The organism is Mycolicibacterium pallens (genome assembly GCF_019456675.1).
Taxonomy (GTDB): domain Bacteria; phylum Actinomycetota; class Actinomycetes; order Mycobacteriales; family Mycobacteriaceae; genus Mycobacterium; species Mycobacterium crocinum.
The window spans coordinates 3,358,959-3,589,644 of the sequence record NZ_CP080333.1 but is presented as its reverse complement, the minus strand read 5'-3'; the positions used below and the strand labels follow the sequence as shown (position 1 = coordinate 3,589,644).

The 230,686-nt window shown below is 66.0% G+C and carries 212 protein-coding genes, 3 tRNA genes, 3 rRNA genes, 7 pseudogenes and 2 other annotated features (2 of these 227 only partly in view); of the genes and pseudogenes, 131 read left to right on the top strand and 94 right to left on the bottom strand.

What is annotated here, in order from left to right:
• The 5 genes from gltB to K0O64_RS17610 all read left to right on the top strand — a co-directional run.
• Positions 1-122, top strand: the 3' portion of a protein-coding gene (gene gltB / locus K0O64_RS17630; RefSeq protein WP_220045620.1) for a glutamate synthase large subunit. Its footprint begins 4,423 nt before the window's first position; the window shows 122 of its 4,545 coding nt (coding positions 4,424-4,545); the start codon falls outside the window, past its left edge; it ends in the stop codon at positions 120-122.
• Positions 115-1,614 (top strand): glutamate synthase subunit beta, encoded by a 1,500-nt coding sequence (locus K0O64_RS17625; protein WP_071943714.1) that lies wholly within the window; start codon positions 115-117, stop codon positions 1,612-1,614. Before gltB ends, K0O64_RS17625 begins: the two co-directional genes overlap by 8 nt.
• 68 nt (positions 1,615-1,682) lie before the next feature.
• Positions 1,683-3,101: a pyruvate kinase gene (gene pyk, locus K0O64_RS17620; RefSeq protein WP_071943716.1), complete on the top strand. Its 1,419-nt coding sequence runs from the start codon at positions 1,683-1,685 to the stop codon at positions 3,099-3,101.
• Positions 3,102-3,111: 10 nt separating this feature from the next.
• Complete coding sequence (locus K0O64_RS17615; RefSeq protein ID WP_220045619.1) at positions 3,112-3,978, top strand: acyl-CoA thioesterase; 867 nt, start codon at positions 3,112-3,114, stop codon at positions 3,976-3,978.
• A gap of 22 nt (positions 3,979-4,000) precedes the next feature.
• Complete coding sequence (locus K0O64_RS17610) at positions 4,001-5,425, top strand: MprF family protein (protein ID WP_425574812.1); 1,425 nt, start codon at positions 4,001-4,003, stop codon at positions 5,423-5,425.
• On the opposite strand, the gene K0O64_RS17605 is transcribed toward K0O64_RS17610, so the two are convergent.
• From K0O64_RS17605 to K0O64_RS17580, 6 genes are all read right to left on the bottom strand, one after another.
• The gene (locus tag K0O64_RS17605; protein ID WP_220045618.1) at positions 5,403-5,951 is read right to left on the bottom strand and encodes a DUF4190 domain-containing protein; all 549 of its coding nucleotides are present in this window, start codon (positions 5,949-5,951) and stop codon (positions 5,403-5,405) included. The genes K0O64_RS17610 and K0O64_RS17605 overlap by 23 nt on opposite strands.
• A 10-nt stretch (positions 5,952-5,961) precedes the next feature.
• Complete coding sequence (cydC, locus tag K0O64_RS17600) at positions 5,962-7,566, bottom strand: thiol reductant ABC exporter subunit CydC (RefSeq protein ID WP_220045617.1); 1,605 nt, start codon at positions 7,564-7,566, stop codon at positions 5,962-5,964.
• Positions 7,553-9,157 (bottom strand): thiol reductant ABC exporter subunit CydD, encoded by a 1,605-nt coding sequence (cydD, locus tag K0O64_RS17595; protein ID WP_220045616.1) that lies wholly within the window; start codon positions 9,155-9,157, stop codon positions 7,553-7,555. Before cydD ends, cydC begins: the two co-directional genes overlap by 14 nt.
• Positions 9,158-9,216: 59 nt before the next feature.
• Positions 9,217-10,260, bottom strand: a complete 1,044-nt coding sequence (gene cydB / locus K0O64_RS17590; RefSeq protein ID WP_220045615.1) for a cytochrome d ubiquinol oxidase subunit II — start codon at positions 10,258-10,260, stop codon at positions 9,217-9,219.
• Positions 10,261-10,270: 10 nt separating this feature from the next.
• Positions 10,271-11,719 (bottom strand): cytochrome ubiquinol oxidase subunit I, encoded by a 1,449-nt coding sequence (locus K0O64_RS17585; RefSeq protein WP_071943728.1) that lies wholly within the window; start codon positions 11,717-11,719, stop codon positions 10,271-10,273.
• A 111-nt stretch (positions 11,720-11,830) separates the two neighbouring features.
• Positions 11,831-12,412, bottom strand: a complete 582-nt coding sequence (locus K0O64_RS17580) for an HdeD family acid-resistance protein (protein ID WP_174714131.1) — start codon at positions 12,410-12,412, stop codon at positions 11,831-11,833.
• A 225-nt stretch (positions 12,413-12,637) separates the two neighbouring features.
• On the opposite strand from K0O64_RS17580, the gene K0O64_RS17575 reads away from it, so the two are divergent.
• The 4 genes from K0O64_RS17575 (at position 12,638) to K0O64_RS17560 (ending at position 15,745) form a co-directional block, all read left to right on the top strand.
• Entirely contained in the window at positions 12,638-13,489 is an 852-nt protein-coding gene (locus tag K0O64_RS17575) for an ABC transporter substrate-binding protein (RefSeq protein WP_096311667.1), read from the top strand.
• 5 nt (positions 13,490-13,494) lie between these two features.
• Positions 13,495-14,415 (top strand): amino acid ABC transporter permease, encoded by a 921-nt coding sequence (locus K0O64_RS17570; RefSeq protein ID WP_096311666.1) that lies wholly within the window; start codon positions 13,495-13,497, stop codon positions 14,413-14,415.
• Positions 14,416-14,426: 11 nt separating this feature from the next.
• Positions 14,427-15,179 (top strand): amino acid ABC transporter ATP-binding protein, encoded by a 753-nt coding sequence (locus K0O64_RS17565; RefSeq protein ID WP_174714196.1) that lies wholly within the window; start codon positions 14,427-14,429, stop codon positions 15,177-15,179.
• Positions 15,180-15,247: 68 nt separating this feature from the next.
• Positions 15,248-15,745, top strand: a complete 498-nt coding sequence (locus K0O64_RS17560) for a Dps family protein (protein ID WP_071943743.1) — start codon at positions 15,248-15,250, stop codon at positions 15,743-15,745.
• Here the strand turns inward: K0O64_RS17560 and K0O64_RS17555 are convergent.
• Positions 15,742-17,013 (bottom strand): adenylate/guanylate cyclase domain-containing protein, encoded by a 1,272-nt coding sequence (locus tag K0O64_RS17555; RefSeq protein ID WP_225933755.1) that lies wholly within the window; start codon positions 17,011-17,013, stop codon positions 15,742-15,744. The genes K0O64_RS17560 and K0O64_RS17555 overlap by 4 nt on opposite strands.
• 144 nt (positions 17,014-17,157) lie before the next feature.
• On the opposite strand from K0O64_RS17555, the gene K0O64_RS17550 reads away from it, so the two are divergent.
• From K0O64_RS17550 to K0O64_RS17540, 3 genes are all read left to right on the top strand, one after another.
• Entirely contained in the window at positions 17,158-17,931 is a 774-nt protein-coding gene (locus K0O64_RS17550; protein ID WP_434085469.1) for a nitrilase-related carbon-nitrogen hydrolase, read from the top strand.
• Positions 17,932-17,941: 10 nt separating this feature from the next.
• Positions 17,942-18,196, top strand: a complete 255-nt coding sequence (locus tag K0O64_RS17545; protein WP_125477454.1) for a hypothetical protein — start codon at positions 17,942-17,944, stop codon at positions 18,194-18,196.
• A gap of 112 nt (positions 18,197-18,308) precedes the next feature.
• Entirely contained in the window at positions 18,309-18,572 is a 264-nt protein-coding gene (locus K0O64_RS17540; RefSeq protein ID WP_096311662.1) for a hypothetical protein, read from the top strand.
• Between the two features lie 2,157 nt (positions 18,573-20,729).
• Here the strand turns inward: K0O64_RS17540 and K0O64_RS17535 are convergent.
• A tRNA-Leu gene (locus K0O64_RS17535) sits at positions 20,730-20,806 on the bottom strand.
• Between the two features lie 115 nt (positions 20,807-20,921).
• Between K0O64_RS17535 and K0O64_RS17530 the strand changes: the two genes are divergently transcribed.
• The 6 genes from K0O64_RS17530 (at position 20,922) to K0O64_RS17505 (ending at position 26,802) form a co-directional block, all read left to right on the top strand.
• Positions 20,922-21,539 (top strand): two-component system response regulator PdtaR, encoded by a 618-nt coding sequence (locus K0O64_RS17530; protein ID WP_071943757.1) that lies wholly within the window; start codon positions 20,922-20,924, stop codon positions 21,537-21,539.
• Positions 21,540-21,782: 243 nt separating this feature from the next.
• Entirely contained in the window at positions 21,783-22,943 is a 1,161-nt protein-coding gene (locus tag K0O64_RS17525; protein ID WP_276041174.1) for a branched-chain amino acid ABC transporter substrate-binding protein, read from the top strand.
• A 77-nt stretch (positions 22,944-23,020) separates the two neighbouring features.
• Entirely contained in the window at positions 23,021-24,058 is a 1,038-nt protein-coding gene (locus tag K0O64_RS17520) for a branched-chain amino acid ABC transporter permease (protein WP_071943763.1), read from the top strand.
• On the top strand, positions 24,055-25,245 hold the full coding sequence (locus K0O64_RS17515) for a branched-chain amino acid ABC transporter permease (RefSeq protein WP_220045613.1): 1,191 nt from the start codon (positions 24,055-24,057) through the stop codon (positions 25,243-25,245). The genes K0O64_RS17520 and K0O64_RS17515 overlap by 4 nt, the downstream gene beginning before the upstream one ends.
• Positions 25,242-26,078, top strand: coding sequence for an ABC transporter ATP-binding protein (locus tag K0O64_RS17510; protein WP_071943768.1), 837 nt, complete (start codon positions 25,242-25,244; stop codon positions 26,076-26,078). The genes K0O64_RS17515 and K0O64_RS17510 overlap by 4 nt, the downstream gene beginning before the upstream one ends.
• The gene (locus tag K0O64_RS17505; protein ID WP_071943771.1) at positions 26,065-26,802 is read left to right on the top strand and encodes an ABC transporter ATP-binding protein; all 738 of its coding nucleotides are present in this window, start codon (positions 26,065-26,067) and stop codon (positions 26,800-26,802) included. The genes K0O64_RS17510 and K0O64_RS17505 overlap by 14 nt, the downstream gene beginning before the upstream one ends.
• Here K0O64_RS17505 and map read toward each other — a convergent pair.
• Complete coding sequence (gene map, locus K0O64_RS17500; protein WP_071943774.1) at positions 26,799-27,569, bottom strand: type I methionyl aminopeptidase; 771 nt, start codon at positions 27,567-27,569, stop codon at positions 26,799-26,801. The two genes, K0O64_RS17505 and map, sit on opposite strands and share 4 nt — an antisense overlap.
• A gap of 49 nt (positions 27,570-27,618) precedes the next feature.
• Between map and K0O64_RS17495 the strand changes: the two genes are divergently transcribed.
• Entirely contained in the window at positions 27,619-27,894 is a 276-nt protein-coding gene (locus tag K0O64_RS17495; RefSeq protein ID WP_071943776.1) for a helix-turn-helix domain-containing protein, read from the top strand.
• Here the strand turns inward: K0O64_RS17495 and K0O64_RS17490 are convergent.
• Genes K0O64_RS17490 through K0O64_RS17480 form a run of 3 tightly spaced genes read right to left on the bottom strand, consistent with a single transcriptional unit; the run spans position 27,872 to position 29,748 of the window.
• Complete coding sequence (locus K0O64_RS17490; RefSeq protein ID WP_071943778.1) at positions 27,872-28,099, bottom strand: DUF167 domain-containing protein; 228 nt, start codon at positions 28,097-28,099, stop codon at positions 27,872-27,874. The genes K0O64_RS17495 and K0O64_RS17490 overlap by 23 nt on opposite strands.
• Positions 28,100-29,299 (bottom strand): lipid-transfer protein, encoded by a 1,200-nt coding sequence (locus K0O64_RS17485; protein ID WP_071943781.1) that lies wholly within the window; start codon positions 29,297-29,299, stop codon positions 28,100-28,102.
• On the bottom strand, positions 29,296-29,748 hold the full coding sequence (locus K0O64_RS17480; RefSeq protein WP_071943784.1) for a Zn-ribbon domain-containing OB-fold protein: 453 nt from the start codon (positions 29,746-29,748) through the stop codon (positions 29,296-29,298). The genes K0O64_RS17485 and K0O64_RS17480 overlap by 4 nt, the downstream gene beginning before the upstream one ends.
• Positions 29,749-29,842: 94 nt before the next feature.
• Here K0O64_RS17480 and K0O64_RS17475 point away from each other — a divergent pair, with 94 nt between their 5' ends.
• The 3 genes from K0O64_RS17475 (at position 29,843) to K0O64_RS17465 (ending at position 34,458) form a co-directional block, all read left to right on the top strand.
• A complete protein-coding gene (locus tag K0O64_RS17475) occupies positions 29,843-30,139 on the top strand; it encodes a hypothetical protein (RefSeq protein WP_071943787.1) in 297 nt (98 codons plus the stop codon).
• A 29-nt stretch (positions 30,140-30,168) separates the two neighbouring features.
• Positions 30,169-32,868, top strand: a complete 2,700-nt coding sequence (gene polA / locus K0O64_RS17470; RefSeq protein ID WP_220045612.1) for a DNA polymerase I — start codon at positions 30,169-30,171, stop codon at positions 32,866-32,868.
• 414 nt (positions 32,869-33,282) lie between these two features.
• Complete coding sequence (locus tag K0O64_RS17465; RefSeq protein WP_071943793.1) at positions 33,283-34,458, top strand: Ig-like domain-containing protein; 1,176 nt, start codon at positions 33,283-33,285, stop codon at positions 34,456-34,458.
• Positions 34,459-34,460: 2 nt separating this feature from the next.
• Here the strand turns inward: K0O64_RS17465 and K0O64_RS17460 are convergent, their stop codons facing one another.
• Positions 34,461-35,600 (bottom strand): PrsW family intramembrane metalloprotease, encoded by a 1,140-nt coding sequence (locus K0O64_RS17460; protein WP_096311660.1) that lies wholly within the window; start codon positions 35,598-35,600, stop codon positions 34,461-34,463.
• 170 nt (positions 35,601-35,770) lie between these two features.
• Here K0O64_RS17460 and rpsA point away from each other — a divergent pair, with 170 nt between their 5' ends.
• Both rpsA and coaE read left to right on the top strand, forming a co-directional pair.
• The gene (rpsA, locus tag K0O64_RS17455; RefSeq protein WP_071943796.1) at positions 35,771-37,219 is read left to right on the top strand and encodes a 30S ribosomal protein S1; all 1,449 of its coding nucleotides are present in this window, start codon (positions 35,771-35,773) and stop codon (positions 37,217-37,219) included.
• 75 nt (positions 37,220-37,294) lie between these two features.
• A complete protein-coding gene (gene coaE, locus K0O64_RS17450) occupies positions 37,295-38,476 on the top strand; it encodes a dephospho-CoA kinase (protein ID WP_071943799.1) in 1,182 nt (393 codons plus the stop codon).
• Here the strand turns inward: coaE and K0O64_RS17445 are convergent, their stop codons facing one another.
• Genes K0O64_RS17445 through K0O64_RS17435 form a run of 3 tightly spaced genes read right to left on the bottom strand, consistent with a single transcriptional unit; the run spans position 38,477 to position 40,013 of the window.
• Positions 38,477-38,929 carry a nitroreductase/quinone reductase family protein gene (locus tag K0O64_RS17445; protein WP_071943802.1) on the bottom strand — a complete coding sequence of 151 codons (453 nt, stop codon included), beginning with the start codon at positions 38,927-38,929 and terminating at the stop codon, positions 38,477-38,479.
• A 13-nt stretch (positions 38,930-38,942) separates the two neighbouring features.
• Complete coding sequence (locus tag K0O64_RS17440) at positions 38,943-39,473, bottom strand: hypothetical protein (RefSeq protein WP_071943805.1); 531 nt, start codon at positions 39,471-39,473, stop codon at positions 38,943-38,945.
• A gap of 60 nt (positions 39,474-39,533) precedes the next feature.
• Positions 39,534-40,013, bottom strand: coding sequence for a ribonuclease FAU-1 family protein (locus K0O64_RS17435; RefSeq protein ID WP_071949764.1), 480 nt, complete (start codon positions 40,011-40,013; stop codon positions 39,534-39,536).
• Positions 40,014-40,095: 82 nt separating this feature from the next.
• Here K0O64_RS17435 and uvrB point away from each other — a divergent pair, with 82 nt between their 5' ends.
• Together uvrB and K0O64_RS17425 are read left to right on the top strand one after the other, a co-directional pair.
• Positions 40,096-42,267: an excinuclease ABC subunit UvrB gene (uvrB, locus tag K0O64_RS17430; protein ID WP_071943808.1), complete on the top strand. Its 2,172-nt coding sequence runs from the start codon at positions 40,096-40,098 to the stop codon at positions 42,265-42,267.
• A gap of 47 nt (positions 42,268-42,314) precedes the next feature.
• Positions 42,315-43,718, top strand: a complete 1,404-nt coding sequence (locus tag K0O64_RS17425) for an MFS transporter (protein WP_071943810.1) — start codon at positions 42,315-42,317, stop codon at positions 43,716-43,718.
• A 3-nt stretch (positions 43,719-43,721) separates the two neighbouring features.
• Here the strand turns inward: K0O64_RS17425 and K0O64_RS17420 are convergent, their stop codons facing one another.
• Positions 43,722-44,426: an MgtC/SapB family protein gene (locus K0O64_RS17420; protein WP_083542590.1), complete on the bottom strand. Its 705-nt coding sequence runs from the start codon at positions 44,424-44,426 to the stop codon at positions 43,722-43,724.
• A gap of 99 nt (positions 44,427-44,525) precedes the next feature.
• Between K0O64_RS17420 and K0O64_RS17415 the strand changes: the two genes are divergently transcribed.
• Positions 44,526-44,596, top strand: a tRNA-Cys gene (locus K0O64_RS17415).
• 218 nt (positions 44,597-44,814) lie between these two features.
• On the opposite strand, the gene K0O64_RS17410 is transcribed toward K0O64_RS17415, so the two are convergent.
• Positions 44,815-45,153, bottom strand: coding sequence for a DUF2510 domain-containing protein (locus K0O64_RS17410; protein ID WP_096311659.1), 339 nt, complete (start codon positions 45,151-45,153; stop codon positions 44,815-44,817).
• A gap of 115 nt (positions 45,154-45,268) precedes the next feature.
• Here K0O64_RS17410 and K0O64_RS17405 point away from each other — a divergent pair, with 115 nt between their 5' ends.
• Positions 45,269-45,610: a hypothetical protein gene (locus tag K0O64_RS17405; protein WP_096311658.1), complete on the top strand. Its 342-nt coding sequence runs from the start codon at positions 45,269-45,271 to the stop codon at positions 45,608-45,610.
• Between the two features lie 514 nt (positions 45,611-46,124).
• Here the strand turns inward: K0O64_RS17405 and K0O64_RS17400 are convergent.
• The 7 genes from K0O64_RS17400 to K0O64_RS17370 form a co-directional block, all read right to left on the bottom strand.
• Positions 46,125-46,439: a hypothetical protein gene (locus tag K0O64_RS17400; protein WP_096311657.1), complete on the bottom strand. Its 315-nt coding sequence runs from the start codon at positions 46,437-46,439 to the stop codon at positions 46,125-46,127.
• Between the two features lie 2 nt (positions 46,440-46,441).
• Positions 46,442-47,296, bottom strand: coding sequence for a phage major capsid protein (locus K0O64_RS17395; protein WP_096311656.1), 855 nt, complete (start codon positions 47,294-47,296; stop codon positions 46,442-46,444).
• Between the two features lie 400 nt (positions 47,297-47,696).
• On the bottom strand, positions 47,697-48,164 hold the full coding sequence (locus tag K0O64_RS17390) for a hypothetical protein (RefSeq protein ID WP_096311654.1): 468 nt from the start codon (positions 48,162-48,164) through the stop codon (positions 47,697-47,699).
• Positions 48,161-49,519 carry a phage portal protein gene (locus K0O64_RS17385; RefSeq protein WP_096311653.1) on the bottom strand — a complete coding sequence of 453 codons (1,359 nt, stop codon included), beginning with the start codon at positions 49,517-49,519 and terminating at the stop codon, positions 48,161-48,163. The genes K0O64_RS17390 and K0O64_RS17385 overlap by 4 nt, the downstream gene beginning before the upstream one ends.
• 218 nt (positions 49,520-49,737) lie before the next feature.
• Entirely contained in the window at positions 49,738-50,589 is an 852-nt protein-coding gene (gene istB, locus K0O64_RS17380; protein ID WP_220045611.1) for an IS21-like element helper ATPase IstB, read from the bottom strand.
• On the bottom strand, positions 50,586-51,947 hold the full coding sequence (locus tag K0O64_RS17375) for a Mu transposase domain-containing protein (RefSeq protein ID WP_071947838.1): 1,362 nt from the start codon (positions 51,945-51,947) through the stop codon (positions 50,586-50,588). The genes istB and K0O64_RS17375 overlap by 4 nt, the downstream gene beginning before the upstream one ends.
• Positions 51,948-52,069: 122 nt before the next feature.
• Positions 52,070-53,305: a terminase large subunit domain-containing protein gene (locus K0O64_RS17370; RefSeq protein WP_225933478.1), complete on the bottom strand. Its 1,236-nt coding sequence runs from the start codon at positions 53,303-53,305 to the stop codon at positions 52,070-52,072.
• Positions 53,306-53,732: 427 nt separating this feature from the next.
• Between K0O64_RS17370 and K0O64_RS17365 the strand changes: the two genes are divergently transcribed.
• Together K0O64_RS17365 and K0O64_RS17360 are read left to right on the top strand one after the other, a co-directional pair.
• The gene (locus K0O64_RS17365; RefSeq protein WP_096311651.1) at positions 53,733-53,912 is read left to right on the top strand and encodes a hypothetical protein; all 180 of its coding nucleotides are present in this window, start codon (positions 53,733-53,735) and stop codon (positions 53,910-53,912) included.
• 37 nt (positions 53,913-53,949) lie between these two features.
• Complete coding sequence (locus K0O64_RS17360) at positions 53,950-54,276, top strand: hypothetical protein (RefSeq protein ID WP_164519989.1); 327 nt, start codon at positions 53,950-53,952, stop codon at positions 54,274-54,276.
• Here K0O64_RS17360 and K0O64_RS30310 read toward each other — a convergent pair.
• The 6 genes from K0O64_RS30310 to K0O64_RS17330 all read right to left on the bottom strand — a co-directional run bounded on the left by K0O64_RS30310 (position 54,235) and on the right by K0O64_RS17330 (position 56,761).
• Positions 54,235-54,606 carry an HNH endonuclease gene (locus K0O64_RS30310; protein WP_225933477.1) on the bottom strand — a complete coding sequence of 124 codons (372 nt, stop codon included), beginning with the start codon at positions 54,604-54,606 and terminating at the stop codon, positions 54,235-54,237. The genes K0O64_RS17360 and K0O64_RS30310 overlap by 42 nt on opposite strands.
• Positions 54,603-54,839: a hypothetical protein gene (locus tag K0O64_RS17350; protein ID WP_096311650.1), complete on the bottom strand. Its 237-nt coding sequence runs from the start codon at positions 54,837-54,839 to the stop codon at positions 54,603-54,605. Before K0O64_RS17350 ends, K0O64_RS30310 begins: the two co-directional genes overlap by 4 nt.
• Positions 54,840-55,286: 447 nt before the next feature.
• The gene (locus tag K0O64_RS17345; RefSeq protein WP_125477452.1) at positions 55,287-55,496 is read right to left on the bottom strand and encodes a hypothetical protein; all 210 of its coding nucleotides are present in this window, start codon (positions 55,494-55,496) and stop codon (positions 55,287-55,289) included.
• Entirely contained in the window at positions 55,493-56,038 is a 546-nt protein-coding gene (locus tag K0O64_RS17340) for a MarR family transcriptional regulator (protein WP_217353534.1), read from the bottom strand. Before K0O64_RS17340 ends, K0O64_RS17345 begins: the two co-directional genes overlap by 4 nt.
• A 72-nt stretch (positions 56,039-56,110) precedes the next feature.
• Positions 56,111-56,572 carry a hypothetical protein gene (locus tag K0O64_RS17335; protein WP_096311647.1) on the bottom strand — a complete coding sequence of 154 codons (462 nt, stop codon included), beginning with the start codon at positions 56,570-56,572 and terminating at the stop codon, positions 56,111-56,113.
• 12 nt (positions 56,573-56,584) lie between these two features.
• Positions 56,585-56,761, bottom strand: coding sequence for a helix-turn-helix transcriptional regulator (locus K0O64_RS17330; RefSeq protein ID WP_096312898.1), 177 nt, complete (start codon positions 56,759-56,761; stop codon positions 56,585-56,587).
• Positions 56,762-56,906: 145 nt separating this feature from the next.
• Between K0O64_RS17330 and K0O64_RS17325 the strand changes: the two genes are divergently transcribed.
• Together K0O64_RS17325 and K0O64_RS30180 are read left to right on the top strand one after the other, a co-directional pair.
• Positions 56,907-58,115, top strand: coding sequence for a tyrosine-type recombinase/integrase (locus K0O64_RS17325; protein WP_164520095.1), 1,209 nt, complete (start codon positions 56,907-56,909; stop codon positions 58,113-58,115).
• Positions 58,116-58,423: 308 nt separating this feature from the next.
• Positions 58,424-61,780 carry a hypothetical protein gene (locus tag K0O64_RS30180; RefSeq protein WP_220045609.1) on the top strand — a complete coding sequence of 1,119 codons (3,357 nt, stop codon included), beginning with the start codon at positions 58,424-58,426 and terminating at the stop codon, positions 61,778-61,780.
• Here the strand turns inward: K0O64_RS30180 and K0O64_RS17315 are convergent.
• From K0O64_RS17315 to K0O64_RS17305, 3 genes are read right to left on the bottom strand one after another with little or no spacing between them, the layout of a single operon-like run.
• Positions 61,777-62,640, bottom strand: a complete 864-nt coding sequence (locus tag K0O64_RS17315) for an alpha/beta fold hydrolase (RefSeq protein WP_096311645.1) — start codon at positions 62,638-62,640, stop codon at positions 61,777-61,779. The genes K0O64_RS30180 and K0O64_RS17315 overlap by 4 nt on opposite strands.
• A gap of 17 nt (positions 62,641-62,657) precedes the next feature.
• On the bottom strand, positions 62,658-63,299 hold the full coding sequence (locus K0O64_RS17310; protein WP_096311644.1) for a UdgX family uracil-DNA binding protein: 642 nt from the start codon (positions 63,297-63,299) through the stop codon (positions 62,658-62,660).
• Between the two features lie 36 nt (positions 63,300-63,335).
• Entirely contained in the window at positions 63,336-64,874 is a 1,539-nt protein-coding gene (locus K0O64_RS17305; protein WP_096311643.1) for a glycosyltransferase family 39 protein, read from the bottom strand.
• Positions 64,875-65,225: 351 nt separating this feature from the next.
• On the opposite strand from K0O64_RS17305, the gene K0O64_RS17300 reads away from it, so the two are divergent.
• On the top strand, positions 65,226-65,672 hold the full coding sequence (locus K0O64_RS17300) for a universal stress protein (RefSeq protein ID WP_071943832.1): 447 nt from the start codon (positions 65,226-65,228) through the stop codon (positions 65,670-65,672).
• Positions 65,673-65,705: 33 nt separating this feature from the next.
• On the top strand, positions 65,706-66,716 hold the full coding sequence (locus tag K0O64_RS17295) for a magnesium transporter CorA family protein (protein WP_071943834.1): 1,011 nt from the start codon (positions 65,706-65,708) through the stop codon (positions 66,714-66,716).
• Between the two features lie 4 nt (positions 66,717-66,720).
• Here K0O64_RS17295 and K0O64_RS17290 read toward each other — a convergent pair whose 3' ends face one another.
• Together K0O64_RS17290 and K0O64_RS17285 are read right to left on the bottom strand one after the other, a co-directional pair.
• A complete protein-coding gene (locus tag K0O64_RS17290; RefSeq protein WP_083542591.1) occupies positions 66,721-67,161 on the bottom strand; it encodes a DUF2752 domain-containing protein in 441 nt (146 codons plus the stop codon).
• Complete coding sequence (locus K0O64_RS17285) at positions 67,158-67,460, bottom strand: CD225/dispanin family protein (protein WP_071943837.1); 303 nt, start codon at positions 67,458-67,460, stop codon at positions 67,158-67,160. Before K0O64_RS17285 ends, K0O64_RS17290 begins: the two co-directional genes overlap by 4 nt.
• A 223-nt stretch (positions 67,461-67,683) precedes the next feature.
• Between K0O64_RS17285 and K0O64_RS17280 the strand changes: the two genes are divergently transcribed.
• A complete protein-coding gene (locus K0O64_RS17280) occupies positions 67,684-68,187 on the top strand; it encodes a lipoprotein LpqH (protein WP_071943840.1) in 504 nt (167 codons plus the stop codon).
• On the opposite strand, the gene K0O64_RS17275 is transcribed toward K0O64_RS17280, so the two are convergent.
• Positions 68,184-68,630 carry a MarR family winged helix-turn-helix transcriptional regulator gene (locus tag K0O64_RS17275; RefSeq protein ID WP_071943844.1) on the bottom strand — a complete coding sequence of 149 codons (447 nt, stop codon included), beginning with the start codon at positions 68,628-68,630 and terminating at the stop codon, positions 68,184-68,186. The genes K0O64_RS17280 and K0O64_RS17275 overlap by 4 nt on opposite strands.
• Before the next feature lie 163 nt (positions 68,631-68,793).
• Between K0O64_RS17275 and K0O64_RS17270 the strand changes: the two genes are divergently transcribed.
• The 3 genes from K0O64_RS17270 to K0O64_RS17260 are packed head-to-tail and all read left to right on the top strand — an operon-like array spanning position 68,794 to position 72,583.
• Complete coding sequence (locus tag K0O64_RS17270) at positions 68,794-69,237, top strand: MmpS family transport accessory protein (RefSeq protein WP_071943847.1); 444 nt, start codon at positions 68,794-68,796, stop codon at positions 69,235-69,237.
• Between the two features lie 35 nt (positions 69,238-69,272).
• Positions 69,273-72,092, top strand: coding sequence for an MMPL/RND family transporter (locus K0O64_RS17265; protein ID WP_164520206.1), 2,820 nt, complete (start codon positions 69,273-69,275; stop codon positions 72,090-72,092).
• Positions 72,089-72,583 (top strand): hypothetical protein, encoded by a 495-nt coding sequence (locus tag K0O64_RS17260; RefSeq protein WP_225933476.1) that lies wholly within the window; start codon positions 72,089-72,091, stop codon positions 72,581-72,583. The genes K0O64_RS17265 and K0O64_RS17260 overlap by 4 nt, the downstream gene beginning before the upstream one ends.
• Here K0O64_RS17260 and K0O64_RS17255 read toward each other — a convergent pair.
• A complete protein-coding gene (locus K0O64_RS17255) occupies positions 72,554-73,231 on the bottom strand; it encodes an MBL fold metallo-hydrolase (RefSeq protein WP_096311642.1) in 678 nt (225 codons plus the stop codon). The two genes, K0O64_RS17260 and K0O64_RS17255, sit on opposite strands and share 30 nt — an antisense overlap.
• An 83-nt stretch (positions 73,232-73,314) precedes the next feature.
• Between K0O64_RS17255 and uvrA the strand changes: the two genes are divergently transcribed.
• Entirely contained in the window at positions 73,315-76,212 is a 2,898-nt protein-coding gene (gene uvrA / locus K0O64_RS17250; protein ID WP_096311641.1) for an excinuclease ABC subunit UvrA, read from the top strand.
• On the opposite strand, the gene K0O64_RS17245 is transcribed toward uvrA, so the two are convergent.
• From K0O64_RS17245 to K0O64_RS17225, 5 genes are all read right to left on the bottom strand, one after another.
• Entirely contained in the window at positions 76,209-76,940 is a 732-nt protein-coding gene (locus K0O64_RS17245) for an SDR family oxidoreductase (protein WP_096311640.1), read from the bottom strand. The genes uvrA and K0O64_RS17245 overlap by 4 nt on opposite strands.
• Complete coding sequence (locus K0O64_RS17240) at positions 76,937-77,182, bottom strand: PspA/IM30 family protein (protein WP_096312896.1); 246 nt, start codon at positions 77,180-77,182, stop codon at positions 76,937-76,939. Before K0O64_RS17240 ends, K0O64_RS17245 begins: the two co-directional genes overlap by 4 nt.
• A gap of 5 nt (positions 77,183-77,187) precedes the next feature.
• On the bottom strand, positions 77,188-78,597 hold the full coding sequence (locus tag K0O64_RS17235; protein ID WP_096312895.1) for an alpha/beta hydrolase: 1,410 nt from the start codon (positions 78,595-78,597) through the stop codon (positions 77,188-77,190).
• Positions 78,598-78,684: 87 nt separating this feature from the next.
• A complete protein-coding gene (lysX, locus tag K0O64_RS17230; RefSeq protein WP_220045608.1) occupies positions 78,685-81,981 on the bottom strand; it encodes a bifunctional lysylphosphatidylglycerol synthetase/lysine--tRNA ligase LysX in 3,297 nt (1,098 codons plus the stop codon).
• A gap of 46 nt (positions 81,982-82,027) precedes the next feature.
• Positions 82,028-82,363 carry a DUF1844 domain-containing protein gene (locus K0O64_RS17225; RefSeq protein WP_071949770.1) on the bottom strand — a complete coding sequence of 112 codons (336 nt, stop codon included), beginning with the start codon at positions 82,361-82,363 and terminating at the stop codon, positions 82,028-82,030.
• Positions 82,364-82,647: 284 nt separating this feature from the next.
• On the opposite strand from K0O64_RS17225, the gene infC reads away from it, so the two are divergent.
• The 8 genes from infC to K0O64_RS17185 all read left to right on the top strand — a co-directional run bounded on the left by infC (position 82,648) and on the right by K0O64_RS17185 (position 89,145).
• Positions 82,648-83,250 (top strand): translation initiation factor IF-3, encoded by a 603-nt coding sequence (infC, locus tag K0O64_RS17220; RefSeq protein ID WP_071943862.1) that lies wholly within the window; start codon positions 82,648-82,650, stop codon positions 83,248-83,250.
• Positions 83,251-83,262: 12 nt separating this feature from the next.
• Positions 83,263-83,457: a 50S ribosomal protein L35 gene (gene rpmI / locus K0O64_RS17215; protein WP_071943865.1), complete on the top strand. Its 195-nt coding sequence runs from the start codon at positions 83,263-83,265 to the stop codon at positions 83,455-83,457.
• 50 nt (positions 83,458-83,507) lie between these two features.
• Positions 83,508-83,897: a 50S ribosomal protein L20 gene (gene rplT, locus K0O64_RS17210; protein ID WP_047331079.1), complete on the top strand. Its 390-nt coding sequence runs from the start codon at positions 83,508-83,510 to the stop codon at positions 83,895-83,897.
• A 41-nt stretch (positions 83,898-83,938) separates the two neighbouring features.
• Positions 83,939-84,691 carry a TrmH family RNA methyltransferase gene (locus K0O64_RS17205; protein ID WP_096311638.1) on the top strand — a complete coding sequence of 251 codons (753 nt, stop codon included), beginning with the start codon at positions 83,939-83,941 and terminating at the stop codon, positions 84,689-84,691.
• Between the two features lie 104 nt (positions 84,692-84,795).
• The gene (locus tag K0O64_RS17200) at positions 84,796-86,967 is read left to right on the top strand and encodes a xanthine dehydrogenase family protein molybdopterin-binding subunit (protein WP_230986002.1); all 2,172 of its coding nucleotides are present in this window, start codon (positions 84,796-84,798) and stop codon (positions 86,965-86,967) included.
• On the top strand, positions 86,967-87,512 hold the full coding sequence (locus K0O64_RS17195) for a (2Fe-2S)-binding protein (RefSeq protein WP_096311637.1): 546 nt from the start codon (positions 86,967-86,969) through the stop codon (positions 87,510-87,512). Before K0O64_RS17200 ends, K0O64_RS17195 begins: the two co-directional genes overlap by 1 nt.
• Positions 87,509-88,516 carry an FAD binding domain-containing protein gene (locus tag K0O64_RS17190; RefSeq protein ID WP_096311636.1) on the top strand — a complete coding sequence of 336 codons (1,008 nt, stop codon included), beginning with the start codon at positions 87,509-87,511 and terminating at the stop codon, positions 88,514-88,516. The genes K0O64_RS17195 and K0O64_RS17190 overlap by 4 nt, the downstream gene beginning before the upstream one ends.
• Positions 88,517-88,632: 116 nt before the next feature.
• On the top strand, positions 88,633-89,145 hold the full coding sequence (locus K0O64_RS17185; protein ID WP_096311635.1) for a hypothetical protein: 513 nt from the start codon (positions 88,633-88,635) through the stop codon (positions 89,143-89,145).
• 9 nt (positions 89,146-89,154) lie between these two features.
• Here the strand turns inward: K0O64_RS17185 and K0O64_RS17180 are convergent, their stop codons facing one another.
• Positions 89,155-90,393: an acyl-CoA dehydrogenase family protein gene (locus K0O64_RS17180; protein WP_071943879.1), complete on the bottom strand. Its 1,239-nt coding sequence runs from the start codon at positions 90,391-90,393 to the stop codon at positions 89,155-89,157.
• A 12-nt stretch (positions 90,394-90,405) separates the two neighbouring features.
• Positions 90,406-91,428 (bottom strand): oxygenase MpaB family protein, encoded by a 1,023-nt coding sequence (locus K0O64_RS17175; RefSeq protein ID WP_096311634.1) that lies wholly within the window; start codon positions 91,426-91,428, stop codon positions 90,406-90,408.
• A 189-nt stretch (positions 91,429-91,617) separates the two neighbouring features.
• Here K0O64_RS17175 and K0O64_RS17170 point away from each other — a divergent pair, with 189 nt between their 5' ends.
• The 8 genes and pseudogenes from K0O64_RS17170 to K0O64_RS17135 all read left to right on the top strand — a co-directional run bounded on the left by K0O64_RS17170 (position 91,618) and on the right by K0O64_RS17135 (position 100,547).
• Positions 91,618-92,463: an adenylate/guanylate cyclase domain-containing protein gene (locus K0O64_RS17170; protein WP_164520205.1), complete on the top strand. Its 846-nt coding sequence runs from the start codon at positions 91,618-91,620 to the stop codon at positions 92,461-92,463.
• A gap of 9 nt (positions 92,464-92,472) precedes the next feature.
• Positions 92,473-93,270 carry a rhomboid-like protein gene (locus K0O64_RS17165; protein WP_096312893.1) on the top strand — a complete coding sequence of 266 codons (798 nt, stop codon included), beginning with the start codon at positions 92,473-92,475 and terminating at the stop codon, positions 93,268-93,270.
• 163 nt (positions 93,271-93,433) lie between these two features.
• Positions 93,434-94,615: pseudogene (locus K0O64_RS17160) on the top strand (MCE family protein).
• The gene (locus K0O64_RS17155) at positions 94,615-95,640 is read left to right on the top strand and encodes an MCE family protein (protein WP_096311632.1); all 1,026 of its coding nucleotides are present in this window, start codon (positions 94,615-94,617) and stop codon (positions 95,638-95,640) included. The pseudogene K0O64_RS17160 and the gene K0O64_RS17155 overlap by 1 nt, the downstream one beginning before the upstream one ends.
• The gene (locus K0O64_RS17150; RefSeq protein WP_096312892.1) at positions 95,640-96,734 is read left to right on the top strand and encodes an MCE family protein; all 1,095 of its coding nucleotides are present in this window, start codon (positions 95,640-95,642) and stop codon (positions 96,732-96,734) included. Before K0O64_RS17155 ends, K0O64_RS17150 begins: the two co-directional genes overlap by 1 nt.
• Positions 96,731-97,972, top strand: a complete 1,242-nt coding sequence (locus K0O64_RS17145; protein WP_096311631.1) for an MCE family protein — start codon at positions 96,731-96,733, stop codon at positions 97,970-97,972. Before K0O64_RS17150 ends, K0O64_RS17145 begins: the two co-directional genes overlap by 4 nt.
• On the top strand, positions 97,972-99,102 hold the full coding sequence (locus K0O64_RS17140; RefSeq protein WP_425574826.1) for an MCE family protein: 1,131 nt from the start codon (positions 97,972-97,974) through the stop codon (positions 99,100-99,102). Before K0O64_RS17145 ends, K0O64_RS17140 begins: the two co-directional genes overlap by 1 nt.
• Complete coding sequence (locus K0O64_RS17135) at positions 99,102-100,547, top strand: MCE family protein (protein ID WP_096311629.1); 1,446 nt, start codon at positions 99,102-99,104, stop codon at positions 100,545-100,547. Before K0O64_RS17140 ends, K0O64_RS17135 begins: the two co-directional genes overlap by 1 nt.
• On the opposite strand, the gene K0O64_RS17130 is transcribed toward K0O64_RS17135, so the two are convergent.
• Complete coding sequence (locus K0O64_RS17130) at positions 100,544-101,134, bottom strand: TetR/AcrR family transcriptional regulator (protein WP_096311628.1); 591 nt, start codon at positions 101,132-101,134, stop codon at positions 100,544-100,546. The genes K0O64_RS17135 and K0O64_RS17130 overlap by 4 nt on opposite strands.
• Positions 101,135-101,213: 79 nt before the next feature.
• Between K0O64_RS17130 and K0O64_RS17125 the strand changes: the two genes are divergently transcribed.
• Together K0O64_RS17125 and fdxA are read left to right on the top strand one after the other, a co-directional pair.
• Positions 101,214-102,782, top strand: coding sequence for a phytoene desaturase family protein (locus K0O64_RS17125; protein ID WP_096311627.1), 1,569 nt, complete (start codon positions 101,214-101,216; stop codon positions 102,780-102,782).
• Positions 102,779-103,108, top strand: a complete 330-nt coding sequence (gene fdxA, locus K0O64_RS17120; RefSeq protein WP_071943907.1) for a ferredoxin — start codon at positions 102,779-102,781, stop codon at positions 103,106-103,108. The genes K0O64_RS17125 and fdxA overlap by 4 nt, the downstream gene beginning before the upstream one ends.
• Here fdxA and K0O64_RS17115 read toward each other — a convergent pair.
• Together K0O64_RS17115 and K0O64_RS17110 are read right to left on the bottom strand one after the other, a co-directional pair.
• Positions 103,105-104,439 carry an HNH endonuclease signature motif containing protein gene (locus K0O64_RS17115; RefSeq protein WP_071943909.1) on the bottom strand — a complete coding sequence of 445 codons (1,335 nt, stop codon included), beginning with the start codon at positions 104,437-104,439 and terminating at the stop codon, positions 103,105-103,107. The genes fdxA and K0O64_RS17115 overlap by 4 nt on opposite strands.
• A gap of 100 nt (positions 104,440-104,539) precedes the next feature.
• Positions 104,540-106,120, bottom strand: a complete 1,581-nt coding sequence (locus tag K0O64_RS17110) for an FMN-binding glutamate synthase family protein (protein WP_220045607.1) — start codon at positions 106,118-106,120, stop codon at positions 104,540-104,542.
• 117 nt (positions 106,121-106,237) lie between these two features.
• Between K0O64_RS17110 and pheS the strand changes: the two genes are divergently transcribed.
• The 13 genes from pheS (at position 106,238) to K0O64_RS17045 (ending at position 119,984) form a co-directional block, all read left to right on the top strand.
• Positions 106,238-107,281, top strand: a complete 1,044-nt coding sequence (gene pheS / locus K0O64_RS17105; RefSeq protein ID WP_164520093.1) for a phenylalanine--tRNA ligase subunit alpha — start codon at positions 106,238-106,240, stop codon at positions 107,279-107,281.
• Entirely contained in the window at positions 107,281-109,776 is a 2,496-nt protein-coding gene (gene pheT / locus K0O64_RS17100; protein WP_096311624.1) for a phenylalanine--tRNA ligase subunit beta, read from the top strand. Before pheS ends, pheT begins: the two co-directional genes overlap by 1 nt.
• Before the next feature lie 124 nt (positions 109,777-109,900).
• Entirely contained in the window at positions 109,901-110,935 is a 1,035-nt protein-coding gene (argC, locus tag K0O64_RS17095; protein ID WP_096311623.1) for an N-acetyl-gamma-glutamyl-phosphate reductase, read from the top strand.
• Positions 110,932-112,152, top strand: coding sequence for a bifunctional glutamate N-acetyltransferase/amino-acid acetyltransferase ArgJ (gene argJ, locus K0O64_RS17090; protein WP_096311622.1), 1,221 nt, complete (start codon positions 110,932-110,934; stop codon positions 112,150-112,152). The genes argC and argJ overlap by 4 nt, the downstream gene beginning before the upstream one ends.
• Positions 112,149-113,021, top strand: a complete 873-nt coding sequence (argB, locus tag K0O64_RS17085) for an acetylglutamate kinase (protein WP_096311621.1) — start codon at positions 112,149-112,151, stop codon at positions 113,019-113,021. The genes argJ and argB overlap by 4 nt, the downstream gene beginning before the upstream one ends.
• Positions 113,022-113,053: 32 nt before the next feature.
• Positions 113,054-114,217: an acetylornithine transaminase gene (locus K0O64_RS17080; RefSeq protein WP_220046506.1), complete on the top strand. Its 1,164-nt coding sequence runs from the start codon at positions 113,054-113,056 to the stop codon at positions 114,215-114,217.
• Positions 114,214-115,143: an ornithine carbamoyltransferase gene (gene argF, locus K0O64_RS17075; protein WP_071943932.1), complete on the top strand. Its 930-nt coding sequence runs from the start codon at positions 114,214-114,216 to the stop codon at positions 115,141-115,143. The genes K0O64_RS17080 and argF overlap by 4 nt, the downstream gene beginning before the upstream one ends.
• Positions 115,140-115,634 (top strand): arginine repressor, encoded by a 495-nt coding sequence (locus K0O64_RS17070; RefSeq protein WP_071943936.1) that lies wholly within the window; start codon positions 115,140-115,142, stop codon positions 115,632-115,634. The genes argF and K0O64_RS17070 overlap by 4 nt, the downstream gene beginning before the upstream one ends.
• Positions 115,635-115,658: 24 nt before the next feature.
• Positions 115,659-116,867, top strand: coding sequence for an argininosuccinate synthase (locus K0O64_RS17065; RefSeq protein ID WP_071943939.1), 1,209 nt, complete (start codon positions 115,659-115,661; stop codon positions 116,865-116,867).
• The gene (gene argH, locus K0O64_RS17060; protein ID WP_071943942.1) at positions 116,864-118,276 is read left to right on the top strand and encodes an argininosuccinate lyase; all 1,413 of its coding nucleotides are present in this window, start codon (positions 116,864-116,866) and stop codon (positions 118,274-118,276) included. Before K0O64_RS17065 ends, argH begins: the two co-directional genes overlap by 4 nt.
• A 33-nt stretch (positions 118,277-118,309) precedes the next feature.
• Positions 118,310-118,924: a hypothetical protein gene (locus tag K0O64_RS17055; RefSeq protein WP_071943945.1), complete on the top strand. Its 615-nt coding sequence runs from the start codon at positions 118,310-118,312 to the stop codon at positions 118,922-118,924.
• On the top strand, positions 118,921-119,475 hold the full coding sequence (locus tag K0O64_RS17050) for a hypothetical protein (RefSeq protein ID WP_071943948.1): 555 nt from the start codon (positions 118,921-118,923) through the stop codon (positions 119,473-119,475). Before K0O64_RS17055 ends, K0O64_RS17050 begins: the two co-directional genes overlap by 4 nt.
• Positions 119,472-119,984, top strand: a complete 513-nt coding sequence (locus tag K0O64_RS17045) for a hypothetical protein (RefSeq protein ID WP_071943951.1) — start codon at positions 119,472-119,474, stop codon at positions 119,982-119,984. Before K0O64_RS17050 ends, K0O64_RS17045 begins: the two co-directional genes overlap by 4 nt.
• On the opposite strand, the gene K0O64_RS17040 is transcribed toward K0O64_RS17045, so the two are convergent.
• Both K0O64_RS17040 and K0O64_RS17035 read right to left on the bottom strand, forming a co-directional pair.
• Entirely contained in the window at positions 119,962-121,272 is a 1,311-nt protein-coding gene (locus K0O64_RS17040; RefSeq protein ID WP_071949775.1) for a hypothetical protein, read from the bottom strand. The two genes, K0O64_RS17045 and K0O64_RS17040, sit on opposite strands and share 23 nt — an antisense overlap.
• Before the next feature lie 29 nt (positions 121,273-121,301).
• A complete protein-coding gene (locus tag K0O64_RS17035; protein WP_071943953.1) occupies positions 121,302-123,080 on the bottom strand; it encodes an ABC-F family ATP-binding cassette domain-containing protein in 1,779 nt (592 codons plus the stop codon).
• A gap of 113 nt (positions 123,081-123,193) precedes the next feature.
• On the opposite strand from K0O64_RS17035, the gene K0O64_RS17030 reads away from it, so the two are divergent.
• The 4 genes from K0O64_RS17030 to K0O64_RS17015 all read left to right on the top strand — a co-directional run bounded on the left by K0O64_RS17030 (position 123,194) and on the right by K0O64_RS17015 (position 127,832).
• Positions 123,194-126,166: an acyl-CoA synthetase gene (locus K0O64_RS17030; protein WP_071943956.1), complete on the top strand. Its 2,973-nt coding sequence runs from the start codon at positions 123,194-123,196 to the stop codon at positions 126,164-126,166.
• Positions 126,167-126,236: 70 nt separating this feature from the next.
• Positions 126,237-126,779, top strand: coding sequence for a hypothetical protein (locus tag K0O64_RS17025; RefSeq protein ID WP_220045606.1), 543 nt, complete (start codon positions 126,237-126,239; stop codon positions 126,777-126,779).
• 7 nt (positions 126,780-126,786) lie between these two features.
• Positions 126,787-126,987, top strand: a complete 201-nt coding sequence (locus tag K0O64_RS17020) for a Trm112 family protein (RefSeq protein WP_071943962.1) — start codon at positions 126,787-126,789, stop codon at positions 126,985-126,987.
• Between the two features lie 32 nt (positions 126,988-127,019).
• Positions 127,020-127,832: a lysophospholipid acyltransferase family protein gene (locus K0O64_RS17015; RefSeq protein ID WP_071943965.1), complete on the top strand. Its 813-nt coding sequence runs from the start codon at positions 127,020-127,022 to the stop codon at positions 127,830-127,832.
• Between the two features lie 3 nt (positions 127,833-127,835).
• Here K0O64_RS17015 and K0O64_RS17010 read toward each other — a convergent pair whose 3' ends face one another.
• From K0O64_RS17010 to K0O64_RS17000, 3 genes are read right to left on the bottom strand one after another with little or no spacing between them, the layout of a single operon-like run.
• Positions 127,836-128,453 (bottom strand): TetR/AcrR family transcriptional regulator, encoded by a 618-nt coding sequence (locus K0O64_RS17010; protein WP_071943968.1) that lies wholly within the window; start codon positions 128,451-128,453, stop codon positions 127,836-127,838.
• On the bottom strand, positions 128,450-129,268 hold the full coding sequence (locus K0O64_RS17005; RefSeq protein WP_164520091.1) for an ABC transporter permease: 819 nt from the start codon (positions 129,266-129,268) through the stop codon (positions 128,450-128,452). Before K0O64_RS17005 ends, K0O64_RS17010 begins: the two co-directional genes overlap by 4 nt.
• Entirely contained in the window at positions 129,202-129,966 is a 765-nt protein-coding gene (locus K0O64_RS17000) for an ABC transporter ATP-binding protein (protein WP_071943973.1), read from the bottom strand. The genes K0O64_RS17005 and K0O64_RS17000 overlap by 67 nt, the downstream gene beginning before the upstream one ends.
• A 59-nt stretch (positions 129,967-130,025) precedes the next feature.
• Here K0O64_RS17000 and K0O64_RS16995 point away from each other — a divergent pair, with 59 nt between their 5' ends.
• The 23 genes from K0O64_RS16995 (at position 130,026) to K0O64_RS16885 (ending at position 154,656) form a co-directional block, all read left to right on the top strand.
• Positions 130,026-130,640 carry a DNA-3-methyladenine glycosylase gene (locus K0O64_RS16995; RefSeq protein ID WP_071943975.1) on the top strand — a complete coding sequence of 205 codons (615 nt, stop codon included), beginning with the start codon at positions 130,026-130,028 and terminating at the stop codon, positions 130,638-130,640.
• A 27-nt stretch (positions 130,641-130,667) separates the two neighbouring features.
• A complete protein-coding gene (gene tyrS / locus K0O64_RS16990) occupies positions 130,668-131,939 on the top strand; it encodes a tyrosine--tRNA ligase (RefSeq protein WP_096311620.1) in 1,272 nt (423 codons plus the stop codon).
• 390 nt (positions 131,940-132,329) lie between these two features.
• A 16S ribosomal RNA gene (locus tag K0O64_RS16985) occupies positions 132,330-133,851 on the top strand.
• Positions 133,852-134,203: 352 nt separating this feature from the next.
• Positions 134,204-137,324: ribosomal RNA gene (locus K0O64_RS16980) — 23S ribosomal RNA — on the top strand.
• A gap of 138 nt (positions 137,325-137,462) precedes the next feature.
• Positions 137,463-137,575, top strand: a 5S ribosomal RNA gene (gene rrf / locus K0O64_RS16975).
• Together the 16S, 23S and 5S rRNA genes form the textbook arrangement of a ribosomal RNA operon.
• 122 nt (positions 137,576-137,697) lie before the next feature.
• Positions 137,698-138,534, top strand: a complete 837-nt coding sequence (locus K0O64_RS16970) for a tetratricopeptide repeat protein (protein WP_096311619.1) — start codon at positions 137,698-137,700, stop codon at positions 138,532-138,534.
• Between the two features lies 1 nt (position 138,535).
• Complete coding sequence (locus K0O64_RS16965) at positions 138,536-139,561, top strand: HAD-IIA family hydrolase (protein WP_096311618.1); 1,026 nt, start codon at positions 138,536-138,538, stop codon at positions 139,559-139,561.
• Positions 139,558-139,746, top strand: a complete 189-nt coding sequence (locus K0O64_RS16960; RefSeq protein ID WP_125477449.1) for a hypothetical protein — start codon at positions 139,558-139,560, stop codon at positions 139,744-139,746. The genes K0O64_RS16965 and K0O64_RS16960 overlap by 4 nt, the downstream gene beginning before the upstream one ends.
• Positions 139,747-139,754: 8 nt before the next feature.
• Entirely contained in the window at positions 139,755-140,564 is an 810-nt protein-coding gene (locus K0O64_RS16955; protein WP_096311617.1) for a TlyA family RNA methyltransferase, read from the top strand.
• On the top strand, positions 140,561-141,481 hold the full coding sequence (locus tag K0O64_RS16950) for an NAD kinase (RefSeq protein ID WP_071943985.1): 921 nt from the start codon (positions 140,561-140,563) through the stop codon (positions 141,479-141,481). Before K0O64_RS16955 ends, K0O64_RS16950 begins: the two co-directional genes overlap by 4 nt.
• A 7-nt stretch (positions 141,482-141,488) precedes the next feature.
• Positions 141,489-143,240 carry a DNA repair protein RecN gene (recN, locus tag K0O64_RS16945; RefSeq protein WP_096312888.1) on the top strand — a complete coding sequence of 584 codons (1,752 nt, stop codon included), beginning with the start codon at positions 141,489-141,491 and terminating at the stop codon, positions 143,238-143,240.
• 122 nt (positions 143,241-143,362) lie between these two features.
• Entirely contained in the window at positions 143,363-144,547 is a 1,185-nt protein-coding gene (gene steA / locus K0O64_RS16940) for a putative cytokinetic ring protein SteA (RefSeq protein WP_096311616.1), read from the top strand.
• Between the two features lie 25 nt (positions 144,548-144,572).
• Positions 144,573-145,514, top strand: a complete 942-nt coding sequence (locus tag K0O64_RS16935; protein ID WP_096311615.1) for a copper transporter — start codon at positions 144,573-144,575, stop codon at positions 145,512-145,514.
• 130 nt (positions 145,515-145,644) lie between these two features.
• Positions 145,645-147,417, top strand: a complete 1,773-nt coding sequence (pyrG, locus tag K0O64_RS16930; RefSeq protein WP_096312887.1) for a CTP synthase — start codon at positions 145,645-145,647, stop codon at positions 147,415-147,417.
• Positions 147,410-148,033 (top strand): NUDIX domain-containing protein, encoded by a 624-nt coding sequence (locus K0O64_RS16925; RefSeq protein WP_071943995.1) that lies wholly within the window; start codon positions 147,410-147,412, stop codon positions 148,031-148,033. The genes pyrG and K0O64_RS16925 overlap by 8 nt, the downstream gene beginning before the upstream one ends.
• Positions 148,030-149,010, top strand: a complete 981-nt coding sequence (gene xerD, locus K0O64_RS16920; protein WP_096311614.1) for a site-specific tyrosine recombinase XerD — start codon at positions 148,030-148,032, stop codon at positions 149,008-149,010. The genes K0O64_RS16925 and xerD overlap by 4 nt, the downstream gene beginning before the upstream one ends.
• A gap of 94 nt (positions 149,011-149,104) precedes the next feature.
• Entirely contained in the window at positions 149,105-149,968 is an 864-nt protein-coding gene (locus K0O64_RS16915; protein WP_071943999.1) for a ParA family protein, read from the top strand.
• Complete coding sequence (locus K0O64_RS16910; RefSeq protein ID WP_096311613.1) at positions 149,965-150,786, top strand: segregation/condensation protein A; 822 nt, start codon at positions 149,965-149,967, stop codon at positions 150,784-150,786. Before K0O64_RS16915 ends, K0O64_RS16910 begins: the two co-directional genes overlap by 4 nt.
• Positions 150,783-151,502: an SMC-Scp complex subunit ScpB gene (gene scpB / locus K0O64_RS16905; RefSeq protein ID WP_164520090.1), complete on the top strand. Its 720-nt coding sequence runs from the start codon at positions 150,783-150,785 to the stop codon at positions 151,500-151,502. Before K0O64_RS16910 ends, scpB begins: the two co-directional genes overlap by 4 nt.
• The gene (locus tag K0O64_RS16900) at positions 151,495-152,238 is read left to right on the top strand and encodes a pseudouridine synthase (RefSeq protein ID WP_071944005.1); all 744 of its coding nucleotides are present in this window, start codon (positions 151,495-151,497) and stop codon (positions 152,236-152,238) included. The genes scpB and K0O64_RS16900 overlap by 8 nt, the downstream gene beginning before the upstream one ends.
• A complete protein-coding gene (cmk, locus tag K0O64_RS16895) occupies positions 152,235-152,915 on the top strand; it encodes a (d)CMP kinase (protein WP_071944007.1) in 681 nt (226 codons plus the stop codon). Before K0O64_RS16900 ends, cmk begins: the two co-directional genes overlap by 4 nt.
• On the top strand, positions 152,912-154,315 hold the full coding sequence (der, locus tag K0O64_RS16890) for a ribosome biogenesis GTPase Der (RefSeq protein WP_071944009.1): 1,404 nt from the start codon (positions 152,912-152,914) through the stop codon (positions 154,313-154,315). Before cmk ends, der begins: the two co-directional genes overlap by 4 nt.
• A gap of 50 nt (positions 154,316-154,365) precedes the next feature.
• Entirely contained in the window at positions 154,366-154,656 is a 291-nt protein-coding gene (locus K0O64_RS16885; protein ID WP_071944011.1) for a hypothetical protein, read from the top strand.
• Here the strand turns inward: K0O64_RS16885 and K0O64_RS16880 are convergent.
• The gene (locus K0O64_RS16880) at positions 154,653-155,336 is read right to left on the bottom strand and encodes a nitroreductase family protein (protein ID WP_071944013.1); all 684 of its coding nucleotides are present in this window, start codon (positions 155,334-155,336) and stop codon (positions 154,653-154,655) included. The genes K0O64_RS16885 and K0O64_RS16880 overlap by 4 nt on opposite strands.
• A 142-nt stretch (positions 155,337-155,478) precedes the next feature.
• Here K0O64_RS16880 and K0O64_RS16875 point away from each other — a divergent pair, with 142 nt between their 5' ends.
• The gene (locus K0O64_RS16875) at positions 155,479-156,246 is read left to right on the top strand and encodes a sulfite exporter TauE/SafE family protein (protein ID WP_425574783.1); all 768 of its coding nucleotides are present in this window, start codon (positions 155,479-155,481) and stop codon (positions 156,244-156,246) included.
• A gap of 78 nt (positions 156,247-156,324) precedes the next feature.
• Positions 156,325-156,398, top strand: a tRNA-Pro gene (locus K0O64_RS16870).
• A 48-nt stretch (positions 156,399-156,446) separates the two neighbouring features.
• Here K0O64_RS16870 and K0O64_RS16865 read toward each other — a convergent pair.
• The 10 genes and pseudogenes from K0O64_RS16865 to K0O64_RS16820 form a co-directional block, all read right to left on the bottom strand.
• Positions 156,447-156,686: a hypothetical protein gene (locus K0O64_RS16865; RefSeq protein ID WP_071944015.1), complete on the bottom strand. Its 240-nt coding sequence runs from the start codon at positions 156,684-156,686 to the stop codon at positions 156,447-156,449.
• An 81-nt stretch (positions 156,687-156,767) separates the two neighbouring features.
• Positions 156,768-157,091 (bottom strand): annotated as a pseudogene (locus tag K0O64_RS16860) (integrase core domain-containing protein); the annotation flags it as partial.
• Position 157,092: 1 nt separating this feature from the next.
• The gene (locus K0O64_RS16855) at positions 157,093-158,442 is read right to left on the bottom strand and encodes an IS30 family transposase (RefSeq protein ID WP_225933475.1); all 1,350 of its coding nucleotides are present in this window, start codon (positions 158,440-158,442) and stop codon (positions 157,093-157,095) included.
• The gene (locus K0O64_RS16850; RefSeq protein ID WP_096311611.1) at positions 158,382-159,176 is read right to left on the bottom strand and encodes an IS3 family transposase; all 795 of its coding nucleotides are present in this window, start codon (positions 159,174-159,176) and stop codon (positions 158,382-158,384) included. Before K0O64_RS16850 ends, K0O64_RS16855 begins: the two co-directional genes overlap by 61 nt.
• Positions 159,099-159,215 (bottom strand) — a sequence feature (AL1L pseudoknot). It overlaps the preceding gene by 78 nt.
• Complete coding sequence (locus K0O64_RS16845) at positions 159,173-159,490, bottom strand: transposase (protein ID WP_071947130.1); 318 nt, start codon at positions 159,488-159,490, stop codon at positions 159,173-159,175. It overlaps the preceding feature by 43 nt. Before K0O64_RS16845 ends, K0O64_RS16850 begins: the two co-directional genes overlap by 4 nt.
• A gap of 126 nt (positions 159,491-159,616) precedes the next feature.
• Positions 159,617-159,736, bottom strand: a pseudogene (locus tag K0O64_RS30375) (hypothetical protein); the annotation flags it as partial.
• 9 nt (positions 159,737-159,745) lie between these two features.
• A pseudogene (locus tag K0O64_RS16835) lies at positions 159,746-160,066 on the bottom strand (integrase core domain-containing protein); the annotation flags it as partial.
• A 4-nt stretch (positions 160,067-160,070) separates the two neighbouring features.
• Positions 160,071-161,420, bottom strand: coding sequence for an IS30 family transposase (locus K0O64_RS16830; RefSeq protein ID WP_225933475.1), 1,350 nt, complete (start codon positions 161,418-161,420; stop codon positions 160,071-160,073).
• 122 nt (positions 161,421-161,542) lie between these two features.
• Positions 161,543-162,489 (bottom strand): annotated as a pseudogene (locus tag K0O64_RS16825) (IS3 family transposase); the annotation flags it as partial.
• Positions 162,059-162,190 (bottom strand) — a sequence feature (AL1L pseudoknot). (Overlaps the previous pseudogene by 132 nt.)
• 22 nt (positions 162,490-162,511) lie before the next feature.
• The gene (locus K0O64_RS16820) at positions 162,512-163,258 is read right to left on the bottom strand and encodes a DDE-type integrase/transposase/recombinase (RefSeq protein ID WP_164520088.1); all 747 of its coding nucleotides are present in this window, start codon (positions 163,256-163,258) and stop codon (positions 162,512-162,514) included.
• Positions 163,259-163,709: 451 nt separating this feature from the next.
• Between K0O64_RS16820 and istA the strand changes: the two genes are divergently transcribed.
• The 3 genes from istA to K0O64_RS16805 all read left to right on the top strand — a co-directional run bounded on the left by istA (position 163,710) and on the right by K0O64_RS16805 (position 167,931).
• The gene (istA, locus tag K0O64_RS16815; RefSeq protein ID WP_071944019.1) at positions 163,710-165,263 is read left to right on the top strand and encodes an IS21 family transposase; all 1,554 of its coding nucleotides are present in this window, start codon (positions 163,710-163,712) and stop codon (positions 165,261-165,263) included.
• Positions 165,260-166,072 (top strand): ATP-binding protein, encoded by an 813-nt coding sequence (locus K0O64_RS16810; RefSeq protein WP_071944021.1) that lies wholly within the window; start codon positions 165,260-165,262, stop codon positions 166,070-166,072. Before istA ends, K0O64_RS16810 begins: the two co-directional genes overlap by 4 nt.
• Positions 166,073-166,947: 875 nt before the next feature.
• Positions 166,948-167,931, top strand: a complete 984-nt coding sequence (locus K0O64_RS16805; protein ID WP_071944023.1) for an NAD-dependent epimerase/dehydratase family protein — start codon at positions 166,948-166,950, stop codon at positions 167,929-167,931.
• Positions 167,932-168,434: 503 nt separating this feature from the next.
• On the opposite strand, the gene K0O64_RS16800 is transcribed toward K0O64_RS16805, so the two are convergent.
• The 3 genes from K0O64_RS16800 to K0O64_RS16790 all read right to left on the bottom strand — a co-directional run bounded on the left by K0O64_RS16800 (position 168,435) and on the right by K0O64_RS16790 (position 172,533).
• Positions 168,435-168,794 (bottom strand): Rv2640c family ArsR-like transcriptional regulator, encoded by a 360-nt coding sequence (locus tag K0O64_RS16800; RefSeq protein ID WP_071944025.1) that lies wholly within the window; start codon positions 168,792-168,794, stop codon positions 168,435-168,437.
• A 456-nt stretch (positions 168,795-169,250) separates the two neighbouring features.
• Positions 169,251-171,224 (bottom strand): hypothetical protein, encoded by a 1,974-nt coding sequence (locus tag K0O64_RS16795; protein WP_099973835.1) that lies wholly within the window; start codon positions 171,222-171,224, stop codon positions 169,251-169,253.
• A 430-nt stretch (positions 171,225-171,654) separates the two neighbouring features.
• On the bottom strand, positions 171,655-172,533 hold the full coding sequence (locus K0O64_RS16790; protein ID WP_071944029.1) for an IclR family transcriptional regulator: 879 nt from the start codon (positions 172,531-172,533) through the stop codon (positions 171,655-171,657).
• A gap of 64 nt (positions 172,534-172,597) precedes the next feature.
• Between K0O64_RS16790 and K0O64_RS16785 the strand changes: the two genes are divergently transcribed.
• Genes K0O64_RS16785 through K0O64_RS16760 form a run of 6 tightly spaced genes read left to right on the top strand, consistent with a single transcriptional unit; the run spans position 172,598 to position 178,869 of the window.
• Positions 172,598-173,533, top strand: coding sequence for an SDR family oxidoreductase (locus tag K0O64_RS16785; RefSeq protein ID WP_071944031.1), 936 nt, complete (start codon positions 172,598-172,600; stop codon positions 173,531-173,533).
• Positions 173,533-174,336, top strand: a complete 804-nt coding sequence (locus K0O64_RS16780) for an acetoacetate decarboxylase family protein (protein WP_071944033.1) — start codon at positions 173,533-173,535, stop codon at positions 174,334-174,336. The genes K0O64_RS16785 and K0O64_RS16780 overlap by 1 nt, the downstream gene beginning before the upstream one ends.
• Positions 174,337-174,339: 3 nt before the next feature.
• Positions 174,340-175,554 (top strand): amidohydrolase family protein, encoded by a 1,215-nt coding sequence (locus K0O64_RS16775; protein WP_071944035.1) that lies wholly within the window; start codon positions 174,340-174,342, stop codon positions 175,552-175,554.
• A 14-nt stretch (positions 175,555-175,568) separates the two neighbouring features.
• Positions 175,569-176,846: an amidohydrolase family protein gene (locus K0O64_RS16770; protein ID WP_071944037.1), complete on the top strand. Its 1,278-nt coding sequence runs from the start codon at positions 175,569-175,571 to the stop codon at positions 176,844-176,846.
• A 3-nt stretch (positions 176,847-176,849) separates the two neighbouring features.
• Positions 176,850-177,665: an enoyl-CoA hydratase-related protein gene (locus K0O64_RS16765; RefSeq protein WP_071944039.1), complete on the top strand. Its 816-nt coding sequence runs from the start codon at positions 176,850-176,852 to the stop codon at positions 177,663-177,665.
• 10 nt (positions 177,666-177,675) lie between these two features.
• Positions 177,676-178,869 (top strand): CaiB/BaiF CoA transferase family protein, encoded by a 1,194-nt coding sequence (locus tag K0O64_RS16760; RefSeq protein ID WP_071944041.1) that lies wholly within the window; start codon positions 177,676-177,678, stop codon positions 178,867-178,869.
• 9 nt (positions 178,870-178,878) lie between these two features.
• Here K0O64_RS16760 and K0O64_RS16755 read toward each other — a convergent pair whose 3' ends face one another.
• Entirely contained in the window at positions 178,879-179,904 is a 1,026-nt protein-coding gene (locus K0O64_RS16755) for a methyltransferase (RefSeq protein ID WP_096311604.1), read from the bottom strand.
• 163 nt (positions 179,905-180,067) lie between these two features.
• Between K0O64_RS16755 and K0O64_RS16750 the strand changes: the two genes are divergently transcribed.
• Positions 180,068-180,634: a TetR/AcrR family transcriptional regulator gene (locus tag K0O64_RS16750; RefSeq protein WP_071944046.1), complete on the top strand. Its 567-nt coding sequence runs from the start codon at positions 180,068-180,070 to the stop codon at positions 180,632-180,634.
• Here K0O64_RS16750 and K0O64_RS16745 read toward each other — a convergent pair.
• Entirely contained in the window at positions 180,631-181,272 is a 642-nt protein-coding gene (locus K0O64_RS16745) for a TetR/AcrR family transcriptional regulator (RefSeq protein ID WP_071944048.1), read from the bottom strand. The genes K0O64_RS16750 and K0O64_RS16745 overlap by 4 nt on opposite strands.
• Positions 181,273-181,334: 62 nt before the next feature.
• Between K0O64_RS16745 and K0O64_RS16740 the strand changes: the two genes are divergently transcribed.
• A complete protein-coding gene (locus K0O64_RS16740) occupies positions 181,335-182,774 on the top strand; it encodes a cadherin-like domain-containing protein (RefSeq protein ID WP_071944050.1) in 1,440 nt (479 codons plus the stop codon).
• A 35-nt stretch (positions 182,775-182,809) separates the two neighbouring features.
• Here the strand turns inward: K0O64_RS16740 and K0O64_RS16735 are convergent, their stop codons facing one another.
• Positions 182,810-184,069, bottom strand: coding sequence for an asparagine synthetase B family protein (locus K0O64_RS16735; RefSeq protein WP_225933474.1), 1,260 nt, complete (start codon positions 184,067-184,069; stop codon positions 182,810-182,812).
• 101 nt (positions 184,070-184,170) lie between these two features.
• Positions 184,171-184,704, bottom strand: a pseudogene (locus tag K0O64_RS29925) (asparagine synthase (glutamine-hydrolyzing)); the annotation flags it as partial.
• A 245-nt stretch (positions 184,705-184,949) separates the two neighbouring features.
• Between K0O64_RS29925 and K0O64_RS16730 the strand changes: the two are divergent.
• Positions 184,950-185,405: a DUF4232 domain-containing protein gene (locus K0O64_RS16730; protein WP_225933473.1), complete on the top strand. Its 456-nt coding sequence runs from the start codon at positions 184,950-184,952 to the stop codon at positions 185,403-185,405.
• A complete protein-coding gene (locus tag K0O64_RS16725) occupies positions 185,405-185,890 on the top strand; it encodes a pyridoxamine 5'-phosphate oxidase family protein (RefSeq protein WP_071944054.1) in 486 nt (161 codons plus the stop codon). The genes K0O64_RS16730 and K0O64_RS16725 overlap by 1 nt, the downstream gene beginning before the upstream one ends.
• Here the strand turns inward: K0O64_RS16725 and K0O64_RS16720 are convergent.
• The 4 genes from K0O64_RS16720 to K0O64_RS16705 form a co-directional block, all read right to left on the bottom strand.
• Positions 185,887-187,242 carry an FAD-binding oxidoreductase gene (locus K0O64_RS16720; protein WP_071944056.1) on the bottom strand — a complete coding sequence of 452 codons (1,356 nt, stop codon included), beginning with the start codon at positions 187,240-187,242 and terminating at the stop codon, positions 185,887-185,889. The genes K0O64_RS16725 and K0O64_RS16720 overlap by 4 nt on opposite strands.
• A gap of 2 nt (positions 187,243-187,244) precedes the next feature.
• Positions 187,245-188,717, bottom strand: a complete 1,473-nt coding sequence (locus K0O64_RS16715; protein ID WP_071944058.1) for an APC family permease — start codon at positions 188,715-188,717, stop codon at positions 187,245-187,247.
• A 42-nt stretch (positions 188,718-188,759) separates the two neighbouring features.
• A complete protein-coding gene (locus K0O64_RS16710; RefSeq protein WP_220045605.1) occupies positions 188,760-189,047 on the bottom strand; it encodes a hypothetical protein in 288 nt (95 codons plus the stop codon).
• A 96-nt stretch (positions 189,048-189,143) separates the two neighbouring features.
• The gene (locus K0O64_RS16705; RefSeq protein ID WP_156909740.1) at positions 189,144-190,736 is read right to left on the bottom strand and encodes a PGRS repeat-containing protein; all 1,593 of its coding nucleotides are present in this window, start codon (positions 190,734-190,736) and stop codon (positions 189,144-189,146) included.
• 166 nt (positions 190,737-190,902) lie between these two features.
• On the opposite strand from K0O64_RS16705, the gene K0O64_RS16700 reads away from it, so the two are divergent.
• On the top strand, positions 190,903-191,277 hold the full coding sequence (locus K0O64_RS16700; RefSeq protein ID WP_225933471.1) for a hypothetical protein: 375 nt from the start codon (positions 190,903-190,905) through the stop codon (positions 191,275-191,277).
• On the opposite strand, the gene K0O64_RS16695 is transcribed toward K0O64_RS16700, so the two are convergent.
• Complete coding sequence (locus K0O64_RS16695) at positions 191,184-192,572, bottom strand: hypothetical protein (RefSeq protein ID WP_156909741.1); 1,389 nt, start codon at positions 192,570-192,572, stop codon at positions 191,184-191,186. The genes K0O64_RS16700 and K0O64_RS16695 overlap by 94 nt on opposite strands.
• Before the next feature lie 5 nt (positions 192,573-192,577).
• The gene (locus K0O64_RS16690) at positions 192,578-193,249 is read right to left on the bottom strand and encodes a class I SAM-dependent methyltransferase (protein ID WP_071944067.1); all 672 of its coding nucleotides are present in this window, start codon (positions 193,247-193,249) and stop codon (positions 192,578-192,580) included.
• Positions 193,250-193,420: 171 nt separating this feature from the next.
• Here K0O64_RS16690 and K0O64_RS16685 point away from each other — a divergent pair.
• The 3 genes and pseudogenes from K0O64_RS16685 (at position 193,421) to K0O64_RS16675 (ending at position 195,845) form a co-directional block, all read left to right on the top strand.
• Positions 193,421-194,318 (top strand): annotated as a pseudogene (locus K0O64_RS16685) (cytochrome c biogenesis CcdA family protein).
• 146 nt (positions 194,319-194,464) lie between these two features.
• Positions 194,465-195,106, top strand: coding sequence for a TetR/AcrR family transcriptional regulator (locus K0O64_RS16680; protein ID WP_071949779.1), 642 nt, complete (start codon positions 194,465-194,467; stop codon positions 195,104-195,106).
• Between the two features lie 4 nt (positions 195,107-195,110).
• The gene (locus K0O64_RS16675) at positions 195,111-195,845 is read left to right on the top strand and encodes an anti-sigma factor family protein (protein WP_071949780.1); all 735 of its coding nucleotides are present in this window, start codon (positions 195,111-195,113) and stop codon (positions 195,843-195,845) included.
• Between the two features lie 20 nt (positions 195,846-195,865).
• On the opposite strand, the gene K0O64_RS16670 is transcribed toward K0O64_RS16675, so the two are convergent.
• From K0O64_RS16670 to K0O64_RS16660, 3 genes are read right to left on the bottom strand one after another with little or no spacing between them, the layout of a single operon-like run.
• On the bottom strand, positions 195,866-196,867 hold the full coding sequence (locus K0O64_RS16670; protein WP_071944069.1) for a hypothetical protein: 1,002 nt from the start codon (positions 196,865-196,867) through the stop codon (positions 195,866-195,868).
• A gap of 10 nt (positions 196,868-196,877) precedes the next feature.
• Positions 196,878-198,203: a Dyp-type peroxidase gene (locus tag K0O64_RS16665; RefSeq protein WP_071944071.1), complete on the bottom strand. Its 1,326-nt coding sequence runs from the start codon at positions 198,201-198,203 to the stop codon at positions 196,878-196,880.
• A 10-nt stretch (positions 198,204-198,213) separates the two neighbouring features.
• Positions 198,214-198,768, bottom strand: a complete 555-nt coding sequence (locus K0O64_RS16660; protein WP_071944073.1) for a hypothetical protein — start codon at positions 198,766-198,768, stop codon at positions 198,214-198,216.
• A gap of 78 nt (positions 198,769-198,846) precedes the next feature.
• On the opposite strand from K0O64_RS16660, the gene K0O64_RS16655 reads away from it, so the two are divergent.
• Positions 198,847-200,505, top strand: a complete 1,659-nt coding sequence (locus K0O64_RS16655) for an SLC13 family permease (RefSeq protein WP_071944075.1) — start codon at positions 198,847-198,849, stop codon at positions 200,503-200,505.
• 4 nt (positions 200,506-200,509) lie between these two features.
• Here the strand turns inward: K0O64_RS16655 and K0O64_RS16650 are convergent, their stop codons facing one another.
• Both K0O64_RS16650 and K0O64_RS16645 read right to left on the bottom strand, forming a co-directional pair.
• Complete coding sequence (locus K0O64_RS16650) at positions 200,510-201,694, bottom strand: hypothetical protein (RefSeq protein ID WP_156909742.1); 1,185 nt, start codon at positions 201,692-201,694, stop codon at positions 200,510-200,512.
• Positions 201,695-201,735: 41 nt separating this feature from the next.
• Entirely contained in the window at positions 201,736-202,866 is a 1,131-nt protein-coding gene (locus K0O64_RS16645; protein ID WP_071944080.1) for a phosphatase domain-containing protein, read from the bottom strand.
• Between the two features lie 143 nt (positions 202,867-203,009).
• Between K0O64_RS16645 and K0O64_RS16640 the strand changes: the two genes are divergently transcribed.
• Complete coding sequence (locus K0O64_RS16640; RefSeq protein WP_071944083.1) at positions 203,010-203,198, top strand: hypothetical protein; 189 nt, start codon at positions 203,010-203,012, stop codon at positions 203,196-203,198.
• A gap of 26 nt (positions 203,199-203,224) precedes the next feature.
• Positions 203,225-204,079: a class I SAM-dependent methyltransferase gene (locus K0O64_RS16635; protein ID WP_071944085.1), complete on the top strand. Its 855-nt coding sequence runs from the start codon at positions 203,225-203,227 to the stop codon at positions 204,077-204,079.
• On the opposite strand, the gene K0O64_RS16630 is transcribed toward K0O64_RS16635, so the two are convergent.
• The 5 genes from K0O64_RS16630 to aceA all read right to left on the bottom strand — a co-directional run bounded on the left by K0O64_RS16630 (position 204,068) and on the right by aceA (position 209,681).
• Positions 204,068-204,277 carry a GNAT family N-acetyltransferase gene (locus K0O64_RS16630; protein WP_071944087.1) on the bottom strand — a complete coding sequence of 70 codons (210 nt, stop codon included), beginning with the start codon at positions 204,275-204,277 and terminating at the stop codon, positions 204,068-204,070. The two genes, K0O64_RS16635 and K0O64_RS16630, sit on opposite strands and share 12 nt — an antisense overlap.
• A gap of 56 nt (positions 204,278-204,333) precedes the next feature.
• Complete coding sequence (locus K0O64_RS16625; protein WP_071944089.1) at positions 204,334-205,749, bottom strand: NCS2 family permease; 1,416 nt, start codon at positions 205,747-205,749, stop codon at positions 204,334-204,336.
• 27 nt (positions 205,750-205,776) lie between these two features.
• Positions 205,777-206,238, bottom strand: coding sequence for an Rv2253 family sensor-like surface protein (locus K0O64_RS16620; RefSeq protein ID WP_125477447.1), 462 nt, complete (start codon positions 206,236-206,238; stop codon positions 205,777-205,779).
• Between the two features lie 16 nt (positions 206,239-206,254).
• A complete protein-coding gene (locus K0O64_RS16615; protein ID WP_225933470.1) occupies positions 206,255-206,875 on the bottom strand; it encodes a VldE C-terminal domain-containing protein in 621 nt (206 codons plus the stop codon).
• 502 nt (positions 206,876-207,377) lie between these two features.
• Entirely contained in the window at positions 207,378-209,681 is a 2,304-nt protein-coding gene (aceA, locus tag K0O64_RS16610) for an isocitrate lyase ICL2 (protein ID WP_071944097.1), read from the bottom strand.
• Positions 209,682-210,135: 454 nt separating this feature from the next.
• On the opposite strand from aceA, the gene K0O64_RS16605 reads away from it, so the two are divergent.
• The 3 genes from K0O64_RS16605 to K0O64_RS16595 are packed head-to-tail and all read left to right on the top strand — an operon-like array spanning position 210,136 to position 213,006.
• Positions 210,136-211,335 (top strand): MCE family protein, encoded by a 1,200-nt coding sequence (locus tag K0O64_RS16605; protein ID WP_071944099.1) that lies wholly within the window; start codon positions 210,136-210,138, stop codon positions 211,333-211,335.
• A 24-nt stretch (positions 211,336-211,359) separates the two neighbouring features.
• The gene (locus tag K0O64_RS16600) at positions 211,360-211,557 is read left to right on the top strand and encodes a ferredoxin (RefSeq protein WP_071944101.1); all 198 of its coding nucleotides are present in this window, start codon (positions 211,360-211,362) and stop codon (positions 211,555-211,557) included.
• On the top strand, positions 211,558-213,006 hold the full coding sequence (locus tag K0O64_RS16595; protein WP_071944103.1) for an APC family permease: 1,449 nt from the start codon (positions 211,558-211,560) through the stop codon (positions 213,004-213,006).
• Positions 213,007-213,067: 61 nt separating this feature from the next.
• Here K0O64_RS16595 and K0O64_RS16590 read toward each other — a convergent pair whose 3' ends face one another.
• The 7 genes from K0O64_RS16590 to K0O64_RS16560 all read right to left on the bottom strand — a co-directional run bounded on the left by K0O64_RS16590 (position 213,068) and on the right by K0O64_RS16560 (position 221,031).
• Entirely contained in the window at positions 213,068-213,634 is a 567-nt protein-coding gene (locus K0O64_RS16590; protein WP_071944105.1) for a glycoside hydrolase, read from the bottom strand.
• A 311-nt stretch (positions 213,635-213,945) separates the two neighbouring features.
• The gene (locus tag K0O64_RS16585) at positions 213,946-214,857 is read right to left on the bottom strand and encodes an enoyl-CoA hydratase (protein WP_071944107.1); all 912 of its coding nucleotides are present in this window, start codon (positions 214,855-214,857) and stop codon (positions 213,946-213,948) included.
• 29 nt (positions 214,858-214,886) lie between these two features.
• Complete coding sequence (locus K0O64_RS16580; RefSeq protein ID WP_071949782.1) at positions 214,887-216,356, bottom strand: AMP-binding protein; 1,470 nt, start codon at positions 216,354-216,356, stop codon at positions 214,887-214,889.
• Positions 216,353-217,135, bottom strand: a complete 783-nt coding sequence (locus K0O64_RS16575; protein ID WP_071944109.1) for an SDR family NAD(P)-dependent oxidoreductase — start codon at positions 217,133-217,135, stop codon at positions 216,353-216,355. Before K0O64_RS16575 ends, K0O64_RS16580 begins: the two co-directional genes overlap by 4 nt.
• Complete coding sequence (locus K0O64_RS16570) at positions 217,128-218,690, bottom strand: AMP-binding protein (protein WP_083542602.1); 1,563 nt, start codon at positions 218,688-218,690, stop codon at positions 217,128-217,130. The genes K0O64_RS16575 and K0O64_RS16570 overlap by 8 nt, the downstream gene beginning before the upstream one ends.
• Before the next feature lie 6 nt (positions 218,691-218,696).
• Positions 218,697-219,437, bottom strand: a complete 741-nt coding sequence (locus tag K0O64_RS16565; RefSeq protein ID WP_071944111.1) for a GntR family transcriptional regulator — start codon at positions 219,435-219,437, stop codon at positions 218,697-218,699.
• Position 219,438: 1 nt separating this feature from the next.
• Positions 219,439-221,031, bottom strand: coding sequence for an SMP-30/gluconolactonase/LRE family protein (locus tag K0O64_RS16560; protein ID WP_071944113.1), 1,593 nt, complete (start codon positions 221,029-221,031; stop codon positions 219,439-219,441).
• A gap of 153 nt (positions 221,032-221,184) precedes the next feature.
• Here K0O64_RS16560 and K0O64_RS16555 point away from each other — a divergent pair, with 153 nt between their 5' ends.
• The 9 genes in view from K0O64_RS16555 to K0O64_RS16515 are tightly spaced (at most 12 nt apart) and all read left to right on the top strand, a layout consistent with a single transcriptional unit that may run on beyond the window.
• Positions 221,185-222,030 (top strand): SDR family NAD(P)-dependent oxidoreductase, encoded by an 846-nt coding sequence (locus tag K0O64_RS16555; protein WP_071944115.1) that lies wholly within the window; start codon positions 221,185-221,187, stop codon positions 222,028-222,030.
• Between the two features lie 12 nt (positions 222,031-222,042).
• Positions 222,043-223,416 carry an aromatic ring-hydroxylating oxygenase subunit alpha gene (locus K0O64_RS16550; protein ID WP_071944117.1) on the top strand — a complete coding sequence of 458 codons (1,374 nt, stop codon included), beginning with the start codon at positions 222,043-222,045 and terminating at the stop codon, positions 223,414-223,416.
• Positions 223,413-225,257: a flavin-containing monooxygenase gene (locus tag K0O64_RS16545; RefSeq protein ID WP_071944119.1), complete on the top strand. Its 1,845-nt coding sequence runs from the start codon at positions 223,413-223,415 to the stop codon at positions 225,255-225,257. Before K0O64_RS16550 ends, K0O64_RS16545 begins: the two co-directional genes overlap by 4 nt.
• Positions 225,258-226,172, top strand: coding sequence for an SDR family NAD(P)-dependent oxidoreductase (locus K0O64_RS16540; protein WP_071944121.1), 915 nt, complete (start codon positions 225,258-225,260; stop codon positions 226,170-226,172). It abuts the gene before it with no gap.
• Positions 226,169-227,326 carry a CaiB/BaiF CoA transferase family protein gene (locus K0O64_RS16535; protein WP_071944123.1) on the top strand — a complete coding sequence of 386 codons (1,158 nt, stop codon included), beginning with the start codon at positions 226,169-226,171 and terminating at the stop codon, positions 227,324-227,326. Before K0O64_RS16540 ends, K0O64_RS16535 begins: the two co-directional genes overlap by 4 nt.
• Positions 227,323-228,480: an acyl-CoA dehydrogenase family protein gene (locus tag K0O64_RS16530; RefSeq protein WP_071944125.1), complete on the top strand. Its 1,158-nt coding sequence runs from the start codon at positions 227,323-227,325 to the stop codon at positions 228,478-228,480. Before K0O64_RS16535 ends, K0O64_RS16530 begins: the two co-directional genes overlap by 4 nt.
• Positions 228,481-228,485: 5 nt before the next feature.
• Complete coding sequence (locus K0O64_RS16525) at positions 228,486-229,403, top strand: acyl-CoA dehydrogenase family protein (RefSeq protein ID WP_071949783.1); 918 nt, start codon at positions 228,486-228,488, stop codon at positions 229,401-229,403.
• Positions 229,400-230,317 (top strand): Gfo/Idh/MocA family protein, encoded by a 918-nt coding sequence (locus K0O64_RS16520; protein ID WP_071944127.1) that lies wholly within the window; start codon positions 229,400-229,402, stop codon positions 230,315-230,317. Before K0O64_RS16525 ends, K0O64_RS16520 begins: the two co-directional genes overlap by 4 nt.
• Positions 230,314-230,686, top strand: partial view of an acyl-CoA dehydrogenase family protein gene (locus tag K0O64_RS16515; protein WP_071944129.1) — the beginning only. Its footprint extends 794 nt past the window's final position; 373 of the gene's 1,167 nt are visible here — the first part of the coding sequence; its start codon is at positions 230,314-230,316; its stop codon lies beyond the right edge, outside the window. The genes K0O64_RS16520 and K0O64_RS16515 overlap by 4 nt, the downstream gene beginning before the upstream one ends.

The following is a 230,686-nucleotide window of genomic DNA, read 5'->3' as shown; positions in this document are numbered from 1 at the left end:
GCAGCGCACAATTCACCAAAATCATGCCCACCGACTACCGACGAGTCCTGGAGGCCACCCGGATGGCCAAGGCCGAAGGGCGTGACGTGGACACCGCGATCATGGAGGCAACTCGTGGCTGACCCCACCGGATTTCTGAAGGTTCCCAAGATCGAGGCCGCCAAGCGGACCGTCGACGAGCGGGTCGGCGACTGGCGCGAGGTCTACGAGCGCCAGGACCCCAAAGAGCGAGCCGGGGAAGTGGCCCAGCAGGCGCGTCGCTGCATGGACTGCGGAATACCCTTCTGCCACTCCGGAACTGCGGGGTGCCCGCTGGGCAACCTGATCCCGGAATGGAACGACCTGGTCCGTCGGGGCCGCTGGGATGCGGCCAGTGAGCGCCTGCACGCCACCAACAACTTCCCCGAGTTCACCGGGCGGCTGTGCCCGGCGCCGTGCGAAGCGGCCTGCGTGCTGTCGATCGCCGAAGACCAGACCGGCGGCAGCGTGACGATCAAACGCATCGAGAACACCATCGCCGACCAGGCGTGGCGGCTCGGCATCGTCGAGGCGCAGCCGGCCGCGATCGGCACCGGCCGCAATGTCGCGGTGGTGGGTTCCGGTCCCGCGGGGCTGGCCGCCGCGCAGCAGCTGACCCGCGCCGGGCACCACGTGACCGTCTACGAACGCGACGACCGGCTGGGGGGCCTGCTGCGCTACGGCATCCCGGAATACAAGCTGGAGAAGGCCACGCTGAACCAGCGGCTGGCCCAGATGCGTGCCGAGGGAACCCGATTCGTCACCGACTGCGAAGTGGGCGTGGATGTTTCGGTGGAGGAGCTGCGCAACCGGTTCGACGCCGTCGTGCTGGCCGTCGGGGCGTTGCGCGGACGCGACAACGACGTCGAGGGCCGCCACCTCAAGGGCGTGCACCTGGCGATGGAGCATCTGGTCCCGGCCAACCGGGAATGCGAGGGCGACGGACCGTCGCCGCTGTCCGCCAAGGGCAAGCACGTGGTGATCATCGGTGGCGGCGACACCGGCGCCGACTGCCTGGGCACCGCGCACCGCCAGGGCGCGGCATCGGTGACCCAGCTGGACTACAACCCGCAGCCGCCGGAGGTTCGCGACGACGAACTGAGCCCGTGGCCGACCTGGCCGCTGGTGCTGCGTACCTCGCCGGCCCACGCCGAAGGCGGCACGGTCCACTATCAGGTCGCGGTGCAGCGCTTCGTCGGTGACGACGACGGCAATCTGCGGGCGATGGAGATCGCCGAAGTCAAGGTCGAGCGGGTCGACGGCAGACGGGTCATCACGCCGGTCGGCGACACGCTGGAGATCCCCTGTGATCTGGCGCTGCTGGCCATCGGTTTCGAAGGGGTCGAGCACATGCCACTTCTCGACGACCTCGGTATCGCGTTGAGCCCGCGGGGAGTCATCGGCTGCGGATCGGATTGGCAGACCGACGCGCCCGGCGTGTTTGTTTGCGGTGACGCCCACCGAGGCGCGTCGCTGGTGGTGTGGGCGATCGCTGAGGGCCGTGCCGCCGCGCATGCGGTCGACGCGTATCTGATGGGTGAGTCCGATCTCCCCGAGCCGGTCCGGCCGCACCAATTGCCGTTGGCTGTCAGTTGAGTGAATAGCGTGCCGCCGCCATCTGTATCGGTCGAGATGCCCGTGAACCGCGACTATGCTGGGGCGTCGTGAGTAGACGCGGCAAGATTGTCTGTACCCTCGGCCCGGCCACCAGCACTGACGAGTCGGTGAAGGCTCTGGTCGACGCCGGCATGGACGTGGCCCGCCTGAACTTCAGCCACGGCGACTACGCCGACCATGAGGCGGCGTACAAGCGAGTTCGCCAGGCATCGGACGTCACCAGCCGCGCGGTCGGCATCCTCGCCGATCTGCAGGGGCCCAAGATCCGGCTGGGCCGATTCGCGGACGGCCCGACGTATTGGGCTAACGGCGAGACGGTGCGCATCACCGTCGAGCACTGTGAAGGCACCCACGACCGGGTCTCGACCACCTACAAGAACCTGGCCCGTGATGCCCAACCGGGGGACCGGCTGCTGGTGGACGACGGCAAGGTGGCGCTGGTCGTCGAACACATCGATGGCGACGACGTGGTCTGCACGGTGACCGAGGGCGGCCCGGTCAGCAACAACAAGGGTCTGTCGTTACCCGGCATGAACGTCTCGGTGCCGGCGCTGTCCGAGAAGGACATCGAAGACCTCGAGTTCGCGCTGCGCCTGGGTGTGGACCTGGTGGCGCTGTCGTTCGTCCGCTCACCGGCTGATGTCGAGTTGGTGCACGAGGTGATGGACCGGGTCGGCCGACGCGTCCCGGTGATCGCGAAGCTGGAGAAGCCCGAGGCGATCGACAACCTCGAGGCGATCGTGCTGGCCTTCGACGCCGTCATGGTGGCCCGCGGCGACCTCGGCGTCGAGCTGCCGCTGGAAGAGGTTCCGCTGGTGCAGAAAAGGGCCATTCAGATGGCCCGCGAGAACGCCAAGCCGGTGATCGTGGCCACCCAGATGCTCGAGTCGATGATCGAGAACTCCCGCCCCACCCGGGCCGAGGCCTCCGACGTCGCCAACGCCGTGCTCGACGGCGCCGACGCGGTCATGCTGTCCGGGGAGACCTCGGTCGGCAAGTACCCGCTGGAGGCGGTACGGACCATGGCTCGCATCATCGGTGCGGTCGAGGAGAACTCGACGGCCGCACCGCCGCTCACCCACGTGCCGCGGACCAAGCGCGGCGTCATCTCGTATGCCGCCCGCGACATCGGTGAGCGTCTCGACGCCAAAGCGTTGGTCGCGTTCACCCAATCCGGGGACACCGTGCGGCGCCTGGCGCGGCTACACACCCCGCTGCCGCTGCTGGCGTTCACCGCGCTGCCGGAGGTCCGCAGCCAGCTGGCGCTGACCTGGGGCACCGAGACGTTCATCGTCGGGCACATGGAGACGACCGACGACATGATTCGCGAGGTCGACCGCTCGATGCTCGAGCTGGGCCGCTACAAGCGGGGTGACCTGGTGATCATCGTCGCAGGTGTGCCGCCGGGCACAGTAGGCTCGACGAACCTGATTCACGTCCACCGGATCGGGGAGGACGACCACTAGGGAGAGACTGTTGGCCAACGCGGACCTCGACGAGCTGCTGGCCATTCTCGACCTGTCCGACCTCGGCGACGACGTGTTCGCCGGCGCGCATCCGCACAAGAACCCGCCGCGCACCTTCGGCGGACAGTTGATGGCGCAGGCGTTCGTCGCAGCCACCCGCACCCTGCGGCACGAGATCGCACCGAGCGCGTTGTCGGTGCACTTCATCGGCGGCGGCGATCCGGCCGAAGACATCAAGTACCACGTCGTGCGGCTGCGCGACGAGCGGCGCTTCGCCAACCGGCGCGTCGACGCGATTCAGAACGGCACGCTGCTGGCCACCGCGCTGGTGTCCTACATCTCGGCAGGCAGCGGACTGGAACACGGCGTTCCGATGCCCAATCTGCCGTCGCCGGAGACGCTGCCCACGATTGACGAGCTCCTCGTCGGGTACGAGAAAGTGGTGCCCGGATTCGTCGAAGCGCTACGTCCCATCCAGTGGCGCTACACCAACGAGCCCTCCTGGATCATGCGCGAAAAGGGCGGCACTCTCACCGGAAATCAGGTGTGGCTCAAGGCCGATGGCGCGATGCCGGACGACCCGACGCTGCACACCGCCGCGATGATCTATTCGTCCGACACCACGATCCTCGACTCGATCATCACCACGCATGGACTGTCGTGGGGCTGGGACCGCATCTTCGCCGTCACGGTCAACCATTCACTGTGGTTCCACCGGCAGGTCGATTTCTCCGACTGGGTGCTCTATTCGACGAATTCACCGGCCGCCGCCGAATCGCGCGGCCTGGGCAGCGGCCACTTCTTCAGCCCCTCCGGGGACGTGGTGGCCACCGTGACCCAAGAAGGAATCGTCAAGCACTTCCCAGGAAATGCCTGATAGCGGGCGTATTGTTCCTCGTGTGACCGAACCGCCGGTTCAGGTCGCGCAGCGCCTGCGCGCCAGAGAACGGGTTGTCGTGCATGTCGACACCCTGGCTGCTCGCTGGGTGGGTGCACTGGCGTTGCTGATCGCCACGAGCTGGCTCACCGTGCTGATGATCCGCGCACACCACCACCACACGCACTGGCATGCCGACAGCCGCGTCGCCTGGTCGTTGACGATCCTGGCCGCGGTCGCCCTGATCGCCCGCGGCATCTTCCTGGGCCGGCCGGTGACCGCCGCGCATGCGATCGCGGCCGCGATCGCGGTGCTGGCCGGCTTCGCCGCGCATCTGCTGGCCTTCGACGTCACCGGCGATGTGCTGGTCGCGATGTCGGGGCTGCTGCTGATGTGGCCGATGACCGCGCGGCCGGAGCCGGCGCAGCTGGCCCGGGTGTGGGCGCTGGTCGAGGCGACCCGCGGTGATCCGGTGGCACCGTTCGCGATGCAGACCCTCAAGAGCTATTTCTTCAGCGCGGACGGCACCGCCGCGATCGCCTACCGCACCCGGCTGGGCTACGCCGTAGTCAGCGGTGACCCGATCGGTGACGAACTCCGATTCGAGGAGCTGGTCGGCGACTTCGTCGGCATGTGCCACACCCACGGTTGGCGCGTGGTCGTGCTGGGTTGCAGCGAGCGCCGGCTCGGGCTGTGGCGGGACCCCGCGGTGATCGGGCGGACACTGCGGCCGGTGCCGATCGGCCGCGACGTCGTGATCGATGTGCCGTCCTTCGACATGGTGGGCCGCAAGTTCCGCAACCTGCGTCAGGCAGTCCAGCGCACCCACAACTTCGGCATCAGCACCGAGATCGTCGCCGAGCAGGGACTGGACGACCGACGACAGGCCGAACTCACCGACGTGCTGCTGTCGTCGGCGAAAGGGGCGCGCACCGAGCGCGGCTTCTCGATGATCCTCGACGGAGCGTTGACCGGTCGCTATCCCGGCGTCCTGCTGATCATCGCGCGGGACAAGGCCGGCCGGGTGCAGGGATTCCACCGGTACGCGGTGGCCGGCGGCGGCACTGATGTCACCCTCGACATCCCGTGGCGGCGCCGCGGCGCCCCGAACGGTATCGACGAGCGGCTCTCGGTCGACATGATCCAAGCGATGAAACAGCTTGGGACACAACGTCTTTCCTTGGCGTTCGCCGCGTTTCCGGAGATCTTCAACGACAAGCAGCGCGGGGCGCTCAGCACGTTCTTCTACACGGCGATCCACCTCGGTGACTCGCTGATCGCGCTGGAGTCGCTGTACCGCTACCTGCGCAAGTTCCACGCCCTCGGCGATCGCCGCTACGTGCTGCTGCCGCTGAGTCAGGTGCTGCCGCTTCTGGTCGTGCTGCTCTCGCTGGAGTTCGTGCCGCGGCGGCGGCAGCTTCCTCCTACGGCGTCGGCGTCAACGTGACGCTGAACTTGTTTTCCACGGACTGCTTGAACTCGTCGGCGCACTGCTGGACCTGCTGCTGATCCTGGCCGGCCTTCTGCAGGCAGTCGATGTAGTCGGTGGCGCCGACTTCCTTGAACACGCCGACCCAGACGGCGATGAACGCCAGGCCGACGATGATCGCGAGGAAACCGAGAATGATGCCGGCGAGCGCCACGCCGCCGTTGTTGGCCTCACCGCGCTTGACGCGGCTGCGGCCGGCGAAGCCGATGATCACCGCGACGATGCCCAGAATGATGCCGCCGACCACGGAGAACGACGACAGCAGCGCGACGATCGCGATGACCAGCGCGGTGACGCCCAGGCCGTTGCGCGGGCCGGTGGGCGGCGGTGTGTAGCCGGAATACGGCTGCGGCGGGGCCGGCGGATAGCCGCCGGGATACTGGCCGTACGGCGGGGCGGGATAGCCGGGCGGAGGTGGCGGCGGCGCGGCCTGCTGCGGCGGCGGGGTGGGCTGCTGAGGTGCCTGCTCTGGGGGCTCAGTCATGGATTGCACGTTACCTGTCGTGGCCGATCGATAGTCGCGGACAGGCGAGGTCGATACCAAGTTGATGACTGGCGACCACCACGGTGCGTCGTGGGCCCAGCAGCCGGCCGTCGAGCAGGGCGGTGAGGATGCGTTGGCCGTCGGCCGCATCGAGGTGTTCGGTCGGCTCGTCCAGCAGCACGATCGGCGCCGGGGACAGCAATACCCGCGCCAGCAGCAGCCGGCGGCGTTGACCCGCCGACACCGCGGCCGCACCGCCACCGAGCACGGTGCCCAACCCGTCGGGCAGGCCGGACAGCCACTCGTCAAGGCCCACCGCGGCCAGCGCATCGGTGAGCTCTGAGTCGGTGCAGTCGCCTCGCGCCACCAGGAGGTTGTCCCGCACGGTGGTGCTGAACAGGTGAGCGTCTTCGGCGAAATAGCTGATGGCGCTGCGTAATTGAGATTCGGTGAGCTCGCCGGTCGGTGTGTCGTCGATGGTGACGGTGCCGTCAATCGGCGGGATCAGCCCGGCCAGCGTCATCAACAGCGCGGTCTTGCCCGCGCCGCTGCGGCCGGTGATCGCCAAGCGGGCACCGGGTTGCAACGTCAGGGTGACGTGCTCGCCCACGGGGCCGCCGGGATAGCCGGCCCGCACGTCGGCTCGCAGGACCGGTGTCTCGGCGGGTGCGGTGAGGGTGACGGTCGCCTGCGTGGCGGGCGCGGGGAGCAGGTCCCGCAGTCGTGCGGCGGCGATTCGCCCGCGGGTCAGTGCGACGGCCGCGCCCGGCAGCGCGACGGTCGCCTCGAATGCCGAGAGCGGCAACAACATCAGCACCGCCAGCGTGGTGGGTGCGGTGTGCGCGGCGATGCCGATTCCGGCGACGACGGCTCCGATGACGCCGGCCCCGACGGCCAGCGTCGGCACCGCGGCCGCCGCAGCGGCGGGGGCGGCCGCCCGGTCGATCGCAGAGCCCCAATCACGCTGCCGCTCTTCGGCTTCGGCGATCACGGCCGGTAGCCGGCCGGCGACCCGCAGCTCGGCGGCATGCTCGAGTGCGGTGACGGCGGCGATATCGCGATCGGACTGTTGCCTGCGGGCGACCTCTTCCTGGGCGCGTGCCGCCCGCGCGGCCAACCCGGGCGCCAGCACACCCGCGATCAGCAGGCACACCGCGAGGACGACGGCCGCGGCGGGGGAGATCATGGCGATGACGGTCGTGGCGGCCACACCGAGCACGGCAGCGACACCGATCGGGACGTAGGCGCGGACGGCGACGTCGGCGACGGTGTCGACGTCGGTGCCGACTCGCGTCAGCAGGTCACCGCTGTGCAGTCGCGCCGTCACGTCGGCCGGGCCGTGGGCCAGCCGTCGGTAGATCTCGGTGCGTTCACCGTCAGCCGCCCGCAGCGCGGTGTCGTGCGATGCCAGTCGTTCGCAGTAGCCGAACACGCCCCGGGAGATGCCCAGCGCGCGGACGGCGACCACGGCGATCGACAGGTCCAGCACCAGCGGCATCTGCCAGGCACGGGTGATCAGCCAGGCCGACACCCCGGCCAGGGCCAGCGCGCTGCCCAGTGCCAGCGTGCCGAGGGCGATGGCCAGCAGCAGCCGCCGCCGGTCAAATGCGGGCATACTGATCGGCCTCCACCGCGATGACGTGATCGGCGATCCGTACCACACTGTCGCGGTGCGCGACCACGATGACGGTGGCCCCACCCGCTGCGCGGTTGCGGATCGCCTGCAGCACAGTGTGTTCGGTGGCCTCGTCGAGATGTGAGGTGGGTTCGTCGAGCAGCAGCACGGGCGCGGGGGAGCCCAGAGCGCGGGCCAGGCCCAGCCGCTGCCGCTGGCCCAGCGACAGACCCACCCCGCCGCGGCCCAGCACGGTGTCCATGCCGTCGGGCAGGGTGTTCAGCACCTCGGTGAAACCGGCTGCATCGCAGGCGCTTTGCGTGTCGGTGAGTGGGCCGAACAGCGTCAGGTTGTCCGCGACGGTCCCCGGGATGATCGCCGGGCGTTGCGCAAGCCAGGCCAGCTGCCGCCACCAGGCCGGGCGGTCGAGCTCGTCGACGTCGACACCGTCGACGGTCACCCGGCCGTTTGTCGGGGTGAGCAGTCCGGCGATCGCGAGCAGGGTGGTGGTCTTGCCCGCGCCGTTGGCGCCGGTGAGCACGGTGACCTCGCCGGGCAGTACCCGGCCGGACAGCTGGTGCGGCGACAGGCCGTCGCGCCCGGCGACACTGAGCCCGTCGAGGACGATTTCCGCGCCGGCGGCCGAGACGGTGCGGGTGCCCGCCGGTGGCTCGGGGTTCTGTTCGATCAACGCGAACGCCTTGTCGGAAGCGGCCTTTCCGTTCTGCGCGGCATGGAACTCGACACCGACGCGGCGCAGCGGCCAGAACACGTCGGGCGCCAGGAGCAATACCGTCAGTCCGGCCGCCAGGCTCATCTCGCCGAACACCAGTCGCAGTCCGATGCTGACCGCGACCAGCGCCACACCCAGCGTGGCGATGAGCTCGAGTACCAGTGCGGACAGGAAGGCGATGCGCAGGGTGGCCATCGCCGAACGGCGATGAGCGGCACCGAGTGTGGCGATGCGCTCGGCCGGGCCATCAGCGCGGCCGAGCGCGCGCAGGGTGGGGATGCCGGCGATGAGGTCCAGGAGTCGGGCCTGCAGTGTGGTCATCGCTTCCAGTGCGGCGGCCGACCGTTCGGCGGTGGCCAGTCCGATCAGCACCATGAAGATCGGGATGAGCGGCAGGGCAACCAGCACGATCGCCGCGGATTGAATGTCGTTGACCGCGATCACGATCACCGTGGCCGGGGTCAGGATCGCCGCCAGGAACAGGGCCGGGAGGTATGCGGTGAAATAGGGCCGCAGGCCATCGAGTCCACTGGTGACCACCGTGGCGGCATCGTCGCGCTGGAGGTTGCGTTCACCAGGCGGCAAGGCGGTGACCGTCCGCAGCACCCGGCCGCCGAGGTCGGCGATCACCGCGCTGGCGCCGCGCTGACCGAGTCGTCCCTGCAGCCATTGGATCAGCGCCCGAAACAGCCACAGCGCGGCCAGGATCGCCAGTTCGGTGCGCCAGTGCGCCAGGTTGCGGGTGGCCGGATCGGTGATGACACCGGCTACCAGATGGCCGAGGATCACGGCGCCGGCGATGGCGCAGCCGGCAATCAGCGTGCCGCAGCCGACCGTCGCGACCAGATACCGGCGCACGGCTGACGAGGCCCGCCACAGACGTGGGTCCAGCGGGCCCGACCGCCGCCGGTCGGTGCTCAGGGCACGCGCCTGCGGGGCAGGCCGACCGACTTCGGAATCGACTCAGCGAAGATCCGTTTACGGAACACCCAGTACGTCCAGCCCTGGTAGACCAGCACGATCGGAGTGAATATCGCTGCGGCCCAAGTCATCACCTTCAAGGTGTACGGGCTGGACGATCCGTTGAAAATCGTCAGGTCGTAGGCCGGGCTGATGGTCGACGGCACCAGGTTCGGGTACAGCGACCCGAAGAGCAGCGTCACCACCGCGGCGACGACGATCGTCGTCGCCAAGAACGCCCAGCCCTCCCGCGCGCCCCACGCGGCCGAGACTGCGGCAAGCTGGGCGATCACCGCGACGGCCAGGACCGCCCACGTCCACGACTTGCCATGTGCCAACTGGGTCCACAGGCCGAACGCGCCGACCAGCACAGTGGCGGGCAGGGCCAGCGTGCGGGCCACCCGCACCGCATCGCCACGCACCTCGCCGCCGCTCTTGAGCGCCAGGAACACCGCGCCGTGGAACAAGAACAGCGAGCAGGTGGCCAACCCACCGAGCAGCGTGTACGGATTCAGCACATCGGTGATGGACAGCCCCGTGACATTCTTGTCCGGCCCCACCGGCAACCCGTTGACCAGGATCGCGAAGGCGACACCCCACAGGATCGCAGGCAGCCACGACCCGGTCGCGATGCCGATGTCGCACCACCGCCGCCACTTCGGGTCGTCGATCTTGCCGCGCCATTCGATGGCGACGATGCGCGCGATCATCGACAGCAGGATCACCAGCAGCGGCAGGTACAACGTCGAGAACACGGTGGCATACCAGTGCGGGAAGGCCGCGAACATCGCTCCGCCGGCGGTGATCAGCCACACCTCGTTGCCGTCCCAGACCGGACCGATTGTGTTGAGCACCGCCCTGCGGTGACTCTCGTTATCGCCCTTGCCGATCCGGCCCAGCCACGCCATCACCATACCGACACCGAAGTCGAAGCCCTCCAGGACGAAGAAGCCCAGGAACAGCACGGCCACGATGACGAACCAAATCTGTTGCAGCCCCATGATTGTCTCCTCAGTAGGCGAACGACAGGGGTGCGACTTCGTCGTCCCCGGGTGGGGTAGGCGGCGCCGGTTCGGCGTCGTGTTCGAGCGGGCCCGCGGTGACGTAGCGGCGGATCAGGTAGAACCACACCACGGCCAGCACCGCGTAGATCAACGTGAACGAGATCAGCGACACCCAGACCAGACCCGGCCCGTGCAAGGACACGCCTTGGCGCACGGTCAGCCGGACGAGTTGGTCGCCATCGGGGTTGGGCGCGACCACCCATGGTTGGCGGCCCATCTCGGTGAACACCCAGCCGGCGATGGACGCCAGGAACGGGGTCGCAATCGTCCACAGCGCGAAGCGCGAATACCACCTTGCGCCCGGGACGCGGCCGCGCCGAGTCAGCCACAGCGTGGTCAGCGCGAATAGCAGGGGCACCGCCATCAGGCCGATCATGGCGCGGAAGGCCCAATACGTGACGAACAGATTCGGCACATACCAGCCGGGGCCGAACCGCTGTTCATATTGCTGCTGAAGGTCGTTCGTGCCCTGCAGCGTCACGCCGCTGAACTTGCCCTCGGCCAGGAACGGCAGTGCGAACGGCACCTCGATGACGCGGGTGATGCTGTCGCAGTTGTTGTGCGTGCCGACGGTCAGAAGCGACAAGTTGGGATCGGTTTCGGTGTGGCACAACGATTCCGCCGCGGCCATCTTCATCGGCTGCTGGTGGAACATCAGCTTGCCCTGCACGTCGCCGGTGAAGAACAGGCCGACACACGCCACGAGCGCCACCAGCGAGCCGAGGATCGCACCGGGACGGTAGAGGGCGGTGGCGTCCGGCGCTCCCTTGGCCCGCACCATCCACCAGGCGCACACCGTCGCCACGAACGTCGCCGCGGTGAGGAACGATGCGGCCACCGCGTGCCAGAACGCCGCGATTCCGGTGTTGTTGGTGAACAACTCGACGATGCTCTGCAGTTCGGCGCGACCCGTCGCCGGGTTGAACCGGGTGCCCACCGGGTGCTGCATCCAGGAGTTCGCGGTGATGATGAAGAACGCCGACAGGTTGACGGCGATGGCCACCAGCCAGATGGACGTCAGGTGCAGCCACCGCGGCAGCCGGGTCCAGCCGAAGATCCACAAGCCGATGAAGGTCGACTCCAGGAAGAACGCGACCAGGCCTTCGAGCGCCAGTGGCGCGCCGAACACATCGCCGACGAAGCGGGAGTATTCACTCCAGTTCATCCCGAACTGGAACTCCTGGACGATGCCGGTTGCAACGCCGATCGCGAAGTTGATCAGGAAGATCTTGCCGAAGAATTTGGTCAGCCGGTACCAGGCCGGGTTGTCGGTGATCACCCAGATCGTCTGCATGATCGCGATCAGCGGCGCCAGCCCGATGGTCAGTGGGACGAAGATGAAGTGGTAGACCGTCGTGATTCCGAATTGCCACCGGGACACGTCAAGAGCACTCATCGCGGAACTCTCCAAGGAACGCGAAAGGCGCGGATCGCCTATCTACGACAGAGTGTAGTAGCGGTCCGCGCCGTTCGCGCTAGAGCCTTTTGGCCTTTTGTGACGAGGATCCTAGGTCTGAGCGGCGGTGATCCGTTGTCCGATGTCTTTCGACGCCTTGCGGATTCCGAAGCTCGCCACGATCTCGAAGACTCCGATCACGACCAGCCAGATGCCGACCACGAGGGTCAGGGTGGCCAGGGACGGGAACGGCGACGCCAGCACCACGATGCCGGCGAGGAGGCTGATCACGCCGACAAAGATCTCCCAGCCACGGCCCGGTGTGTCCGGATCGCTGATCGCGGACACCGCGGTGGCGACGCCGCGGAAGATGAAGCCCACGCCGATCCAGATGGCCAGCAGCAGAATGGAGTTCTGGATGCTGCGGAAGCACAGCACCGCCAGAATCAGGGCGGCGGCGCCGCTGATGAACAGCATGACCCGGCCGCCGGCCGACACATGCAGGGTGAAGGCGTGGAACACCTGCGAGATGCCGGTGACCAGAAGGTAGGCGCCGAAGAAGATCGCCGCGACGAGGATCGAGATTCCCGGCCAGACGAGTACCAGGACGCCAAGGGCGAGCGACAACACGCCCGACAGCAGGACCGACTTCCACAGATGCGGCAGCAGCGGCGGGGCAGAGGTAGTAGTCATGGCCGAAGTGTCGCACAGAGGATTGGCGCGTCTGGGCAGTTCATCGGGGGAAGATCAGGTTCCGCTGCCAGATGGTTACGGTGCTACTACTGTTCCGTTACCGGGAGTACAAAACGCCCAACCGGCCATTAGTTTCGGGCGGGACAGCCCGGATGCAGTCGAGAGAAAGAGGCAACCGTGCAGAACTGGTGTCGCATTGCCGGAGTGGTAGCCGTGGCGGGCGTCATGGCCCTATCGGGCTGCAGCAGCAAGAACGACTCGGGCGGCGCAGGCCCGTCGACCGCGACCACGGCGGCCAAGGCGCAGAAGGTCGACGAGATCGCCGCGACCGTTCCCGACGAGATCAAGAAGTCGGGCAAGCTGGTCGTCGGCGTGAACATCCCCTACGCGCCCAACGAATTCAAGGATCCCAGCGGCAAGATCGTCGGCTTCGACGTCGATCTGATGAATGCGATCGCCTCCACGATGGGATTGACTGCGGACTTCCGCGAGGCGGACTTCGCCAAGATCATCCCGTCGATCCAGCAGGGCACCTTCAACGTCGGTATGTCGTCGTTCACCGACACCAAGGAACGTCAGCAGTCGGTGGACTTCGTCGACTACTTCAACGCGGGCATCCTGTGGGCGCAGCGACCCGGCTCGCCGATCGACCCCAACAACGCGTGCGGCAAGAAGGTTGCCGTGCAGGCGACCACCACCGAGGAAACCGACGAGCTGCCCAAGAAGAGCAAGGCGTGCACCGACGCCGGCAAGCCGGCCATCGAGATCCTGAAGTTCGACGGGCAGGACGCCGCCACCAACGCCGTCGTGCTAGGCCAGGCCGACGCCATGTCGGCGGATTCGCCGGTGACCGCGTACGCCATCAAGCAGAGCAACGGCAAGCTCGAAGCCGCCGGCGAGATCTTCGACTCGGCACCGTACGGCTGGCCGGTGGCCAAGGGCTCGCCCCTGGCCGCGTCGCTGCAGAAGGCCCTCGAGCACCTGATCTCGACCGGTGACTACAAGACGATCGCCAGCAACTGGGGTGTCGAGGCCGGAATGGTCACCAAGCCCGTCATCAACGGGGGGACCAGCTAACCGATATGGCTGTCGACGAGTCGGCCCCACCTGCCATCAACGCGGTCCCACTTCGTCATCCGTGGCGGTGGGTGGGGGCGGCCGTCATCGTCGTCCTGCTCGGACTCTTCCTGTATGGCGCGGCCACCAACCCCGCCTACGGCTGGTCCACCTACGGCGAGTACCTGTTCAACGACCGCATCATGCTCGGCGTGTTCAACACGCTGCAGCTGACCGTCTACGCGATGGTGCTGGGCATCGTGCTCGGTGTGATCCTGTCGGTGATGCGACTGTCGCCCAACCCCGTATTCGGTGCTGTGGCATGGGTTTTCCTGTGGATATTCCGCGGTACTCCGGTGTACGTGCAGTTGGTGTTCTGGGGATTGATCCCGACGATCTACCAGAACATCCAGCTCGGTATTCCGTTCGGTCCGTCGTTCTTTCATCTGGACCTGCAGGACCTGTCGATCCCGTTCCTGCTGGCGGTCATCGGACTCGGGCTCAACGAGGCGGCCTACATGGCCGAAATCATCCGCGCCGGAATCACCTCGGTGCCCGAGGGGCAGTCGGAGGCGTCGACCGCGTTGGGTATGTCGTGGGCAATGACGATGCGCCGCACCGTGCTTCCGCAGGCGATGCGGGTCATCATCCCGCCCACCGGCAACGAGGTGATCAGCATGCTGAAGACCACGTCGCTGGTGACGGCGGTGCCCTATTCGTATGACCTGTACAGCATCGCCTCGCGGGAGATCGCGGCCCGGACGTTCGAGCCGGTGCCGATGCTGCTGGTGGCCGCAACCTGGTATCTGGTGGTCACCAGTGTGTTGATGGTGGGGCAGTACTACCTCGAAAAGTATTTCTCCCGAGGCATATCCCGGCGGCTGACGTCCAAACAGCTCGAGGCGCTGGCGAAGGCGCAGACCGGCACGGAGGCGGGACACGTATGACCGGCGAACCCATGGTGCGCGCCGAGCGGGTGTGCAAGGACTTCGGGGCCCTGTCGGTGCTCAAGGGTGTCACGCTGTCGGTGGACCGCGGGCAGGTGCTGGTGCTGGTCGGCCCGTCGGGTTCCGGCAAGTCGACCTTCTTGCGGTGCATCAACCACCTCGAAACCGTCAGTGCCGGAAGGCTTTACGTCGACGGGGAATTGGTCGGGTATCGCGAGCGGGGTGACAAGCTGTACGAGATGTCGCCACGCGATGCTGCCAAACAGCGTCGCGACGTCGGGATGGTCTTCCAGCACTTCAACCTGTTTCCGCATCGCACCGCGCTGGCCAACATCATCGAGGCGCCGGTTCAGGTCAAGGGCGTGAAGAAGGCCCAGGCCGTCGCGCGGGCCCGCGAATTGCTCGCCCAGGTCGGCTTGTCCGACAAGGCCGATGCGTATCCCGCGCAACTCTCCGGCGGGCAACAGCAGCGGGTGGCCATCGCGCGCGCACTGGCGATGGAACCGAAGCTGATGCTGTTCGACGAGCCGACGTCGGCGCTGGACCCCGAGCTCGTCGGTGAAGTGCTCGGCGTGATGAAAAAGCTCGCCAGTCAGGGCATGACGATGGTCGTGGTGACCCACGAGATGGGCTTCGCCCGTGAGGTCGCCGACGAGTTGGTGTTCATGGACGGCGGGGTGATCGTCGAAAGCGGGCCACCGCGGGAGGTTCTGAGCAACCCGCAGCACGACCGCACCAAGGCCTTCCTATCAAAGGTGATGTAGCCCCTGGCGTGACGAGGATGACAGGAATTCCGGGCAGGAATGCCTGTCACGTCGGCGTTGCATAGAGCATGACGACAGCGACCGGACAACGACGAAACTCCGCAGAAGTAACCGGATTCCACGCCTCGCCCGAACTGGCGGCCAGCCTGCAGCGAGTGCTGGTGGACCTCATCGAATTGCACCTGCAGGGCAAGCAGGCGCACTGGAACGTCGTGGGAACGAACTTCCGCGACTTGCACTTACAGCTCGACGAACTCGTCGACTTCGCCCGTGAAGCCAGCGACACGATCGCCGAGCGCATGCGCGCACTGGACGCGGTACCCGACGGCCGCTCCGACACGGTCGCGGCCACCACGAGCGTCCCGCAAATCCCCGGCTACGAACACAACACCACTGAGGTGGTCGACCTGGTGACCACCGCGATCTACGCCGTCGTGGACACCATGCGCGACGTCCACGACGCCGTCGACGCCGAGGACCCCACCACCGCCGATCAGCTGCACCAGATGATCGACGGCCTGGAGAAGCTGGCCTGGCTGCTCAAGTCGGAGAACCGCAAGGTCTAGCCGGTTGGACTTTCGACCCGCCCAGTCTCTTCCTGGGCGGGTCGATTGCTGTCCGGGGCAGGTTGTGCCCGGCGGTCGACCAGATACCAGGTGTGCATCAGGCCCTTGCCCTTGACGTCGACGTCGCCGCGTTCCTCGAGGACGAAGCGGTCCCGCAGCCGTTCGTAGACATCCTGGGGCACTTGGATTCGACCCTCCGGGTCGGTGGTCTCCATCCGCGAGGCGACGTTGACCGCGTCGCCCCACACGTCGTAGAAGAACCGGCGGGCGCCGACCACGCCGGCGACGACGGGGCCCGCAGCCATCCCCATCCGCAACGGCACGGGCTGGCCATTGGGATCGCGCAGATCTCGGACCGCCTTGGCCATGTCCAGGGCGAGATTCGCAAGTGCCTCGACGTGATCCGGCCGGGATTCGGGCACACCACTGACCACCATGTAGGAGTCGCCGGTGGTCTTGATCTTCTCCAGGCCGTGCTTGTCGACGAGCCGGTCGAAGGTGGTGTAGAGCCGGTCGAGGAAGCGCACCAGCTCGGCCGGCGGAATCTGACTGGCCCGTTCGGTGAAGCCGGCGATGTCGGCGAACAGGATGGAGGCGTCGTCGTACCGGTCGGCGATCACGCCGCGGGCGGGATCCTTCAGCCGTGCCGCGATGGTGGCCGGCAGGATGTTGGCCAGCAGCGCTTCCGAGCGCAGGTACTCGAATTCCATTGCGGCTTCGGCACGCGAGACCTCCCGCATGGCGTACCAGACCGTCGCGAAGATCATCACGCACGCGGACACCGTGGTGATCACGAAGCCGGCGTTGACCAGCCAGCGCGGCTGGATACCGGTGTCGCCGGGAACCAGGAACTGCGATGCGATGGTCAACCCGGCGCCGATCGCGACGACCGTCGACGCCAGCACGACGTGTTCGACGCCGAGCACCAGCACCGCCAGTGATGCCGACACAAGGTAGTAGAACTGGATGCCGGAGTCCGTGCCGACCTGCCAGCCGACGATGGTCAGCGATACGAAGGCGAAGAAGACGAAGGCCAGCGCGGCGATGATGTCGCCGAACCGGTGCAGCAGCGGGATGATCCCGAAGATCGCCGCGGTGCCGAGGTTGACCAACCCGATGACCACCAGGTGCTCCCCGGTGATGAACTGCAGGATCCCCACGACGGCGGTGACGACGGCGGCCATCGACGCCGCGATGTTGAGCACCCGTTGCCTGCGTTTGATGGACTCCGCCCAGTGCAGGTTTCGGGCCGGCGTGCGGCGCTGCATGCGCTCGCAGTCCGCGCGCTGGGCCGGCCCGTCCGACGGCACCGAACCGGCGCATTTTCGCAGGGTGCCCACGTCGGCAGCTTATCTGCACGGCTGGTGCAGCGGCGCTAACCTGCAAGAGTGACCCGCATTGCCTGTGCGCAGATCGACCCGACCATCCTCGCGCTGGACGCCAACATCGAGCTCTCGGCATCCGCCGTCGCCGACGCCGTCGCCCAGGGTGCGGACGTGGTGGTGCTGCCCGAGTTGGCGACATCGGGCTACATGTTCACCGACGCCGACGAAGCTCGCTCGGTGGCATTGCGCCCGACCGACCCTGCCTTCGAGGCGTGGCGCTCGGCCGCCGGGGACGCGATCGTGATCGGCGGGTTCTGCGAGCTCGGCGACGACGGCTTGCTCTACAACAGCGCGCTGGCGCTGGACCGCGAGGGGCCGATCGCCACCTACCGCAAGACGCACCTGTGGGACCGGGAGAAGCTGATCTTCACCCGTGGCGGCGAGCTGCCGCCGGTGTTGAAGACCCGCCACGGTGCGATCGCGGTGATGGTCTGCTACGACCTGGAGTTCGGTGAGGTGACCCGCCGGGTGGCGGTCGATGGCGTGGAATTGATTGCGGCGCCGGTGAATTGGCCATTGTTCCCGCGCCCGGAGGGGGAGCGGCCGGGTGAGGTGATCACGGCGATGTCGACCGCGAGGCTCAATCGGGTGGTCGTCGCGGTGTGTGATCGCGCGGGCGTGGAGCGCAATCAACCGTGGACCGAGGGGTCCGTGATCGTCGACCCCGACGGCTGGGTGGTCGCGGAGGCCGGCGCGGGGCCCGGGCTGGCCATCGCCGACGTCGACCTGTCGGCGACGCACGACAAGACACTGACGGAGTACGTCGACCTGCTGTCGGATCGCCGTATCGACCTGTATTGAGAGAACTGCGATGAAGACCCGTGGTATCCGCCTATGGCATGTGGTGGCGGGAACCCTGCTGTTCTTCGCGGCAATACTGCTCGCCGGAATGGGCGTAGCCGCAACGGCTTCCGGCAGCCCCACGTGTACGAACGTGGGACCCACCACCACGACGGTCTGTCAGAGTCCGGGCAACGCGCAGATCACCACCTCGCCGGGGACGATCGCCACGCCGAACTGGGGTTGGCCGTTCTGGGGCGGCGGATTGGTGATCGGGATCGGCTGATCGACTCGTCGGAAGATGCGCGATTTGCGCCTGCCGAAAGTTTGCCGATGGGTATGCTCGCCTGACCAGGCCGTACCGGATCGGCCGATGACGACGGGGAGTGGGAACGAACATGAGCTCTGGGCGCTTGACTCGCCACATTGCACTCTTTGCTGGCGGGGCCGCGATCGTCGGGATGGGGGCGCTGACCGCCTGCAGCCCCAACGAGAAGGAAGCCCCGTCGTCGACGACGACCACTCCGTCGTCCACCGTGGCACCGTCGCCCACCGAAAAGGCCGTCACCCCCGGCGGCGGGAACTCGTTCTCGCCAACGGTCAACCCGGCGCCCCCGGGAGCGGTCTGCAAGGAAATCGTCGGCAACAACTGCATCCGGTAAGTCAGGCCTGAAACTCTCGCCGCGTGGAGCGGTCGAAGAGCGGCGCAGTAGCAGCACCGGATCCGCGCAGCCCTGCGCCAGGCCGCGCCGGTTGTAGGTCCACCGACCACGGCTTGCGCCGCATCCGTACGAGTAGCGACCGCGGCCAAGATCCGGGGGTTGCACTCGAGGAAGCTCACCTGCCGGTCCGGACCCTGACACGCGTCGAGGTGGGCGACCGTCGAGCCCTCGCGCACTTGCGGTGCGCCGAGGATTGCTTCGCCGTCGACCGTGAACACTTGAGCCCGACATCCTGGCCCGGGAAAATCTGCTGAGCGACCAGCGGGCGGTACCGGTATTCGTCGTTGTCAATGATCTAGCGGATATCGTCGGCCGATGTCGCCAGCACGAGACCCTCCGAGCCGGTGCGTGTTGGCCGATTCGGCCACGCGAGCTGCGAACTCGTCCGCGAGTCGGCGCATAGAAGTGAGGCTGGGGTGCTAGCAGATCAGCAGGACCCCCGGGCCGCGCGGAGGCGCCGCTGTCGACTGTGGGCATTGGCGAACGTCTTGGGGTCCGCAGCGGGGCGACGCTGTTGCCGAGCGGTTCCGTGCCCGGCGTCAGGCAGACCAATCCGGCCCAGCGGACACGCGTCGTCGCTACTCGAACTCCAAATCAGTTACCTTGCGCAAGCGCCAATTCTGTGACGCGAAACACTCGTCGTTTCGGTTTATGCATGCCGATGAACAGGCAACTTTCGCTTTACGGCCCGCCATGTTCGTGCAATAAGGGGGAGATGCGTCATGGCGGGCCTCTCACTTAGCAAAGGAGGGGGCATGCGAACGCTGAGGCGGCTCCGGAGGCGGGTCAAGTCCGCATTCCGGCGCGATCAATACCTGATCTATAAGGTTCTGTTCATTGTTCTGCTTGTTGGTGTGACGGTAGCTTTGGCCGCTTATGTATTCGACAAGTGACCCGTAATTCGACAGAGGATGCTGACGCGACCGTCTCTCGGCCGATCGAATCCATCGACACCATAAGCCTGGGTTGTTTTCGCAAGGGCCCCAATTGGTGTCAGCCGAAAGTGGTTCTCTCCGTCCGCAATTCACGTCCTTCCGGCTCGCAGCGTCCACATTGGCCTTGTCTCCGGGCCGTTACTGGAACGCTGACTTCTGTGTCGAACTCCGTTACGCGTGCCGCGGCGTAGCACGCCATGTTCGCTGACATCTCTGGCCACCTCTCCCTGGCCGCGCGGCTGGGGAGCGCAACGGAGCCCGGGCGAGGGTCCGACCCGCAGGGTTAGAAGGCAACGCCTGCGGGCTCACCCTGGCCGGGCGGCTTGTCGGAGCGCAACGCGGCCAGGGTGATTAACTCTGAGCCAAAAGCGAAGACGGGTAACGGGCGCACGTAGTTAACTACTCGGACCGTCTATCCATCGTGCGAAGGGAGACCCCGCTGCGGCAAGGGGGGACAGGCCGCAGCGCGGTCTCGCTAGTGAAACGATGTGGCGGCCCGTTTCGTTCCTATAGCTCGCCTCGCATGCTCTGGACGCCTCGACGTCGTTGGCGCCGTCGCCCCGACCGGCTTTCGATCTCCGCGCTGGCCGTCCTGCTGCCAGCGTTACCCGCAATGTGCCCTTCGCCGAGGCCCGGTCACGAAGCGCTCAAAACACCCGCACCGGTTCGTCGACCACGCGCGCGACGCTCGGGGTGCAAGGTATCGAGCATGCGTTGAGCAAAACGGCCTCGCCCCGATGATGCGGCCGGAAGCACCCGCGTCTGTCCGTTCGGCGAACATCTCTACTATTAACGTGATAGATAATTATGACGTTGGGGGACTGTCCTGCCACCGCGCTCCTGGGGGGTCGGACCCGCCCGCCCCTCGCGCCGCATTACCCCCCATGCGGTTGCGAGGGCGGGCGGCTTTCCCGAGAGCGTCAAGCGCCTAGAGAAACGCCCCGGCTTGCATGCCCACACCGGGCCGTCTGGTTCGCTAGCGCGGGCTAACATTTGCTCGCCATGCCGTGGCGGCCGGTATCAGAGGTCGACCACTCGCCCGAGCTGTACGTGTGACTTCGGGCATGAGCTGCGACCTACCGCTGTTGTGCCTACCGGCTGCTTTTTGGGCGGATCCGCTTCTCGTGTAGCTCAGACCATGATGCTCTGAGCTGGTCTTTCTTGGTGCCCTCGGTGAGATTCGAACTCACACTGCACGGGTTTTGAATCCGTTTCCTCTGCCAGTTGGGATACGAGGGCAGGCCGTCGCGACGGCGGTGTCCCACCATAGTGGATGACGGCAGCGGCGCCGCCAACCGGTCGGCCGCGGCGCCCCGCGGTCGCTGTTTGGGGCCGTTCACGCGACAATGTCTGCATGACCGACGCCCCAGACCGTATTGCCCGACGCGTGCTGATCGCCGAGGACGAGGCGTTGATCCGGCTGGATCTGGCCGAAATGCTTCGCGATGAGGGTTACGAGGTGGTCGGCGAGGCCGGCGACGGCCAGGAAGCCGTCGAGCTGGCCGAGCAGCTGCGCCCCGACCTGGTGATCATGGACGTCAAGATGCCGCGCCGCGACGGGATCGACGCGGCCGCCGAGATCGCCAGCAAGCGCATCGCTCCGATCGTGGTGCTGACCGCCTTCAGCCAGCGCGATCTGGTGGAGAAGGCGCGCGATGCCGGTGCGATGGCCTACCTGGTGAAGCCGTTTTCGATCAGCGATCTGATCCCGGCCATCGAGGTCGCGGTCAGCCGGTTCGGCGAGATTGCCGAACTCGAGCGCGAGGTGGCCAACCTGTCGGACCGGCTGGAGACCCGCAAGCTGGTGGAACGGGCCAAGGGTCTGCTGCAGGCCAACCAGGGGATGACCGAACCCGAGGCGTTCAAGTGGATCCAGCGCGCCGCCATGGACCGGCGGACCACCATGAAACGGGTCGCCGAGGTGGTGCTGGAGACGCTCGACACGCCCGGTGCGGATCCGGCGTCGAATTGACGCGTTAACTCTGCATTTCCTCTGACCGCGCCGTTTGCCGCGATCCGGAATATGCTCACGGCCAGGCGTTGGCCAAGATGACGCGCTGCGGCCACCGGTTGGTTATGTTCTACCGCAGTGTCGAGGGTGGGCCGGATGGTGGTCTGCGATGTCGGCGCCGTGAAACTACTGACCCGGAGGTGAAACGTGCGCGGACGCGCGACACGCAGTGCAATCGCCGCTAGTTCAACGTTGCTGGCGGTCATGGCTATCGCCGGTTGCAACCAGCAGTCCCCGTCGAATGGTGGGAGCTCCTCGCAGGGCGACCTGAAGATCGTCGAGCAGGTTCAGATCGACCAGAACGGTGCTGAGGTCAAGCCCGACGCAGGTGCCACCCCAGCCGACCCGGCCGGCGACGGCAAGGCCACCTGCCCGCCGGTGTCCATCGCGATGGCCGGCGCGCTCAACGGGCCGGACGCCGCACTGGGCATCAACATCAAGGACGGCGTGCAGCTGGCGATCGACAAGCACAACGCCGCCAATCCGGGCTGCCAGGTGCAACTGAAGCCGTTCGACACCGAGGGTGACCCGCAGAAGGCTACCGCGATCGCGCCGCAGATCGTCGACGACGCGTTCACCATCGGCCTTGTCGGACCGGCGTTCTCGGGCGAGACCAAGGCCACCGGCGGGGTCTTCGACCAGGCCGGTCTGGTCGCGGCCACCGCGTCGGCCACCAACGTCACGCTGTCCGAGCAGGGCTGGAAGACGTTCTTCCGCGGCCTGGCCAACGACGGAGTGCAGGGTCCGTCGGTCGCCAACTACCTGAAGAACACGCTCAAGCAAACCAAGGTCTGCGTCGTCGACGACAGCACCGACTACGGCACCGGTCTGGCGGCCGCGGTCCGCGAGACCCTCGGCCCGGTGGCCCTCGACGCCTGCAAGATCTCGGTCAAGAAGGGCGATAAGGACTTCTCGGCCGCGGTCACCCAGGTCAAGGGCCAGTCGCCGGATTCGGTGTTCTACAGCGGCTACTACGCCGAGGCGGCGCCGTTCGTCCAGCAGCTGCGCGACGGCGGTTACACCGGCAAGTTCGTCAGTGCCGACGGCACCAAGGATCCGGAGTTCGTGAAGCAGGCCGGCCAGTCGTCCAAGGACGCCATCCTGTCGTGCCCCTGCGGGCCGGCCACCGGTTCCTTCGCCGACGAGTACACCAAGAAGTTTGGTCAGGCTCCCGGCACCTACAGCACCGAGGGCTACGACCTCGGCACGATCCTGCTGAAGGGCATCGACGCAGGCAAGATCACCCGGGCCGACCTGCTCGACTGGGTGAAGAACTACAACGGGCAGGGTGTGGCCCGTAAGTACCAGTGGACCGACAAGGGTGAGCTCACCACCACCCTGATCTGGATCTACAAGGTTCAGTAGCCGATACGCGAGACGCGTCCGGGACCGCAAGGCTCGGACGCGTTCTCGTTTCAGACACCAAGGAGGCTGCCGCCTAGATGGTCTACGAGAGCTTCGGCCAGATGACGTATCTCGCCAGTGACATCGGTTTCAACATCGACAATCTGCGAGACGGCTTCTGGCAGTTGACCATCGACGGATTGTCGTGGGGCGCCATCTATGCGCTGGTGGCCGTCGGCTACACCCTGGTGTTCGGTGTGCTGCGGCTGATCAACTTCGCGCACTCCGAGATCTTCATGTTCGGCATGTTCGGCGCCTACTTCTGCCTGGACATGATTCTGGGTTTCACGCCCAGCGGTAACGCCTACAGCAAGGGCGTGTTGCTGACGGTGCTCTACCTGGGCATCGCCATGTTGTTCGCGATGCTGGTATCCGGTTCGGCGGCAATGGGTTTGGAGTTCATCGCCTATCGACCGCTGCGGCGGCGTAACGCACGACCGCTGACGTTCCTGATCACCGCCATCGGCATGTCGTTCGTGCTGCAGGAATTCGTGCATTTCGTGCTGCCGAAGATCATCAAGGGCTACGGCGGCAGCAATGCGCAGCAGCCGATCATCCTGGTGCAGCCGAAAACTCAGTTCCACATCTTCGGTGCCACGGTCTCCAACGTCACGCTGGTGATCGTCGCGGCGGCGCTGGTCCTGGCGGCGTTGACCGACATCGCGATCAACCGGACCAAGTTCGGCCGCGGGATTCGCGCGGTGGCTCAGGACCCGACTACAGCGACGCTGATGGGGGTATCCCGGGAACGCATCATCCTGACGACATTCCTGATCGGTGGTCTGCTGGCCGGTGCGGCCGCGCTGCTGTACACCGTCAAGGTGCCGCAGGGCATCATCTACTCGGGCGGATTCCTGTTGGGTATCAAGGCGTTCTCGGCGGCCGTGCTCGGCGGCATCGGCAACCTACGCGGGGCGCTGCTGGGTGGCCTGGTGCTGGGCATCATGGAGAACTACGGCCAGGCGGTGTTCGGCACCCAATGGCGTGACGTCGTCGCGTTCGTGTTGCTGGTTCTGGTGCTGCTGATCAGGCCCACCGGGATACTCGGGGAAAGCCTCGGAAAGGCACGGGCATGAGCGAGCAGACGCCAGGAAAGTGGTCGGGCCGGCTACTGGCTCCCGGCGACGGTCTGCGCGGCTGGTGGGCGGGCCTGTGCCGAGTGCAAAAGTGGGGCTTCGGAGTACTGGGTTTCGCATTGCTGGCGCTCTCGCCGCTGTTTCCGCCCCCGTTCTTCGACACGCCGGGAATCAGCTTCGGCGGCACCATGGCTCAGTTCGCGATGGTCGCGATCATCGCGATCGGCCTCAACGTCGTCGTCGGCCAGGCCGGTCTGCTGGACTTGGGCTACGTCGGCTTCTATGCCGTCGGCGCCTACACCGTGGCCCTGCTCACCAGTCCCGACAGCCCGTGGAATCAGCTCAGCGACGGCGGCGCGTTCAGCGAGAACTGGGCCTGGCTGTCGTGCGTGCCGCTTGCCATGGCGTTCACCGCGCTGGCCGGCCTGATCCTCGGCATCCCGACGTTGCGACTGCGCGGTGACTACCTGGCCATCGTCACACTGGGATTCGGCGAGATCATCCGGTTGCTCGCCGACAACCTGTCCGGCGTCACCAACGGTTCCCGCGGCCTCAACGGGGTGGCCTATCCGCGAGTCGGACAGACCGACAAGCTGCCCGAGGGGGTCTTCTCCAGCGGTAACTCGACGGGCCACGCGAACTACGGGACGTGGTGGTTCTGGCTCGGCTTGATCCTGATCGTGGCGATCCTGCTGTTGGTCGGCAATCTCGAGCGCAGCCGGGTGGGCCGGGCGTGGGTGGCCATCCGCGAGGACGAGGACGCCGCGGAAGTGATGGGCGTCAACACATTCCGGTTCAAGCTGTGGGCGTTCGTGATCGGCGCCGCGATCGGCGGACTGTCCGGGGCGCTGTACGCCGGGCAGGTCCAATACGTCGCGCCGCCGACGTTCAACATCATCAACTCGATGCTGTTCCTGTGCGCGGTCGTCCTCGGCGGGCAGGGCAACAAGCTCGGCGTCATCTTCGGGGCGTTCGTGATCGTCTACCTGCCGAACCGGCTGCTCGGTGTGCACTTCCTGGGCATCAACCTCGGCGACCTGAAGTACCTGTTCTTCGGCCTGGCACTGGTGGTGCTGATGATCTTCCGGCCGCAGGGTCTGTTCCCGGTGCGCCAGCAACTGCTCACCTACGGCAATAGAGCCCGAAAACTGTTGAGCAGAGCCGATGACAGCAAGGCGGCGGCATGACCGAGCCCGAGATCGACGAAGAACTGGCCGCCTACCACCGTGACACCGTGGTCGCCGAGGGCGAAACCCTGCTGGAGACGAAGGATCTCACCGTGAAGTTCGGCGGTTTGACCGCTCTGGATTCGGTGAGTTTCGCGATCAAGCGCGGTGAAATCCTCGGGCTGATCGGTCCGAACGGAGCAGGCAAGACCACCTGCTTCAACGCGATCACCGGTGTGTACCGGCCGAGTTCGGGCTCGGTGACCTTCGACGGGGCGCCGCTGGGCCGGATCAAACGTCACCAGATCACCCGGCGGGGAATCGCCAGAACCTTCCAGAACATCCGGCTGTGGGGCGAGATGACCGCGCTGGAGAACGTCGTGGTGGGCACCGATGCGCGACACAAGACGTCGGTGCCCGGCGCCCTGGTGCGGACACCCCGGCATCGCCGCGAAGAGAGCTCCGCCATCGAAAAGGCCGCCGCGCTCCTACAATTCGTCGGTATCGCGCACCGTGGCGAAGAGAAGGCCAAGAACCTGCCGTACGGGGACCAGCGTCGACTGGAGATCGCGCGGGCGTTGGCCACCGAGCCGAAGCTGCTGTGTCTGGACGAGCCCGCGGCGGGCTTCAATCCCAGCGAGAAGGCTGCACTGATCGACCTGATCCAAGCCATCCGCGACGACGGCTACACCGTGCTGCTCATCGAGCACGACATGCGACTGGTCATGGGCGTCACCGACCGGATCGTCGTCCTGGAGTTCGGCCGCAAGATCGCCGACGGGTTGCCCGCCGAGATCCGCGACGACCCGGCCGTGATCGCCGCTTACCTGGGGGTGCCCGATGACCAGCTCTGAGAACGCGCCGCTGCTCGAGGTCCGCGACGCCGTGGTGCATTACGGGAGAATCGAAGCGCTGCACGGGGTTTCGCTGGAGGTGCGACAGGGGGAGCTGGTGACGCTGCTCGGCTCCAACGGTGCCGGGAAGACCACGATGATGCGGGCCATCTCCGGGCTGCGGCCGCTGTCGCGGGGATCCGTGTGGTTCGAGGGCCGCGACATCAGCCGGGTCAAGGCCCACCAGCGCGCGATCGACGGGCTGATCCAGGCGCCCGAGGGCCGCGGCGTGTTCCCCGGGATGAGCGTGACCGAGAACCTCGAAATGGGTTGCTACGGGCGCAAGTTCGACAGCAAGGCCGAGCGCCGTGAGCGGCTGGACTGGGTGTTCGAGACCTTCCCGCGGCTCGCCGAGCGGCGGACCCAGGTCGGCGGCACCCTGTCCGGCGGGGAGCAGCAGATGCTGGCGATCGGCCGAGCGCTGATGGCGCGCCCGCGTGTGCTGCTGCTCGACGAGCCGTCGATGGGGCTGGCGCCCATGATCATCTCGCAGATCTTCAAGATCATCTCCGAGATCAACGCGCAGGGCACCACCGTGCTGCTGGTGGAGCAGAACGCCCAGCAGGCGCTTACCCGGTCCGACCGCGCTTACATCCTGGAGACCGGGACCATCACACGCAGCGGTCCGGCCCGAGAGTTGTTGGCCGACGACAGTATTCGCGCCGCCTACCTCGGGGTGGCCTAAGCCGCACGGGTCAGTACACGCGCCCCCTGCTCGGTGATGGCGATGGTGTGCTCGGAGTGTGCGGTGTTGGAGCCGTCGGCGGCCCGCAGGGTCCAGCCGTCGGGGTCGACGGTGAGCCGGTTGGTTCCGCGTCCCCACCACGGCTCCAGCGCCAGCGTCAGGCCGGGTTTGAGCACCATCCCGCGGCCGCGCTTGCCACGGTTGGGCACGTGTGGGTCCTCGTGCATGGTGCGGCCCAGCCCGTGCCCGCCGAAGTCGGTGTTGACGGCGTAGCCCGCGGCAGCGGCCACCTCGCCGATGGCCGCCGAGATGTCGCCGAGCCGGCCGCCGGGCACCGCGGCCGCGATACCGGCGTCCAGTGCGCGGCGGGTGGAGTCGACCAGTGCGGTGTCCGCGGCGTCGGCGTTGTCGCCGACGATCACCGTGACCGCGGAGTCGGCCACCCAGCCGTCGATCGACACGGCGAAGTCCAGCTTGAGCAGATCACCGTCGCGCAGCACGTAGTCCCAGGGAAGCCCGTGCAGCACAGCATCATTGACCGACAGGCAGATGACGTTGCGGAACGGGCCGCGGCCGAAGGACGGAGAGTAGTCCCAATAGCAGGACACCGCACCGCGCTCGTCGATCAGCGCCCTGGCGCGGTGTTCGAGCTGCATCAGGTTAACGCCCGGTTCGGCCTCGGCGGCCAGGGTCGCCAGGGTGCGCGCCACAAAGTCACCCGTGACGGCCATCTTGTCGATTTCCTTGGCGGTCTTGAGTTCGATCATCGGAGTGCGTTTCCCTTCGTCGGTATTTTTATACCGTATACTCGACCGCATGGTGCGCGTACCGCTGAGCCCCGAGCAGATCCGAGCCGGACAGCGCCTCGGCGCGTTGATCAGGACGGCACGGGCCGGCCGCGCACCCGAGATGATCGCCAAAGACGCGGGTATCTCCCCGGAGACGTTGCGCAAGATCGAGGTGGGCCGGTTGCCCAGCCCCAGCTTCGGCACCGTCGTAAGCCTGTGCGACGCACTCGGTTTGCCGCTGCAGGACGCCGTCGAGGTGTGGCGGGGTGGCGGCACGCAAACTAGTCGACGCGAAACCGCTTGACCCGCGACGTCGCGCCCGCCGTCAACGTCACCGCGCTGCGCGGTACTCCCAAGTGCTCGGCGAGCAACCGGGCCGCGGCCTCGGTGGCCTTGCCCTCGGTGGCGGGCTCCCGTACGAAGAGCGTCAGCGACCCGTCATCGGCGGTCTCGACCCGCGGCCCCTTGCGGCTGCCGGGTTTGACGGTGACGACGACGGTCTCGGCCACCTAGCGAGCGACGACCACCGAGGAACCGTGGCCGAACAGGCCCTGGTTGGCGGTCACGCCGACCTTGGCGCCCTCGACCTGACGGCCGGTGGCCTGGCCCTTGAGCTGCCAGGTGAGTTCGCAGACCTGGGCGATCGCCTGCGCGGGGATGGCCTCGCCGAAGCTGGCCAGACCACCGGAGGCGTTGACTGGGACCCGGCCGCCGATCGTGGTGGCGCCGCTACGCAGCAGTTGCTCGGCCTCACCCTTGGCGCACAGACCCAGATGCTCGTACCAGTCGAGCTCGAGCGCGGTGGACAGGTCGTAGACCTCCGCCAGCGACAGGTCCTCGGGACCGATGCCCGCTTCGGCATAGGCGGCGTCGAGAATCTGATCCTTGAAGACCCGGTCCGGACCGGGCACCACCGCAGTGGAATCCGTTGCGATATCCGGCAATTCGGGCAGGTGCTGCGGGTACTGCGGGCTCTGCAGGCTCACCGCGCGCACCGAGGGCACACCCTGGGTCGAGCCCAGATGCTTCTCGGTGAACGCCTTGCTGGCCACGATCACCGCGGCCGCGCCGTCCGACGTCGCGCAAATGTCAAGCAGCCGAAGGGGATCGGAGACCACCGGACTGGCCAGCACATCGTCGACGCTGGCTTCCTTGCGGTAGCGGGCGTACGGGTTGTTCAGCCCGTGCTTGGCGTTCTTGACCTTCACCTGGGCGAAGTCCTCGAGCGTCGCGCCGTAGAGATCCATCCGGCGCCGCGCCAGCAGCGCGAAGTACACCGTGTTGGTGGCGCCGATCAGATGGAACCGCTGCCAGTCGGGATCGTTGCGACGCTCGCCACCGACCGGGGCGAAAAAGCCCTTCGGGGTGGTATCCGCGCCGATGACCAGCGCCACGTCGCAGAAGCCGGCCAGGATCTGCGCTCGTGCACTCTGCAGGGCCTGCGAACCGCTGGCGCAGGCGGCGTAGCTCGAGGTGACCGGGATGCCGTTCCAGCCGAGCTTCTGCGCGAACGTCGCACCGGCGACGAAACCGGGGTAGCCGTTGCGAATCGTGTCGGCACCGGCGACGAGCTGGATCTGGCGCCAGTCCAGGCCGGCCTCGGCCAGTGCGGCGCGGGCGGCCACCACGCCGTACTCGGTGAAGTCGCGGCCCCACTTACCCCACGGGTGCATGCCCGCGCCGAGGATGTAAACCGGTTCCGCGCTCATTTCGCGATCTCCCATGCGTAGGTGACGCGCTCGGTGCCGTCGTCGTCGGTGTACAGCGGCATCGTGGTCAGCTGCACTTCCATACCGACCTTCAAGTCGGCGGCCAGTGTGCCCTCGACCACCTTGCCCAGCACGATCAGACCCTCGTCGGCGAGCTCGACAGCGGCGACCGCGAACGGTTCGAACGGGTCCGGCGACGGATACGGCGGGGGAGGCGCGTACCGGTTCTCGGTGTAGCTCCACACCGTGCCGCGGCGCGACAGCGCGACGGCCTCGAGTACATCGCTGTCACACGCCGGGTTGGGGCAGTTGTTGGTCCGCGGCGGAAACACGTAGGTTCCGCATTGCGGGCACTTGCCGCCGATCAGATGCGGCACACCGGCGTCGTCGTGGTCCCACCAACCGTCGATCGCCGGTAGTTGCGCGGGGGCGTCTGGAGAAGCTGGCACGGGGTCATCGTATGCGATGCACGCTGTGGAACTGAAACGTGTTCCAGTTCCGATATTGGGATCGGTAGCCGATGCTGCGGGGTGAACTCGTGGCATGGGACTTTTCAAGAAACTCAGTGATCCGGCCCTGCTGGGCGGCCCGTCGAACAAGTCAGTAGCCGACGATGACCCGATCTGGGAGCCGATCAACGGCATCTCGCTGGGCAACTACGCCGAACTCGCCCTCGCCGCGCAGAAACGCGGTGTCACCGACGAGGCAGGCATGATCGCCCTCGGCCAGGAACGTGGCTGGGATCCGGCCGACACCAAGGCCGCACTCGACGGGTGGGTGCAGCGAATGGGCCAGTCGATGGCCGTGGGACAGCGATTCCGCAAGCTCCTCGGGTACTGAGTGTCGGGGGCGGTGCATAGAGTGATGGCGTGACGGCGAGCGCTACCGACCAGAAACCGACCCTGCTGCTGCTGGATGGCAATTCGCTCGCTTTTCGGGCGTTCTATGCACTGCCCGCCGAGAACTTCAAAACCAAGAACGGGCTGACCACCAACGCGGTCTACGGCTTCACCGCCATGCTGATCAACCTGCTGCGCGACGAGGCGCCCACTCACGTCGCCGCCGCATTCGACGTGTCCCGGCAGACCTTCCGCAAGGAGAAGTACCCGGAGTACAAAGAGGGTCGCTCGGCGACGCCCGATGAGTTCCGCGGCCAGATCGAGATCACCAAGGAAGTGCTCAACGCACTGGGGATCACCGTCCTGGCCGAGCCCGGCTTCGAGGCCGACGACATCATCGCCACGCTCGCCACCCAGGCCGAGCAGGAGGACTACCGGGTCCTGGTGGTCACGGGCGACCGTGATGCGCTGCAACTGGTGAGCCCGGACGTCACCGTGCTCTACCCCCGCAAGGGCGTCAGCGACCTCACTCGGTTCACCCCTGAGGCCGTCGTCGAGAAGTACGGCCTGACGCCGACGCAGTACCCCGACTTCGCGGCGCTGCGCGGCGACCCGAGCGACAACCTGCCGGGCATCCCGGGAGTGGGCGAGAAGACCGCCTCGAAATGGATCATCGAATACGGCTCGCTGCAGGGCCTGGTCGACAACGTCGACTCGGTGCGCGGCAAAGTCGGAGATGCGTTGCGCGAGAACCTGTCCAGCGTCATCCTCAACCGGGAACTCACCGACCTGGTCAAGGAAGTCCCGCTGGCTCAGACGCCCGACACACTGCGTTTACAGCCGTGGGACCGCGACCAGATCCACCGTCTGTTCGACGACCTCGAGTTCCGGGTCCTGCGGGATCGCTTGTTCGACACGCTGGCCGCCGTTGAACCCGAGGTTGACGAGGGGTTCGATGTCCGGGGCGGTCAGCTCGAACCCGGCGCGGTGGCAGCGTGGCTGGACGAGCACGCCAAGACCGGCGCCCGGTCCGGTGTCGCGGTCGTCGGCACCCACCGGGTGTACGACGGTGATGCCACCGCACTGGCGATCGCCACCGCCGACGGTGACGGCGCCTACATCGACACCGCCGTCCTCACGCCCGACGACGAGGCTGCGCTGGGCGCCTGGCTGGCCGACGAGAGCGCGCCGAAGGCGTTGCACGAAGCCAAGATTGCGATGCACGACCTGGCGGGTCGGGGCTGGCAGCTGGCCGGTGTCACGTCCGACACCGCGCTGGCGGCGTATCTGGTGCGGCCCGGACAGCGCAGCTTCGCCCTCGACGACCTGTCGCTGCGTTATCTGCGTCGCGAGCTGCGCGCCGATAACCCTGAACAACAACAACTTTCGCTCCTCGACGACAGCGAGGGAGTGGACGAGCAGGCGGTGCAGACCGTCATCCTGCGGGCCCGGGCGGTCGCCGACCTGGCCGACGCGCTGGACGCGGAGCTGGACCGCATCGATTCGTCGTCGCTGCTGGGCCAGATGGAGCTGCCGGTGCAGGCGGTCCTGGCCAAGCTCGAAAACGCAGGCATCGCCGTCGATCTGGAGAAGCTGAACACCCTCGAGCGGGAATTCGCCGAGCAGATCCGCCAGGCTGCCGACGCCGCATACGAGGTGATCGGCAAGCAGATCAACCTGGGGTCGCCCAAACAGCTGCAGGTGGTGCTGTTCGACGAGCTCGGCATGCCGAAAACCAAACGCACCAAGACCGGCTACACCACCGATGCCGATGCGCTGCAGACATTGTTCGACAAGACCGGTCACCCCTTCCTCGAGCACCTGCTGACGCACCGCGACGCCACCCGGCTCAAGGTGACCGTCGACGGGCTGCTCAAGTCCGTGGCCGCCGACGGTCGCATCCACACCACGTTCAACCAGACCATCGCCGCGACCGGGCGGCTGTCGTCGACCGAGCCGAACCTGCAGAACATCCCGATCCGCACTGACGCCGGCCGGCAGATCCGCGACGCGTTCATCGTGGGCGAGGGCTACGCCGAGCTGATGACCGCCGACTACAGCCAGATCGAGATGCGGATCATGGCGCACCTGTCCAAGGATGAAGGGCTCATCGAGGCGTTCCGGACGGGGGAGGACCTGCACTCGTTCGTGGCGTCGCGCGCGTTCGACGTCCCGATCGACGAGGTCAACGCGGAGTTGCGCCGGCGCGTCAAGGCGATGTCGTACGGCCTGGCCTACGGGCTGAGCGCCTATGGCCTGTCGGCCCAGCTGAAGATCTCGACCGAAGAAGCCAAAGTCCAGATGGAGCAGTACTTCAACCGGTTCGGCGGGATCCGGGATTACCTGCGCGACATCGTCGACCAGGCCCGCAAGGACGGCTACACCTCGACGGTGTTCGGCCGACGGCGCTACCTGCCGGAGCTGGACAGCAGCAACCGGCAGGTGCGGGAGGCTGCCGAGCGGGCCGCGCTCAACGCCCCGATCCAGGGCAGCGCCGCCGACCTGATCAAGGTGGCGATGATCAACGTCGACTCGGCGATCAAGGAGAACGGCCTGTCGTCGCGCATGCTTCTGCAGGTGCACGACGAGCTGCTGTTCGAGGTCGCGCCCGGCGAGCGGGACGCTCTCGACAAGCTGGTGCGCGACAAGATGGGCAGCGCCTATCCGCTCGATGTTCCGCTCGAGGTGTCCGTCGGATACGGCCGCAGCTGGGACGCCGCCGCGCACTAGTCGCCGGTGAAATTGAGGCGCCGAGCAAATTCGTTAGGCGAAATACCGGTGCAATGACGCCGGAGACGGTACCGTCGGTCGGACCGCATCACATGCGCGAAAACCGGGGGGATTTCGATGTCGAAAGTTACGTGGGAGGCGCGCGTCGGCGCGTTTGCCTTCATGGTCGGGCTGTCATGGGCGGGACTGCAGGCGGCTGGTGTTGCCAGCGCAGATGACGGAGCCAGCTCGAATTCGCCGTCGGCATCGACAGGGCACGCCAACCCAGGCGCTGGCGTTGCTCGGCATTCCGCACACTCCGCGCGCACATCGGGAGCCGTCGCGAAGCCGTCGACAAGCAGTGCCCGTCCGACGCGTTTGCTCGGGTCCCCGCTGGCAGATACCAAGCGGCCCGCACCGACCACACCGGCTGCGGTGACGCCGAAGTCCGATCCAGTCATCAGCGCCCCGCTGGCCGCACGGCCTGCGGCGTCGGCGTCAGCGAACCCAGTACAGAACTTCGTCGACCACCTGCCGTTGCAGATTCGCCGCACCTTCTTCAACAACGCACCGACCGTGCAGCCAGTCCAGGTCACCGGTCAGCATGACGGGGTGATCAGCGGAACCATCGGCGCGGTCGACCCCGAAGGGGACGTGATCAAGTACAAGGTCGTGGCTTCCGGCGCCGGCGCGCCTTTGCACGGCACCGTTTCGGTGGCCTCCGACGGCACATTCACCTACACGCCAGGGGCGGATTTCACCGGAACCGACCAGTTCGCCGTGCGCGCAACGGATGTTGGAACGCACATCAACCTGCTGAACCTCTTCCGCGCGTCCAGCACGACCGCCTCGGTCACGGTGAGCCAGTACGCAATCGGGACGCCGACGTTGAAGTTCGCGTTCACGTTCGACTCCGCGTCGGAGTCGTGGTGGTCTCCCGCTTCGCGCGCTGCATTGCAGGCGGCAGGCGATTACCTGTCGTCGCGCATCGTGCCGTCGGCCTCACTCCCGGTGACCGTGAGCTATCTGATCACCGTGCAGAGCACACCCGGCTCCAGCCTGCTCGGTACCGGCAGCAGCTCGCTTGCCATCGTCGGTAGTGGAAAGTTTGAAGACACTGTGGTGCAACACAAGATCCTCACCGGGATCGATCAGAACGGCACGCAGGCCGATGGCAGCATCGTGTTCAACTCCGCGCACACGTGGTCCTTCGACAGCACCCCGGGCTTCCTCGAAACCGATTTCGAAACAGTCGCCTTGCACGAACTCGTGCACACGCTGGGCTTCTTGTCGACGATCGGAAGCGCATCGTCGTCGACCTACCGAACGACAATGGACTCCTACGCCGTCAACAGCACCGGTGCCCATTTGTTCGGCAGCAATGGTGCCTGGCTCGGCGGGACCGGCGGCGGGGTCTACTTTGGCGGCCCCACCGCGGTGGCCGCCAACGGCGGATTGGTGGCACTCGACGCCACTGGCGCGCATCTGAACGGTTCGACGTTCGCGGGGTCGTTGATGAGCCCGAGCATCGGCACCGGCGTTCGCCGCATCAAGTTGAGTGCGGTCGAGATCGGCATGCTCGAGGACCTCGGCTACACCGTCACCGCCTAGCCCTACACCGGCGGTCGGTAGCCGTTGAGCCAGTGCAGCGCCGCCCCGGCCTCGGCTCGGGCGGCGACCACACCGTCGACCTCGATCTGCTGCAAAGCGAACACCCGGGCGTCGCCGAAACCGCGGTCGATGCGATCCCGCACGAACGCCAGCTCGACGACCTGGATGGCGAACTTCTTGACCCCGCGCCGGGCGGCCCGCCCACCGAACCGGTTGGCGGCGGCCACCACCTCTTTGCGGGTGCGGATCGTCCCGAGCCAGCCGGCCTCGGCAGGGGTGATCAAACCCGCCGCCACCATGCCCGGCAGCTTCTCGGCCACCACGCGCTGTTCACGCCGCCGGCTGCGCACCGCCAGCGTGACCGCGAGCGCGAAGATCGGCATCATCCACACCACATACAGTCCGAAGTAGGCGCCCGGACCGGCCAGCGCAGAGCCGTTCCACAGTCCGTGCATCACCACCGCGGCGAGGTACCCGAGCACCACGCAACCGACCTTCGCGAACGAATTGCGTTGCTGCAGGGCGAAATGCACGCCGATCGCGGTGAACGTCGTGAACAACGGGTGGGCGAACGGTCCCATCACCAGACGCATCCCCGCGGTCAGCAGCGAGTCGCCCAGCGATCCACCGTCGGCGATGTAGAAGATGTTCTCCAGCCACGCAAAGCCGATCGCCGTCATCCCGGCGTACACCAGGCAATCGGTCAGCGAGTTCAGTTCGGCACGGCGCACGCCCGTCATCATCAGCAGCAGGAACAGGCCCTTGGCCGCCTCCTCGATCAGCGGGGCGCCGACCGCAATGGTGAACGGACTCGACTCTGAGCCGCCGGTGCTCACCGCGGCGTCGAACACCATCTCCAGGCCCACCGACACCACGACCGCCACCGAGGCGCCCCACACGAAGGCGAACACCAGCAGCCGGGGCGGCTCGGGCTCCCAGCGGTCCAGCCAGAGGTAGGACAGCACCACCAACGTCGTCGCCACGGTGGCCAGGACGAAGCCGATGATCGTCCCGACCGGGTTGACCGCGGTCAACAGGGTCAAGATCAACCCGGCGACGGTGCCGAGAACGATGATCACCGCCAGCGGGGCGCCGACCTTGCGGACCGGCCGGGGCAGCGGCGGCGGATAGGGGTAGGACACCTGAGCAGGGTATTCGAAACGGCGCCCGCACAGCGGGCTCACAGACCCGGGTTTGTCCAGCGTGCGCCTAGTCGAGTAGGCTCAGGAAGTACCTGTGTGCACTGTCGCGGGTACATCATCTCGAGAACAACTGTCCCTACGATCAACCTTGTCCGGAGCAACCCAACAATATGCCAAGTCCCACCGTCACCTCGCCGCAAGTAGCCGTCAACGACATCGGCTCGAGCGAGGACTTCCTCGCCGCCATCGATAAAACCATCAAATACTTCAACGATGGCGACATCGTCGAGGGAACCATCGTCAAGGTCGACCGGGACGAAGTTCTCCTGGATATCGGCTACAAGACCGAGGGTGTGATCCCCTCCCGCGAACTTTCCATCAAGCACGACGTCGACCCCAATGAGGTTGTGTCCGTCGGCGACGAGGTGGAAGCCCTGGTCCTCACCAAGGAGGACAAGGAAGGCCGCCTGATCCTGTCCAAGAAGCGAGCTCAGTACGAGCGCGCCTGGGGCACCATCGAGGCCCTCAAGGAGAAGGACGAGGCCGTCAAGGGCACCGTCATCGAGGTCGTCAAGGGCGGCCTGATCCTCGACATCGGCCTGCGCGGCTTCCTGCCCGCATCGCTGGTCGAGATGCGGCGCGTCCGCGATCTGCAGCCGTACATCGGCAAGGAGATCGAGGCCAAGATCATCGAGCTGGACAAGAACCGCAACAACGTGGTCCTGTCCCGTCGCGCCTGGCTGGAGCAGACCCAGTCTGAGGTCCGCAGCGAGTTCCTCAACCAGCTGCAGAAGGGCGCCATCCGCAAGGGTGTCGTCTCCTCGATCGTCAACTTCGGCGCGTTCGTCGACCTCGGCGGGGTCGACGGCCTGGTGCACGTCTCCGAGCTGTCCTGGAAGCACATCGATCACCCGTCCGAGGTGGTTCAGGTGGGCGACGAGGTCACCGTCGAGGTGCTCGACGTCGACATGGACCGCGAGCGGGTTTCGTTGTCGCTCAAGGCGACTCAGGAAGACCCGTGGCGCCACTTCGCCCGCACCCACGCGATCGGTCAGATCGTGCCGGGCAAGGTCACCAAGCTGGTGCCGTTCGGTGCGTTCGTCCGGGTCGAGGAGGGCATCGAGGGCCTGGTGCACATCTCCGAGCTGGCTGAGCGTCACGTCGAGGTGCCGGATCAGGTCGTGCAGGTCGGCGACGACGCCATGGTCAAGGTCATCGACATCGACCTGGAGCGCCGCCGCATCTCGCTGAGCCTCAAGCAGGCCAACGAGGACTACACCGAGGAGTTCGACCCCTCGAAGTACGGCATGGCCGACAGCTACGACGAGCAGGGGAACTACATCTTCCCCGAGGGCTTCGACGCCGAGACCAACGAATGGCTCGAAGGCTTCGACAAGCAGCGCACCGAGTGGGAGGCCCGCTACGCCGAGGCCGAGCGCCGGCACAAGATGCACACCGCGCAGATGGAGAAGTTCGCCAAGGCTGAGGCCGAAGCGGCTGAGCGGCCGGCCGGCAACGGCTCGTCGTCTTCGTCGAGCTCGGGTGAGTCCGCCGGTGGTTCGCTGGCCAGCGACGCTCAGCTCGCCGCGCTGCGCGAAAAGCTGGCAGGCAACGCCTAAGTAATTCACGACCGAACGCCCCGGCTCATCCGAGCCGGGGCGTTCGTCGTCTCGGCTGCCTGAAAGACTGGTGCAGTGCTACGTATTGGACTCACCGGCGGTATCGGCGCCGGCAAGTCGACGGTGTCCGCCACGTTCTCCGAATGTGGCGGCATCGTCGTCGATGGCGACGTCATCTCCCGTGAGGTCGTCGAACCGGGTACCGAGGGTCTGGGCAAGCTCGTCGAGGCCTTTGGGTCCGGGATCCTGCAAGCCGATGGCGCCCTGGACCGTCCCGCGCTGGCCGCGATCGCGTTCAGTGACGAGGAGAAACGGCAGACCCTGAACGGCATCGTCCACCCACTGGTGGCGACTCGGCGCTCGGAGCTGATCGCCGCCGCGGGGGAGGATGCGGTGATCGTCGAGGACATTCCGCTGCTCGTCGAATCCCAAATGGCGCCGATGTTCCCGCTGGTCATCATCGTGAACGCCGATCCCGAAGTGCGGGTCAAGCGGCTGATCGAATACCGCGGGTTCAGTGAGGACGACGCCCGGGCCCGTATCGCGATGCAGGCCACCGAAGAGCAGCGGCGGCTGGTCGCCGATGTGTGGCTGGACAACTCCGGCAGCTCCGGGCAGCTGGTCGAGAAGGCACGTGAGCTGTGGTACCAGCGCATCCTGCCGTTCGCACACAACCTCGCCACCCGCACGCCGGTGTCCAGCCCGACCGCCATCGTTCCGGCCGACCCCACCTGGCCTGATCAGGCGCGGCGAATCCTGGCTCGCCTCAACACCACCTGCGGGCACCGGGCGGTGCGCATCGATCACATCGGGTCAACGGCCGTGCCCGGCATGGACGCCAAGGACGTCATCGACGTCCAGGTGACCGTCGCCTCGCTCGAGGTCGCCGACGAACTCGCCGAGGATCTGCTGCGGGCCGGCTATCCGCGCGTGGCCACCATCACGTCGGACGTGCCGAAGGAAGGCACCGATCCGGCGTTGTGGCACAAGCGTTTTCACGCCTCCGGCGACCCGGGCCGGCCCACCAACGTGCACATCCGGGTGGACGGCTGGCCCAACCAGCGGTTCGCGCTGCTGTTCGTGGACTGGCTCAAGGCCAACCCCGGCGTGCAGGCCGACTATCTGGCGGTCAAGCGGTCGGCGGCTCAGCACGCCGACATCGGTGCCTACGCCGAGGCCAAGGAGCCGTGGTTCCTCGACGCCTACCGTCGGGCGTGGGCGTGGGCAGAGTCGACCGGTTGGACGCCCGCCGTCTGACTACCGGAACGCGCGGCGCCGTTCCAAGATGAGCAACGGGATTTCCCGGGGCGTGTTGCGCTGATAGCCCTCATATCCCTTGTAGGCCTTGACAACTCGGGGCCACAACTCGGCTCGCTCTTCCGGGGTGGCACTGCGGGCCAGCATCGGGACCGTCGAGCCGTCGACGGTCACCCCGACGTCGGGATTGGCGATCGCGTTCTTGTACCAGTCGGGGTGATCCTGGTGGCCGCCCTTGGAGGCGACGACGACAATGCGCTTGTCATCGTGAATCGGAGACGTCAGCAGGTTGGTATACGGCTTACCGGATTTGCGGCCAACGGTGTGCAACTCGAGAGTCAACATGCCCATCACGGTGCGCGGGTAGCGGCCACCGGTGAGCGTCAGCAGCAGGCGGTGACCGTTTTCCAGCAGCCAGGCACCGGCCGAGGCGACAGCATCGGGTTTCTGCACCAGCCCAGGCTATCTAGGTCGCCGGCGCGGAGACCGGTGCCGGGGTGGGCGTGGCATTCGGTGCGGGAGTGTCCAAGGGCGCACCGCACTGGATGGTGCCGTAGAGCGGATCGTCCTTCGGGCGGAACAGTCGCGGGGCGATGAATTGGTCCGCCTGCGCGATGATCTGGTCGTCCGCGAGGATCTCGCAGTGCAGGTTCGACCCGTACGGCCACTGGATGGAGATCTCCATGCCGGCCTTCTTGGGATCGTGAAGGACGGTGTTGACCTCGAAGGTCATCCCCGGCAGCAGCGTCGGCTGATCGCTGTTGACGTTGTTGTCGTCGATCTTGTACGCGACCACCGCGCCACGGGAGGTGCCGGTAGCAGAGGCCCGGTAGGTGATGTTGTGTAGCAGGTTCGGGTCGGGATCCCCGTTCGCCACCGGCGTCGGCGGGGGAGCCGGCTCCGGATCTGCCAGCGCGGTGGCCGCGGTTAACTGAGAACCCGCGGCCAAGGCGACCGCGGCGACGATCCGCAGCCATCGGCGCTTGGTGGACCTCATAGGTAGGCAGACTACCCGTCCGATACGACGACGCTGATTCGTTGCCCTGCCCGAGGGGGCTCAGCGCCAGGTCAACGTCATCCCGTCGGCGGCAAGCCAGGCATTGAGGTCGTGGTCGTGGCGGGCCAGGCCCTCGATCGCGACGACGACGCGTTGCAGGGCTTCCTCGGCGGTCTCGGTGGTCAGCAGACCGTCGCGGTGCGCGGCGAACAGTTCGTCGGTGTCGATCAGATCGGTTCGGTCACCGGAGTAAACCACCAGGTCAAGGTAGTGGTCCTCGGCCTGCCAGGCGGTCTCGCCGACGGTGATCTGGCCGATGTCGAGGTAGTAGTCCTGCGGGCGCTCGTGGCCCGGGTTGAAATGGAAGACATTCGCCCTCAGTCCCAGGGACGGCAGCAGCCACGACTCCAGGTAATGGAATTGGGTGCGGCCGGGGGTCGGGCGGGCCATGTACAGCCCCCACGGGGTGAGCACGTACTCGTCGACCGCCCGCACGATGCCCTTGGGGTCGGTGTTCGTCTTGGCGGCCAAGTCGAACATCTCCTGCTTGGGCGGATGGACGGTCACCGCGCAAGCGTAACGAGGAATGAAATGTGTCGGTGGGGACGCTTAACCTGGGGACATGGCATTCGCTACCGAACACCCGGTGCTCGCGCATTCGGAGTACCGACCCGCCGCCGACGCCGTGGACGGTCTGGTGCGCAGCGGCGCCGACTTCCGGGTTGTCAGTGAGTATCAGCCCGCCGGTGACCAGCCCGCCGCGATCGACGAGTTGGAGCGCAGGATCCGGGCGGGGGAGCGTGACGTCGTCCTGCTCGGTGCGACGGGCACCGGTAAGTCGGCGACCACGGCCTGGCTGATCGAACGGCTGCAGCGCCCGACGCTGGTGATGGCGCCGAACAAGACGCTGGCCGCCCAGCTCGCCAATGAGTTGCGAGAGATGCTGCCGCACAACGCGGTTGAGTACTTCGTCTCGTACTACGACTACTACCAGCCCGAGGCGTACATCGCCCAGACCGACACCTACATCGAGAAGGACAGCTCGATCAACGACGACGTCGAGCGGTTGCGCCACTCCGCGACGTCGAGTCTGCTGTCTCGGCGCGACGTCGTGGTCGTCGCGTCGGTGTCCTGCATCTACGGCCTGGGCACCCCGCAGTCCTACCTCGACCGGTCGGTCGAACTGCAGGTCGGCACGGAGGTGCCGCGGGACGGCCTGCTGCGGCTGCTCGTCGACGTGCAGTACACCCGCAACGACCTGTCCTTCACCCGTGGCTCGTTCCGCGTGCGCGGCGACACCGTCGAGATCATCCCTTCCTACGAGGAGCTCGCGGTTCGCATCGAGTTCTTCGGCGACGAGATCGAGGCGCTGTACTACCTGCACCCGCTGACCGGCGATGTCGTCCGCCAGGTCGACTCGCTGCGGATCTTCCCGGCCACCCACTACGTCGCAGGCCCGGAGCGGATGGCGATGGCCATCTCGACGATCGAGCAGGAGCTGGCCGAGCGGCTGGCCGATCTGGAGAACCAGGGCAAGCTGCTGGAAGCTCAGCGGCTGCGGATGCGCACCAACTACGACATCGAGATGATGCGTCAGGTCGGGTTCTGCTCGGGTATCGAGAACTACTCGCGCCACATCGACGGGCGGCCCGCGGGGTCGGCGCCCGCGACGCTGCTGGATTACTTCCCCGAAGACTTCCTGCTCGTGATCGACGAATCCCACGTCACGGTCCCGCAGATCGGCGGCATGTACGAAGGCGACATGTCCCGCAAGCGCAACCTGGTGGAGTTCGGGTTCCGGCTGCCGTCGGCGGTCGACAACCGGCCGCTGACTTGGGAGGAGTTCGCCGACCGGATCGGACAGACGGTGTACCTGTCCGCGACGCCGGGGCCGTACGAGCTGAGCCAGACCAGCGGTGAGTTCGTCGAGCAGGTTATCCGTCCGACCGGGCTCATCGACCCGAAGGTGGTGGTCAAGCCGACCAAGGGCCAGATCGACGACCTGATCGGCGAGATCCGGACCCGCACCGATCGCGATGAGCGCGTGCTGGTGACCACGCTGACCAAGAAGATGGCCGAAGACCTCACCGACTACCTGCTGGAGATGGGCATCCGGGTGCGCTACCTGCACTCCGAGGTGGACACCCTGCGCCGCGTCGAGCTGCTGCGGCAATTGCGGCTCGGTGAGTACGACGTGCTGGTCGGTATCAACCTGCTTCGCGAGGGTCTGGACCTTCCGGAGGTGTCGCTGGTGGCGATCCTCGACGCCGACAAGGAGGGCTTCCTGCGCTCCACCCGAAGCCTCATCCAGACCATCGGCCGCGCGGCGCGCAACGTCTCCGGTGAAGTGCACATGTACGCCGACAAGCTCACCGACTCGATGAAGGAAGCCATCGACGAGACCGAGCGCCGGCGAGCCAAGCAGATCGCCTATAACGAAGAGCACGGCATCGACCCGCAGCCGCTGCGCAAGAAGATCGCCGACATCCTCGACCAGGTGTACCGGGAGGCCGACGAGACCGAAGCCATCGAGGTCGGAGGCTCCGGGCGCAACGCCTCCCGCGGCCGGCGTGCGCAGGGCGAGCCGGGCCGGGCGGTCAGCGCGGGCATCGTCGAGGGCCGCGACACCTCGAACATGCCGCGCGCCGAACTGGCCGATCTGATCAAGGATCTGACCGCACAGATGATGGCGGCGGCGCGCGATCTGCAGTTCGAGCTGGCCGCGCGGATCCGTGACGAGATCGCCGATCTGAAGAAGGAACTGCGCGGCATGGACGCCGCGGGGCTGAAGTAGCCGGTGACGCTTGAGCTCAACCACGGTTGAGCCTTTACGGTGATGCCATGACCGAGACCACCGCATCGGCCGCGGGCAGTTGGCGAGAGCTGCTGGGCCGCGACTATCTCGGCGCGGTCATCGTGCTGGCCGGCGGTGTGGCGATCTATGCCATCAACGAATTCATCACGATCAGCCTGCTGCCCAGCGCCGTCGCCGACATCGGCGGCGAGCGGCTGTACGCCTGGGTGACGACGGTCTATCTGGTGGCGTCGGTGACGGCGGCGACGACGGTCGGACCGGTGTTGACCCGATTCGGCCCGCGCACCGCGTATCTGGGCGCGTTGCTGTCTTTCGCCGCGGGCAGTGCGCTCTGCACGTTGGCGCCGACGATGCCGCTGCTTCTCGGCGGACGGGTGGTGCAAGGTCTGGCCGGTGGCGTGCTGGCCGGTCTCGGTTATGCGGTGATCAGCGCGGCGCTGCCCGACCGGTTGTGGACCCGCGCGTCGGCCGTGGTGTCGGCGATGTGGGGGGTCGGCACTTTGGTGGGTCCGGCCGCCGGCGGCCTGTTCGCCCAATTCGGTTTATGGCGAGGCGGATTCGGCCTGCTCGCGGTGCTTGCGGTGGCGATGAGCCTGCTGGTTCCGCTGGCATTACCGGCACGGACCGATGCCGACCAGCAACCGCCGGGGACCCGAATCCCGGTGTGGTCGTTGCTGTTGCTCGGTGTGGCGGCACTGACGGTCAGCGTGGCGGTGATCCCGCACAGCGCGGGCGCCATCGCCGGTCTGCTGGCTGTGGGTGCGGCCCTGGTGGCGGTGTTCATCGTCGTCGATCGCCGAGCCTCGGCTGCGGTATTGCCGCGCAAGGCTTTTGAACCCGGTCCGCTGAAGTGGATCTACCTGACCCTCGGACTGTTGATGGCGGCCACGATGGTCGACATGTATGTGCCGCTCTTCGGTCAGCGGCTCGGTGCGCTGGCGCCGGTCGTGGCGGGGTTCCTCGGCGCCGCGCTGTCGGTGGGCTGGACGGTCGGGGAGATCGCCAGTGCCTCGATCACCAATGTCCGGCTGACGGTACGGGTGGTGGCGATCGCCCCGTTGGTGATGGCTGTGGGTCTGGCGCTGGCGGCGTTCACCCAAACCGATGGTGCGCCAACGACTGTCGTTGTCCTGTGGGCGGTGGCGTTGGTGATCACCGGGTCCGGTATCGGGATGGCGTGGCCGCACCTGTCCGCGTGGGCGATGGGTGCGGTCGTCGACGATCCGCCCCAGCAAGCAGTAGCCGCTGCGGCGATCAACACCGTCCAGTTGATGTGCGGAGCGTTCGGCGCGGGACTGGCGGGTGTCGTGGTCAATCTGCGTGCCGCACCGGACGCGAGTGCGAGCCGGCTGATGTTCGGTGCGTTCGCGGTTCTGGCGGCAGTGGGCGTCGTCGCCTCGTACCGATCGGGGCGCGGTCGAGCGGACTGAGGCCTACTCGTCCTTCTCGTCGAGCCGGCGCACACCGGTGACGCCGGCTATCCCGGCAACTGTGGTGGGCGCGTGCAGGATTCGCGTACCCGATAGCGTCATCAGGACGCCGCCGTCGGGATCGCTGTTGAGTTCGGCCAGACTCCACTGGTGCTTGTCGCAGGCGGCCAGGATGTGGGTGAGCACACCGCGGTCCGGCTCGTAGGTGACCCGCAGCCGCACCGAACCGGCCAGCCGTGCGGTGAGGCGACGACTGAGCGGGTTGAAGCCGAGAACGATCACGAAGTGCAGGATCGTGACGATGATCGCGAGCTTGACCAGGCCCGCCGCGGCGGCCATGCCGATGGCCGCGCACTCCCAGATCGCGGCGGCCGTCGTCAGCCCGTGCACCGCGCCCTGGCGGGTGATGATCAGCCCGGCACCGAGGAAGCCGATGCCGGAGACGATCTGAGCGGCGACGCGCGACGGGTCGACCTCGACCAGGCCGTTGGTCAGCACGTCGAAGAAGCCGTACTTGCTGACGATCAGGATCAGCGCGGACGCCGTGCCGACGATCGCCTGGGTGCGCAGCCCGGCGCTCTTGCCATGTATCTCGCGTTCCAGGCCGATCAGCGCGGTCAGCCCGAACGCGATCAGGAGTTCGACGATCTGCCGGGTGCCCTGTCCGGGGCCGCCGAGCAACGGCGGGTCGGCCAACCACATTTGCATGTGGTAACCGTATTGGCCGCATGGCTGTCGGAGCAGCAATCACGCTGAGCCAAAGGATGGGCGAGTCGCGGCCGCGCTGGCAGAGTCACGTCCTGACTCGCGGGTGTGGCTGAGTGGCTAGGCACCGGCCTGCAAAGCCGTTTACACGGGTTCGAATCCCGTCACTCGCTCGTATGACTGCCGTTACTGTTCGTGAGTAACCGGTGTCAAAGATCGGGATTTTGCCGCTGTGAGCTGCGTGTTTATTGCGCTAGTGGAGCGTTGCTCGTGAGCGTTCGCGATTCGTCGCGAACTGCCGTTATGTGATAATTTGCGTACCGTGGTCGTACCGCAGGGTGTGCCAGCAAACATGTGATCTGGGCTGGTGGCGCGCGCCTACCTGGGACCGCTACTTGTAGCCCTGCTCCCGAAGTCGCTCGCACGACTCCACCATCTGTTCGAGCTGTTGGCCTTGCAGGCCGTGGCGGACTCCGGCATCCCGGCATTCCTTTTCGTACGGACGGTACGACGCGCATGTCCAGACGATCTGACTAATGATCACTGCGCCCAAGATCAGACCGGCGATAAGCCATACGCGCTTTTTATTCGGTTTCTCGCCGGTTGCCGGGCTGGGTGGCTGGGCACTGCTTAGCTTCGCGCGTCGGCCATCCCACTGGGTGCCGGTCCAATAGACCTCGGCGGCCTGGTCGTGCGGGTCGGGATACCAGCCTGCTTGCAATTCCCCCATGATCGGCGAATTTACAGATTAGGTTCAAAGTACACGGCGCGTACTCTAAAGCCGTTGCAACACAGGGACTTTGACGTGTTGACGGGGGCGTCAAGCCGCTGTAGCGTCCCCCGCCATGACACTAGCTACGCTGGACCAGATCACCCCGCCCGCTGACGCCATCCGATGTGATCCGTGGGAGGACGACGGGCAACGCAGCTTCGCTATCACTGAGCCAGTCGAACTGGACGCGGGTGGTTACCCGCTGAGCGTTCGGGTTGCAGGGGCGCAGGACTACACGGGCGCGGTTGAGCGGCGCGTGGTTTTGAGGGTCGGCCACGATGATTGCGAGATGACCGCCGAGCAGACAGACAGCCTGATAGCGGCGCTGCTCGCAAGCAGAAACCGACTGCAAGCGTCCGAATTAACACACCCCAACGGTGTCTTGACGCAACCACAAACTGTCGGCGTGTCTTAACGCAGGTCGCCCACATGTTGTGCCAGGCTTGTTCTGTCGCCATCGAACAAATTGGCGAAGAAAGGAGGCGATGGAAGATGACAGCAGTGGACATCGAATACGGCATCGACCGAACTCGGCAGTCGCCGTGTTGCGGAGTACCGATCCTGCTTGAGCATCGGTCCGTACCCGTATGGGGTGGCCGCGCTCAACTGGGAACCGTTGAGCGGTGCTCGGAATGCGAAGGCCGGATTTAGGCACGGTCCGGCCCCGGTGAGCTTCCTTAGTTCTCACCGGGGCCGGTCCGCTGGCCGCGACTCCATGCCGGTTACCAATCCGGCACGCGACCTGCCATAAAGGAGATTCGGGCCATGCACGCCGCGTTAACGCACTCGACCCGAACATATTTCGTCAAACCGGTTCCACCTTGCGGTGGACCTGTTCTATTACGGGCTGTCTGACTATGCATCTAGCCCACACCCGCCGCGTCGTTGCGACGGGACTACCCGACCCTGTTGGCCGGGCATGTCTTTGGTTACCGGGCGCGTTCCCGGTAACGGTTAAGGGTCATAAGCTCCGATGTCGTCCAGCCCTCAAACGGCTTAAGAGACACCGAGAACGGACCCATACGCTGCTCAGTGACCGCCCCTGACGGGTCGGCCAGCATCCGCAGACTTGCGGTCAGGATCACTGACCAAATGTCGTCGGCGGGCACACCAGCCGTGAAGCCGCGCCCCCTTGTGTGGGACGCGGCCCGCGCCGTCACAATCGAAATGATCGCCTCGGCCTGGTCGTGGTTGACCTCCCGGCCCGCCAGCGCCGCCAGATCGTTAGCCGTTGGCGCTGGCATGACTAAGCCTCGGTAAGGACCGTGACGGCCTTAGCCTGCAACAGGCCAACGTCATACCGGGTAACCACGCGGATACCAACGGTGTCGTAGTCGCCCCACGTCTGATCCAGAATCTTGACCTCAGCGTCCAGATCACGGGCCACGGCAACCTTGGAAAAGTCCACCAGGGCAACGCGGTTCTTAGTCGACACAGCCGGGATGTTGTCCGTGATGATCACAGGCAGCCCGAACAGCTGGAAAGCTGATCCGTTCTGAATGGTGGACGGGTCAAAGATGTACCGGGCATCGTCCGTGCCGACCTTAAGCTTGCGCAGCTTGGCGAAGCTGGCCGCCGTCATCACCCAATGCGTCGGCTTGACGTGGTTGCCTTGTGCCGTCGCCATGCCGTCAATGAGGCTGTCGGCGTCCGTCAGGTCCAGCGTGCCGGTAGCAATGCCCGACTGGCGGAAAATGCCCTTAATCGTGTTCGACGTTCCCGGCCCGTCCCACAACAGGGCGTCGAGCGTTTCAGCGACGTTGGTAACCACCGTCGTCTTAAGGGTTGCGTCAAGAGCTACGACAGACTGGCGGGCCAACTCGGAGCTGTACCGGGTTAGCACCTTAAGGCTCTTAAGCGTGGACGGCAGCAACGTAACTTCGTCAAACGACACGTTGCCGTCGCTGATCTGTTCACCCGGCCCGTAAAAGCCAGCGGTCACGCCCGAAGCAACTCGCGGAATACGCAACTGATCGTTAGTGTCGAAAATCTGCGGACCCGCCGCCAGAAACGTTGATTCCTGCGCAAGTGGCGCAACCAAGATTTCCGCAACCTGCGACTGCAATAGCGTGGTATTACCACTAGGGATTCGAATAGTCATATTCTTTTTTCCTTATTAAATTTTGAGTTTCAATTGTGCCCGCCGCCCGGACGGGATAAAGCGTTTGCGCGCCTGGCGCAGGTTTAGCCGGTTACAGCCTCAAGCTCATAAACGGCCCAATCAAACCGGTATCCGGTAAGCGGGTGCGCCTGATCCCAGAACGGCCCACCAACAACGGCGAAAATCTGACCCGTCGAGCGGGTCACCCGGTCCCGCACTTGAAGGTCAGTGCCGCCGCTCACGTACAGCTCTGCGGTGCCCTTGCTGGACTCTGCGCGCTCACCGGGGGTCCGCGACCACCTTCCCCAACCGAACGCGCCCGTAATGGTGTGCGTGCCGGTCGTGGTCCGGTTCCCCCGGTTGTCCGTGCTGCCACGGGACACCGTGAGCGTTTCCCCGATCATCGGCCCCGCAACAGTTCCAGCAGGTTCACGCCGCTCTCAGCGTCGCCCCGGTTTCCCTGGCCCGCGTCACCCTTAACGACTCGCTTAGCCAAGTAAGGCCGGTCAGCTAGCAGCGCATCAAGCGCCGCCCCTAGCTGCTCGGCGTCCTCTAGGTGCTTAGCGTCGTAGGGCAGATCGGCTGAGTTTTCTAGCCGGTTAGTTGCCGTGACTAGGGCCGTGTGCAGGCGTCGAGCCAGCTTGTCGGCCTCGTCCTCGGCAGCCTTAACTCGCGTGCGCCAATCTGCGTTCTCTTTTCGGAGCTTGTCTACGACTTCACGCGGGAATGTGTCGCCATCGGTGGTTTTATCGGCATTGTCATCTGGCTGCGCGTCTGGCGCATTTTCTACCGTTTCGGCGGGTGTCGTATTACTGTCTGCGGTTTCGTCAACCTGCGGGGCATCTGGCCCCGTATTTACGTCACTCATGCTGCCTCGTTCAATTTGTTAGCCATCAATTCAGCGTGCTTAGAAACCGCCATTGAGAACTCCGGGTTTGCATTCGCCAAAGCGTCACGCTCGGCGTCGTATAGCTCTTGCTCAATATCGGATTGCGTGTAACCCAAGCGGCGCAATGCGCCTGATTTGCTCAAGATTCCGGCCTGAACCAACTTCACAACGGCATCCGCCGCCTGGCTCTCAGAACGCGTAGCAGGGTCACACCACGTCACCTTGCACTCAATATCGGCAGGGTTAGCGCCGGTCCGAACCGCCTTCATAAGCCGCCCAACCGTCTCCCAGCTCCGACCAAAAGCGTTCTGCTTACTAGACGCTTTACTGGTCAACCCGGCCTCAGAAGCGCGCAAAGAATCAGCCGACGACGGATTATCGTGCAAGATACCGAGATAGTGAGGCGGCAACGACGACACGCTAGCGATTTCACTAAGGATCAAATCAGCCGCATTCTTATACGCCGCCAAATCAGCTGCCGCTAGTTGCGTAGCCTTAGCCTGCTCATTCTCCAAGATAATCAGTCGGTCGTTATCCGGAACGGGCGATACAAGCTCCATAATCTCGTTGCCGTCGCTATCTAGAACGGGGTCCCCGTTTTCATCGCGCTTAGCGACCTCGACCATTTCCACGCCAGTCAGCACGCGGCGCGGCTTCGCGTAGAACTCCGACCCGACCAACATGTCGGTAGAGATTTTCGACAAGCCATCGGAAGGCTTCATAATGTCGGAAATTTCGCTTACGCCATCCCCGATAAGGTCGGCGTTAAGGAACCTGACAACCGGCACCATTCCCATGTGGTGAGGCAGCTTCTCTACCAGCTCGTAAGCCGATGACGCCGCGCCCACGGCCTTGGCGCGCCAATGCTGCACCTCGGTCGGCAGATACACGTAGGCGTGCGATTCGTGCTTAGTGGTGTAGCGCTTTACTGCGCTGGTAATGACGCCGGTAGCAGGGTCGGTGAGCACCTGGACATTCAGCGGGCTTTCTACCGTGGCGATAGGCCGGTTTCCGTCGCCCCACACGATCACGAACGACTGCCCGTAGAGCAGCGCCGACCGATGAACGATCCCGGCCTGTTGGTCCAGATCGTTAGCGATGAAGTCGCGCCAGATCGTTTCGTCTGGATCAAAACCCAAAATCCGGCACCGCTCCGCAAGGGCATTCACTAGAACGCGCGGAATGTTGACGACCATGCTGCTAAGGCGGTGTCCGATTGCGGCCTGAGATTCCGGGGAAACGAAACCGAGTGACTGATTCTCACCACGGTAGTACCGGCCATAAATTGCGAATTTGTGTTGCGGCGCGTCCAGCGCTTGCAGCAACTCAATCAATAGGTCACTAGACAAAGATATTCCTTATTCAGTTTTAGTAGGGCCGCGAGTAAACCCGCCGCTTAGGTTTCTTCTCCGACGCGCACCACGTAGCCCGTGAATGCGCCATCATCAGCGCCGTAGCCAAGTCGATTTTCGGAGCGTGTTTAGTGTGCGTGACGGCGCTCATCGAAAGTCCCCAGGTGTGCTCGCCGAAATTCCTCACCTGTGAGCAGCGGTCAGTGTAGTTGTTGGCGGGTGCCGGTGGTGGTTCGGCGCAGGGTTTCCGCGGCGGCCTGGTGGTCGCGTAGCCGGTAGGACTCGCCGTCGAGGTTGATGACCACGGAGCGGTGCAGCAGGCGGTCGAGCATGGCGGCGGCCACGGTGGTATCGCCGAGGATCTCGCCCCAAGCACCCACCCCGCGGTTGGTGGTGATGACGATGCTGGTCTTCAAATACCGTTGGGAGACAACCTGAAACAACGCCGAAGCGGCTTCGGCGGGCAACGGAAGGTAGCCGAGTTCATCGATCACCAGCAGCGTCGGGCCAGCGAAGAACCGCATGGTGGTGGCCCAGCGTCCCTCGATCGCGGCGCGGTGACACCGTGCGGCCAGATCGGCGGCGGTGGTGAAGTAGGTCCGGTAGCCGGCATGGGCGGCAGCCCTTGCCAACCCGACGGACAGATGCGTCTTTCCGGTGCCGGGCGGGCCGATGAGCAGAATGTTGGTCGCGGTTTCCAGGTAGCGGCAGGTGCCCAGTTCGTCGATCAGCTTGCGGTCGATCCCGGCGGCAGCATCGACATCGAAATCAGCGAGGGTGGCCGGGGTGGGCAGGCAGGCGAACCGCAACCGGCCGGCCAACCGTCGGGCAGTGCTGGCCTCGACCTCCACGGCCAGCAGTCGCTCCAACGCCACGGTCAGTGACAGCCCCTCGGCGGTGGCCTGATCCAGCACCGTCGGTAGGGCTTCAGCGGCCGCGGCCAGTTTGAGCTCGGCCAGATGCGAGCGCAGCTGCTGATAGCGGCTCGCCGCCGACGATGGTGATTCCTCGGTCGTGGTGGTGGTCTTACCGGTGCGTGGAGTGGGGGTCATTTGATGGTCCTGTTCTGGGCGGCACGCTCGTAAGCGGACAGATCGATGACGGTGGAATCGGTTGACGGAGTGGAATTTTCACTTGCGGTGGTGGATGGCTGCTTGAGCGCAAGCAGTTGCGCGGCAGCGGCTTTGGCAGCCGGACCCGGTGGGATGCGTTCCTTGCGGCGGTGTGGCCGTCCGGTCGCCGCGGTGGCCATTGCCACGGCATCCAGGGCGATGACATGACCGCTGTCACGCACCATCACCCCGAGCCCATCAGCAGCCATCCGATGGCGGGCGATCACGATCCCGCTCATGGTGGCGATGTCGCAGAACTGCCCGCCGACCGGATGTGACACCACCACATTGGCGGCGGCCAGTTCCGGGGGCACCGAGTAACGGTTACCGCGGTAGGACACCATCGCTTGGCGCGAGGCGGTGCGTGCCTCGGCCACGATCACCGGATACGCCTGCGCCGGCACCGGAGCCAGTGGCTCCGTTTCGGCCACCACGGCGACCGAGGATCGGCCATCAGCGGTGGCCCGCAATCGGGTGTCACCCCGCACTCGGGCGAAGCGATCCAGGCTCGTTTGCGCAGCCTCGACGGTCATGTCGTCGGCCAGGGTGCGCCACCAGCGTTGCGCGGCGGTGTGGTTGACCTTTTCCACCACCCCCTTGCGGTTGCCGCGCCGAGCCGGGCAGACCGCCACCGAGACGCCGTAGTGCTTGGCCACCCCAGCGAACGACGCGGTCACCCGCCCGCTGCCCGGATCGCAGACCGTGGCCATCCGGTCAAACCGCCACACCCGAGTGCACCCGCCCAGGCCGCGGGTCACCCGATCCAGCCCGGCAACCAGGTGCGGCTGGTCCTCGCTCGGCGTCAGATAGCCACGCCACTTCCCGGAATGCGCCAGCGATCCGACCAGCAGGTGCGCGGTCTTGCCCCAACCCCACGATGCCGGTGGATCGGGCAATTCCAGCCAATCCCATTGGGTTTCATCACCCGGCGCATGTGGGATCACCGCGTTCGGACGCTGCGTGGCGGTCCGGCACGCCTCACAGACGGGCCGCAGATCCCGGGTTCGGATGTTGCGCGTCAGGCTCTGATACGACAGGCCGAACCCCAGCTCCTCGAGTTCGTCGTAGAGGGTGCGGGCCCACAGGTGCGGGTCCTCGGTCAGCCTCGCGACCACGTAGTCGACGAACGGATCGAACGGATCAGGGTCGGGCCGGGCACGGACCCCGGGCTTGCCGTCACCGGCCAGATACTTACGGACCGTCTTGCGGTCGAAGCCGGTGTGACGGGCGATCGCCGAGATCGTCCAACCACGCTTGGCCAGGGCATGTACTTCCACATCGTCCTCCCATGTGAGCATGAGAAAGCGGGCCTCCTTCGGGCAGTGCTGCAGGCGTCAGACACCAGCAGCATCGAAGGAGGCCCGCCCTTCTCGGCGGAGCCACACGGGTGGGGAATTTCAGTGAGCGTCAGTGGGGAATTTCAGTGAGCGCGGTCATGCGAAGTCTTACCAAGGCGGATGCCAATATCTGACTCTTTAACCGTCGCGTTAAGGACATGCCGCCTAAGGTCCGCGTCCCCGGAATGTGTAAACAGCCCAGCAAGCGCCGAACTGTGCAGATCGTTAGTCGCTGCCGTCTGGCGGGTAGGACTCTGCGGATACTTCACCATCGGTAAGCCCTCAGCCGCCAGCACTAGCGCCGAACGGGTGAAGTAAGCCGGGTCGTAGGCAACCTCACGAATGTTGTACCGCTTAGCCGCGTCCCTAATAGCCTGCTCAACGTCCAAGACCGGAACCTGCCAACTGTCGTCGTCGCGTGGCTTCTCCCACACCCGCCACTTATCGAAGTGCGGCGTAGCCGAGACGGTGCCAACGACAATCGCGGTGGCGTCGTCGGAATTGCTGGCGTCGACCGCCAACACAACCTCGGCCCCGTCCGGGACCGCCAGTCCGTTGCCAAGCCCGTCCCAGGTATCCGCATCAATGAACGGGTGCTCATTGCTAGCGATCAGCTGACACAGACGCGCACGCCGGTAAGCCGCCTCGCTAGTGGCCGTCTTAGCCGCCCGGACAAACGAATCCATCGCCAGAAAATCGCCGTAAGCCGGATTCGCCAGCCGGATGCAATGCTCACAAAGCTTGTCGTGATCCTGGAAAGCGTCAGCGGAGAACTCGCGCCACACAATGAACTCGTCGCCAAGGTCTCGGTGTAGCTGCCGCCACGTCTGCAACACGCTGCCCTCAAGCGCAGCCGGGGGCGTACCGATGCCCACCAACGTGGACGTAGGCCGCTTTCCCTGAGCCAACATCAACACGTCAACCGTGTCGCTCTTAGTAACGCCGATCTCGTCAACCAGGCAAAGGCTGAAATCAAGCCCCTCTAGCGCCTGCGGCTCAGAAACCAGGCAATCGAAACTGCTGTAAGACGCCGGGATATACATGCGGTCCTTGGTGATCTGCACCCGCGCGTTCAACTCCGGGGACTGCTCCACCAGCGTCCGCGCAATGTTGAAGATGATTCGCGCCTGTTCCTGGCTTATCGCGCACACCACGACGCTCGCGCCCTGGCCGTACGTGAATAGATGAAACACCGCCCACATCGCCAACAGCGACGATTTGCCGTTACCGCGACCGATCATCCAACCGGCCAAACGCGGCTGAGGTTCAGCGTCGATAACCGAACCGACCAGCTCTAGTTGCCAGTCCCGCAGGATCACGGGCTGCCCAGCGCCATGACCTTTGGGTACGCGCAGGAACCGCTTGCAGAACTGCCGGAACCGCTCACTTGGCTTGCCTTGGGGACGCCACGGCAACGGGCTGTCATCAACAGGCTTAAGCCGCACCGGTCACCCCCTATTAAGTTGTATTTGTGCAGTTCAGAGCGTCACCCGCGCTGGTCAATGCATTGACCAATCGGGATTTTGCAGTGAAATCGGTTAGGTTTTGCCGCTTAAGCTGCGGAAACGGCTTTAACGAACGCGGAAACGCTGGCCGATCAAGAAGAGGATCAGGCCGCGTCGGGGACCCTGCCCACCCTTAGCGTTTGTGCTGGTCAGAGCGGTGGCCGGCTGGTTTGCCAAGCGTGCTCAGCCTCTGGCTTGGTTGCCCAGCGTTTTTGTCGCACCCTCGGCGTACCGTAGAGCTATGGAACAGGTAGTTGCTGAAATGGGTTCGGTGTGGCCCGGATACTCGGTGTTGACGCCCGCTGGTTTAAAGAAGGTTGTGCGCGTGGGGCGTACGCCGCATGAGTTCATCTATGAGTTTGAAGATGGAACGCACTTCATTACCGCCAGCGGCATGACGATCACAATCACGCGCGGCTAGCGGACTTGGACTGTGCGCCAGGTAACGAGAGGATCAGATGGCTAACACAAGATTCGACATGGTTAAAGCCTCAGAACTCAAGGTGGGCGACATCATCCGTCTTGATCATGTCCACGACATACAGCGCTGGGGTCCGTTAGCGACTGTTACGGCGGCTGGCGAGGGCTTCATACCGTCCATTGATCACAAGCTTGATTTCGAGCCTTACACGATTGGCTGCGAGCAGTGGATGGATGGACGTGGCCGGACGTTCATCATCCCGACTACTCCCGATACCGAGTTTGCTCGCGAAGTATGGCTTGGCAGTGGTCCTCATCCACCGCTAGGCGGCGCTCCGGCGGCGTCGGCGGGTGATGCTCCCTAGCACCTGTTGGCGCTCGGCGTCGGTACACCTGTCACCTCGCGTTGAGTTGCAGGTACGACACCAGACACGCAAGTTCAGTTCCTCGTAAATAAGGTCAGGCCGCTCTGTCGGGGTGATGACGTGGTCCACCGTTAGATCGGTTGTCGCTGAGCACTTTTCACAGAATGGGCTAAGCCGCCTTAGCTTTGCGCTTAGCTTGCGCCACCGCCAATCTGAGGCGGTACGCCCCTTACGTCCACGTTGGTAGTGGTTGTTGAGTGGGCGTTGGCAGTCGGTGCAGCGTGAGCCGCTAGGGATCAGGCAGCCGCACCCTAAGCACGGTCGATTCACCACTCGCGCGGTGGCCGACCTGCCGCGAAGTCGGCGTGACCCACTAGCAGCTTGCCTACCCGCTCCGCGTCGGCCAGCGGCATAGCGATGGTGTACCGCTCATCGCCTGCGACGACGTGCATCCCGATGTGGGTAATGGTGTCGGCGTAGCCCTCTGCGTAGCGGCCAAAGCTGAACTCATAGTGGTCAGCGGTGATGGTCTGTTCGTGTGCTGGCTGGTGTAGCTCAATCATGTATTCAGTTGTCCTGTTCTGTCTCTAGCAGGTCGATTAGTAGGTTTGTAAGTTCTGGAATGTCGTCGCATGGGATGCTGACGATGTTTATTCGCTCGCTTTTGGATGCGCGTCCGATCTGTATGGAATGCCGGTTTCGGCTTACGTGGATCGGCGCTCCATCTTTAGGCTGGATTTTGTGCGCTCTCATCGGTTGGTTTCCTCTACGCAGCATCGGCAGCCGTGCCGTGGCGCGTAGCACTTGACCGGCTCGCGGCGGGGATACGGCAGTTTTGCCGGTGCCGTCAAGATTTCCGGGCCGGTCTCATTGCCTGTTAGTTGCGTGGTCCGTTTAAGGACTCTAACCACCATGCCCGTAATACCCCCCTGATTTAGCCCGTAAGCCGACAACGCCCGACCGGTAAGGCGATTGCCTTAGATCGGGCACTGCGCTCGTTAGAATTGATTTCAGATCATGCGGTAACGCTTACGCGGCTTCTGCGCTTCCATGATTTCATCGCCCGCGCGCTTGATCTCTTCCCATTCCTCCGGAGACGCCACAACGAATACGCCGCGCTGACTAATGATCAAACCGGTAGACGGGCTGCCGTCTTTGTTCCGACGCTGGTTAACGCTGATCCTGTCCCACTTGCGGACGTTAGGGTTGCTGATCTTCACGCGCATTCCTCCCCGAATCTCTTAAGCCATTCGTCGGACATGTCGGCGAAGCTGGTGAAGGTGTCGCGCGCGTCCGCGTTACTCACGTAACGTACGTGTTGGTCTTCTAAGTTGGTGTTTTCTTTGGTTTTCTTTGTTGCGGGATTTTCCGGCAAGGTGCTTGCGGGATTTTCCGGCAACCCTTTGCGGGTTTTCCCGGCAAGGGTTGGTTGGTGCGTCAGTTCCGCGTGCTCAGCCTCGGTGAACCTCCGCGACACATGCAGCAGGTACTCCCGCCGGTTCCCCGGCAGGTGCCTGATCGCCAGCCAGCGCCGCGCGTCCAGCTCATCTAATGCCTTGCTGATCGCGGCTCGGTCCCGGCCCATCTCTGCCGCGATGGACTTGGCCGAGACCTCGTAGCCGTCCGCATGGGACAACAGCAGAAGCACAACAGAACGGGCCGTGTGGCTCAGCTCTACGTCGCGCGCCAGTTCGTTCGGAATCAACATAAAATCACCCCTGGGCCGGTCGCCTACCAGCTTTATCGGATTGCGGTTACCCACACCCGTACTCCTGTCTGCACGCCTCCCCGCGTGCCGTTGCCTTGCTCCCGCCTAAACGGGCCAACCATTCGATTACTTGCCGTAAGGCTTAGTCGCCGGAGAAACGCCCCACGGACGACGCGCCCACTTCGCCTCACGCATCAAAGATGCGTAACTCACCGGCTCCGGGAGTTCATGCCAATACAGGTTCACTGCCCGGTCGTCAGTGACATCGCCATTCTTACGGGCCACGTCGTACCGCCACACCAGCGCGCGCCCCTGGCGCATGAACACCTGACGCGGCTTAGCCAGGTGCGCCGACGCAACCATGTACCGGCGCGGAACGCCATACGTATTGCCCTCGAAATGCACCGGCACAAGCACACCCTCAGCCGGATGCAGAATGCACGATAGCTTCCATTCGTCGGCGCGGCGGACGGCACCATCGGGGTGAGCCTCGTATCCCCAAACATTAGGGACGGGACGCCAAAGAAATTCGTCGTCTACAATTAAGTCTACATCATTAGCGAACTGCGCATATTCGGTTATTTCCATCGCTAAGCCCACTTAAGCGTTAGCGAATTGCGCGTTAATCCAGTCCTCTACGTCTTGCTTGCGGTACATCACCCGACGACCGATTTTCGCCGCCTTTGGACCGACGCCCTGAGCTTTCCACCAACGCAAGGTGCTTATCGCCTGGTTGCACATGCGTGCGGTTTCTTCAATGCCAATTAGTTCCGTCATTCTATCTGTGGCCCCCGTTCATTGTTCGATTTCCCTACCTGAAACCAACAGTACCCGCGACTTCTCGTCAGCCAAAACATTAGAGGACAATAAGATACGTTCTAATATTTCGTTTGGACGGGTTTTTTGCGTACTGTCAGTTGGTATGCAGACCACCACTCGCACCGCCGTCAAGCGGTCACCCGGCGTCAAGGTTCAAGACCTCTGGTACTCGACAATTAACGGCAGGGCCGACCTCAGCCGCCCGACCGCCCGCAAGGGCAGGGGAAAGCGGTATCGCGTTACGTCCATCGACAACACGGGCAAGATCAGCACCGAACATTTCGCCACGAAACCGCAGGCAGAGGCCCGTCAGAAGGAACTGACGGCCAAGATCGTGACGGGAACCTACGCCGCGCCATCGGCGGGCAAGGTGCATTTCCGTGACGTGGCTGAGGATTGGTACGCAATCAAGGCCATCCGTGTGAAGCCCAAGACGTTGGAGGGTTACCGGTCGCTATTGGACACGCACGTACTGCCCAAGTGGGGGAGTGCGCCGGTCGGAAACATCACCTGGCAGGCAATTCAAAAGTGGGTTGCCGAGCTTAAGAACACCGACACGGCCAACCGTGAGGGCAAGCTTTCGGCGTCTCGAATCTTGCAGGCGTACCACGTATTTCGGGCTGTCCTCGGTCACGCGGTCAAGTCCAAGATGCTTGCGACGAATCCCGCCGCTGATATCGACCTGCCTCGTAAGCCGACGCCGGACCCGCGCTACCTGACGCATGAGCAGGTGGCCGCGCTCGCCGCCGATTGTGGGGAGCATGACGTGATGGTGTTGGTCCTCGCCTACTGCGGGCTGAGGTGGGGTGAGGCCATTGCCCTCACACGCGGTGACGTGGACTTTGAGCGTGGCCGCATCGCGGTCCGTAAAGCCGTCACCCGGACCGACCGCAAATACGTCCTGGGGCCGACCAAGACGCACGAAACCCGGTCGGTGCCCGTGCCGTCCACGGTCCTAAAGCTGCTTAAGGAGCGCATTGAGGACCGGCCAGCCGACAAGCTGGTGTTCCCTGGCTCGCTCGGCTACATGCGGTCGCATGAGTTGCGCCGGGTGTTCGATCCGGCGGTCGCCAAGGTGGGGGAGCCTGGCCTTGTGCCGCATGAACTGAGGCACACATGTGCATCGCTTGCCATCCGGAGCGCTGGTGCATCCATCAAGGCCGTGCAAGCCTTGCTTGGGCACAAGACGGCCACCATGACGTTGGACCGCTATGGCAGCTTGTATGACAGCGACTTGGACGCGGTAGCTGCGCGTTTGGAACTTGAATGTGCGTACCCTGTGCGTACCGACGAGGCCAAGATAGCTGTCTAACTGGACTTGTAGACAGTTTCGAATCCCGTCACTCGCTCGCATGTCGTCACGAGCTGATGCTCACGGCGGCCACTTTCTGCGGCGTTCTGGCCCCGAAAACACCGGGGCCGCTGACCGAAATATCGGCTCGAATCCCACCTGTGGGAAACCCCCACTTCAGCGGATGTTTGCACAGTGAAATTGTCGTCGGGGTAACCGCACCAACACCGCTTTGCAACAGTTCGATAACCCCCCGAATGGCTGGCCCCGTTTCGGTACTTACACGTCTGTAGTTTGCCTGTCAGGCCTCTCACAGAAACGGGGAAATGATGTCTCGGACCACCTCTCGCGTGGCGGCGGTCACTGCCATGGCGACGGCGGGGTTTTTCTGGACGGCACCGCTGTTCAGTCCCCACGCGGTCGCCAACGTCGGCACCCCCGGTGTTCCGTGCATGGGCATTCTCAACCAGGGCATCACTTCGCCGCCTGACCTGTCGCAGGGCATCCCGGGTACGTCGAATTCCCTGTTCACACCCGGTTCGCCGACCGCCGGCGGCCCGGTGCCGCCGGCTACCGTGCCTGGCAGCGTGCACATCCCGCCGGCCAGCGCTCCCGGCTCGCCCGGCATGCCCGGTACCGGCGGCGTGACCGTCCCGCCGGCGTCGGTTCCCGGTGCGCCGGGGACCAGCACCACGCGTGGCATTCCGACTCCGCCCGCGGCGGTGCCGGGGACTCCGCCCGGTGTTGGTGGCGGTGGTATCCCGACTCCGCCCGCCGCGGTGCCCGGCACTCCGCCCGGTGTTGGTGGCGGTGGCATTCCGACTCCGCCTGCTGGTGTTCCGGGGACTCCGCCCGGTGGTGGCGGTGGTGGCATTCCGACTCCGCCTGCTGGTGTTCCGGGGACTCCGCCCGGTGGTGGCGGTGGTGGCATTCCGACTCCGCCTGCTGGTGTTCCGGGGACTCCGCCCGGTGGTGGCGGTGGTGGTATCCCGACTCCGCCAGGAGGTATGCCTCCTGCACCGATCAACGATGGCGGCGGTCTGCCCGCCGCACCCGCCGGAGCCCCCGTCGCCGACGCGGCCGGTGGCCTGCCGGGCGTCGGCGGTGGTGAGGGCGGCGCTCCCGGTGCAGCCGGTCTGCCGGGTGGTGGCGGTGCCGGCGGCGGCTCGGGCGCGGGTGCCGGTGCGGGTGCACCTGGCGCTGCGGTGGCCGACGCGGCTGGTGGCCTGCCTGGCGGTGCTCCGATCTCCGATGCCAACGGGTTGGTCCCGCCGCCGGCGGGCGCCGTGCCTGCCGCGCCGCTGGCCGACGCATCCGGTCTGGCGCCTGCCCCGCCGGCCGCGGCTCCTCCCGTTCCGGTCCCCGGTGGCGGAGCATTCCCGCCGGGACCGCCCGCCGCGGTGCCCCCGGCTGAGGTGCCCGGTGGCGGTGGCGTTCCCGGTACGCCGCCGGCGGCTCTGCCCCCGGGCGGGATTCCCGGTGGCGGTGGGGTTCCCGGTACTCCGCCCGCGGCGGTGCCTCCTGGCGAGATTCCGGGTGGCGGTGGGGTTCCCGGTACTCCGCCGGCGGCTCTGCCCCCGGGCGGGATTCCCGGTGGTGGTGGAGTCCCCGGCACCCCGCCGGCCGCGGTCCCAGGCACTGTTGTGCCCGAATCCGTTGTGACACCGCCGGTTCCGCCGGCCGAGGTGCCCGGTGGTTCGATCCCGGGTTCCGGCGGCACCCCGCCGGCACCGCCGGCAGCAGTGCCCGGTGGCGACGTGAACGGCTCCGTGTCGACGCCGCCGGCCGCAGTGCCCGGCGGGCCGGGCGGCGGAAACAACCTGTCCCTCAACACCCCCGGGATTCCGGCAAATCCGGTGCCCGGCAACGTGGTCAACGATTCGGCGGGAACCCTTCCCCCTCCCGGCGTCTCGATTCCGGGTGTCCCGACCCCCGGCGGCATGATCAATGTCCCCGGCACGCCGTCGGTCACCCTGCCGGGTGTGCCCAGCGCGGCATCCACTCCGGGGATCGTCACGCCGCCCGCCGCGGTCCCCGGTGGCCCGGGAGTCCCGGTGAACGTGAACGTGCCGGGAACCCCCGTCGCGGTCCCCGGTACGCCGGGAACCCCCGGAATGGAGCTCCCGCCGACGCCGCCGCAGGTGATCCCCGGCACGCCGGGAACCCCTGGGGACCAGACACTTCCGACTCCGCCGGCTGCCGTACCCGGTACGCCGGGTGAGGGCACGGGCGGTGGTCTGCCCACTCCGCCGGCCGCGGTCCCCGGCACTCCCGGCGGCAACATCGTCGAGACCGGTTCGACTCCGCCGGCTGCCGTTCCCGGCACGCCCGGTGAGGGCACCGGTGGTGGCTTGCCGACGCCTCCGGCTGCTGTTCCCGGCACGCCGGGTGAGGGCACCGGTGGTGGTCTGCCGACGCCTCCGGCTGCTGTTCCCGGCACGCCGGGTGAGGGCACCGGTGGTGGGTTGCCGACTCCTCCGGCAGCTGTTCCGGGTGGTCCCGGTGGCGGCACCGGCGGCGGTGTGCCGACCCCACCGGCCGGTGTGCCGGGCGTGCCGGTCGGCGAAGGCGGCACTGTTGCTGCCCCGGCCGGAGTGCCGGGCGCGCCGATCACCGACAACGCGGGTGCCGCGGTTCCCGCCGCTCCCATCACTGACAACAACGGTGTAGCCGGTGGCGCGCCGGCCGCCGCACTGTCCGATGCGTCCGCAGCGGCCGGGGCCGCTGGTGGCGGTGGCGGTGGCGCTGGCGCCGGAGCCGCAGGTGCGGGCGGCGCTGTGGGTGCGCCGGTCGCCGACGCCGCCGGTGTCGTCGCGCCGTCGGCCGGTGTGCCCGCGGCGGATATCGCCGCGGCGGCCGCCGGTGTCCCGGCCCCGCCGGGAGCCGTGCCCGCAGCCGCGGATGCCCTTGGCGGTGCCGGCATCCCGACCCCGCCGGCCGCCGTTCCGGGTGGTCCGGGCGGTGGTGGCGGCGCTGGTCTGCCGACGCCTCCGGGTGCGGTTCCGGGTGGTCCGGGTGGCGGTGGCGGCGCTGGTCTGCCGACGCCTCCGGGTGCGGTTCCGGGTGGTCCGGGTGGCGGTGGCGGCGCTGGTCTGCCGACGCCTCCGGGTGCGGTTCCGGGTGGTCCGGGTGGCGGTGGCGGCGCCGGTCTGCCCACTCCGCCGGCCGCCGTGCCGGGTACTCCGTTCACCAACAGCGTGGTGACGCCGGGCACGCCGCCCGCAGCGGTTCCCGGTGGTCCCGGGGGCGGTGGTGGCGCGGGAGTTCCGACCCCGCCGGCGGCGACACCGGGCACGCCCGGCGGCAACCGGATGCCGACACCGCCGACACCCCCGACCGTCCTGCCGGGCGGACCGGGCGGCTACGTCGGGCCCACGCCGGGTGGTCTCGGCAGCCTGATCCCGGCGGCGCCGATCGCCGATGCCGCGGGCACGCTGCCCACGCCGCCGGCGCAGCTGTTCGGGACGATGGCCCAAGGTGTGGCCACCCTGCTGTCGCCGCCGCAGATCACGATCCCCGGCATCCCGGGCTTCGGGATTCCGCTGCCGTCGACCATCTCGGCGCCGCGTGACCTGTTGTGCACGGGCACCGCCTGGTCGGCGACGGCCGGAACCGAAACGGGTGCTCCGGCCGGGGCTCTGCTGGGAACCGAGGTGCCGCCCGCGAACCGGTGGTTCGGCAACTAATCCAGCAGGCTCGCGAAGATGTCCGGGTAGTACAGGTGAGCCAGGAAGTGCCCGCCGGGTCGCTCGTGCAGGGTCGCACCGGGTATCCGGCGGGCCAGCTCGGGCGGCCAGGCGTGGCTCACCAGTTCGTCCTGCTGACCGCCCCAGACGTCGACGGGGATGGTGATCTGTTCCGGGGCGAAGCCCCACGGTCGCATCCACGCCCGGTAGTCCTCCGCGACACCACCGGGGCGGCGCAGGGCCTCGGCGGACATCCGTCCGAACTCGTCGTAGCCCTCGTCCCGCAGCACCGCATCGTCGGCGGCGCCCAGTTGGGCGGCGGCGAGGCGCCCGTAGAGCGCTGGTGCGCGCCGCGCGGCCAGCGCCATCGCGGCGAAACACGGCTTGACCACCCACGGCGCACGTTGTGACAGCCGGGTGTACACCCGGTCGAACGCGGGCAGCTGTGCGAACACCCCCGGCTCGGTCAACGGCAGCGCGCCGGCGATGATCGCCACCCGCCGTACCCGTTCCGGCAGCGCCCAGGCCAGGGCGGCCGCGTACTGGCCACCCATCGACCAGCCCATCGCGGCGCATCGCTGCACGCCGAGCCGGTCCAACAGGTCGGCCACGTCGTCGGCCCAATTCAGGATCGTGCGGCCGGGCGCAGCGTCGGACCCGCTGATTCCGGGACGATCCGGGGAGATCAGCCGGACACCGGCCGTACGGGCGGCGGCGTCGGCGGCGGCCACGTCCAGCCGGCAGGCCAGGCCACCGTGAGCGTTGACGACGACCTCGCCGTCGGGCGCGCCGTACTGCGCGAAACACACCGAACGTCCGTCGCGCAGTCGCACAGTGAGGCTTTCGGCGGGGGCGGGCATCGGCGCTCGCTTTCTCTTCAGCCGGATAGTAGCCCCGCGGCGAATCTCAGATCGGCGACAAGCGCGTCGAAATTCTTCGCCCGTTCCTCCGCAGGCCTGCGCAGAATCGCCGACGGATGCGCGGTGGTGACGACGCTCGGGTCCACGCCGAGGTCCGGTTCGGTGGGCAGATGCAGCTCTTCACCGCGATGCGCGGTGAGCCGAAAACCATTGCCCATCAACGCTTGTGCGGCGGTGGCGCCCATCAGCACCACGACTTCCGGTTTGACGGAGGTGATTTCGGCGAACAGCCAGGGTCGGCAGGCGACCACCTCGGTGCGGCTCGGTGTTTTGTGGATGCGCCGTGTCCCGCTGGGGCGGGTGAACTTGAAATGTTTGACGGTGTTGGTGACGTAGAGGCGTTCGCGGTCGACCTCGGCGGCGGCCAGCGCTTTGTCCAGGAGATTGCCCGCCGGCCCGACGAAAGGTCTACCGCGACGGTCTTCCTGGTCGCCTGGCTGCTCGCCGACCAGCATCATGGCCGCATGGGCCGCGCCTTCGCCGAACACCGTCTGCTCGGCGTCGCGGTACAGATCGCAACCTTGGCAGGTCCGGGCGGCCTCGGCCAGTTGATCGAGGTCGTGCGTCTGCGGCACAAAGGATTGCGCGGTGGACGTCATGGATGCGGCGTACCCGCCTTCACACCGGCTGATGCATCAGCGAATTGACTTGGTGACCTGAGCAAAATTGAACTGCCAGCGTTCGACGATCCGAAAACCGAGCCGGTGGGGGATCTGATAGGCCAATGCCCGTTCCAGCCGCGGGCCGGCGGGCAACGCCGGCCCCTGCTCGTGGGCGGGCCGATGCGTGTCGTGCTCGGACACCGTCCAGAGCGCCGGGCAACCGGGCATCTTGTCGGCCCAGGTCCACACGGCGATGTGCGCGTCCCACAACATGTTTCGGTCGATGCCGGTGGGGCCGCGACCGTAGTCGTGCAGTTTGGCGAACGCGGCGGGACGTGCGGCCGTCAACGGTCGGATCGGTCCCGGTTTCCAGGCGGTCGAATTGTCCATCACGAGGCAGTCGCCAGGTGCGGCATGGCGGGTGATGACGTCGGCGACCTGGCTGTAGTCCATGCCTTCCTTGGCGTAGGGCCCGCGTTGGGACAGATAGTTCGGTGTTGCGACGACCGCGAAGATGACGAGCAGGACGGTGATCGCGACCCGGGAGGAGCGGGCGAGCGCCACGATGCACGCGCCGAGGACAAGCGCCATGGCCGGGGCGGTGAACGACAGATAGCGCGGGTAGTACACCGGATCGCCCAACAGCGAATAGACGAGCACGGCGACGGTGGGCAGCACGATCCAGGCCAGGCTGATCGCGACCAAGCGCCGTGGCCGCCAGCCGGCCCGTCGCCACGACACGAGGCCGGCAACGATCAGCAGTCCAGCCATCACCGCGGCAGGCAGCGAATGGTCGAAGTACTGATCTACCAACATCATTCCGACAGTTCGGGCGCCCAAAGGAGAGATCCAGCCAACCTGGAACAGCTGGGTCTGGGTGAAGAACAGGAACGGTGCGCTCGCCGCGCAGGCGACAACCGTCGCGAGCGTCCAGTGCCATCGGGTCCTTTTCGACGCGCCCATCGCCAGCACCATCACCGCGTGCACCGGCAGCAACAAAACCGAGAAGACGTTGAGCACCGTCGCGCCGGCGGCCATGAGGGCATATCCGGTCCACCACCGCGGCCGGTCGCGGCGCAGTGCAGCCAGGCACAGCACGGTGAGCCAGACACCGGTGACCATCGTCAGCGCATATGACCGGGTTTCGAGACCGGCCCACGTCACACGGGGCAGTAACGCGAAAACGACGCCGGCCGTCACCCCGACCGAACGGGTCGAGAGCCGTCCGCCCAGCGTGACGACACCCGCGGCCGCCACACCGACCGCGATCGAGCTGGAGAGCCGCGACCAGAATTCGGTGGCGGGGAACACGGCGAACCAACCGTGCATGAGCAGGTAATACAGGCCGTGAACGGCGTCGATGTTGTCGAGCATGCGCCACAGGTCGGGCACCGATCGGGTGGAGGCCGAGATCGTGGCGGCCTCGTCGAACCACAGCGACGGCCGCGCCGCGCCTGCCGCGCTGACCACGGTGGCGAACACCGCCACCCATACGGCGTCGAGCGGCCGGGCGGAAGCGGATGGCCGCTCCCCGTCGCTTCTGACTCGTTCGGGCCGAAGGGTGATGCTCACGTGCGTCGTCCGTACCCCTGTCAATTGATGCCCAAAACGTTAACCTGCAGCTCTCCAATACCGTTCGGTGCATCAGTCGATGGCCACTGGCGGAATTTGGAGAGGTTTTGAATTGAGACCTTTGGACATCATTGATGTGGCAGCGCCGACAATCGCGATTCGGATGCGATGTGGATTTGCAATTGCGGTAGCTGTCGGACGGCTCACGCAACTGTCGGGGACGCTATTTTGCCCGGTAGAGTGGCATCGCGCGGCGCGCCGGAATTGCCGCGTGGCGTGAATCGCACCCTTGCGTGGTGCCAAAGCGATAGTGTTCCCGGTGGCGTTGACATTGGAGACTGGAGGGTACGAATGGGCGGTTACAAGACCGTGGTCGTCGGCACGGACGGCTCGGATTCCTCGCTGCGTGCAGTCGACCGGGCGGGCTACCTCGCCTCCGAACCGGGCTCCAAAGTCATCGTGGCGACCGCCTACTTCCCGGCCAACGAAGACACCCGTGCAGCCGACCTGCTGAAGGACGAGGGCTACAAGATGGCGGGCAACGCTCCCATCTACGCGATCCTGCGCGAGGCACGCGACCGCGCCAAGGCCGCCGGTGCAGCCGAAGTCGAAGAGCGCGCCGTCGTCGGCGCTCCGGTAGACGCCTTGGTCGACCTGGCTGAGGAAGTCAGCGCCGATCTGTTGATCGTCGGCAACGTCGGCTTGAGCACGATCGCCGGTCGCCTGCTGGGCTCGGTGCCGGCCAATGTGGCACGCCGGTCCAAGAGCGACGTGCTGATCGTTCACACCACCGGTTAGCCGCCCGGGACAGGGCTACCGCAGACTGGTCTGATGACCCACTGCCGAACCCGACTGTGGGTCGATGGCGAACTGAAGACCGAAGACTTTCCGCTCGAGGAAACGTCGAACCATCTCGCCGAGCGTGGCGCGTTGGTCTGGGTGGATATGTGCAACCCGGACCATGATGTGTTGTGTCAGCTGGCCGGCGAACTGGGCTTCGATCAGCACGCCGTCGAGGACACCATCGCGCACGCCGAACGCACCAAGGCGACCAGGTATGCGACGCACACGTTCATGACCGTCTATGCCACAGCGTTGGCGCCGCCGTTGGCCAACGATTTGGAGTCGCGGCTGTTGCTGGCGCGGGTGTCGATCTTCGTGTTGCCCGCCGGGATTGTCACAGTGCGGCACGAATTAGACTCGCAGAAGCCGGTTTTCGACATCGACGAGGTGGTTCGGCGCTGGGACGAGAACGCCGATCTGCTGAAGATGGGCGCTCCGGCATTGTTGCACGGGTTGCTCGATGTGATCGTGGACGGGCAGTTCGACACCATCCAACAACTCGACGACGCGATCGAAGCGCTCGAGGACGGGTTGTTCGACGACCGGGCGGTGACGCGCACGATTCAGCGCTCGACCTACCGGCTGCGTAAGGAACTCGTCGAGTTGCGGCGGGTGGTGCTGCCGATGCGGGAAGTGATCAACACGATCATGCGTCGCCGTGCCGAGCGCGGCGACACCGTCGAACTCGACAGCTGGTACTCCGATCTCTACGACCACGTCATCCGCGCGGCGGAGTGGACAGAGTCGTTGCGCGACATGATCACTACGGTGTTCGAGACCAACCTCTCGCTGCAGGACGCGCGGCTCAACACGATCATGAAGAAGCTCACCGGCTGGGCGGCGATCATCGCGGTACCGACTGCGGTGACTGGGTGGTACGGACAGAATGTGCCGTACCCGGGATTTCAGAGTGTGGCGGGCTTCGTATCCAGCGCGGTCGTCATCGTCCTGATGTCAGCGCTGCTGTACGTCGTGTTCAAGCGAAAAGGCTGGCTCTGAGGCGTCAGACACGCAATGCGGTGAACGGCGCAAAAGGCAGGTTGCGCACGACGAACCAGACGGCCACCAACGCCAGCGCCACGTACGGGGCCCATCGATGGTGTTGCCACCCGATGATCGGCCGGCCGGTGGCGCGACCGTAGGTCCAGGTGCCGAAGGCGACTGCGAGAAATCCGAGCGCCACCAACCCGAGCGCGTTGAAGCGGACCGCTGCCAGCAGGTCGCCGTGCAGTAGTGAATAGATCATTCGCAGAGTGCCGCAGCCCGGGCAGTCAACGCCCAGAAGGGCTTTCGTCGGGCAGACGGGAAGAATGCCGCCCGGTGTGGTCGGGTCGCCGATCCACACGGTGGCGCACGCGCCCGCCGCCAGAGCTCCTACGAGAAGCGGCGGGCCGAGGCGGGCGAGGCGACCGTCGGCCGCCTGCCCAGCCTCGGTGGAAATCACGACGTGGTGGTGTCGGCGTCCATGTTCATGACGCCGGCAGCAAACAGGATGATGTAGATCACGAGGATGACGGCCCAGATGATGACGCTCCAGATCACCCACTTCTTGGCGGCCTTGGCCGATGCCTCCGCTTCGGCGTACTGACCCTGCACCCAGAGTCCATTGACCTGAGCGGCTTTCACGATCGCGACGATGCCGGTGATCGGGAAGCAGAAAATCGTCGCCAGGATGGCGAGAGCCAGGTTGTTCTTCGGCTGTTGAGCCGGGGGTGGGGCATAGCCTGGGGGTTGCTGAGTCATCGACGCCTCCGTATTTTCTGTCTGAGTTAGGGGGCAAAGCGGTGCATACGCTACCGGATGAACCCCCTGTACAGGGGGCATCATTTCGGAAGTCGTCGGCGGTGTTTCCGGTCGACACGACATTTTGCCAAGTTGTCACTTCGGGGATTGCCGTTTCGGATTTCGACACCTGTCGGTGGTTTAGGCTCGGCCGAGGGCGGCCTGATATGCGGAGGAGACGCCGATGAAGGTTCGATTGCTGAGTGTTGTTGGTGCAGTTGGCATTGTGATGGTCGGTGGGGTGGCTTGTTCGAAGGATGACAGCTCCGGTGACACCACCACGGCATCGGCGACAACGCCAACCGCGGGCACGACGACGTCCGCGGCGGCCACAACGACCACCGCCGCGGCCGGTGGGTCCGGTGCAAAGGTGACCGTCGACGGGCAGGCCAAGCAGCTCGACGGACCGGTGGTCTGCGCGACGACGGACGGCAAGTTCTCGATTGCCATCGGCGACGTGATCACCGGCGTGATCGTCGGGCTCGAGCAGGACGCGTCGAAGGTCCGTGGCGTCGGGCTCGGAGATGTGAACGGCGTGGTGCTGAACTTCACCGACGGGGTGCCCGGCGATACCGCCACCGCGACCAAGGACGGCAACACCTACACCGTCAAGGGCACCGCCAGCGGGTCGGACTCGGCAGGCAAGCAGGTGAGCAAGCCGTTCGAGGTCGTCGCCACCTGCCCCTAGCCGGCTGCTCCCCGCATCTGACTGAGCACGCGGACAACGACTTTCGAGGCCAGCCACAATGCCACCTGGTCGTCCTCGGAGACGGTAGGCATCCACTCGGCGATGCGCTGCTTGCGCACTTGCGCGCGGGCATCCCAGTTCTGCTTGCCCCCCTCGCTGAGCATGACCTGCGAGGCGCGGCCGTCGTCGGGGTCATCCAATCTTTCCAGCAGGCCCTGTCGTTCCAGGCGCTGAACCAACTGGGTCATGCCGGACTGGCTGGCGCCCTCGGCGGTCGCCAACGCCGTCACTCGCATCGGACCCTCGTGGGAGAGCCGATTGAGCACCAGCGCCGCGCTGGCGCTGAGATCGTCGCGGTTGATCAAGTATCGCCACAGGGTGTCCGTTGCGAGTGCCACCATCTCGGAAACAGCCTCGACACCGTCAGCAACCGTTAACTCCATGCTTATTTATATCACTGGAGTAATGCACTGGGAATAATCAGCGAACCTTCAGCGTTCGCGCAGCCCTGCCGAAATCACTGCGTGTAGACGCACAGGAAACCTCAAGGTGGGAATGTGCCGCATGGCTTGCAATCACCAACTGCATTCTGCATAGGATGCAAAAGTGGGGCAACGGGTGAGCGGCCGGTCGGTCTTGGCCAGAAGTTGGTTACCTCTGGTGGTCGTCATCGCGCTGGGTATCGGTGCGTTGTCCATGTGGAAGGTGCATCAGTCCTCGGCGCCGGGACCGGTTCTGGCGGTCAATCCGCCGCAGGCCCCTGAGGAGTTCACGCCCAAAACGCTGACCTACGAGCTGTCCGGAGACCTCGGCAGCAGCGGCATGCTGGACTACATCGACATCGACGGGCATCCCCACGAAGTCGATCTCACCGAACTGCCGTGGACGCACACCGAGAGCACAACACTGACTGTTGTGTCGGGGAGCATCTCGGCGCACGTACACGGGTCGCACGTCGCGTGCCGGATGCTGGTGAACGATGTCGTCCGCGACCAGCAATCGGCCGATCGCGAGGACGCCGACGTCACCTGCCGGGTGAAGTCCGCGTGAGCGCACATCAGGCCAAGCGCCCGTTCTTCGCGAGAATGGTGCGGCTGCTTGCGATCCCCATCATCATCTTCTGGGCGCTGCTCGCCGTCACGACGAACACCTTCATCCCGAAGGTCGAGGACGTCGCCACGGAGCTGGCGGGGCCGGAGATCCCGAGCTATGCGCCGTCACAGTTGGCCCTGCTGCACATCGGGGACAAATTCAAGGAGTCGAACTCCACCAGCCTCACCATGGTCGTGCTGGAAGCCGACCACCCGCTCAACGAGCAGGACCACCAGTACTACAACGGGCTCGTGCAGCGGCTGAGACAGGACACCCAGCACGTGCAGTACGTGATGGATCTGTGGGGCAAGCCGATCACGGCGGCCGGCGCTCAAAGCATCGACGGCAAAGCCACCTATGTGCTGCTGCGCCTGGCCGGTAATGTCGGCCAGATTCAGGCCAACGAATCCGTCGAGGCCGTGCGGGACATCGTCAAGAATGCCCACGCGCCAACAGGTCTCACGGTTTACGTCAGTGGGTCGGCGCCGATGGCCTCGGACACTCTGTCCATCGCCAACTCGAGCCTGAACAACATCACCATCGTCACCGTCATCTTGATCTTCGTGATGTTGCTCCTGGTGTACCGGTCGCTGACCAACGTCGCCGTCCCGATGTACACCGTGCTGTTCGAAATTCTTATCGCCAAAGGTGTCGTCTCCACCCTGGGGCACTGGGGCATCATCCCGATGTCGTCCTTCGCGGTGAATATCGTTGTCTCCCTGACCCTTGGCGCGGGGACGGATTACGGAATCTTTCTGCTCGGGCGCTACCACGAGGCCAGGCAGCTCGGTGAATCCCGAGAAGACGCCTACTACACCGCCTTTCGCGGCGTCGCCCCGATCATCATCGGGTCTGGGCTGACGATCGCGGGCTCGTGCTTCTGTCTGACGTTTGCGCGCTTGGACTATTTCCACACCATGGGCCCGGCGGTCGCCATCAGCATGCTGTTCACCATCGCCGCCGCGCTGACACTCGCGCCTGCGCTGCTCACCTTGGGCACCCTGTTCGGGCTCTTCGACCCCAAGCAGGCCAGGCGTGGCCGACTGTACCGGCGGATCGGCGCCAGCGTGGTCCGGTGGCCGGTGCCGATACTCGCGGCCAGCACCGCGGTGGTGGCGCTCGGGGCGATATTCGTCCCGAGCTATCGGGTGAGCTACGACGACCGCGCCTACCAACCGGTCAGCGGCGCCGCCAACCAGGGCTTCACGGCCTCGGACCGGCACTTCCCGTCGAGCAAGCTGTTCACCGAGATGATGATGATCGAGTCCGATCACGACATGCGAAATTCGGCCGACTTCATCTCGCTGGACCGGGTGGCAAAGGGTCTGGTGCGGCTGCCAGGTGTCGCGATGGTGCAGAGCATTACCCGTCCGCTTGGCCGGCCGCTGGATCACGCAAACATCCCGTACCTGTTCACCGTGCAGGGCGGCGCCGCCGGTCAGCAGCTGCCCTTCAACCAACACGCCAACGACAACACCGATCAGCAGGCTCAAATCCAGGCTGACACCGTCACGACTCTGGGTAAGACGATCGACCTCACCCAGAAGTTGGCCGACGACCTGCACGCCACGGTGCTCACGCTGGAAAATCTGCAACAGGTCACTGACGAGATCAACGACGACATCTCGAACCTGGACGATTTCATCCGGCCGCTGAAGAACTATTTCTATTGGGAGCCACACTGTTACGACATCCCGATCTGCTTTGCGTTCCGATCGTTGTTCGACGGCCTCGACGGTATCGACGCCCTGGATGCACAGATTCACAACGCGGTCACCGACTTTCAGGCAGTCGACGCCCTCATGCCGCAGATGGTCGCGCAGCTGAAGATCACCCGGGACGAAACTCAGGCGCTACAGACGATCATCGTCAACAATTACGGTCCCGCGCATCTGCAGGCCACCCAAACTGACCAGACCTTCGACGACCAGATCAACGTCGGCAATGATTTCGACGCCTCGCGCAGTGACGACTACTTCTACATGCCGCGTGAAGCGTTCGACAACGAAGACGTGAAGACCGGTATGCAGCTGATGATGTCACCGGACGGCAAGGCCGCGAGGTTCGTCATCACCCACGAGGGCAATGCAATGGCGCCCGAAGGCATCGACCACGTGAACGCGTTTCCGGATGCCGTGAAGTCGGCGCTGAAAGAGACGTCGCTGGCCGGCGCGAAGATCTACACCGGTGGCGCGGCATCGAACAACAAGGACATCAAGGAGTACGCCGCCTCGGATCTCAAGATCGTGACGATCGCCGCCTTTGTGTTGATCTTCCTGATCATGCTCGTGCTGACTCGAAGCCTGATCGCCGCAATGGTGATACCGGGAACCGTGGCGTTTTCGTTCGCCGGCGCGTTCGGCCTGTCAACCCTGTTGTGGCAGCACCTGATTGGGCTGCCTCTGCACTGGCTCGTGCTGCCGATCACGTTCGTCATCCTGGTGGCGGTCGGTTCGGACTACAACCTGCTGCTGATCGCGAGGGTCCGGGAGGAGATCGGCATCGGATATCAGACCACCGGATTGCACACCGCGTTGATCCGGGCGCTCGGTAGCACCGGCGGGGTGGTGACATCAGCTGGCCTGGTGTTCGCCTTCACCATGCTCGCGATGCTCGCCAGTGACCTGAAAACCATTGCGCAAGTGGGTTCCACCGTCTGCATCGGCCTACTGCTGGATACGTTGATCGTGCGTTCGTTCATCGTGCCCTCGCTGATTCGCATCCTCGGACCGTGGTTCTGGTGGCCGGTGCTGGTTCGCGCGCGGCCGCTGCCACGGCGGACGCCGGCAGACTTCGCGGGGGTGACCCGGTGAACCTGAGCACGCACACCGCCGGCCTGGGCCTGTGGGGACTGCTGATGTTCGTGGCGCTCGGGTTCGAGGTGGTGTTCGCGACCCTGGCGTTCGTCTACATCCGGCGGCTACTGCGGTTGCGCACCCTGCCACTGAGCGACGACCTGAACGGCTATCAGAAGGCGCTGCGCAAGCTCCGCAAGAACGAGCCGATGTCACGAGACGAGTGGAACCTCGCCGAGCGAATCCTCGACATCCGCCGCTCGCCGCTGGCCTACTCGGTGCCCGCCGCATTCATGACCATCGGCATCTTCTACATCTTCGGCAGCCTGGAGTACCTCCACGGGCACACCCCGTCGGAGCGGACTTTCCTGGGCGTGATCCCGATGTTCACGTCCACCAATCTCATCATTCAGATGCGCAAGAGCGCGCGGCTCAAGAAGCGGCTCGCCAAGGCCACCGTCGTCGAGCCGGAGGATTCCTCACCAGCCGCGCTCGTGCCATTCGGCTAGGTGCGGACGCTCGGCGCCCAGCGTGGTGTCGTCGCCGTGCCCCGGATAGACGACGGTGTCGTCGCCGAAGCGGTCGAACACCTTGCTGGTCACGTCGCCGAGGAGTTGCTCGAACGCGCCGGGCTCCCAGGTCTTGCCGACCCCGCCCGGGAACAGGCAGTCACCGGTGAACAGATGGGTGGCGGTCTGCTCATCGGTGGGCCGCAGCGCCAGCGCCACCGAGCCTGGGGTGTGCCCCTGCAGGTGGATGACGTCGAAGACGAGTTCGCCGACGGTGATCGTGTCGCCGTCGGCCAGGTAGCGCTGCGGCGTCACCGGCAGCGGCTCGGCGTCCAACTCGTGGGCGGCGGTCGGGACGCCGGTCGCCTCGGCGAGGGCTTCGAGTGCCTGCCAGTGGTCCATGTGCTGGTGGCTGGTCACGATGAGCGTCAGCTTCGGGGCGTGCTTGCGCACCAGGTCGACCAGCAGCTCGGCGTCGTTGGCGGCGTCGATCAATAGACTGTCCCCAGAACGGGAACACGTCACCACGTATGTGTTGTTGTCCATCGGGCCCACCGACATTTTCACGATCGTTGCGCCGGGCAGTGTCCGGCGGGCGGCGGTCTGGGGTTCAACGTGTCCGGTGTAGGCGTCGTCGATGACTGTCATGGCCGCCACATTACTTGTCGGTGGGTCGACATAGCATGGGGAGCGGCGTCTTCTCGCCAACAAACCCGCAGGAAGGGGGGCCGGTGGCTGACCGGCTGATCGTCAAGGGCGCGCGTGAACACAACTTGCGCGGCATCGACTTGGACCTGCCTCGGGACAGTCTGATCGTCTTCACGGGACTGTCCGGATCGGGCAAGTCCTCGTTGGCGTTTGACACCATTTTCGCCGAGGGCCAGCGGCGGTACGTCGAGTCGCTGTCGGCGTATGCGCGCCAGTTCCTCGGGCAGATGGACAAGCCGGACGTCGACTTCATCGAAGGCCTCTCGCCGGCGGTGTCGATCGACCAGAAGTCGACCAACCGCAACCCACGCTCGACCGTCGGCACCATCACCGAGGTGTACGACTACCTGCGTTTGCTCTATGCCCGGGCCGGCACCCCACACTGCCCGGTGTGCGGTGAGCGCATCGCGCGCCAGACCCCGCAGCAGATCGTCGACCAGGTGCTGGCGATGGACGAAGGTCTGCGGTTCCAGGTGCTGGCACCGGTGGTGCGCACACGCAAGGGCGAATTCGTCGACCTGTTCGACAAGCTCAACAGCCAGGGCTACAGCCGGGTCCGGGTCGACGGTGTCGTGCATTCGCTCACCGACCCGCCGAAGCTGAAGAAGCAGGAGAAGCACGACATCGAGGTCGTGGTCGACCGGCTCACTGTCAAGACCAGCGCCAAGCAGCGTCTCACCGATTCGGTCGAGACCGCGCTGAACCTGGCCGACGGCATCGTCGTGCTGGAGTTCGTCGACCGCGAAGACGACCACCCGCACCGAGAGCAGCGGTTCTCCGAGAAGCTGGCCTGCCCCAACGGCCACCCGCTGGCCGTCGACGACCTCGAGCCCCGGTCGTTCTCGTTCAACTCGCCCTACGGCGCCTGCCCGGAGTGCAGTGGTCTGGGCATCCGCAAGGAGGTCGACCCCGAGCTGGTCGTGCCCGATCCCGACCTGACGCTCGCCGAAGGTGCGGTGGCGCCGTGGGCGATGGGTCACACCGCCGAATACTTCACCCGGATGATGTCGGGCCTCGGCGAGGCGATGGGCTTCGACGTCAACACCCCGTGGCGCAAGCTTCCGGCCAAGGCACGCAGGGCGATTCTGGAGGGCTGCGACGAGCAGGTCCACGTCCGCTACAAGAACCGCTACGGCCGAACCCGTTCGTACTACGCCGAATTCGAAGGCGTGATGGCGTTTTTGCATCGGCGCATGGAGCAGACCGAATCCGAGCAGATGAAAGAGCGCTACGACGGGTTCATGCGCGACGTGCCGTGCCCGGAGTGCAATGGCACCCGGCTCAAGCCAGAGATCCTCGCGGTCACCCTGGCGGCGGGGGAGCACGGCGCGAAGTCGATCGCCGAAGTGTCCGAGCTGTCCATCGCCGATTGTTCGGAGTTCCTCAACGACCTCACCCTCGGCGCGCGTGAGTCGGCCATCGCCGGGCAGGTCCTCAAGGAGGTGCAGTCCCGGCTGGGCTTCCTGCTCGACGTCGGCCTGGACTACCTGTCGCTGTCCCGCGCGGCGGGCACGCTGTCGGGCGGTGAAGCGCAGCGCATCCGGCTCGCCACGCAGATCGGGTCAGGTCTGGTCGGTGTGCTCTATGTCCTCGACGAGCCATCGATCGGTCTGCACCAGCGCGACAACCGCCGCCTCATCGAAACCCTCACGCGGCTAAGGGATCTGGGCAACACACTGATCGTCGTCGAGCACGACGAAGACACCATCGCGCACTCCGACTGGGTGGTGGACATCGGCCCGGCAGCCGGCGAGCACGGTGGTCAGGTTGTGCACAGCGGGCCGTATGCCGACCTGTTGCGTAACCCGGACTCCATCACCGGCGCCTATCTGTCGGGCAAGCAGAGCATCGACGTTCCTGCGATCCGCCGGCCGATCGACCAACGCAAGCTCACCGTGATCGGTGCGCGAGAACACAACCTGCGCGATATCGACGTCGCGTTTCCGCTCGGTGTGCTGACCTCGGTGACCGGAGTTTCCGGTTCGGGCAAGTCCACCCTGGTCAACGACATCCTGGCGTCGGTGCTGGCCAACAAGCTCAACGGCGCCCGCCAGGTGCCCGGCCGGCACACCCGGATCAACGGGCTCGAGCATGTCGACAAGCTGGTCCGGGTCGACCAGTCACCGATCGGGCGCACCCCTCGCTCGAACCCGGCCACCTACACCGGCGTCTTCGACAAGATCCGCACCTTGTTCGCCGCGACCACCGAGGCCAAGGTCCGCGGCTATCAGCCCGGCCGGTTCTCGTTCAACGTCAAAGGTGGCCGCTGCGAAGCATGTTCGGGCGACGGCACCATCAAGATCGAGATGAACTTCCTGCCCGACGTGTACGTGCCGTGCGAGGTCTGCCACGGCGCCCGCTACAACCGCGAGACGCTCGAGGTGCACTACAAGGGCAAGACCATCTCCGAGGTGCTCGACCTGTCGATCGAGGATGCCGCCGAGTTCTTCGAGCCCATCTCCTCGATCCATCGGTATCTCAAGACGCTCGTCGACGTTGGCCTCGGGTACGTGCGGCTGGGGCAGCCGGCGCCGACGCTGTCCGGTGGTGAAGCGCAGCGCGTGAAGCTGGCCGCCGAACTGCAGAAGCGCTCGACCGGCCGCACGGTCTACATTCTGGACGAACCGACGACGGGTCTGCATTTCGAGGACATCCGCAAGTTGCTCAAGGTCATCAACGGCCTTGTCGACAAGGGCAATTCGGTGATCGTCATCGAACACAACCTCGACGTCATCAAAACCTCGGACTGGATCATCGACATGGGTCCCGAGGGCGGATCCGGCGGTGGCACGGTCGTCGCGCAGGGCACGCCCGAAGATGTGGCGGCAGCGCCGAGCAGCTACACCGGCAAGTTCCTCGCCGACGTACTGCCCGCGGCCCCGGCACCCAAGCGGGCGACGCGGCGGCGCAAGGTCAGCTAGCCCTGCACCGTCGGCCGGATGGTGATGTCACCGATCTCGACGTCACGCGGCTGCTCGATCGCGAACGCGATCGCCCGGGCGACGGCGTCGGCCGGCAGACCGAAGCTCTCCATCGCCGCGCGTGCCTGTGCCCGCGCCTCGGGGTCTGAGATCGACGAGTCCAGTTCGGTATTGACGTAGCCCGGGGAGATCGACGTGGTGCGGATGACGCCATCGGTGGATTCCTGGCGCAACGCTTCCAGAAGCGTGCGCACGGCGTTCTTGGTGGCGGCGTACACGCCCATCTCCGGCACGATCTTGAGTCCGGCGGTCGACACGACGGTGACGAAATCGCCGTGACCTTGCCTGCGGAAGACGGGCAGCGCCGCGGCGATGCCGTGCAGCACTCCGCGAAGGTTGACGTCGATCATGGCGTCCCAGCCATCGACATCGAGATCGACCGTCGGCCCGATTCTGGCGACCCCGGCGTTGCCGACGAAGACGTCCAGGCGGCCGAACTCATCGACGGCAGCCGAAACCAGCCGCTCGACGTCGACCCGGTGGGTGACGTCGGTCGGGACGGTGATCGCGGTCCCGCCGGCATCGCGGATCTCCCCGGCGAGTTGGCCGAGCCGCTCCTCGCGGCGGGCGCCGAGCACAACGCTGGCACCCCGCTGCGCCAGCAGTCGCGCTGTCGCGGCACCGATCCCGCTACTGGCGCCGGTAATCGCGACGATCTTGCCGGTCAGGACTGATCCGACTTGTGCATCGACTCGCGGATCTCCTCGAGGCGCTCGGCAGCCGCCTTCTGGCGTGCGTCGTACTGTTCCTCGACTGTGCGACCTTCCGGTGTCTCGGCGGCCAATTCGGCTGAGCCGAGCGCAGTTCCGTACCGCGTCTCGATCTTTTCCTGCACCGACTCGAAGGTCGGCACCCCGGAGTCGTTGTAGCCGGAGTCCAGTGGTGGTTGGGCAACGGGTTCGTCGGGCATGACGCTCACCGTACTCCGGGCGGCCTTCCTGCGGCGGCGATCGTCACCGGGCCGGGCCGGGGGGCCGGCGGACCCGGCAGCGCGATCGGCGGGACACCCGGAGTCCCGATCTGACCGGCCAGCCAGGGCAATGCGGCGGCGAAGGCGCGTGCGGCGAACGGCCAGTCGTGCTTGCCGGGTTGCGCCACCACCGAGCAGTTGATGCCGTTGGCGGTGCCCAATCCGCACAGCGTATTGGCCGCCTCGGTCTGGTCGCCGGGATTGCGGGCGGCGTCCCGCCCGCCCAGGCCGCTGGCACCGGCGTCGATCGCGCTGGGGGCAGCGCGCTGAGCCGATGGCGCGCCCGAAATGGCGAACCACCCCGATACGTTCTGATACGGGCCGTGTTTGGTGATGACGGTGGCCGGGTCGAAACTCGCGTACGCGGCGGCGTTGCCCCCGAACAGCCGGGAGATCGTCTGCGTCTTGGTGCCGGAGTTGGGCGCCAGATCACCGGCGATGTCCTCGAACGTGCTGAACATGTCCGGATGCATGGTGGCCAGGTCCACGGCGCAGGTTCCGCCCATCGACCAGCCGACCAAGCCCCAATTCGCCCGGTCGGCGCTGACACCGAAGTTCGAAAGCATGAACGGCACAACATCTTTGGTGAGATGGTCGGCGGCGTTGCCGCGCGGACCGTTGACGCACTCGGTGTCGTTGTTGAACGCCCCGCCCGAGTCGACGAACACAAAAACCGGCGCGTTGCCGTGATGCGCGGCCGCGAAGTCGTCGATCGTCTTGATCGCATTGCCCGCCCGCAACCAGTCGGCGGGTGTGTTGAACTCTCCGCCGATCATCATGACCGTCGGTAGTTTCGGCGGTGGGTTGGTGGCGTAGTACGCCGGTGGCAGGTAGACCCATTCGTCACGATGCGCGAAATGCGATGCGTCCGACGGGATCATCACCGTCACGACCGTGCCTTTGGCGGGAATGGCGTGCTGCTGCACCATCGCGGTGACGGTGGCGCGGTCGGTCTGATCCGGTAGCGGGCCCGCGGTCAGCTGGTTCCACGCGGTTTGAACGGTGGGGAAGTAGCCCACCCAGAGGTTGAGCATCAACGCCGTCGCCAGCGCGCACAACGGCACCGCCAACACCGACACGCCCCGGCGCCACCAGCGGGCGCCGCGCCAACCGACGATCGCGACCACGGCGGCCAGGCCCGTGGCGGCCGTCCACACCCACAGCTGGTGCGGGGCCGGGTCGCCGGCCAGGCCGTCGTCGGAGATGCTCCACTGGGCGAACCACGCGGCCGCGATGCCGACGGTCGCCGCGAGCGGCAGCCAGATCAGCCGCCAGCGCCGCGTCCGCCAGCCGACAGCCAACAGCAGAACGAGGCCGGCCAGGATCTGCACCGTCAGCGGCAACCATCCGTGCATCAACGAAATGTGTTGGTGATCAGCCTCGGTCACGTTCTCATGGTGCCGACGTTTCCTGGCGGGTCGCTGTGAATCGACTGCGGCTGGCTAACGCGGCTTGGCGAGCGGGAACGGCAGTGTCTCCCGGATGCTGTGTCCGGTGATCAGCATGACCACCCGGTCGACGCCGACGCCCAGGCCACCGGTCGGCGGCATCGCGTATTCCATCGCCTGCAGGAAGTCCTCGTCGAGTTCCATCGCTTCGGCATCACCACCGGCGGCCAGCAGGGACTGCTCCTGCAGGCGGCGCCGCTGTTCGACCGGATCGGTGAGCTCGCTGTAGGCGGTGCCCAACTCGACACCCCACGCCACCAGGTCCCAGCGTTCGGCGACCCCCGGCTTGCTGCGGTGCGGCCGGGTCAGCGGGGACACCGACGTCGGGAAGTCGGTGTAGAACGTCGGCGCCTCGGTGGCGTCCTCCACCAATCGTTCGTAGAGCTCCAACACCACCGCGCCGGCGTCCCAGTGAGTCAGGTACGGGATCTTCGCGGCGTGGCACAGCCGTCGCAGGGTGGCCAGATCGCTGTGGGCGTCGATCTGTTCGCCGAGGGCTTCGGAGACGGCGTCGTGGACGGTCTTGACCACCCATTCCCCGGAGATGTCCACCGGCTCGAGCTTGTCGGGGGCGTCCGCGCGGGGCCGCATGACCACCGCGGAGCCGTTGGCGGCGATCGCGGCGTTCTGGATCAGCTCACGGCAGCCGTCGATCCACACCCGGTAGTCCGCGTGCGCCTGGTAGGCCTCCAGCAGGGTGAACTCCGGGTTGTGGCTGAAGTCGACGCCTTCGTTGCGAAACGCCCGCCCCAACTCGAAGACTCGCTCGACACCGCCCACGCACAATCGCTTGAGGTACAGCTCGGGGGCGATACGCAGGTACAGGTCCAGGTCGTAGGCATTGATGTGGGTCTTGAACGGCCGGGCATTGGCGCCACCGTGGATCTGCTGCAGGATCGGTGTCTCGACTTCCAGAAAGCCCTTGTCGAACAGGGTGTTCCGGATTGAGTGCAGGACATTGCTGCGCGCGCGGATCAGGTCGCGGGCTTCGGGGTTGATGGTGAGGTCGACGTAGCGGGCGCGCACCCGGGCCTCGGGGTCCTGCAGGCCCTTCCACTTGTCGGGCAAGGGGCGCAAGCACTTTCCGAGCATGCGCCACTGCTGGACCAGGACCGAGCGGGTGCCGTTCTTGCTGAAGCCCATGTGGCCGGTCACCTCGACGAGGTCACCGAGGTCGACGGCGGCGAAGTCTTCGGTCGCACCGTCGAGCGTGGACTTGTCCAACAGCAGCTGTACATCGCCTGACCAGTCGCGCAACTGCGCGAACACCACGCCGCCGTAGTCGCGGGCGCGCAGAATGCGTCCCGCGACGCTGAGCGTGACGTCGTCGGCCTCGTCCAGCGCTTGGGCGATCGTGTGAGTGGGCGGCTGGCCGACCGGGTAGGCGTCGATCCCGTTGCGCTGCAACGTCTTCAGCTTCGCCATCCGCACCCGGACCTGGTCCGGAAGTCGATCGCGCTGCCCGGTTTCGGGGTCGCGGGCGGGTTCGTCGGCGGCGTCGGGGGCGGTGCCGTCGGCGTGCAGCCGTCCGGAGGCGGCGAGGTCCTGGGGGACCGACGAGTAGTGGCCGGTGTGCTGCTTGGTGCGCCGGGAGAACGGCAGCACCAGGAAACCTTCGGCGATGACGGATGCGACGCCGACCCGCGGGATCAGCCGGGCGTCCTCATAGCAGGCGTAGCGCGGCACCCAATGCGGTTGGTACTTCATGTTGGAGCGGTACAGGGTCTCCAGCTGCCACCACTTGGAGAAGAACACCAGCACGGCGCGCCACAGCCGGGCCACCGGGCCGGCACCGAGCTGGGCGCCCTGCTCGAAGGCTGCCCGGAACATCGCGAAGTTCAGCGAAACCCGGCTGACGCCAAGGTCTTCGGCGTTCTGCAGCAGTTCGGTGACCATCAGCTCGATGGTCCCGTTGGGGGACTGCGGTGAGCGACGCATCAGGTCCAGCGACAGTCCGTTGGTGCCCCACGGCACCAGTGACAGCATCGCCACGACGTCGTTCTCGTCGTGGACGGCCTCCACCAGCAGGCAGTCACCATCGGCACGGTCACCGAGTCGGCCCAGCGCCATCGAGAAGCCGCGTTCGGTCTCGGTGTCGCGCCAGGCGTCGGCGCGCGCGATCACGGCGGCCATCTCGTCGGAGGAAAAGTCACGGTGCCGTCGGAACCGCACCGTCAGCCCGGCGCGACGGGCCCGGGTCACGGCCTGGCGCACGGCCCGCATATCGGATCCGGACAGGTGGAACTGGTCCGGGTAGAGGATCGCCTCATCGCCGAGCTGCAGGGCGTTGAGGCCGGCCTCGCGGAATGCTTGCGCAGCTGTGGAACTGGCGCCCATCACGCCCGGTGCCCAGCCGTACTCCTGGCACAGCGACAGCCACGCCGCGATCGCCTGCGGCCAGGCCCGTGGGTCGCCAATCGGGTCGCCGCTGGCCAGGCAGACCCCGACCTCAACGCGGTAGGTCACGGCGGCGCGCCCGTTGGCGGCGAAGACCACGGACTTGTCGCGGCGGGTGGCGAAGTACCCGAGCGAGTCGTTCTTGCCGTACGCCTGTAGCAGTCCGCGGATCGCGGATTCGTCCTCACCGGTCAGGGCGTTTTCGGCACGCTGGGATTGGAACAACACGATCGCGGCCACCATCAGCGCGACCGCGCCGAACAGGCCGAGCAGCGCGTTGACGAAGGTGTGCGGATGACCGGTGAAGGATTCGGAGCCCGCGCCGGCGAACGCGCTGACCCGGTTGAGCGCGTAGAGGAACCGGTCTTCACGGGCCAGCGTGCCGGGGAAGAATTCGAGCAGCGCCCAGCCGATCGCGGTGCCGACGGCCAGGCCGGCCACCAGCGTTGCGGCGGCCTTGAGCAGGGCGCCGCGACGCACCCTGGCCCAGAATTCTTTGTAGGCCAGCACCAGGGCGACGGCGGCGGCGACGTGGAAAGTCAGGCCGATGACTTCGCCGGCGTCCACGGCCGCTGACTCGTCGCCGGTCACCAGATCGGTGATGTTCCAGACCGACGCGGCCAGCATGTAGAAGACGAGGATCCACCACGCGATGCGTTTGCGCGCCGCGAGTGCGGCGGCCAGCAGAACGAGGACGAAGGCCCACGCGAAGCTGGTGTCGGGGAAGTTGAACAGGTAGCTGTTGATGAACTCCCGCGGTATGCGGATGGCGTGCCGCAGGATCGTCGACACACTCGACAACAGCGACAGCGTCGCGATGACGCCGATGATCCAACCTGCTGCGGCGGGCACCCAGCGGAACCGTGACGTTGGCCGACTCGTGGTGACGGTCATAGTGCCGCGAGGATATTACTTCGACATGCGAAATGTCTGTGGTGCGCTACCAGACAGGACCCGTATATTTTTCGCCCGGCCCGCTGCCCGGTTCGTCCGGGGCCGCACTGGCTTCCCGGAACGCCAACTGCAGGCTCTTCAGTCCGTCGCGGACGGGGCCCGCGTGCGGGCCGAGGTATTCCGCCGAGGCGGTCACCAGACCGGCCAGCGCGGTGATCAGCCGGCGGGCCTCGTCGAGGTCGCGATGTTCGCTGGCGTCGGGATCGGGGGACGACAGTCCGATTTTCTCGGCCGCAGCGCTCATCAGCATGACCGCGGCGCGGGTGATGACCTCAACGGCGGGAATATCGGCGAGGTCGCGGATGTCATTGGAGTCCGTCATGCCTGCTAGACTGGCATGCACGACCGTCCCGGCGTACGCCAGGGACAGCAAGTGGAGTCCCACTCCCACCGTCGGCCACGGATGTTTCCGCAGGTACAACGGTCCGGTCGCAGGTACCGCAAGGGTATCTGTTCTGCGGTTTCGCAGGCGGCGTCAGCCGTGATCGGTCGGCACTGGGCCCTGCTACATGCAGGGCCTTCTCGCTGATGGCGTGGTTTCTCCCCGGCTGTTCCCCAGTGTGAACGTCGCGGTGGTCTGAAGAGAAACCGAACCAGGGAGGCCCCATCAGCACTGAGACCCGTGTCAACGAGCGCATCCGCGTACCTGAAGTCCGACTCATCGGGCCCGGCGGGGAGCAGGTAGGCATCGTGCGCATCGAAGACGCTCTTCGCGTCGCCGCGGATGCCGATCTTGACCTCGTCGAAGTTGCCCCGGACGCCAAGCCGCCGGTCTGCAAGATCATGGACTACGGCAAGTACAAGTACGAGACAGCCCAGAAGGCGCGCGAGTCCCGCAAGAACCAGCAGCAGACCGTCGTCAAGGAGCAGAAGCTCCGGCCCAAGATCGACCCCCACGATTACGAGACCAAGAAGGGTCACGTCATCCGCTTCCTCGAGGCGGGGTCGAAGGTCAAGGTCACGATCATGTTCCGCGGTCGCGAACAGTCGAGGCCCGAACTCGGGTTCCGACTCCTGCAGCGGCTGGGCGCCGACGTCGCCGATTACGGCTTCATCGAAACGTCCGCCAAGCAGGACGGCCGCAACATGACGATGGTGCTGGCCCCGCACCGCGGCGCGAAGACTCGCGCCAAGGCGGCGCACGACGCCGACGCCCCCGTGGGGCGCCCGGCCGAGCCGCAACCAACCGAAAACCCTGAGACCACCTAGAACTGAGGACCAATGCCCAAGGCCAAGACTCACAGCGGAGCTTCGAAGCGCTTCCGCAAGACCGGCACCGGGAAGATCGTGCGGCAGAAGGCGAACCGTCGCCACCTGCTCGAGCACAAGGCCACCAAGCGCACCCGCCGCCTGGACGGTCGCACCGTCGTGGCGCCCAACGATGCCAAGCGCATCAACGCGATGCTGAACGGCTAAGCGCCGTAACCCCCTCAACTTTTTGACCCAACGAGAATAGGAACACCGCAATGGCACGCGTGAAGCGCGCACTCAATGCCCAGAAGAAGCGCCGCACAGTACTGAAGGCGTCGAAGGGCTACCGCGGCCAGCGCTCGCGGCTCTACCGCAAAGCCAAAGAGCAGCAGCTGCATTCGCTGACTTACGCCTACCGGGACCGTCGTGCCCGCAAGGGTGAGTTCCGCAAGCTGTGGATCTCCCGCATCAACGCGGCAGCCCGCGCCAATGACATCACCTACAACCGGCTGATTCAGGGCCTGAAGGCCGCCGGCGTCGAGGTCGACCGCAAGAACCTCGCCGAGATCGCCGTCAGCGACCCGGCCGCGTTCACCGCACTGGTCGAGGTCGCCAAGAAGGCGCTGCCGGAGGATGTCAACGCTCCCTCCGGTGAAGCCGCCTGACAATTCGGGAGTCAGAGGCACTCACTGAACGATCCGCCCGGGTGGCGGCTGCAGTTAAATTGCAGCGCCACACCGGGCGTCGTCGTGCTGGGCGCTTCTTAGCCGAGGGTCCCAACCTCGTTGAGGCGGCGGCACGTCGGGGTCTGGTCGTCGAGGTGTTCGCCACCGAGGCCGCCGCTGCGCGCCACGCCGAGCTGCTGGCCGGGTTGGTCGTGCATGAGGTCACCGAGCGGGCGGCGAAGGCGCTGTCGGAGACGGTGACGCCCTCGGGACTGGTTGCGGTGTGCACACTGCCCGACCACGATGTCGCTGCCGTGCTGGCCGGTCGGCCACAGTTGGTGGTGGTCGCCGTCGACCTGTCGGAACCCGGGAACGCCGGCACGCTGATCCGGCTGGCCGATGCGATGGGAGCCGCCGCGGTGGTGTTCGCCGGGCACAGCGTGGACCCCTACAACGGCAAGGTCTTACGGTCTTCGGCGGGCAGCATTTTCGCGGTGCCGGTGGTCGTCGCGCACGACACCGCAGCCGTCATCTCGGGCCTGCGGGACGCGGGCCTGCAGGTGCTGGCGACCACGCTGGACGGCGAACTGAGTCTGGATGACGCCGCGTTGAGCGCACCGACCGCCTGGCTGTTCGGCGCCGAAGCCCAGGGACTGTCTCCTGAGGTGGCGGCACTGGCCGATCACCGGGTGACCATCCCGATGACCGGCAGCGCGGAAAGCTTGAATGTTGCTGCCGCGGCGGCTATTTGCCTTTATCAGAGCGCGCGCGTCCAGCGCGCCGCCGGCAACTGATGCACAATGACGGAATGAATTCAGCTCGGCGGACCGGGCAAGCTGTCATCAGAGTCGAGGGTCGAGACAAGGTAACCGGTCGAGCCCGGTACACGGCGGACAATGTGTTCGACGGGTTGGTCTATGCCACCGTGGTGCAGTCTCAGATCACCAGCGGGACGGTGACAGCCGACTCCCTACGGGAGAGCGCCGCGCGTGCCGCCTCGGCCCCCGGTGTTCTACACGTGCTGACCCCTTTGAATTGCCCTGTGCTGCATCGGTTGCCGGTTGAGGCCACCTTCGACCTGCCGATGGAACGCCGGCCGCCGTTGTCGGATCTCACGGTGCAGCATGTCGGCCAGCACATGGCCGTGGTGGTCGCTGATTCGCCGGAACACGCGACGTACGCGGCCTCTCTCTTCGATTTGCGCTACGAAGTCCGACCGGCCGCCTCGGATATGGATGCCGTGCTGGCCAATGCGCAGCCGCCGGACGAGAATGACGGCGAGATCCGATACGGCAGCTATCTGCCCGACCATTTCGTCAAGCTGGACGAGGAAAAGCTGCAGGACCGTCGTGGGCCGCAGGCTGAACCCGATCTGGCCGCACGCGTAAGCGCGCAGTACACCACACCGCTGAACGCGCACTATCCCATCGAGCTGTCGGCCACGATTGCCCAGTGGCACGGGATGCAACTGACTGTCCACGACGCGAGCCGCTGGCTGGCCGGCGAGCGTGCCGCGCTCGCCGCCTACCTCGGCATGGCCGAATCCGAGGTTCGGATTCTGTCGCCCCTGGTGGGAGGAGCGTTCGGCGCCAAGAGCTTTCTGTGGATGCACGTGGCGTTGTGCGCGGTCGCTGCCCGTGAGGTCGAGCGTCCAGTCAAACTCGTTCTGACCCGCAATCAGATGTTCTCATCGACGGGGCATCGCCCTCGCACCCGACAGCAGGTCACACTCGTTGCGGACGACGGTGGAACCTTGCACAGCGTTGAGCACCACACGCTCACCGAGACCTCGACGGTCGCGCACTTCTGCGAGCCGGCCGGGCTATCCAGTCGCATCCTGTACCAGACACCGCGGCTGGTGGTCTCGCACCGGGTCGCGCGAATCAATGAGCCGACACCATGTTTCATGCGAGGACCGGGGGAGGCGCCGGGTCTGTTCGCCCTGGAGTCCGCGATGGACGAACTCGCCGTCGAACTGAACATGGACCCGCTGGACCTGCGGATCCGCAACCATGTCGACGTCGACCAGGCCAGCGGCAAGCCGTGGTCGGGCAAACACCTTCTGGACTGTTATGAACTCGGGGCGCAGCGGTTCGGCTGGGACAAGCGTCCGCGTGAGCCGCGATCGTTGTCGGACAGCGGGATTCAACTCGGCTGGGGAATGGCCACCGCGACGTATCCGGGCCGCCGGATGCCCGCGTCGTGCAGTGTGGCGACTGCCGCCGACGGGTCGGTGCAGTTCGCTTCTGCCACCCACGAAATCGGCACCGGAGTGCGTACGGTCATGTGCCAGGTCGCGGCGGATGCGGCCGGCTTGTCCCTGTCTCAAGTGACGTTCGAGTCCGGTGACTCGTTGTTTCCCGACGCCCCGTACAGCGGAGCGTCCCAGACGACGGCTACGGTCGGCTCGGCTGTTCATGCCGCTGCCACGCAGTGGAAAGACCGCCTGCGCGCGCTGCTGCGCGCCGACGAGACGACGCCCTTCAACGGAACGGACGAGTTTCAGGTCATCGATGGTGACGTGGTGTCGGCGGGGCACCGGGTGAGCGTCGCCGAGCTGATCGCGTGCGGCGGGCAGCGGTATGTGGACGAGCTGAGTTTCTCGGCCTCGGTCGATGGAGGGCAACAGCGGGGCAGTGTCTCGCAATCATTCGGCGCCCACTTCTGCGAGGTCGAGGTCGACGAGGAGATCGGACGGGCCGCCGTGACGCGCTGGGTCGCGGTGATGGACTGCGGGCGGGTGCTCAACCCGGCGCTGGCCCGCAATCAGGTCATGGGCGGCATCACTTTTGGGGTGGGCATGGCGCTGATGGAGCAGGTGCCCTACGACGCTCGGACTTCTCGGTTGATCGGCGAGTACTACGTGCCGACACATGCAGACCGGCCTGACTTCGACATCACGTTCGTCGACGAACCGGACTTCGGACTGGACCCGATCGGCGTCCGCGGCATTGGCGAGATCGGTGTGTGTGGTGTTGCCGCGGCGGTCGCCAACGCAATCTTCCATGCCACGGGCCGACGCATTCGCGACCTACCTATCACTGTCGAGCAACTGATGAAGGAACGGTGATGGGCACGAACCCGCAGCGAGATATCGTCTTGAACATCAATGGAACTGAACACCGTCTGTCGGTCGACGTCCGCACCACGCTACTGGATCTGCTGCGTGAGCGACTCGCGTTGACCGGAACGAAGAAAGGGTGTGACCACGGCTTGTGCGGTGCCTGCACGGTGGCCCTCGACGGTGAACGGATCGTCAGCTGCCTGGCTCTCGCAGTGTCGGTCGACGGGTCGGCGGTGACGACCATCGAGGGCATCGCTGACGGCGAGGTCCTCGACCCTGTTCAGCAGGCGTTCCTCGACCACGACGGTTTCCAATGCGGTTACTGCACTCCGGGGCAGATCTCGTCGGCACATGCAATGTTGCGCGAGCATGCGCGGGGTGATCTGTCCGCGGCGTCATTCGAGGGTGATCGACGCGCCGCGCTCCAGGGCCGCCCCGCCCTCACCGAGAGTGAGATCCGGGAGCGGTTGGCGGGCAACATCTGTCGGTGCGGTGCGTACTCGAACATCGTCGATGCCGTCGCCGCGGCCGCGGAGGCGACCTCGCAGTGAGGACCTTCGACTTTCGGCACGCGGTGTCGGTTGATGACGCGATCCGTTCTGTTGCCGAGACCGGCGGAGCCTATCTCGCAGGTGGCACCAACCTCGTCGATCTCATGAAGAACGGTGTGCTGCAACCACCTGCCCTCGTCGACATCCGGCGCCTCGGGCTGAGCGAGGTGGCGAGCACCGAAGCCGGCGGTGTACGCATCGGCGCCGGGGTCACCAACAGTGCGCTGGCCAACCACCAACTGGTCCGCAGCCAGTATCCGGTGTTGTCGCAGGCACTACTGAGCGGGGCCACCACACAGCTGCGCAATATGGCGACAGTGGGCGGCAACCTGCTGCAGCGCACGCGATGCCCGTACTTCATGCAGACCGAATTCGACCGGTGCAACAAGCGCGTCCCGAATTCGGGATGCGCGGCACTCGACGGGTTCAACCGCGAGCATGCGCTGTTCGGAACGAGTTCGCATTGCGTGGCGACCAACCCCTCCGACATGGCCGTGGCGCTGACAATCCTCGATGCGGTTGTGCATGTGCAGGGTCCCGGCGGCAGTAGAAGTGTTCCCATCACCGAGTTCTTCACCGTGCCCGGTGACACTCCTCAGCGCGAAAACTGCTTGCAGCCAGCCGAACTGATCACGGCCGTCGAGCTGCCGCCGTCGCCCTACGCGGCTCACTCGTGGTACCTGAAGCTGCGTGACCGGCACAGCTACGCCTTTGCGTTGGTGTCGGCCGCGGTGGGCATCGAGGTGAGCGGTGGGGTGATCGTTTCGGCGGCAGTCGCCCTCGGCGGCGTTGCCCCGATGCCGTGGCGTGTACCCGCGGCCGAGGCGATATTGATCGGACAGCCGCCCGAGGACACGGTGCTGCGTGCCGCCGCGGAGCGGGCACTGGCGGGCGCCCGGCCGCTCAATCAGAACGGGTTCAAGATTCCGCTGGGACGCAGCGCCGTCCATCGGGCTCTCGTCCGCGCCCTCGACACCGTTGGTCCTGCCGCCCATCAGGGCTGATCGGCCCCGAAAGCGGGTCGCAGGGCGAGCCAAATCAAGGTCCTTCGACTCTCCCGAAGCTGCTGAACCGGGACGACGCTTGCCTGACGGGGAGTAGTCGGCAACGGGAGGTTCAGATGCTGCCACCGCGGATGATGGTCGCCGGTATCACCGCCGTCGCTCTCACCGGCTGTGGCTCAACGGCAATCCTTCCCATGAAGACCACCATCGTCACCAACACCGCGGTCGACACCGTGACAGTCGCACCGTCACCCCCGCCGCTGCGGCAGTCGATGCGAGCGTGGTGGAACCAGGTACAGGACCACGTCGGCGCGATTCAATCCGCCGGGATCGCGGTGGCGTCGGCCGCAGAGGCCCACGATGCCGGCGCCCTGAGCGCAGCCTGCGCGAAATATCACGACGGGGTGGAGGGGCATATGCCACCGCCGGATCCGGCCTTGGCGGCCGAATTGCAGGCGGCGCTGTCGGACTACGACGTGGCGATGCATTTCTGCGTGGAAGCCACCAGCGACCTCGACGACAACGAGCTGCACCACTCGCTGGAGTTCCTGCGGTCCGCCAGCGCCGCGATGCGTCGGGCAGCCGCCATCTTGGATCGGGATCTTGGCGAGCCGGTCCAGATCGGCTGAGCGGGATAGCTAAGCCCCGAGCAGCCCCTTGGCCACGTGGGTGATCTGCACCTCGTTACTCCCGGCGTAGATCATCAGCGACTTCGCATCGCGGGCAAGTTGTTCCACGCGGTACTCGGTCATGTACCCGTTGCCGCCGAACAGCTGAATGGCCTCCATGGCCACGTCCGTTGCCGCCTGCGAGCAGTAGTACTTCATCGCCGAGGCCTCGGCCAACGAGATCTGGGTGCCGGTCTGCCCGCATTCGATCACCCGGAACAGCATGTTGCGCACGTTCATCCGGGCGACCTCCATGTTGGCCAGCTTGAGCTGGATCAACTGGAACTGACCGATCTCCTTGCCCCACAACGTGCGTGTCTTGGCGTAGTCCGTGCACAGCCGCAGGCACTCCTCGATCACCCCGAGCGCCATCGACACCACGCCGATCCGCTCCGCGGCGAAACTCGAGCGGGCGCTGTCGCGGCCGTCGCCAGACTTGTTCTCCTCGGTCTCGCCCAGCAGCCGGTCGCGACCCAACCGCACGTTGTTGAAGAACAGCTCACCGGTGCGGGAACTGTGAATGCCCATCTTGCGGAACGGCTTTGCTTGGACAAAGCCCTCCATCCCCTTGTCGAGCACGAACGTCAGCACCTTGCGGTCACGCTTGTCCGCCCCATCGCCTTCGTCCAGCTTGGCGTACACCACCACGACGTCGGCGTCCGGCCCGTTGGTGATAAAGGTCTTCTGCCCGTTGAGGATGTAGTCGTCGCCGTCGCGCACCACATAAGATTTCATGCCGCCGAACGCATCCGAGCCCGAGTCCGGCTCGGTGATCGCCCACGCGCCGATCTTGTCGTAGGTCACCAGATCGGGCAGCCAGCGTTCCTGCTGAGCCAATGTGCCGCGGCTCTGGATCGTGGGGACCGTCAGTCCCAGGCTCACGCCCATGCCGGTGACCAGGCCCATGCTGACCCGGCACAGTTCGCTGATCAGCACGAAACCCATTCCGGCCGAACCACCGTCGCCGAACATGCCGCCACCGCCACCGCCGGACTTCGGTTCGGCACCGGAGCGCAGCCGGTCCAGCCGCTTGTTCAGCGACTCCCGCGCCATGTCGCCGATACCGAACGTGGCGAACAGTTTCCGGACGATGGGGTACGGCTCCATATCGCCGCTCTCCAGCTCGTCGAGGTGCGGGCGCACCTCTTTGTCGACGAACTCACGCACGGCGTCGCGCACGGCGATATCGACGTCGGACCATTCGATCATGGGTTCTCCGGTTCAGGCGGCAGTGGAACGTCCTCGGGCGGGCCGCAAACCGGCTAGTGAGAACGTCGTGTGGACCAGCGACCCCGCACGCGCGACGAGGCTCTTGGTTCGAGGGACATAGTGCATGGGCAGCCCACGACGATCTTTAGGGGGTGCCATGAAACCGGGCGCCTCGACCAGGGGGGCGTCGGCCGGGATGTGGCCCGACGCCCGCCGGTACGCCGACAACGCGCGTGGATGCAACCGGATCTCGTCGGGCACCGCCCAGAATGCGAGCTCGACGGCCTTGCCGAATAAGCGCAGCGCGACCTCGTCGCCAGGGGTCCACCGCATCCCGGCTTTCTCTCGCACCGCCGGATCGAACAGGCCGGCGGCGATCCAGCGCTGGGCGCCCACCATCGGCTTGAACAGCTGGTCCCACACCGGAGTTGGCATCAACACGAATTTCGGCTTGGGGATCCGGATGTCGAAGATATCCAGGGTCGCCTTGTTGATCTCCAGCTCGTCGCGGCAGACCCGATCCCAGTACTCGCAGAAGTCCTCCCACGTCTCGGGGACCGGCTTCATGCTCATGCCGTACATCGCGTACCACTGGACGTGTTCGTCGAACAGCTGGCGCTTCTCGGCCTCGGTCAGGCCGCCGCAGAAGTATTCGGCCACTTTGAGAATCAACATGAAGAACGTGGCGTGCGCCCAGTAGAACGTCTCGGGGTCGAGGGCGTGGTACCGCCGGCCCGCGTTGTCGACGCCTTTGATGCCGCGGTGGAACCCCTTGATCTGCTCCCCGGTTTGGCGCGCTCGCTCGCCGTCGTAGACCACGCCCATGATCGGATAGACCGACCGCGCCACCCGCTGCAGCGGCTCGCGGTGCAGGATCGAGTGCTCTTCCACCCCCGCGCCCAGCTGGGGGTACATGTTCTGCAGCGAGCCGATCCAGACTCCGAGCATCCCCGTGCGCAGATCGCCGAAGTACTTCCAGGTCAGAGAGTCCGGCCCGAGGGGCTCGGCGCTGCGTGTGGTCGTCGTTGACCTCATCGCCTAACGATAGGGCTGACAACGAGCGTTGTCTACGACGGCGACGAAGCTGTGACCAGTCGTTTGGCATAGCGATACGTCGACCGCGTCACACCTGGTTGGCTGCCCCGAAAACCGTTGCCTAGGCTTGATCTTGTGGACGTCGAGCCGTTCGACGATCAACCCGATTCCCTCGTTGACGTCGACCATCTGGTGCGGCCCGGGCGTGGGCCCGCGGCGTGGTGGCACAACACCAACCACAACCCCGGACTCATCGCCCTCGTTCGTCGCGCTCGGCGGATGCTGCCCGGCGACCCGGACTTCGGCGATCCGCTGTCCGCGGCCGGTGACGGCGGTGCCCGCGCCGCCGCACGTGCCGCCGACCGTCTACTGCGCGACCGGGAAGCCGCCACCCGGGAAGTGAGCTTGGCCACACTTCAGATCTGGCAGGCGCTCACTGAACGCGTCTCCGGGCGGCCGGCCAACCCTGAGGTCACTCTCGTCTTCACCGATCTCGTCGGGTTCTCCAGTTGGTCGCTGCAGGCCGGCGACGACGCCACACTGCGGCTGCTGCGCCGCGTCGCCCAGGTCGTCGAACCGCCGCTTCTCGACGCCGGCGGCCACATCGTCAAACGGATGGGCGACGGCATCATGGCCGTCTTCACCGATGCCGCGACCGCCGTGCGAGCCACCATGGCCGCCCGTGACGCGCTGCGATCGGTCGAGGTAGACGGCTATACACCCCGGATGCGTGCCGGAATCCACACCGGCCGCCCGCAACGCATCGGCTCGGACTGGCTCGGCGTCGACGTCAACATCGCGGCCCGGGTGATGGACCGCGCACCCCGTGGCGGGCTCGTTGTCTCGGGGGAGACCTTGGAGTGCATCAGCCCCGACGAACTGGACGCGCTGGGCGTCACGGTCAAGCGGGTGCGGCGGCAGGTCTTTGCCCCGCGCGCCAGCGGTGTACCGACGGATCTGGTGATGTATCGCCTCAAAACCCGCAGGGACCTGCCAGTCGAGGACGATGGAGACGATCTCGAAGCCCAGGCATAGTGGATGGAGATGGTTCTCTCACTGCTGACGCGGCTGGTCCGCGTTCGGGTCACCCTGGGGTACACCGCCGCACTCGTGGCGGTGGCGGCCGTGCTGCTGGCGCTCGGCCCGCATGTGCGTGACCAGGTGATCCTGCACGCGAGTACCAATCTGCACAATCTCGCGCACGGGCGTCTCGGCACGCTGATCGGCAGTGCGTTCGTCATCGAGACCGGTCCCATCTACGTGTGGCTGCCGGGCCTGTTCGCGATCCTCGGCCTCGCCGAGTTGCTGTGGCGCAGCCGGTGGATGGTGCTCGCGTTCGTCGTCGGCCACGTCGGCGCGACGTTGCTGGTGGCGGCCGGGCTGGTCGCTGCGCTCGCGGCGGGCCTGGCGTCCTGGTCGATCGTCAACGTCACCGATGTCGGCATGAGCTACGGCGCGGTGGGTGTCCTCGGCGCGCTCACCGCGGCGATCCCGCGCCGCTGGCACGCGGCGTGGACGGGCTGGTGGCTGGCGGTCGCGGTCGGATCGGCGGTCAGCACCCTGGGCGACTTCACCAACGTCGGCCATGGTGTCGCCCTGGTGCTCGGCATGGTGGTCGGCACCCGCTTCGGCCACCCCGCGCACTGGACGACCGCGCGGTACGCGCTGCTCGCTGTGGCGGCGGCGTTCGGGTACCTGATCATGGCGAACACCGGACTGTCGATCCTGACGACTTCGACGCTCGGTGTGCTGGGTGCGCTGACGGCCGCCTACGTCGCGCGCCGCCTCTCGGTGCGCAGGGCACTGTCCGCCGCGGCAGTCCCGCAGCCCGCCGCCTCGTAAGTCCTCCTTCGCACAACCTCGAGTCGTAATCGACGCCGCGCCGCGACAGCGTCAGTTATGACATAAATCTAGTCAGTTATGACATGTGTGTGGTACGAATTCTCCCGAAGCCAGGGAGGGTGTCGAGGTGACTCAGCGCGACGCGACGTCGACGTGGCGAGGCGTGATCCGCCCCGCGGTCGGCGTGGCGTCCGTGGTCCTGCTGGCCGCAATCGTCGGCGGCGCCGTCGTGATGTTCCGCGGCGACGTGACCTCCGGCGTCCCCATCACCGTGCTCTCGCCCCGCGCCGGCCTGGTGATGAATGCCGGGGCCAAGGTGAAGATGCGGGCCGTCCAGGTCGGCACGGTCTCAGCGATCGAGCAACGACCGAACGGTCAAGCGGTCCTTCATCTTTCGATCGACCCCACCGAATTGCCGCTGATCCCGGACAATGTCGGGGTCGACATCGCGTCTCCGACGGTCTTCGGCGCCAAGCTCGTCGAACTCACCCCACCGGAGCATCCGTCGGCGCAGCCGCTGCGCGCCGGTCAGGTCATCGACGCGACCAACGTGACCGTCGAGATCAACACCGTCTTTCAGTAACTCACCTCCGTGCTGTCAAAAGTGCAGCCGGAGAAGCTCAATGACATCCTCGGTGCCCTCGCCACTGCGATGAACGGGCGGGGAGAACGCCTGGGTCAGATGTTCTCGGATTTCGACGCACTGCTGGCACAACTGGAACCCAGCCTCGACACCATGCGGCACGACATCGTCGCCGCGAATGTCGCGGCCAGGGCGTACGCCGACGCCGCACCGGATCTGATCCGGACCGCCGAAAACGCCACGCGGATCAGCACGACGATCGTCGACCGGCAGGACGAACTGAATGCGTTGCTGCTCAGCGTGATCGGACTCGCCGATGTCGGATCCGAGGTGGTCGATGGCAACGGCCAGGCGTTGACCGATGTCCTACGCCTGTTGGTGCCCACCACCGATCTGACTAACCGTTACCACGAAGCCCTGAACTGCGCGCTGGCCGGACTGATACCGATCGCCTTGGCGCCACCTCAACCTGATCCCGGCGCGGTCGTCTCGGTGAGCTTCACCCTGGGCTTGGAACGGTATCGCTATCCCGCCAATCTGCCCAAGGTCGCCGCGACCGGTGGACCCCATTGCGCCGACCAAGGATTGCCGCGCGTGGCCCCCAGCGCCAAGCCGCCGTTCCTGGTGACCGATGTAGGTGCCAACCCGGCCCAGTATGGCAACCAGGGAGTGTTGCTGAACTCCGACGGCCTCAAGCAATTGCTGTACGGCCCGCTCGACGGGCCGCCGCGCAACTCCGCACAGATCGGGCAGCCGGGCTGATGAAGTCATTGCGCGCCATCGGGCTCAAGTTCACGGTGTTCGCCGTGGTGACGATGTCAGCGACGGTGTTCTTGTTCATGACGTTCGCCCAGTACCGAACAGGCCGCTCGAATGGATACTCCGCGGTGTTCGCCGATGCGTCGCGGCTCAAACCGGGTGACAGTGTGCGCGCGGCCGGTATCCGGATCGGCACGGTCGACACGGTGACACTGCGTGCGGACACCACGGCCCTGGTGACCTTCGAGGCCGACCGCGACGTCGTGCTCACCACCGCGACGAAAGCGGCTGTGCGCTACCTCAACCTGGTCGGCGACCGCTACCTGGAGTTGGTGGACGCACCGGGATCCGCAGCGGTCATGCCGGCGGGTTCGCAGATCCCCGTCGATCGGACCCAACCGGCACTGGATCTCGACCTGCTCCTCAGCGGGCTCAAACCCGTGATCGCCAGCCTCAGCCCACAGGACGTCAACGCCCTCACTTCCGCGCTGGTGCACATCCTCCAGGGCGAGGGCGGCACCGTCGAATCGCTGTTCGCCAAGACCTCGTCGTTCACCAACGCGCTGGCCGACAACGACGGCGTCATCCGGGAACTCATCGAGAACCTGAATGTCGTGCTGTCGTCGCTGACCAGCGAGGGGGACCGTTTCTCGACGGCGCTCGACCGCGTCGAGAAGCTGATCACGGGTTTCGCCGGCGACCGCGATCCGGTGGGTGCGGCGATCGACGCTCTCGACGCGGGCACCGCGTCATTGGCCGGCCTGCTCGCCAGCGCGCGCCCACCGCTGGCCGGGGCAGTCAACGAGCTCAGCCGGCTGGCCCCACTTCTGGACCAGGACAAGGAAAGACTGGATCGCGCACTGGCGAAGGCCCCGGACAACTACCGCAAGCTCACCCGCCTCGGGGCCTACGGCAGTTTTATCGCCATGTACGTGTGCGGCATGTCGGTGCGGGTGACCGACCTGGAGGGCCGTACCGCGGTCTTCCCGTGGATCAAGCAGACCGGCGGGAGGTGCGCCGAGCCGTGATGGTGAAATACCGTGGCGCATCGCTCATTCGAGCCGGATTCATCGGTGTCTCGGTGGCCGTTCTCGTCGTGCTCGTCGGACTGGCGCCGCAGCGGTTGACGTCGTGGGCGACGCAGGTGAGATACCAGGCGGTGTTTCCCGAGGCCGGTGGTCTGGTGACGGGCAACGACGTTCTGGTTTCCGGGATCAAGGTTGGCACCGTCTCGGATGTATCGCTGTTGCGCGGGGATGCGTTGGTCACGTTCACCGTCGACGGCACGGTGCATCTGGGCTCGCAGACAACTGCGCACATCAAGACCGGAACGGTGCTGGGGGCGCGCATCGTGACACTTGTTCCGGCGGGCGCCGGCACGCAGAAACCCGCAGATCCGATTCCTCTTTCACGCACGTCATCGCCTTACGTGCTGACCGATGCGGTCGGCGATCTCACCGCCAACGCCGCGGGGATCGACACCGCATCGTTGAACCAGTCTCTGCAGACCTTGTCGGACACGGTCGATGCGATGGCGCCGCAACTGGGACCCACCTTGGATGGGCTGACCCGGCTGCCGCAATCGATGAACAGTCGTAACGACACTCTGCGTGAACTCCTGCGCAGCGCAGCCGATTTGGCGGGAGTGCTGTCCGATCGTCGCCAGCAGGTCAACGCGCTGATCCTCAATGGCGCCGACCTGGTCTCGGTGCTGGCGCAACGGCGCCAGGCGATCGCCGATCTGCTGGCCAACACCTCGGCAGTGAGCAGAGGGCTGTCCGGGCTGGTTCACGACAACGAAGACAAGCTCGCGCCCACCCTGCAGAAGCTCAACTCGGTGACGGCTGTGTTGCAGAAGAACAGTGACAACATCGCCAAGGCTCTGCCCGGCCTCGCCAAGTACGAGATCACCATGGGGGAGGCCGTTTCCAGCGGGTTCTACTACCAGGCCTACACGGCCAACGTGATACCCGCGGAGTTTCTCCAACCGTTCTTCGACTACGCGTTCGGCTTCCGCCGCGGTGTCGACGCGGGACAGCCGCCCGACACCGCAGGGCCGCGGGCCGAATTTCCCTTCCCATACAACGCAATTCCGCCCCACCCACCGGAGGGGCAACGGTGAGCGCGCGCACCAGGACCGTCGCCGCCACCGCCGCGGTACTCGTTGCGTTGTGTGCGGCGAGCACGGCATTCGTGGTTCGCCACGCGCTCTATCCCACCACGACCATCACCGCGTACTTCACCGCCGCCACGGCGATCTACCCCGGTGATGAGGTTCGGGTGTCCGGGGTCAAGGTCGGGAAGATCGACTCCATCGAGCCCCTCGGTGGTCAGGTCAAAATGGTGCTCGCCATCGACCCGGGGGTCGCCATCCCGGCCGGCGCCGACGCGGTCATCGTCGCGCAGAACCTCGTCGCAGCCCGGTACCTTCAGCTGACACCGGCCTACCGGGACAGCGGCCCTACCATGACATCCGGCGCGGTGATCCCCGTCGAACGGACCGCCGTTCCCGTCGAATGGGACGACGTGAAGACCCAGTTGATGCTTCTGTCAAGGGATTTGGGGCCCAGTACCGAGACGGCGCGGCCAGCGCTGGCGCGACTGATTGACGACACCGCTGACGCCATGGGCGGCAATGGCGTCAAGCTACGTCAGATGCTGGCACAACTGTCGGCGGTCGCGCGCATCGTCGCCGATGGCAGCGGCAACATCGTCGACATCGTCAAGGGCCTGCAGAACCTGGTGACCACGCTGCGCGACAGCAGCGGCGCGATCGTCGACTTCGAGCAACGGCTCGCCTCGCTGACGGGCACGCTCGGCGAGAACACGGGCGATCTCGACGCCGCGCTGCATGATCTGGCCACCGCGACGGTCGACGCGCAACGCTTCGTCGGGCAGAGCCGCGAGCTCACCGTCGAACAGATCCAGCGTCTGACGGAGGTCACCCGCAATCTGGCCGACAACCGCAAGAGTGTCGAACAGCTACTGCACGTCGCGCCCAACGCATTCGCCAACTACTACAACGTCTACAACCCCGATACCGGTGACAACATCGGATCGATCGTGTTCAACGATTTCAGCAATCCCGTCCAGTTCATCTGCGGGCAACTCGGGGCCATCGAGAACGCCACCGCGCCGGAAACGGGCAAGCTGTGCGCCCAATATCTCGGCCCGGCAATGCGCCTCCTCAGCTTCAACCTGGTGCCGTTCCCGATGAGCCCGTACCTGATGAAGGCGCCGTCGCCGGAGAATCTGCTCTACTCCGATCCAGCCCTGGCTCCCGGGGGCGCGGGCCCGGCCCCGGGCCCGCCCGAGACACCGCCCGCGGTCTCGGCCTACTCGGGAGCCCCCGGCTCATGATGTGGCGTCGGGTGGCGGCCCTCACCGCGGTCATGGTCATCGCCTCCGGTACGTCGGGATGCGCCTTCCGAGGGTTGAACTCGCTTCCGCTGCCGGGCACCGAGAACCGAAGCGGCTCTGCTGTCTACCACATCGAGCTGGCCAATGTCGGCATGCTGGAATCCAATTCACCGGTTCTGGTTGATGACGTCGTGGTCGGCACCGTGGGTCCGATGCGGCTGAGAAACTGGCATGCCGACGTCGAGGTGTTCCTCCGCCCCGACGTGGTTGTGCCCGCCAACGCGCTCGCCACCGTCGGGCAGACCAGCCTGCTGGGCTCCATGCATCTGGAACTCGATCCGCCCCTCGGCGAGGCACCCCGTGGCCGGCTCGAGGCGGGTGCGACGATCCCACTGAGCCGGTCGTCGACCTACCCGTCCACCGAACGGACGTTGTCCACGCTGTCGGCGGTGGTCAACGGCGGCGGGCTGGGACAGATCGGCGACGTGATCCGCAATGCCAATTCAGCGCTGTCGGGCCGTCAGCAGCAGGTGCGAGATCTGTTGCACCGCTTGGACGAATTCGTCGGTGCGCTGGACGGTCAGCGCGGTGATCTGATCGACCTGATCGATGGTCTCAACCGGTTCACCGGAACGCTTGCGGCGCAACGCGACGTGATCGACCGTGCACTGCAACGTGTCCCGGCCGCCCTCGACGTGCTGATCGCGCAGCGCCCGCGAATCGTCACCGCGCTGGACAAACTACGACGCTTTAGTGCGTCGACCACCGATCTGATCGACAATGCTCAGAGCGACCTGGTCACCAACCTGCACAACCTCGAGCCGACGCTCAAAGCACTGGCCGACATCGGGCCCCAGTTGGACACCGCGCTGGCCTTCGCGGTCACCTATCCGTACAGCCAGAACTACATCGACCGCGCGGTTCGCGGCGATTACGTCAACATGTTTCTAGTCGCCGACCTGACGGTTCCGCGGCTGAAGCGGACCCTGTTCCTTGGTACCCGGTGGGGTGACGAGAACGCGAAACTGATTCCCGCGCCGGGGGATCCGTGGTATTTGAACTACACCTACGACCCGCTGCGCACCGGCATCGCGGATCCGCCACCGCCCCCTCCGAGCGGAGGTGGCTGATGCTGACCCGCCTCGTGCGCATCCAACTGGTGATTTTCGGCATCGTCGCCCTTGTCGGTCTCCTACTGATGACCGTGCTGTTCATTCAGGTTCCGACCCTGCTGGGCATCGGCAAGATCACCGTCACGCTGGAGCTGCCTGCCGGCGGGGGTCTGTATCGGTTCTCGAACGTCACCTACCGCGGCGTCCAGGTCGGCAAGGTGACCGCTCTGCGGCTGACCAAGACCGGAGCGGAAGCCACGCTTTCACTGGACACGTCGCCGAGAATACCGCTCGACGTACGCGCGGAGGTGCGCAGCGCTTCGGCGATCGGCGAGCAATACGTGGACCTGCGGCCACACAACGCATCCGGTCCCTACCTGAGCGACGGATCGGTGATCCCGGCGCAGCAGATCAGCCTGCCCCAGGCGGTCGGCCCGATGCTGGACACGGTGAGCGCGCTCGTCAACAGCGTTCCCGGCGACAAGCTGGCCACGCTGATCGACGAGTCGGACAAGGGTTTGCGCGGGGCGGGCTACGACCTGTCATCGCTGCTCGACTCCTCGGCCACGGCCGTCGGCAAGATCGGCGGCGTCGGTGACCGCACCCGGATGGTGATCGACGATGTGACGCCACTGCTGGATTCCCAAGTCGCGACGACGGATTCATTGCGGACGTGGGCGCGAGGCCTGGCCGATGTCACCCAGACAGTGGCCGACGACGACAGTCAGGTGCGCGCCATTCTCAACACCGGACCGGGCGCCGCGGACGAAGTCACCCGGCTGCTCGATGAGGTGAAGCCCACCCTGCCGGTGTTGTTGGCGAACTTGAGCGCGCTCGGCCAAATCCTGGTCACCTACAACTCGTCGCTCGAGCAGCTCCTCGTGCTGCTGCCGCCGGTGATCGCCAGCACGCAGGCATTCGGATTGCCCACCAACAACCCGACGGGCCTGCCGGTGGGGGAGTTCGCAATCACGCTGGGTGATCCGCCGCCGTGCACCGTCGGATTCCTGCCGCCGTCATCGTGGCGCTCCCCGGCCGACACCACCACGATCGACACCCCCGACGGCCTGTATTGCAAACTGCCGCAGGACTCGCCGATCGCTGTTCGCGGCGCCCGAAACTATCCATGCGCAGGCAAACCCGGAAAACGTGCGCCGACCGTCGAGTTGTGTGACAGTGACCAGCCGTTCGTGCCGACGGCGATCCGTCAGCACGCGGTAGGCCCCTATCCGCTCGACCCGAATCTGGTGGCGCAGGGCGTCCCGCCCGACAGCAGAGTCAACGCCGGCACGGCACCGAGCGGCTTCAGCGGATCCGACCGCACCCGGCCGCCGGTGGCGGTGATCCCGTACAACCCGTCGACCGGAAGTTACGTCACCGGCGACGGGCACCGGTACGTGCAGTCGGATCTCGGCGCCGCCCCCAAGGTGCCGACGTCGTGGAAAGACCTGTTGCCGTGTTAGGCCAACGGAGCCAGACCGGATCGCACCAGATCGATGCTGGTCGAGACAACTTCGCGCAGATCGGTGGCGCAGCCATCCCGGCCCCAGTGTTCCACGGCGGCGACGAGCACGGCCGCGAGCGCGGCGCCGGCCACTTCAGCGATCAGGTCGACATCGGGCAGGTCGGTGTGGCGGCGCTTGACGAAGTCGGTCAGCACTTCGGCGAACGACGCCTGAACCACCCGAAGGTGGCCCGCCGTGCGCTCCCCGTCGAGCAGCGTCGCGCGCAGGATCGCTGCCTGGCGAACGACTTCCAGGTCATGTGGGAAGCTCACCACGCTGCCGAGCACCGCGTCGAAGAGCGACTCGTTGGCCGGGCGCCGTGACAACGCCTCTGCGAACCACTCGAGTTGGGTTTCGTAGTCCTGGAACAGCACCGCCTCTTTGGTGGGGAAGTGCCGGAAGAACGTGCGCTGGGTGACGCCCGCATCGTCGGCGAGTTGGGCCACCGTCACGTTGGCGAAACCGTCGCGGGCGAATCGCGCCAGTGCCACCTCACGCAGCGCTTCCCGCGTCGAGGTCCTGCGCCGGTCGTGCAAGTTCGTCATAACGCCATTTTCGCACAATCGCTTTCATCAAATCATGTCAGTCGTGACATCGGTCCCATCAAGTGAGGAGAAAAGCGCAATGAGTGATTACGACGCGATCGTCGTCGGGGCGGGCCACAACGGCCTGACCGCGGCGGTGATACTGCAGCGCCAGGGTTTACGCACGGTGGTTCTCGAGCAGAACACCTACTCCGGCGGTATGGCCGCGACCGTGGAGTTGATCGACGGGTTCCGTTACGAGATCGCCGGGTCCGTCCAGTTCCCTACGGCGCCGGAAGTCGCAAACGCCTTGGAACTGCACACGATTCCCCAGGTCCACGCCGAGGTGCAATCGGTGAACCTCGGTGAAGCCGGGGAGGATCCGATGATCCTCTACAGCGACCCGATGAAGTACATGACGCATCTGTCCGAGAAACACGGCGCCGATTCGGTGCTGGGCATGGCGAAGATGCTCGAGTGGACCACCGGGCCGTCGCGCGCGCTCGGACGCTTCGAGGCGCGGACGCCACCGAAAACTCTCGACGAGATGTACGCCTGTGCGACAAACGAATCCGAGCGTCGCGCCATCCACGAAATGCTGTTCGGCAGCGCCATGGACGTCATCGACCGCAACTTCCCGGAGAAGGACAAGTACGCCCCGATCCGGGGCATGCTGGCGTTCCTGGCGATCAACTCGACCTACCGCGGCCCGTTCACCCCGGGCAGCGCCACGTGTCTGGCCTTCGCGATGGGTGTTCCCGACGCGGACGCCACGATGATGACGAAGCTCGAAGGCGGCATCGGTGCGGTCTGCGACCATCTGAAGCGCCTGTTCACCGAACTGGGCGGGGAAATCCGGTATCGCACCAAAGTTGAGCAGATCCTCGTCGAGAACGAGCGGGTCACCGGTGTCCGCCTGCGCGACGGATCGGTGCTGAAGACGCCCGTCGTGGTGTCCAACCTGTCGCCGGATCTGACGCTGGTCGACATGGTCGGAACCGAGCACCTGCCGGGCAATCTGGTGGAACGCCTCAGCGGCCGAGACCATCGTGCCACCTTCATCCAGATGCATTTCGCCCTGGACGGATTGCCCGAATTCGCCGCACCCTACGAGCTGCTGAACGAATCGGGCATGCAGCAGTCCGTTGGTGTCTTCGGCACACCCGAAGAGCAACAACGGCAGTGGGAGATGGCCCGGGCCGGGATGCTTCCCGACAACCCGTCTTTCGGCATGCAGATCCCGTCCGTCACCGATCCGAGCCTGGCGCCGCCTGGCAAGCACGCCGCGAGTGCGTACGCCTACGGGTTCCCGGTCGAGGCGCCCAGGGAACAGCACGGTCGACTCAAACACGAGATGGCGGAGACGGTGATCGACAAGATCACGAAATTCGCCCCGAACTTCCGGGATATTCAGATTCGGCACATCACGTTCGCGCCGTATCACATGCAGACGATGTTCGGCGCGCCCGACGGCGACTTCTGTCACGGGCTGCTCCACCCGGACCTGATGGGCCCGAATCGGCCTGGCCCCAAGGGCTTTCTCGACCTCCCGATCCCCATCGACGGCCTCTATCTCGGCGGTGCCGGCTGTCACGGCGGACCGGGCATCACCTTCGTCCCGGGATACAACGCGGCCTATGCCGCGCTCGACGACCTGGCGGCGTCATGACCTACGTCATCGGCGAGCCCTGTGTCGACATCCGGGACAAGGCATGTGTGGACGAGTGCCCGGTCGACTGCATCTATGAGGGGGAGCGGATGCTCTACATCCATCCGGACGAATGCGTCGACTGCGCGGCGTGCGAGCCGGTCTGCCCGGTCGAGGCCATCATCTACGTCGACGACGCGACCGACGACTGGCAGCCCTACGTGGCCGCCAACGCGGACTTCTTCGCTGAGTTGGGGTCACCGGGTGGCGCACGCGGATTGGGCAAGCAGACGTTCGATGCACCGCTGGTGTCCCAGTTGCCGAGGAGGGATACCGCGGCGGGCTAGGTGCCTTCGTCGCTTTTGGGTAGGAAGCGTTCGGGGTGGTGGTAGGTGTTGGTGCCGCCGATGAGCATCGGTAGGTGTGGCGGCGGTATCCATTCGGTGTCGCCGTTGGCGAGTTTGCGGGTTTTCCAGCCCTGGTCGAGGAGTCGGTGGTCGGCTCGGCAAGCCAGGGTGAGTTTGTCGATGTTGGTCAGGCCACCCTCGGCCCATTCGTCGACGTGGTGGACCTCGGTGAGATATCCCGGTGCATCACAGCCGGGCCGGGTGCAGCCACGTTCCTTGTTGTGCAGCATGATTCGCTGATCGGCCGAGGCGATGCGTTTGGTGCGGCCCAGCCACAACGCCTGCCCGTTCACGCCATCGAACAGGGCGAGATAGTGGTAGGCGTGGCTGGCCATCCGGATGACGTCGGGGATGGGCAGCAGGGTGCCGGTTGCGGTGACCGCGTGCCCGGTCTTGGCCTGCAGATCTTGCAGGGTCGCCGAGGCGATCACCGTGACGGGTAACCCGTTGTGCTGCCCCAACTTCGGATCACCGAGTTGACCGCGCACCAACGCCGTCAACGCATCATGCTGACGCTGCCCATGGCTGCGCCGGTCACGCTCGGCCACCTCCTCAGACGGAGTGAGGGTGGGACTTTGGTCGGCCGGGTTGCACACTCCGGGTGCGGCGAACTTGGTGAACCACGCATCCAGCATGGACCGCAACTGCGGGTCGGCGACCAACTTCCCGACGCTCATACCGTCGACGCCCTGCCCGCCGCACCAGACGAAGCCGCGCTTGCGCGCCCGATCCTCATCAGAGAACTTCCCGTCGGGGTTCAGATGCAACGCCAACCGCAGCGCCACCTTCTCCAACTGATCGGGCCGCAGCACCGCGGCCTTCTGCGCCAGCATCCGTTCGGCGTTCTCAATATCCACCGGCGCGACGTGCACGGGTAGGTCGCGGAAGAACTTCTGAATCACCCGCAGATGCTCGCCATCCAACAGTCCGGCCTGCCAGGCCCTGGAGGTGTCCGGCAGCAGTGGCGGCAGCGGCTCCCCGGTCAACGCCCGCCGCGGCGCGAGCTGTTCGGCGTCCCGGATCCGCCGCTTGGCCTCCCGTGGACTCACCCGCAACACATCGGCCACCGTGATCGGCACCGGCGGGCACCCCTCGAACTGCTCCAGCCGTGCGGTCAGCGCATGCGACACCGCCACCTGGCGCCGTCGCGCCGTCTCCAACCGCTCCAACACCACGAACCGCTCAGGCGGAGCCAAGACATCGAGATCGACCGCGGCCAGAGACTCGACGACATCGTCGAGCGCCTCCAACACCGCGGTGATCGAACTCATGTTCGAATCCTATGCCGGGCCACCGACAGATTCTGTTCCAGCAGAAAATCTGTGGACGAAGTCGAAACTGTGGATAACCTTCAGCGCGTTGATGATTCGGCTAGCGGAACTCCTCGGCGGACGCCTCGATCCAGTCCGAGCGCCACGACTCCGGCGGATCCTCGAGCAGTTCGCCGGGCATCAACCAGTCGTAGATCTCGGCGTAGGTGCGGGTGCGCTGACCCTCGATCCGGCGATTCAGCATCGACGGCTCGAGCTCGCCGAATCCGCTGAGGCCCATCGACGCAACGATCTGGGCGGCGCTGGCCACCGTGGCCCGCTGGAAGTTGACCACCCGCTGAGTCTTGTCCGGAACGTAGAGCGCCCGGGCCCGGGCCTTGTCCTGGGTGGCGACCCCGGTCGGGCACTTGTTGGTATTGCACTTCAGCGCCTGAATACAGCCGACCGCGAACATCATTGCCCGCGCGGACATCGTGAAATCCGCGCACTGGCAGATGCGGCTGACGATGTCGACGCCGCTGGCGACCTTGCCCGACGCCCCGATCTTGATGGAACCCCGCAGTCCGGTGCCGACGAGAGCGTTGTGGACCAGCATCAGCCCCTCGGTCAGCGGCATACCGACATGGTCCTCGAATTCCTGTGGGGCGGCACCGGTTCCGCCCTCGGAGCCGTCGACGATGATGAAGTCCGGCGTGATGCCGGTGTGCAGCATGGCCTTGCAGATCGACAGAAACTCGGTGCGCGCGCCGATGCACAGCTTGAATCCGATCGGCTTACCGCCGGACAGGCTGCGCAGCGTCGCGATGAAATGCATCATCTCCAGCGGGGTTCTAAACGCGGTGTGCGACGGCGGCGAGACCACCGTCTGTCCTATCGGCACACCGCGCGTCGCCGCGATCTCGGCACTGACCTTCGCGCCGGGCAGCACGCCGCCGAGACCGGGCTTGGCGCCCTGGGACAGCTTGATCGAGATGGCCTTGACCGTCGGCCAGCCGGCCTTCTCCTCGAACAGCTCCGCATCGAAGTGCCCACCGGCGTCGCGGCACCCGAAATATCCGGAGCCGATCTCCCAGATCAGGTCGCCGCCGTGCTTGAGGTGATACGGACTGATGCCACCCTCGCCGGTGTCATGGGCGAACCCACCGAGGGCCGCGCCACCGTTGAGTGCCTCGATCGCGTTGCCCGACAGCGCCCCGAAGCTCATCGCCGAGACGTTGAACAGCGCTATGTCGTAGGGCCGGGTGCAGTCCGGGCCGCCGAGCCGCACCCGCGGCGTCAGGTCGGTGGCCAGTCGGGCGCGCAGCGAGTGGCGGAGGAATTCGTAGCCCAGCGCGTTGACGTCGCGCTCGGTGCCGAACGGCTCGTCGCTCTTGGTGGCCTTGGCCCGCTCGTAGACCATGTCGCGAGTCTCGCGGTCGAACGGGCTGGCCTCGGTGTTCGACTCGATGAAGTACTGCCGGATCTCGGGCCGCAGGGCTTCGGCCAGCCAGCGCGCGTGGGCGAGGACGGGATAGGACCGCAACAGAGTGTGCCTGGTCTGCAGCAGGTCCCACGTTCCGAGCGCCGCGATCGCCAGGAGCGGCGCCGCGAGCAGCCACCACCATGGACTGAACAGGAACGCGAGTCCTGAGACGGCCAGCGCGACCACCCACACGGCCGCGACGGCGAGAGCTCTGAGCATCCGGCTTCCTCGGGGTGAAATGCCTGCGAGGCGTCATTCTGGCATCACCTATGATCGGCACTTGCGTCACATCCGTGGCGCAAACAACCCCAGCTGCGAAAAGGAGCGTCTTGCCGCGTGGGTGAGCAACCCGTCGACCTGTCGCAGGAATCGTTGACCGAGGCCGTCAACGCGGCCCGGCATGCCTTCGACCAGGCGGCTGACCTGGATGCGCTGGCCCGCGCCAAGACCGATCATCTCGGCGACCGTGCGCCGCTCGCACTGGCCCGCCAGGCGCTGGCCACGCTGCCCAAGGCAGACCGCGCCGAGGCCGGCAAGCTGGTCAACGTCGCCCGCGGCGACGCGCAGCGCAGTTTCGACGAGCGGCTGGCGGTACTGCGGGCCGAGCGCGACGCGGCCGTGTTGGTGGCTGAGGCCATCGACGTCACGCTGCCCTCGACACGGCAACCTATCGGGGCGCGGCACCCGATCACGATCCTGGCCGAGCACATCGCCGACACCTTCATCGCGATGGGCTGGGAGCTGGCCGAGGGGCCCGAGGTCGAGACCGAGCAGTTCAACTTCGACGCGCTGAACTTTCCGCCCGACCATCCAGCCCGCAGCGAGTCCGACACCTTCCACATCGCCCCGGAGGGATCGCGGCAGTTGCTGCGCACCCACACCTCCCCGGTGCAGGTGCGCACGCTGCTGGACCGTGAGTTGCCGGTCTACATCGTCTCGATCGGGCGCACCTTCCGCACCGACGAACTCGACTCCACCCACACCCCGGTCTTCCATCAGGTCGAGGGTCTCGCGGTGGACCGCGGACTGACGATGGCCCACCTGCGCGGCACCTTGGACGCCTTCGCCCGATCGGAGTTCGGTGAGGGCGCCCGCACCCGGATGCGGCCGCACTTCTTCCCGTTCACCGAGCCCTCGGCGGAGGTGGACATCTGGTTCCCGAACAAGAAGGGCGGCCCCGGCTGGGTCGAATGGGGTGGCTGCGGCATGGTCAACCCCAACGTGCTGCGCGCGGCCGGAATCGACCCCGAGGTGTACTCCGGCTTCGCCTTCGGCATGGGCCTGGAGCGCACCCTGCAGTTCCGCAACGGGATTCCCGATATGCGCGACATGGTCGAGGGTGACGTCCGGTTCTCGCTTCCGTTCGGGGTCGGCGTCTGATGCGGCTTCCCTACAGCTGGCTACGCGAAGTCGTGCAGCGCGGCGCACCCGACTGGGACGTCACGCCCCACGACCTGGAACAGGCGCTGATCCGCGTCGGGCACGAGGTCGACGACATCATCACCCTCGGACCGGTGACGGGCCCACTCACGGTCGGTCGGGTCACCGCGATCGACGAGCTGACCGAGTTCAAGAAGCCGATCCGAGCCTGCAAGGTCGACGTGGGTGAGGGCGAGGATCGTGACATCGTCTGCGGTGCAACGAACTTCGTGGTCGGCGACCTCGTCGTGGTGGCGCTGCCCGGCACCACCCTGCCCGGTGACTTCCACATCGCCAGCCGCAAGACGTATGGCCGGCTGTCCGATGGCATGATCTGCTCGGCCGCCGAATTGGGCTTGGGCGCAGATCATTCCGGGATCCTGGTACTGCCGCCCGACACCGCCGAACCCGGCGCGGACGGTATCGCTGTGCTCGGCCTCGACGACGTGATCTTCGATCTGGCGGTCACTCCGGACCGCGGCTACGGCATGTCGGTGCGCGGCATCGCCCGCGAGATCGCGTGTGCCTACGACCTGGACTACGACGACCCCGCCGACGTCCCACCGCTGCCTGCCGACGGGCCGGCGCTGCCGGTCACCGTCGAACCCGGCACCGGCGTCAGCCGCTTCGCGCTGCGGCCGGTCACCGGTATCAATCCGAAGGCGTTGTCGCCGTGGTGGTTACGCCGCCGGCTGATGCTGTCGGGTATTCGGCCCATCTCGCCGGCTGTCGACGTCACCAACTACGTGATGCTCGAACTCGGCCACCCGATGCACGCGCATGACCGCAGCCGGATCAACGGCGAATTCGTCGTCCGGTTCGCCAAGCCGGGGGAGACCGTTGTCACGCTCGACGACATCGAACGCAAGCTCGACCCGGCCGACGTGCTGATCGTCGATGACGTCGCCACCGCGGCCATCGGCGGTGTGATGGGTGCCGGCACCACCGAGATCGACGACGACTCCACCGACATTCTTCTGGAGGCCGCGGTCTGGGATCCGGCCGCGGTGTCGCGCACGATCCGGCGCCTACACCTGGTCAGTGAGGCCGGCCGGCGTTACGAACGCTCCGTTGACCCCGCCATTTCGGTTGCGGCGGTCGATCGGTGCGCCAAGCTGCTGGCCTCGATCGCCGGGGGCACCGTCGAACCCAACCTCACCGATTGGCGCGGTGACCCGCCGCGCAAAGACTGGTCTCCGCCGCCGGTGCGGATTCGGTTCGACCTGCCCGATCAGCTTGCGGGCGTCGAGTACGAGGGCGGTGCGACGGTCAAGCGGTTGACCCAGATCGGCGCCACAGTCGAAGAGGACGGCGACGACCCGGCGATCCTCATCGTCACCCCGCCGAGCTGGCGGCCCGACCTGGTCCAGCCTGCCGACCTCGTCGAAGAGGTGTTGCGGCTGGAAGGCCTCGACAAGATCCCGTCGGTATTGCCGACCGCCCCGGCGGGCCGCGGCCTGACCCCCACCCAGAAGCGGCGCCGTGCGATCGGTAAGGCGCTGGGCCTGTCGGGGTACGTCGAGGTGCTGACCAACCCGTTTCTGCCCGCCGGGATCTTCGACCAGTGGGGCCTGTCGGACCGCGACCCGCGGCGGGTCACGACGACGGTACTCAACCCGCTGGAGGCCGACCGGCCCCACCTGGCCACCACATTGCTGCCGGCGCTGCTGGAGGCCTTGTCCCGCAACGTGTCTCGGGGCTTCGGCGACGTCGCACTGTTCTCCATCGCCCAGGTCGTGTACCCCACCGATCAGACCACGGGTGTCGAGCTGATCCCGACGCATCGCCGGCCGAGCGAGGACGAGATCGCGGCGCTGGATGCGTCGCTGCCCAGTCAGCCGGTGCACGTGGGTGCGGTGCTGACCGGGCTGCGCGAGCCGCGCGGACCGTGGGGACCGGGCCGTGCGGTGGAGGCCGCTGACGCCTTCGAAGCCGTGCGGACCATCGCCCGTGCCTGCGGTGTGGACGTGACGTTGCGCGCTGCCCAGTACCTGCCGTGGCATCCCGGCCGGTGTGCCGAAGTTCTGGTCGACGGGCGCGTGGTCGGGCATGCCGGCCAGCTGCATCCCGCGGTCATCGAGCGTTCGGGACTGCCGAAGGGCACCTGCGCGGTCGAGCTCGACCTCGATGCCGTGCCGATCACCGAGACGCTGCCCGCCCCGCGGGTGTCGCCGTTCCCGGCGGTGTTCCAGGACGTGAGTCTGGTGGTCGCCGCGGACGTGGCCGCGCAGGCGGTCGTCGATGCGGTGCGCGACGGCGCCGGGGAGCTGCTCGAGGACGTGGCGCTGTTCGACGTCTACACCGGTCCGCAGATCGGGGAGGATCGGAAGTCGCTCACGTTGGCGCTGCGTTTCCGTGCACCGGACCGGACGCTGACCGAAGACGAGGCGAGCGCCGCCCGCGACGCCGCGGTGGCCGCGGCCGCCGAGCGCGTCGGCGCAGTTCAGCGCGCCTGACCCGTCCTCGCCCAAACTGACGATTGGCAGGGTTTTTGCGAGTGGGGGCCTGCATTTCGTCGACCTCGGCGCCCAGGCAGGGAATGTATTTGCATTGGTATGCATAACCATGCAGAATCATAGGATGACTTCGGTGGCGATTGCCGGTGCCAGCGGCTATGCCGGCGGTGAGATCCTGCGTTTGTTGCTCGGACATCCGGCCTACGCGGACGGCCGTCTGAGCATCGGCGCGCTGACCGCCGCGGCCAGTGCGGGCACGCACCTGTCCGAGCACCACCCTCACCTGTTGCCGCTGGCAGACCGGGTACTGCAGCCCACCGAGCGCGACGTGCTGGCCGGTCACGACGTGGTGTTCCTGGCTCTGCCGCACGGCCACTCGGCGGCGCTGGCCGAGCAGCTTGGCGACGACACCCTGATCGTCGACTGCGGCGCTGACTTCCGGCTCACCGACGCCGACGACTGGCAGCGGTTCTACGGCTCGGAGTACGCGGGCAGCTGGCCCTACGGGCTGCCCGAGCTGCCCGGTGGAAGGGACCGGCTGCGGGACGCCAAGCGGATCGCCGTGCCGGGTTGCTATCCGACTGCCGCGCTGCTGGCCCTGCTGCCCGCGGTGGCCGAGGGTCTGGTCGACCCGGCGGTGACCGTCGTGGCGGTCAGCGGCACCTCCGGCGCGGGGCGGGCCGCCAAGGTCGACCTGCTGGGTTCGGAGGTCATCGGCTCCGCGCGCGCCTACAACATCGCCGGCGCACATCGGCACACCCCGGAAATCGCGCAGGGTCTGCGAGCGGTGACCGACCGTGACGTCACCGTCTCGTTCACCCCCGTGCTGATCCCGACCTCGCGCGGCATCCTGGCCACCTGCACCGCACGCACTCAGGCGCCGGTGTCCGAGATTCGCGCGGCCTACGAGAAGGCCTACGACGCCGAGCCGTTCATTCATCTACTGCCCGAGGGCCAGCTGCCCCGCACTGGTGCGGTGATCGGCAGCAACGCCGCGCAGCTGGCGGTGGCTGTCGACGTCGACGCCGGAGTCATGGTCGCGGTGTGCGCGATCGACAATCTGGTGAAGGGGACCGCCGGCGCCGCGGTGCAGTCGATGAATCTTGCGCTGGGCTGGCCGGAGATTGAAGGACTGTCGATTGTGGGGGTGGCGCCGTGACGCTCGCTGATGCCAATTTGGTTCGGACGCAAGGGGTTACCGCGCCCGCCGGCTTCCGCGCGACCGGCATCGCCGCCGGCATCAAGGCATCCGGAAACTTGGACCTGGCGCTGGTGTTCAACGAAGGCCCCGACTACGCGGCCGCCGGCGTGTTCACCCGCAACCAGGTCAAGGCGGCGCCGGTGTTGTGGAGCCAGCAGGTGCTCACCACCGGTCGGCTGCGCGCCGTGCTGCTGAATTCCGGTGGCGCCAACGCGTGTACCGGTGCGGGCGGCTTCCAGGACACCCACGCCACCGCCGAGGCCGTCGCGGCCGCGCTGTCGCAGTGGGGCACCGAGACCGGGCCGGTCGAGGTCGCCATCTGCTCCACAGGCCTGATCGGCGACCGCCTGCCGATGGACAAGGTGCTGGCCGGTGTCACCGACATCGTCCACGAACTCGGTGGCGGATTGACCGGCGGTGAGGAAGCCGCGCGGGCCATCATGACCACCGACACCGTGCCCAAACAGGTTGCGCTGCATCACTCCATCGAGTCGGGTGAGAACTGGACCGTGGGTGGAATGGCCAAGGGTGCCGGCATGCTGGCTCCCTCGTTGGCCACGATGCTGGTCGTGCTGACCACCGACGCGGTGGCCGACGCCGCCGCGTTGGACACCGCGCTGCGCCGGGCCACCGCCAAGACCTTCGACCGGCTCGACGTCGACGGCAGCTGCTCGACCAACGACACCGTGCTGCTGCTCGCCTCGGGCGCCAGTGAAATCGCGCCCACCCAAGAGGATCTGGACGCGGCGGTGCTGCGGGTGTGCGACGACCTGTGCGCACAGCTGCAGGCCGACGCCGAAGGGGTCACCAAACGGATCTCGATCACCGTCACCGGCGCACCGAGTGACGACGACGCCGTCGTCGCGGCCCGCGTCGTGGCCCGTGACAGCCTGGTCAAGACGGCGCTGTTCGGCTCGGATCCGAACTGGGGCCGGGTGCTGGCCGCGGTCGGGATGGTGCCCTTCGAGATCGACGCCCAGCGGATCACCGTGTCGTTCAACGGGTTCCCGGTGTGCATCGACGGCGCCGGGGCGCCCGGCGCCCGCGGGGTGGATCTATCCGGCGCGGATGTTCAGGTGACCGTCGATCTCAAGCTCGGCAACGGCCAGGCCACCATCCGCACCACCGATCTGTCGCACGCGTACGTCGAAGAGAACTCGGCCTACAGCTCATGACCGCAACTGTGAACACGAAGGCCGCGATCCTCGCCGAGGCGCTGCCGTGGCTCAAGCAACTGAACGACAAGATCGTCGTCATCAAATACGGCGGCAACGCGATGACCGACGACCGGCTCAAGGCCGCGTTCGCCGACGACATGGTGTTCCTGCGCAACGCCGGTATCCACCCGGTGGTCGTGCACGGCGGCGGACCGCAGATCAGCGCGATGCTCAAAAAGCTCGGCATCGCAGGCGAATTCAAGGGCGGCTTCCGCGTCACCACCCCGGAGGTACTCGACGTCGCACGGATGGTGCTGTTCGGGCAGGTCGGCCGTGAGCTGGTGAACCTGATCAACGCGCACGGTCCCTACGCGGTCGGCATCACCGGCGAGGACGCGCAGCTGCTCACGGCGGTGCGGCGCGGGGTCACCGTCGACGGCGTTCTCACCGATATCGGCCTGGTCGGCGATATCGAGCACGTCAACGCCGCTGCGGTCCTCGATCTCATTGCAGCCGGGCGTATTCCGGTGATCTCGACCATCGCACCCGACGTCGACGGGGTGGTGCACAACATCAACGCCGACACGGCGGCCGCCGCGGTGGCCAGGGCGTTGGGCGCCGAGAAGCTGTTGATGCTCACCGACGTCGAGGGTCTGTACACCGCCTGGCCCGACCGGAATTCGCTCGTCAGCCAGATCGATACCGACACGCTGACCGATCTGCTGCCCAATTTGGAAAGCGGGATGATCCCCAAGATCGAGGCCTGCTTGCGAGCCGTCGAGGGCGGGGTGCCCAGCGCCCACGTCATCGACGGCCGCGTCGAACATTGTGTGCTGGTCGAGCTATTCACCGATGAAGGCACCGGCACGAAGGTGGTGAACCCGTGACATTCGGCGGGCAGGAGCGGAGCGACTCGGGGATGTTGCTGACGCAGCGTTGGCAGTCCGTCATGATGGACAACTACGGCACCCCGCCGCTGGCCTTGGTCAGCGGCGACGGCGCTGTCGTCACCGACGAAGGCGGTAAGACCTACCTCGATCTGCTCGGCGGCATCGCGGTCAACATCCTCGGCCACCGGCACCCGGCGATCATCGAGGCGGTCACCACTCAGCTCAACACGCTGGGCCACACGTCCAACCTGTATGCCACCGAACCGGGAATCGCGTTGGCCGAGGCGTTGGTCGACCAGCTCGGCGCACCGGCGCGGGCGTTCTTCTGCAACTCCGGCACCGAGGCCAACGAGGTCGCCTTCAAGATCACCCGGCTGACCGGGCGCACGAAACTCGTTGCCGCGCAGAACGCCTTCCACGGCCGCACCATGGGCTCGCTGGCATTGACCGGACAGCCCACCAAGCAGGCGCCGTTCGAGCCGCTGCCCGGCTATGTCACCCACGTGCCCTACGGGGACGTCGAAGCCCTCGAACAGGCCGTCGGTGACGACACCGCCGCGGTGTTCCTCGAACCGATCATGGGTGAGGGTGGCGTCGTGGTTCCGCCCGCCGGGTACCTGGTCGCCGCGCGCGAGATCACTAGTCGCCACGGCGCGCTCCTCGTCGTCGACGAAGTGCAGACCGGTATCGGGCGCACGGGCGCGTTTTATGCCCACCAGCACGACGGCATCACCCCCGACATCGTCACGCTGGCAAAGGGTCTCGGCGGCGGCCTGCCGATCGGCGCCTGCCTGGCCATCGGCCCCACCGCCGAGCTGCTGACTCCCGGACTGCACGGCAGCACTTTCGGCGGCAACCCGGTGTGCACCGCTGCCGCGCTGACGGTACTCAAGGTGGTCGCCCAGGAGGACCTGGTTACCCGCGCCGACGTTCTCGGTAAGACGCTGAGCCACGGCATCGAGGCGCTGGGCCACCCGCTGGTCGATCACGTTCGCGGCCGGGGCCTGCTGCGTGGCGTGGTGCTGACCGCGCCGCAGGGCAAGGCGGTCGAAACCCTGGCCCGCGAAGCGGGTTTCCTGGTCAACGCTGCCGCTCCCGACGTGGTGCGGCTGGCCCCACCGCTGATCATCACCGAAGCGCAGATCGACAGTTTCCTGCACGCATTACCGGCGATCCTGGAGGCGGCCCGATGAGCACCCTGAGGCATTTCCTGCGCGACGACGACCTGCAGCCTGGGGAGCAGGCCGAGATCCTGGAGCTCGCAGCCGCTTTGAAAAAGGAGCCGATGAGCCGGCGTCCGCTGGAGGGCCCGCGCGGGGTGGCGGTCATCTTCGACAAGAACTCCACCCGCACCCGGTTCTCCTTTGAGGTGGGCATCGCCCAGCTCGGCGGCCACGCCGTCGTGGTCGACGGCCGTGCCACCCAGCTGGGCCGGGAAGAAACCCTCGAGGACACCGGACGGGTCCTGTCGCGCTACGTCGACGCGATCGTCTGGCGTACCTTCGCTCAGCAGCGGCTGAACGCAATGGCCTCGGCCGCAACGGTTCCCGTCGTCAACGCCCTCTCCGACGAGTTCCACCCCTGCCAGGTGCTGGCCGACCTGCAGACCCTCGCCGAGCGTAAGGGCTCACTGAACGGGCTGCGGATGACGTATTTCGGTGACGGCGCCAACAACATGGCGCACTCGCTGATGCTCGGCGGAGTCACCGCAGGTATCCATGTGACGATCGCCGCTCCGGCCGGCTTTGAACCGCACCCGCTGTTCGTGGCCGCCGCCGAGCACCGCGGCAGGCAGACCGGTGCCACCGTCACCCTCACCGCCGACCCGGTGGCCGGTGCGAAGGGGGCCGACGTGTTGGTCACCGACACCTGGACGTCGATGGGGCAGGAGAACGACGGACTCGACCGCGTTGTCCCGTTCCGGCCGTTCCAGCTCAATGCCGGCTTACTCGGCCACGCCGACTCTGAAGCCGTTGTGCTGCACTGCCTTCCGGCGCATCGTGGCCATGAGATCACCGACGAGGTGATCGACGGTAAGCACAGTGCGGTGTGGGACGAGGCCGAGAATCGGCTGCACGCCCAGAAGGCACTGCTGGTGTGGTTGTTGGAGCAGCGATGACCAGCGAGGTCAGCACCACACGAGCCGGGCGGCAGGCCCGGATCGTGGCACTGCTGTCCTCGCGGTCGGTGCACAGCCAGAGCGAGCTCGCCGCGCTGCTGGGCGATGAGGGTATCGAGGTCACCCAGGCCACGTTGTCGCGCGACCTCGAAGAGCTCGGCGCGGTCAAGCTGCGCGGCGCCGACGGTGGCAGCGGCGTTTACGTGGTGCCCGAGGACGGCAGCCCGGTGCGCGGGGTGTCGGGCGGCACCGAGCGGGTGTCCCGCCTGCTCGCCGATCTGCTGGTGTCGACCGACGCCAGCGGCAACCTGGCCGTGTTGCGTACCCCGCCCGGGGCGGCACACTATCTGGCCAGCGCCATCGACCGGGCGGCGCTGCCCGACGTCGTCGGCACCGTCGCCGGTGACGACACCATCCTGGTGGTGGCCCGCGAGCCGATGACCGGAGCGCAACTGGCCACCATGTTCGAGACCATCCACAAGATCCACTAGACCCTAAAGAGCAAGGAGCACTTCATGTCCGAACGCGTCATCTTGGCGTATTCCGGCGGCCTGGACACCTCGGTGGCCATCAGCTGGATCGGCAAGGAGACCGGCAAAGAGGTGGTGGCCGTGGCCATCGACCTCGGCCAGGGCGGCGAGGACATGGAGGTCGTCCGCCAGCGCGCCCTGGATTGCGGTGCCGTCGAAGCGGTCGTGGTTGATGCCCGCGACGAGTTCGCCGAGCAGTACTGCCTGCCGGCCATCCAGTCGAACGCGCTCTATATGGACCGTTACCCGCTGGTGTCCGCACTGAGCCGGCCGCTGATCGTCAAGCATCTGGTGAGCGCGGCCCGTGAACACCGCGGCGGTATCGTCGCCCACGGCTGCACCGGCAAGGGCAACGACCAGGTGCGCTTCGAGGTCGGATTCGCCTCGCTGGCCCCTGATCTCGAGGTGCTGGCCCCGGTCCGCGACTACGCCTGGACCCGCGAGAAGGCGATCGCGTTCGCCGAGGAAAACGCGATCCCGATCAACGTCACCAAGCGCTCGCCGTTCTCCATCGACCAGAACGTATGGGGTCGGGCGGTGGAAACCGGCTTCCTGGAACACCTCTGGAACGCGCCGACCAAGGACGTGTACGACTACACCGAAGACCCGACGCTGAACTGGAGCACCCCCGATGAGGTGATCGTCGGTTTCGAGAAGGGGGTGCCGGTCTCCATAGATGGCAATCCGGTGACTGTTCTGCAGGCCATCGAGGAGCTCAACCGCCGTGCCGGCGCGCAGGGCGTCGGCCGCCTCGATGTCGTCGAGGACCGGCTGGTCGGCATCAAGAGCCGCGAGATCTACGAGGCGCCGGGCGCCATGGTCCTGGTCACCGCGCACACCGAGCTCGAGCACGTGACGTTGGAGCGCGAGCTCGGCCGGTTCAAGCGGGGGACCGACCGTAAGTGGAGCGAGCTGGTGTACGACGGTCTGTGGTACTCGCCGCTGAAGCGGTCGCTGGAGGCGTTCGTCGCCGACACCCAGCAGCATGTGACCGGTGAGATCCGCATGGTGTTGCACGGCGGGCACATTGCGGTCAACGGCCGGCGCAGCCCGACCTCGCTGTACGACTTCAATCTCGCAACCTACGACGAGGGTGACACCTTCGACCAGTCGTCGGCCAAGGGCTTCGTCCACGTGCACGGCTTGTCGTCGAAGATCGCCGCCCGCCGGGACCTGGCAGGGAACCAGCCGTGAGCACCAACGAGGGCTCGCTCTGGGGTGGCCGTTTCGCCGACGGGCCCGCGCCCGCGCTGGCGGCGTTGAGCAAGTCCACGCACTTCGATTGGGTGCTCGCACCGTACGACGTCGCGGCCTCGAAGGCCCATGCCAAGGTACTGCACACCGCGGGTCTGCTGACCGACGAGCAGCGCGACGGGTTGCTCGCCGGCCTGGACAGCCTGGGACAAGACATCGCCGACGGCAGCTTCACCCCGCTGGTCACTGACGAGGATGTGCACGGGGCGCTCGAGCGCGGCCTTATCGAACGCGTCGGTCCGGATCTCGGTGGCCGGCTGCGGGCCGGTCGGTCACGAAATGATCAGGTGGCCACGCTGTTTCGGATGTGGCTGCGCGATGCGATGCGACGGGTCGCCGACGGCGCCCTCGAAGTGGTGGCCGCATTGGCGACGCAGGCCGCCGCCCATCCGACGGCAATCATGCCCGGCAAAACCCACCTGCAGGCTGCGCAGCCCGTGCTGCTGGCGCACCATCTGCTGGCGCACGCTCATCCGCTGCTGCGCGACGTCGACCGCATCGCCGACTTCGACGACCGCACCGCGGTGTCGCCCTACGGCTCGGGCGCGTTGGCCGGCTCATCACTGGGGCTCAATCCCGATGCGATCGCTGAGGAATTGGGATTCGCTGCCGCAGCTGACAATTCGATCGACGCCACCGCATCTCGTGATTTTGCCGCCGAGGCCGCCTTCGTGCTCGCGATGATCGGCGTTGACCTGTCCCGGCTCGCGGAGGACATCATCCTCTGGAGCACAACCGAATTCGGCTACGTGACGCTGCACGACTCCTGGTCGACGGGCAGCTCAATCATGCCGCAGAAGAAGAACCCCGACATCGCCGAACTCGCCCGCGGCAAGGCCGGACGGTTGATCGGGAACCTCACCGGGCTGCTGGCGACGCTGAAGGCACAGCCGCTGGCGTACAACCGCGATCTGCAGGAAGACAAGGAGCCGGTGTTCGACTCCGTCGCGCAGCTGGAGCTCGTGCTGCCCGCGATGGCCGGACTGGTCGCGACCCTGCGCTTCGACACCGACCGGATGGCGGCACTCGCGCCGGCCGGCTACACCCTGGCCACCGATGTCGCCGAATGGCTGGTGCGTCGAGGAGTCCCGTTCCGGGTTGCGCATGAGGCGGCCGGCGAGGCGGTGCGTGCCGCCGAGGGTCGCGGTGTCGGCCTCGACGAACTCACCGACGACGAACTGGCCGGGATCAGCAGTGAGCTGACCCCGCAGGTGCGGGAAGTGCTGACCGTCGACGGATCGGTGTCCTCCCGCGACGCCCGCGGCGGTACCGCGCCGACCCAGGTGGCCAACCAGCTCGGGGTGGTGCAGGACAGCATCGAAAAGCTGCGCATCCGTTTGCGGCGCTAGAACATCGCACGCGACCCACTACGATCGGCAGGTATGGGGGGAGCGCCGGACACGGCCGCCACACCGCGGCGGGGCCTTCGTGGCTGGCTGTCCGGCCTGAGCTTGAGCCAGATCGGACAGCTGCTGACTGTCGTCATCCTGGCCGGGACGGCGTTGTTCGGTGGCCTCGACACTGTTGACACCGCCGTCACCGAGTTCAAACCCGGTGACGAGTTCAGTGACAACGCCTTCACGGTCACTGTTGAACGCGCCACGTTGGTCGACGAACTGCGCTCGGGTACCACCCTGGTCGCCCCGAAAACTCCCGGCCGGACCTATCTGGGCGTCGTCATGAAGATCCGCAATGACGGCACCGTCCCGGCGTTTCTCGACGACGAGATCGACCTGCGCGACCACCCGGAGAAGCGGTTCTACGGTGTCGTGCGGCTGGCGAACGGCGCACCGGTCCCGAGCCTTGGCCCGGGACTGACGGAGGAAGTCGCGACGATCTGGACGTTGCCCGAAACGTCTCTGCGGCCGGGTGATTCGGTGACGATCAGGATCTGGAAGAAGAAGTTCACCGAGCCCATGGTCACCTACGGTAAGACCTGGGTGGACAGCGAGACCGAATACGGTCAGGCCACACTTCCGGTGCGAGGCAAGGCATGAGCCGTCGAACCGTGTTCTCAGCTGTGGCAACGGTTGTCGCGATCGCCTTGGCGACCCTGGTGTGGTTGCATCTGCCTGCCAACACCACCATCTACGCGCCGTTCGACGTCCACGCGGGAATGGCCAGCCGAGCCGTCGGCCAGAACCTGTCGGCCACCGTGACCAAGGCCGCGATCGCCCCGACCGTTACGGCCAAACAGTCCCGGAAATCCTATCCGGCGGCAGGTGTCTGGGTCGTGGTGTCGACGACGCTCGACGTGACCCGAGAACCCGTACTGCCGCACGCCGATCTGCTCGTCGGCCCCAACACCTACGTGCCGACCACGGTGCTGCTCCCGGGTGCCGATCTGGTGCAGCCCGGGATAACTCAACAGCGCACATGGGCATTCGACGTGCCGCCCGATCTGCTGAAGTCGGTTCCGTCGGTGGTGGTGCGGCTCTGGGGAGGCGACGGCCGACTCGATTCCCGGTTGGTCATCGACATCCCGCTCGACAACGTCGACCGCCCACAGTCCGTCGTCGTGCCACCGTCCGAACTGGAGGCGCGATGAAGTCACCTGTCCCGGAAAAGCTGTGGCAGCGCAACGTGCTGGCGATGGTCGTCGTGATCGCGGCACTGGCCGTCCTGGTGGTCGTCGATTACTGGCCCGACTGGTCACGGTACCGAGACACCACGACCCCGCCGCACGTGATCTCCGCCGGGCAGAGCGCAACGATTGACGGCCAGACCTGGTCGGTAGCCGGCGTCCGCCACCTGGACGAACCACCCGGCCCGCGCACTCGAAAACTCCCGAAAGGCACAGTGCTGGAGGTGGTGTCGATCCAGCGAACCAACGGCCGGGACGGCGACTTGTGCACGGGCGTCGTCACCGACGGCACGCGGCGCTGGCAGGCTGAGGCGATTGGCGGCTACAACGTGCCGCTGCCCGACAATGCCTCCGACCGCTGCACCAGGCCGGGCCCGGTGCAGTTCACGTTCCTGCTTCCCGATGACGTCGTACCCACCGCCGTCGACGTGGTGGACCTCGACGGCCGAATCAGGCTGCGGCTGCAGTTGTAGGCGCCGCCTCCGGCTCGGGGTCGCGGGCGATGTGCTCGACGCAGTAGACGAATGTGCTTGCCACCAGGCAGATCCGAAGCGGCTCGACGATGAGGTGCGACAACAGGCTCAGGCCATTGCCGAAGCCCTGCCAGAACGCCCACGGGTGCGGGCCGACCACCCACGCGATACCCCGGAAGAGATAGCCGTCACCCAACTGCGCGCGGTAGAAGCTGCCGGTCATGTCCAACCACGCGAGGCCGAGATAGGCCAGCACATAGAGCGTCAACGCCAGAACGCCACCGTGCAGGACGATCCGCGCCGAGTCGGTGACGGGCCGGAACTTGCCCACTTGATCGACGCCATAGTCGACGATCTTCTCGCGCACTGCCTTGGGGACGACGCGCAGGCGCTTCTGCAGACGCTTCCCGGTGGGCGCCGACCGGGTCATCCACGTCGTCGCGCGCCGACCGGCGACCCGCTGCACCACACTGCGCCAGTCGGCCGTGGTGGTCACCCCGTAGACGATGCCGGCTACGGCGAGCCAGATCAACGGCACGGCGGCGCCGCCGAACACCGTCCGCAGAGCCCACATCACCACGTCCCAGACCTTCTCCAGTGGGGAGAAGTAAGAGAACAGGTCCGCGCGAGTGTCGCTGAGCCACACCATCACTCGTCGATGAGCCACCCAGTCCCCGGGCTTTGTCAGGATCGTGACCCCCTGATTGACCGAGAAGCTGAGCACCAAGAACACCCACAGTGCATCGAAGTAGAGGCGTACCGCGACTAACCACGACGGCAGCCGGTCCTTGAGCTTGCTCAAGACGGTGCGGATCACCAGGGCCGCCCCGATCAGCACCCACGTGCCCGCGCCGACCGGCAGTTGGGCGTGGAGATCGGTGGGCGGCCCACCGTTGACAACCGCCATCATCGACTCGCCTACCCGGTATTGCAGTGCGCGCTGCTCGAAGGCCAGCCAGTCCTCGCGAAACATCTGCCACGCCAGGTAGATCGCAAAGAACGGCACGACCACAGTCGAGAACAGGTCGATGCGCCGCGCCGGCCGTCGCCCCAGCGCCGCGAGCACCGGGAACGCCGGGCGCAGTACCAAGAACATCCCCACATAGGAGCCCAGTCGCGCCATGCCGGCCAGCGGCATGATCAGCGATGCCCACCAATGGTTGTCATAGCCGGCCCAGGCGGCCCACTCGATGGCGCCGCGGCGACCCAGCACACCGAGCAGGTATAGCGCGGCCAGTTGCGGCCAGTACCGGACCCAGACGCGCAGCGGCCGCACCAAGTAGCGCATGGCCGACATTGTAGGAACCTGAGCGCGCGCTAGTCGACCAGCTCGGACAGCTCCAACCAGCGGTTCTCCTTCTCGGCCACCTCGGCCTCCAGTTCCCGGAGCTGCTGGGTCAGCTTGCCCAGTCCGACGTGGTCGGACTGGTCGTGCTCGGCCAGCTCGACGTGCTTGGCGTTCACCCGGTCGGACAGCTTGGCCAGCGCGCGGTCCAGCGACGCGATTTCCTTTTCCACACTGCGTAATTCGGCACCTGAGAGCGCCTGTGTGGGCGGCTGTGCGGCTTGGGGAGAAGCCCCGCCGCTGACTTCCCGTCGGGCCTTGATGCGCAGGTACTCGTCGATTCCGCCCGGCAGATGGCGGAGGTGTCCGTCGAGGATCGCGTACTGCTGATCGGTGACCCGCTCGAGCAGATACCGGTCGTGCGATACCACGATGAGCGTGCCGGGCCACGAGTCGAGCAGATCTTCGGTGGCCGACAGCATGTCGATGTCGACGTCGTTGGTGGGCTCGTCGAGCACCAGGACGTTGGGTTCCTCCAGCAGAGTCAGCATCAACTGCAGCCGCCTGCGCTGGCCGCCGGACAGCTCTCCGACCCGCGACGCGAGTTGCTCACGCCGAAAACCCAAGCGCTCCAACAACTGTGTGGGGGTGATGTCCTTACCGTCGACCTGGTAGTCGGTCTTGAGCCGGCCGACCACCTCGCGGACCATGTCGCCGGCGATCTCGGTGAGCTGGCTGGACTGCTGGTCGAGCATCGCCAGCCGCACGGTCTTGCCGCGCTTGACCCGGCCCGAATCGGGGTGCACGGTTCCGGCGATCAAGCCCAACAGCGTCGACTTACCCGCGCCGTTGGCGCCGACGATGCCGGTGCGCTCGCCCGGACCGATGCGCCATTCCACATCGCGCAGAACAGGTTTGGCGTCATACGTCACCGACACGTCGAGCAGGTCGATGACGTCCTTGCCTAGCCGTGCGGTGGCCAGCTTGGCCAGCTCGACACCGTTGCGAATCGGTGGGACGTCCTCGATCAGCTGGTTGGCGGCATCGATGCGGAACTTCGGCTTTGACGTTCGGGCCGGCGCGCCGCGACGCAGCCAGGCCAACTCCTTGCGCATCAGGTTCTGCCGCTTGGCCTCCGCGGCGGCGGCGATGCGGTCGCGTTCGACGCGCTGCAACACATACGCCGCGTAACCGCCGTCGAACGGTTCGACGATCCCGTCGTGTACCTCCCACGTGGTGTTGGCGACCTCGTCGAGGAACCAACGGTCGTGGGTGACCACCAGCAGGCCGCCGGTGTTGCGCGCCCACCGCGTCTTGAGGTGCTCGGCCAGCCAGGTGATGCCTTCGATGTCGAGGTGGTTGGTCGGCTCGTCGAGGGCGATGACATCCCAGTCGCCGATCAGCAATGCCGCCAGCTGCACCCGACGGCGCTGGCCGCCGGACAGCGCGGCCACCTGGGTCTGCCAGTCGAGGTCGGCGACCAGGCCGGCGACGACGTCGCGGATGCGGGGGTTGCCTGCCCATTCGTGTTCGGGGATGTCGCCGACGAGCACCTCGCCGACGGTGCTCTGCGGGGGCATGGTGTCGGCCTGGTCGAGGGCGGTCACGCGCAGGCCGCCGCGCTGGGTCACCCGGCCGGAATCGGGGGCGAGTCTTCCGGTCAGCATCGCCATCAGGCTGGATTTGCCGTCGCCGTTGCGACCGACGATCCCGATGCGGGCGCCGTCGTTCACGCCGACGGTCACGGATTCGAAGACCACCTGAGTCGGATATTCGAGATGGAGCGCTTCGGCGCCGAGCAGGTGTGCCACTGGCAACAGGCTACTGGTCAGGTCCCAAAGCGAACGGACGCGGATCGGCCTTGTGCCATGATGTGCTGGCTGTCGGGGCCTTATGCAGCAGCGATGTGGGACAGGGGAGAGCCGTGGATCTGAACTTGTCGGCGGTCACCAGGCCTGTGGAACGCCTGATGGCGACGGCCCAAAACGGTTTCGAGGTGTTGCGCTTAGGCGGTCTGGAGACCGGTGCGGTGCCGTCACCGTTCCAGATCGTCGAAGACAAGCCGATGTACAAGCTGCGGCGTTACTTCCCGCCGGACAGCAGGCCGGGTCAAAAGCCCGCGGGCCCGCCGGTCCTCATGGTCCATCCGATGATGATGTCGGCGAATATGTGGGACGTCACTCGCGAGGACGGCGCCGTCGGCATCCTGCACGAGGCGGGCATCGACCCGTGGGTGATCGACTTTGGCTCGCCCGACGAGGTCGAGGGCGGCATGGAACGTAACCTCACCGACCACATCGTCGCGCTCAACGAGGCCATCGACACCGTCAAGGACATCACCGGTCAGAGCATCCACCTGGCCGGCTACTCGCAGGGTGGCATGTTCTGCTACCAGACCGCGGCCTACCGGCGCACCAAGGACATCGCGAGCATCGTCGCGTTCGGCTCCCCGGTGGACACGCTGGCCGCGCTGCCGATGGGTATCCCGCCCAACATCGGTGCGGTGGCCGCGGACTTCATGGCCGACCACGTGTTCAACCGCATCGACATTCCAGGTTGGTTGGCGCGCACCGGCTTTCAGATGCTCGACCCGCTCAAGACCGCCAAGGCGCGCATCGACTTCCTGCGCCAGCTGCACGACCGGGACGCGCTGCTGCCGCGCGAACAGCAGCGCCGCTTCTTGGACTCCGAGGGCTGGATCGCCTGGTCGGGTCCCGCGGTCTCCGAGTTGCTCAAGCAGTTCATCGCACACAACCGGATGATGTCGGGCGGCTTCGCCATCAACGGTCAGTTGGTGACGCTCTCCGATATCACCTGCCCGGTGCTCGCCTTCGTCGGCGAGGTCGACGACATCGGCCAGCCTGCCTCGGTGCGGGGCATCAAGCGCGCCGCTCCCGGCGCCGAGGTGTACGAGGTGATGATCCGCGCCGGGCACTTCGGCCTGGTGGTCGGATCGAAGGCGGCCACCTCGACCTGGCCGACGGTGGCGGACTGGGTGCGCTGGCTGTCCGGTGCGGATTCCCGCCCGGCCAACATCGCACCCATGCAGGACAGCGACGCCGAACCCGACGACTCCGGCGTGGCGCTGTCGGCGCGCCTGATGCACAGCATGGCCGAGGCGTCGGAAGTGGCCTGGTCACTGGCACGCGGTGCGGCCGACGCGGTGGTGAACACGAGGAAGTCGATGCGGACGCTTGCGGTGGAGACTGCGCGAACCCTGCCACGGCTGACCCGCCTGGGCCAGATCAACGACCACACCCGCATCTCGCTGGGCCGGATCATCGACGAGCAGGCCGGCGAGGCTCCCAACGGCGAGTTCCTGCTGTTCGACGGCCGGGTGCACACCTACGAGGCGGTCAACCGGCGCATCAACAACGTGGTCCGCGGCCTCATCTCGGTCGGCGTCCGCCAGGGTGTGCGCGTCGGTGTCCTCATGGACACCCGGCCCTCGGCGCTGGTCGCCATCGCCGCGCTGTCGCGTCTCGGCGCGGTGGCTGTGCTCATGCCGCCCGATGTCGACCTCGACGAGGCCGTCCGCATCGGCGGGGTCACCGAGGTCATCACCGACCCCGGCAACCTCGACGCGGCCCGCAAGCTGCCGGTCAAGGTGCTGGTACTCGGCGGCGGCGAGAGCCGTGACCTGAACCTGCCCGAGCACAGCAACGTCATCGACATGGAGAAGATCGACCCGGACGCCGTCGCGCTGCCGGGGTGGTACCGGCCGAACCCCGGCTTCGCCCGCGATCTGGCGTTCGTCGCGTTCAGCACCGTCAGCGGTGTTCTGGTGCCCAAGCAGATCACCAACTACCGCTGGGCGTTGTCGGCGTTCGGTACGGCCTCCGCCGCGGCGCTGGGGCGCGGTGACACGGTGTACTGCCTGACCCCGCTGCACCACCAGTCCGGACTGCTGGTCAGTCTCGGTGGGGCGGTGGTCGGCGGCACCCGGATCGCGTTGTCGCGGGGGCTGCGCCCGGACCGTTTCCTCGCCGAGATCCGGCAGTACGGCGTCACGGTCGTCTCCTACACCTGGACGATGCTGCGCGATGTGGTTGACGACCCGGATTTCCGGTTGCGCGGTAACCATCCGGTGCGGCTGTTCATCGGTTCGGGCATGCCGCCCGGGCTGTGGCAGCGAACCGTCGATGCCTTCAGCCCGGCCAACGTCGTCGAGTTCTTCGCCACCACCGACGGTCAGGCTGTATTGGCCAATGTGGCGGGCGCCAAGATCGGTAGCAAGGGCCGGCCGCTGCCGGGCGGCGGCCAGGTGGAGTTGGCGGCCTACGACGCCGACGAGGATTTGATCCTGGAAGACGACCGCGGATTCGTCGCGGTCGCCGAACCCAACGAGGTCGGTGTGCTGCTGGCCCGGCCGTGGGGGCCGATCGATCCGACCGCGTCGGTCAAACGCGGGGTGTTCGCCGCCGGTGACACGTGGATCTCCACCGAGTACGTGTTCCGCCGCGATTCCGACGGCGACTTCTGGCTGCTGGGCAACCGTCCGCTGCTCATCCGTACCGAGCGCGGTGTGGTGTTCCCGGAGGCGGTCACCGACGCCGTCAGCCGGATCACCGCTGTCGACCTCGCCGCCACCTACGGCGTCGAGGTGCCCGGCGGGACCATCGCCGTCACCGCGATCACGCTGCGCGACGGCATGACCGTGACCACCGCCGACCTGACCGACGCGTTCGCGTCGATGCCCGTCGGCCTGCCGCCGGATGTGGTCCATGTGGTGCCCGAGATCCCACTCAGCGCCACCTGCCGACCGACGGTCTCGGCGCTACGAGCCGACGGGGTGCCGAAGGCGACTCGTAACGCCTGGCATTGGGAGCCCGATACGGGGAAGTACAAGCGCTTGACGGCTGCGGTACGAGCCCAGTTCAGCGGTACCGAGAACTGAGCTTCTGCCCAGGTCGCGCAGCGCTGTTAGGCTCGCCGAGAGTCCAGGTACCCACGCGTCGGAGGAATGCATGGCAACCCAGACGAATCACTGGCGTCGCGCCGTCCGCGGCACGGCGATCGGTGCCCTGACCGCTGGGTTGCTGGTCGGCATGGGCACGCAGCAGGCGCTGGCCGATCCGAGCGCCGCGCCGGCCACGCCGTCAGCGCCGGCGACGCCCGATGCCAACGGCGTCCCGCAATTCCAGAGCGCCGACCAGATGCTGGCGTTCATCGACCAGAACTACGACCAGGGCGCCGGCGGCGGCCAGCTGTCCAACCTGATCAAGTCGGCGATGAAACTGCGGGCGCAGGGCATCAAGCCGTCGAAGACCAACATCGCCGAAATCCAGAACGCGCTGCAGTACCGCCCGAATCAGAAGCCGCTGATCGAGGCGCTGCAGAACACCCTCGGCTACCAGCAGAAGATCTTCGCCCAGATGCAGCTTCTGCAGCAGGCGCAGCAGCGCCAGCAGAACAACGCCGTGATGGGAGCCGGGCAGATGCCGAGCGACGGCGCCCCGACGATCGGCGGCAACCAAGCCCCGGCCGCCGCGCCGCCCGCGATCCCGTAGCCGCCTGATGCTCGACGAGAAGCTGTTGGACATTCTGGTGTGCCCGGCCGACCGCGGGCCGCTGATCCTGGTGGACCAACGTCTGTACAACCCGCGCCTGCACAAGGCCTATCGCATCGACGACGGCATTCCCGTGCTACTGGTCGACGAGGCCGTCGAGGTGAGTCCCGAGGAGCACGACCGTCTGATGGGTCTCGCGAACTCGTAACCCGCGCAGCCCATTTGGCGTACTTTGGCCGGATGGGGGACAACGTTGTCGCCAAGCAGCTTCCCGGTGAACTCGCCAAGTGGGATCCGGTTTTCACCCGACGGGTGATGGGCCGGATGTGGCCGTTCATGCGGCTGTACTTCCGCGCCGAAGTCCGCAATCTCGAGGTGTTCCCGCCGTCGGGCGGTGCGCTGCTGGTGTGCAATCACTCCGGTGGCATGTTGACTCCCGATGTTCCGGTCTTCGGGCCGGCGTTCTATGCCCGGTTCGGCTACGACCGGCCGCTGTACACGCTGGCGCACTACGGGATCTTCATCGCACCCTGGGGTCCGCTGTTGCCGCGTCTCGGTGTCGTGCACGCCAGCCCGGAGGCTGCGACCGCGGCGCTGCGGTCCGGTGCCGTCGTCCTCGTCTTTCCCGGCGGCGACTACGACGCCTATCGACCCACGTTGCAGCAGAACAAGATCGACTTCGACGGTCGCACCGGATACGCCCGTACCGCGATCGAGACCGGCGTGCCGATCGTGCCGATGGTTTCGATCGGCGCTCAGGAGACCCAGTTCTTTCTAACCCGGGGGACCGAGCTGGCCTACCGGATCGGACTGCCGCGCATCCGGGCGGAGATCATGCCCCTGACGGTCGGGCTTCCGTTCGGGTTCACCGTCTTCTTCCCGCCGAACCTGCCGCTGCCGTCGAAGATCGTCATGGAGGTCCTCGACCCGATCGACCCGAAGGATTTCGGCAAGAACCCCGACATCGACGAGGTCGACGCTCATGTCCGGCGCGTCATGCAACGCGCACTGGACCGCCTCGCCGCGCGGCGCCGCTTCCCGGTGTTGGGATGACGGTCAGGACAGCGCGGGCAGCTCTCCGGTGAGATAGCGCTGCAGGGTCGGCGCGATCGTCTCGGCGATCTGTTCCGGTGCCAGCGACGCGAACGGCTCCAGTCCGATGATGTAGCGCGCTATGACCACACCGACCAGTTGCGAGGCCACGAACTGCACGCGCAGCCGCCCGGTGCCCGGTGGGTTGTCCACGCGCGGCGCGACCTCTGCGGTGATGACCTCCTGCAGGAACGATCGGACCAGGCTGATATCGGCGCCGGCGAGCAGTGATCGCATGGTGGCGATGAGCCCGGCGCCCATCTCGGAATCCCACAGCGGTAGCAGGATCGACGGCAGCACACGGCCCAGCTCCTCGACCGGGGTGTCGCGCAGCGGAACAAGAACGGTCATGGGGTCGATCGGAATGTTGATCGCCGCGGCGAACAACTCCTCCTTTGTGCCGAAGTAGTGGTGCACCAGAGCGGAGTCGACGTCCGCGGCGGCGGCGATCGATCGGATCGACGTCTTGTCGATACCGTTGCGGGCGAACAACTCTCGTGCGTTGGTCAGGATCCGGTCGCGGGTGTCCGAGGTGCCGCGTGGCCGTCCGGGACGTTTGTTCTGCCGTGGTTCTACGGTCACGGGGTGCGCCGCCGCAGGGTCGCCGCAGCCAGGGCCATCGCCACCACCGCGAAGGCGAGGACCACGAAGATGTCCCGGATTGCGATGCTCGTCAGGTCGGTGTGGGCGTTGACCTGTTGCAACGCCTCCAGGGCATAGCTGGCCGGCATCGCGTTGCTGATCCACTCCAGCCAGGTCGGCATCTGGTTGCGCGGCACGATGATTCCGGCCAGGAGCAACTGCGGGACGATAAACACGGGCATGAACTGTACGGCCTGAAATTCGGTCCGGGCGAACGCACTTGCCAACAGCCCGAGCCCGACACCCAGCACGGCGTTGATGACGGCGATGACGAACACCCACAGCGGGCTGCCCTTGGTGTCAAAGCCCAGCAACCAGAACGACACGACACAGGCCAGGATCGCCTGCGCGGCGGCGGCGACCGAAAACGCGGTGCCGTAGGCGGCCAGCAGATCCAGCCGGCGCAGCGGCGTGGTGAGGATGCGCTCCAACGTGCCCGAGGACCGCTCGCGCTGCATGGTGATCGAGGTGATCAGAAACATCACGAACAGCGGGAACAGCCCGAGCAGGATCAGGCATGCGGTCTGAAACGGCGAGACCGCACCGGGGAACTTCGGCACGTCGTCGAACATGAAGTACATCAGCGTGATCACCGCGCTAGGCACCACGAGAATCATTGCGACACTTCGGTGATCGGCGCGCAACTGGCGCACGATGCGGCCGGTGGTGGCCAGGTAGGCGCGCGGGCTCAGCGTATGGGAGCTGCGGTGCTGTGCCTGATGATGGACAGGAACGCTTCCTCCAGTGACGTGCATCCGGTGTCCTCTCTCAGTCGGGCGGGGGTGGTGTGGGCCAGGAGCCGGCCTTCGCGCATGAGCAGCAGGCCGGCGCAGTGGTCGGCCTCGTCCATCACGTGACTGGACACCAGCAAGGTGGTGCCCCGCCGGGCCAGCTCGTCGAATTGGGCCCACAGGTCCACACGCAGTACGGGGTCCAGGCCGACGGTCGGTTCGTCGAGCACGAGCAGGTCGGGATGGCAGACCAGAGCGCATGCCAGTGACACCCGGGTGCGCTGGCCGCCGGACAGGTTGCCGCAGTAGGCCCCAGCGTGATCGCGCAGTCCGACGTCGTCGATGGCGCGGTCGGCCGATTGCGCCGGGGTGCCGTAGAGCGCCGCGAAATAGCGGACGTTGTCGATGACGCGGAGGTCGTTGTAGATCGTCGGGTCCTGGGTGACGTAGCCGACCCGGTGACGGAGTGCGGGGGAGCCGGCCGGATGCCCGAGAACGGTGACGGTTCCCGACGCGACGATCTGGGTGCCGACGATGCTGCGCATCAGGGTGGTCTTGCCGCAGCCCGACGGGCCGAGCAGTCCGGTGATCGAACCGCGGGGGATCGCCACCGAGAAGTCGTGCAGCGCGACCCGTTTACCGCGGACCACGCGCAGATTCTCGATACGGACGGCCGGCTCAGCGCGGCCCGTCGCTAATTCATCACTCGATGAACTCATCACGTGATGAATAATCCTCCCCGGCGGAGGCCCGGTCAATGCCTCGGGCAGAATTTCTTGTGATGAGCGCCGATCAGCTGGACACCGACCCGGTCTCGGCGGCACGGCTGTTGCTCGGCGGGGTCATCAGCTGCCGCGGGGTCAGCGCGCTGATTGTCGAGGTCGAGGCGTACGGCGGCCCGCCGGACGGGCCGTGGCCGGACGCGTCGGCGCATTCGTACCGGGGGCCGGGCATCCGTAACGCGGTGATGTTCGGCCCGGCCGGGCACCTCTATACCTATCGAAGCCACGGCATCCATGTGTGCGCCAATGTGTCGTGCGGCCCGGACGGTACGGCTGCGGCGGTGCTGCTGCGGGCGGCGGCGATCGAGTCGGGGCTGGACGTGGCGCAGGTCCGCCGTGGCCCGCTGGTGCGCCCGAGGGCGCTAGCCCGCGGCCCGGGCAACCTGTGCTCGGCGCTGGGCATCGGGATGGAGGACAACGGCGTGGACGTCTTCGACCCGGCGTCTCCGGTGACAGTGCAGCTCGGCGAATCTCTCGGCCCAGAAAGTGCGGGTCCGCGGGTCGGGGTGTCCCAGGCGGCCGATCGGCCGTGGCGATTGTGGCTCACCGGACGGCCGGAAGTGTCGGCCTACCGCCGCAGTCCCCGCGCGCCGATCCCGGGCGCGAGCGACTGAGCGCTGCCCATGCGGGAAGATCAACGCATGGGCACGACGATTCTCGATGAATTGGGTTGGCGCGAGCTGATTGCACAGTCGACCGATATCGACGCGCTCGCCGCCGCGGCCGCGCAGCCACCGATGACCGTCTATTGCGGATTCGATCCGACCGCGCCGAGCCTGCACGCGGGAAACCTGGTGCCGTTGCTCACACTTCGGCGATTCCAGCGGGCCGGGCACCGACCGATCGTGTTGGCCGGCGGCGCCACGGGCATGATCGGTGATCCTCGTGACACCGGCGAGCGGACGATGAACACCACCGACACCGTCGCGCAGTGGGCCGAACGGATCCGTGGGCAGCTGGAGCGGTTCGTCGACTTCGACGACTCACCCAGCGGTGCGGTGGTGGAGAACAACCTGAACTGGACCGCTCAGCTGAGCGCGATCGATTTCCTGCGCGACGTCGGCAAGCATTTTTCGGTCAACGTGATGCTCGACCGGGACACGATCCGGCGCCGGCTCGAGGGCGACGGCATCTCCTACACGGAGTTCAGCTACATGCTCCTGCAGGCCAACGACTACGTGGAACTGCACCGGCGCCACGGCTGCTCGCTGCAGATCGGCGGTTCCGATCAATGGGGCAACATCATCGCGGGGGTGCGGCTGGTGCGCCAGACGCTCGGCGCCGGCGTCCATGCGCTGACGGTGCCGCTGGTCACCGCGGCCGACGGGACGAAATTCGGCAAGTCCACCGGCGGCGGCAGCCTGTGGCTGGATCCCGAGATGACCAGCCCGTATGCCTGGTACCAGTACTTCGTCAACACCGCCGACGCCGACGTGGTCAAGTACCTGCGTTGGTTCACGTTCTTGGCGGCCGACGAACTGGCCGAGCTGGCCCAGGCCACCGCGGAACGCCCGCATGAGCGGGCCGGCCAGCGCCGGCTGGCCCAGGAACTCACCACCTTGGTGCATGGTCGGGCCGCGACCGAGGCGGTGGAGCACGCATCACAGGCGTTGTTCGGCCGCGGCGAGCTGTCGCGGCTCGATGAACCGACCCTGGCGGCCGCGTTGCGGGAGACCTCGGTGGCCGAGCTCGGGCCCGGCGGCGCGGACGGCATCGTCGACCTGTTGGTGGCCACCGGACTCTCGGCGAGCAAGGGTGCCGCCAAGCGGACGATCGCCGAGGGCGGAGTCTCGGTCAACAACGAGAAGATCGACAGCGAGGATTGGGTGGCACAACCGTCCCACTTTCTCCACGGGCGCTGGCTGGTGCTGCGGCGCGGGAAGCGGAATATCGCTGGGGTGCAGCGGGTTTGAGGCTTCGGAGTTGCGGCGAAACGCCGATCTAGCAGGCGATTTGACTCGCCGTTAGCTCGTCTGTAACTTATTCCAAGTCAGAGCGGCCCGGCCAAGCCGGAGAGCGCGAAGACCTCCCGGGAATCAAACCTGGTAACAGGTTTGTTCCTCTTGTCCGCACGATATCTACGCGGCCTTCGGGTCGCGGGATTACTGCGCGGTCGAGTGGGGGACTGGGGTGTGTTGTTTGAGAACTCAATAGTGTGTTTGGTGGTTTTTGTTTGTTGTTGTTTTTTGCCATGCTCTGATACCCCCGTGTTGGGGTGTGGTTTTTTGATGCCAGGTTTTTGGTGTCTTGCTTTGGTCAGATTGTTCTGATTCGAATTCACCTGTCTGTGGATGGGTTGTTTTTGTTTGGAGAGTTTGATCCTGGCTCAGGACGAACGCTGGCGGCGTGCTTAACACATGCAAGTCGAACGGAAAGTGCTCTTCGGAGTGACTCGAGTGGCGAACGGGTGAGTAACACGTGGGTGATCTGCCCTGCACTTTGGGATAAGCCTGGGAAACTGGGTCTAATACCGGATAGGACCACGGCCTTCATGGGTTGTGGTGGAAAGCTTTTGCGGTGTGGGATGGGCCCGCGGCCTATCAGCTTGTTGGTGGGGTAATGGCCTACCAAGGCGACGACGGGTAGCCGGCCTGAGAGGGTGTCCGGCCACACTGGGACTGAGATACGGCCCAGACTCCTACGGGAGGCAGCAGTGGGGAATATTGCACAATGGGCGCAAGCCTGATGCAGCGACGCCGCGTGAGGGATGACGGCCTTCGGGTTGTAAACCTCTTTCAGTAGGGACGAAGCGCAAGTGACGGTACCTGTAGAAGAAGCACCGGCCAACTACGTGCCAGCAGCCGCGGTAATACGTAGGGTGCGAGCGTTGTCCGGAATTACTGGGCGTAAAGAGCTCGTAGGTGGTTTGTCGCGTTGTTCGTGAAAACTCACAGCTTAACTGTGGGCGTGCGGGCGATACGGGCAGACTGGAGTACTGCAGGGGAGACTGGAATTCCTGGTGTAGCGGTGGAATGCGCAGATATCAGGAGGAACACCGGTGGCGAAGGCGGGTCTCTGGGCAGTAACTGACGCTGAGGAGCGAAAGCGTGGGGAGCGAACAGGATTAGATACCCTGGTAGTCCACGCCGTAAACGGTGGGTACTAGGTGTGGGTTTCCTTCCTTGGGATCCGTGCCGTAGCTAACGCATTAAGTACCCCGCCTGGGGAGTACGGCCGCAAGGCTAAAACTCAAAGGAATTGACGGGGGCCCGCACAAGCGGCGGAGCATGTGGATTAATTCGATGCAACGCGAAGAACCTTACCTGGGTTTGACATGCACAGGACGCCGGCAGAGATGTCGGTTCCCTTGTGGCCTGTGTGCAGGTGGTGCATGGCTGTCGTCAGCTCGTGTCGTGAGATGTTGGGTTAAGTCCCGCAACGAGCGCAACCCTTGTCTCATGTTGCCAGCACGTTATGGTGGGGACTCGTGAGAGACTGCCGGGGTCAACTCGGAGGAAGGTGGGGATGACGTCAAGTCATCATGCCCCTTATGTCCAGGGCTTCACACATGCTACAATGGCCGGTACAAAGGGCTGCGATGCCGTGAGGTGGAGCGAATCCTTTCAAAGCCGGTCTCAGTTCGGATCGGGGTCTGCAACTCGACCCCGTGAAGTCGGAGTCGCTAGTAATCGCAGATCAGCAACGCTGCGGTGAATACGTTCCCGGGCCTTGTACACACCGCCCGTCACGTCATGAAAGTCGGTAACACCCGAAGCCGGTGGCCTAACCCCTTGTGGGAGGGAGCCGTCGAAGGTGGGATCGGCGATTGGGACGAAGTCGTAACAAGGTAGCCGTACCGGAAGGTGCGGCTGGATCACCTCCTTTCTAAGGAGCACCACGAAAACGGTTGAGACACTGGGTCTTACCGGAGCCGTGAGGAATCGTCGCCTGTAGTGGGTGTCGGTTTGGTGCACAACAAACGTTCGGCCGGCGGGGATGCCGGTCGTGAGGAATTGCCAGACACACTGTTGGGTCCTGAGACAACAGACCCGTCTCTGCTTGGACTGCGGTTCAGGAGGGCTGTTGTTGCTCCACTTTGGTGGTGGGGTGTGGTGTTTGATTTGTGGATAGTGGTTGCGAGCATCGAGCACGCAAGTTCGCGTCGGTTCTGTGAAGAGTCGGCGTGTGTTTGTGTGTGTAAGATGTGCAATTTCTTTTTTCGAATTGGTTTTTTGTGTTGTAAGTGTTTAAGAGCGCATGGTGGATGCCTTGGCACTGGGAGCCGATGAAGGACGTGGGAGGCTGCGTTATGCCTCGGGGAGCTGTCAACCGAGCGTTGATCCGAGGATGTCCGAATGGGGAAACCCGGCACGAGTGATGTCGTGTCACCCGTACCTGAATACATAGGGTATGGGGGGGAACGCGGGGAAGTGAAACATCTCAGTACCCGTAGGAAGAGAAAACAATTGTGATTCCGTTAGTAGTGGCGAGCGAACGCGGAGGATGGCTAAACCGTATGCATGTGATACTCGGCAGGGGTTGTGTGTGCGGTGTTGTGGGACGTTTCGTCTTCGGTCTGCCGGCCGGGGCGGGAGTGATAAACCGTGGTGTTAGGTGAAGTGGCCTGGGATGGTCTGCCGTAGTGGGTGAGAGCCCCGTAACTGAAAACATGACGGCTCCTGTGGAACTGTTCCCGAGTAGCAGCGGGCCCGTGGAATCTGCTGTGAATCTGCCGGGACCACCCGGTAAGCCTGAATACTTCTCAGTGACCGATAGCGGATTAGTACCGTGAGGGAATGGTGAAAAGTACCCCGGGAGGGGAGTGAAAGAGTACCTGAAACCGTGCGCTTACAATCCGTCAGAGCCCTCGACGTGTCGTGGGGTGATGGCGTGCCTTTTGAAGAATGAGCCTGCGAGTCAGGGACATGTCGCGAGGTTAACCCGGGTGGGGTAGCCGTAGCGAAAGCGAGTCTGAATAGGGCGTATCCACACAACAGTGTGTGGTGTAGTGGTGTGTTCTGGACCCGAAGCGGAGTGATCTACCCATGGCCAGGGTGAAGCGCGGGTAAGACCGCGTGGAGGCCCGAACCCACTTAGGTTGAAGACTGAGGGGATGAGTTGTGGGTAGGGGTGAAAGGCCAATCAAACTCCGTGATAGCTGGTTCTCCCCGAAATGCATTTAGGTGCAGCGTTGCGTGTTTCTTGCCGGAGGTAGAGCTACTGGATGGCCGATGGGCCCTACTAGGTTACTGACGTCAGCCAAACTCCGAATGCCGGTAAGTGAAAGCGTGGCAGTGAGACGGCGGGGGATAAGCTCCGTGCGTCGAGAGGGAAACAGCCCAGATCGCCGGCTAAGGCCCCTAAGCGTGTGCTAAGTGGAAAAGGATGTGCAGTCGCAGAGACAACCAGGAGGTTGGCTTAGAAGCAGCCACCCTTGAAAGAGTGCGTAATAGCTCACTGGTCAAGTGATTGTGCGCCGATAATGTAGCGGGGCTCAAGCACACCGCCGAAGCCGCGGCAATACACGTTTGTGTATTGGGTAGGGGAGCGTCCTGCACTCCGGTGAAGCAGCCTGGTAATGGAGCTGTGGAGGGTGTGGGAGTGAGAATGCAGGCATGAGTAGCGATAAGGCAAGTGAGAACCTTGCCCGCCGAAAGACCAAGGGTTCCTGGGCCAGGCCAGTCCGCCCAGGGTGAGTCGGGACCTAAGGCGAGGCCGACAGGCGTAGTCGATGGACAACGGGTTGATATTCCCGTACCCGTGTATAAGCGTCCCTGATGAATCAGAGGTACTAACCGCCCAAATCCAGAATCACGGATCCCTTCGGGGTGATGGTTTCTGGGGCTGCGCGGGACCTTCTCTGGTAGTAGTCAAGCGATGGGGTGACGCAGGTAGGTAGCCGTACCAGTCAGTGGTAATACTGGGGTAAACCTGTAGGGAGAAACGTAGGCAAATCCGCGTTTCATATATCCTGAGAGGTGATGCATAGCCGAGTGAGGCGAATTCGGTGATCCTTTGCTGCCAAGAAAAGCCTCTAGCGAGCGTATACACGGCCCGTACCCCAAACCAACACAGGTGGTCAGGTAGAGAATACCAAGGCGTACGAGTGAACTATGGTTAAGGAACTCGGCAAAATACCCCCGTAACTTCGGGAGAAGGGGACCCCTACTGTCATCACCCTTGCGGTGGGCAGCGGTGGGGGGTGGCACAAACCAGTGAGAAGCGACTGTTTACTAAAAACACAGGTCCGTGCGAAGTCGCAAGACGATGTATACGGACTGACGCCTGCCCGGTGCTGGAAGGTTAAGAGGACCCGTTAACTCTTTTAGGGTGAAGCGGAGAATTTAAGCCCCAGTAAACGGCGGTGGTAACTATAACCATCCTAAGGTAGCGAAATTCCTTGTCGGGTAAGTTCCGACCTGCACGAATGGCGTAACGACTTCTCAACTGTCTCAACCATAGACTCGGCGAAATTGCACTACGAGTAAAGATGCTCGTTACGCGCGGCAGGACGAAAAGACCCCGGGACCTTCACTATAGCTTGGTATTGGCGTTCGATACGGTTTGTGTAGGATAGGTGGGAGACTGTGAAACTCACACGCCAGTGTGGGTGGAGTCATTGTTGAAATACCACTCTGATCGTATTGGACTTCTAACCTCGGACCGTATATCCGGTCCAGGGACAGTGCCTGGTGGGTAGTTTAACTGGGGCGGTTGCCTCCCAAAATGTAACGGAGGCGCCCAAAGGTTCCCTCAACCTGGACGGCAATCAGGTGTTGAGTGCAAGTGCACAAGGGAGCTTGACTGCGAGACGGACATGTCAAGCAGGGACGAAAGTCGGGACTAGTGATCCGGCACCCCCGAGTGGAAGGGGTGTCGCTCAACGGATAAAAGGTACCCCGGGGATAACAGGCTGATCTTCCCCAAGAGTCCATATCGACGGGATGGTTTGGCACCTCGATGTCGGCTCGTCGCATCCTGGGGCTGGAGCAGGTCCCAAGGGTTGGGCTGTTCGCCCATTAAAGCGGCACGCGAGCTGGGTTTAGAACGTCGTGAGACAGTTCGGTCTCTATCCGCCGCGCGCGTCAGAAACTTGAGGAAACCTGTCCCTAGTACGAGAGGACCGGGACGGACGAACCTCTGGTACACCAGTTGTCCCACCAGGGGCACCGCTGGATAGCCACGTTCGGACAGGATAACCGCTGAAAGCATCTAAGCGGGAAACCTATTCCAAGACCAGGTTTCTCACCCATTCAGTGGGATAAGGCCCCCCGCAGACCACGGGATCGATAGACCAGACCTACACGCACCGCAAGGTGTTCAGGGAACTGGCACTAACCGGCCGAAAACTTACAACAACCAAAACAAAACACCACATTTGGTTCGTTCAAAGACGCACATCAACGCCCGCAACCACAATCCAGCAGACACACTGCACCCCACCACCAAAACTAAGATTCCCCCACAAAAGGGGGTCACTGAAAAGTGAATAGAGTTACGGCGGCCATAGCGGCAGGGAAACGCCCGGTCCCATCCCGAACCCGGAAGCTAAGCCTACCAGCGCCGATGATACTACCCACACGGGTGGAAAAGTAGGACACCGCCGAACACAATTTAGTGAAACGCCCCCCGAGAAATCGGGGGGCGTTTCCATTTCTTTATCGAATTCCATTACCGCCATATGGTTTATCCGAATTGTGGCTGTCTGACCGCTGCCCGTATCCTTTACAGGTGGTCGATGACAGGCAAGGCAATTCCGGCGGACGTCCGCCGCGTCGTCCCGCGGGAGCCGGCGCCGGGAACCGCGACCGTCGGGGCGGCAGTGCCCCGCGCCGGTCGGGTCCTGGTCGTGCCCGTCCGGCCCAACCTCAGCCGTCCGCCAATGGCGACGACGCCGCGCCACGTCAGGCAGGTCCGGCCATTCCGTCGACCATTGAAGCCAAGCAGCTCTCGCCCGAAATCCGCGGCGAACTCACGACTTTGGATAAGTCGACCGCCGACACGGTCGCTCGCCATCTGGTCGCGGCGGGTGAACTGCTGGACGAGGATCCGCAGGCCGCGCTCGAGCATGCGCAGGCCGCCCGCGCCCGTTCCGGGCGGATCGCTGCGGTGCGTGAGGCCGTCGGTATCGCGGCCTACCAGTGCGGGGATTGGGCACAGGCCCTCTCGGAGTTCCGCGCCGCTCGCCGGATGGGCAGCAAGTCGCAGCTGCTTCCGCTGATCGCCGACTGCGAACGCGGGGTGGGCCGACCCGAGCGCGCTATCGAACTTGCTCGCAGCCCGGAAGCGGCTGAGCTCACCGGCGACGACGCCGACGAACTGCGGATCGTTGCCGCCGGCGCCCGCGCCGACCTTGGCCAACTGGAGCAGGCATTGGTGGTGCTGTCCACGCCGCAGCCAGATCCGTCGCGCACCGGATCGACCGCAGCTCGCCTGTTCTACGCCTATGCCGAGACGCTGCTCGCGCTCGATCGAGGTGATGAGGCGCTGCAGTGGTTCATCCACGCCGCCGCGGCCGACATCGACGGCGTCACCGACGCCGAAGACCGGGTCAGCGAGCTGGCCTGACGTGACAACCCTTGTGCAGCAACATGATTGCCTGCTGCTCGATTTGGACGGCACCGTGTTCCGCGGTCACGCGCCGACCGAAGGTGCCATCGACGCCCTCGATGCCGCGCAGATTCGCAAACTGTTCGTCACCAACAACGCCTCCCGCGCCGCCGACGATGTGGCTGCCCATCTACGCGAGCTCGGGTTCACCGCGGATGCTGCCGATGTGGTGACCAGTGCCCAGAGCGCGGCTCGCCTGCTTGCTCAGCAGCTGGAGCCCGGCTCGAAGGTGCTGATCGTCGGAACCGACGCGCTGGCCGGTGAGGTCGAGGCCGTCGGTCTGAAGCCGGTCCGACGTTTCGACGACGAGCCCGTTGCCGTGGTGCAGGGGCACTCGACGACGACCGCATGGCCGGACCTGGCCGAGGCTGCGCTGGCCATCCGGTCTGGCGCACTGTGGGTCGCTGCCAACGTCGACCGCACGCTGCCCACCGAGCGAGGACTGCTCCCCGGAAACGGTTCGATGGTCGCCGCGTTGCGCACCGCCACCGACGCCGATTACCAGGTGGCCGGCAAACCTGCTCCCGCCCTGATGCGGGATGCGTTGGCGCGGGGCTCATTTGACACGCCACTGGTGGTCGGTGACCGCCTCGACACCGATATTGCCGGTGCGAATGCCACAGATCTGCCCAGCCTCATGGTGTTGTGCGGGGTCAGCACGGCCGCTGAGGTGGTGCACGCGGTACCCGAGCAGCGGCCCACCTACATCGGTGCCGACCTTCGGGATCTGCACACCGGCGCGGAGAACCTGGAGGTCGCCGAACAAGCCGCGTGGCGGGCTGAGGTCGCCGATGGTGCGGTCACCGTGACGGCGGCAGCTGCAGATGAAAGCCAGGACGGCCTCTCGGTGGTCCGCGCCACCGCGCGGGCGGTGTGGGACGCGGCCGGGAACGGACGTCAGCTCGCCGTGCGAGCCGGTGACGACACCGCACGCGCCGCGCTGCAGCGCTGGTCCCTGCTGACGGCTCAGGATCAGCTAGCGTGAACGGTGACATGAACACCGACCCCGAACAGATCCGCGCCGACATCGACGCCGTGCTGGCTCAGCTGCCCAGCGTCGACCCGGACAGCGCCGACGTCGCCGGTGTCGATATCGACGCCGTCGGACGGCAGCTCGAGGAAGCGCACCAGATCCTGGTCAATGCGCTGGAATCGGTGGAGAAGGGCTGAGTTCGCGCATGACGCGGCGTGCCCGGGTTGACGCTGAGCTGGTCCGTCGCGGCTTGGCACGTTCACGACAGCAGGCCGCCGAACTCATCGGCGCAGGCCGGGTCAGCATCGACGGCATGCGGGCGGTCAAACCCGCCACCGCGGTGGCCGTCACCGCCAACCTCACCGTCGACGCCAGTGACGAGCGCACCTGGGTGTCCCGCGGCGCCCACAAGCTGATCGGTGCCCTGGACGCCTTCGGCATCGACCCGGCCGGGCGGCGGTGCCTGGACGCCGGTGCATCGACCGGGGGCTTCACCGAGGTGCTGCTGGACCGTGGCGCGACCGAAGTCGTGGCCGTCGACGTCGGTTACGGGCAGCTGGCCTGGTCGCTGCGCTCGGATCCGCGGGTGACTGTCATCGAGCGCACCAACGTCCGTGATCTGACGCCGGAGGCGATCGGCGGCCCCGTCGACCTCGTGGTGTCGGACCTGTCGTTCATCTCGCTGTCCACGGTGCTGCCCGCACTGACTGCCTGCGCGTCGGCGCGCGCCGATATCGTTCCCATGGTGAAGCCACAGTTCGAGGTCGGGCGCGAGCAGGTCGGCGCCGGTGGTGTGGTGTCGGATCCGGCGCTGCGGACCGCCGCGGTGTTGGCCGTCGCCGCCCGCGCCGGTGAGCTCGGTTGGCAGACGGTCGGCGCCACCGCGAGCCCGCTGCCCGGCCCGTCGGGCAATGTCGAATACTTTCTCCTGCTGCGTGCCGAAACGGACAGTGGGTTGCACGGAGACGAACTGGACGCCGCGGTACGCCGCGCCGTCGCGGAAGGACCGCAATGACTTCAGAGCGGGCGATCCTGCTCGTCGTGAACAATGGCCGCGACGAAGCCACCGAGACGGCTCGCCGGGTGGAAAAGGTGTTGGGCGACAACGGCATTACGCTGCGGTTGCTGTCCGCCGAAGCTGTCGACCGGGCCTCGCATTTCGATCCCAACGACATGCAGGCGGTGGGCTCGACCACCGAGGTGGTCGACGCCGACGCCAATGCGGCCGTCGGGTGCGAGCTGGTGCTCGTCCTCGGCGGTGACGGAACCTTCCTGCGGGCCGCCGAATTGGCGCGCAACGCCGAGATCCCAGTCCTCGGCATCAACCTCGGCCGCATCGGCTTTCTCGCCGAGGCCGAAGCCGAAGCCATCGACACCGTCCTCGAACACGTCGTCGACCGCAGCTACCGCGTCGAGGAACGGATGACGCTCGATATCGCCGTACGGGCCAAGGGAGAGGTCATCACTCGCGGGTGGGCGCTCAACGAGGCCAGCCTCGAAAAAGGTGCGCGGCTCGGGGTGATCGGTGTCGTCCTGGAGATCGACGGACGGCCGGTTTCGTCCTTCGGTTGCGATGGTGTGCTGGTGTCGAGCCCCACCGGGTCGACCGCCTACGCGTTCTCCGCCGGCGGGCCGGTGGTGTGGCCGGACCTGGAGGCAATCATCGTGGTGCCGAACAATGCCCACGCGTTGTTCGCGCGTCCGATGGTCACCAGCCCTACCGCGCTGATCGCGATCGAGATCGAGGACGACAGCCACGAGGCGCTGGTGTTCTGTGACGGCCGCCGCGAGATGCGGGTGCCGGCGGGCGGACGGCTCGAGGTGACCAAGTGCACGACACCGTTGAAGTGGGTGCGGCTGGACAGTGCGCCGTTCACCGACCGGCTGGTCCGCAAATTCCGCCTGCCGGTCACCGGCTGGCGGGGGCAGTGATCTGGCGATGCTGGCCGAGATTCGAATCGAGTCGCTGGGCGCGATCAGCGCCGCCACCGCGGAGTTCGACCGCGGCCTGACAGTACTGACCGGCGAGACCGGCGCCGGCAAGACCATGGTGGTGACCGGCCTTCATCTGCTGGGCGGTGCGCGCGCCGACGCCACCCGGGTACGGTCGGGCGCCGAACGGGCCGTCGTAGAAGGCCGTTTCGCCACTGCAGAACTCGACGACGCCACCGGCAAGCAGATCGACGAGATTCTCGATTCGTCCGGCGCCGACCGCGACGATGACGGCAGCATCATCGCCCTGCGGACCGTCAGCCGCGACGGGCCGTCGCGGGCCTACCTCGGTGGGCGCAGCGTGCCGGCCAAGTCGCTGTCGACGTTCACCGCCGAACTGCTGACGCTGCACGGCCAGAACGACCAGCTGCGACTGATGCGACCCGAGGAGCAGCGCGCCGCGCTGGACCGCTTCGCCGGGGTCGACGCCAAACTCGAGCGCTACCGGAAGCTGCGCGATCAGTGGCAGGTGGCCCGGCGCGATCTGGTCGACCGGACCAACCGGGCTCGGGAGCTGGCTCAGGAGGCCGACCGGCTGAAGTTCGCGCTCACCGAGATTGACGGCGTCGACCCGGCCCCGGGCGAGGATGAATCGCTGGTGGCCGACATCCGCCGGCTCTCCGAACTCGACGCGCTGCGCGAGGCCGTGGCCGGTGCTCGTGCCAACCTGTCGGCTGATGACCTCGCCGACGGCGAACCCCATTCGGCGACAGACACTTTGGGCCGCGCAGCGGCGCTGCTGCAGTCGACCGACGATCCCGCGCTGGGTGCGCTGTCCCGACAGCTCACGGACGCGTTGACCGTTGTCGGTGATGTCGCTCGCGAACTCGGTGACTTCCTGGGTGACCTGCCCGACGACGCCAGCGCTCTGGAGACCAAGCTGGCCCGCCAGGCGGAGCTGCGCAGCCTGATCCGCAAGTACGCCGCGGACGTCAACGGTGTGCTGGCGTGGGCCAAAGAATCCCGGGAACGCCTGGCGCAGCTCGACGTCTCCGAAGATGCGCTGGCCGGGCTGGCCCGTGCCGTCGACGAGCTGGCCGCTCAGGTGGCGACGTCCGCGCTCGAGCTGTCCAAGGCGCGCGCCAAGGCGGCGAAAGGCTTGGCCAAGGCGATCACCGCCGAGCTCACCGGGTTGGCGATGACGCATGCCGACTTCAGCGTCACGGTGTCGCTGATGCCGGCCCGCGAGGACGACAGCGCACCGCTGCGGTTGCCGTCCGGCGAGACCGTGCACGCGGGAAGCGAAGGTATCGACCTGGTCGAGTTCGGCTTCACCGCACACCGCGGCACCGACGTACTGCCGCTGAACAAGAGCGCGTCCGGCGGCGAGCTGTCCCGGGTGATGCTGGCCCTCGAGGTGGTGCTTGCCGCCTCGGCGGAGGGCACCACGATGGTGTTCGACGAGGTGGACGCCGGTGTCGGTGGCCGGGCCGCGGTGCAGATCGGCCGTCGGTTGGCGCGGTTGGCCCGCAGCCACCAGGTCATCGTCGTCACGCACCTGCCGCAGGTCGCTGCCTACGCCGACAGCCACCTCGTCGTCGACAGCGCCGGCAACGGAACCAGTGAGGTGCGGCGCCTGGACACCGAACAGCGGGTCGGTGAGCTCGCGCGGATGCTCGCGGGGCTCGGGGAGTCCGACACCGGCCGTGCGCACGCCCGTGAGCTGCTCGAGGCCGCGCAGGAGGAACGGCTCAGCTGAAGTCGTAACGCAGCAGATCGCGTGTCCGAACCGTGTTACTGCTGTGACAAAATGTGACTTGTGTGGCTGGTGTTACGGCGCGCCTCCGCGGATATCCGTCCGGTCGCCGACAGAATCCCAGCATGAAGATGTCAGCGCTTCTCTCCCGTAATACCGGTGCACGACCAGGAGTCACGGGCACCGCCCGCGTCGACCGCGACATCGACCGCCTGCTGCGTCGCATCGGCCCGGGCGACATCGTCGTGCTCGACATCCTCGACCTGGACCGGATGACCGCTGACGCTCTGGTCGACGCCAACATCGCCGGCGTCGTCAACGCCTCCCCGTCGATCTCGGGCCGGTACCCGAACCTCGGCCCGGAAGTGTTGGTGGCCAACAACATCACGCTGATCGACACCGCGGGTCCCGAGGTCTTCAAGAAAATCAAGGACGGCGCAAAGATCCGGCTGCACAACGGTGGGGTGTATGCGGGTGATCGCCGGCTGGCCCTGGGCGTGGAGCGCAGCGATGAAGAGATCGCCGACCTCATGCAGGACGCGAAGACGGGACTGGTCGCGCACCTGGAGGCTTTCGCGGGCAACACCATCGAGTTCATCCGCAGCGAGAGCCCGCTGCTGATCGACGGCATCGGCATTCCCGATATCGACGTCGACGTCTACCGCCGCCACGTCCTGGTGGTCGCCGATGGACCGGGCGCCGAGGATGACCTCAAAGCCATCAAACCGTTCATCAAGGAGTACCAGCCGGTGCTGATCGGTGTGGAGAGCGGCGCCGACCTGTTGCAGAAGAACGGCTACCGGCCCCAGCTGATCGTCGGCAACCCCGACCAGATGAGCGCCGATGTGCTCAAGAGCGGTGCGCAGGTGGTGCTTCCCGCCGACGCCGACGGCCACGCCAACGGCCTGGAGCGGATTCAGGATCTGGGCATCGGGGCGATGACGTTCCCCGCCGCGGGCTCCGCCGCCGACCTGGCGCTGTTGCTCGTCGACCACCACGGCGCCTCGCTGATCGTCACCGCCGGGCATTCGGCCAGCATCGAAGAGTTCTTCGACCGCTCGCGCCAGCAGAGCAACCCGTCGACGTTCCTCACCCGGCTGAAGGTCGGCGAGAAGCTGGTCGACGCGAAAGCCGTTGCCACGCTGTATCGCAACCACATCTCAGGTGGCGCGATCGCGATGCTGATCCTCGCGGTGCTGTTCGCCATCATCGCCGCCCTGTGGGTGTCGCGGGCCGACACCTTCGTCATCGACTGGATCGTGACCTATTGGAATCGCTTCTCGCTGTGGGTGCAGAGCTGGGTGACCTAGGCGTAGAGCAGAAAGGCTCATCGCTGTGATTTCGCTACGCCACCATGCCATTTCGCTGGCTGCGGTGTTCCTTGCGCTGGCCGTCGGTGTCTTCCTGGGCTCCGGCGTGCTCTCCGACACGCTGCTGTCCGGGTTGCGCGACGAAAAGCAGGATCTGAACAAGCAGATCACCTCGCTCACCGATCAGCGCAACGCGCTGAACGAAAAGCTCGGTGCGGCTGATGATTTCGACAAGCAGATGTCGGGTCGGATCGTCAAGGACGCGCTGGCCGGCAAGTCGGTGGTGCTGTTCCGCACCCCTGACGCCGACAACGACGACGTGGCGGCGATGAACCGGATCGTCGGTCAGGCCGGTGGCATCGTCACCGGCACGGTCGCGCTCACGAGGGAGTTCGTCGACGCGAACTCCGCGGAGAAGCTGCGCTCGGTGGTCAACTCGTCGATCGTGCCCGCCGGTGCGCAGCTGAGTACCACGCTGGTCGACCAGGGCTCACAAGCAGGTGACCTGCTCGGCATCGCGTTGCTGATCAACCGCAACCCCGCGATCCGCCCAGCCGACGACACCCAGCGCGACACCGTGCTGGCGGCGCTGCGCGACACCGGTTTCCTCACCTACCAGGGCGATCGCATCGGTGCGGCCAACACCGCCGTCGTCGTCACCGGGGGAGCGCTGGGTGACGATGCAGGCAACCAGGGCTCGACGGTCGCCCGCTTCGCCGCGGGAATGGCACCGCACGGGTCGGGGACGGTGCTCGCCGGGCGGGACGGCTCGGCCACCGGAACTTCTGCCCTGGCGGTGACCCGTGCCGATGCCGGTATGGCCGCCGATGTGACCACCGTCGACGACATCAGCGCGGAATCGGGCCGCATCACGACAGTGCTGGCCCTGCAGAACCTGATCAACGGCGCGCCGTCGGGCAAGTTCGGCATCGGGCCGGGCGCAGCTTCGGTCACCGTCCCGCAGTAACTCAGGGGTAACGAAGGCCACCCGCGTGTTAGCGCACGCTTGTCGGCGTCGGTGTTAGGGTGAGATTCCGTGGGTAGGCAGGCCCAGGCAGTTCACAGCGATCCCCTGCCCGACGTCACGGAGGTTGCTCTTGCCCCCATTGCGCAAGCACCCGCAGACCGCTACCAAGCATCTCTTCGTCAGCGGTGGAGTTGTTTCGTCGCTCGGCAAGGGTCTGACCGCCAGCAGCCTCGGTCAGTTGTTGACCGCACGCGGTCTGCAGGTGACGATGCAGAAGCTCGACCCCTATCTGAACGTGGACCCGGGAACGATGAACCCGTTCCAGCACGGCGAGGTCTTCGTCACCGAGGACGGCGCGGAGACCGACCTCGACGTCGGTCACTACGAACGCTTCCTAGACCGCAACCTGTCCGGGTCGGCCAATGTGACCACCGGGCAGGTGTATTCGTCGGTGATCGCCAAGGAGCGTCGCGGCGAGTACCTCGGCGACACCGTGCAGGTCATTCCGCACATCACCGACGAGATCAAGGGCCGCATCCTGGCGATGGCCGAGCCCGACGCCGCGGGCAACCGTCCCGACGTGGTGATCACCGAGATCGGTGGGACCGTCGGTGACATCGAGTCGCTGCCGTTCCTGGAAGCCGCACGCCAGGTGCGCCATGAGGTCGGCAGGGAGAACTGCTTCTTCCTTCACGTGTCCCTCGTGCCGTATCTCGCGCCGTCGGGTGAGCTGAAGACCAAACCCACCCAGCACTCGGTGGCCGCGCTGCGCAGCATCGGTATCAGTCCCGACGCGCTGATCCTGCGCTGTGACCGCGACGTACCGGAGCCGCTGAAGAACAAGATCGCGCTGATGTGTGACGTCGACATCGACGGGGTGATCTCCACCCCCGACGCGCCGTCGATCTACGACATTCCGAAGGTGCTGCACCGCGAGGAGCTCGACGCCTACGTGGTGCGCCGGCTCAATCTGCCGTTCCGCGACGTCGACTGGACGCAGTGGAACGACCTGCTGCGCCGGGTGCACGAGCCCAAGGAGACCGTGCGAATTGCGTTGGTGGGCAAATACGTCGACCTCTCCGACGCCTACCTCTCGGTGGCCGAGGCGCTGCGCGCCGGCGGATTCGCCCACCGCGCCAAGGTCGAGATGCGCTGGGTGGCCTCCGACGACTGCGAGACCGACAGCGGCGCTGCCGTTGCGCTGGGTGATGTGCACGGAGTCCTCATTCCCGGTGGGTTCGGCATCCGCGGCATCGAGGGCAAGATCGGTGCGATCCGCCATGCCCGCCAGCGTGGACTGCCGGTGCTGGGCCTGTGCCTGGGCTTGCAGTGCATCGTGATCGAGGCCGCACGTTCGGTGGGTCTGGCCGAAGCCAACTCGGCCGAATTCGACCCGGACACACCGGATCCGGTGATCTCCACGATGGCCGATCAGCGCGACGCGGTCGCCGGTGACGCCGATCTGGGTGGCACCATGCGCCTGGGCGCCTACCCGGCGACGCTGGAAGTCGGTTCGATCGTCGCCGAGGCGTACGACTCGACGCACGTGTCCGAGCGTCACCGGCACCGCTACGAGGTCAACAACTCCTACCGCGACCGGATCGCCCAGAGCGGGCTGCAGTTCTCGGGCACCTCACCGGACGGTCATCTGGTCGAGTTCGTGGAGTACCCGCGCGACGTGCACCCGTTCCTGGTCGGCACGCAAGCCCATCCCGAACTGAAGAGCCGGCCCACCCGACCGCATCCGCTGTTCGTCTCGTTCGTCGGTGCGGCGATCGACTACAAGGCGGCCGAGCGGTTGTCCCTGGAGATCCCCGAGCAGCACTCCAACGGCAAGGAACGTCCGGATCAGTCGGCCCAGCCGCTGGCCGAGCAGGTTCCAGAGCACTCGGCTCGTGGCTGACCACGACTTCGAGACCGTCTCCTCCGAAACCGTTTACCGCGGAAGCATTCTCGCTCTGCGGACCGATCAGGTCCGCATGCCCGGCGGTCACACTGCCAAACGTGAAGTGGTCGAACACTACGGTGCGGTGGCGGTCGCCGCGGTCGACGACGCCTACCGGGTGGCCATGGTGTACCAGTACCGCCATCCGGTAGGCCGCCGGCTGTGGGAGTTGCCGGCCGGACTACTCGACGAACCGGGGGAGGATCCGGCGGCAGCCGCGGCGCGCGAGCTGCTCGAAGAGACCGGCCTCACCGCTGAGCACTGGAGCGTGCTGGTCGATTTGGTGTCCTCGCCGGGTTTCGCCGACGAAGCGTTACGGGTGTACCTCGCTCGGGGTCTGGTCGACGTCGGTCGTCCCGACGGCCACGACGAAGAAGCCGACATGGAGGTGCACTGGTTCGGTATCGAGGACGCCGCGCACAAGGTGCTGGCCGGTGAGATCGTGAATTCCACTGCAGCAGCAGGCATTCTGGCGACGTACGCCGCAGTCGTCGAGGGTAAGCCGACTCGGCCTGTCGATGCGCCGTGGCCTGATCGTTCGAAGGCGTTCGCCGCCCGCAAGGCCGGCTCATGACCACGTTCCGCCCGGCGTTGGACGGCCAGCTGCAGGGCTACCTCGACCACCTCACGATCGAGCGCGGGGTGGCCGCCAACACCATCAGTTCCTACCGGCGCGATCTGCGCCGCTACGTCGAGCACCTGCGCCTGCGTGGTATCGACGACCTGGCGGGGGTCACCGAGAACGACGTCAGCGAGTTTCTCGTGGCGCTGCGCCGCGGCGATCCCGACACCGGCGCTGTGCCGCTGTCGGCGGTCTCGGCCGCGCGCGCGTTGATCGCGGTGCGCGGGTTTCACCGGTTCGCCGCCGCCGAAGGAATCATCGGTGTCGACGTCGCCCGGGCGGTCAAGCCGCCCACACCGAGTCGCCGGCTCCCGAAGAGCCTCACCCTCGACGAGGTGCTGGCGCTGCTCGAAGGTGCCGGCGGGGACAGCCCGTCCGACGGGCCGCTCACACTGCGCAACCGCGCACTGCTGGAGCTGCTGTATTCCACGGGCGCGCGAATCTCCGAGGCTGTCGGCCTCGACGTCGACGACGTCGACACCGAAGCCCGATCGGTATTGCTGCGCGGCAAGGGCGGCAAGCAGCGCCTGGTGCCCGTCGGTCGCCCGGCCATCGCCGCCCTGGACGCCTACCTGGTGCGAGGCCGTCCCGACCTGGCGCGCCGGGGCCGCGGGCTCGGATCGTCCCCGGGTCGCTCCGCTCCTGCCCCAGGGCCGGCGATCTTCCTCAATGCCCGCGGCGGCCGGCTGTCGCGGCAGAGCGCCTGGCAGGTACTGCAGGACGCCGCCGAACGGGCCGGCATCTCCTCGGCGGTGTCGCCGCACACCCTGCGGCACTCCTTCGCCACCCATCTCCTCGACGGCGGCGCCGACGTCCGCGTCGTCCAAGAGCTGCTCGGGCACGCCTCGGTGACGACGACGCAGATCTACACGCTGGTCACGGTGCATGCCCTGCGGGAGGTATGGGCCGGCGCACATCCGCGCGCATGATGTCGCGGGTCTGCCTCTTGTGGAGCCGACACACCGTTAGACTTTCGCGGATGTTCGCCACGCCGCAGAAAAGCCTGATGACGGGGGGCACGGCGTGACCGACGAGGCAGACGAAGCCACACCGATCGGTCTCACCGGCCGCCCGCCCCGCCACATTCCCGAACCACAGCCGCTGACCTCGCACGGTCCGGCCACCGTCATCTCGATGTGCAATCAGAAGGGTGGGGTGGGCAAGACCACCTCCACGATCAATCTCGGGGCGGCGCTGGCCGAATACGGCCGCCGGGTGCTGCTGGTGGACCTCGATCCGCAGGGCGCGCTGTCGGCCGGGCTCGGCGTGCCGCACTACGAGCTGACCCACACCGTGCACAACCTGATGGTCGAGCCGCGGGTCAGCATCGACGAGGTGCTGATCAACACCCGGGTCAAGAACTTGGACCTGGTGCCCAGCAATATCGACCTGTCGGCCGCCGAGATCCAGCTGGTCAACGAGGTCGGCCGCGAGCAGACCCTGGCCCGCGCCCTGCACCCGGTGCTCGATCGTTACGACTATGTCCTCATCGACTGCCAGCCGTCACTGGGCCTGCTCACCGTCAATGCGCTGGCCTGCTCCGACGGCGTCGTCATCCCCACCGAATGCGAGTACTTCTCGCTTCGCGGGCTGGCGCTGCTCACCGACACCGTCGACAAGGTGAAAGAACGGCTCAATCCGCGGCTGACGATCAGCGGGATCCTGATCACCCGGTTCGACAACCGCACCGTCAACGCCCGTGAGGTCATGGCCCGGGTCCTGGAGCGCTTCGGCGACCTGGTGTTCGACACCGTCATCAGCCGCACCGTGCGCTTCCCCGAGACCAGTGTCGCCGGCGAGCCCATCACCACTTGGGCGCCGAAATCGGCTGGCGCACAGGCATATCGATCGTTGGCCCGCGAGGTCATCGACCGCTTCGGCAAGTGACCGAATCACCGGCACCCGAAAAGGGTTTCCGAGTCCGGCTGACCAACTTCGAGGGTCCGTTCGATCTCCTGCTGCAGCTGATCTTCGCCCACCGCCTCGACGTGACCGAGGTCGCGCTGCATCAGGTCACCGACGAGTTCATCGCCTACACCCGGGAGATCGGACCGGAACTCGAGCTCGACGAGACCACCACCTTCCTGGTGATTGCTGCCACACTGCTCGATCTCAAGGCCGCCCGGTTGCTTCCCGCGGGCGACGTCCACGATGAAGAGGATCTGGCGCTGCTGGAGGTGCGCGACCTGTTGTTCGCGCGCCTGCTGCAGTACCGCGCGTTCAAGCATGTCGCCGAGATGTTCGCCGAGCTGGAGGCCGCGGCCCTGCGGAGCTACCCCCGGGCGGTGGCCGTCGAGGAGCGCTTCGCCGACCTGCTTCCCGAGGTCATGCTGGGTGTCGACGCCGCCAGCTTCGCTGACATCGCGGCCGCTGCGTTCACCCCGCGACCGGTTCCCACCGTCGGCACCGAGCATTTGCACGCGCCTCAGGTGTCGGTGCCTGAACAGGCGGAGCGGCTGCTGGAGTTCCTGTCGGCGCGCGGGGTGGGGCAGTGGGCGTCGTTCAAGGAGCTGGTGGCCGACTGTGAGGCGCCGATCCAGATCGTCGGACGGTTCCTGGCGCTGCTCGAACTGTATCGGGCCAGGACGGTAGCATTCGAGCAGCCAGAACCACTTGGTGTGCTCCAGGTTTCATGGACCGGAGACCGGGTTGTCAACGAAGAGCTGGTCCGATCCGAGTGGGAAGAAGAACCGAACCAACCATGACCGACGACGCAGCCGACGTATCCGACGTGGATCTGGGGTCCGACGCGGAGCCCGATCTGGGTATCGACGTCGCCCACGCCGAGATGGACGATGACGAGCTGGCCCGGGTGTTGGAGGCGCTGCTGCTGGTGGTGGACACCCCGGTCAACGCCGAGACCCTGGCCTCGGTGACCGAGCAGCCCGTGTATCGGATCACCGCCAAGTTGGAGGCCATGGCCGCGGAGTTGGCCGAGCGTGACAGCGGTATCGACCTGCGCGAGGCGGGCGGAGGCTGGCGGATGTACACCCGGGCCCGGTTCGCGCCTTATGTGGAGCGACTGCTGCTGGATGGGTCGCGCTCGAAGCTGACCAGGGCGGCATTGGAGACGCTCGCGGTCGTCGCCTACCGGCAGCCCGTCACCCGCGCTCGGGTCAGCGCGGTGCGCGGCGTCAACGTCGATGCGGTGATCCGCACCTTGGTGGCCCGCGGGTTGATCACCGAGGCGGGCACCGACGAGGACACCGGTGCGACGACGTTCGCCACCACCGAGTTGTTCCTCGAGCGGCTCGGCCTGTCGTCGCTGGGCGACCTGCCTGACATTGCACCGTTGCTTCCCGATGTCGACGTGATCGACGATCTGAGTGAAAACCTGGACGACGAGCCACGTTTCGCCAAACTGTCCGGTGGCTCGTCTGGCGAGGAACCGGCCTCTTTCGATGTGGACACCGATGCCTGAGCCAGAGGGAGTACGGCTGCAGAAAGTGCTGTCGCAGGCGGGCGTCGCCTCGCGGCGGGTGGCCGAGCGGATGATTACCGACGGCCGGGTGGAGGTCGACGGGCGCATCGTCACCGAGTTGGGGACTCGGGTCGATCCGGCCAACGCCGACATCCGGGTGGACGGCGCACGCATCGTCCTGGACGACTCGATGATGTACCTGGCGATCAACAAGCCCGTCGGCATGCATTCGACGATGTCGGACGACCGCGGGCGGCCGTGCATCGGTGATCTGGTGGAGCATCGAGTCCGCGGCAACAAGAATCTGTTTCACGTCGGTCGACTGGACGCCGACACCGAAGGTCTGCTGCTGCTGACCAATGACGGCGAGCTGGCGCACCGGTTGATGCATCCCTCGTTCGAGGTGCCGAAGACGTACCTGGCGACCGTAACCGGTTCGGTGTCAAAGGGTTTGGGTAAGACGCTGCGCGCCGGTATCGAACTCGACGACGGCCCGGTCGCGGTCGACGACTTCGCGGTGGTCGATGCGGTGCCGGGGAAGACATTGGTGCGGGTGACGCTGCACGAGGGTCGCAAGCGCATCGTGCGCCGGCTACTGGCGGCGGCGGGCTATCCGGTGGAGGCGCTGGTGCGGATCAGCATCGGTGAGGTGACGTTGGGGGAGCAGCGGCCGGGCAGTATCCGTGCGTTGACCCGCAAGGAAGTGGGCGATCTGTACAAGGCGGTAGGGCTGTGAGCCGATGCGTGGTGGCGGTCGACGGACCCGCTGGGACCGGAAAGTCTTCGGTGTCACGAGGATTGGCCCGTGCACTCGGCGCGCACTATCTGGACACCGGTGCGATGTACCGGCTCGTGACGCTGGCGATCCTGCGTGCCCGCATCGATCTGGCCAACGCTGAGGCTATCGCGGCGGCCTCCGATGTCCCCCTGTCGGTGGGCTCTGACCCGGATGTCGACCGGGCTTTCCTTGGCGACGAGGACGTGTCGGCCGAAATCCGTGGCGACGAGGTCACCCGCGCGGTGTCCGCGGTGTCGGCGGTCCCGCAGGTGCGCACCAGGATGGTCGCCATGCAGCGCGAATTGGCTTCGGGGACAGACAGTGTCGTCGTCGAAGGCCGAGACATCGGTACGGTTGTGCTTCCGGATGCCGACGTGAAGATCTTTCTGACCGCCTCGGCCGAGACGCGGGCGCGCCGGCGGAATGATCAGAACATCGCCGTCGGGCTGCCCGATGCGTACGAGACGGTGCTGGCGGATGTGATCCGGCGCGATCATCTGGACTCGACCCGCGCGGTGTCCCCGCTGCGCCCGGCCGAGGACGCCATCATCGTCGATACCAGTGACATGACCCAGGACGAGGTGGTGGGCCACCTGCTCGATCTGGTCGAAAAGCGAAGTGGTGCAGTGCGATGAGCGAGGACGGCACGTGGTCTGACGAAAGCGAATGGGAGCTTTCCGACGACGGGTTCGACGACGAGGACGAGGCCCTCGCGCCGCCGCCGGTGGTGGCGGTGGTCGGTCGCCCCAACGTCGGCAAGTCCACCTTGGTCAACCGGATCCTCGGCCGGCGCGAGGCCGTCGTGCAGGACCTGCCGGGGGTGACCCGCGACCGGGTCTCCTACGACGCCTCCTGGATCGGCCGGCGGTTTGTCGTGCAGGACACCGGCGGGTGGGAGCCCGACGCCAAGGGCTTGCAGCAGTTGGTTGCCGAGCAGGCCTCGGTGGCGATGCAGACCGCCGACGCGGTGATCCTGGTGGTCGACGCGACGGTCGGTGCGACCGCCGGTGACGAGGCGGCGGCGCGTATCTTGCGCCGGTCGGGTAAGCCAGTGTTCTTGGCAGCCAACAAGGTTGACAACGAGAAGGGCGAGGCCGACGCGGCCGCGCTGTGGTCGCTGGGGCTGGGGGAGCCGCACCCGATCAGCGCGATGCACGGTCGCGGGGTGGCTGATCTACTCGACCAGGTTGTCGAAGCTCTACCGACCGCGTCCGAGGTGGCTCATGCTGCCGGTGGACCGCGACGGGTTGCCTTGGTGGGCAAGCCCAATGTCGGCAAGAGTTCGCTGCTGAACCGGTTGGTTGGCGCGGAGCGTTCCGTGGTGCACGACGTCGCGGGCACGACCGTCGACCCGGTCGACTCGTTGATCGAATTGGGCGGCAAGACATGGTGTTTCGTCGACACCGCCGGGTTGCGCCGACGGGTCGGACAGGCCAGCGGCCATGAGTTCTATGCCTCGGTGCGCACACACAGCGCGATCGACACGGCCGAGGTGGTGATCGTGTTGATCGATGCGTCGCAACCGCTGACCGAGCAGGACCAGCGAGTGCTGTCGATGGTGATCGAGGCGGGCCGGGCGCTGGTGCTCGCGTTCAACAAATGGGACCTCGTGGACGAAGACCGGCGTTATCTGCTGGACAAGGAAATCGACCGCGAGTTGGCGCAGTTGCAATGGGCGCCCCGGGTGAATATCTCGGCCAAGAGCGGTCGAGCCGTGCAGAAACTGGTGCCGGCGATGGAGACCTCACTGGCGTCCTGGGACGCCCGCATCTCGACGGGGCAGCTCAACACCTGGATCAAGGAAGTGGTGGCGGCGACCCCGCCGCCAGTGCGTGGTGGTAAACAACCGCGGATCCTGTTCGCTACCCAGGCCACTGCCCGTCCGCCGACGTTTGTGCTGTTCACCAGCGGTTTCCTGGAGGCCGGCTATCGACGGTTCCTGGAGCGGCGGCTGCGTGAAACATTCGGTTTCGAGGGCACCCCGATCCGGATCAACGTGCGGGTGCGGGAGAAACGCAAGCTCAAGCCGCGTTGATTCGGCGGGTTTGACGGTATTTGATCGCCGCTGAGCATAGATTGCCGGGCATGGAGTTTGCCATCTCTTCTGCGCTCGCCAGGCGGCTGGCCTACGGGGTCGCCGGTTTGATAATCGCCACCGCGCCTGCCGTCGCCGCATTCACCGGAGCATTCGACGGTGCGCCGCGGGTGCTGGCCTGCTCGGAGACCGACACCGAGGACAGCTTTTCGATGAACTGCGCGCCGACGGTCATCCCTGACACCAGTGACATGTTGACCGAAGCCGAGGTCGCCGAACCCGGCTGGAACGGCGGTAACCACAGCGGCGGTGGGGGCGGCGGAGGTGGCGGCCACCGCTAACGCGTGAGCCCGCGGTTCCCGTACGTGTCGAAGTGGACCACGTCCTCGACGGGTTTGCGGGTCGTCGGGCCGTAGCGGCCGCGTGGCCAGCCGAGCGGGACCACGCAGATCGGTGTCACCGACAGCGGTAAGCCGAGGATCTTGCGGGCCGAGGTGACGTTCCACAGCGGCATGGTGATCAGTGATGCGCCCAGGCCCATCGCTCGGGCTGCGAGCAGGAGGTTCTGCACGCTGGGGTAGATCGACCCGAAGTACGACGTCTCGCCGACGAACGGCGTGGGGACGTAGGGGACGCGCGTGCCGCCGCGCAGGCAGGGGATCACCAGGACTGGGATCTCGCTGAAATGATCGACCTGCCACTCCACGGCCTTCAGGATCTTCAGCATCGACTCGTCGTTGGCCGCCTGCCGTCTGCCGAGCGCTCCGTAAATCGACCAGGGCTGGCGGTAGCGCTTGCCGAGTTGGTCTTTGACCTTTTGGTCTTTGACGACGATGAACTCCCAGTTCTGACCGTTGGATCCGGTGGGGGCTCGCAGGGCGAGTTCGATGCATTTGATGACGATCGCGTCGTCGACCGGGTCGGGTTTGACCCGCCGGATGGCTCGCTGAGTCATCATCGCGTCGAGCAGGGGCATGGAGAGGTTGGCCAGCGCCTCGTCGGTACTCGGAATCTCGCTCATGGGAACTGAGGCTAGGTGCCGCGGCGCCCGGGTGGTGCTGTGTGCTGGATCACGTTGTGGGCGAGCGGCTTTGATGGACCCTGCGGGCGACGTCGGTGATGAGCTGGTGCCCAGATAGGGTTTCGTGGTGTCCGTTGCCCACATGATCGTGATCGTCCTGGCCGGGATGGGGGCCGGCGCGATCAATTCGCTGGTCGGTTCGGGCACGTTGATCACTTTCCCGACGCTGGTGACCCTCGGCTTCCCACCCGTGACGGCGACGATGTCGAATGCGATCGGCCTGGTTGCCGGCGGGGTCTCGGGGACGTGGGGATATCGCAAAGAACTCGGCGGACAGTGGAATCGACTGCGGTGGCAGATCCCGGCATCGCTGATCGGGGCGGCGATCGGGGCGTTCCTGCTGCTGCATCTGCCGGAAAAGGTCTTCACCCAGATCGTGCCGGTGCTGTTGATCTTGGCGCTGGTGCTGGTCGTGATCGGGCCGCGGATCCAGGCCTATGCCCGCTCACGCGCGGAGGCGGCGGGGCGGTCGGCCGAGCATGTGTCACCCAAGCGGATGGTCGCGCTGGTGGCCGGGACGTTCGCGGTCGGCATCTATGGCGGCTACTTCACCGCCGCGCAGGGAATCCTGCTGATCGGCGTGATGGGCGCGCTGCTGCCCGAGGACATGCAGCGGATGAATGCGGCCAAAAATCTGCTGTCGCTGCTGGTGAACATTGTCGCGGCGGTCGGCTACACCGTGGTGGCGTTCGACCGGGTGAGCTGGGAAGCGGCCGGTCTGATCGCCGTCGGGTCGCTGGTCGGCGGATGGCTGGGCGCGCACTACGGTCGGCGGCTGTCACCGAACGTGCTGCGGGCGGTCATCGTGGTGGTGGGCCTGATCGGGCTGTACCGGTTGTTGACGGTGTGACTCTTGTGGCCGATTCGGGTCCGCGGCGCAGCCTACGGTAGGCTTTCGACGCTGCTTCCGACGTCGAGTCGGGGGCAACGGGCTGTGGCGCAGCTTGGTAGCGCACTTGACTGGGGGTCAAGGGGTCGCAGGTTCAAATCCTGTCAGCCCGACCGTGTGATGTCTCGAGACATCGGAATAGCTCTGAGCCTGCTTTGGGTTCAGGGCTTTTTCCGTTTGGGGCCTTTGGGGGCTCTGGTGGGTTGGTAGTCCCTGGTGGGGTCGAGGATGAGGTCGCGCAGTACTTCTCCGGTGGCGGCGTTGATGACGGTGATGTGGTGGTCTTGGGCCAGGATCAGGACGCGGGTTCGGTAGTGGTGGCGTCCGATGCCGATGTGGTGCAGGCGGCCGTTGACGCGCAGGGTGACTGACCCGGCTTGGTCGACGCGGTCGGTGCGCACGCGGTTGTGGGTGTCGATGCGGCTTGCTGGGTTGGCTTTGGGTCGGCTGGTGTAGATGGTGAACCACCCCAGGTTTTGTTCCTAGTTGGGCGCGAGGGCCGGGACTGGCTGGCTCGCGGGGTGTGAGGCGCCCCTGAGGGCGGCCTCGTACTCGGCTGGTGGAACGTAGCCGAGGGCTTCATGCAGGCGTTCCTGGTTGTACCAGGCCACCCATGCGGCGGTCGCCAGTTCGACGTCGTCGACGCCGCGCCACGGCTTGCCGCGGCGGATCACCTCGGTCTTGTAGGCGGCATTGACCGCCTCAGCGAGGGCGTTGTCGTAACTATCGCCACGCGACCCCACCGACGGCGCGATTCCGAGCTCGATCAGCCGGTCGGTATATGCGAGCGACAGATACTGGGAGAATTCAATCGGTCGATGCAACACCGGGGTTTTGGAGCGAGTGTAGCTGCTGTGCAAAGACTTCGGCGGGAGTCTTCCACCCGAGGACCTTGCGCGGTCTGTTGTTGAGCGTCAGCGCAACCGCTTCGAGGTCCTCTGCAGACCATCGTGATAGGTCAGTACCTTTCGGAAAGTACTGACGCAGAACACCATTAGTGTTCTCGTTGGTGGGTCGCTGCCACGGAGAGTGGGGGTCGGCGAAGAACACCTTCGTGCCGGTATCGAACGTGAACTGCGCGTGGGCGGCCAACTCTTTGCCGCGGTCCCAGGTGAGCGTTTGACGTAGCTGCGCGGGCAACTGCGCCAGCGATGCGGCCAGGGCGGCATTCATTGCCTCGGCGCCATATCCGCTCAACGCCGGCCCATTCTTCACCGGCGGTGTCAGCCCCCACCCCTCGAGGCGGGGAAGATGAACCAGCATCACCGAGCGGCTCTTGCGCTCCACGACTGTGCCGATTGCCGATCGGCCGGTGCCGATGATCAGGTCACCTTCCCAATGTCCAGGCACGGCGCGGTCGGCAGCTTCGGCAGGGCGCTTGCTGATCACGACATCCGCGCTGACGTGCCCCTGCGGTTTGTTCCGCATCCGGCCTCTCGGAACCCGCAGCGCACGGCCAGTTCGCAAGCATGCAACCAACTCTCGTTTGAGCGCCCCGCGCCCTTCGATGAACAGTGATTGATAGATCGCCTCGTGACTGATCCGCATGGAATCATCATCAGGGAAATCCAGCGGTAAGCGGTGTGCAATCTGCTCCGGGCTCCACGCCGTCGCCCAACGCCGGTCTTGTCGATGAGGCTTGTTGCGCCCCCTCCAGGCTCGGGTCTGCGGACCCGCAACGATGGTGCCGTCGGGCCGGCGAACGCTGCCATCGAGTCGCTGCTGCACATACTCACGCAACCGGTGGTTGACCGCGAGTTTCGCGGCTTTCGGGCGCTTCGCCGCTTGCTGGGCCTTCCACTGCGCCACCCCTGCGCGATAGACCTGCTGACCACTGCGGGTGGCCGCGTTGCGCCGCAGTTCCCGAGAGACCGTCGAGGGGTCACGGTCGATCTCGCGGGCGATCTCACGCACGCCGGCACCCTGCGCGCGCAGCAGAGCGATCTCCTCCCGCTCGGCAAACGACAGATACCGGCCCGTAGGCTCATCCAAATCAATCGGTGACATGCCGCCAGCGTGGCGGAACCACCGCTGTGCCACTGGAGATGACACGCCAACTTCTGCGGCAGCACCGTCGGTCGAGGCTCCCTGGGCGATCAGCCGCCAGAACCGGCGCTGCACCGCACGCGAGGGCTCCGGTCGCCCTGGTGAGCGCATCGCGGGCCGCAACGCACGATCAGCCGCCCACTGACGCCGCCTGCCAACATCTTTCGCTTCCTTGCGCTTGGCCACTCCGCACCTCCATCATCGAGGTGTTGCGACGACCAGTTGAATCCGCCCTGGGAACCGCGGTCGGAATGATGGACCAACTCAGATAGATCTGAGTTCGACTGCCACACCGCATGATTGAATGCCTGCAGCGGGAGATCTTCAGTGCGCATCGTGGTTGAGACTGCCCATCCGACGATTTTGCGGGTGCATACATCGGTGACGAACGCGGTGTAACAGAATCCCTGCCAGGTACGCACGTAGGTGATGTCAGCAACCCATAGCCGATTCGGCGTAGCGGCGCTGAACTGGCGGTTGACCAGATCGGCCGGCCGCACATCGGCCGGATCGGTGACCGTGGTGAACACCGGTTTGCCCCGCTGCACACCGCGCAACCCGGCCTTGTGCATCAGCCGGCGGGTTTGTTCGCGGCCCAGGTGCCAGCCGCGGCGTTTCATCGCTGCATGCATCTTCTTGACGCCGTAGACCGAGAAGTTGTCCTTGTGCACGGTGCGCAGGTCAGCGATCAGCTGTTCATCGCGGATCTCGCGATCTGATGCTGGACGCACTCGAGCAGCGCGGTAGCCACGTGCGGTGAGAAACCCCGGGATTGCTGCCCGTAGGACACGGCAGATGAGCTCGACCCCGAACTGATCGCGATGTGCATCGATGAAGGCGATCATTTCGTCACGGGGCGGTCGAGCTCCGCTGCGAAAAACGCAGACGCTGACTTCAATAGTTCATTGGCTCTGCGAAGTTCGGCTACTTCACGCTTGAGCTTACGGATCTCGGCGTGCTCAGAGCTGGTCGTTCCGGGGCGCTCTCCGGCATCGACTTGGGCCTTGCGTCGCCACCGACGCACTGATTCCTCCGAGATACCGAGTTTGCTGGCCACCGACTTGATGGCCTCAAACTCAGAAATATCCGAGGCTTCCATCGTCGTGTCCAACAACCGCAACGCACGATCACGAAACTCCGGCGAATACTGACGGGGCATGCTCCTGATCCTCCTATAAAGATCGGAACAAAACCTGGGGTGCTTCATGGTGGCGGGGGTGGCCCGGTGGGGTAGTGATCGGTGTGGGCGGCGGTGGTTGTACTCGTCGACGAAGGCGTCGATCTGGGTTTGCAGCTCGGTGATGCTGGCCGCGGGTGGTTGCTTGGTGAGTGCTTTTTTGAGGGTTTGGTGGAAGCGCTCGACTTTCCCGCAGGTGGTGGGGTTGAATCGCCCTGGATCTCCCAGAGGCTCGGGCTATTGGATTCCGACCAGGGGTTGGTCAGTCCTTTGTGCATCGTAGAACGCGGCTTCGAATTCGGTGGGTGGGATGTCGCCGAGGTAGCTGTGTAGCCGGCTGGTGTTGTGCCAGTACACCCAGCTCAGCGTGGCCAGTTCTACGTCCTCGACGGTCTTCCAGGGTCCGGTGCGGGCAGGGCCGTAGATCAGTTCGGCCTTGTAATAGCCGTTGACCGTCTCGGCGAGAGCGTTATCGAAACTGTCTCCGACGGTGCCGATCGAGGGCACGGCCCCGATCTCGGCGAGCCGCTCGCCGTAGCGGATAGAGGTGAACTGGGAGAATTCAATCGGTCGATGCAACACCGGGGTTTTGGAGCGAGTGTAGCTGCTGTGCAAAGACTTCGGCGGGAGTCTTCCACCCGAGGACCTTGCGCGGTCTGTTGTTGAGCGTCAGCGCAACCGCTTCGAGGTCCTCTGCAGACCATCGTGATAGGTCAGTACCTTTCGGAAAGTACTGACGCAGAACACCATTAGTGTTCTCGTTGGTGGGTCGCTGCCACGGAGAGTGGGGGTCGGCGAAGAACACCTTCGTGCCGGTATCGAACGTGAACTGCGCGTGGGCGGCCAACTCTTTGCCGCGGTCCCAGGTGAGCGTTTGACGTAGCTGCGCGGGCAACTGCGCCAGCGATGCGGCCAGGGCGGCATTCATTGCCTCGGCGCCATATCCGCTCAACGCCGGCCCATTCTTCACCGGCGGTGTCAGCCCCCACCCCTCGAGGCGGGGAAGATGAACCAGCATCACCGAGCGGCTCTTGCGCTCCACGACTGTGCCGATTGCCGATCGGCCGGTGCCGATGATCAGGTCACCTTCCCAATGTCCAGGCACGGCGCGGTCGGCAGCTTCGGCAGGGCGCTTGCTGATCACGACATCCGCGCTGACGTGCCCCTGCGGTTTGTTCCGCATCCGGCCTCTCGGAACCCGCAGCGCACGGCCAGTTCGCAAGCATGCAACCAACTCTCGTTTGAGCGCCCCGCGCCCTTCGATGAACAGTGATTGATAGATCGCCTCGTGACTGATCCGCATGGAATCATCATCAGGGAAATCCAGCGGTAAGCGGTGTGCAATCTGCTCCGGGCTCCACGCCGTCGCCCAACGCCGGTCTTGTCGATGAGGCTTGTTGCGCCCCCTCCAGGCTCGGGTCTGCGGACCCGCAACGATGGTGCCGTCGGGCCGGCGAACGCTGCCATCGAGTCGCTGCTGCACATACTCACGCAACCGGTGGTTGACCGCGAGTTTCGCGGCTTTCGGGCGCTTCGCCGCTTGCTGGGCCTTCCACTGCGCCACCCCTGCGCGATAGACCTGCTGACCACTGCGGGTGGCCGCGTTGCGCCGCAGTTCCCGAGAGACCGTCGAGGGGTCACGGTCGATCTCGCGGGCGATCTCACGCACGCCGGCACCCTGCGCGCGCAGCAGAGCGATCTCCTCCCGCTCGGCAAACGACAGATACCGGCCCGTAGGCTCATCCAAATCAATCGGTGACATGCCGCCAGCGTGGCGGAACCACCGCTGTGCCACTGGAGATGACACGCCAACTTCTGCGGCAGCACCGTCGGTCGAGGCTCCCTGGGCGATCAGCCGCCAGAACCGGCGCTGCACCGCACGCGAGGGCTCCGGTCGCCCTGGTGAGCGCATCGCGGGCCGCAACGCACGATCAGCCGCCCACTGACGCCGCCTGCCAACATCTTTCGCTTCCTTGCGCTTGGCCACTCCGCACCTCCATCATCGAGGTGTTGCGACGACCAGTTGAATCCGCCCTGCGACCCCGCATCAGAGTGACATCTCAAGCCCAGCAACGTACTTCCCCGCGACCACCGGGCCATCTCCAACGCATCGAGAACCATCGAGGTGCGCATGTTGCTGGCCACTCGCCACCCCACGATCATCCGCGAATGCGCATCGACAATGAAGCACACATACGCCACACCGGCCCAGGTCGGCACGAACGTCAGATCGGTAACCCAGAGCTGGTTGGGCGCGGTTGCGGTGAAGTCGCGCTTGACCAGATCCGGGTGCCGCGGCGCACCCGGAGCGGGCTTGGTCGTGCGGACCTGTTTGCCGCGACGAACCCCTTCGATGCCGGTGGCCCGCATCAAGCGGGCCACCTGATCGCGACCGACGTCGTGGCCGGCCCGGCGGGCGGTTTTCCACAGCTTGCGGGCTCCATAGACGCAGTAATTGTCCTTCCAGAGCTGGCGCAACGCCGGCCCCAGCACAGCGTCACGCTGCGCCCGCACCGATGGCCGGCGGCTCTTGGCGTCGTAGTAGGTGCTCGGGGCCACCTGCAGGCCTGCGCTGCGCAGGACGGTGCAGATGGGCTCGACCCCGAACGCCTCCCGGTTGGCGTCGATGAAGGCCACTATTTCTTGTGTTGGCGGTCGAGCTCCGCCCCGAAGAAACTCGCCGCACGCTTCAGAATTTCGTTGGCCCGCTTGAGTTCTCGAATCTCTTGCTCGAGTTCTTTCACCTTCGCAGATTCCGTTGTCGTCACACCCGGTGCGTGGCCGTCATCGATGTCGGCCTGGCGCACCCAGGAGCGCACCGATTCCATCCCGTACCCGAGCTGGCGGGCCACCCGCGCCACCGTGCCCTGCTCGGTCCCCAGCTCTTCGCGCAGCGTGCGGACCATACGCACCGCCGCGGCCTTCTCCTCTGAGCTGTAACGGCGCGTCGTGGGCTTCCCGGGCGACTGTTCCTTCGGCATACCTGCATCCTCGTTTCCAAGGTCAGGAGCCTCCAACATTTCCAGGGCGATTCAGGTGGTTGGGGGTGGAGTTGATTTGGCGGACTTGCAGGTGGCGCAGCTCGGCTTCGAAGTGGTTGCGTCCGCCTTTGCCGCCGGCGAGGCGGGTGGTGAACACCATGCCGTTGTCGGTCAGTGTTGAGTATGGGATGCCATGGTGGGCAACGGCTTTGCGGAATTCGTCGAGGACGATGGGCCCGGTGACGCGGCGGTGGGCGGTCACGGATAGGGCGTAGCGGGAGTGGTCGTCGATCCAGCACAGGATCTCGGTGTGGGTGCCATCGGTGAGCCACCAGTGGGTGAAGTCGGCTTGCCAGCGTTCGTTGGGTTGTTCGGCGGCGAAGCGGATGTAGGAAGTCTTGGGTCGTTTACGCGGGTTGGGTTCGACCAGGCCGGCGGCGTGGAGGTGTCGGCTGATCGAGGCTGCCGACACGATCAGTTGGTGGTGGTGTTGTAGGTGCCAGGCGATGGTGTGCGGACCGTTGTCGAGGCCTTTGCCGGCCAGGGTGGCGCGCAATTCGATGATCAGATCGATGGTGGCCTGCGGTAGTCGGGTGGGGCTGCTGTGGGGCCGGCGTGAGCGAGGTTTGAACGCTGCCTCGCCTTCTTCGGTGTAGCGGGCGATGAGCCGGGAGATCCAGCCCTGCGATACCCCGTAATCCCGGGCGACCTGCGACTGTGAGCGGCCCTCAACAAGCACCGCGGTGATGACCAACCGAGCCTTCGACACCAGCCGAAACTGGCCCACCACCTATTCCGATGTCTTGAGACACCCCATTCCGATGTCCTGAAACACCACACTGTCAGCCCGACCGAACGAAAAGCTCGCTGGCGAAAGCCGAGCGAGCTTTTTCTATGTGGTGGAGATGACGCGGGGAGCCGAGGAGATCCCGTCCCTGTAAGTGCGACACAGAACCGTAGGTTTCGGCCTGCTCAATTGCGCATCGGCGGGTTGCTCTTGCCGTAACAGCGCCAACGCATGGCTAATGCGTCAGCGTTTAAAAGGTGGCGCCGTATGTCGGCTGCCAGGTGAATGGGACCACTTCAGAGCTGGTTTTGCCATGAGCATGGGACCACCTGTTTGCCATTGATGGGACCACCTGGCTGGCTGGTTTGCCAGTTATGGGACCACCCCGGCGTGGCGTGGGTTCTTCCGGTTGTTGGGCCGCTGTATTGACCCAATGAGCTACCGGGAGGTATCGGTGATCGAGATCGTGGAAATGCTGCGGCTGTGGCTGCAGGGATTGGGGTTGCGGGAGGTGGCCCGGCTCTCGGGCATCGACCGCAAAACGGTGCGACGCTACGTCGACCGAGCCCGTGCCAGCGGGCTGGACCGTGACGGCGGGCCTGATCAGCTCACCGATGAGTTGATCGGCGCGGTAATTGCCGGGGTGCGTCCGCACCGGCCGGCCGGCAAGAGCCTGGCGTGGGAGACGATCGCTGCAGAGCATGAGCAGATCAAGGGCTGGCTCAAAGACGGATTGACGCTGACCAAGATCCACACGCTGCTGGGGCGCCGCGGTGTGGTGGTGTCGTATCGGACGCTGAATCGTTACGCCACAACGGAATTGGATTTCGGCCGGCGTCAAGCCACGGTGCCGGTGGCCGATTGCGAACCGGGTGCGGAGGTGCAGGTCGACTTCGGTCGCCTCGGGATGCTCACCGACGCCGCCGATGGCCGGCGCCGAGTCGTGCAGGGATTGATCTTCACCGCGGTGTATTCGCGGCACATGTTCGTCTGGCCCACCTACCGCCAGAGTTTGGCCGAGGTGATCGCCGGGTTCGAAGCGGCGTGGGTGTTCTTCGGCGGAGTGTTCGCGGTGGTGATCCCCGACAACATGAAAGCCATCGTCACCACCGCGCACGCGACCGAGCCCCGGCTCAACGACTCCTTCCGTGAGTACGCGCAGGCGCGGGGGTTCGCCGTCGACCCGGCGCGGGTCCGCAGCCCCAAAGACAAGCCGCGGGTGGAACGCATGGTGTCCTACGTGCGGTCGAATTTCTATGCCGGAGAAGCATTCCGGGATCTCGACGACTGCCGCAACCGCGCCGAGCTGTGGTGTTCAGACATCGCCGGGCTGCGCATCCACGGCACCACCCGCCTGCGCCCGGCAGAGGTGTTCGCCGCCGATGAGTTGCCCGCACTCAAGCCCGTGCCTGAGACGGTGTTCGACGTTCCAGTCTGGACGCACCCCAAGGTGGCACCCGACCGCCACGTGCAGGTGGCCAAGGCGCTCTACAGCGTGCCCGGAGAGCTGGTCGGCAAGCGCATCGAGGCCCGCGCTGATGCACACACGGTCAAGCTCTACTGGCGCGGTGAGCTGATCAAGGTGCACCCGGTCACGGCCCCGGGCCGCCGACACACCGATCCGGCTGACCTTCCCTCGGAGGTGTCGGTCTATGCCATGCGGGATCTGGATGCCCTGCAGCGCAAAGCTGCCGCCCAGGGCACCCATGTCGGCGTCTACGCCGCCGCCGTGCTCGAACACCCGTTGCCGTGGACCAAGATGCGTCAGGTCTACCGGCTGCTGGGGCTGGTGCGCCGCCACGGCCCCGACGCTGTTGACGACGCGTGCCGGCGCGCCCTGGACGCCGAGGTAATCGATGTCGGGCTGATCGAGCGGATCCTGACCCGCGGGGGCGGTGAACAACTACCCCTGATACCCACACCGCCCGGGGCGGCGTCGCGGTTCGTCCGCGACGGCTCGGATTTCGCGGTGCGCAGGCCCTCATGAGCACCCAACGTCCCGACACCAGCCCGGCGGTCAAACCGATCGAAGTCTCCGCTGAACTCAAAGCCCTGATGCGCCGCCTCAAGCTCGGCCAATTGCTCGACACGCTGCCCGAGCGGTTGGCGCTGGCCCGCACCAACCGGCTGCCCCATCACGACTTCCTGGAATTGTTGTTCGCCGATGAGGTCACCCGCCGTGACCGCGAATCCGCGGCCCGCCGCGCCAAGGCCGCCCACCTCGACCCGGCGATGCAGCTCCAAGCCTGGGACGACTCCGCCGCCGTGGCGTTCGATCAACAGTTGTGGGCCGAGCTGACCTCACTGCGATTCCTCGCCGATGCCTACAACGTGCTCGTCATGGGGCCGGTCGGAGTGGGAAAGACGTTCCTGGCCAACGCCTTAGGGCACATCGCCGTACGCAAACATCACAGCGTGCACACCGAACGGGCCGACAAACTGTTCAAACGCCTACGCGGGGCACGCCTGGACGGCAGCTACGAAGACGAAATGCGCAAACTGCACCGCGTCGATCTACTCATCATCGACGACCTCGCGCTGCACCGCCTGGAGGCCACCGAGACCACCGACTTCTACGAGATCATCGTCGAACGCCACCGCGCCGCATCGACGGTGATCACCAGCAACCGCGAACCACCCGAGATCCTGACCATGATGGCCGACCCGCTGCTGGCCCAATCGGCGATGGACCGACTGCAATCCGCGGCCTACGAACTCGTCGTCGAAGGCGAGTCCTACCGGCAACGCCAGAAACCAGGGACACCAAAGCCGGCCCCTCCGACTTCGTCGGATTGACCGGCAACCACCCCTTCGGCCACTATCAACGCACGGCCTGTAACCGGAACAACCCGGTCCCATGCTCATGGCAAACCAGAGGTCCCATCACCCTGGCAGGCGACAGCCGTACGGGCCGATCGCGCCCAATCTCCAACTTCCCCTGATCATTCCGGGGCCCATATGTCAGCGTTGGTGACAGTCAGCTACCGCGGTAGCAATCGTTGCACGGATTTGCCCATGCGTAGGTGGCTGCAGCTCGGTGCGGCGTCCGCCGGCATGGGGCGCGGTGCTGATCGGCTGGTCGCTGATCGGCTCCGGGCCGGTCTGTCCAGTGCAGACAGCGGCGCCGCGTCGTCGTCGCCTGGACCGGCCGCATCGTCGCCCGAGGCTGGTCACTCGGGCTCGGCGGCCCCGTCGCGCGCCGGCTCGAGGTCGACACCACCGCGCCCGGTGACCTGCACGCTGGTGACCGGCGACGTGAAGTCGCGAGTGTCCTCACGTGCTGCCACCCCGAGCAGCACTCTGTTGAGTGGCAAGAATGCCGCAGCGGCAATTAGGAGCGATCCCTTCGGTGCGCTCGGCAAGTTCTTCCTCGGCCCGCTCAAGGAACTTCTCAACCGGAAAAGACGGTGTTGAACCAGCTCACGGACAGAACCGGTCGGCGGTCTACACGATCGACGGGAGAACCTTCGTGACGTACCGGAGGGTCTTCGCCGAACGCCCGCCAGAGCTCACGCTCATCACGGTCTCCAGTCAGATCTCTGACAGGAATCAGGACATCGTCATCCGGAACAATTTGAAGCTTGACCCGCCACAAGTTCGGAGTCTGTGGCGACGTCAGTCCGCACCGAACGGCGGTTTCGGCCCATCCCCAGCAGGGAACAGCGACCTCCATGGCACTTCGCGTCGCAGTCACCGGACCGACCGGGGAGATCGGGATCTCCACGATTGAGGCTCTCGAGGCGCACCCCGATGTCACGCAGATCATCGGCATGGCCCGGCGACCTTTCGACCCGACCGACCGCGGCTGGACGAAGACGGTGTACCGGCAGGGCGACATTCTGGACCGGGCAGCCGTCAATGCACTGGTGAAGGACGTCGACGTGGTTGTCCATCTCGCCTTCATCATCATGGGCACGCGGGAGGAGAGCGCCAGGATCAACCTCGCCGGCACCCGCAACGTCTTCGAGGCCACCGTGGCCGGTGGGCCGCGCCGCCTCGTGTACACCTCGTCGGTGGCGGCGTACGGCTACCACCGCGATAATCCGGTGCCCATCACTGAGGACGTGCCCACTCGTGGCACGCCGGAGCACTATTACTCCGAACAGAAGGCCGCATGCGAGCACGCGCTGGCCGAGGCCACCGAAGGTTCGTCTTTGGAGGTATATGTGCTTCGGCCGTGCATCGTCGCCGGGCCCAAGGCGCCCGCACTGGCCGAGGCCATGCCGTGGAATCAATTGCCCGGGGCGGTGCGTCGACTCACTCAAGCGGTGCCGGTGCTTAAACCCCCGATGCCCGACCCTGGCACGCCGGTGCAGTTGGTGCACCACGATGACGTCGCGTCGGCGATCGCCCTGGCGGTCACCACCACGACTGCGCCGCCCGGGGCGTACAACATCGCCGGCGACGGACTGGTGACGATGTCGGACGTCGGCCGGGCGCTCGGTGCCAGGCCGATCAAGGTGCCGCACGTCGCGGCGGTGGCCACCTCGGAGGTGTTGGCGCGCTTGCCTTTCGTGCCCTCGGCACTGGAGTGGTTGCATGCCGGCCGGGCATCGACGGTGATGGACACCAGCAAGGCCAGAGATCAACTCGGCTGGCGGCCCAAGTACAGCGCCGCTGAAACGCTGTCCGCACTGGCCGATGCCGTCAGCTGACTTCGGATCAGTCGGTCTTGGCACTGACGGGGGTGCCGAGTCTGGCACGTGGCTGTCGGGGCTGCTTCTGTGAAAGATCGTGTCGTGGGATCGCGCAGGTAAGCGGCGGCGGGGCCGGTGGGCTTTGTGCTGCTGGCTGCATGCTCGGCCTCGTTGAACTCGGGTCCGCTGCCGCTGCGGCGGGTATCTGAGACCGCGTTGACGGGCGGCCCGGCGCGGTTCGACTACGTCGCACTCGATCGGATCCTGCCGGCTCTTTGTCGCCCGTCTGGGAACGGGCGAGCTGATCGATGTCGACGTTCGAGCCCACGCCGTAAGCGGGCCACCCTTCGAGTGGTAGAGCAAGAGGCTGCGGCACTTGAGGACTCCACCCAAAGCGAGTCGTGCGAGACACGGCAGTTGATGGATACCGTAGCCGGCGTTGATGAGTTCGTCGACGAACTAGGCCACCGCCCCGGGGCCGTAATGCGGCGCCCGCATAGCCAATACGGTCTTCGCAGTGTTCAGGTGCAGCAGTTCGGGTCGAGGACCGAGCACAGTGCCACCAAGGATTCGCGGCTCGGTTTGTGATATATGTTCGTGCCGCGCCGTTCCGATTCCACAAGACCCGCCCGCCGCAACTGCGAAAGGTGATGACTCACAGTCGATTCGCTCAGATCAACCGCCGCGGCCAAGTCGCTACTGCATTCCTCCCCGGCTTGGCTGCCGAACAGCAGCGACACCAACTTGACTCGCACCGGATCGGCCAGCGCCTTGAGGCGCAGCGCAATCTCCAGCGCGGCATCGTCGTTCAGCGGGCCGGCCGCAACGGGCGCGCAACAGACCGGAGCGGAGATATCGAGGACAGGCAACGCCTTGGGCATGCCAATTATCCTGCCACACAATGTTGACATATATCGAAGTTTGGCATGATCCGGCTCCAGATGGTTCGACATTGCGCCGAAACGGTTAGGAGGTCGTCATGTCCCGGATCCAATTGCCGCTCAACTCGTCGGTGGCGCACTGGGATTGGCGTTGGCGGTAACTCTTTACCTCGACGTCACCGAGACTGCCGACGACGCAGTCGTGCCGCACGACACCATGTCCACTCCGCCCACGGAGTTGCCGCGATGAGCAACCCTCTGTGCTGTTCCTCTGCACGTACAAGGCGGGCCGTTCGCAGACGGCGATGGGCAGGATAGCTCTTGCCCGACCCTGCCGGTCAAACCGTTGACGCGGTGCGACCGATCCGGGGCGAGACCGGGCACCACGTGCGCGGACTTCTGAATCAACTCGGCGTGCTGACAGCTGGGGCGGAGTGCCCCAAAGTCGGGTTGCTATTAGGGGGTCGTGAAGGGATCGAAGAAGGAGACGCTGCCGAAGCCGGCAGAAGCGTCGTACGTCGACCAGGTCGGGATATCGAGCACCGGCGTCAGAATCTTGAAGGAAACTCTGTTGCCGGATGCCGAAGGCATGTCGGCGTAGTAGGTGCCGAACCCTGTATTGCCGAAGTAGGTGTAGTTGAAGACGGAGCCGACAGGTGGGACATCACCGGTGCCGGTTCCGGGGGTGCCGCTGGTGACCTTGGTTACCAGAATCGCTTGACTGTAGGTGCCGTACATATCCAGCTGGGTCGCTATGTCGGCGTCGAAGCTTCCCTGCTGTACGCCCGCCGCATCGTAGATACCGAACTGCTGGTAGCCCTGGATCTGAATCTCTCTGGGCGGCAGACCATTTACGCCACTTGGTACCAGGTTCGAAATGGGCAAAAGGCTGTACCCATCAGGGCCAGGCAATCGCCTCACCGGGGGCAGCGCCGATGCGTCGAGAAGATTCAGCGGGAAGGTGCCGATGTTCGACACCGTGCCGTCTTTCACCAAGATCGTCGAAACCTTGTTTCCGAACGGAGAGGGCAACGACGAATACACGGCATACGTGTTGGGATCAGCCTCGTACATGACGTTGAACACCGACCCCACGGGCGGTACGTCGCCAGCCTTTGTCCCGGCTGTTCCCTGAGTAACTTTGGTGACCAGTATTGCCTCAGTCGTCACACCCATGACGTCCGCAGTGGGAGTGAAGACGCCCTCGAAACTCCCCACCGTGTTACCGGCCGAGTCGCGGATATCGAATACTTGATGGCCTTGCACCGTTGTGTAGTACGGCAGGAATCCGCTTGTGCCGACGATTGTTTCGCCCGTGGAATCGGCGGGAACGATGCTGTATCCGTTGCCCAGGTTGATCGGTGTGTTGTCGACGGTGTGGTCAGCGATGCCCTTGGCCGCGTCGAAACCGAACGGAAGCGGGATGTCACCGAACGGCGTTAGGAGCTTGAACGTGACGAGATGGCTGGGCGATGACGCCAGGGCCGAGTAAGACCAGCCGAACCCACCGAACAGGTCGAACCGGGAGATCAACGAGCCGACCGGCGGAACTTGACCCGGTTCGGTACCAACATTGATTCCATCGTTTGAGGTGACCAATAGCTCGACATACTTACTTCCCAAGTTGAACGGACTTCCCGTGCTCACCAGGGCGCCAAAGCTTCCCACGTTCTCGTTGGTGGTGGGATCGACCACGTTGTATAGCTGCTGTCCCTGAACGAGGGTTGGTCCACCCGGCCAAAACGTCCACTGTCCGTAGAACGAGGTGACCACTTCAGTCGAGCCGGGCACCAGGTTGTAACCGTTGAACGGTAGCGTCTGGTTCAGTGTCGACACGGTCGGTCCGATATGGACTGCGATCGACACTGCACGAAATGCCGCTTGCGCGATACCTATCAACGAAGATGCGACGGCCACATAGATCTCGTTGAGGGAGGGTTTCGGCTTCAGCGCGTAAGGATCCACCGAAGTGTTCTGCGCCGCTGATGCCGAGGTCGGCGTCACCGACGCAACCGCGGCGGGCGTGCTGACGGTTTGGGCGGCCGTGGTGAGCGGCATGATCAACCGACGGGCGCGGGGCGCCGCTGTCGCAGTGTCGCGCGGCGCCGAACCGGCCTGCACGGCCTCGGTGTTCACGCTGGCGACCGTCGAGTTCGCGGCAGGCGCTTTCACCGGTTTGGCCATGGTGCTCGCCGTCGAATCTCGGAGAACTTGCTTCGCTGCGGGGGTGCGGTCGGCGGTCTGGGCGGTTCGCGGATGCGCTGGACTGTGCGACGGCGAAGTTCCTACGGAGTGCTTGGAGGAGTCTGGAGATTCGGAGTCGGCCGCGGCGATCGCGCATCCGGCAAACGCCACGGTTCCCACACCGAGAGCCACCGCCAGACCGCCCACCCGGCCGATCCAGCTCGAAGGCTCCCACGAAGCGCTCATCGGTTGACACCATTCTTTCGTTCCACCGCTTTCTCGGGAAGCAGAGACTGCTGGTTCCGAGATGTGCAGCCGGGGAACTCGCCATCAGGCGAACCGCCCGTACTGCGCTTAGTCGGATGCTTTGGGCACCACACTAGTGGGAAGAAGCCTGCGGCACCGGACTTTTCACGGCGAAGTTCGGCAGGTGCCGTCAGCGCCGGGGTCCGCAGCGCTAACAGTGGAGCAGTTGGAGGCCCTGCACCGTGGGGCGACTGGCCGGCCTATGCGGCAGTCCGACGACCGGGATGAGGCGGCGCGAGCCGGCGACGGTCGCTGAGTCGTACTCAACAGAGATGGCGCAGGGTTCAACAGAGCCGCAATCTGCGCTCAAGTTAATTAAATGGACTGCCGGAGCGTTCGGCCGCGAGGAGCTGGTCGCCGTTAGGACCGTTCACTCGGTCAACGCCGCACTGAGTTCACGGGTGACTGCGGCAAGCTGCTCACCCATGCGGATGACGTCGCTCCCACTCATCGGCTCGGCGCTTGGAACAAGGCTCAGCATCAAGGCAATTCGGGAATCCGGCTGCAGGATCGGGGAGTCGATATGGCTCACGTCGTAGGTGCCGTCCGGCTCCACGCTGACGGGCAGCCACTCCTCCTGGTGGATCAGCTCGTCGGTCAACGCCTGCGCCAGCTCGCTGAGCCGGGTGGAGCGCACTTCGGCGCTTCGCACGATCAACGCCAGTTCCTGCAGACGTAGGTCCGGCAGAAGGTGAAGGCCGACGGCATAACCGCGATGCGCGGTGGCGGCGATGGCTTGGCGGTAGCGGTCGCGCACATCCTCGGGCAGGGCAGCCAGCCAACGATCGCGAGCCTGCGCGCCGGCCCAGGCGACCGTCGACGTGCCGTAGGGCGGCCGATGCGGAAACTGTGTACCGATCGGCATCGGGTGACCGCCACCGAGCCGGCTTCGGACTTGGTCGACGACGGTGGAGTAGTCGTCGCCGACCGAGAACGCGACGCAATGCGCACCCGTCGTCGTCGACAGCTCGACCATCGCGGACCGCGCCAGCGCCAGCGCCGGATAGTGCCCGGCCGCCTCCCGTCCGAGGCGGACCAGCGCGGGGCCCAGGTGATAGGTCTTGCGAACCGGGTCGCGCAGCAGCCAGCCGGCCTGCAGAAGCTCCGACAGCATCGAGTGGCAGCTGGCTTTGTGCACGCTCAAGTGACGCGAGACCTCAGCCAGCGTCAGGCCCTTGCTTCCGTCGCCGGCCAGGTGCTCGAACAGGTTCACCACCCGCGCGGTCTGCGGAGATGGACGGGGTGGCATCTGCCGATGGTCGCATAATGCGACTGGTTGCGGTGTTATACGCGACCATGTGACGATGCCCACAATGAATGACCTACGAGGCAACGTCGCCGTCGTAACCGGGGGTGCGGGCGGGATCGGCCGCGCGATGGGCAGACGGTTCGGCCAAGAAGGCATGAAGGTGGTGCTGGCCGACGTCCTCCCAGATCCGCTCGACGAGGCAACCCGAGCGTTGACGGACGAGGGCATCGAGGCGATCGGTGTGGTCACCGACGTGACCGACTACTCCTCGGTGGAGGCGCTCGCCAAGCAGGCGCTCGATCGCTTCGGCGCCGTGCATCTGGTGTGCAACAACGCCGGCACCGGGGCGGTCTCCGAGGGGTACATGTGGGAGCACGACCTCGCCGACTGGCGCTGGGGCATCGACGTCAATGTGCTCGGCGTCATCCACGGCATCAAGGCGTTCGTGCCGATCCTGCTCGAGCAGGGTGAAGGCCACGTGGTGAACACGTGTTCGGGCAATGGGGGATTCGCGCCGATCGCTCGTGGTGCGATGGGCGGGCCGGCCACTGCCGTCTATCCGATGACCAAGGCCGCCGTGCTGTGCCTCACCGAAAGTCTTTACACGCACCTGGAAATGACGGGCACCGGTGTGCGGGCGCACGTGCTGTTCCCGGGCGGCTTCTTGAACACCGGTATCTGGGAGTCGTGGCGGCATCGCCCGCAGCAGTACGCGGCAACCCAAGAACGCCGCACCCCCGATCAGACACTGGCGCGAGTGGTGGACCGATTCGAATCCGCAGGCGTGCACATCGAATTCACGCCGCTGGAGACCGTCGCCGACCAGGTTGTCGAGGGAATTCGGGCGGACCGCTTCTGGATGATGGGACCGCCCGCTCCGTCGGATGACGTGGTGAGCAAAAAGGCGGCATCGATCATCACCCGCGGCGAGCCCGACTACCTCGTCGACGTTCTCGGCAAGAGCGCCGCGAAGACAGCCGCAACCGAAGGAGGAAAGTGATGAGCGCCAACGAGGTTCGCTACGGCCCGCGTCCGCCTGAGGCACGCGTCGACCACGAGATCGACGCCACCAAGGCGCCCATCGCCACCGAGGCCGTCACGGTCACGTACCTCACCGATCCGGACATCGTCGCCGCGGTACTGCCCAAGCCGCTGGAACCGGCGGCCGAGCCCCTGGTGCGAATCTCGCTGCAGCGGGTGCAGATCGACGGCAGGCCACCCTTCGGATCGGCGGTGTTCTCGGTGACGGCCCGTCATGGCGATGTCGAAGGCGACTACCCGCTGTTCATGCCGCAGTCCACCGAACAGTCTGTCACCGGCGGACGGGAGACGTTCGGCGAGCCGAAGAAACTGGCCGACATCCGTGTCGACCGCGACGCTGACGTCGTCACCGCAACCGTTGCCCGGCTGGGTTATCCGCTCATCACCGTGCGCGGTCGCGTCACCGGGCCGGCGGAGTTGCCGCCCGATCAGGTGAACACCGAGTTCTACTTCAAGTTCCTGCGCGCCCCGGACGGCGACGGCATCACCGACCCGCATCTGGTGTACGGCGAATATCACCGGCACTACGAGGTGCTGGAGAACATCGACGGCACTGTCGAGCTGGGAGAGTCGCCGCTGGATCCGGTGGCCGATATCGTTGTGCGGGAGATCAAGTCGATCACCTGGTGCCGTCGGCGCACCGTGCAGGTGGGCAGGATCGCCGAACGAGTGCCTGCCGAGTGGCTGTTGCCCTATGTGCACCAGCGTTACGACGACGTGGCGCTGCTCGCCGCGCCGACGCCCGAGCCGACCCGGGTGTAGCCGATGGACCGGTACACCGTCATTTCGGCCGACTGCCACGCCGGTGCCGACCTGCTCGATTATCGCGACTATCTCGATCCAGACTTTCGCGACGAATTCGACAGCTGGGCAAAGACATACGTCAACCCGTTCGCTGACCTCGCCGATGCTGATGCCGAACGCAACTGGGACAGCGATCGCCGCAATGCGGACTTGGACGCCGAAGGTGTCGCGGGAGAGGTCATCTACCCCAACACCATTCCGCCGTTCTTCCCGTCGTCGAGCCTGGCGGCCACGCCACCGGTGACCGCGCGCGAGCTGGAATTACGCTGCGCCGGCCTGCGTGCACACAACCGGTGGCTCGCCGACTTCTGTTCCCTCTCACCCGAGCGGCGTGCCGGGGTGGGACAGGTCATGCTCCAAGACCTCGACGGCGCCGTCGGCGAGATCAAGCAGATCGCCAAACTTGGTCTGCGCGGCGGTGTTCTGCTACCCGGTATCCCGCCCGGCTCGACGATCCCGCAGCTCTACGCCGAGCATTGGGAACCGCTGTGGGCGGCGTGCGCCGAGGCGGGCGTCGTGGTCAACCACCACGGCGGAAACGCCGGACCGAGCCCGCTCGATGGCTGGGGCAGCTCGTTCGCGATATGGGTGTACGAAACGCACTGGTTCGCCCATCGAGCGCTGTGGCACTTGATCTTCAGTGGCGCCATGGATCGCCATCCAGACCTCACCGTCGTCTTCACCGAGCAAGGTGCCGGGTGGATCCCGGCCACTCTGGACTCGCTCGACGTCGCGGCGGCCCGCTACGCGCGCGAGGGCTCGGCGATCGCCCGCTTCGCCGGCCCCACCGCCGGATCGCTGAGCCTCAAGCCCAGCGAGTTCTGGTCCCGGCAGTGCTATGTCGGTGCCAGTTTCATGCGTCCCGTGGAATGCGCCGAGCGTCATGACATCGGCGTCGACCGCATCATGTGGGGAAGTGACTATCCGCATCTGGAAGGGACGGGTTTCTTCACCCGAGAAGCATTGCGCTACACCTTCTCCGACGTTCCTGCCGAAGAGGTGGCGGCCATGCTCGGCGGGAACGCGGCCGCTGTCTACGGTTTCGACCTGGCGGCCTTGCAGCCCCTGGCCGATCGCATCGGCCCGACGGTGGCCGAGGTGGCCGAGCCGCTGGCCGAGGTACCCGCGGGTGCAAGCAGCACCGTCTTCGAGCCCGATCCCATTCGCACCTGGTAATCGAGAGGACCCTCATGAACAACGCGGCCCCGTACCTCATCATCTCCGCAGACACTCACGCCGAACTTCCCACCGAGATGTACCGCGAGTACGTCGACCGCGAGTATCGGGAGGACTTCGAGGCATATCTCGCCGAAAAGCAAGCGGCGGCACAGGCCGGCGGGTTCATCGACGAAGAATTCGCGCAAACCTGGTTCGAGGAACACGGCGAGGGCATCACCGGTGGGTGGGACGTCCGGCAACGAGACAAAGAACTCGACGGCGACGGCGTGGCCGGTGAAGTCATCTTCCCCGACGCCGACGCGGTGACAGGGGTCGCCGGCGCACCCTTTGGTGCCGGTTTGGGCCAATCAGGAGATTTGGACCCGGGCCGTGCCATGGCGGGGGCGCGGGCGCACAACCGCTGGCTGGCCGAGTTGTGCAGCCACAGCCCGGAACGGCGGGCCGGGGTTGCGGTGATCCCGATCCTCGCCGACGTTGACGCGGCGGTGGCCGAGATCAACCGCGCCGCCGAGTCGGGGCTGCGGGGCGGGATCTTGATCCCGGTGCTGTGGGGTGACTACCCGCCCTACCACGATCGGCGCTACGACAAGGTCTGGGCCGCTTGCCAGGACCTGAACATGCCGGTGCACACCCACGTTGGTCCGGCCCCGAGTGCGGACTACGGACAACACCTGGGCATCTACACCACCGAGGTGCGGTGGTGGGGAGCCAGGCCGCTGTGGTTCGCCTTGTGGGCCGGGGTATTCGAGCGTTTTCCGCAACTGCGTTGGGGCGCCACTGAGTGCGGTGCGTTCTGGGCCAACGATCTGCTCTGGCTGATGGACACCCGCTTTCTGCGCGAGCACTCGGCGAAGAAGATGAGCAAGCTGCTCGAGGGCGATCTGACGATGCCGCCCTCGGCGTACTTCGACCGGAACTGCTTCATCGGGGCCACCACCACCGAGCGCCGGGAACTGGCCCGCCGATACGAAATCGGTGTCCCGAACATATTGTGGGGCAACGACTATCCCCACCCGGAAGGAACTTGGCCGAACACCCGCAAGTGGCTGCGGCACACCTTCTGGGACATCCCCATCGACGAGACTCGGCAGATGCTGGGGCTGGCCGCGGCCGAGATCTACAACTTCGACCAGAAGGCGCTCGCGCCGCTGGTGCAGCGCATCGGCCCCACGCCCGCGGACCTCGGCCAGGACGACGCGGTGAGTATCCCCAAGTGGGAGATGGCGCGCCAGGCCGGACGGCACTGGCTCAATGAGACGGAGCCGCTGGCCGACCTGGTGGAGAACTGATCGATGAGCTCGGCCGACGAGCCGCACCTGAAGGTCGAGCGCGATGGCAGCGTCGTCGTGCTGACGATGAACAACCCGCGTCGGCAGAACGCCCTGACGCCGTCGATGCTCATGTTGATGGCCCAGGCCTGGGACGAGATCGACGCCGACGATGGCATCCGCGCGGCGATCCTGACCGGGGAGGGCTCGTCGTATTGCGTGGGTGGAGATCTCGCCGACGGATGGATGGTTCGCGGGCCGTCCGACAAGGGTTCCGCGCCGCGGCCGGAACGCCCGTCTGAGGGCAGCGTCATCACCGACGGCCTGCTATTGACCCGTTCGTTGGCCAAGCCGCTGATCGCGGCCGTCAATGGGGCGTGCCTGGGCGGCGGCTGTGAGATGTTGCAGCAGACCGATATTCGGGTGGCCGAGGAACATGCCGTATTCGGGCTGCCGGAGGCGTGGTGGGGGCTGATCGCCGGCGCCGGATCGACGGTTCGCCTGAAGCGCCAAATTCCCTACACCAAGGCGATGGAGATGATTCTGACCGGCGAGCCGTTGACGGCCGCGGAGGCCTATCACTTCGGTCTGGTCGGTCATGTCGTTCCCACGGGTCGATCGCTGGAGAAGGCACGCGAGCTCGCGGCGAAGGTGTGCGCGAACGGTCCACTGGCAGTGCGGAACGCGAAGGCATCCATCGTGGCCACTGGCTGGCTCGACGAGGCCGACGCCCGTCAGATCGAACAGCGACTCGTCGTGGAAGTCATGCGCTCCGAGGACGCCAAGGAAGGACTCGCGGCGTTCACAGACAAACGTGCGCCGCGATTCACGGGACGATAAGGGGGTTGGCATGGAACACGCTGGACCGCTGAGCGGTATCCGCGTCCTGGAGCTGTCACTCGCGCTCACCGGTCCCTACATCGGCGCTCTCTTCGCCGATCAGGGCGCCGACGTGGTGAAGGTGGAGCGGCCGGACATCGGCGACATCCTGCGCTGGATCGGCCCGAGCGTGAACGGGTTGAGTGCCGTCTTTCGGGTGTGCAACCGCGGTAAGAAGTCGATCGCGGTCGATGTCCGCACGGACGCCGGACGGGAGATCGCGCTCGAACTGGCGGCACAGGCGGATGTGGTGATCCAAAACTTCCGGCCCGGCGTGGCCGATCGGCTTGGCCTCGGCTACTCCGACGTGGTCGCGGTCAACCCCGACGTCGTCTACACCTCACTCACCGGATTTGGTGAGGTCGGGCCGTATCGCGACCGCAGCGCGTACGACACGGTGATTCAGGCCTACGGCGGTGTCGCGTCCAGCCAAGCGTCGCCTGACGTCGGGGAGCCGATCTTCCTTCAGCAGGTGATCGCCGACAAGGTCACCGCGCTGTATGCCAGCCAGGCCGTGACCGCCGCGTTGTTCGCCCGCGCGAGCGGACGCGGGGGACAGCATGTGCACGTTTCGATGGTCGATGCGGTCGTGTCGTTCCTGTGGACGGATGCGGCAGGCAACGAAGTCCTGCTCGACTCGGACAACTCTCAACCGTCAAGTTTCACATCAGGATTCAAGCCGTTCCGGTTCATCGACGGATGGGGCGTGGTGACGCCGATTTCGGATTCGGACTTCACGGGCATGTGCCGTTGCCTGGATGCGCCCGGTGCCGATGATCCCCGGCTGCGCACCGCCGACCTGCGCAACCAGCATCGCCCGTTGATGGCCGAGGTGATGGCGGCGTGTTACGCCGGTGCGGAGAAGCTGACGGTGCGTCAGGCGACCGAGAGGTTCGAAGCCGCGGACGTGCCGTACGCGATGATCGTGCCACCCTCCGAGCTGCCGGACGACCCGCACGCGATCGCGATGGGGTTGTTCGAGGAACGTGACGACCCCGTCGTCGGACGAGTGCGCATCCCACGGCATCCCGCAATCTTCGACGGAACTCCGGCCCAGCTGGCCGGTCCCGCACCGAAATTGGGTGAACACACCAGGGAAGTACTCGACATCGTCGGCCGCGCCCACGAGGAGGACACGCTGCGGGGGTCGGGCGTCATCGCGTGAGCGCGAAAGCTAGACCGCGATAGCCTCCACGACGCTGATGGGGCCGACGGTATCCACCACCTGATTCAGCCGAAATCCGGTCTGGGTGAACAGTCGGCCGTATTCGGCAGCGGTCCGTTCGCGGGCATTGGCGACGACGAGCATCTCGATATCCACCCATTTACCGTGAAAATTTCTGTCGTGGTCCGGAATGACGAACTCGATCAACAGCACTCGTGCGTTCGGGCCGGCAGCCGCGCGCACAGTACGGAGGATGCGCACTGCGTCGTCGTCGGGCCAATCGTGGATCACGTTCTTGAGCACATAAGCGTCCGCGCCGGCAGGGACTGCATCGAAGAACGAGCCGCCGACGATGTGGACGCGCTTCTCAATTCCGTGCTTTCTGAGCAAAGCCGGCGCTTTCGCGACAACCTCAGGCAGGTCGAAGAGCACTCCCCGTGCCTGTGGCGCGGATTCGAGAATGGCGGTGAGCAATCGGCCATGCCCACCGCCGACATCCACGATGGTGTCGAAGCCGGTGAAGTCGTACGCGGCGACCACCGGCGCGATCGCGAAGTCGGAGACGCCAGTCATCGCCGCGTTGAAGATCTCCGCGAGTTCGGCTTCGCCGGCGAGGTATTCGAAGACGGGTTTACCGCGCACCGCGGGCACCACCGCATTTCCCGTCCGGATGGCGTCGGTCAGATGACTCCAATGCTCTCGGTGTTGCGGCGACCCCACCCATCGGGCCATGCCGGCCATCGAGACCGGAGACTCGGTTCGCAACGTGTCCGCGAGCGCGTTCAGTTCGTAGCGGCCGTCGCGCCGCTTCCGGAAGATACCGATTCCGATCAACGCGCGCAGTACCCGCTTGAGCGCATCTGCATCGACGCCGAGCTGGCGTGCCAATTCGTCGCCCGACGCAGGACCGTCTTCCAGCGCATCGGCGACTCCTAAATCGACTGCAGCAGTGATACTTTGAGCGATCCATGCGCCCATCATCAGTTCCATCATCACGGCGGCCGGCGGTGCCGCATGGTGGTCGAGACGAGACATAAGATGGCGAGCTCTTTCGACTGCTCGCGAGACCGAAGCCGGTGGCACTCTGGTGGATATCACGTGACAATCCCTTCTCGGTTGTGACCGTCGCCGTCGGGCGTCCGAACCGTAGCCCCGCTCCAGCCTTATTGCAAGTGGTTACTTGCAATAAGATGGGCCGGTGCCCAAACGCATCGATGAAGACCAGCTGTTCGAGACGACGGTCGCCGTCCTCGCCGAGTCCGGCTATCGCGCCACCACCACCCAGGAGATCGCGGCGCGGGCGGGGGTCAACGAGGCGACCCTGTTCCGTAGGTACCGCGCGAAGGGCGCGCTGATCAACGCGGCCCTGACGCACGTCTTGGCCGATTCACCGTTTGCGCGCGTGGGCGTCAGTGCCGATGTGACGGCGGATCTGGCCGCACTGGTGCGGGCATACGTCGACACCGCCGACAAGTACGGCGGTGTGGTCGCGACCCTTCTCGGGGAGGTGCCGCGCACTCCCGAACTGCGCGGTGCGATGGCGGCGCTCATGCCCAATCTTCGCAACGCCGCGGAAGTCATTGCCGCGCATCAGCAGAACGGGAACCTGTCCGTGGGTGACCCGCTGCAGAAGTTGATTGCGTTGATCGGGCCCCTATTGGTCTTCGGCCTCTGGGCGCGCACCGGGGCTGAGCCGACCGTCCCCTCGATTGACGCGGGCAGTGTAGTCGCTGACTTTCTGGACGGGCATCGAGCTCGACGCTAATCGGTGTGAAGGGGCGGCACCCCGAGTTCCTTCGCCGGCGCGCTGAGATAGCGCTGGACGCTGGGGCCGATCAGTGTGGTCACCTCGTCGGCGGTCAACGTCGACAACGGCGGCACCTGCATGACGTAGCGGAGCATCGCCGTGCCGACGAGGCTGGTCGCCGCGAGCATGGCCCGAAGCCGCGCCTCGTCCGTGCCGCCCAGCGCATCGGCGACAGCGGTCATCACGTAACTGTGCAAGAAGTCCCGAAATGCTTCGTGCGCATCGCTATTCGAGGTTGCGGACTGCAGCATCGACACCATACTCGCAGCGGTGTCGGGTTGCTCCCAGATGCTCAGATAGGCGCGGACGATGCGAAAACCCAACTCGTCGTCATCGCCGGCTGTCAACTGGTCGGTGAAGAGGTTCGGGTCGAGAACCAGCTTCATCGACTCGCGGAACAATTCCGCCTTTGAACCGAACAGATAGAGCACCATCGACGGGTCCACATGCGCCTCGTCGGCGATCGCGCGCAATGTCGTCTTCTCGTAGCCCTGTTGGGCGAACTGGCGCTTGGCTGCGCGCAGGACGACGTCCCGTGAGACAGGTTCGCCATGGCGCCTGCCTCGTCGCTTCTCCATCGTCGCACGTGAAGGCATATTCAGACGGTATCATTTCAACGGCTATTGAAATACGTCGCCGCGAGGTTTACGCTCGCGTCATGATTTCATCCGCCGTTGAAAAAAGCGCTGACGGTGCCACTCGCAGCCAGGCGGCGGCGGTCGCTTGGCTCGGCGCCGGCGCGATCACTGTCGGCATCGGCGTGGCCTTGGCGCACGGAACGCCGACAGCAGAAGCCGACTCCGGGCACAGCGGCAAAAGCAGCACTGCGGCGACCGGTGATCCTGGGCCGGCAGCGCCGACCGGCCAGGGCTTCGGCTCGCCGAAAGCGAAGGTGGTAAAGCCAATTCAGGCGTCCGGCGGTGTCGACCGCACGATCGTCTCGGCGAGTCGGATACCGCATGCGGCCGCGGTCGCCGATCGGCGGCACGTGATGCCGCCCCCGAGATTGTCGGTAGCCCATGATGTTCTGGGCTGGGTCGGTCGCGAGGTGCGCTACACACTGTTCAACAAGCCTCCGGTGATCACACCCGTCCAACACTCCGAAGATCCCGTCACCGGTGTCGTGGCCGGCGATCTTCACGGTGGAGGCGCGCCGGCCGGAGGTGTGGCCTATACGGTCGGCCAACCCGGTAACGCGGTGGTGCGCGTCAACCCCGACGGCACCTTCAGCGTCACACCCGACGCGGATACCGCACACCTGGGCGGTTCGGTGAGCTTCAGCGTCACCGCAGACAACGGCCGCCTCTACCGGCTGCCCGGTCTTCTCGGCCGCATCCAAGCAGTAATCCATTCGTACGCACAGCGATTCGGTGTCAGTGGGCCTGACGCCACCACCACGGTGGTGACTGTCGAGGTCGCGCCGATCAACAAGCCGCCGACCATTTCCGGTTATTCAGATGACATGCCGGCCGCGGACGGCACTGTCTCGGGCCGTATCGACGCCAGTGATCCGAATCAGGACATTCTCCAGTTCGTCGGACCGGCCACAAGCGCGCTCGGGGCCCTGATCACCATCGAGCCGGACGGTTCGTTCACGTATGCGCCCACGGCCGAGATCCGCCATGCCGCAGCCGCGGACAACGCGCCGGATGCCGCCAAAACGGACAGCTTCACCGTCACCGTTAACGACGGCTACGGCGGTTCCACCGCCCGGACGATCAGCGTGCCCGTGAGCCCGGCCAACGCGAATCCGGTTGGCGGTGCGGTGACCGATCTGGCAGTGGACGAGATCATTGGGTTTGTCGGTGGAACCGTCACCGGGGTCACCGATCCCGATCTGGACACGCTGAGCTACAGCTCGAGTCCCACCAGCGTGGGCGGCGGTTTCGTCGACGTCTTCGGTGACGGCTCGTTCACCTACAACCCGACGGCCGACCAACGGCACCTGGCAGCGGCTTTGGGGGCACCGTTCTCGGTGACCCATGACAGCTTCACCATCTCGGTCTCGGATGGCCACGGCGGGAGCACGGCAATCACTGTGGTCGTCCCTGTTCCGCCTGAAGCGGATGAACCGCCGACCGGCGTTGCAGCAGGCTGATCAACTCCACCAAAGCGATGTGATGGCCGGGCGTGTCACGCCATCGAGAACTGTTCGTGCATCACAACCACGCTGGCGACGCGCTGTAGGCCGCCCTCCACCGCGATGCGCTGATCGTCGGGGACGTCCAGCAGGTGGTCGAGTGCCGTGGTCACCTTCTTCATGTCGTAGATCGGCTGATCCTTGGCGGCCCGGGATGCGAACGTGTCTCGGTAGAAGGCCAGCATCGGGTCGTCGGGGTTCCGGGTCGGAGGTGTCGTGAACGGATGCTTCTGGCGGTCATAGACCTCGGGTATCAACACGTCCTTGGTCGCCTCACGCAGGACGTGCTTCTCGCGAATGCCCTTGACCTTCATGGTCACCGGCACGCGGGCCGCGACCTCGGCAACGCGATGGTCCAGAAACGGCACCCGTCCTTCGATGGAATGCGCCATCTCCATTCGGTCGGCGAGGTAATTCAGGATGAAGTTCGGCAACACGGTTTTGGCGTTGACGTAGAGCATTTGATTCAGGCGGTCGCGGCCGGCGATGCGTTGCGCCAGCGGCAAACGGTCCAGCGCCGAGACCAGCGGCCGGTACTCCTTGACGTAGGAGGGCAGATCATCACGAAGTAACGGCCCTACGCTATTGGTTTGCGTCGCAGCCACATTGAGCGTCGCCGGGAGCCAGCCTAGCCTGCGCTCCACCGCCTGCATCTCCGTGCTGCTCACCTGCTGCGGCATCATCAACGCCCGCGTCGCCGCATTGGCACCCAGCATCTGATCGAGCAGCACCGACCTCTCGGCGGCGCTTAACGTCGGGTCGTCATTCAACGCATCGACCCGGAAGAACGGATAGCCACCCAGCATTTCGTCGGAGCCTTCACCGGTGAACACCACTTTGATGCCCGCGGCTTGAACGGCCCGGCTGAGCAGATACTTGGCGATACCGTGGCCATTGAACATCTGCGTCTCGGCATGCCAGACCGCGTCGGCGAATGCTTCGGCGATCTCACGGCCGGTGATGGGGATCGGATGGTATTCCGCCCCAACGTGTTTGGCTTGAGCCTCGGCGATGGTGGCTTCGTCATACAGCGGGTTCTCGAACGTCAGCGTGAACGCGCGGATCGGCCGGTCCATCTCCTGCTGCGCAAGCCCGAGTACCGGGCACGAGTCGATGCCGCCACTCAAGTACGAGGCCACCTCGACATCGGCGACGAGGCGCTGCCGGACGGACTCACGTAACGCTTCGCGAAACTCCTCGACGACCTCCGCTTCGGTGCGCCGGTCTGCCCGCGTCTGCTCCGCGGTCGGCATCTCCCAATCCCAATACGGATAGATGCGGACACCACCGTGCGGGCCACGGCATAGCAGCCCGGCGGCACCGTGCTGATCCCGGCGAACTCCGTCTTCTCGTGAGTCCTGCCGAATCCGCCCGTCGCGCCCTCGAGATCCCACGCGGCCGGTACGCCAAGGGCCAGAAGCGCTTTGATCTCGGAGGCGAAGAACACCTCGCCGTTCACCACGGCGTAGTAGAGCGGCTTCACCCCGAAGCGGTCACGGATCGCAAACATCGCCCGTTGACGTTCATCGGCGATGATCACCGCGAATTCACCCCGCAGCAGCGCAGGTGCTTGCATCCCGCGCTCGTGGTACAGATGGAGCGCAATTTCGCTGTCACTCTCGGTGGCGAAGCGGTAACCGTTCGCCCGCAGATGCTCACGGATCTCGCGGTAACCGTAGAACTCGCCGTTGACCACCATGTGAACCGCGCCGTCCGGGCTCGTCATGGGTTGGGTGCCGTTGTTCAAGCCGATGATCGACAAGCGCGTGTGCCCGAGCGTCCACTGTCCGTCACGGGACGTCCATGTGCCGGTACCGTCCGGCCCGCGATGCTCCAGGAGTTTCAGGGCCGCGTCACGTCGATCAGTCGGAAGGTTCCGACGCGTCATCGTGGCGAAAATTCCGCACATATGTCTCCTCCGACATCGTCGTCGTACACCGAGCGGGGAGAGCCGAACGGTGGAGCTGTCCGTCAGTCCAACCTAACGCCACGCCACCGCGGGCTGTTCCGCCAGAAACTGCGTCAGAAATTCGTGGGAGACTTCTCAAAGCGGAAAGGGGCGTCGCGATGGTCTCGAGACACTCGCTCAGAGGTGCCGTCCTGGTGGCGGTTGCGACGGTCAGCATTGCTGTAGTGGCGAGTCCTGCCGCATCAGCCCTGCCCGCGTGCGCTGTCGATTCACTGAGCCTGAGCACAAGTGCGCCCGCGTCGCCGGGGGATGCCACGCAGATCCACTTCGACCTGATCGTCACCAACACCTCAGCGCAGCCCTGCGAACTTCAGGGCTATCCGGTTGTCGACCTCATCGGCCCCGACGACCCGATGTGGGGTCCGGATTACCAACTGCCGCAACAGGCCGGCGACCCGCAACCTGTAACACTCGGGCCCGGAGCCTCCGCCGCCAGCCGCCTGACCTTCCTGGCCGAGCCCAATGGCTGGGTCCCGAACACGATCGCGGTGAGTCTGCCGAATTCACCCGGGCGACTGGAAGCTCCGTGGATCGCCGGTGGCGTTCCGGTCGCGCGACAGGATGCCGCGAGCCATCCGGGGAGCTACATCGGACCGCTGCAGCCGGCGCCGCCTGCATGATGGACACGCAGCAGTTGGCGGACGAGCTCAATCATCCCGGCGCTCAGATGTTGCTCGGCGGTTCGATGGCCCGGCTGGCCTACAACGGCCACGATGGCTTTCCGCGGGTCATTCCCGTCGGCTTTTACTGGACCGGTGACCGCATCGTCGTGTCCACGGCGCCGACCTCACCGAAAGCCCGCGCGCTGGCCGTTCGTCCGCAGGTGGCTCTTACGATCGACGGCGGGTCGTCCCCGGAAAATGCCAAGGCGCTCCTTGTGCGCGGTCTGGCGACGCTCGAGACAGTCGACGGCGTCACCGAGGAGTATTTGGCGTCCGCGCGCAACTCGATGAGCGGTGAGGAGCTCGCCGAGTTCGAACGCGCCGTGCACTCGACATATCCGGAGATGGTGCGCATTTCGATCACGCCGCTGTGGGCGCGGTTCTACGACTTCGGCGCAGGCCGGCTGCCGGGTTTCCTCGCGGACTTGATGAACGGCGGCTAGCCCGCTGAAATGCTCTGCTCGTAGGTGAACACGTCGTCCGGATCGTAGGTCGCCTTGATCTGCCGCAACCGGTCGACGTTGGCGCCCCAGTACGCGTGCTCCCAATCCGGCATACCGGCGTTGGGCACATTGACGTACGCGTCGTTGACGTAGGGCGCCAAGGCCTCGCTCATCTCGGCCACCCACCCAAGAGCCGCTGCGGTCTCGTCATCGGAAGCAGGTGCGCCGCCGCGGACACCCCAGCCGGCACCCGGTTCGGCGTAGTACAGCGCACTGCGGTGCGCGAAGGCCGAGCCGTTCGAGGGTTCACTGGCCGCGACCGCACCGCCGAACGCATTGGTGAAGTAGTTGCACCCCGCCGGCGCCTTCGCCATGAACTCGGCGATGATGCGCACCGCCTCGGGCGGCATCGGTTCGGTGATGAACTGCGAGGTGAACTTCCAGTTGGCCGGTTCCTCCTCGATGGGTATCTGGAAGCCCGCGTAGATCTTTGGCCAACTCGCGTCCTGCACCATGACGTCGGGGCTTCCGATCGCCAGGATTGGTGAAAGTAGCTGCAGCGCCTCGACTTCCGAGCCGCCGGCGAGGACGGCATGGAGACCGACCCGGTCGCCCTCGATCTCCAGCTGACTGGTCATTCTGTTGTCGACGTACGGCGCGCACCGCTGCCACTCGTCGAAGACCGCTTCAAGGTGGTCCAGCCCGCGCCAGGTCGCCACAACGAAGATCGCCTGCGTCAGGGGATGAATCCGGTACGTCAGCGACGTGACAATTCCGAAGTTGCCGTTGCCGGCTCCACGCAGCGCCCACAGCAGGTCCGGATTGTGCTCGTCATCGGCAATGACCACGTCAGCACCACCGTCAGCTGAGGCGACCACGACCTCGGCCGCCAGCAGGTTGTCCGAGGCCATCCCGTACATGCGGGTCAACAAGCCGAAGCCGCCGCCGAGCGTCGCGCCGACCAGCCCGACGCTTCCTTCGGTTCCGGTGGGCGCTGCGAACCCCGCCGCGCCCAGCCCGGTGACCGCCTCCAGCTGGTTGAGTCCGGCCCCCACGGTGGCTGTCTGTGCCTGCGCGTCGATGGTCACTGATTTGATCTTGCTGACGTCGATGACGACGCCGTCGTCGACGCCGGACCAACCTTCCAGCGCGTGGCCGCCGCTGCGGACTCGTACCGAAACATTCTGCTGCCGTGCCCATGTCAGCGCGTTGACTACGTCCTCGGTGCTAAGCGCGTACACAACGGCCGCCGGCCGGTGGGTGAAGAAGTGGTTCCAGCCCCTGCTGGCATCGGCATAGTCGGCGTCACCGGGACGGACCACCTGGCCGGTGAGAACGGTGCTTGCGGTCATGATCACTTCACCTCTTCGAACATGTTGGGATCGCCGGGCTCATGCTCGAGAACGGTGCGGTTGAACTTCCACATGTAGCCGAAGTACAGCAGCCCGGCGGCGGACAACCCGAAGGCGAGCACGATCGGCGCCGACGTCGGTGATGTCGCGATCACCACGAACAGTGAAATGATCACCCACACAAGGGCTCCGATCGCGACCGGCCATTCCCAGCGGCCGAGGTCGAACCCGCCCGGTTTGCGGTCGAGCTTGTGGCGGGTCGCCAGGTACAGGACGATCGTCATCAGGTAGGGCAAGATCGTGACGATCGCGCCGGCCATGATCAGTTGCAGCAGAGCGTCTCCCGGCATGAGCGCCATCAGGATCACACCGACGGCCAGCACCAGGACCGTCGCCGGAATCGGGGTGCGTGTCTTCGCATTGACCCGTCCCATCACCTTGCTGGCAGGAAAGCGTCCGTCGCGGGACATGGCATAGATGTAGCGGGCGCCTGACACCATGCTGACCAACGCGGCGCCGAAGAAGGCGAGCGTGATGGCGGCGAGTAATGGCCGCTCGAACCCGGGTCCGAAGCGCTGGTTCATGATTTCGGCGACCGGAGATTCGGTGTTGGAGACCTTCGCCATGTCGGTGATCGACACCGTGAGGATGATGACGAACACCATCCCGAGAACCGAGGCAGCCGTCACGGATCCGATGATCGCGCGCGGAACGCTGCGTGTCGGATTCTTGGCCTCCTCAGCCATATTCGACGCCGTCTCGAAGCCGACGAGAGTGGACAGGCCCATGATCGATGCGGCCATCAACCCACCGCCGATGGCCCAGAAGTTCGGGTTCCCTTCGGTGATACCGCGAGAGAACAGGTTGGCGGGTGCGGCGTTGCCGCTCACCACTATGGCGATGGTCAACGCGATACCGATAACCAGGAGAATGCCGAGCTCGACACCGACCGACAGCGAGTTGACCCACCCGACGATGCGTGTAGCGGCGATCGCCAGGATCGCCTGAATCACCAACACGATCACTGTGATGATGCGCGCGGTGGTCTCGTTCGGCTCCATGCCCAGAAGTGGCATCAGGCACTGACTGGCCAGGGCGTTGTCGATCGTCACCGGACTGGCGACCGCACTGAGGACTGCGAGCCAGCCGAAGAACCATCCGATCTTCGGACTGGCCAGGCGCGACGCCCACGCATACGACGAACCGCTCAACGGGATGCGGGCGGCGAACTGCGCGTACACCAACGCCACCAGGATCTGTCCGATGGCGACGATCGGGAACAGCCAGATGCCGACCGGTCCGGAATCACGCAGCACGTCGTCATAGGTGGCGAAGATGCCGACCGCGACGGACAGCGAGGCGAACGAAATGGCAAACACCTGAAAGCCATTCAGTGTCCGCTTGAGCGCCGGCTCATAGCCGCAGTCTTCGCAGAATTCGTCGGCTGCTTCGTTGGCAGTCACAGACTGCGTCATCAGCGTCTCCTCGGTTGGTCGAATGGTAGGTCCGGCGCGGCTTTATCTGCCGCGATCCGCACTGATCGGGTGGCCGACGCTTGTCGGGTGAGCCGTGTGCACAGAGCCGGGGACGTGGGTGCCGCTGTCGTCGCCTTGGATCGGGATCGGGTGACCCCGCTCCACGACTTCCTGGTCACCGCGGTCGTATGACTGGACCTGGTGGGTAACCGCGGGCACCGCGGAGTCGGCTTGTGCCAGGCCGGTTCCGATACCGAGAGCGGCAGCGCCGATGCCGCCGAACAGTGCGCCGTAGACCGCCAACTTCGTGATGCCTGTGATCGTGTTCATGTGGCTCAACGTATGGCGCACAGGGACACATGGGCTTCGGCTGAACTATGTGTTCGCCCAATCGAGGTATGGGTCAAATGATGTAGGGGAGTGGAGTCACGCACCGGAAGCGCCGGTCGCACCTTGGCCGCCGTGCGCTCCCGTGCCACCCGTGCTGCCCGACGGTCCGATCGCGGGGTTGTCGGGGGACGACGGAAGCTTTCCGGTCACCCCGCCAGAGCCGCCGTGGCCGCCGGTGCCACCGGCGCCACCGCTTCCTCCGGAGCCGGCGGCACCGATGAGACCGGTCGAACCGGAATGACCGCCGAGGCCGCCCTGTCCCGCTGAGCCGGCCGCACCGCCCGTGCCCCCTTGGCCGCCCGCGCCGCCGACACCACCGCTTCCGCCGGCTCCGCCGTCGCCACCGATCCCGAACTCGTTGCCGCCGCTGAACGCGAACGCACTTCCGCCATCGCCGCCCTGCCCACCGTCGCCGCCGAGACCGCCCTCTCCACCGATGCCGCCGGTGCCACCCGTCCCGGCGGCGCCGCCGACGCCGAACCACAGGCCGCCTCGGCCACCGTCCCCGCCGACCCCACCGGTTCCGCCGGAAGCTCCAGTCCCGCCGACGCCGCCGACGCCGCCGGTTCCGCCGCCGCCACCCACCGCATTGAGGTCTGCGTTGCCGGACGTGGTCGCGGTACCGCCCGCGCCGCCTCCACCGCCGTTGGCTGCGGTGCCTCCGGTACCTCCGGTGCCGCCGGTACCACCTCGGCCTCCGCCACCGCCACTGCCGAACAGCAGGCCGCCATTGCCGCCGGCGCCACCGGCACCTCTGGTACCGCCGGCGCTGCTGGCGCTCGTGCCGCCACCCCCGACACCACCGATACCACCAGAACCACCGGCCGCGTCGGCGTCGGACAGCGAAACGTCAGGGCTATAGCCAGCCCCGCCAGTGCCGCCGACCTGGCCCTCCGTCCCGTCGGCGCCGACGCCACCGGGACCGCCGACGTTGCCGGCGGCCAGACCGGCTGTGCCCGTGGCCGCCGTTCCGCCGTCTGGTGTGGTGGCAGCCGTCCCGGCGAGGCCCGCGCCGCCCTGGCCGCCGGCTCCGCCACTGCCGAACAGGACAGCGCTGCCGCCAGCGCCACCATTGCCGGGGTTGGAGCCATTGACGCCGAGCGTCGCAGCCCCACCGAGTCCACCGGCCCCGCCGTCACCGGACAGCAGACCGCCGCTGCCGCCCCGCCCGCCATTGGCGCCGGCACCGCCGGTACCACCGGCTCCGCCGCTGCCGAACAGTCCTGCGGCTCCACCGTTTCCGCCGGCGACCCCGTCGGTGGTGCTGTTCCAGCCAGCTCCGCCGTTGCCGTACAACAGGCCTCCGGCTCCGCCGTTGGGGTGGGCCGCGGTGCCTGCAGATCCATTGCCGATCAGAGGCCGGCCGAGCAGAGTCTGGGTAGGTGCGTTGACGAGATCAAGCACCGCAGCATTCGCGTTGCGCGATAAGGCAATTCGGGGTGCGCTCGGTGTACGTGCTGCGGGACGCCCGCCGTTGCCGACCCTGGTCTTGCCGAGTTGGCCCCCGGCCACCGGATTGGTGCTGCGACCGGGCGCGGCATGGCCGGTCGCCGAACCCGTCGGGGTGTCGGCCCACGCGAGGCCACCGCCGCCGGCGATCAACGTGCCCACCCCGAGCGCGACAGCCAAGGCCCCGATGCGGCCGACACATCTTCCAGCGGTGCTTGCGCGCGGACGCGCGGCGCGATGGTGTCCCATGCGATGTCTCCCGACCGAGGTGTGCAGGGGAGTCTAGCGACGAACGGCGTCCTAATGGTGCGACTCCAGCAACCCGGGATCGGGCGGGGTAAACATCGTGTGGCGCCTTGCGGAAGGTTCGGCGAGCAGCGCGGCGATTCATCGTTTCCGGGCGATCGGCCCGGGTTATGAAACAACAGTGAGCAACCACCACGTGAACCTGACTCCGCAGGAAGACTCGCTGATCGGGGAGAGCCACCCCGAGGCGCTGGCCCGCATGGACGCCAAGCAGCTGAAGGATTTGCAGCACCGCCTGCGGCAAGCGCGGGAGAAGAACTTCAGCCTGTTGCGCCGCCAAGGCGCAGCACGGGTCGAGGCGGAAGGAGCTCGCGGCGCCGCTCAGCCGGCCAGTGAGAAGCGCTCGGAAAAGGTGGAGGTATTCGACGCGGCACTCGCTCGGGTGACCGAGCGTCTGGACGCCATCGTCGAGTAGCGGCTAGCGCGGGCTGTCGCCGGGGCGGGCGCCCCGGCGGCCGGGGCGCCGGCGCCGCCGGTGCCACCGACAGGCGGACTGCCCGCCGTCGCGCCCTGGCCTGCTGTCGTCCCACCGACCCCCGTGCCGCCGTTGGCCCCAGAGCCGCCGGCCCCGCCCGGTCCGGATGCGCTGTTCCCGCCGGGGCCACCAGCACCACCGTGGCCGCCGAAAATCACTCCGGCACCGCCTTGGCCACCTCGGCCGCCCTGGCCGCCGGTACCGGTGGTCGCACTGCCGCCGTGGCCGCCGACCCCACCGTCGCCGCCGGACATTCCGCCGCTGCCACCCGCGCCGCCGTCGCCGCCACGCCCTGTGGTGCCGTTCGTCGTGCCGCCCCCGGTACCGCCGTCGCCGCCGCCACCGCCAACACCGAAGATGCCACCGGCGCCGCCATCGCCGCCTCGACCACCACTGAAACCGCCACTGCTGCTGGCATTTCCAGCATCGCCACCGAATCCGCCCCGGCCGCTGATGACGCCACCGTTGCCTCCGCGGCCGCCTTGACCGCCGGCTGCGTTGGTGCCGCCGTCACCGCCCTGGCCACCACCGCCGCCGCCGTGAAACAGGCCGCCGTTACCGCCGGCGCCTCCGGCGCCGCCATTGCTGAGGTTTCCGCCGCCGCGTCCGCCGTCGCCGCCGTTGCCGCCGATCCCGCCGAACGGGCCGGAGTCGCCTCCTCGGCCGTCGGTCCCGCCGTTGCTTCCCGCGGATCCGTCTCCCGCGGTCCCGCCTCCGCCGCCGTGACCACCGAATATGCCGCCGTCGCCTCCCCGACCGCGGGAACCACCGCCGGGAGCACCGAAACCACCGTTGCCGCCATTGCCCATCAGGACACCGCCGTGGCCGCCCATTCCTGCGTCGACATGCTCGGCGGTCCCGTTGCCGCCCCGTCCACCGGAGCCGAACAATCCGGCGTTGCCGCCCTTTCCGCCGTTGGCGCCCACTCCGCCATTACCGAGCAGCCAGCCACCGTTGCCCCCGTTGCAGGCCGTACCGCACGTCGCGGGGTCTGGGCTGAACCCGTTGCCGATCAGCAGTCCGCCGTTCGGATGGTCGGCCGTGCCCTCGCCGACGAGAACGATCGGAGCCAGCGCACCGGGTGCGAAAGCCGCTGGCGTCAGCGAGTTGTCACCACAGAATTGAATGCTCGAATTACATTGTGGCGCAGCGCTTGCCGGTGCCGCTGACACCACAGCGGCGACCACGTAGCCGGATCCGGCGAGGCCGGCGAGCCCAGCGTGCACGTAGTGCATGGCCCTCATGCAGTGGCCCGGCCGATCGCGAGCGGGTGAACAATCGCGGGCATCCCGTGCCAGACGGCGGCATCGGCCCGCACGGTGAATCCGCAGGAGTGCATCAAATCCAGGGTCGGACGGTTGCACACACATCCGCCGGCGAAACCACGCCATGGACGCAGCATCATGTCCTGGTAGGCCGCGAGGAATCGTGAGCTCGCTCGAATGTGTTCGATGAACAGCAGTTGCCCGCCCGGGCGCAGGACACGGTGGATCTCTCGAAGGGCGCCCTCGGGGTCCGGGACAGTGCACAGCACCAGCGTCGAGACGACGGTGTCCACTGAGGCGTCGGCGAAGGGGAGATGAAGCGCGGACGCGTCGACGATGTTCGCGGTGCGCCCGACCCGCTCGAGGCGCCGGGCCAGCTTCCGGCGCATACCCGGCTCGGGTTCGGTGAACACGAGCTCGTCGATGCTGTCGGGGTAGTGCCGGACGTTGAGCCCGGTTCCGGCGCCGACCTCGACGACCCGCCCAAAGGCGTCGGCCACCAGCGCCCGCCGCCGGCGTCGCATGCCGACTAACTCGCCCAGCCAGACGAACGGGTCGTACACCAACGCCATGACACGCAGCCACACCGCGTAGGTGGACGTGTGGCGCTGATCGGTGCTGGATTCGTCGCGGGCAGTCTCGGTCATGGGCCGAACCTACGAGCCCACCGTCCACGGCCGCATCGCTCAACCCGGCCATTCTCGGGTGGTGGCCGGTTCGGGTCACTGACAGGCGATTGAACCCGGGGCCAGTCTGGCTCGTGTCGTACACAGACGACAGTTCCGGGTCGCCCGACAAGACAGGGGCATGCGCGCATCGTGGAACAAAGTCTGATGGGACTTGCGTTCGGCGCCGGATTGGTGGCAGTGCTCAATCCGTGTGGCTTCGCGATGCTGCCTGTCTATATGACGCTGGTCGTGCGCGGCGATGCCACCGGCCAGCTCACGGCGTTGCGCCGCGCGGGAGTGGCCACCATCGAAATGGTGCTTGGCTTCATGACGGTGTTTGGCGCCTTCGGCCTGCTCACCGTGTCCGCTGCCGCCACCGTGCAGCTACGTCACGGTGGTGATCGGTTTAGTGCTCGTCGGACTCGGCATCTGGTCGCTGGCCGGCCGTCACCTCCCCGGCTTCAACCCGGTGACCCGCAGCAGCCGGTGGGCGCCGACCGCGCGCGGCGGCTCGATGTTCGGCTACGGGGTGGGCTACGCGATCGCGTCGCTGTCGTGCACCATCGGACCGTTTCTGGCCGTGACCGCGGCCAGCTTTCGCAGCGGCCTGATCGTCAACGGGTTGCTGACCTATCTGGTCTACGCCGCGGGCATGTCGCTGATCGTCGGTGTGCTGGCCATCGCCGCGGCCTTCGCCAACCCCGTCGGGGTCTACCGCATGCGTCGAATCCTGCCGTATATCAACAGGTTCGGCGGCGCTCTGGTACTGCTCGTCGGCTTGTATGTCGGCTACTACGGGGCGTACGAGATACGTATCTTCAACGGCACCGCAGCACCGGACGACCCGGTGATCACCGGCGCGGGTCGCATCCAGGGCGCGGTGGTGACGTGGGTGCACGGTCACGGCGGCTACCCGTGGCTCGCGGCACTGTCGATCCTGATGCTGGGCGCGTTCGCGGTCGCCTGGACGAGGCGCCTGCGCCGCACCGCGAAGGTTCGCCGCGTGCTCAGGCTGCATGCCGGTGAGCTGAGTCCGTCTTCTCTCTGACCCCCTCAGGCGCCCGCGTGCCACGCTCGCGAAGATGTGAAATCACTGGTTTCCTCATGAACCAACCGGAATCGCCACTCGTGTCCCAAACTAGAGGACACTGATTGCGCGATCAGGAATAGGTCATCAACGAGCGAGGAGTGTCGATGTCGACACCAACGGTTGCGGCGAACGACGGTGTCGGGCTCCCCGAGGCCACGGGCGGCGACGCCCGGCAGCGGATCTTGGAGGCGACGGTGCAGTGTTTCCGCGCCTACGGGTACGAGAAGTCCTCGATGCGGTTGATCGCGAACACGGCCAAGGTGTCGCAGACCCTCCTGCACTATCACTTCGAAACCAAAGAGAAGCTCTTCGACGCCGCCATCAACGACGTGGCGACCAAACTGTTCGAGACTGCCGCGACTCAACTGATGCCCACAGATTCCGTGGGCGACAACCTGGCCGACGCAGCCGGTTTGTTGTACACCCTATTCATCGACAACCTCGACACGGTCACCTTTGTCGTCGAGTTCGGGGCGGCCGCCAACCACAACGACTTTCTGCGCACCGCATACCTCGAGTTCCGCGATACCCAGCGGCGCCAGTTCGCCGGCTTGCTCCGATCAATCGCCGGTGAGGCGGCGCCGGATCACGTGATCGACGAGTCGGTGCGACTCATGGAAGTCGTGCTCTTGGGGATGTCGATGCAGCGTCCGTTCGTGGCGGACGAGCAGCGCCTGCGCGGCGACTTCGACAGCTTCGTCATCATGCTGATCACGCGGCTCTTCGAAGGCCTGACGTCAGGCTGATGTGATGACCACCGTCGACGGTCCGTCCTCACCCGGCGGCACCCACCCGTACGCGCTGTGGGATGCGGCATACGTGCTGGGGTCGCTGTCGTGTGCGGAGCGGCGGGAATTCGAAGTGCACCTCAAGGCGTGCCCCTCCTGCGCCGACGCGGTCACCGACCTCGGCGGTATGCGGGCGCTGCTGTCTCAGATCGACCGCGGTTACGTGGACACCCTTGATGAGCCCGATGGGTATGCCGGATTGCCGCCGTTGCGGGACGAGCTGCTGGCCACGGTGAATACCCGACGGCGTCGGTCACGCGCGGCGACGTGGACGTTGGCCGCGGCAGCGGCGTTGGCCATCGGCCTGTTCGTCGCGAGCCAATCCAACCCGATGGTGGTGACACCGGCACCGCAACCCAGCCAGGCATCAGCGCTGACGATGACACCGAAGAAGCCCGTACCTCTCACCGCCACAGTCACTCTCACCCGTCGCGCGTGGGGCACCCGCATCGAGATGCAATGCACCTACGAGGCCGGGCCGATGGACGTCGACTACGACGGCGACGAAGCCAGCGACAAGCTGGCGATGGTGGCGGTGGGACGCGACGGCAGCCGGACCGAGCTGGCCACCTGGACGGCGCGAATCGGGATGCCGGCATCCTTAGGCGGCAGCACCTCGATGCCCGTCGACGAAATCGCCTCGGTGCAAATCATTTCCGCCGATGCCGGCGCGGTGCTGCTCGAGCGTGACCTCTGAGGTGCGCGGGATGCCTCTCGCTAACCCATCGTGACCAGGTTGCGCCATAGGTTGCGCAGGCTGTCCGTCCCGCCGAACAGCGTCGTGAAGTGGGTGGAGTCGATGAGCACGATATCGCCGGCACGCTTGGCCGCCGGCGGCATCCAGATCAGCGCGTTGAACTCGGTGTTGCCTTGTTGGGTGAATGGATGAGGCCGGTGCGGGTCCACCTTCTGACGTCCCAGCACACGCAACTCGGGTCCTTCGGGTGCGGTCAGCTCGTAGTGCGGCAGGTGCGGATGGAAGTTGAAGGTCGTCACGTTGTCGAGCAGCCGTGAGCTGTCGAGATCACGAAACCCGTTGAGTGGAGCGATCTCTCGGGTGCCCTCGATGACCGCTGGTCGCAATCCCCAGATGTTGTGGACCGGCACGTGCAGCGCTTTCATCAGCGAACGGGTGTACTGGCCGAAGCGCTGCTGACGAGGAACGAGCCGGTCGCCGTGATGTTCGTACTCGATTTGGCGCTGGGTGAGGTCGTCGGTGAACCCGACGTCATGGTGGGGTGCGAGCACCAGGCAGGTCCCCTCACGCTGCAGCCAGTTCTCGATGGCTGCGATCTCCTCGGGTTCGGCGTGCTGCTCGGACACCAGATGATCGAGGCCGAAGACCATCAGGGTGTCGGTGTCGGCGAGAATTCGGTCGTCGATCGGCTGCCGGTAGCCGGCCTGGTCGATGCGCTGGAACACCGCGACGGGATGTCCGGTGGTCTCCTCGGTGAGCTCTTGGAACGAAATGGTGGACCGGTGAAAGAGTTCGAGTGTTCCGGCGATGCCCTGTAGGAAGTTCGCTTCGGCGTATTCCGCCGTCTCGTAAGCGGGCCACGCCACGTTGCGCACCTCGGTCATGGTGGAGAACCGGTTGTAGATCCCGGCCGGATCCCGTTGCGCCTCCCACGGATAGCTCCACGTCCAATAGATGCTGACTCGCCTGCGTCCATCGTGCTGACGTGCGACGTGACTCTGGTTGTAGGTGCGTGCCCGCATGATCCTTCTCCTACGTGCCGAGCGTGGCGAGATGGCGCAGTGCGTTCAGTCCGGGGAGGAAGAAGTAGGCCCCGCCGGTGAGGGTCGTGAACGCCGGGATGCCCTTGTGGACCTTTCGGATGGGGCGCTTCGGGACGGTGAAATCCAGTGTTCCGTCCTGGCTTCCACAGATTGGGTCGTGTTCGTTGCCGAGTTCGTGGAAGGTCTTGTCGTTGATCCATACGTTCTGGGCGAACTCGAACTGGCGCACCAGGTCAGCGCAGATGATGAACGCGGCGATTCCGCGTTCGACCCCGTCGTCCGGCGCGCCCTCGGGTAGTGCGGGCCCGTAGGTGGCGCCTCGGCGGATCATGCGGCGGCGGTTCATGTAGTGGGCGGTGTCGCGCGGGTTGAGCCGGCGTGCGTGCGATCCCAGCGGGCAGGCATAGCCGAAAGGATCCATCTCTTTGTAGTTGTAGTCGTTGTTGCGCATCGGGTCGGCGCCCAGTTCGGGATCGTCCTTATCGGGCGCCAGCACCAGGGGGGCACCGCTGCGCCAGCGGCCCATGAATTTCGCCGCCAGCAGTTCCTCGCCGTCCGGGGTGTCGGCGTTGGCTCGTAGGTAGTCCCGGAACACGGCCACGTGCTCCTCGAGTCGCCGATACGCCATGTAGCTTCCGTTGCGCGACAACACCTCTGGCGCGGGAAGATTGAGCACGGGCCCGTTCTCGTCGGGATATCCGAGGATGAACTCGCCGGGCTCCAGGGCATCGCCCGAGCCGGGAGTCGGCTCTTCGCCTGAGCCTTTCATCACCGGCTGGGACAGCCGGTCACGAAATCCGAAATGATCATGCGCGTAGTTGAACGGCGGGTTGGCGTTGAGGTCGAGATACGACAGGCTTCGCACGCCGTCGGTGGCCGCGAGCAGCTTGTCGTGTTCGGTGATGGAGCGCTTGCATTGTTCCTCGGTGCGGGAGAACAGAATGGCTATTGCGTGGAGGTCGTCACCGGCCAATCCACCGACCCAGTGCTCCGGTGCGGCGGCACCGGTGTCGCCCAGGATTTCGGCGCGGGCCGGCATGCCCTCGCGGAAGGCATCGGGAAACGACGCCAGCGACTCTTCGGGCACCCCGAGGGCCCGCAAGCCGGTCCACGTGAAGGCCAACGTAACCCAGCGATCGGAGGTGTCCATGGTGGCGCGTACGTCGGCGGCTGACTGCACCTTGTCGAGAAGTGCGGTAAGCCATGCACGGCCACCGGTCGGGGTGTCGAAGGTCAGGAACTCGTAGCGTCCGGTGATGGCCGGCGTACGGGTCAGCAAGATGTGCTGGATGTCGTCGAGCTCAAGCGCGGTCACTGCGCATCGCTCACTGCATCTGGTCGAGCATCGTCGAGAAGGCGTCCTTGAGCCGCAGTGCCTTCTTGATCTCGTCGGCGGTGACGTAGGGGTATTCGCCGTATTCCAAGAAGCTCGGGCATTGATGGTCACGCACGAACTTCACGAACGCGTCCGGGTTTTCCTTCCAATCTTCAGGAAAGCCCTCGAGATTCGTGAAGACCGTGGTGATCCCGGTTTGGCTGAACAACTGCACCGCGTCCTCGGTGTATTTGTCGAAGTCGGTGTCGAAGATGCCCTGGTATTGGAAATGCAATCCGGAGCCGACGTCGAACAACACCCACCGCAGGTAGTGCAACCGCAGTGGCGCCAGTACGTCCGGGCTGGCCGCGATCGCCTCCTCGATCTGTTTGCCGTAAGCGCGGACGGCGTCCTCGCGTCCCTCTTTGACTTTGGCGATGATCGAGAAGCCATAGCAGGCGGGCGTGCGCGGGAAGACGGGTCCGTAGCGCCCGCGTTCAAGGGTGAAGTAGCCCTCTTTCGGGATGGCCTTTGCAGCGGGCTTCGACCAATCGTGATCTGACATCGACGACCCCCCAATCACCGCAGTGACTACGGAGGCAACTTAACACCGCTGAACCGATGAGGCACCAGAATGGCAGCCATGACCATCCTGGCCGCCGTCATTGTCGTCGTCACTCTCGTCGTGATGACGACCGGCCGGCAGCCTGCCGTGCTCGCGCTGATCTGCGCACTCGTGGTGGCGGGCATCGCGGGCATCGCCACGCCCGCCGAGTTGTTCGCCGGGCTGAGCAACGGCGGCGTCATCACCATCGCCGCGATGCTCGTCATCGCCAAGGGCGTGCTGTACACCGGGGTCATCAGCCGAGTCACCCATCGCCTGCTGTCAGGGGTGCAGAACACCGGACAGGTGTTGCGTCGGCTCATCCCACCGGTCGGCGTGGTCTCCGCACTGATCAACACCACTCCGATCGTGGCGATGCTGATCCCCGCGACCAGGGAGCTCGAACAGCAGTCCGGCGTTCCGGCCCGTGGCGTCCTGTTGCCCATCGCGCACGCCACCACCCTGGCCGGCTCGGCCACCCTGATCGGAACCAGTTCCAATCTGCTCATCGCCGGGCTGGCTACGGCGTCGGGCGTCGGCATCACGATGTTCTCGTTCGTCCCCATTGCGGTGCCGGTGGCCTTGATCGGATGGCTGGTGTTGGTGATCACGGCTCCGCTGATGTTGCGTGGCCGTGCCGAGCCGCTGGAGCGCGAATTGGTGTGGCGGGCAGAGATTCCGGTGGCGGGCGGGGCCAACGCCGTCGGCCGCACGGCCGCAGCGCTGGGTGTGCGAGCCACTCCGGAGTTCGAACTGGTGGAGATCCAGCGCTGGGGCGACTGTCTCGAGCCGGACAGCGTGATCCAGACCGACGACGTGCTGGTTTATCGGGCCACCGAGTCCGGTGTGCGAATGCTCTGGGCCAGCCCGCGATTCGGGCATGCGGCTCAAGCCTTGTATCTGGTCTCGATCGCCACTGACGAGTCGGCCAGTGTGCGCGACCTCGAAGAGGAGGAGGACGTGCAGGTGGTCGCCGCGCAAAGCACCAAGCTGCTGCGCGACACGCCAGCCCTGCCGGGCGAGATGTGTCTCGTGACAACCAGTTCCGTGGACGCGCTCACCGACCACCCGCTGGTCGGGCTGTGGCAGACCGTCGCAGGCAAGGCGCCACAGACCGCCAAGACGTGGGTTGCCCTGGCCATCCTCGTTGGCGTGGTGACCAGTGCTGCGTTCGACGTGGCGCCCATCGAATTGATCGCCGTCACCGGGGCGACTCTGATGGTCCTCACCAAGGTCCTCACACCGCGCTCGGCCGCGCGGGCGTTGAACTGGAACATTCTCGCCATCATCGCGGGATCCATCGGGCTCGGTGTGATCGTCGTCAACAGCGGTCTCGGTGAACACATCTCATCGGTGATCCTGAAGCTGTCGGCCGGAAGCACAGCACTGGTCATTTTGGTGATCGCAGTGATCACCACGGTGCTGACCAACGTCGTGACCAACGCCGCCGCGGCGGCCATCCTCACGCCGGTGGCGCTGACCGTCGCCGAGTCCACCGGGCTGAATCCGATTCTGCTGCTGACGCTGATCGGTACGTGCATCTCGTTCACGTTCCTCAACCCCTTCAGCCACCAGTCCAACTTGATGGTGATGAAGCCGGGCGGGTACAGCGTCGCGACGTTCGTGCGATTCGGGATTCCGCTGACGGCGGCCTCGGTCGCCGCCGCGTTCGGCGTTGCCTGGCTGATATCGCTGTAAGCGGTTAAGCCACAACGATCTTGGGGATGGTACCGCGAGCGGCGCCCGAGGCCAGGCCCGCGAAATAGGCACCTGACCACATCCACAGCCCCGCCTGCAGCCGCAGTGCGCTGCGGCCGACGGCCGTATCGCCGTCCGCGTAGGCCGTCATGCTGGCCAGCACGGCCGCCTTACTGACCATGAGATAGGCCGAACTCAGTTGCACCAGCGCCGTGTAGGACGTGGGGGAGAACCCCGCGCGGGCCAACCCCTCCCAGACGAAGCGCCCCGCGCCTGTCGCACCCTCCAGCACGGTGGTCCACATGGACATCTCTGCCCAGCCAGGACTGGTCGGGTCGCGCAGCGTGCTCAGCGCATCGTCATACCGGGTGGCCAACTCCAGCGGAAAAGCGGTCGAGTTGCACGCCAGAAAGCTGTCGCAGGTCAACGTGTCCTGCATCGACGGCACGCCGGCCGGCGGATGCTCCAGCACCACCTGTAGATAGCCACGGTTGTACCCGTAGAGCGCCAGCAACACCGGCACCGAGACGTGTGCGACAGTCGAGACCACCCAGTCCGGTGCCTTGGCCGCAACGGCCGTCAGCCCGCCCGATACTGCGTCGAACAACCGGATGCCGATCGCTGACGGCGAGAGGTCGATCGGCGAGGGCACCAGGGTGGGTATCGCGATCGCCGGAGTGTTGGTGGGGCTGGTGCTCAGATTGTCGCGCAACCAGATTCCGCCGAAGTAACCCGACGCCGCGAGGTTGCCCAGCAACAGGCTCGTCTGCTGTGTCGGAATGTTGTCCTCGGCGAGGGCGTCCAGACTCTTGACTGCCAGGTCGCCGAAGAAGAACCGCGCGCTGTCGGCCGGATCACCGCCGGCCGCAACGAAATTCGTGGCGAACGGCTTCATGAAGTCGGTGGACACCGTGAACGAGGCGCCACGGGTGACGGGCATCGGCGGCAGGCTCACCGAGATTGCGGGGGACAGATGTGCCGTCGGCTGGGTGGCCGTCCGGTGGCTCTGGTTGCGCACCGACTCGTGCCGGACAGCCTCACGCGCGGATTTGGCGGCGGGCTTCGTCACCGACTTCTCCGGCGAGCCGGCGCCGTCGGGGGCAGCCGACGCGACCCCGTGCCCGAGGAACAGCCCAGCACCGATCCCCAGCGCAAGCACACCACCTGCGAAATAACCTGACACCCGCACGCTGCGCAGACTACCAGTACAGCAAATAATGGTGTTGCGGTTTAGTGATCCAGTTCGGCGCGAACCTCCGACACCGTGTCGGCATCGCAGAGGCGCAGACTGTGGGCCACGGCCGCAGCCTGCGCGGCATCGGCCACCAGATGCATCGGGATGCCTTCGCCCCGCAGCGCCTCGGCGTGCTCGGACAATGCCGAGTTCCGCTCCTCGTCGTCGGCACCGACCTGCCGGATGATGGCCGCAAGCACCCGCCCCGGAAACTCGCGCGCCAGCTCTTCGTAGATCACCGGGTCACGCTGTCCGCTGTCGCCGATCAATACGAACCGCATTCCGGGATAGGCCTCGAACAGCCGGCGCACAGCTGAGCGCTTGTGCTCGGCGCCGCTGCGCCGCAGATAGCGATCGGTCGGACCCCAGTCGGTGAGGAACATCGGGCCCGGTGGAAAGGCGCGGAGCTCGACGAATTGTTCGAGCATCGAATAGAACGACCAACTTCCCGTGGACACGTAGAAGAACGCCGGCTCGGGGCGGCGGCTACCGGTGCGACCGGGGATGCCCCGCGCCAGGCCCCGGTAGAGCGCCGACATGCCGGGGATGGCGGTGCGCTCTTCCACATGCCGCAGCAGCGTCCTGGCCACCATCGCCACGCCCTCGGTGAGACCGGTCAGCAGGATCGTGTCGTCGATATCGGAGATCACCAGAAACGGTGCGGCCAAGGACGGTTTGAGTACCCACCCGGTGCCGGTGGCGCTGTCGTCATCGTCGATGCCCGCGACGACGGCCTCCGCCGCGTGCCAGCCGACCCGCAGCTTGGGCACCGGCAGCGAGAAGGTGGCGAAGCCGTGACCGTCGGTGACCTCGGTGGCCCGGTATCTGCCGATGCGCAACTCGACCTCGGCCCCGACGATGGACAGCGTGGCGTGCCGTCGCACATTGCTCTGCGCCACATCCCAATACGGGATGCGACTGTTGCCGGGCAGTTCCGGTGCTTCCATGACCCGAACCCGAACCTTGGCCACATCGGCTGCCACATACCCGCGGTAGACCACCACGTGCACACCGCGAAACGCCCCGAACTGAACTTTGAGGTCGCGGCGACGCTCGGTGAGCTTGCCCTCCAGCCCCGCTACCACTGCGGTCAGATCCGAGGTGATGCGGCGGGGCAGGCGAGGCATGCCACCAGCATGGCAGCACGACGTCCCCCGATTGGCGGACACGCGATTCATCCCGGACATCCGCCAGCCGACCGATGCCGTCGCCGCCTGCAACCAAGCAGAGTCAAAGCCAACGACGACAACGTCAAACAGGGAGGTCAGCCATGAAGAATCGCATCGCACGTTGGTTGGAGCGGGCCGGTAACAGCATCGGCGGCGCGGACGCGCTCACCCCGATCGATCCCTTCTACGGCGCATCCTTCCGGGGCCGCGTGCCCGCCATGACCGAAGGGCGCAGCGTGAGCGCCGGGCGCCTACCGCTGGTGGCCGCTGCGCACCTGCCGGTCTTCTGAGCCGACGGTCTGGAACACTTTCGCGCATGGGCTCGCTCGTCTCGAACGTCTCCGACACCGCCCGCTGGGTGACCGCACATCGCGCCAAGGAATCGGCGCGGCCGGACGCCTTGTTTCACGACCCGCTGGCCGAACGGCTGGCCGGCGAACAGGGCCACGCCATCATCGCCGCCGCACCACGAAGCATCCGCGATGGTTGGTGGCTGGTGGCCCGCACCAAGATCATCGACGACCTGATCGCCGAGGCCATCAGCCAAGGGTGCGACCGGGTGCTGAACCTGGCCGCCGGGCTCGACACCCGGCCCTACCGGCTCGACCTGCCCTCAGATCTGCTGTGGGTGGAAGCCGACCTCCCGGACCTGGTCGCCGAGAAAGAGCAACTGCTGGCCGGGGAAACCCCGCGCTGCCGGCTCTCGCGTCACGCCGTCGACCTTGCCGATCCCCGCGCTCGCGAGGCCTTCCTCGACGATGCTCTCGCCGGGGCGAGCAAAGCCTTTGTACTCACCGAAGGTCTGTTGATGTATCTGACCGATGCCGACGTCGTCGGATTGTCGGCCGCGTTTCAGCGTCCCGAAATATTCTGGTGGACCTTCGATTTCGGGTCCGGCGGCATCAAGGCGACGATGAACGACAGAACCGACGGCATGATGCGCAATGCGCCGATCAAGTTCGGGCCGCCCAATGGGGTCGCGTTCTTCGAAGGTCTCGGTTGGTCGACGGCCCTCATCGAACCGCTGTTGCCTGCGGCCCGCCGGTTTCGCCGACTGCCGCTGCTGTTGCGGCTGGCGGCCCTGTTGCCGCAGCCCGATCCGCGCAAGCCGGGCGACAAGATGTGGAGCGCTGTGGCCTGTCTGACCCCGCCGGCGCGCTCAGTCCGGTAGCCGGCTGAAATGGTGTGCGGTGATGTCGAAGCGGTTGCGCATGTACAGCCGATGCGCGGCCGCGCGGTCCGCGCCGACGCCGGAATCCAAGTGAATCGCTTCGCAATTCAACCGTTGCGCCTCGACGACGACCCACCGCATCAGGGCGTCGGCATGTCCGCGACCGCGTGCCCGGGGGATCTCAACAACGTCTGCCACGAGGCCTGACGCTAACCAACCGGGTGCGCCGGTGGCATCTCAATTTCTGCTTGGCGCTAGGAGACACCCAGCAGTGACTCGATCCCACTGCGCGCGAAGTACAGCACGAAGCCGGCCGCGACGACCCACAACAAGGGGCTGATCTCACGGGCCTTACCGGCGGCCGACCGCACCACCACCCACGTCACGAATCCGACGCCGATGCCGTTGGCGATCGAGTAGCTGAACGGCATCACCGCGACCGTCAGCACGACCGGCAGCGCGACCGAGAATTCCGAGACGTCGACGTGGCGAAGCTGGGAGAACATCATCGTTCCGACGATCACCAGCGCGGCCGCGGCGACTTCGGTGGGCACGATCTGCGCCAGCGGCCCGACGAACATCGCGGCAAGGAACAGCGCGCCGGTGACGAGGTTGGCCAGCCCGGTTTTGGCGCCTTCCTCGATGCCGGCCCCGGACTCGATGAAGACGGTGTTCGACGACGCCGACGTCGCGCCGCCGACCACCGCGCCGGCGCCTTCCACGATGAGCGCCGAGCGCAACCGTGGGAAGTTCCCGCGGTCGTCGGCCAGGCCGGCTTCACGGGACAGCCCGGTGAAGGTGCCCATCGCGTCGAAGAAGTTGGCGAATACCAACGTGAACACCAGCATCGTGGCGGCCAGGACGCCGATCCGCCCGAAACTGTCGAAGCTGAAGGCGCCGACCAGAGAGAGGTCCGGAAGCGCGAACGGCGACCCCGACAGCGTCGGCACCGACAGGGTCCAGCCACCGTGGTTCTTGGTGGCGGGACCCAGATGCCAGATCGCTTCGATGATGACCGCGACCACGGTGCCGGCCACCAATCCGAGCAGAATGCCGCCGCGGACCTTGCGCACGACCAGGATTCCGGTGAGTAGCAGCGTGAACACGAACACGACCGTGGGCACGGTGCTGATCGAGCCGTGCCCGCCACCGCCCAATCCGACTGGGGGAGAGGGCAATCCGGTCGAAGAGATGAAGCCGGCGTCGACCAGTCCGATGAACATGATGAACAGGCCGATACCGGCGGTGATCGCCAATTTGAGCTGCATGGGCACTGCGTCGAACACCAGGCGGCGCAGTCCGGTGACGGCCAACGCGACGATGATGAGGCCGTTGATCACCACCAGCCCCATCGCTTCGGGCCAGCTGACGGTTCCCACCACGGTGGTGGCCAGGAACGAGTTGATGCCCAGCCCGGCGGCGAACGCGAACGGAAGCCGGGCAAATACGCCGAACAGGATCGTCATCGCCCCGGCCGCCAGCGACGTCGTGGCCGACACCTGCGCGAAGCCCAGCTTCTGTCCCGTCACGTCTGCGGCGCCGGACAGGATGATCGGGTTCAGCACCACGATGTAGGCCATCGCGATGAAGGTGACCAGGCCGCCACGAACTTCGGCGCCAATCGTCGACCCGCGGGCGGTGATCTCGAAGAAGCGGTCGAGACGATTCATCCTTGGAACCCTAGGGGACGCCTGATCTCAGGACGGAACGGCGGTCACCGGAATCGTGACGGTGCCCTGGCAGGCTCCGCTCTCGACAGTGGTTTCGAAGGTGCCCGCCAGTGATCCGTCGGACTGCGGCTTGTAGGTGGTCACCGAATGCGCCGGGTCGTAGGTGATGGTGCCGTCCGGCAGGGTGCAGTCCCACCGCCAGCTGTTCGACCGTGACCACTGCGAACCCGACCATACGAAGCTGGTGCTCTGCGTCGCGTTGTCCTTGGGCGTCGGCCCGTCGAGCACCGAGGCGGTGCAAATGCCGGCCGCGCAGTCCGTCGTGATCTTGTACGAGGCCGTGTACGGGGTTTCCTGTTGGGCGGCGGCGATGGACGTACCCGACTTCTGATCGGTGTGGAAGGTGATCTTGTACCAACCACCCCAGAACACCTCGTCCGCGTGCGCTGCGGGGGCCGAGACCACCAGGAGTGCAGCGCCTATAGCCACGCCAAAAGCTTTGGGGTCAGCCAAAATAACTCTCGTCGCCAGTCGGGTAGCCGCCACCGTTTGTGGCAATGTGTACGTGAGTGTAGTGGTTGGCGTCGTCGCCACCGAGATTCGGCATCAACGACGGCTTGCCTGCGTGGTCGTAGATGATGCGCCGCCAGATCACATGGTTCAGCGATAACCGGTCGGCATTGGCCAGGGCGAACGCGGCGATTCGGTCGCCCAGTTCCTTGCCCTCGGGGCTCTGGTAGTTCGGGATCATCACATCGATCGCCATGCCGTTCGGATGCCACTTCAGCGCGTCGGGCCGGACTCCGCCGATGTTGTGGATCTCGGGGAAGTAGGCACTCACGAGGCGCTCGGCCAAGATCGTCTTGATCTGCAGGCCCTGTTCGATACCCACGCCTGCGGGTAGTGCATGCAGGGTGGTGCGGTTGACCGCACTTCTGCTGGCCACCAGCTCGGCTTGGGACATGACGACGTAGTGCGCGCTGATCGGTGCAGCAGCCACATCCATGGGGGCGGCGGCGACGAGTTCGGCACAGCATTCCAGCGAGCCCTGTGGCGCTCGGGTGGGCGCCGAGCCGGTGCTGCCCGAGAGAATCGCCGCGGCGGGGAGAGCGGCCAATGCGACCACGCGGACGGACCATCGGCGCCGTGGCCTGGCTAACCGGTGCTTTCCCACGGACGGCACTTTACCTGGACAATTCCGCCGCACATACTCCCTTCGCTATCTTCTGGCCAGCCGTGCGGTGCCCAGATAAGGGTGTGCGATGTTGCTGTCCGGCCGGTCTCCCGGCGACTGACGCCCGGCCCTGCCGGGTCAGAAAACATGCCATGACATGCGTGTTCATCTTCCGTTCACCGAACCGAATCCGGACCGATACTGTCGGGTTTACGGTTCGCTCGATCGGCCACGATTCGCGGTCTCTTATTTCGTGAATCGGCCGGCGGATCCGCGCAAAAGAAGGTCAGCGCTGGTGATCAGCCCGGGCGGAACGGCCACCACAGCGGGTCTTGCGTTGAGGGCCGGCAACCCCGCTGGACAGGCCGCGGCTGCGTGCGCTGACCCGCTCGTCGAGACCGACGAAATGTCGCCGACTTCTCGCACTTTCGCGGCGAAACGTCGGTGTGGGCGGTCAGTCCTCCTTGGCGATGAGCCGCTTGAGTGCCGCACGGTCGGGCTCGAGCAGCTCGGCGATGCGGTCCTGATTGACATCGGCGACGATGATCTCGCCGACATCCTTGTGCACATCGCTGAAGATGCCGTGCGCCTTCATCTTGTCGGCTTGGTAGATGTTGTCCTCGGTCGGCGTCACGTAGTACACGGCGTCGGCCTTGAACCGGTGCACCATCCACAGATGGATCAACGTCATCAGGCGCTTCTTGCGGAGCTTCTCGGCGAAGGTGTTCTGGTCGCGCACCGTCAGGATGCTGCGCCCATGCCGGTCCTTGATCGGGTCGACCAGCACGTTGGCCAGCAGTTCCTGCTCGCCACCCTTCTCCCGCTCGCCCCAGATGCCGAGCTCGAGAACCTCGCCGCCGGCCCGCCGCGGCCGCAAAGTCACCCGCAGCTTCTCGCCGAGCTCGTAGTGCTCACTCCATAGCGCCAGCCAGTCCTCGAGCAGCTTCTTGGGCACCTCGGTCTGCACCAGATGCTGGTGCTGAGTGGAACCCTTGCCCATCGACTTCGTGGTGGCGGTGCGGCCCGACGACGCGGCCAGCGCGGCGTCGCTGCGCGGACCGCCGACGAGGGTTTGCGGTGTGCGGTAAGGCGATTCGACGAGCCGCATCTTGCGCTGCAGGCGGGCCAGCGCCAGCATGCCGTCCTGCCGCAGGGCGGTGGCGAACTCCTCGGCCGCGACGCCGTCGATCTGGTGACCGCCGTACGTCATGAAGTTGAAGACGAAGCCCATCTTCCCGAGCTCCTCGGGGAAGGCGCGCATCTCCTCGTCGGTCATTCCGGTGGTGTCCCAGTTGAACGAGGGGGACAGGTTGTAGGCCAGCATCTTGTCCGGGTACACCGCGTGGACGGCCTCGGCGAACTCGCGGGCGTCGGCCAGGTCCGCGGTCTTGGTCTCCATCCAGAGCAGGTCCGCAAAGGGCGCTGCCGCAAGCGATTTCGCGATCGCATAGGGAATGCCACCGCGTACCTGGTAATAGCCCTCGGGCGTCTTGGCTCGCTCGGGATCCCATGCCGCGTCGACGCCGAGTTCGCGCGCCTTCTCGCGCGCCGCGTACAGCGATGCGGTCTTGGCGAACTCGCGCCATTCCGCTGCGCTCATCTCGTGCGGCTCGCCCTCGCCCTCGCGGAACGCGAGAAGTTCGGCGACGGCGTCCCCGTAGGTATCCAGCGAGGCGTCGTCCTGCCAGGCGTCGACGAACTTCGACTCGACCATGTCGAACAGGGCGTCGAGCGAATGCTCTTTACCGTTGCGCCAGGCGGCGGCCTGTTCGGCGATGAGGTCGACGATGCCCTGCCGCTGCAGCCACGCGTCGGCCACCGCGTACTCACCCTCGGGCAGCGCATAGAGCAGATGACCGTTCAGTTCGGTGACACCCGACTCGTAGAACCGGCGCACCATCGCCAGGAAGCACGACTTGTACGGCGGCACCTTGAGATTGGTCGCGCCGAGCAGGAACGGCTGATCACGTTCGTCGGCCCGGCTGTCGATGAGGTTGGCGGCTTCGGCATCGGTGCGGGCGACGATGATGCCCGGCACACCCATGATGTCGAGCTGGAAGCGAGCGGTGTTGAGCCGCTTGAGCTGCTCGTCGGACGGCACCAGGACCTTGCCGCCCTGATGGCCGCACTTCTTGGTGCCGGGGCGCTGATCCTCGATGTGGTAGCCGGCCACTCCGGCCTCGACGAAACGGCGAATCAGGTTGCGCACGTGTGGATCTCCGCCGTGCCCGGTATCGGCGTCGGCGATGATGAACGGACGATAGTCGACCGCCGGAGTGGCGGCCCGCTGCTCGGGAGTCATCTGCAGGCGCAGGTACTGCTGGTTGCGGTCAGCGGTCAACAACGCGCGGACCAGGCCGGCGGCCTCTTCGGGCACCTGGCTCAGCGGGTAGCTCGCCAGGTCCGGACCCGGGTCCTCGGTGGTGGAACCCTTGGCCGAGGTCGCCCAGCCGCCGAGGTAGATGCCCTCGATGCCCATCCGCTTCATCGTCACCGCCTGGCCCGGCGAGTAAGGGCCGAAGGTGGTGATGCTCTTCTTGGCGGCGAAGAGTTCCCGCAGGCGTTTATAGAACGCGGTGGAGGCTTCGCGGGCGACGGTGTGGTCGACCCGGATCGTGCCGCGCTGCTCGACGACCTGGCTTGCTGTGTAGAGCCGGGTGATTCCCTCGAATCGCGGACTGTCGATGTACTGCTGGGTTTCGGCGACCTCGCGCTGATGAGGCGACTGGGTCGCTGAGTCCGCTTCGATAATGGACATGGGTCTCACGCTCCTCGCTGAGCTGGTTCCCGCCCAGGGGACACCCCGAGACGGCACCTTCGATTATCCCGACTCCATCGCTGCCGGGAGTGGGTTTCCGATCAGTCCGGCATACCGTCGACGCCGCGTTGACAGTGAAGGACGTCCTACCCACGGCGAGTGCGTGTGCGCAGCAAATTTTGCATAGGCAAATTGGATGTCTAATCGGTGGCCGTCGCGAGAATTGCTCGGCTGATCTGAAATCCCCTGTGCCGATGCATATTCGGGCCGCGCAGTCCATCGCTGTATTTATTGACGATGGCGCAATGAAAAAAGCTGAACTGTGATCGCGGCGAATTGTGTCGATGAAGTCCACGCCGGTACTCCAATCAGGTACATTCCTGTGGTCCACATCACTGGCCGCGGCCGGTTGGGGACATCCTTTCGCTTGGGGTCGGGGTAAGGAGAGGCTGCGGTGAAACGGCGCGACCGCCCCCCGCTCAAGACTGCCGGCGTGGTGTTCCTCGTCTTGATCATGGCCGTCCTCACACTGGTCTACTTGCAGTTCCGCGGAGACCTGTCGCCGAGCACAACGCTGACTATGGTGTCCGATCGCGGCGGTTTGGTGATGGACACGGGTTCGAAGGTCACCTTCAACGGAGTGGTCATCGGCCGAGTCCTCAATGTCAGCTCCGGTGAGCGCGACGGGAAGAACATCGCGCGGGTGACACTCGATGTCGACCCGCACTACCTGGCCTTCATTCCCGCCAACGTGCACGCCGACATCAAGGCCACGACGGTGTTCGGCAACAAGTACGTCGCGTTGTCGACGCCGAAGAACCCGGTGTCCGCGCGTCTGACGAGTTCCGATGTCATCACCGCCTCCAGCGTCACCACGGAGTTCAACACCCTGTTCGAGACGGTCACCTCGATCGCCGAGAAGGTCGACCCGGTCAAGCTGAACCTGACCCTGTCGGCGGCCGCCGAGGCGCTCAGCGGGTTGGGCGGCAAGTTCGGCCAGTCGATCGTCAACGGCAATGCGGTGCTTGACGACGTCAATCCCCAGATGCCGCAGATTCGCCATGACATTCAGCGCCTGGCCGATCTGTCCGATGTCTACACCAAGGCCAGCCCGGACCTTTGGGATGCACTCGACCACGCGGTGGTCACCGCGCGCTCGCTCAATGCCCAGCAGCAGGACATCGACGCCGCGCTGCTCGCGTCCATGGGATTCGGCAACAACGCCGCCGATGTCTTCGAGCGCAGCCAGCCGTACTTCGTTCGCGGCATGGCGGACCTGGTGCCCAGCGCTCAGCTGCTCGACACCTACAGCCCGGAGATCTTCTGCGGTATCCGCAATATCGCGCAGGCTGCGCCCAGCGCACTGGAAGCCTTCGGTGGCAACGGATATTCGCTCAACACGATGACCGAGATCCTGGGCGCACCGAATCCCTATGTGTATCCGGACAATCTGCCGCGGACCAACGGTCGGGGTGGTCCCGGCGGGGCACCGGGATGCTGGCAGACGATCGACCGCAATTTCTGGCCGGCTCCCTACCTGGTCATGGACGACGGCGCCTCGATCGCGCCGTACAACCACTTCGAGCTCGGCCAGCCGCTGCTCACCGAATATGTGTGGGGCCGTCAGGTCGGCGAGAACACCATCAACCCCTGAGGTCGGCCAGTAAGGTTGCCGGCTATGCGTGTTCGCCTCGAGAGCTCACGATGCGTGGGCCATGCGCTCTGCTACGCCACTGATCCCGAGCTGTTCCCCGTCGACGACATGGGCTACTCGACGCTCGAGGAGCATGACGTTGCGGCCGGAGACGAACAGCGCACCCGTGATGGCGTGGCCGCCTGCCCGGAAGAAGCGTTGATTCTCGACGAGGGTGATTAGTTGGCCGAACAGGGCGCGCCCCGCCACACGACGTTGCGCCGGACCCTCAACGTCTGGTCGGCGGTGGGCGTCTCGGTGGCGCTCATGGCGCCGTCGATGGCCATCAACATCAATCCCCAAGGAACGGCATCCGCCGTCGGTCGCGCCGTTCCACTGGCGTTTCTGCTGGCGACCGTCGGGGTGCTGCTGATCGCCCACACGTTTGTTCGGCTGTCGCAGCGATTCAGTCACGCCGGCAGTGTGTACGCCTTCGTGGGCGTCACCCTCGAACCTCGGGCCGGCAGTGTGGCCGGCTGGCTCAACGCGGGAACCTATGTCTTCTACGGCGCGGTGACGTCGACTGCCGCGGGTATTTTCCTCACCGACTTGGCTCGGAAAGTGGCTGCGCCCAAAGAGTTACCGGATTGGGCGGCGTTCGTGTTCGCCTGGCTGGTGCTCGCTGCGGTGTGGTGGTTGTCGGCCCGTGAGATCAAAGGAGGCACCACGGTCCTTCTGGTCACCGAAGGACTGACGATCACGCTCATCCTGGTGGTGGCGGCGATTACGCTCGGCAAGTTGATCACCGGCCACACGCCCAATGGTCAGCACGTGGACATGTCGGTGTTCACCGTTGCTCCCGGTACATCGGTGTCGACGGTATTCCTGGGAATCGTCTTCGGTTTCTTGTCTTTCGCCGGCTTCGAGGCTGCGGCGACTCTCGGCGAGGAAACCGACGCACCGCGGCGCAACATTCCACGGGCCATTCTCGGCACGGCACTGTTCGGAGGAGTGTTCTTCGTGGCGGTTACCGCCATCGAGGTGATGGCATTCGGCACAGATACCGACGGGGTAGCGGCTTTCGTCAAATCCGACGCCTTGATGGGCGATCTCGCTCAGCAGTACGTTGCCCCCTGGCTGTCGTATGTCATTGTCGTCGGCGCGACGTTCAGTGCGGCGGCGTGCTGTCTGGCCAGCGTGGTGGGCGCGAGTCGGCTGATCTTCGCGCTCAGCAGGGACGGGATAGGCCCCGCGGCACTGGCGGCGATACATCCCCGGCGCAATGTGCCGCATGTGGCTGCCGCCACCGCCGTGGCCGCGGTGTTCGCGATCCAGGCCGTCGGTTGGTTTGCGTTGCGGGCGCGGCCCTTCGACGTGTTCACCATCGCGGCCACAGCGGGAACGCTGATCTTGCTGGTGGCATACGGGCTGGCCACACTCGGCGCCATTCGGTTGGTGTTTCTTGCCGGTGACGACCGGATTCACTGGTGGGAGGTGGTGCTTCCACTGCTCGGACTGCTGCTGCTGGGCTACACCCTGTATCGCAACGTGATCCCGTGGCCGCACGGCAGCGCACTGTGGGGGCCGTGCCTGGCCGTCGCGGTCCTAATACTTGTCGTGGGTGGTGTGCTCGCACGCCCTGCTGCTGCCCGTGAAGCGGGAGTGAAACTCATGGCACAGCAAGGCTTTTGACAGACCGAACAACTGAGCCGCACTGCCAAAACGTGGCAGTGCGGCTCAGTTATTGAGTTTCTCAGGCGGGTTGGGGAGCCAAATCTCCTGGGGGAGGGGCGATGTCGGTTCCTGCGGGCACGATGTCACCGGCAGGCGGAGGGACCTCGTCAGCCGGCGGCGGAGGCGGTGCGTCGACCGCATCGACGAACACCGGTGCGTCCGGCGGCGGGGGAGCATCCGGTGCCGGCGGGGCGAGCGGATCCTGCATGTCCTCGGCCGGCATCGGCAGGTACATGTGATGGGTGAACTGCGGCTGGAAGGCGCCGCCGCCACCAACACGTACGCCACCGCCCTCGCCGCTGGACACCGGGGTGCCGTCGGGCAGCGTGACAGCGGTGTGCCCGCCGTTCCAGCCGATCACCAGGGAATTGGGTGCGGTTCCGTAGTGGAATCCGCGGGCCAGCAGTGCAGCTTCCTCGTTGCCGGTGTGGAACCGGCTGCCGTAGACCGGCCTGCCGGTGGCCGCATTGGACACCCAGGAGGCCAGCCCCGAGCAGTCGGTGCCCGCCGGACTGTCCCCACCGGGGATGTACGGCGTGCCTGACACCTGACTGATCAGTGTCATCAACGTCGCGATTGCAAACATGCGGCCGAAACTAACAACAATTTGCGCATATACCAAAGTCTGTGCTTTTCACCACGTTTCGAGAATTAGTGTGGCGCACACAACATAATTTTTGAGAATTTCGAAGCGATTCCGATTAGGCGGCTTTGCGCGATCTGCGAATTAAACGCTATGACAAGGCGTTTCGGCAAGTACGGGCCTGCCCGTGTTCGCACAGCAGATTCGCATGCGCGCGCGCCCTCAGTCGTGCGCCGTGACGGGGATGAGACTTCTTGAACGATTCAGGCGAGCTGAAACCGCTACTTTGCCGTAATCGCGGATGTGCGCGAACTTCAGCCTTCGGCGCGGACCTGGTCCTTGACCGCAGGCACGATCGGCGGGGCGGTCTTCCAGTTCGGCAGGCCATCGGACTCCAGGCCCACCGGCCAGCCTTCCTCGTGCACCTGTGCCCAGTGCGAATGGTTGAGCTGGTGCAGCGTGAAGCAGGCGTTCAGCGCGTTGTAGAAGCCCATGTTGTCTTGCGTCTGATTGACCGCTTCCTTGGCCAGCAGTGCCGCCATCGTGGGCACCTCGGCGATCCGGCGGGCGAATTCCAGGGTCTTGTCCGCGAGATCGTCCAACGGGAAGACCTTGGAAATCATGCCCAGCTGGTATGCCTCGTCGACCTCCATCGCGTCACCGGTGAGCATCAGCTCCTTGGTCTTGCGAGGACCGAACTCCCACGGGTGGGCGAAGTACTCGACACCGCACATGCCCAGCCGGGTGCCCACCACGTCCGCGAACCGGGTGCCCTCGGCGGCGATGATCAGGTCGCACGCCCACATCAGCATCAGCGCCGCCGCGTAGACGTCGCCGTGCACCTGCGCGATGGTGATCTTGCGCAGATCGCGCCAGCGGCGGGTGTTGGCGAAGAAGTGATGCCACTCCTGCAGCATCAGCTTCTCCGCGCCCTCCCGGTTGGCGCCCAGACCCTGAAAGCTCGGGTGCTGGTCGGGACCGGGCGTGTACTCGGCGCGTGATACCGCCGACCCCAGGTCGTGGCCGGAGGAGAACATCGGCCCGTGACCGCCCAGGATGACCACCCGGACGGTGTCGTCGGCCTCAGCCCGCAGGAACGCCTCGTTCAGCTCGACGAGCAGGCCGCGGTTCTGCGCGTTACGTGCGTCGGGCCGGTTGAGCATGATGCGGGCGATACGGCCTTCATCGAGCTCTTCGTAGGTGAGGAACTTGTAATCCTGGGACATAGCGGCATTCTATGCAGACGAGAATGCCGTTACCCGAGCCGGGCGCGCAATTCGCGCTTGAGGACCTTGCCATAGCTGTTCTTCGGCAGGTCGTCGACGAACAGGTAGCGCTTGGGCCGTTTGAACCGGGCGATCCGATCGAGCAGGTGGGCGTCGAGCACCTCAGCGGCGGCGGAGCCGACGATGAACGCCACGACGACCTCACCCCACTCGGGATCCGGCGCGCCGACGACGCAGGCCTCGGCGACGTCGGGATGCTCGAGCAACGCCTCCTCGACCTCCCGCGGATAGATGTTGCTGCCTCCGCTGATCACGACGTCCTTCGAGCGGTCGCGCAAGGTCAGGTAGCCGGACGAGTCGAACGAGCCCATGTCACCGGTGTAGAGCCAGCCGTCCCTGAGCGTCTCGCGGGTGGCATTCGGGTTGTTCCAGTACCCCGACATCACCACATCGCCGCGGCACGTGATCTCGCCGATCTGACCCGGATCTGCGTGGCTACCGTCCTCACACAGCACCGCCACCTCGACCCCGGACCGCGCATAGCCCACGGAACCCAGGATCGCGTCGTCGGTGGAGTCGTGGTCGGCACGCCGCAATCCGGTGATCGTCATCGGCGATTCACCCTGCCCGTAGATCTGCGCGAAGATCGGACCGAATGCGGCCATGGCCTTCTTGAGGCCGTCGACGTACATCGGGCCGCCGCCGTAGACGATCATGCGCAGGGCCGCGGGTGCGTGGCGGCCGGTGTCGACGAGTCGCTGAATCATGGTGGGCGCCAGGAACGCCGACGATCCCGGATGCGCCGCGCACAGGTCGAGGAACTCGTCGGGGTCGAACACGCCGGACGCGGCGACCACCTGCCGCGCACCGCGCAGCACGTAGGGCGCGATGTAGAGCCCGGAGCCGTGCGACATCGGCGCGGCGTGCAGCAGGCTGCAGTTCTCGTCCGGCGAATCGATGTCGGCAAGATGCGCCACGGTCATCGCGGTGAGGCTGCGATGCGACAGCATCGCTCCCTTGGAGCGGCCGGTGGTGCCGCTGGTGTAGAACAACCAGGCCAGCGTCGACGGGTCGGTCGACGGTACCGTCGCCGGCGGTGCGGCGAACAGCTGGTCGTAGTCGGGGCCGCCGATCAGCTCCACGTTCACCGGGGACAGCGGCGTCAGCTCGGTCGCGATCTTGGGGGATGCGAATACCGTTGCCGCACCGGAGTCTTCGAGTATCTGGACCATCTCGCGGGGATGCAGCTTGAAGTTGACCGGGACGACGACGCACTCGGCCGCCCAGACCGCGTAGAACAGTTCGACGATTTCGGCCCGGTTCTCGCTGGCGATCGCGATCCGCTGCCCGGGGGAGTGCGCGCGCCGCAGGCTCGAAGCCAGTCGCAGCGCGCGCTCCCGGAGCTCGCCCCAGGTGTGCAGCTGCTCCTCGCCGCGGTAGACCGCGCCGCGGTCGCCGAACCGGGCGGCTGCCTGATCGAGGGTGGCGAACAGGTTCACCGGGCGACCCACTCCGAGGACAGCCCGAAGTCCGACAGATACTTGGTGGAGCTCCAGCCGCCGTCGACGACGATGGTCTGGCCATTGATGAAACTGCCTGCGGGCGAACACAAGAACGCCACTGTGCCGGCGATGTCCTCGACCCGGCCCAGCCTGGTGTGCGGCGTCATCTCCGTCTGCATCTTCCGGAAGCCGGGATCTTCGAGGCGGTGCTCCACCATCGGTGTCAGCGTGACGCCCGGTGCCACGGCGTTGCTCCGGATGCCGTGCGCACCGTATTGGCAGGCGATGTGCAGGGTCAGTGCGGTCAGCCCGCCCTTTGCCGCGGAGTAGGCGCCGCCCCGCAGGCCGCCGACCACGGCGAAAGTGGACGTGACGTTGATGATGGCCGAACCGGGGTGCATCAGCGGGATCACGTCGCGCGCGAGACGGAACGGGGCGCGCAGCATGACGCCGAGGAAGTGATCCAGTGTCTCGTCATCGGTTTCGTGCAGCGGTTTGGGACTGCCGAGGCCGGCGTTGTTCACCAGGAAGTCGACGCGCCCCCAGCGGGATGCCGCTGCCTCGACGATCCGCTGTGGGGCGTCGTCGTCGGTGATGTCGACCGCAACAGTGGCCACCCGGTCAGGATCGCCGATCGCTTCGGCCAGGGCGGTGAGCCGGTCGGGATCGCGCCCGGTGCCGACCACGGCCATACCCGCCTTGGCGAGCGTTGTGGCGCAAGCGAATCCGATTCCGCTACTCGCGCCGGTCACCACCGCTACCTGTACGTCACTCATCCGCTTCGACCAATCTCGCTCGGATCTGATGTTTGAGCACCTTGCCGGCGTCATTCTTGGGCAACGCGTCCCAGACGGCGACCTGTTCGGGCCATTTGAATTTCGCGACGCCGCAGGCGTGCAGGAAGGTGCTCAAATCATCGACATCGGGCCCCGGCGGGTGGTCGGTGACGATCACCGCGCAGGCACGTTCCCCGGTGCGCGGATGGGGGACGCCGACGATCGCGATCTCGCGGATGTCGGGGTGCCCGAGCAGGATGTCTTCGATTTCCTTGGGGGCGATGTTCTCGCCGTTTCGGATCACGATGTCCTTGGCTCGGCCGGTGACGGCGAGGTAGCGACCGTCGACCCAGTGACCGAGGTCGCCGGTGCGGAAGTAGCCGTCGGCATCAAAGGCGCAGGCGTCGTCTTCTGGGTGCAGGTAGCCCAGCAGCATCTGTGGGCCCCGCGCGCGGATCTCGCCGTCGACGATGACGACGTCGGCGATTCCCGGACAACCGTCGGTCTCGGCGGCATGGTCGAGGTCATCCGCTGCGCCGACGGTCATGACCGGAACCTCGGTCGAGCCGTACACGCGCGTCACCATCGCCTGCTCGAAATAGTCAGCGGCGGTGCGGATCAGCGCTGGTGGCACGGAGGCGCCGCCACAGATGAAGACCTTCAGATCGGGCAGCCGGGTGTCGGCGCGTTGGGCGGCGGCGAGGATGCCGTTGAGGAACGGCGTTGCTCCCGCCACGTGTGTGCAACGTTCCCCGACCATGAGGCCAACGGCCGCGTCGGGATCCCAGCGGTCCACGAGCACCGCGGTGGTGCCAAGCAGGATCGGGAACTCGAACGCATAGATCGAACCCCCGATATGGGCGATGGGAGATGGAACCAACGAGACGCAGCCGGCGCCGACCCGCCAGTGCTCACCGAGCTGGCGGATCAGGGCGTGAATCGAATTCTGACTGTGCAGAACGCCTTTGGGCCTTCCGGTAGTGCCGGAGGTGTACATGATCATCCGGACAGCGTCGGGATCCACCGTCGGAAGCCGTCCCGCAGGCTGCGGCAGCGAGTCGAACGCGATTTGGCCGGCAAGCGGTTCGCCGCGCACCACCACCACCACGGGCGGATCGGGCATCGTGGCGGTGACCCGCGCCAGCATCGCCGCATAGTCGTGACCGCCGAATTCGGCTGGGATGAAGATCATTCGTACGTCGGCATCGGCCAAGATGAAGGCCAGCTCGTGGTCGCGCAGCGACGGCAGGATGGGGTTGACCACCATGCCCGCCGCCGTCGCCGCGTGGTAGACGATCGCCGCCTCATGCCAATTCGGCAGCATGAACGACACCACGCTTCCGACCGGCATCCGGGCGGTCATCGCGCCGGCCAACTCGATTGCGTGGCCGTGCAGCGTTTCGCAGTCCAGCCGGACGGGCCCGTCGACGAGAACGTGGCGCTGCGGGGTGTCGCGGGCGGCGGCGGCCAGGGCGTCCGCCAGGGTGTCGCGCACCCACAATCCGGCGGCATACGCCTCGGCGGCCAACTCGGTGTCCCGCTGTGCGGTGCGCACGCCCGGCTAGCCCTTCACCCGTCGCATCGTCATCGAATGACGGAACCGCGAACCCGGGTGGGTGTTGACGGTCACCTGGGCGATCTCGCCGTCGGATGTGGTGTACGTGCGCTGCATCTCCAATGCCGGCGTGCCCGCCTCGACCTTGAGCCGGCCGGCCAGCTCCGGACCGACCTGGACCGCGGAGATCTCCTGGCGCACCTCGACGATGCTGAGCCCGAACAGATCCTCGATGAGCGGGAAGATCGGTCCGCTGTGGTTCTGCAGCATCCGGCCGACCGCCGCGAAGGCGCGGTTGATGTAGTACTCCGTTCGGCAGACCGGAGCGTCGGCGCCATCGGCGCCACGAAATCCGCGCACCGCCAACCATTCATCGCCCACGGTCAGGCCTGTCCGCTGCGCGAGCTCGGCGTCGATGGTCACCATGGCGATCGATTCGATCGCGAAGCGGGCGCCCGTTGCGAAGGCCAACAAGTCGTTGATGGACACCACGTCCTGGACGTAGGCGTGTGACGCCGGCCGCGGCACCACCATCGTGCCGGCCCGCGGTCGCGACGACACCAGGTTGTCCTCCCGCAGCCGCCGCAGCGCTTCGCGCACCGTATAGCGGCTCACCGAAAAGCGTTGACACAATTCGTGTTCGGTGGGTAGCTGAGATCCGACGGGATACACGCCGTCGACGATCTCCTTGCGCAGGGTGCGGGCCACCTGGATGTAGCGATGGTCGCCGGACTCGGTGTGCGGCATCTCAGCCCTTTCGGCGGACGGCCAGAACACTGCCGTCGGCATCCGCCGAGACATACAGGGTGCCGTCCGGCGCGGCCGCGATCCCGGCGAACGGCCCCTGCGGCCCCGAGAAGGGAGGCATGCCCCGCAACGGCTTGGGGGTCACCCCGGGCGGCGCGCCGACCGGAAGGCCGGAGGCGATCGTGGTGCGGGATCCACTGGTCAGGTCGACGTCGATGAGCGACTTCGCCTCCGCGTCGACGATGAACAGTCGGTTGCCGTCCACCAGAATGCCCTGCGGACAACCCAATCCGTCCGCCACGGGCTCGGCCCGGCCGCCGTCGACCCGGACCACGCGGCCGCGCTCACTCACCAGCGGACTGCCGTCGGGCCCGAACGCCACCCCGACCGGAGTGTCGAGTCCGGTGGCCAGCACCTCGGTGCGGCCGGCGTCCACCGACAGCAGGCGTCCGGTGCCCTGCTCGACGGCGACGATGCCGCGCGGGCCGACCGCCACCCCGTAGAGCTGATCCAATCCGTCTGCCAGGAAGTCACTTTCGCCGTCGGCGGGGCGGAACCGGGCGACCTGACCACCCGAGGTCGTCACCACGAATTCACCTGGCCCCGTGGCCGTCACACCACGTATGAATCCCGGATAGCCGGGGCTGAACAGCATGCCCAGCGTCTGCAAGCTGCCGTCGTCACCCAAGGCGTAGAAGTAGGTGCCGTCGGCGATGTACACGACGCCGTCGGGACCGACAGTGAGATCGAGCGGCCAGTTCAGCCCGCCGGGCAGTGCCGTGCGGGTCTGCAGACCGTCGAGAACCTCGGTGATCTCACCGGTGAAGTTGGAGACGAACAGTCGGTCGCCGACGAAGGTCAGGTTGTCCAGCCCGGGATTGAGGTTGGCCAGCACCGTCTGCTCGCCGGTGCGTGGATCGATCTGCAGGACCTGACCACTGTGCACCTGGGTCGACACCATGTTGCCGCCGGCATCGAACTTGACGGCATCGGGCACGCCGAGGCCGGTCGCGACGACTTCATGATTGCCGCCGTCCGGGCTGATGCGCCAGATCTCGTTGGCGCCCATCACCGGGAAGTACAGCAACCCATCGGGTCCGACCTCCATGGCGTTCGGTGATGGCACGTTCTCCATCAGGATCCGCGGCTGGCCGCCCGCCGGATCGAGCTCCATCAGCCGGCCGCCCTCGCGGCACTCGCCGATGAACAGCCGGCCGTGGTGCACGGTGATGCCGTTGGCGCAGGGCAGGTCGTCGCGCAGTACTCGGGTGGCGCCGTCGGGGGTTCGGACGCTGACGCGACCGTCCATCACCTCGGTGGCGAAGAGGTTCCCGGCATCGTCGAAAGCGACGTCGTCGGGGGCGATGATGTCGCCGCCCTTGGCGCTGATGGTGTCGACCGATCCGCTGTCGATATCGAGGGCGCTGATCTGGCTGCCGGTCACCTGCGCGATGTACACGCGTCCGTCCGGCCCGGTCCGCAGCCCGTTGGCGCCGAAGAGCCGGCTGGCTGGGGTGCGGCGTTCGACGGTCCAGCCGTCCGCAACGACCGGGGGTTGGGCAAGGGTGAAGCGGCCATTCTGCTGGGGCGTCACGGCGTGACCGTACCAACCAGATTTAGTCCAGACAATAGTTGGTGCCTATGTTGGCTCAGGCCCTTGACGCTGCTATAACTGCTGCGGAATCATGTTCTCCAATCAGCAGAATCCCGATAATTGTCCGGACAAGACTGCGAGCGAAAGCAGGGTATGACGGATCTCCTCAGGCTCGACGGCCGCATCGTTGTGGTGTCGGGCGCCGGGGGCGGCGGCATCGGAACGGCTGTGACCGAGATGGCGGCGCGGGCCGGTGCGACCGTCGTGGCGGTCAGCCGCTCCCAGGAAAACCTCGACACCCACATCGGGCCGTTCATCGCAGAGGGGCTCCGGGTCGTGCCGGTTTCGGCCGACGCCGCGACCGACGACGGGATCGCCACCGTGCTGGACACGGTGCGCCGCACCGAGGGGCGACTCCACGGCCTGGTGAACATCGCCGGCGGTGCCGCACCCGCGACGTGGATGCCCGCCACCCGCGTCAGTCGCGCGGATTGGCGGGAGTTGTTCACCGCCAACCTCGAGACGATGTTCTTCATGAGCCAGGCGGTGGCCGCCGAGATCCGCGCGGCCGGCGGCCCGGGCTCGATCGTGTCGGTGTCCTCGATCAGCGGGATGAACACCGCGCCCTTCCACATCGCCTACGGCACGGCCAAAGCCGCGATCGTGGCGGCCACCCGGACGATGGCGGTCGAACTCGCGCTCGACGACATCCGCGTCAACGCCGTCGCACCCGGGGTCACCGAGACCGCGGCCTCGCGCACCTACGTCGACCCCGATCCGGAACGGGACCGGGCGGCGATCGCGATGGGACGGCGCGGACGTCCCGAGGAACAGGCCGGCGCGATCCTGTTTCTGCTGTCTGACCTGTCCAGCTACATCACCGGCCAAACCCTGCTGGTCGACGGCGGTTTGGATCTGCGGTGGAGCCACCTGCGCGCCGACAACACGTCGCTGTTCCTCAAAGATGACGACTTCCGCCGCGAAATCAGCAGGCCCTGAAAGGAATTGACGATGGGCGAACTGGAGAGTGCCGAAGAACTCGCCGAGCCGATGACGATCGGCGTCGAGGCCTATATCTCGCCGGAATACGCGCGCGCCGAACGCGACAGGCTGTGGCGCAAGGTTTGGCAGCAGGTCGGACGCGTCGAGGAGCTGCCCGAGGTCGGCAGCTATCTGACCTACGACATCCTCGATGACTCGATCATCGTCGTGCGCACAGGTCCCAACGAATTCGCCGCACACCACAACGTGTGTATGCATCGTGGCCGTCGACTGGTCGACACGCCGGCGGGAGCGAAACACGCTGTCGGACGGGCACGTAAGTCGTTCGTCTGCGGATTCCACGGCTGGACCTACGGTCTGGACGGTGCGTGTACCCACATCCGCGAACAGGACGACTGGAAAGGTGCGCTGAACCCCGGCAACACCCGGCTTCGGCCGGTGAACGTCGACACCTGGGGTGGCTGGCTGTGGATCAACATGGATCCCGATTGCGAGCCGCTGGCGGACTACCTGTTCCCGGCCGCCAAGATCCTCGACCCGTTCGGGTTGGAGAACATGCGGTGCAAGTGGCGTAAATGGGTGCACTTCGACTGCAACTGGAAAGTCGCCCTGGAAGCGTTCAACGAGACGTATCACGTCTTCACCACCCATCCGGAATTCAACAAGTTCGGTGAGTTCAAGGGCTGGGCCAAGGCGCAGGGCCGGCACAGCAACATCGGGTACGACGCGCCCGAGGAGATGGCCGAGACCAAGTCGAAGATCAGGCTGGGCACCGGCGATCCGCGGATCTCCACCGCGGAGATGCAGGTGTACACGATGGAGGAAACCAACGCCACCACCACGCAGACACTGGTGGCCGCGGCCCTGCGGCTGGTGGACGAATTGCCCGAGGGCACACCGGCCGACAAAGTGCTCGAGCACTGGCTGGCCTCCGCGCGCCGCGACGACGAGGCCCGCGGGGTGGTTTGGCCGACGATTCCCGCCGACATCCTGGGGCAGAGCGGGACCGCGTGGCAGCTGTTCCCCAACTTCCAGATCGGCCAGGGCCTGACCAGTGCGCTGTGCTACAGCGCGCGCCCCGACCCGAGCTACGACCCAGACAAATGCATCTTCGAGGTCTCGGTGTTCGAGCTCTACCCGAAAGACGCCGAGCCGCACACGGAATGGGAGTACACCCCGGTGGGTGATCCGCGCTGGCGCAGTGTGCTGCCGCAGGACTTCTCCAACATGGCCGCCGTGCAGCAGGGGATGAAGTCGCTGGGTTTCCCGGGGACGCAGCCCAACCCGTACCGCGAGCGCAGCACCGTCAACCTGCACTACCAGCTGTCGAAGTACATGGGCACCGGGGAACCCCGACCGCTCGCAAAGGAGAACGACCGATGACCACCGCGGAATGCGGACCCACCGACGTCCCGGCCGACGTCGACATCGAGGCGCTGCGGGAGAAGTACCGCGTCGAGCGGGAGAAGCGACTGCGTCCGGAAGGTTCCGCGCAATATCTGGAGCTCGAGGGTGATTTCGCCGAATTCTACGAAGTAGACCCGTATACGCCGGTGGCGCAACGTGACCCGATCGCCGAAGACGTCGACGTGGTGGTGCTCGGCGGCGGTTTCGCCGGGCTGCTGGCGGGTGCCTACCTGAAGAAGGCCGGGGTCGAGGGCATCCGGGTCATCGAGATGGCCGGCGACTTCGGCGGCGTGTGGTACTGGAACCGGTTCCCGGGGATCCAGTGCGACAACGACGCCTACTGCTACATCCCGATGCTCGAGGAACTCGGCTTCATGCCGTCGAAGAAATTCGCCGACGGCGCCGAAATCTTTCAGCACTGCCGCAACATCGGCAAGCATTTCGGGCTGTACGACGGTGCGCTGTTCTCCACCCAGGTACGCGAATTGCGCTGGGAGGACGCGTCGCAACGCTGGCGGATCAGCACCGACCGGGGCGACGACATCCGGGCCCGGTTCGTCGTGATGGCCCAGGGCTCCTACAACCGGCCGAAACTGCCGGGCATCCCGGGGATCAAGGACTTTGGCGGACACGTGTTCCACTCCGCGCGCTGGGACTACGACTACACCGGCGGCAGCGCCGACGGCGGCCTGGACAAACTGGCCGACAAGCGCGTCGCGCTGGTGGGCACCGGAGCCACCGGCATTCAGCTGGTACCGCATCTGGGCCGGGACGCCAAGGAGCTCTTCGTCTTTCAGCGCACCCCGTCGTCGGTCGATGCACGCACCAACCCGCCCACCGACCCGGCCTGGGCCGCCTCGCTGCAACCGGGCTGGCAGGAGGAGCGCAAGCGCAATTTCCACAACTGGTCGCCGTTCGTCGGCGTGGTGTTCGGTGAACCGGATCTGGTGTGTGACTTCTGGACCGAGCTGGGACGCAACCTGACCGCGCGGATCGCCGCCACCGAGGATCCCGCCTCGGTGTCGATCGAACAGATCATGGCGTTCCGCGAGGAAGAGGATTACAAGATCATGGAGCGGCTGCGTCGCCTCGTGGCCGAGATCGTCACCGATCCCGACACCGCCGAGGCACTGAAGCCGTACTACCGCTTCATGTGTAAGCGGCCGACCTCCAGCGAGCACTACCTGGCGACGTTCAACCGGCCCAACGTCACGCTCGTCGACGTGTCGGCGTCCAAGGGTGTGGAGCGGTTGACCGAGAAGGGAATCGTCGCCGACGGAGTCGAGTACGAGGTCGACTGCGTGATCTTCGCGAGCGGCTTCGAGATCTCCACCGAGATCAGCAGGCGATTCGCGATCGATGCCATCGAGGGTCGCGACGGGCTGTCGCTGTTCGACCACTGGCACGACTCGTACAAGACGCTGCACGGCATGACCAGCCGCGGCTTCCCCAACCAGTTCTTCATGGGCTTCATCCAGGGTGGTGTCTCGGCCAACACCACCGCGATGTTCGAGCAGCAGGCCAAGCACATCGCCTACATCATCGCCGAGGCGCAGAACCGTGGCGCAACCGTCGTCGAACCCAGCCAGGAGGGGCAGGATGCCTGGGTGAACACGGTCCGCGAGCTGTCCATCGACAACTCCGCGTTCGAACTGTCCTGCACGCCCGGCTATTACAACAACGAAGGCCAGGGCGGCGCCAAGGACAACGGCGCGTTCCTCGGTGACTTCTATTCGCCCGGCTTCTACGCCTTCGACGAACTCCTCGCCGAATGGCGGGCCAAGGGTGACCTCGACGGCCTGGTGCTCGGAACGTAGATGGCACAAGCACGATTCGACGACCGGGTCGCCGTCATCACCGGCGCCGGCCGGGGACTGGGCCGTGAGTATGCGCTGCTTCTGGCCGGTTTGGGCGCCAAGGTCGTCGTCAACGACATCGGCGGCGAGCTGACCGGTCACGGCGTCGATGCCGGCCCGGCTCAGCAGGTGGTCGACGAGATCGTCGCTGCCGGCGGGGAGGCGATCGCGTCGTCGGAGTCGGTGGCGACCCCACAGGGTGGTCAGGCGATCCTGGCGGCCGCCATCGAGGCGTACGGCCGCGTGGATGTCCTGATTCACAACGCCGGAAACGTCCGGCACGCACCGCTGCCGGAGATGACGGCCGAGACCTTCGACGCCGTGCTCGACGTTCACCTGCGCGGCGCATTTCACGTTGTGCGCGCGGCCTTTCCGCTGATGTGTCAGGCCGGCTACGGCCGAGTGGTCCTCACGTCGTCGATCGGCGGCCTGTACGGCAACCACGCGGTGGCCAACTACGCCGCAGCCAAGGCCGGGGTGATCGGGTTGTCCAACGTCGTCGCTTTGGAGGGCGCCGACCACGGGGTGCGCTGCAATGTCATCGTCCCGGCGGCGGTGACCAGAATGGCCGAGGGAATCGACACGTCCGCCTATCCGCCGATGGGTCCCGAGCTGGTCGCTCCGGTGGTCGGCTGGCTGGCGCACGAATCCTGTTCGATCACCGGGGAAATCCTCACCGCCATCGCGGGTCGGGTGGCCCGGGTCGCCGTCGTCGAGTCCGCCGGGGTCTACCAGCCGGCATGGACCGTCGATGATGTGGGCGCCCGCATCGACCAGATCCGCGACCTCGGTGAGCAGCTCGTGTTCCCGGTTGTTCCCGACGGCCACAACGCGCACATCGGCCACAGCTTCGCCATGGCAAGGGGCACGGTATGAACAGCAGCGGCCCGCTGGCCGGGATCCGCGTGGTCGACCTCACCGCGATGGTGATGGGCCCCTACTGCACCCAGATCCTGGCCGACATGGGCGCCGAAGTCATCAAGGTCGAGCCACCGGCCGGTGACGACACCCGGTATGTTTCGGTCGGCCCGGCGCCCGGACTCAGCGGGGTGTTCGTCAACGTCAACCGCGGTAAACGTAGTGTGGTGCTCGATCTTCGATCGGACGAGGGCCGGGCCGCGCTGCGCGCGCTGATCGCCGGCGCCGACGTGTTCATCCACTCGATGCGCGCGAAAGCGATCACCAAACTCGGGTTCGGTTACGACGACGTGGCCGCCATCAACCCGTCGATCGTCTACACCAACTGCTACGGGTACGGCCGCCGCGGACCCGACCGTGACCGCCCCGCCTACGACGACACCATCCAGGCCGAATGCGGCCTACCCGCCGTACAGGCCGAACTGACCGGTGAAGCCAACTACGTCGCCACGATCGTTGCGGACAAGGTGGCCGGGCTCACCGCGGTATATGCGACGACGATGGCGCTCTTCCACCGTGAGCGCACCGGCGAGGGGCAGGAGGTGGAGGTCGCGATGTTCGAGACGATGGCCTCGTTCATGCTCGTGGAGCACGCCAATGGCGCGATGTTCGACCCGCCGCTCGGCCCCGCGATGTACCACCGGACGGTCGCGCCGAACCGAAAGCCGTACCGCACCAAGGATGGTTACATCTCGGCACTGATCTACAACGACCGGCACTGGGCCAGCTTCATCAACGCCGTGCAGCCCGCGTGGAACACCGAGCGCTACGCCACACTCACGGCGCGGGCTGCCGAGATCGACACCGTGTACTCACTGGTGGCGCAGACCATGACCGAACGCACGACCGAGGAGTGGCTCGCGTTGTTCGTCGAGCTGGAGATTCCGGCCGCACCGCTGAACTCACCACAGGCACTGTTCGACAACGAACAGCTCAATGCCGTCGGCTTCTTCGAAACCGTGCCCACCCCGCAAGGTCCGGTTCGGATGCCGGGCGTGCCGACTTGGTTCTCCCGCACCCCGGGCCGCATCGCCGGCCCAACCCCCGAACTGGGCGCCGACACCGAGGCGGTGCTGGCGGAGTTGGGTTTGGCGGAGGTGGAAAGCGCATGAGTCTGAACTTTGACATGGGTGGGCCCGCGACAGAGTTGCGGTCGCGTCTGCGTGAGCTTGTGCACGAGCATGTTCCCGAGGACTTTCTCGGCGCGTTTACCGATGACCCCGCGGATTTGGAGGTCGCGCAACGGTTCTGCCGAACCCTGGCCGAACAGGAGTTGCTCTGCCCGGCGTGGCCGGTGGAGTTCGGCGGTCGCGGCGTCTCGGTATGGGAGCAGACGGTAGTCCGCGAGGAGATGTGGGCGCACCACGAACCACGCGGCGCCCAGTACATGGGGGTCAACTGGGTGGGGCCCATCATCATGCGGCACGGCACCGAAGCCCAGCAGCGCCAGCATCTCCCGGCGATCGCCCGCGGTGAAGTGATCTGGTGTCAAGGATTTTCGGAACCGGAGGCGGGCAGCGACCTGGCCTCGTTGCGCACAACCGCGCGCCGGGATGGTGACGGCTGGCTGGTGAGCGGTCAGAAGATCTGGACGTCGTATGCGACGATGGCGCAGTGGTGCTTCTTGCTGGCGCGCACCACGAAAGGTGAGAAGAAACAACAGGGCCTGACGATCTTCCTTGTCCCGATGGATGATCCGGCGATCCAGGTGCGCCCGATCCGCTGCATGATGGGCCCCCATCATCTCAATGAGGTCTTCTTCGACGACCTGCGGGTGACCGAGGCGGATGTGCTCGGCACGGTCGACGAGGGTTGGTCGATCGTGCAGGAGGTGACGTCGTTCGAGCGGGTCGGGATCGCCCGTTACGCCCGGTGCGAACGGTTGCTCGTGGCGGCACCGACGGTGCTCGGCGACCGCTGGAACGACCTGCCGGCCGAACTGCGCGGTCGATGGGTGCGGATGTTGACCCACTGCCGCCGTGCGCGACTGATGGCCTATCGCATCGTGGAACTCCAGAGCACCGGGCAGGTCCGCCCCGGTGACGCCGCCGCTTATCGGATCGCGGTCACCAAGCTGGATCAGGACAGCGCCGAGGTGTTGATGGATATCGCGGCCGAGGTGTCACACGACGATCCGCGGGCGGGATGGTTCCTCGGCGAGGTCGATGACCATTGGAAGTATTCGCAGGCCTCGACGGTGTCCTCCGGCAGTATCGAGATGCAGCGCATCCTGCTGTCGCGTTCTCTGCTGGCGGCGGCGAAATGACGTCGATGGTGCTGGACCTCAGCGAGGACGCCAGAGAATTTGGGCGCCAGGCACTTCGGGCGCTGGAGGCCGCGGGCGGTGACCAGCTCGTGCAGCAGGCCGAGGCCAAACCGGACATTCGAGAATCGCTCGTCGGACCGGTCCTCGCCGGCCTCGGTGCCTGGGAGCTCGACCCACGAACCGACGTCGACGGACTGGAAGCCGCGGCGGCTCTGTGCCGCAGCGCAGGCTACTGGGCGGCGCCCTACCCGGTGGCCGAGCGCCTGGCCGCCCCGACCGACCTCGACGTCGACGGCCTGGTGGTTGTCGCGGACACCAGGCCATCGGCTGCCCTGGCCGGACTCGACTCCCGTTGGGCCGCTGTGACATTGGCTGGTGTACGGACCCACGTCACCGGTCACGCCGCGACCGGGTCGGCCTTCGTCACCGAACTGCAGCTGGCGGCAATCGATGAGAACGGGGCGGGGGACGTCGCCCTGGCGCTGACGCTGCCATGTTGGACGCTGCTGGGCATGCTGGATCGCGCGATCGAGTTGACCCTTGCGCATGTGAGCCTGCGTAAGCAGTTCGGTCAGACGCTGTCGTCGTTTCAGAGCGTCCAGTTTCAGCTCACCGACGCCGAAGTCGAGCGCAGCGGGTTGGACATTCTCGCCAAGTACACGCTGTGGAGCATCGGTAACGGCAGCGCCGATGCGCTCACCGACGCGCTCGCCCTGCGCATGGCGGCTCTCGAAGCCGCCGAGACCGTGTTTCGGGTCTGCCATCAGCTGCACGGTGCGGTCGGGTTCTGTGACGAGACGACGCTGTCGTGGCTCTCGCGCTACAGCCAGCCGCTACGGCGGCTCCCGTTGGGTCTGTCCGCCACGCGAGATCTGCTGGCACGCAGAGCCGGCGGAACCGGGCTGAAAGGACTGTTCGCATGAGGGTGGTGGTGATCGGCACCGGTTTCGGCAAGCACGCCGCTGCGCCGGTGTATGAAAGTCTCGGCGCGGACGTCGAAGTGGTCAGCCCGCGTGACGATTCCGCGGTGGAGGCCGCTCTGGCGTCCGGGGTCGACCTGGTGTCCGTCCACTCGCCGCCGTTCATGCACCTCGACCATGTGAACGCCGCGATTGACCGCGGCCTGGCCGTGCTGTGTGACAAACCGTTCGGCCGCAACGCAGCCGAAGCCGAGGCGATGCGTGATCGCGCCCGCGATGCCGGAGTGCTGCACTTCCTGAACTTCGAGTTCCGCTTCACCGAGGCGTGGGCGAAGCTCAAGCAGCTGGCCGACGACGGAATGATCGGCACGCCAGCGCATTTGAATTGGACTTTTTACGGCAGCGGGATGCGTGGGCGGCCGTACGGCTGGATCAACGACCGGGAGCGTGGCGGCGGTTGGATCGGCGCCTACGGCTCGCACCTCATCGACTTCACGCGGTGGTTGTTCGCCAGCGAGGTCGCCGACTGCGGGGGTGTCACGCGTATCGACGGGTCGCCGCCGGAGGCGACCGCCGAGGACGCCTACTCGGCATGGTTCCGGATGGCCAACGGCTGCACCGCCACCCACGACACCGCATTTGCCGGGGCGGTGCCGCTGGCCCCGCGTGCGGCGCTGCTCGGCAGCGCCGGGTCCATCGAGCTGACGGCTGACACCACGCTCGTCGTGTATCGGCCCAAACAGGATCCGGAGACTTATCAATTTCCGCCCGCGCCACGGCGGTCGCCGCCTCCCGCGTTGTCGTCGTTTCTCGGCATGGTCGTCGAGGCGGTACGGACCGGCGCACAGATCGCTCCATCGTTCGACGACGGGGTGGCGGTAGCCCATGCCATGGACCGGCTGCGGGCCAACTCATGACGAACCTGGAGGACTTCCGGATTGAAGTTCGGGCGTGGTGCGAGACCCACGTGCCCACCGACTGGCGAACCACCCAAACCGGGGCGTCTGATCGCGAATTCGTCGCGTTCCAGAAGGCCTGGTTCGCCGAACTGCACGCGGCCGGCTTCGCAGTTCCGCACTGGCCGGCGCAGTGGGGCGGCGGCATGCCGGTCGATCAGCAGATCGTGCTGTACTCCGAACTCGCCGCGCACGATGCCCCGCGACTGGTCCTGGCTTTTGTCGGCATTCATCACGCCGCATCCACCCTGTTGGTGGCGGGCACCGAGGAACAGCGTCAACGTCACCTCCCCGCGATCCTGGACGGCGAGATCTGGGTGCAGGGCTTCT

Bases quoted from the DNA above. Each gene is read 5' to 3' on its own strand.
- K0O64_RS16660 (WP_071944073.1), bottom strand. From the start codon at position 198,768: ATGTCAGATCACGATTGGTCGAAGCCCGCTGCAAAGGCCATCCCGAAA.
- K0O64_RS16715 (WP_071944058.1), bottom strand. From the start codon at position 188,717: ATGACGCAGTCTGTGACTGCCAACGAAGCAGCCGACGAATTCTGCGAA.
- K0O64_RS17050 (WP_071943948.1), top strand. From the start codon at position 118,921: ATGAGCCGTCGAACCGTGTTCTCAGCTGTGGCAACGGTTGTCGCGATC.
- K0O64_RS17505 (WP_071943771.1), top strand. From the start codon at position 26,065: ATGACCAGCTCTGAGAACGCGCCGCTGCTCGAGGTCCGCGACGCCGTG.
- K0O64_RS17150 (WP_096312892.1), top strand. From the start codon at position 95,640: ATGGTGAAATACCGTGGCGCATCGCTCATTCGAGCCGGATTCATCGGT.
- argF (WP_071943932.1), top strand. From the start codon at position 114,214: ATGAGCACCCTGAGGCATTTCCTGCGCGACGACGACCTGCAGCCTGGG.
- K0O64_RS16785 (WP_071944031.1), top strand. From the start codon at position 172,598: ATGAATGACCTACGAGGCAACGTCGCCGTCGTAACCGGGGGTGCGGGC.
- K0O64_RS17545 (WP_125477454.1), top strand. From the start codon at position 17,942: ATGAAGACCCGTGGTATCCGCCTATGGCATGTGGTGGCGGGAACCCTG.
- K0O64_RS16795 (WP_099973835.1), bottom strand. From the start codon at position 171,224: ATGAGCGCTTCGTGGGAGCCTTCGAGCTGGATCGGCCGGGTGGGCGGT.
- K0O64_RS16995 (WP_071943975.1), top strand. From the start codon at position 130,026: ATGAGCGCCGATCAGCTGGACACCGACCCGGTCTCGGCGGCACGGCTG.
- K0O64_RS17310 (WP_096311644.1), bottom strand. From the start codon at position 63,299: ATGACGTCCACCGCGCAATCCTTTGTGCCGCAGACGCACGACCTCGAT.
- K0O64_RS17235 (WP_096312895.1), bottom strand. From the start codon at position 78,597: ATGCACGGATGGTTGCCGCTGACGGTGCAGATCCTGGCCGGCCTCGTT.
- K0O64_RS17365 (WP_096311651.1), top strand. From the start codon at position 53,733: ATGGAACAGGTAGTTGCTGAAATGGGTTCGGTGTGGCCCGGATACTCG.
- K0O64_RS16775 (WP_071944035.1), top strand. From the start codon at position 174,340: ATGGACCGGTACACCGTCATTTCGGCCGACTGCCACGCCGGTGCCGAC.
- K0O64_RS17255 (WP_096311642.1), bottom strand. From the start codon at position 73,231: ATGACAGTCATCGACGACGCCTACACCGGACACGTTGAACCCCAGACC.
- K0O64_RS17115 (WP_071943909.1), bottom strand. From the start codon at position 104,439: ATGAGTTCGATCACCGCGGTGTTGGAGGCGCTCGACGATGTCGTCGAG.
- K0O64_RS17135 (WP_096311629.1), top strand. From the start codon at position 99,102: ATGCTGACCCGCCTCGTGCGCATCCAACTGGTGATTTTCGGCATCGTC.
- K0O64_RS16625 (WP_071944089.1), bottom strand. From the start codon at position 205,749: ATGAATCGTCTCGACCGCTTCTTCGAGATCACCGCCCGCGGGTCGACG.
- K0O64_RS16830 (WP_225933475.1), bottom strand. From the start codon at position 161,420: ATGCGCTCACCAGGGCGACCGGAGCCCTCGCGTGCGGTGCAGCGCCGG.
- K0O64_RS16810 (WP_071944021.1), top strand. From the start codon at position 165,260: ATGAGCACCCAACGTCCCGACACCAGCCCGGCGGTCAAACCGATCGAA.
- K0O64_RS16800 (WP_071944025.1), bottom strand. From the start codon at position 168,794: ATGCCCAAGGCGTTGCCTGTCCTCGATATCTCCGCTCCGGTCTGTTGC.
- lysX (WP_220045608.1), bottom strand. From the start codon at position 81,981: ATGACCGTCACCACGAGTCGGCCAACGTCACGGTTCCGCTGGGTGCCC.
- K0O64_RS16525 (WP_071949783.1), top strand. From the start codon at position 228,486: ATGGTGCTGGACCTCAGCGAGGACGCCAGAGAATTTGGGCGCCAGGCA.
- K0O64_RS17195 (WP_096311637.1), top strand. From the start codon at position 86,967: ATGGGCACGAACCCGCAGCGAGATATCGTCTTGAACATCAATGGAACT.
- K0O64_RS17555 (WP_225933755.1), bottom strand. From the start codon at position 17,013: ATGCAGCGCCGCACGCCGGCCCGAAACCTGCACTGGGCGGAGTCCATC.
- K0O64_RS17585 (WP_071943728.1), bottom strand. From the start codon at position 11,719: ATGAGTGCTCTTGACGTGTCCCGGTGGCAATTCGGAATCACGACGGTC.
- K0O64_RS17410 (WP_096311659.1), bottom strand. From the start codon at position 45,153: ATGGGGGAATTGCAAGCAGGCTGGTATCCCGACCCGCACGACCAGGCC.
- K0O64_RS16740 (WP_071944050.1), top strand. From the start codon at position 181,335: ATGATTTCATCCGCCGTTGAAAAAAGCGCTGACGGTGCCACTCGCAGC.
- K0O64_RS16885 (WP_071944011.1), top strand. From the start codon at position 154,366: ATGGAGTTTGCCATCTCTTCTGCGCTCGCCAGGCGGCTGGCCTACGGG.
- K0O64_RS16955 (WP_096311617.1), top strand. From the start codon at position 139,755: ATGACGCGGCGTGCCCGGGTTGACGCTGAGCTGGTCCGTCGCGGCTTG.
- K0O64_RS17045 (WP_071943951.1), top strand. From the start codon at position 119,472: ATGAAGTCACCTGTCCCGGAAAAGCTGTGGCAGCGCAACGTGCTGGCG.
- K0O64_RS17375 (WP_071947838.1), bottom strand. From the start codon at position 51,947: ATGCTCACATGGGAGGACGATGTGGAAGTACATGCCCTGGCCAAGCGT.
- K0O64_RS17165 (WP_096312893.1), top strand. From the start codon at position 92,473: ATGGTTCTCTCACTGCTGACGCGGCTGGTCCGCGTTCGGGTCACCCTG.
- K0O64_RS16875 (WP_425574783.1), top strand. From the start codon at position 155,479: ATGATCGTGATCGTCCTGGCCGGGATGGGGGCCGGCGCGATCAATTCG.
- K0O64_RS17565 (WP_174714196.1), top strand. From the start codon at position 14,427: ATGGTGCGCGCCGAGCGGGTGTGCAAGGACTTCGGGGCCCTGTCGGTG.
- K0O64_RS17390 (WP_096311654.1), bottom strand. From the start codon at position 48,164: ATGAGTGACGTAAATACGGGGCCAGATGCCCCGCAGGTTGACGAAACC.
- K0O64_RS16845 (WP_071947130.1), bottom strand. From the start codon at position 159,490: ATGCCCCGTCAGTATTCGCCGGAGTTTCGTGATCGTGCGTTGCGGTTG.
- K0O64_RS17495 (WP_071943776.1), top strand. From the start codon at position 27,619: ATGGTGCGCGTACCGCTGAGCCCCGAGCAGATCCGAGCCGGACAGCGC.
- K0O64_RS17525 (WP_276041174.1), top strand. From the start codon at position 21,783: ATGGCTATCGCCGGTTGCAACCAGCAGTCCCCGTCGAATGGTGGGAGC.
- der (WP_071944009.1), top strand. From the start codon at position 152,912: ATGAGCGAGGACGGCACGTGGTCTGACGAAAGCGAATGGGAGCTTTCC.
- K0O64_RS17065 (WP_071943939.1), top strand. From the start codon at position 115,659: ATGTCCGAACGCGTCATCTTGGCGTATTCCGGCGGCCTGGACACCTCG.
- K0O64_RS16710 (WP_220045605.1), bottom strand. From the start codon at position 189,047: ATGAACACGATCACAGGCATCACGAAGTTGGCGGTCTACGGCGCACTG.
- K0O64_RS17510 (WP_071943768.1), top strand. From the start codon at position 25,242: ATGACCGAGCCCGAGATCGACGAAGAACTGGCCGCCTACCACCGTGAC.
- K0O64_RS17005 (WP_164520091.1), bottom strand. From the start codon at position 129,268: ATGCACGTCACTGGAGGAAGCGTTCCTGTCCATCATCAGGCACAGCAC.
- K0O64_RS16745 (WP_071944048.1), bottom strand. From the start codon at position 181,272: ATGCCTTCACGTGCGACGATGGAGAAGCGACGAGGCAGGCGCCATGGC.
- K0O64_RS17440 (WP_071943805.1), bottom strand. From the start codon at position 39,473: ATGAGGTCCACCAAGCGCCGATGGCTGCGGATCGTCGCCGCGGTCGCC.
- K0O64_RS16725 (WP_071944054.1), top strand. From the start codon at position 185,405: ATGGACACGCAGCAGTTGGCGGACGAGCTCAATCATCCCGGCGCTCAG.
- K0O64_RS17405 (WP_096311658.1), top strand. From the start codon at position 45,269: ATGACACTAGCTACGCTGGACCAGATCACCCCGCCCGCTGACGCCATC.
- K0O64_RS17570 (WP_096311666.1), top strand. From the start codon at position 13,495: ATGGCTGTCGACGAGTCGGCCCCACCTGCCATCAACGCGGTCCCACTT.
- K0O64_RS16765 (WP_071944039.1), top strand. From the start codon at position 176,850: ATGAGCTCGGCCGACGAGCCGCACCTGAAGGTCGAGCGCGATGGCAGC.
- K0O64_RS16585 (WP_071944107.1), bottom strand. From the start codon at position 214,857: ATGTCCCAGGATTACAAGTTCCTCACCTACGAAGAGCTCGATGAAGGC.
- K0O64_RS17425 (WP_071943810.1), top strand. From the start codon at position 42,315: ATGACCGAGACCACCGCATCGGCCGCGGGCAGTTGGCGAGAGCTGCTG.
- K0O64_RS17155 (WP_096311632.1), top strand. From the start codon at position 94,615: ATGAAGTCATTGCGCGCCATCGGGCTCAAGTTCACGGTGTTCGCCGTG.
- K0O64_RS16695 (WP_156909741.1), bottom strand. From the start codon at position 192,572: ATGCACTACGTGCACGCTGGGCTCGCCGGCCTCGCCGGATCCGGCTAC.
- K0O64_RS17395 (WP_096311656.1), bottom strand. From the start codon at position 47,296: ATGACTATTCGAATCCCTAGTGGTAATACCACGCTATTGCAGTCGCAG.
- K0O64_RS17175 (WP_096311634.1), bottom strand. From the start codon at position 91,428: ATGAGGTCAACGACGACCACACGCAGCGCCGAGCCCCTCGGGCCGGAC.
- K0O64_RS17185 (WP_096311635.1), top strand. From the start codon at position 88,633: ATGCTGCCACCGCGGATGATGGTCGCCGGTATCACCGCCGTCGCTCTC.
- K0O64_RS16755 (WP_096311604.1), bottom strand. From the start codon at position 179,904: ATGTCTCGTCTCGACCACCATGCGGCACCGCCGGCCGCCGTGATGATG.
- K0O64_RS16645 (WP_071944080.1), bottom strand. From the start codon at position 202,866: ATGCCTCGCCTGCCCCGCCGCATCACCTCGGATCTGACCGCAGTGGTA.
- K0O64_RS17295 (WP_071943834.1), top strand. From the start codon at position 65,706: ATGACCCACTGCCGAACCCGACTGTGGGTCGATGGCGAACTGAAGACC.
- K0O64_RS16680 (WP_071949779.1), top strand. From the start codon at position 194,465: ATGTCGACACCAACGGTTGCGGCGAACGACGGTGTCGGGCTCCCCGAG.
- aceA (WP_071944097.1), bottom strand. From the start codon at position 209,681: ATGTCCATTATCGAAGCGGACTCAGCGACCCAGTCGCCTCATCAGCGC.
- steA (WP_096311616.1), top strand. From the start codon at position 143,363: ATGAAGATGTCAGCGCTTCTCTCCCGTAATACCGGTGCACGACCAGGA.
- K0O64_RS17315 (WP_096311645.1), bottom strand. From the start codon at position 62,640: ATGCCCGCCCCCGCCGAAAGCCTCACTGTGCGACTGCGCGACGGACGT.
- fdxA (WP_071943907.1), top strand. From the start codon at position 102,779: ATGACCTACGTCATCGGCGAGCCCTGTGTCGACATCCGGGACAAGGCA.
- istB (WP_220045611.1), bottom strand. From the start codon at position 50,589: ATGACCCCCACTCCACGCACCGGTAAGACCACCACCACGACCGAGGAA.
- uvrB (WP_071943808.1), top strand. From the start codon at position 40,096: ATGGCATTCGCTACCGAACACCCGGTGCTCGCGCATTCGGAGTACCGA.
- K0O64_RS17360 (WP_164519989.1), top strand. From the start codon at position 53,950: ATGGCTAACACAAGATTCGACATGGTTAAAGCCTCAGAACTCAAGGTG.
- K0O64_RS17335 (WP_096311647.1), bottom strand. From the start codon at position 56,572: ATGGAAATAACCGAATATGCGCAGTTCGCTAATGATGTAGACTTAATT.
- K0O64_RS17125 (WP_096311627.1), top strand. From the start codon at position 101,214: ATGAGTGATTACGACGCGATCGTCGTCGGGGCGGGCCACAACGGCCTG.
- argB (WP_096311621.1), top strand. From the start codon at position 112,149: ATGACCGCAACTGTGAACACGAAGGCCGCGATCCTCGCCGAGGCGCTG.
- K0O64_RS17575 (WP_096311667.1), top strand. From the start codon at position 12,638: ATGGCCCTATCGGGCTGCAGCAGCAAGAACGACTCGGGCGGCGCAGGC.
- K0O64_RS16640 (WP_071944083.1), top strand. From the start codon at position 203,010: ATGAAGAATCGCATCGCACGTTGGTTGGAGCGGGCCGGTAACAGCATC.
- K0O64_RS17025 (WP_220045606.1), top strand. From the start codon at position 126,237: ATGGCAACCCAGACGAATCACTGGCGTCGCGCCGTCCGCGGCACGGCG.
- K0O64_RS16600 (WP_071944101.1), top strand. From the start codon at position 211,360: ATGCGTGTTCGCCTCGAGAGCTCACGATGCGTGGGCCATGCGCTCTGC.
- K0O64_RS16780 (WP_071944033.1), top strand. From the start codon at position 173,533: ATGAGCGCCAACGAGGTTCGCTACGGCCCGCGTCCGCCTGAGGCACGC.
- K0O64_RS17300 (WP_071943832.1), top strand. From the start codon at position 65,226: ATGGGCGGTTACAAGACCGTGGTCGTCGGCACGGACGGCTCGGATTCC.
- K0O64_RS16530 (WP_071944125.1), top strand. From the start codon at position 227,323: ATGAGTCTGAACTTTGACATGGGTGGGCCCGCGACAGAGTTGCGGTCG.
- K0O64_RS16635 (WP_071944085.1), top strand. From the start codon at position 203,225: ATGGGCTCGCTCGTCTCGAACGTCTCCGACACCGCCCGCTGGGTGACC.
- K0O64_RS17530 (WP_071943757.1), top strand. From the start codon at position 20,922: ATGACCGACGCCCCAGACCGTATTGCCCGACGCGTGCTGATCGCCGAG.
- K0O64_RS16770 (WP_071944037.1), top strand. From the start codon at position 175,569: ATGAACAACGCGGCCCCGTACCTCATCATCTCCGCAGACACTCACGCC.
- K0O64_RS17580 (WP_174714131.1), bottom strand. From the start codon at position 12,412: ATGACTACTACCTCTGCCCCGCCGCTGCTGCCGCATCTGTGGAAGTCG.
- K0O64_RS17485 (WP_071943781.1), bottom strand. From the start codon at position 29,299: ATGAGCGCGGAACCGGTTTACATCCTCGGCGCGGGCATGCACCCGTGG.
- K0O64_RS17280 (WP_071943840.1), top strand. From the start codon at position 67,684: ATGAAGGTTCGATTGCTGAGTGTTGTTGGTGCAGTTGGCATTGTGATG.
- xerD (WP_096311614.1), top strand. From the start codon at position 148,030: ATGACCACGTTCCGCCCGGCGTTGGACGGCCAGCTGCAGGGCTACCTC.
- K0O64_RS16855 (WP_225933475.1), bottom strand. From the start codon at position 158,442: ATGCGCTCACCAGGGCGACCGGAGCCCTCGCGTGCGGTGCAGCGCCGG.
- K0O64_RS17055 (WP_071943945.1), top strand. From the start codon at position 118,310: ATGGGGGGAGCGCCGGACACGGCCGCCACACCGCGGCGGGGCCTTCGT.
- K0O64_RS16550 (WP_071944117.1), top strand. From the start codon at position 222,043: ATGGGCGAACTGGAGAGTGCCGAAGAACTCGCCGAGCCGATGACGATC.
- K0O64_RS17605 (WP_220045618.1), bottom strand. From the start codon at position 5,951: ATGACTGAGCCCCCAGAGCAGGCACCTCAGCAGCCCACCCCGCCGCCG.
- K0O64_RS16720 (WP_071944056.1), bottom strand. From the start codon at position 187,242: ATGACCGCAAGCACCGTTCTCACCGGCCAGGTGGTCCGTCCCGGTGAC.
- K0O64_RS16790 (WP_071944029.1), bottom strand. From the start codon at position 172,533: ATGCCACCCCGTCCATCTCCGCAGACCGCGCGGGTGGTGAACCTGTTC.
- K0O64_RS17015 (WP_071943965.1), top strand. From the start codon at position 127,020: ATGGGGGACAACGTTGTCGCCAAGCAGCTTCCCGGTGAACTCGCCAAG.
- K0O64_RS17275 (WP_071943844.1), bottom strand. From the start codon at position 68,630: ATGGAGTTAACGGTTGCTGACGGTGTCGAGGCTGTTTCCGAGATGGTG.
- K0O64_RS16900 (WP_071944005.1), top strand. From the start codon at position 151,495: ATGCCTGAGCCAGAGGGAGTACGGCTGCAGAAAGTGCTGTCGCAGGCG.
- K0O64_RS17540 (WP_096311662.1), top strand. From the start codon at position 18,309: ATGAGCTCTGGGCGCTTGACTCGCCACATTGCACTCTTTGCTGGCGGG.
- K0O64_RS17020 (WP_071943962.1), top strand. From the start codon at position 126,787: ATGCTCGACGAGAAGCTGTTGGACATTCTGGTGTGCCCGGCCGACCGC.
- rpsA (WP_071943796.1), top strand. From the start codon at position 35,771: ATGCCAAGTCCCACCGTCACCTCGCCGCAAGTAGCCGTCAACGACATC.
- K0O64_RS16520 (WP_071944127.1), top strand. From the start codon at position 229,400: ATGAGGGTGGTGGTGATCGGCACCGGTTTCGGCAAGCACGCCGCTGCG.
- map (WP_071943774.1), bottom strand. From the start codon at position 27,569: ATGATCGAACTCAAGACCGCCAAGGAAATCGACAAGATGGCCGTCACG.
- K0O64_RS17080 (WP_220046506.1), top strand. From the start codon at position 113,054: ATGTTGCTGACGCAGCGTTGGCAGTCCGTCATGATGGACAACTACGGC.
- K0O64_RS16760 (WP_071944041.1), top strand. From the start codon at position 177,676: ATGGAACACGCTGGACCGCTGAGCGGTATCCGCGTCCTGGAGCTGTCA.
- K0O64_RS16555 (WP_071944115.1), top strand. From the start codon at position 221,185: ATGACGGATCTCCTCAGGCTCGACGGCCGCATCGTTGTGGTGTCGGGC.
- K0O64_RS17225 (WP_071949770.1), bottom strand. From the start codon at position 82,363: ATGACGGACTCCAATGACATCCGCGACCTCGCCGATATTCCCGCCGTT.
- K0O64_RS16950 (WP_071943985.1), top strand. From the start codon at position 140,561: ATGACTTCAGAGCGGGCGATCCTGCTCGTCGTGAACAATGGCCGCGAC.
- K0O64_RS17265 (WP_164520206.1), top strand. From the start codon at position 69,273: ATGGTGCGGCTGCTTGCGATCCCCATCATCATCTTCTGGGCGCTGCTC.
- K0O64_RS17070 (WP_071943936.1), top strand. From the start codon at position 115,140: ATGACCAGCGAGGTCAGCACCACACGAGCCGGGCGGCAGGCCCGGATC.
- K0O64_RS16545 (WP_071944119.1), top strand. From the start codon at position 223,413: ATGACCACCGCGGAATGCGGACCCACCGACGTCCCGGCCGACGTCGAC.
- K0O64_RS16590 (WP_071944105.1), bottom strand. From the start codon at position 213,634: ATGTTTGCAATCGCGACGTTGATGACACTGATCAGTCAGGTGTCAGGC.
- K0O64_RS16690 (WP_071944067.1), bottom strand. From the start codon at position 193,249: ATGACCGAGACTGCCCGCGACGAATCCAGCACCGATCAGCGCCACACG.
- K0O64_RS17285 (WP_071943837.1), bottom strand. From the start codon at position 67,460: ATGACTCAGCAACCCCCAGGCTATGCCCCACCCCCGGCTCAACAGCCG.
- rplT (WP_047331079.1), top strand. From the start codon at position 83,508: ATGGCACGCGTGAAGCGCGCACTCAATGCCCAGAAGAAGCGCCGCACA.
- K0O64_RS16805 (WP_071944023.1), top strand. From the start codon at position 166,948: ATGGCACTTCGCGTCGCAGTCACCGGACCGACCGGGGAGATCGGGATC.
- K0O64_RS16670 (WP_071944069.1), bottom strand. From the start codon at position 196,867: ATGCGGGCACGCACCTACAACCAGAGTCACGTCGCACGTCAGCACGAT.
- pheT (WP_096311624.1), top strand. From the start codon at position 107,281: ATGCGGCTTCCCTACAGCTGGCTACGCGAAGTCGTGCAGCGCGGCGCA.
- cydC (WP_220045617.1), bottom strand. From the start codon at position 7,566: ATGCCCGCATTTGACCGGCGGCGGCTGCTGCTGGCCATCGCCCTCGGC.
- K0O64_RS17240 (WP_096312896.1), bottom strand. From the start codon at position 77,182: ATGCCCGACGAACCCGTTGCCCAACCACCACTGGACTCCGGCTACAAC.
- K0O64_RS16850 (WP_096311611.1), bottom strand. From the start codon at position 159,176: ATGATCGCCTTCATCGATGCACATCGCGATCAGTTCGGGGTCGAGCTC.
- K0O64_RS16675 (WP_071949780.1), top strand. From the start codon at position 195,111: ATGACCACCGTCGACGGTCCGTCCTCACCCGGCGGCACCCACCCGTAC.
- K0O64_RS17475 (WP_071943787.1), top strand. From the start codon at position 29,843: ATGGGACTTTTCAAGAAACTCAGTGATCCGGCCCTGCTGGGCGGCCCG.
- K0O64_RS16540 (WP_071944121.1), top strand. From the start codon at position 225,258: ATGGCACAAGCACGATTCGACGACCGGGTCGCCGTCATCACCGGCGCC.
- recN (WP_096312888.1), top strand. From the start codon at position 141,489: ATGCTGGCCGAGATTCGAATCGAGTCGCTGGGCGCGATCAGCGCCGCC.
- K0O64_RS17420 (WP_083542590.1), bottom strand. From the start codon at position 44,426: ATGCAAATGTGGTTGGCCGACCCGCCGTTGCTCGGCGGCCCCGGACAG.
- K0O64_RS16655 (WP_071944075.1), top strand. From the start codon at position 198,847: ATGACCATCCTGGCCGCCGTCATTGTCGTCGTCACTCTCGTCGTGATG.
- tyrS (WP_096311620.1), top strand. From the start codon at position 130,668: ATGGGCACGACGATTCTCGATGAATTGGGTTGGCGCGAGCTGATTGCA.
- K0O64_RS17350 (WP_096311650.1), bottom strand. From the start codon at position 54,839: ATGATTGAGCTACACCAGCCAGCACACGAACAGACCATCACCGCTGAC.
- K0O64_RS17560 (WP_071943743.1), top strand. From the start codon at position 15,248: ATGACGACAGCGACCGGACAACGACGAAACTCCGCAGAAGTAACCGGA.
- istA (WP_071944019.1), top strand. From the start codon at position 163,710: ATGAGCTACCGGGAGGTATCGGTGATCGAGATCGTGGAAATGCTGCGG.
- K0O64_RS30180 (WP_220045609.1), top strand. From the start codon at position 58,424: ATGTCTCGGACCACCTCTCGCGTGGCGGCGGTCACTGCCATGGCGACG.
- scpB (WP_164520090.1), top strand. From the start codon at position 150,783: ATGACCGACGACGCAGCCGACGTATCCGACGTGGATCTGGGGTCCGAC.
- K0O64_RS17180 (WP_071943879.1), bottom strand. From the start codon at position 90,393: ATGATCGAATGGTCCGACGTCGATATCGCCGTGCGCGACGCCGTGCGT.
- K0O64_RS17520 (WP_071943763.1), top strand. From the start codon at position 23,021: ATGGTCTACGAGAGCTTCGGCCAGATGACGTATCTCGCCAGTGACATC.
- rpmI (WP_071943865.1), top strand. From the start codon at position 83,263: ATGCCCAAGGCCAAGACTCACAGCGGAGCTTCGAAGCGCTTCCGCAAG.
- K0O64_RS17515 (WP_220045613.1), top strand. From the start codon at position 24,055: ATGAGCGAGCAGACGCCAGGAAAGTGGTCGGGCCGGCTACTGGCTCCC.
- K0O64_RS17110 (WP_220045607.1), bottom strand. From the start codon at position 106,120: ATGCTCAGAGCTCTCGCCGTCGCGGCCGTGTGGGTGGTCGCGCTGGCC.
- K0O64_RS17130 (WP_096311628.1), bottom strand. From the start codon at position 101,134: ATGACGAACTTGCACGACCGGCGCAGGACCTCGACGCGGGAAGCGCTG.
- K0O64_RS17435 (WP_071949764.1), bottom strand. From the start codon at position 40,013: ATGTTCGACTTGGCCGCCAAGACGAACACCGACCCCAAGGGCATCGTG.
- K0O64_RS17040 (WP_071949775.1), bottom strand. From the start codon at position 121,272: ATGCGCTACTTGGTGCGGCCGCTGCGCGTCTGGGTCCGGTACTGGCCG.
- K0O64_RS16535 (WP_071944123.1), top strand. From the start codon at position 226,169: ATGAACAGCAGCGGCCCGCTGGCCGGGATCCGCGTGGTCGACCTCACC.
- K0O64_RS16880 (WP_071944013.1), bottom strand. From the start codon at position 155,336: ATGAGCGAGATTCCGAGTACCGACGAGGCGCTGGCCAACCTCTCCATG.
- K0O64_RS16575 (WP_071944109.1), bottom strand. From the start codon at position 217,135: ATGAGTGACGTACAGGTAGCGGTGGTGACCGGCGCGAGTAGCGGAATC.
- K0O64_RS17330 (WP_096312898.1), bottom strand. From the start codon at position 56,761: ATGACGGAACTAATTGGCATTGAAGAAACCGCACGCATGTGCAACCAG.
- argC (WP_096311623.1), top strand. From the start codon at position 109,901: ATGACTTCGGTGGCGATTGCCGGTGCCAGCGGCTATGCCGGCGGTGAG.
- K0O64_RS17140 (WP_425574826.1), top strand. From the start codon at position 97,972: ATGTGGCGTCGGGTGGCGGCCCTCACCGCGGTCATGGTCATCGCCTCC.
- cydB (WP_220045615.1), bottom strand. From the start codon at position 10,260: ATGGGGCTGCAACAGATTTGGTTCGTCATCGTGGCCGTGCTGTTCCTG.
- K0O64_RS17400 (WP_096311657.1), bottom strand. From the start codon at position 46,439: ATGCCAGCGCCAACGGCTAACGATCTGGCGGCGCTGGCGGGCCGGGAG.
- K0O64_RS17325 (WP_164520095.1), top strand. From the start codon at position 56,907: ATGCAGACCACCACTCGCACCGCCGTCAAGCGGTCACCCGGCGTCAAG.
- K0O64_RS16735 (WP_225933474.1), bottom strand. From the start codon at position 184,069: ATGCCGACCGCGGAGCAGACGCGGGCAGACCGGCGCACCGAAGCGGAG.
- K0O64_RS16565 (WP_071944111.1), bottom strand. From the start codon at position 219,437: ATGCCGCACACCGAGTCCGGCGACCATCGCTACATCCAGGTGGCCCGC.